The organism is Aureimonas pseudogalii (assembly GCF_014196835.1).
GTDB classification, from domain to species: Bacteria; Pseudomonadota; Alphaproteobacteria; order Rhizobiales; family Rhizobiaceae; genus Aureimonas; species Aureimonas pseudogalii.
In genome coordinates, this window is record NZ_JACIEK010000006.1 from 55384 (window position 1) to 244592 (window position 189209).

A 189209-nucleotide genomic window follows, 5' to 3' on the forward strand; every position below is an offset into this window, starting at 1 on the left:
CGGTCGGAATGTAGGGCATCAGCGTCAGATGGACGTAGACCGCGCCGTTGCGCGGCAGGTCGTTACCGAGCTGGCGAATCGCCTCCATGAACGGCATCGCCTCGATGTCGCCCACCGTGCCGCCGATCTCGCAGAGCACGAAGTCGTACTCCTCGTTGCCGTGGACGACGAATTCCTTGATCGCGTCGGTGACGTGGGGAATCACCTGCACCGTGGCGCCGAGATAGTCGCCGCGCCGCTCTTTGGCGATGATCTCCTGGTAGATCCGCCCGGTGGTGACGTTGTCCTGCTTGTTGGCAGACCGCCCCGTGAATCGCTCGTAGTGCCCGAGATCGAGATCCGTCTCGGCGCCGTCGTCGGTCACGAAGACCTCGCCGTGCTGCGTCGGGCTCATCGTTCCGGGATCGACGTTCAGGTAGGGGTCGAGCTTGCGAAGCCGCACACGGTAGCCACGGGCCTGAAGCAGGGCGCCGAGGGCTGCGGATGCAATGCCCTTGCCCAAGGATGAGACCACGCCGCCGGTGATGAAGATATATCGCGCCATGGGCTTTCTCGATACGCTTTTCGCCACGATTCAACCAGCCGAAATCTCGGCTGCCAAACGAAACGGGGCGCCGGAGCGCCCCGTCCAGAATTCAAAGGTCTCGAACTGTCGCCTACTGCGCGGGCTGCGCAGGGGCCGTCGTCGTGGTTCCCGGCGAGACTTCAGGCGCATCAGGCGCCGACGACAAAGCAGGCGCTTCGGTCGGTGCGGTGGAGCCTGCCGGCGGCGCCTCGACGGCTGGAACGGTCGGCTGCTGCGGCGCGTTCGGCGCTTCCGGTGCCGGGTTCGCAGGAATTTCCTGCACGGGCGTCGTCACGGCACCACCGGTCGGCACGCCTTCCGCCGAAGGCTGAACCGTTGTCAGAGCGGAGGGCACGGTGGTCGTCGTCGCGGCATTTGGCGTCGTGGGCGTGGCGCCCGAGGGTACGTCCACCGGAGCGTTGGCGTCGGGCAGACCGCCCAGTTGGTCGAGAAGCGAGCCGCTCGCCGGCGCCACGCTGCTCGTGCCGGTCCCACCCTGCTCGGTCGGCACCCGGTCGAGAATGTCGAGCGGGCTGCCGCCGTAGCGGGCGAGAATGCCCAGCGCCATCGAGGTGATGAAGAACAGCGTCGCGAGGATCGCCGTGGTGCGCGTCAGCACGTTGGCCGCGCCCCGCGCCGTCATCAGGCCGCCGCCGCCGCCACCGCCCATGCCGAGCGCCCCGCCCTCGGAGCGTTGCAGCAGAACCACCACGACGAGCGCGAGCACGATGATGAGATGGATGACGATCAGGACAGTTTGCATAGGTTCGCACGCGCGCAATCGTTCAGGAGTTGCGCGCCTTCTATAGGAGGACCCGGGTTATTCCAACCCGTCGTGGCCACCCTCTTAAACGCCGCGCGCGGCTTTGCAAATCGCCAGGAAGTCCGCGGCCTTGAGGCTGGCGCCGCCGACCAGCGCCCCGTCGACATCCGCGACCCCCATCAGCTCGGCCGCATTCGACGGCTTGACCGACCCGCCGTAGAGAATGCGCATGCCGTCCGCGATGCGCGAACCGAAGCGCAGTTCCACCTGCTTGCGCAGGAAGGCGTGGACCTCGGCGACGTCCTCCGGCGTCGCCGTGTCGCCGGTGCCGATGGCCCAGACCGGCTCGTAGGCGATCACCGTGTTGGTCGCGTCGGCATCGTCGGAAAGCGATCCGGTCAACTGTTCGCCCAGGACGGCGAGCGTCGAACCCTCGTCGCGCTGCGCCTTCGTCTCGCCGATGCAGATCACCGGCACGAGGCCCGCGCGCCGCGCCGCGTCGGCCTTCGCGCGCACCTCCTCGTCGCTCTCGCGGTGGTCGGCCCGTCGCTCGGAATGGCCGGCGATGACGTAGGTCGCGCCCACATCCGCGAGCATCTCCGCCGCGACGTCGCCGGTGTGGGCGCCCTTCTCGTTGGCATGGCAGTCTTGTCCGCCCACGCCGACCGAAGCCGGCAGGATCTCTCGCGCCGCCGAGAGGAGCGTCGCGGGCGGGCAAAGCAGAAGTTCGAGATCGCCCGCCTCGCCTGCCTCGACCGCGGCGGCAACCGCGCGCAGTTCGTCGAGCGCGGCGCGCGAGCCGTTCATCTTCCAGTTCCCGGCGATCAGCATTCGACGATCCACGTGTCTCTCCCAAGGTGCTCGCCTGTCGCGATCGAACGTCGCGACGGCCTCTCAGGAGGTAACGGCCGCGGCGCGCGGAATCAAACCTGAAGGAGACGACGCGCCGCCGGCTTCCCTTCGCAAGGCAAAATCCCTATTCCCCGCATCATGATGACGTTGGGTGTCCAGGAGACCGAGGCCACATGCTGAACCAATTGCGACGCGGCGCCTCCGGTTGGGTCGCCAAGGTGTTTCTCGCGGGTTTGGCGGTCAGCTTCGTCGGCTGGGGCATCGCCGACGTCCTGCGCTCGCCCGGCTCGGGAAGCCAGGTGCTGACCGCCGGCGACACCACCGTCTCGGTGCGCCAGTATCAGGAGGCCTATTCGGAAGGCCTCAACCGCCTGGGCCAGCGCCTGCAGCGCCGGCCGAGCGCCGAAGAGGCCGCGACCTACGGCGTCGATCAGCAGGTCCTGTCGCAGCTCTCGGCCTTCGCGCTCCTCGACGAGCAGGCCCGCAAGGACGGGATTCGCGTCTCCGACGACGGCCTCATCGGGCTGATCCAGCGCGATCCCGCGTTCCACGACGGCTCCGGCCGATTCTCGCGGGCGACGCTGCAGGCGACGCTGCGCAATGCCGGCATGACGGAGGTCATGTATCTCGAGCGCATCCGGCGCGCCGCGATCCACGACCAGCTGGTCGCCTCGCTCGCCGATGGCGCCAGCGTTCCCGCCGTCTTCACCGAGGCCCTCGGCGCCTATAGCGGCGAGCGTCGTACCATGAACTACGTGACGCTGCAGCCGCGCCCCGTCGACGATATCGCCGATCCCAGCGTCGACGAACTCGACGATTTCTTCACCGAGCATCACGGCGACTACCGCGCCCCGGAATACCGCGGCTTCTCCTACGCGCTCCTTTCGCCCGCCGCCCTCGCCGATCCTGCCACGGTGAGCGACGAGCAGGTCGCCGCCTTCTACGAGGCCAACAAGGCGCGCTATACGACGCCCGAACGCCGGCAGGTCGAGCAGGTCGTCTTCCCCGACCGTGCGGCGGCCGACCGCGCGGCGTCTGCGATCGCCGGCGGCACCAGCCTGGCCGATGCCGCGAGTGCAGCCTCGCTGACAGTCGCCGATCTCGGCCGCGTGCCGCGCTCAGCCATCCCGAACGCGACGCTCGCCGACGCGGCCTTCTCAGCGTCCGTGGGCACGCCGACGCCGGTAATCGACGGGCCGTTCGGTCCCGTGATCCTGCTGGTTCGCGCGATCGAGTCGGAGGTCGTCCGTCCGCTCGACGCGGTTCGCGACGAGGTGCGCCAGACGCTAGCGCTCGAAGCCGCCAACGCCAAGGTGACCGAGGCCTACACCGCGATCACGGATGCGTTGAACAGTGGCGCGCCGCTCTCCGAGGCGCTGCAGCAGGCCGGCGTTGCCACCATCACCGTGCCCCCGGTCGATCGCACAGGCACGCAGGCCGACGGCACACGCGTGGCCGATCTGCCGAGCGAAGCCACCCTTCTTCCGGCCGTGTTCACCGCCGAGCCGGGCGCCGACCCGACGCCCGTCAATTTCGACGGCAACAGCTACGTCTTCTTCGACCTCGGCGAGATCACCGAAGCGCGCGACCGCAAGATGGACGAGGTGACCGACCGCGTCACCGCCGACTGGAAGCGGGACGAGGCAGGGCGACTGGTCGAGGAGCGCGCCCGCGCCTTAGGCGACCGCGTCCGAGGCGGCGAGTCCTTCGCCGCCATGGCCGAGGTGGAGGGCTTGACCCTGCAAACCGCCAACTCGGTGACCCGCGAGAGCGGCCCGGCCGTGCTGGGACAGGCCGGAACGCGAGCCGCCTTTTCCGGGCCGCAGGGCACCGTCGCCCATTCGCCGGCGCTGGCGTCCGGCGAGGCGCTCGTGCTGCAGGTCACCGAGGTCGCCGCCCCCGTCGATCCCGCGTCGAACGTCGCCGCGAACGTGCGCGCCAGCCTCGACGAGACCGTGCGCGACGATCTCTACCAGTCCTATATCGCACGGCTGCAGAAGGTCACGAGCGTCAACTACAACCCCGGCGCCATCGACCAAGCCAAGGTCGGCGTGCGATGAGCGCAGGCCTCAAGCCGATCCTCGCGAAGGTGGCGGATCGCGGCGTACTGACTCGCGAGGAGGCGCGCGCCGCTTTTGCCGTGCTGATGTCCGGCGAGGCGACCCCCTCGCAAATCGGCGGTTTCCTCATGGCGCTGCGGGTGCGCGGCGAGACGGTGGACGAGATCGCCGGCGCCGTGGACGTGATGCGCGCCAACATGACGCGCGTCGTCGCACCCGCAGGGGCGATCGACATCGTAGGCACCGGCGGCGACCATTCCGGCACCTACAACGTCTCGACCTGCGCGGCGCTCGTCGTGGCTGGCTGCGGGGTGACGGTGGCCAAGCACGGCAATCGCGCTCTTTCCTCGCAGTCCGGCGCGGCCGACGTTCTCCAGGCGCTGGGAGTCAATGTGGACCTCTCGCCGAGCGAAATCTCGGCCGTGATCGCCGAGGCCGGGATCGGCTTCATGTTCGCGCCCTCACACCATGCTGCGATGCGCTTCGTGGGCCCAAGCCGTGTCGAGCTGGGCACCCGCACGATCTTCAACATGCTGGGGCCGCTCGCCAATCCGGCTGGCGTGCGTCGCCTGCTCGTCGGCGTCTACGCGCCGGAGTGGACCCGACCGGTGGCCGAGGCGCTTCGCTCGCTCGGCGCCGAGAAGGCTTGGGTCGTCCACGGCGACGGGCTTGACGAGATGACGGTCTGCGGGCCCACCGATGTCGCGGCGCTCGACGGCGATGCCATCGAGACCTTCACCCTCGAGCCTGAAGACCTTGGTCTCGCGCGCCGTCCGCTCGCCGAGATCCGCGGGGGAGACGCATTCCGCAACGCGGAGGCCCTCAAGGCGGTGCTGCGGAACGAGGACAGCGCCTATCGCGACATCGTGCTCCTCAATGCCGCCGGCGCGCTGATCGTCGCCGACCGGGCCGCTTCGCTCGAAGACGGTCTGCAGCTTGCCCGCGCCTCGTTGGCGGAAGGGCGTGCGGCTCGAGCGCTCGAAACGCTCGTTACCGCAACCCATCGCCCAAACGGAGACGCCCGATGAGCGATATCCTGACGCGAATCGAAGCTTACAAGCGCGAGGAGATCGCGGCCGCGAAAGCCGCCCGCTCGCTTGCCGATCTCGAATCGATCGCATCCGGCAACGATTCGCCGCGCGGCTTCGCCGCCGCGATCCGCCGCCGACACGAGGTCGGCGAGTTCGCCCTGATCGCCGAGGTGAAGAAGGCCAGTCCGTCGAAAGGCCTGATCCGCGCCGACTTCGAGCCGGTGTCGCTGGCGCAGGCCTACGAGCGGGCCGGCGCGGCGTCCCTCAGCATCCTGACCGACGGACCGTCCTTCGCGGGCGATCCGTCCTTCCTCACCAAGGCACGAGCGGGAACCGCGCTGCCCGCGCTGCGCAAGGATTTCTTGTTCGACACCTACCAAGTGGCGGAAGCCCGCGCCTGGGGCGCCGACGCGATCCTCATCATTCTCGCGGCGGTGGACGATGCCTGCGCGCGCGACCTCGAAACCGCGGCATTCGACCTCGGCATGGACGTTCTCCTCGAAGTGCACGACGAGGCGGAATTCGATCGCGCGCTGACGCTACGCTCGCCGCTCCTCGGCATCAACAACCGGAACCTGCGCACCTTCGAGACCGACCTCGCGGTCAGCGAGCGGCTAGCGCGTCTCGTTCCCGCCGACCGGATCCTCGTCGGCGAAAGCGGGATCTCGACGCACGAAGACTGCCAGCGGCTCGCAAAATGCGGCATCCGCACCTTCCTCGTCGGCGAAAGCCTGATGCGCCAGGACGACGTCGAGGCCGCTACCCGTGCGCTGCTGCGGGGCGCGGCATGACCGGCGCGCTGTCGCATGTCGATGCCGCCGGCGCCGCCTCGATGGTGGATGTCGGCGACAAGGCCGAGACCGTGCGCATTGCCCGAGCCGAAGGGCTGGTGATGATGGCGGCCGAGACGCTCGACCTTATCCGCGTCAGCGCGATGAAGAAGGGCGACGTCGTCGCGATCGCGCGGATCGCCGGCATCATGGGCGCCAAGAAGACCCATGAGCTCATTCCGCTCTGCCATCCGCTGATGCTCGAAAAGGTCGGCGTCGAGATCGAGTTCGAGCCGGCGCTGCCTGGCCTGCGCGTCACGGCGACGGCACGGGTGTCCGGCAAGACCGGCATCGAGATGGAAGCGCTGACGGCCGTCAGCGTCGCCTGCCTCACCATCTACGACATGGCCAAGGCGGTGGATCGCGGCATGACGATCTCCGGCATCCGGCTTCTCGAAAAGTCGGGCGGACGGTCCGGAGACTGGAGCGCGTCGTGAGCCTCGTTCCCGTCGAGGAGGCGCAGGCTCGACTGCTGGAGGGCGCCCGTCCCGTCGCCAAGCGCGAAGAGATCGGCCTCGCCGATCTCGCCGATCGGATCGCCGCGGTCGATCTCGTGGCACGGCGCACCCAGCCAGATTTCGATGCCTCCGCGATGGACGGCTATGCCGTGCGTGCCGCCGATCTCGGCGCTACGCCTTGCGATCTCGTCGTCGTCGGCGAGTCCGCGGCTGGGGGGGCGTATGGCCGAACCGTCGCTGCCGGCGAGGCGGTGCGCATCTTCACCGGCGCTCCGGTTCCGCAGGGGGCGGACGCCGTGGTCATTCAGGAAAACACCGAGCGTCCTTCGCCGGAAGCGGTGCGGATTCTCCAACCGGTCGACCCGGGCGGGCACATCCGCCGGGCCGGCAATGACTTCCGAACGGGGGCAATGCTGGTTCCGGCGGGCTCGCGTTTTCGCCCGGCTTCCATCGCCCTTGCCGCCAGCGGCGGCTATCCGACCGTCGAGGTGCTCCGCCGGCCCCGTGTCGCCATCGCGGCCACCGGCGACGAACTCGTCCTTCCCGGCCAACCCGTCGGTCCGTCGCAGATCGTCGCCTCCAACGGCTACGGCATCGCGGCGCTGGCGCGCGCGGCCGGTGCGGAAATCCTCGACTACGGGATCGTGCGCGACGACGAAGCGGCCATCGGCGCCTGCCTCGATCGAGCAGCCGGCGAGGCCGACGTTCTTGTCACCATCGGCGGGGCGTCGGTGGGCGACCACGATCTCATCGGCCCAGTTCTGAAGGCGAAGGGTGCGACGCTCGACTTCTGGAAGATCGCGATGCGGCCGGGCAAGCCGATGATGGCGGGTCGGCTTGGGTTCTTGCGCATTCTCGGGCTGCCGGGCAATCCGGCCTCGAGCCTCGTTTCGAGCGAGCTGTTCGTCGTGCCGCTGGTGGAGCGACTGGCGGGCCGGCCCGACCGCGATCGGTGGGTGCGCGGCCGTCTAGGGGTGGATCTGCCGGCCAACGACCATCGCGCCGAGTTCATGCGCGCCACGCTCGATCAGTCCGAGAGCGACGGCGCCATGATCACGCCGCTCGGTCGCCAGGACTCGTCGCTGTTGTCGATCTTCGCCGAGGCGACCGCCCTGCTCTACCGGCCCGCCGGCGCCCCGGCGGCGCGTCAGGGAGACGAATGTCGTTTCATCCCGTTGGGGTGAGGCGAATCCTTGCAGAACACAAACGGAACAGATACGTTTGTTCAGGTTTTGTTTTGTTGGAGTGGCGGGATGTTGACGCGCAAGCAGCACGAGTTGCTGATTTTCATTCAAGAGCGCCTCCAGACGGTCGGCGTCCCACCTTCGTTCGACGAGATGAAGGATGCGCTCGACCTCAAGTCGAAGTCGGGCATTCATCGCCTCATCACGGCCCTTGAGGAGCGCGGCTTCATTCGCCGCCTGCCGAACCGGGCGCGGGCGCTGGAAGTGCTGAAGCTGCCCGAGTCGGTCGCGAAGGCGCCGAAGGGGACGCCGGGCTTCGTGCCGAGCTTCGTCGAAGGAACCGGCGGCGCGGCATCGGCCGCGCGCGGCACGAGCGGCGACTCGGCCAAGCGCTCCACCGATCGTCCGTCGGAGGCCGTCTCCATCCCGATGATGGGCCGAATCGCCGCGGGCGTTCCCATCGCCGCCATCCAGCAGATCACGCATTCGATCCCCGTGCCGCCCGACATGATCGGACTCGGCGAGCATTATGCGCTCGAAGTGAAGGGCGATTCGATGATCGAGGCCGGCATTCTCGACGGTGATACCGTCGTGATCCAACGGGCGGATACGGCGACGGCCGGCGAGATAGTCGTGGCGCTCGTGGACGACGAGGAGGCGACGCTGAAGCGCTTTCGTCGACGCGGCGAATCGATCGCACTGGAAGCGGCCAATCCCGCCTACGAGACGCGGATTCTTCCGTCGCACCGGGTGAAGGTGCAGGGCCGCCTCATTGGCCTGCTTCGTCGCTACCATTAGTGTTTGGGTCCCCCGATGTGGCGGTAGGCATTGGCGGGGCAGCGGCGGCATCGTCGTTCGGCGTCTGCGTTGAAGTCGGAGAACCGTCGGGCGCGCTCGGCGTACCCGGTGCTTCCCCGGATGCCGGCTTTCTCCAGAACTCGGGCCAGGGCATCGTTCGGTGCACATTCCAGGCGGGCCGGTCGTTCGGAACCGCGGCGACGATCCGGGGGTGGGTTTGACGCGGCGTTCTTGCGTACACGGCGACGGAACCCGTGCGGCGCAGGCTTCGCAGGGTCAGGAGTCTGGCGCCCGAGCGGCAACTGTTCGTTCGCATCGCGCGGGCGACGATCACGAGATCGGCGGTGTCGCAGAGATCGCCGAGTTTTTCGTACGCGTTCGTCCAGGCGACACGCCAGCCGCTGGGACTGACGATGCGGCAGACGTCGTCGAGGCAGGCGAAGCCGGTCGCTGCGAGCGATGAGGGGCTGGCGCTCGAACCGGGAGCCGAGGCCGGTTCACCGCTTGTCGTGATCGTCGGCGAAACCGTGGAAGTCCATCCGTACGCACGCGCCCATTGATCCCAGACGAAGGCGGCGGGTTTGGGCTTCAAGGCGGCCGCCTTTCCGTCCGGCAGCACGACCGCGGCTTCGGTGCCGCTTTCGAAGACGAGGATCTCCGGCGGCGGTCCCGGCGACAGGAAAGCCAACCCAAGCGCGGCGATGGGAACGGCGGCCCAGCGTAGGAGGCTGGCCGAGAACGACAACACGAGGATCGCGATCGTCAGCAGGACTAGGGCGACACCGCTCATGCGACCGACCGCCTGATCCGGCAACAGCGTCGCGAAGTCGCGCGCGAAGCGGAAGACGAGATCGAGGCCCCAGCCCATCGGCTGCAGGAACAACGCTTCCAGACCCAGCGGCATGGCCAAGGCCGATGCAAGAGCCAGCGGCATCACCCAGAAGCTGAGGATCGGTGTCGCAAGCACGTTGGCGATCAGGCCGAAAGGTGCCACGCGCTTGAAATGATAGATGCCGTAGGGCGCGGTCGCGGCACCCGCGATCAGCGACGACAGCGTCACGCCCGCGAGAACGACGAGGATGGTCCGCCAGCGTGCGCGCGAAGCCGGACCGATCGTGCGTTCGCGTCGATGGCGCCAGGAGGAGTAGGCGCCGTAGGCTCCGACCAGCGCCACGGTGGCGGCGAACGACATCTGGAACGTGGCGGTGAGCACCACGTGCGGCGCCAGCAGCATCACGATGAGCGCGGCGACGCCGACATTGCGCAGCGTCAGCGCCGGACGGTCGCAGAGAATGGCCCCCAGCATGATGGCGATCATAACGAACGACCGTTCGGTCGCGGGATTGTCGCCGGCGAGGACGAAATAGAAGAACGAGACGGCGAGCGCAGCGACCGCCGCGAACTTGCGCACGGGAAAGCGCAGCGCGACCGCGGGAAACCCGGCCAGCGCGGCGCGCACCACGAACATCGTGAAGCCGGCGACGAGCGCCATGTGGAAACCGCTGATCGACAGGATGTGCGCGAGGCTCGTGGCGCGAAGGGCGTCTTCGATGTCGTCGGGGATGCCGGCGCGCTCTCCCGTGATGAGCGCCGACGCCACGGCGCCGGTTGCGCCCGGCAGCACGGAGCGGATCTTCTCGTCCATGGACATGCGCAGCCGTGCCACCCCGTCGGCGAAGGTCGGGGGACGCACTTCCGATCGTGCCTCGGGTGCACCGAGCGAGAAGCCGTAGGCGCCGAGGCCGTCGAAATAGGGGGCGAAAGCGAAGTCGTAGGCGCCGGGATACGCCGGCCCTGCGGGCGGACGGAGGCGGACGAGGCCGACGTAGCGCCCGCCGATGGGAAGCGGCGCATGCCGGCTGGAAACGAGGATGCGCACGCGCTCCGGGGGGCGCGACAGCACCGGCCGATCGGTGGACGCCACGTCGATCGTGTATCGGAACCGACCGCGTTCGTCCGCCTCCCGGCGCGTCACGGTTCCGTCGATCCGCACGGTCGCGTCGCCCGAGAGGATGGTCGTATCCGTTCGCGCGAGCTCCAGCGCCGCAGCGCCGAAACCCACCGCCGCCCAGGCACCGATCAGCAGCAGCAATCGGGCACCCGCACGACCCGGTATGAGAAGGCGACACCCGAACAGAACGGCAGCGAGACCCGCGGGCGTCCAGACCGAAGGTGTCCATCGATCGGCGTGGAAGAGCAGAATGCCAGCCAGCACGGCGATCGGCAGCCAGGCGAATTGCGAGCGGGCAGCCCGTTCGCGCTCGATCTGCCGGTACCAAAAGATTGGGAGCGAACGGCGCCAGCCAGGAATGTCCTGTCGGGTCGAACCCCGTAGAGTACGGCGTGTCCAAGGCGTTCGGCCAATGGAGGGTTGTGTCGCGCTCACGAGTTCCGGGCCGCCTTGTGTCGTCTCCTTCCTATGCTACACCACCCCACACCGAACGCAGGATCCCGCGGCGCCTTTCCCCTGCCGATCTTCGAAAAGATCGCCGGAAGCGTATGCCTGGGATGGATCTCCACCCGTCTTTCGAGGAACCCGATGAGCCAACGCGTCGTCACCCGATTCGCCCCCTCGCCCACCGGTTTCCTCCATATCGGCGGCGCCCGCACCGCGCTCTTCAACTGGCTCTACGCCCGCCACACGGGTGGCCGGATGCTGCTGCGGATCGAGGACACCGACCGGGAGCGGTCCACCGAGGCCGCGGTTTCGGCGATCATCGAGGGGCTCGACTGGCTCGGCTTGAAGGCCGACGAGCCCCCGGTCTCGCAGTTCGAGCGGGCGGCGCGCCATCGTGAAGTCGCCGAGGAGCTGGTCGCGGCGGGGAAGGCCTATCATTGTTACGCCTCGCAGGCCGAGCTCGAGGAGATGCGCGAGACCGCACGCGCCGAGAAGCGCCCGCCACGTTACGACGGGCGCTGGCGCGATCGAAATCCCGCCGAGGCCCCCGCCGGTGTGAAGCCGGTGGTTCGCCTGAAGGCCCCGCTCGACGGCACGACGCTGGTCGCCGACAAGGTTCAGGGCGACGTCCGCTTTCCCAACAAGGATCTCGACGATTTCGTGCTGCTGCGCTCCGACGGAACGCCGACCTACATGCACGCCGTCGTCGTCGACGACCACGACATGGGCGTCACGCACATCATCCGCGGCGACGACCATCTGACCAATGCCGGACGCCAGACCCTGATCTATCAGGCCATGGGTTGGGACGTGCCGATCATGGCGCACATTCCGCTCATTCACGGGGCGGACGGCGCCAAGCTCTCGAAGCGTCATGGCGCGCTGGGCGTGGAGGCCTATCGCGAGATGGGCTACCTGCCGGATGCCTTACTGAACTACCTCGCCCGCCTCGGCTGGAGCCACGGCGACGACGAGGTCATGTCGATCGCCGACATGGTGGCCTGGTTCGACATCGTCGACGTCAACAAGGGCGCGGCGCGGTTTGACTTCGCCAAGCTGGACGCCGTCAACGGGCAGTGGCTGCGCGCCGCCGATGACACGCTGCTGGTGGATACGCTGATGCGCGACCGCGACGTGCTGCCGAACGGTGCGATCCTGAAGGCGCGGGACGAGACGACGACACGGCGTCTTCTCGCCGCGGCGATGCCGGGCTTGAAGGAGCGGGCCAAGACTCTGGTCGAGCTGACGGAGAGCGCCGCCTATCTCTTCGCCGACCGCCCTCTCCCACTCGAACCGAAGGCTGTCGAAATCCTCGACGCCGGCGGCCGCGCGATCATCGCGGGTGTGCTGCCGGCGCTGGAGGCGGTCAGCGAATGGACCGTCGCAGCGATCGAGGCGGCGGTGCGCGACTATGCCGAGGCGAATGCTCTCAAACTCGGCAAGGCGGCGCAGCCGCTGCGCGCCGCGATGACCGGCAAGACGACGTCGCCAGGCGTGTTCGACGTGCTCGCGGTCGTCGGCCGGGACGAGACGCTGGCGCGGCTCCGCGACCAGCTCCCTTGACCTTCACCACGAGAGCGAGATTTGCACTGCAACATCGACGGTGTCCAAATCTTGTTCCGTCTCCGCCTTTCCGATAGGCATTCGATCGAAGCTGGCCTCGGGTGCCAAGATACCCTCGGTCTTTCAGCTTTCGTAGAAGGGGTAACGCATGAATCAGTCGGCGAAACTGGCCCTCGGCGATAAGAGCGCGGAGCTCGAGCTCCGACATGGCACCATCGGGCCGGATGTCGTCGACATCGCGTCCCTCTACAAGAACACCGGCCTCTTCACCTACGATCCGGGGTTCACCTCGACCGCGTCCTGCGAGTCGAAGATCACCTATATCGACGGCGACGAGGGTGTCTTGCTGCATCGCGGCTACCCGATCGACCAGTTGGCCGAGCGCGGCGACTTCCTCGAGACCTGCTACCTGCTGCTCTACGGCGAACTGCCGACCGCGCACGAGCTGACCGACTTCGTCTACCATGTGACCCGGCACACGATGGTGCACGAGCAGATGTCGCGCTTCTACACCGGCTTCCGGCGGGACGCGCATCCAATGGCCGTCATGGTCGGCTCGGTCGGCGCTCTCTCCGCGTTCTACCACGACTCGACCGACATCTCCGATCCGCACCAGCGCATGGTTGCCTCGATCCGCATGATCGCAAAGACGCCGACGCTCGCGGCGATGGCGTACAAGTATCACATCGGCCAGCCCTTCGTTTATCCGCGCAACGACCTCTCCTACGCGGAAAACTTCCTCCACATGTGCTTCGCGGTTCCCTGCGAGCCTTATGTGATCAACCCCGTGCTCGCCAAGGCGATGGACCGGATCTTCATCCTCCACGCCGATCACGAGCAGAACGCCTCGACCTCGACGGTTCGCCTCGCCGGCTCGTCGGGCGCCAATCCCTTCGCCTGCATCGCCGCAGGCATCGCCTGCCTGTGGGGGCCTGCGCATGGTGGCGCCAATGAGGCGGCGCTGAACATGCTGACGGAGATCGGCACGAAGGACCGCATCCCCGAATTCATCGCCCGCGCCAAGGACAAGAACGATCCGTTCCGCCTCATGGGCTTCGGTCACCGGGTCTACAAGAACTACGACCCGCGCGCCAAGATCATGCAGCAGACCTGCCATGAGGTGCTCGACGAACTCGGCCTTAAGGACGATCCGCTGCTCGAAGTCGCGATGGAGCTCGAGCACATCGCGCTGAACGATCCCTACTTCATCGAGAAGAAGCTTTATCCGAACGTCGACTTCTACTCGGGCATCACGCTGAAGGCGCTCGGCTTCCCCACGACGATGTTCACGGTACTCTTCGCCGTGGCTCGCACGGTCGGCTGGATCGCGCAGTGGAAGGAGATGATCGAGGACCCGCATCAGCGCATCGGGCGTCCGCGCCAACTTTACACGGGCGCGCCCCAGCGTGACTATGTCGGGGTCGCCGAGCGCGGCTGAGAGATTCCCTAAAAAAGGAAGATGAAACGGGCGCTTCAGCGCCCGTTTCACGTTTGGGCCATTTTTTTTCCAGCTCGATGAAGTGTGATCTCTTGCAGCAGGAGGTCCGCAGCCGCTTCGCCCGGTGAGACGTCGACCGTCATCGCCTCGCGGATGGCCGCGAAACCCGCCATTTGCGCCGCCCGCTCCGGCGTCGGCGTCATCAGCCGGGTCAGGCGCCGCGCCAGCGCCTCCGGACGGATGAACTCGTGGAAATGCTCGGGCACGAGCGGATGCCCAGCGATGAAATTGGGAAGCGCCGCCGTCCAAGCCGTGATGAGGTGGCGCAGCCGATAGGTCAGCGGATCCACGCGGTAGCAGAGCGCCATCGGCACGCCCGCCAGCGCCAGCTCCAGCGCCACGGTGCCCGAGGCCGCGAGCGCGGCGTCGGCACGCGCGAACGCCTGCCACTTGGCATCTTCGCCCTCGACGATTTCCGGCTGGAACGGCCAACTCGCGAGCTTCTCCTCGATGAGCGGCCGAACGCGTGCGATGGCGGGCAGCAAGCCGACGACGGCCGGATTGACGCGCTTGATTTCGGCGAAGGTCTTGCCGAAATCCTCCATCAACCGCAAGATCTCGCCACGCCGGGAGCCGGGCAGAAGGAGGAGTGTCGGCGGGTTTGCGGGCGGACGCATCCCGGCCGCGCGGTCTCGCTCGAGAAGGGCGGACAAGCCGGGATGGCGCATGATGGGATGACCGATATAGTCGGCGGGCGGCCCCCCATGCGCGGCCAACACGTCCGGCTCGAACGGAAACAGGCTGAGACTCCGATCGACGGCGGCGGCGAGCGCGCGGGCGCGATGCGGACGGTAGGCCCAGATCGCGGGCGGCACGACGTTGACGATGACGATCGATGGATCGACCTGCCGGATGCGGCGGGCGACGCGGTTGGTGAAGGTGAAGCTGTCGATCGTGACGACGGCGTCGGGCCGCTCCGCCAGGATGAAGTCCGCGGTCTGGCGCAGGCGACGCAGCAGCTTGGGCAACCGCGCCACGATCGCGCCGACGCCGATGATGGAGAGTTCCTCGATGTCGAACAGGCTCTCGAGCCCCTCGCCCTGCATCTCGCGACCGCCGAGACCGACGATCTCGACGGGCTCCGAGCAGCGCGCGCGTAGGCCGCGGACGAGATCCGCGCCGATCCTGTCCGCAGATTCCTCGCCGAGAACGAAGGCGATCTTCATCGTGCGTCTCCCATCGTTGGATCGGAAACGCCGACGAGAAAGAGGCCGGCTGCGTCCAACGCCTCGATCACGCCCTCGGACTCGATGATCAGAGACCGCTCTGCCGTGAGAGCAATGCCCGAAAGCCCCGCGGCCTCGGCTTGACGCACCGTTTCGACGCCGATGCTTGGAAGGTCGAACCGCTCGTCCTGCTGCGGCTTGAAGGCCTTGAAGAGAACGGTCGGTTCGCCCCGCCCGATGCGGCCGCGTCCGCGCAGGTCCGCCACCCGTTGCAGCATCTCGCCGGTGCCCTCGATACCCTCGACCGCGATGACGCGGTCGCAGGATGCGACGGCGGCCTGACCGATATCGAGCCGTCCGAGCTGCTGTGCCGCTTGCGCCGCACGCTGGACGGCGGCGGCCGCCGGCCCCGTCGGCTCGCGACGAGTCAGCACGCCGTCCGGCGTCAACAGGTTGGGAACGAGCGATTGAACCGAAAGGACGCGGAAGCCGCGCACCTCGAAGGACCCGGAGACCGCTCGCAGAAGGCTGTCGTCGCCGCCGCGAACCATGCGCAGGATCTCCGGCAGCATGCCCAACGTCCGCAGGCTGGGAACGAAGGAGCGATAATCCGGGCGAACCGAGATCGTGCCGCAGAACACCACCGTCGCGATCCCATGCGTGCGCAGCAGCGTGAACACGTCGCCCGTCTGCGCCCAGGATAGCGACCGGTGGTCCCATGCCGACCAGTCATAGAGTCGACCGTCCGCGATGGGGACGATGAACGGAGCCCAACCGCTCTGCCGCGCCTCGGCTGCCACGATCCGCGGCAGAGCGCCGCCTCCTGCGACGATGCCGAGTCGCTCGCCTGGCTCGGCGGGCGCGAGGGCCATCGGCTGGGTCAAACCGGGCGGACGCTCCGGGGGAAGCAGATCGCCCGGTCGCCGCCGGCGCGAATGAACCCGAGAAGATCCTGCACGAGAGGGTCCTCGGGATACTCGCTCTCGACCTCTTCGATGTTCTCGCGGAACGTCAGATCGTCGGAGAACAGCATGCGGTAGGCTTTGCGCACGTTGCGGATCGCATCGCGGTTGAACCCCGCCCGTTTCATACCGATGACGTTCAATCCCGAGAGATAGGCCCGATTGCCGAGCACCATGCCGAAGGGAATGATGTCGCCTTCGACGGCCGCCAGCCCGCCCACATAGGCATGGTGCCCGACGCGGGTGAACTGATGGATGCCCGAGCCGCCGGCGATCGTCGCGAAATCGCCGATCACGCAATGCCCGGCCAGCATGACGTTGTTGATCAGCGTGACGTTGCTGCCGACGACGCAGTCATGTGCCACATGCGCACCCGTGAAGAACGAGCAATTGTCGCCGATCGAGGTCTCCGAATGACCCTGGATCGTACCGGGGTTCATGGTAACGTGCTCACGAATCAGGCAATTCTTGCCGATCGTGAGGCGCGTGTCCTCCCCCTGATATTTAAGGTGCTGCGGGTCATGACCGATCGACGCGAAGGGGAAGATGCTAGCACGCTCGCCGATCGTCGTGTGACCCGCCAGAACGACATGCGATCGCAGTCGCGAGTTGGCGCCGAGCGTCACGCGTGCGCCGACATGGCAGAACGGGCCGATCTCGCAGCCCTCGCCGATCGTCGCGCCATCTTCGACGATCGAGGACGGGTGAATGACGGACGTCGCCATCCTCAGCCGGCGTCCGGCGCGACGAGCATGGCGCTGATCGTCGCTTCCGCCACCTTGTTTCCGGCGACGATCGCCGAGCAGTCGAACCGCCAGATGTTGCCGCGCTTCTTCGCCTGGACGACGTGATATTCGAGGCAGTCGCCGGGCACGACGGGCTTGCGGAACTTGGCGCCGTCGATGGTCATGAAATAGACGATCGACTTCGACGTGCCGCCCGTCGCAAGCTGGCAGATGGCGCCTGCGGTCTGGGCCATGCCTTCGATGATGAGAACGCCCGGCATCACCGGATAATCCGGAAAATGCCCTTGGAAATGAGGCTCGTTGGCCGTCACGTTCTTCAGGCCGATCGCCCGCCGGTCGCCGTCGATCTCGACGATCCGATCGACGAGCAGGAATGGATACCGATGCGGCAGCAACTGCATGATCTTGAGGATATCGACGCTTTCCAGCATCGTCGGTTCAACCGTCGTCACGCTTCGATCCCTGTGCCGTCTTCGTCAGTCCTTTGAGGACCGCCATTTCGCGGATCCACTCGCGCACCGGCCGGGCGGGCGTTCCGCCCCAACGGGCCCCCGGAGGAACGTCGGTGGCCACGACGCTGACCGCCGCGATCTGGGCGCCGTCGCCGATGGTGATGTGTCCGTTGACGCCGGATTGACCGCCGATCGACACACCTTGGCCGATCGTGGCGCTACCGGCAATGCCGACTTGCCCGACGATGATGCAGTTGCGCCCGATCACGACGTTGTGGGCGATCTGTACGAGGTTGTCGACCTTCGTGTTCTCGCCCACCACCGTATCGCGCACCGCGCCGCGGTCGATCGTCGAATTGGCGCCGACCTCGACGTGATCCTGCAGGATGACGCGTCCGATCTGGACGGCCTTGAGGATGCCGCCCGGCCCGGCCGTGTAGCCGAACCCGTCCTGGCCGATGCGAACGCCGGGATGAAGGATGACGTCGTTTCCGATCAGGGCGTGCTGGACGCTGACGTGCTGACCGATTCGACAATCGCGCCCGATCCGGCATCCCGCCTCGATCGTGGCTCCACTGAAGACGATGGTCCCACGTCCGATTTCGACGTCCGGCCCGATGCGCGCAAACGCTTCGACTGTCACCCCAGGCTCCAGACGCGCCGCCTCGTCGATCGAGGCCAGCGGCGAGATCTCACCCGTTGGGAACGTGCTGGCGGGACTGAGGGCCTCCGGATGCAGTTCACGACCTGCCAGCGCGAAGACCGATGTGGGCCGTTCAGCCAGAAGCACGGGAATATGCATGGGAACATCCGCCGCATGCCGACGCGACGCCACGATGGCCGACGCTCTGCAGGCCCTGAGGTCGGGCGCATAGCGAGGATTGTCGTAGAAAGCGAGATCGCCGGAGCCGGCCTCGTCGAGTGCTGCAACGCTGCTGACCACAACGGCGGCGCTTTCGGCGTTCGCCAACGTCGCACCACACAGATGCGCAAGCGCGGCCAGGGTGATCCCCTCGCCGCGCATGAAGAATGTTCGGGACGACATGAACGGCCGTGCCTCGGTTTTCGACGGGGTCGCGCTTAGAAGCGCGACGAGAAGCCGAAGGAGAACTCCTGCGTGCGGTCGTAGTCCTCCTTCTTCAAGGGTACTGCGTAGTTCACGCGGAGCGGACCGAACGGCGACGCCCAGATGATGCCGACACCGGCCGAAGCGCGAAGGGCAAAGTCGTCACCCTCGATGCCGATCTGGTTCTCGCTGTTCTCCACACCCCAGAGTGAGCCCGCGTCGGCGAAGGCTGCGCCCCGGAAGCCGAAGTCTCGCGAGACCAACGGCAACGGGAAGGTCGCCTCGGCGGATGCGTTCGCGTAGTTCGTGCCGCCGATCGCCACGCCGTTCTGACGCGGACCGAGGCCCTGATACTTGAAACCGCGAACGATATCCTGGCCCTTGAAGAAGTTGTCGAAGACGCGAAGGTCGTCGCCAAGCGCCGTGACGTTGCCGCCACCACCGCTCACCTGGCCGATCACGTCGTACTCTTCCGAAAGAAGGCTGAAGAACGAGGCGCGCGCCGTGGTGCGGATGAACTGGGCGTCGCCGCCAAGCCCCGCCACTTCCTGGCCGGCCTGCGCGAAAAAGCCGTTCCGCGGATCCTGCTGATTGTCCAGCGTGTTGTAGGTCAGCGCGTAGGACACCGAGGAGGTCGAGTACGGGCTGTCGCAGATCGCCTCGTTGATGATCGGCGAGAGCGTGTAGAGCGGTGCGATCGGCGAATTGGCGCAGGTCGCGTAGACCAGCGCACCGTTCGAGTAGAGCGGCAGGCCGTTCAGATCGTACTGCACTCGGCCCTGGTCGTCGCCGAACGTCTCTTCCTTGTAGTTGTAGGCAATCTGCGCCGTCACGTCTTCCGTGATCGGAGCAGCAAGCCGCAGCGACCCACCCGTGCGCACGATGTCGTACGCCGTGGAGGAGGAATTCTCGGTTCGGTAGAGATCGAAGCCCGCCGCGAGACGGCGTCCGAGGAAGTAGGGCTCGGTAAACGAGAGGTTGTAGGACCGCGTGTCCTCGCCGAAGCCCGCGGAGACCTTCACGAACTGACCGCGACCGAGGAAGTTGCGTTCGGTGATGCCGACTTCCGCCACCGGACCGGCGCTCTCGCCGCCCGTGGTGTAGCCGCCGCCGACCGAGAACTCGCCCGTCGCCTGCTCGTCCACCTGCACGATGACGACGACACGGTCGGGCTGCGTGCCCGGCGCGGTCGAGACGTTCACCGTCTTGAAGAACTTCAGCGACTCCAGCCGCTTCTTGGCGCGCTGCACCAGCACCTGATTGAAGGCGTCGCCTTCCGACACGTCGAACTCGCGACGAACGACGTAGTCGCGAGTCTTGGTGTTGCCGCGAACCTCGATGCGCTCGACATAGGCGCGAGGGCCCTGGTCGATGACGTAATCGACGGAGATCGTGTTGTTGGCGAAGTCGCGGTCGCCGCGCGGCGTCACCTGCGCGAACGCATAGCCCTGGTTGGCGACGGCATTCGTCAGGTTGACGAGCGTGTCCTCGACCTTCTCGGCGCTATACGTCTCGCCGGTCTTCGTCTCGAGCTCCTTCTGGAGCGCCGTGGCGTCGATGCCCGGCACCGTCGAATCGATGTTGATGTTGCCGTATGTGTAGCGCTCGCCTTCGTCCACCGTCACGGTGACGAAATACTCGTTCTGCGTCGGCTCGAGTTCGGCCACCGACGAGACGATGCGGAAGTCGGCATAGCCGCGGTTGAAATAGAACCGGCGCAGCGCCTCTTCGTCCGCGCGCAGGCGGTCCTCGTCGTAGATGTCGTTGCGCTGCAGGAAGCTGAAGATCCCGGACTCGCGCAGGGAGATGACCTCCTTCAGCCGCGAATCGCCAAAGGCGTTGTTCCCGACGAAGTTGATGCTCGAAATCTTGGTCCGGTCGCCTTCCTGGATGTCGAAGACGACGTTGACGCGATTGCCCTCGGCCGGAACGGTGCGAACCGACACGTTGGCGTCGGAACGCCCGATGCGCGTGTAGGCGGCCTTGATGCCGTCGACGTCCGCCTGGGCGGTGGAGGCGTTGTAGGGGTCGCGGGACTTGGTCTGAACGGCGCTAGCCAGCTGCTCGTTCTTGATCTTGTTGTTGCCCTGGAAGACGACCTCGCCGACGATCTGGTTTTCCTGGACGTTGACGACCAACGTGCCACCCGCCTGGTTGGCCCGGACGTCGGAGAAGAGACCGGTCGCGAAGAGACGCGTCACGGCTTGGTCGACGTCGGCATCCGAGTAGTTCTGGCCGGACCGGAACTGGATCAGGTTTCGAACGGTCTCGGCATCGACACGCTGGTTGCCGCGAACCTCGACCCGGTTCAGCACCGCCGCTTCAGCCTGGGACAGGCTCACCAGCTCAAGACTGACGGCCGAAGCTGCAAGCACCGTGGACGAGAGAGCGGCTGCGGAGAGCGCGCTCAGAAGCTTCGAACCAGCCTTCATAGGGCCTTTACCTTTTCTCATTCCGCCGACGGCACGAGTCCGAATTCGGCTTGCCGTGCGGTTGTATCGGCTTTGCAGACGCGTTCAACCAAACTGGAGGGATTCCCTTTAGGAATCGGAAAACCGTTGCCCGGACGCCACGCGCCCACGAAACTTGGTTAACGCCTTACGAAACCTTCCCCACCCCCTGACGGCCGATCAAGTGAGACTCGAAAGGTCGTTCCAGAAAGCGAATACCATAAGGAGCATCACGAGGGCGAGGCCAATCCGGAATCCCACCTCCTGTACGCGATCGCTGAGCGGTTTTCCCCGCACGGCTTCGAATCCGTAGAACAGGAGGTGTCCCCCATCGAGCATCGGCACCGGCAGGAGGTTGAGCAGGCCGATCGAGATCGACAGGAGCGCCGCGAGGTTGAGGAGCGGTGCGAAACCGAGCGTCGCGACCTGGCTCGAGACCTGCGCGATGCGAATCGGTCCACCGATCTGGTCGCTGGCCTGCGTGCCCCCGAAGATGCCGCCGATGAAGGCGACGGTGCGCTCGGTCACGAACCATGTCTGCGACACGCCATATTGCAGCGCCTCGACGGCACCGAGTTCCTGTGTGCGGAAGGCCGCTGTTTCGGCGTTGGCGACGATGCCGATGACCGGCGTCTTGAAACTGTTGCCGAAGCCGTCGGTCTGCGTCTCCTCGCGGGGCGTCACGGTCAGTTGTCGGGGGGCCCCCGCACGCTCGACTTCCAGCTGGATCGGCGTTCCCGCCCGGCTCGACACATAGCGTTGCAGGTCGCTGAAATAGGCGATTCGCTCGCCGTCTGCCGTCAGGATGCGGTCGCCCGGCAGGATGCCGGCCGCGGCCGCCGGAGATCCCTCGCGCACGTCCGACACCACGGGGTCGCCGACGACGATGCCGCTCGCATAGGCGGTCGCCGCGAAGATGACGATCGACAGGATGAAGTTGGCGAAGGGTCCGGCAGCCACGGTCGCGGCGCGCCGCCCGACCGAGGCGTTCTGAAAGGCGCCGCGCTTCTCTTCTGCTGTGGCGCTGTCAAGCGCCGTGCGGCTCGGCACGCTCGCGGCGTTCTCGTCGCCGAAGAACTTCACATAGCCGCCGAGCGGGATGGCGCAGAGCTTCCAGCGCGTTCCCCGCCGATCGTTGAACCCGACCAGCTCGGGACCGAAGCCGATCGAGAAGGCGAGGATGCGGATGCCCGACCAGCGGCCGACGAGATAGTGGCCGAGCTCGTGGAAGAAGACGATCACGGTCAGCACGAACAGGAACGGGATGACCTTGATCAGGGCCGTGTCCCAAAGGCTGCCCCACCAGGCGCTCAAATCCATCGACATGGTACCTGCGGTTGCCGGCGAGGCGCGGGGAGCCGCACGAGAGCCGATACTAGAGATTGAAGATGGCGCGGGCGGGATCGTCGAGGCCGGCGCCGATGATCCCGAACAGCAAGGCTACGCCCGTCGATACGACCAATCCATCGATGCGGTCCATCAATCCGCCGTGTCCGGGAATCAGCCGTCCCGAATCCTTGACACCGAAGCGGCGCTTGATCCACGATTCGAAGAGATCGCCGGCCTGTCCGACGATCGACAGAATCGCGGCCAGCAGCAGCAGCGGCAGGCTGGCATGTCCGGTGAGCCAGATGGCGAAGGCGGCCGCGCAGGCGACGCCCGCGACAAGACCGCCCACCGCCCCGGAGATCGTCTTCTTCGGCGAGACGATGGGCATCAGCTTGGGCCCGCCGAAGGTTCGGCCCGAGAAATAGGCGAAGATATCGGTGGCCCAGACGACACAGATGACGAGGCCGAGGACGGCGAGCCCTGCCGTGCCGCTATCACGCAGGATGCCGGGCGCCATCCCCGCCATCGCCGCATAGACCAGCCCGCCCATCACCCAATCGGCCTTGCGCTCGCCGCGATCGACCACGGCGATGAACACGGTCGCGGCGCCGATGATCGTCAGCGCCCAGCCGTGAAAGCCGAAGAAGAAGGCGGCCAGCGCCACGAAGAGCGCCCGCCGTGCGAAGAGGTAGATGTCGCCCGCTCGCTTGGCGCGGGTCATCCGCGCCCATTCGTCGAAGACGATGATCGACGTCGCGCAGCAGAGAAGTCGGAAGCCGACGCCGCCGACGATCGTCAGCGCCAGGACGGCGATGCCGAGCACCACCGCGGAGATCAGCCGGGACTTGAGGTCGGTCCAAGTCGGTGCCGCAAGGAGCCGCCCAATGCCAAGGCCCATGCGTCAGGACGCGATTTCTTGTGTCACGCCGCCAAAGCGACGGTCTCGAACGGCATAGTCGCGCACGGCATCTTCAAAGGCCTTGCGATCGAAATCCGGCCACAGGCAGGGTAGGAAAGCGAATTCGGAATAAGCGGCCTGCCACAAGAGGAAATTGGAAAGGCGAAGCTCGCCGCTGGTGCGGATGATGAGGTCGGGATCGGGGATTCCCGCCGTGTCGAGATGCTCGTCGACGAAGTCCGGCGTCACCGCCTCGGGCGACACCTCGCCCGCCACCAGCTTGTCGGCGATGCGTCGCATCGCCCGCGCCATCTCGTCGCGGGCGCCATAGTTGAAGGCGATGACGAGAACGTTTCGGTCGTTGTCCCGCGTCAGATGCTCGGCCTCTTCGAGAAGCGAGCGAATGTCGGCGGGCAGCCCCTCCCGTGCGCCGATCACCCGAACCTGAACGCCCTCCTTGTGGAGGTCGGCGAGATCGCGCCGGATGAAGAACTTCAGGAGACGCAGGAGTTCGCCGACCTCTTCGGCGGGACGGCGCCAGTTCTCGGAGGAGAACGCGAAGAGGGTGAGGTAGCGGATCTTGAGGTGACGCGCCGTGCGCACGGCTTCGCGAACGGCCTCCACACCCCGACGATGCCCCATCGTGCGAGGCAGCCCTCGAGCCTTGGCCCAACGGCCGTTGCCATCCATGATGATGGCGACGTGTTGGGGATGCCGCACCTGTTCCACCATCTTCTCCGCTCTCAGACCCGTCTCGTTCGCCCCGGCAGAATGCTAAACCTGCATGATTTCCGCTTCCTTGACGGAAAGCGCGCGGTCGATCTCGGTGATCGTCTCGTCGGTCATCTTCTGGACCCGCTCGGCTGTGGACCGGCTGTCGTCCTGGCTGATGTCGCCGTCCTTTTCCGCCTTCTTCAGCATGTCCATGCCATCACGGCGAACGTGGCGCGCGGCAATGCGCGCGTTCTCGCCATAGGTGTGAGCGACTTTGACCAGATCCTTGCGGCGCTGCTCGTTGAGCTCGGGCAGAGGGATGCGCAGCGTCGTGCCGTCGGTGATCGGATTAAGGCCGAGGCTGCTCTCGCGGATCGCGCGCTCGACCGCTCCGACCATCGACTTGTCCCAGACCGAGACCGCGACCATGCGGGGCTCGGGCACCGTCACGTTGGCGACCTGCGTCAACGGCATCTGCGATCCGTAGGCCGAGACGGTGATGGGATCGAGCAGGTTGGCCGAGGCCCGTCCCGTGCGCAGACCGGCCAAGTCGCCCTTCAGCGACGTCACGGCGCCGTCCATCCGGCGCTTCAGCTCGTTCAAGTCAGGGGCGGCCATGGTTCTTCCTTCTGCGAATTGTCTTTGAGTCTAGCAGCGGGGTGTCGCGATGTTCTAGTCCGAGACGATCGTCGATCGACCGCCGCCCGACAGAATGCGCGAGAATTCGCCCTTCTCGTGAATCGAGAACACCACGATCGGGATATGGTTCTCGCGTGCGAGCGCGACGGCGGTGACGTCCATCACGGCCAGTCCCTTGTTGAGGACCTCGTCATGGGTCAGGCGGTCGAAGCGCGTCGCGTCCGGCACGAGCTTGGGATCGGCGCTGTAGATGCCGTCGACCTGCGTGCCCTTGAAGAGTGCGGTCGCCCCCATCTCAGCCGCACGAAGCGCGGCAGCGGAATCGGTGGTGAAGAACGGGTTGCCGGTGCCGCCGGCAAAGATCACGACGCGGCCCGCCTCGGCATGCTTCAGGGCGACGAGCTGCGAGAAGCTCTCGCAGATCTCCGGCATCGGAATGGCCGACAAGACCACCGCGTCGATTCCGATCTTGGTCAGCGACGTACGCAGCGCCAGCGCGTTGATGACGGTCGCAAGCATGCCCATGTGATCGCCGGTCACGCGATCGCCGCCCTTCGAGGCCACCGCGACGCCGCGGAAGATATTGCCGCCGCCGACCACCACCGAGATCTCGACGCCGAGGGCCTTCGCCTCGTGAATGTCACCGGCGATCCTGTCGGCGACCGCGACGTCGATGCCGAACCCTTGCCCGCCCATCAGCGCTTCGCCGGAAACCTTCAGCAGCACTCGTTTGAAGCGGATGGTCATGCACGAATTCCCGAGTTTTGATGCCGGCTTGCGATACAGGAAGGGCGCCCGCTTCTCAAGCGGACGCCCCCGGTCTAACCTGCAGATGACGACGAAAACGTCGCTTGGCTTACTTCTTGCCGGCCGCGGCCGCGACTTCCGCCGCGAAATCGCTCTGCTCGCGCTCGATGCCTTCGCCGAGAGCGAAGCGCACGAAGCCTGTGATCTTGGCGGGCGCACCGAAATCCTTCGCCGCCGCCTCGAGCGCCTTCTCGACCGTCAGGTCGGGATTGATGACGAAGTTCTGCTTGAGGAGGACGACCTCCTCGTAGAACTTGCGCATCCGGCCCTCGACCATCTTCTCGATGATGCTCTCCGGCTTGCCCGACTGGCGCGCCTGCTCGGAGAAGACCGCCTTTTCGCGGTCCACCGTCGTCTGGTCGATCTCGCCGTCGGTCAGCGCCAGCGGGTTGGTCGCCGCCACATGCATCGCGACCTGCCGACCAAAGGCCGTCAGCGCGGCCTTGTCGCCGGTCGATTCCATCGCCACGAGCACGCCGAGCTTGCCGAGGCCATCGGCGACCTGGTTGTGGATGTAGGTCGCCACAACGCCTTCGGAGACCTGAAGCATGGCCGAACGGCGCAGGCTCATGTTCTCGCCGATCGTCGCGACCGCGTCCTTGATCGTATCGGCGACGTTCTTCTCGCCGCCGGGGTAGCCTGCTGCGGCGGTGGCCTCGGCCGAGCCGTCGGTCGTCAGCGCGACCTGTGCGACGTTGCGAACGATCTCCTGGAAGGCATCGTTGCGCGCCACGAAGTCGGTCTCGGAATTGACCTCGGCGACCACGCCCTTCTTGTCGCCGGCGGCCACCACCACGAGGCCCTCGGCCGCGGTGCGACCCGACTTCTTGTCGGCCTTGGCGATGCCCTTGGCGCGGAGCCAGTCGATGGCGGCTTCCATGTCGCCATTGGTCTCCGCGAGGGCGGTCTTGCAGTCCATCATGCCCGCGCCGGTCTTTTCGCGCAGGTCTTTCACCATCGAAGCGGAAATCGTCGTCATCGAACTGGCCTTTGTCTAAAAAATTGGGCGCACCGGATCCGATAGGGAAAGGGTGCGCCATTCATGTGACGGCGGATCGACGCCGTCACGGGTCTCAGGAATGCGGAAGGACGGTTCAGGCCGCTGCGGGCGACGCCTGCTCGACTTCGGGCGAAGCCTGCTCCTCGGCGACGGGCTCGGCCGCCTCTTCCAGCTCGGGCTCGATCGGAGCCTCTTCCATCGCGCCGATGTCGACGCCCATCGAACCCTGCTGACGAGCGATGCCATCGACGGCCGCACGGGCAATCAGATCGCAATAGAGCGAGATGGCGCGAGCCGCGTCGTCATTGCCCGGGATCGGGTAGTTGATCGACGAGGGATCGCAGTTCGAATCGACCACTGCGACGACCGGGATGCCGAGGCGCTTGGCCTCCTCGATCGCGATGGCTTCCTTGTTCGTGTCGATGATGAAGATCATGTCCGGCACGCCGCCCATGTCCTTGATGCCGCCGAGCGCGCGGTCGAGCTTGTCGCGCTCGCGCTGCAGGGTGAGGCGCTCCTTCTTGGTGAAGCCCTGGGCTTCGCCGGAGAGGAGCTCGTCGAGCTTGCGCAGGCGCTGGATCGAGTTCGAGATCGTCTTCCAGTTGGTCAGCATGCCGCCGAGCCAGCGGGAGTTGACGTAGTACTGGGCCGAGCGGTTCGCCGCATCGGCGATGATCTCGGAAGCCTGGCGCTTGGTGCCGACGAACAGCACGCGGCCGCCGCGGGCCACCGAGTCGGACACCGCCTGCAGGGCGCTGTGAAGCAGCGGTACGGTCTGCGCGAGATCGATGATGTGAATGTTGTTGCGCGCGCCGAAGATGAAGGGCGCCATCTTCGGGTTCCAGCGGTGGGTCTGGTGGCCGAAATGGACACCGGCCTCGAGCAGCTGGCGCATGGAATAGTCTGGCAGAGCCATCGGAATCGTCCTTATACCGGTTGAGCCTCCACGGAACGAAGCAGCTCACGAGAGCTGCCACCGGTGGGTTTGGGAAAGCGAAGAACGCTTGGCCAGACCCGGCTTCCGTGTGTGGAATGAGGGCGCGCATACAACAGTTCGCCGGGATCGGCAAGTCTTGCGCCCCCTTCCCCACGTGGTCGCCGGCGTCGTCGCGATCAAGCTGCCCGCCGAATCGTCCGCGCTCAGGGCGTGCAGGTCGCCTCGCCGAGATACTGCAGACGGCCGATCTTTCCGCTCAACGCGTAGGCCCCGAAGTTCATGAAGAGGTCGTCCGTCACGCCGTTCTCGAACAGGCGATAGCGCGTTTCGAAGATCGGCAGACCGTCGCGGTCGCTGTCCTCGTTGAAGTAGGATTCGGTGACCCGCCACGACCGCAGCCCCGCCACCTTCTCGGCGATCACCGGGTTGGATGGAGCATCGACCTTGGCAGGGGCGATCAGCGAAGTCGTCACCAGATTCTTGTCGGGCTCGTTGTCGCCGTCGAAGATCTTGGCCTCGACGACACGCTCCCCGGCGATCGCCTTCTGGATGAGATCGGCGGTGTGCTGCAGCGGAAAGCGCGACAGCGCGATGGTCGCCTCCCGCGTGACCGGCTCCGTGAAGGCGACCGACGTCCCTCCAGCGTTGCTCGAGGCCTGCCCCCTCACCGTCTCCTGCTCGGAGCCGTCGACCAGCGTCTTGGTTTCGAAGTCGAATCGGCTTCCATCCAGCGTCTCGCGCGAGATCGTCTGCTGGTCGGTGACGGTGATCTCGTCGTTCTGGTGGAACCGCGCGACGAACCGGTAGTCGAGCGCCATCGCCGCGCAGGTGTCGCGCTTCAGCTGCAACGCGATGCGGGCATCCACCGATTCGATGTCGTCGCTGGGCTCCGCGAGCGACAGTTCGTAGACGGCTTCGTGCGGCACGAGATCGACGGCCGATGCCTTTCCGCCCGCTGCCAGAAGAAGAAGGAGAGACGCCGGGACGGCGAGGCTGGCCTGCATGGAATCGGCAACTTTCTGGGAGAACGCGACGGCGCTTGGGGATCGAACGTTACCGCAAAAGCTGATAGCCGTCTGCGATCACACCGTCCGATTTCACTGGGGTCCCCTCGCATGACCGATACGATCGAAAGCCGCTTGGCAGCCGCCGGAATCCAGCTGCCGGCCGCGGCGGCTCCGGCTGCAAACTATGTGCCCTACATCCGGTTCGGGTCGATGCTGCAGACCTCCGGTCAGCTGCCGCTGGAGGGCGGGCGCCTCGCCGTGTCCGGCAAGCTCGGTGCGGGCGTGTCGCTCGAAGACGGCCTGCACGCCGCCAAGCTCTGCGGCGTGAACATCCTGGCGCAGGCCAAGGCGGCGCTCGGCGATCTCGAGACGATCGGGCGCCTGCTGAAGCTCACCGTCTTCGTGGCGAGCGACCCGTCCTTCACCGACCAGCACAAGGTCGCCAACGGCGCCTCCGACTTCCTCGTCGAAATCCTCGGCGAACGCGGCCGCCATGCCCGCTCCGCCGTCGGCGTGCCGTCGCTGCCTTTGGACGCCGCCGTCGAGATCGAAGCCCTCTTCGAGGTGGCGTGACGCCGATGGGGACCATCGACGCGCGCTGGCTGGAGGACCGGCCGATCGCCCATCGCGGGCTGCACGATGCCGGCCGGTCGATCATGGAAAACTCGGTCTCGGCCTTCCAGGCCGCGATCGATGGCGGCTATGCGATCGAGTGCGACATCCATCTGTCGCGTGACCGGGTGCCCGTCGTCTTTCACGACGAAACGTTGCTTCGCATGACGGGCGTCGAGGGCCGCGTGCGCGACACGGATGCGCAGGCGCTCGCAGAGCTGACGCTGGGCGGGACGCCGGACGCGATCCCGACGTTGCGCTCGCTGCTCGATCTCGTCGCGGCCCGAGTGCCGCTGGTGATCGAATTGAAGGGGCTCTCGGCCGATCTCGACGGGGAGTTCATCGAGATCGTCGCCGAGACGATCCGCGGCTACCCAGGCGCACTGGCGCTCATGTCGTTCGACGAATGGCTGGTGGAGCAAGCGGCGAGCGTTTCGCTCAGTGTGCCCTTCGGCCTCACCGCCGAAGGCACGCGCGCCGACGTTCTGAAGCGGCATCGTGTCGTCTTCGCGGGACACTGCTCGTTCGTGTCCTACAATGTTCACCATCTACCGAATGCGTTCGTCGACTGGATTCGCGACGAGCGGCATCTGCCGGTGATCAGCTGGACGGTCCGCACACCCGCGGATGTCGAGCGAAGCCACCGGTATGCAGACCAGATGACGTTCGAGGGGTTCGTGCCGTCCTGATCGGCACCGCCCTCGAAAAAGGGTGAGACGCGATGACCGACGAGTTCAACGAGGCTGCCGATGGCGAGGGGGCCGTCCTCTCGCTGCGGGTCGCCGAAGGCCTGTCGTCCATCGATGCCGACCGTTGGGACGAACTGGCGACGACGCGGCCCGGCGTTAGCGCCAATCCGTTCGTGCGACACGCTTTTCTCAGCAGCCTGGAAGATGCCGGCTGCGTCGGCGAGCGGAGCGGGTGGCTGCCGCAGCACCTCGTGCTGGAAGACGGGCGTGGCGAAATCCTCGCCGTTGCTCCGGCCTATCTGAAGAGCCATTCGCAGGGCGAGTACGTGTTCGACCAGGGGTGGGCCAACGCCTTCGAGCGCGCGGGTGGGCGCTACTACCCCAAGCTTCAGCTTTCCGCCCCCTTCTCGCCGGTCACCGGACCGCGCTTTCTCGTCGGGAGCCGCGACTCGGCCGATTCGATGCGTCTAGCAATGGCGGAAGCCGTGAAGGCCTATGTCGCGCAGACGCGGATCTCGTCGGCGCACGCGACCTTCCTCGAAGCACCGGACCTTGAGGTGCTTGAGGGCGACGACTTTCTTCACCGCACCGACCAGCAGTTCCATTTCGTCAATCGCGGCTACGCGACCTATGACGACTTTCTGGAAACGCTGGCCTCGCGCAAGCGCAAGGGCCTGCGGAAGGAGCGGCGCGAGGCCTTGGCCGACGGTATCACGATCGAGCGTCTGTCCGGCCGGTCGCTGAACGAGGCGGCCTGGGACGCTTTCTTCCACTTCTACATGGACACGGGCAGTCGCAAGTGGGGTCGCCCCTACCTCAACCGGCGGTTCTTCTCGCTCCTCGGCGAGCGGATGGCCGACGAGATCGTGCTCGTCATGGCGCGGCGGGAGGGGCGCTACATTGCGGGCGCGCTCAACCTCGTCGGCGCCGACCGCATCTTCGGTCGCTACTGGGGCTGCACCGAAGAACACGCCTTCCTGCATTTCGAGGTCTGCTACCATCAGGCCATCGACTATGCGATCGAGCACAAGCTGGCCGTGGTGGAGGCGGGCGCGCAGGGCGAACACAAGCTGGCGCGCGGCTACGAACCCGTGACGACCCATTCGGCCCATTACATCGCCCACGCCGGGCTGCGCGACGCCGTGCGCTCCTATCTCGAGCACGAGCGGCAGGAGGTCGAGGCGACGAACGAGGTTCTCGCCGAGCACACGCCCTTCCGGCGCGGCGAGCGACAGGACCGGGCGGACGAGAACTAGACGAACCCTCCCCGTCGCCTATGATCCGCCTCACCCTCCCAGCAGGAATCGTGCGATGACGGCCTACGACGACAGCAACGTGTTTGCGAAGATCCTGCGCGGCGAAATTCCAAGCGTTCGGATCTACGAGACCGACGAGGTCGTGGCGATCATGGATGCGATGCCGCAGTCTCGCGGGCACTGTCTCGTCATTCCCAAGGCGGCCTCGCGCAATCTCCTCGATGCCTCGCCCGAGGTTCTCGCCGTTCTCCTGCCGGAGGCCGCCAGGCTCGCGCGCGCCATCAAGGCGGCGTTCGCGGCCGACGGGGTGACGGTGATGCAGTTCAACGAGGCGTCGGCGGGTCAGACGGTCTTCCATCTGCATGTCCATGTCCTGCCCCGCTATGCCGGCGTGGACCTCCAGGCGCACGGATCGGGCATGGCCGATCCCGCCCTGCTTCGCGAGCAGGCGGAGGTGATTCGAGCGCATCTCGCCTGAGGCTGCGTCGCGGCATCCGCGTCAGATCAAACCCAACATCCAGGGCACGCCGAGGAGGATGATTTCCGCCACGACGATGGCGAGGATCGTATGCCGTCCGAGCGTGAGATAGGCGAGGAAGCCGCCCGCGACCGCCCCGATCCGCACTGCGGTCGGGATGTCCGCGAGGATGCCCGTCGGAAACAGGATGAGCCGTCCGATCACCGCCGCCACGAGCGAGGTGGCGATCGTGCGGGCGAGTGCGATGGCCGGCGAGTTTTCGTCGAACCGGCCCGCCGAAAGGACGCCGAGCCAACGCCAGACGTCGGTCGGCAGCCAGCCGGCGAGCAGGATGAAGAGATAGGGCCACCAGTCCGCGGCGATCGAATCGTAGGACAGGCCGTTCATCGCGCGATCTGCCGCCGATCGACGAGCCGTCCGATGCCGTAGGCCACCACGCCGCCTACCAAGCCCGCGACGAGAATGTCGAACTCGGGCGCCAGCCAGTTGGCGACGGGCACCGCCAGCATGCCGGTAAGCAGTGCCAACTGCCCCGAGAGTTCTCGTGCCGAGCCGTAAAGCGAAGTCAGGAAGTAGACGGGCGTCAGGAAGGCCAGCGCGCCGGTCGCCAACGCCGGCAATTGACCCATCAGATTGAAGGCCAGCGCCACCGCGAGCGTGTTGACCACCGTCAGCGTGATGCCGAACCCCGCAAAGAAATGCGGGCGCCGATCGCGCGGCACAGTCGGCAGGCGCTCCAGCGACACGACCCAGGCGGTGACGGCGATGAAGTGCGAAAGCACCAGGAGCGTTCGACGGCGCGTGCCGACGCCGCGAAGTTCCGGCAGAAGGGCGATCACCATCGGCATCAGACGGAGCGACGAAAGCCCGACTGCCAGCGCCGTCGCCGCGAGCGACAAGCCGGCGGTGATCGAGCCGAGAAGAATGATGTTGGCCGGAAGCGCCCAGATGGTGAAAACCATGAAGGAGGCTTCGAGCCAGCCGATGCCCGCTTCCCGCGCAAGGCCTGCGAAGCCGAGATGGGCGGTGACGAGAATGAGAGCCGGAGCGCTCCAGACGGCGCGCATTCCCTTGAACACCCAGACCGAGGGATGCGAGTCGGTCCGGGCCGATGACACATCCATGTCCGGTCCGTCGTGTTCCAGTTCAGATGGGACGGCCCATGAAAAAGGCCGCCCTCGTGGCGGCCTTTCCTAACCCATCAGTTCGGCTTACGGGGAACTTTCGGCACCGTTCCCGGTCGGCGACCCGACTTTGGCTCCACATCCGCATCGGACGCGGAGATCTCGGACGGCTCCTCGTCTTCGCCGTCCTCGTCCATATCCTCGACGTCGTCGAAATCGTCGTCGTCCTCGACGATTTCCTCGCCGCTCGGATCCACTTTCGCCCGTCGCCCCTTGGCATCGCTCGACTTGCGCGCCTTGATCGGCGTTTCGTCGGCGATCGCCTCGAGATTGAGCTTCTTCCCGCCGGCCTCGTCATCGACCACCGTCACCTTCACGGTGCCGCCGTGCTTCAGCTTGCCGAACAGAACCTCGTCCGCCAGAGGCTTCTTGACATATTCCTGGATCACCCGGCCGAGGGGCCGGGCGCCCATGTACTCGTCGTAGCCCTTCTCGGCGAGCCATGCGATGGCGTCCTGACGCAGTTCGAAGGTCACGCCGCGCTCGGACAATTGAGCCTCCAGCTGCATCACGAACTTCTGCACCACCTCGTGGATCACCGGCGTCGGCAACGCGCCGAACGGTATGATCGCGTCGAGGCGATTGCGGAACTCCGGCGTGAACAGCCGGTTGATCGCCTCCACGTCGTCGCCCGTGCGGCGCGTCGAGCCGAAGCCGATCGCCGCCCTCTGCGCCTCCGAGGCACCCGCATTCGTCGTCATGATCAGGATGACGTTACGGAAATCGATCTTCTTGCCGTTGTGGTCCGTCAGCTGGCCGTGATCCATGACCTGCAACAGGATGTTGAACAGGTCGGGATGCGCCTTCTCGATCTCGTCGAGCAGCAGCACGCAATGCGGATGCTGATCGACGCCGTCGGTCAGAAGGCCGCCCTGGTCGAAGCCGACATAGCCGGGAGGCGCGCCGATGAGCCGCGAAACGGTGTGGCGCTCCATGTATTCCGACATATCGAAGCGCAGCAGTTCGATGCCGAGCGCAGACGCGAGCTGCTTGGCGACCTCCGTCTTGCCGACGCCGGTGGGCCCCGAGAACAGGTAGGAGCCAATCGGCTTCTCCGGTTCGCGGAGGCCGGCACGTGCCAGCTTGATGGCGGTGGTCAGACTCTCGATCGCGGCGTCCTGTCCGTAAACCACGCGCTTCAGCTGCGTGCTCAGATGCGCAAGCACTTCCTCGTCGTCCTTCGAGACGGATTTCGGCGGAATGCGAGCCATCGTCGCGACGGTCGCCTCGATCTCCTTCACGCCGATCGAGCGCTTGCGCTTGGCTTCCGGCAGCAGCATCTGCGACGCGCCGGTCTCGTCGATCACGTCGATCGCCTTGTCCGGCAGCTTGCGGTCGTTGATGTAGCGCGCCGAAAGCTCGACGGCCGACTTGATGGCATCGTTCGAGTACTTCACGTGGTGGAAGTCCTCGAAATAGGGCTTGAGGCCCTTGAGGATCGAGATCGCATCCTCGATCGTCGGCTCGGCGACGTCGATCTTCTGGAAGCGCCGCACGAGCGCGCGGTCCTTCTCGAAGAACTGGCGATACTCCTTGTAGGTCGTGGAGCCGATGCAGCGGATCGCGCCGGAGGACAGCGCGGGCTTCAAGAGGTTCGACGCGTCCATAGCGCCGCCCGACGTCGCGCCGGCGCCGATCACCGTATGGATCTCGTCGATGAAGAGAACAGCGCCGGGATACTCCTCCAGTTCCTTCATGACCTGCTTCAGCCGCTCCTCGAAATCGCCGCGATAGCGGGTGCCGGCCAGCAGCGTGCCCATGTCGAGCGAGAAGATGGTGGCGTCGGCCAGCACCTCGGGCACGTCGCCCTCGACGATCCGCTTGGCCAGACCTTCGGCGATCGCCGTCTTGCCGACGCCGGGATCGCCGACATAGAGCGGATTGTTCTTGGATCGGCGGCAGAGCACCTGGATCGTCCGGTTGATCTCCGTCGCGCGGCCGATCAACGGGTCGATCCGGCCGGTCTTGGCCTTCTCGTTCAGGTTGACGCAATAGGCCGTCAACGCGTCCTGCTGCGTCTTGCGGCGTCCCTCCTCTTCATTGCCCATGACCGACTGCTCATCCTCCGCTCCACGAACGGTGCGCCCTTCGGACGCCCCCGGCCGCTTGGAAATTCCATGGGAAATGAAGTTCACGGCGTCGTATCGCGTCATCTCCTGCTCTTGCAGGAAGAAGGCGGCATGGCTCTCGCGCTCGGCGAAGATCGCGACGAGCACGTTGGCGCCCGTCACCTCGTCCCGCCCGGAAGACTGGACGTGAATGACGGCGCGCTGGATCACACGGTGGAAACCGGCGGTGGGCTTGGAGTCCTCGTCATGCCCCGTGGCGAGGTTGGCGAGCTCGGTGTCGATATATTCCATCAGCGAAGAGCGCAGCACATCGAGATCGACGCTGCAGCCCTTCATGACCGCAGCCGCGTCCTTGTCGTCGAGCAGGGCGAGAAGCAGATGTTCGAGGGTCGCGAATTCCTGATGCCGCTCGTTCGCCAGCGTCAGGGCCTGATGGAGCGACTTTTCCAGACTTTGCGAAAATGTCGGCAAGGTTCACCTCAATTCTTTTCCATCACGCATTGCAGCGGATGTTGATGCTGACGGGCGAAATCCATGACCTGCGTGACCTTCGTCTCCGCGACCTCGTATGTGAACACGCCGCACTCGCCGACCCCATGCTTGTGCACGTGCAGCATGATCCGCGTCGCTGCCTCGCGATCCTTCTGGAAGAACCGCTCGAGAACGTGGATGACGAACTCCATCGGAGTGTAATCGTCATTGAGAAGCAGCACCCTGTAAAGGCTCGGCTTTCGGGTCTTGGGTTTCGTTCGGGTGATGACCGACGTCCCGCGGTCCGCGTCTCCGCCGTCGGTCTTGCCCGCTTGCATCCGCGGGTCGTGTCTCGTCACCGGTCGGTCGGGAGCGTCGTCGTTCAATGCCGTCACCTTTGTCATCAGCAACTATGTATGTACCGCGCGAGCCATTTTAAGACGCCTCGCCCTTGCGGCAAATTTTCCTGGCGGCGCGACGAGCGGACAGGATTCGCCGGGTGCGCGCAAGCCGCCGGGAAACCACCAACGAAAAAAGCCCGGCGCGAAGGCCGGGCTCGTTCATGCGATCGAGATGTCGGGTGTCAGCCGGCCTGGCGAGCCGCGTCTTCGCCGTACTTCACGGCGGCGGCAGCCGTGTTCTCGAAGGGCTTGTAGGTCTCGCGCGCGATGGCGGAATACATCTCGCCCATCTTCTGCGCCTGCGACATCCACGTCTCGTAGGCGGACTTGGCGTAGTCGTTCTGCAGCTCAACGGCCTTGTCCAGCGTGCGGACCTGGGCGAGCTTCTCCATCATCTGCGCCGTCTGCTCGTAGGAGCGCTTGGTGAACTCACCGGTCTCGGCAGCGATCTGCTGGAAGCCCTTCGACATCGCGGAGAACGACTTCAGCGCGTTGTCCATGGATTCCTTGCCGGCCTTGTTGGCGTCTTCGTACATGTTCATGCCATTTCCCCTTCGCTGTGACGGTGCGAGCGTCGATGATCCGTCAGCTCGATATATTGCACTGCACAATCGCCTGCAAGGGGATTTTGAAGGCGGGGGTTCGCGAGAAGGTTGCGCGAGATGCTCCCTACCCGCTCCGCTAAAATTTATTGCATTTCGCCACACCCAGATCACAAGGTTCCGGCAACCATAAACGGATTGGTAAGACCGCTCGACGTATCTTTCCCACAAGAAGAGATCGCGAAGCCATTGATTGGTAACGCTCCCCACAACCCGATTGTGGGGGCGCAGCATCTCGAAACACGAAACGAGAGAGCTGCCCGTGTCCTTGGCGTTCCGCAAACTTTCCATCGTCGCAAGAGGCGTCTCGCTTGCGAAGAGCATCACGCGGACGGCTGCCGTCGCAGCCCTGGGAAGCGCCCTTCTCGTTCATCTTCCCGTGGCCCACGCACAGGCGGCCGATGAACGCTACGCTGCGATCGTCGTGGACGCCAACAACGGCAAGGTCCTCTTTTCCAAGAACGCCGACGAGAACCGGTATCCGGCCTCGCTGACGAAGATGATGACCCTCTACATGATGTTCGACGCGCTCGAGAGCGGCCGGGCACAGCTGTCGACCCCGATGAAGGTTTCCGCCTACGCCGCGGCCCGCCCGCCCTCGAAGCTCGGCATGAAGGTGGGATCGAGCCTTTCGGTCGAGGAAGCCATCATGAGCCTCGTCACGCGCTCGGCCAACGATGCCGCCGTCGTGATCGGCGAGTATCTCGGTGGTACCGAAACCCAGTTTGCCGAGATGATGACCGCCAAAGCCCGTCGCCTCGGCATGTCCCGTACGATCTTCCGCAACGCCAACGGCCTGCCCAACCCGGCGCAGCATACCACGGCGCGCGACATGGCGACGCTCGGCATCGCGCTTCGCGAGCATTTCCCTCAGTACTACAAGTACTTCAATACGCGCTCGTTCAATTTCCGCGGTCAGGTCATCGGCAATCACAACCGGCTTCTCGGCCGTGTCCAGGGCGTCGACGGCATCAAGACCGGCTACATCAACGCATCCGGCTTCAACCTTGTGACCTCGGTGGTTCGCGGCGACAAGAAGCTCGTGGCGGTGGTGCTGGGCGGTCGAACCTCCCGGGCGCGTGACGACCACATGGCCGAGCTCGTCGGCAAGTATCTGCCGGACGCGAGCTCGCGCGGCGGTGAACCGTTGGTGGCGGCCTACGCCCCGAGCACGCGCGGCCCCGCGGTCTCGACCCATGTCGCGGCGGCCACCGCCCTTCCCGTGGCGGTGCCGGTGCCGACCCGTCGCTCCTCGTCGATCAACGAGCGCGTCGCCGACGCCTACGGCTCCAACGCAGCCGGCGCGATGAACGCCATCACTTCGCCGTCGGCGCGTCCGGTCATCGGACGCGAGGCCCTGCGCGCCGCGCTCGGCCGGCAGGAAGGCGGCGCGATGACCGTGGCCACCGCGCTGGCGCCGACGCCGCGCGCCTCCATCCCGAGCGTCGTGGAATCGCAGATTGCGGCGCCCGCGCCCAATCGTGGCATGAGCGCGGATGCCTCCCGCTCGGCCTGGGTGGTCCAGATCGCCGCGACCCCGGTGCAGGAGACCGCGCTCCAGATGCTGGCCGAAGCCCGCCAGCGGGGTGGCTCGGTGCTGGCCAGCGCCTATGCCTTCACGCAGGCCGTGGATAGTGGCTCGCAGACCCTCTACCGCGCCCGCTTCGCCGGGTTCGAGACGAAGGCTGCCGCCAATGCCGCCTGCGAGGTTCTGAAGAGCCGTTCCTACGCCTGCTACGCCATCGCGAACAACTGACGGCGCCGGCTCTGGCGAAGTCCGGAGCCGTCTCCCCCAGCCGGGTCGCCATCGGCGCGCTTGCCGTGCCCGGCGAAGCCTTGCCCGACGCCATTCCCTTCAGCCGTACCGAGTTTCGAGGTTTCTCCATGTCGATCGAACAGGAAATCCGCACGCCCTACCTCGCGGACAACCGGACCTCCGGCTCCGCGGCCGCCGCGCTGCATCCGATGCAGCAGGCGGCGAGCCGGCTCGGCGACGTCCGCGACGGTCGCTCGCGTCTTCGGCCCAAGGACCTCGTCGGCTTGCTCCTGTGCCACGGCGCCCGCGCCTGGCGCTCGTCGCAGCCTGTCGCGCGCGTTCGGCTGAAGGTGGATACGCAGGCCGGCACGCAGGCGGTGCGAATCGCATGCGGCGGACCGGGTTCGCGCTAGAGTCGGCAGCCGGAGGCGATCGGCTCCCGGCGCTCAGAGCAGACCGAGTTCCGCCAGTTCTCGGCGGAGCGCCGGCGGCAGCGAGACCGTCCCATCGTCCTCTCCGGCGTCGGACGGAGCGGCTTCCGGCAGCAGATAACGCCAACCTTGGAAGGCGCGCCGCGGTTGCCATTGCGTCCGGATGAACTCCGGCCGCAGCACGATGCGGCATCGCTCGATGCCATCCGCAGCGGTGAACGCCTCGAAACGCTGCAAGGGCTGGCGAACCTGCACCTGCCCCTTGATCACCCAGTAAAGCGATCCGCCGTCCACGATCTCGTCGGCGCGCTTGGGCATGACGCGGGTCACATGCACCTGCTCGGGCATTTGAGAGAGGCGGCGTGCTTCCTCGAACCGATGGGCGACATGCGCTTCGAGATCCTCGACGGTTTCGACGCCGACGCAGAGCTTGATCATGTGAAGAGGCATGACGCTGTTTCCGACGACGCGTCGGAGCCGTCAAGTCGAACCTGACGCGGCGGCGGACGAAGTGCTAGGACGGGCTGCTCACCCGCGTTTCCGATCTCCCGCCCTGCCCGGTCCATGCGCATCGATCACGTCTTCGACCTGCCGAACCTTCTCGCCTTCGTCACCTTCGTCGGTGGTTGGGTGCTGTATTCGCTCGTCGTCGACATGAGCGGCATCGCCCATCGTGGCCTCAGCTACCGGATGAACGTGCAGCGCGAGGCCTGGATGCGCACGATGCTGCGCCGGGACCTGCGGATGATCGACACCGCGATCATGGCGGGGCTGCAGCAGGGCACCGGGTTCTTCGCCTCGTCCTGCATCTTCGCCATCGGCGGCTGCTTCGCCCTCATCGGATCGGCCGAGCAGATCGCGACGATCGTCACCGACCTGCCGCTCGAGGCGACGTTCGACCGTGCCCTCGTGGAGACGAAGCTCCTCGGCCTCGTCACCATCTTCGCCTACGCCTTCTTCAAGTTCGGCTGGGCCTATCGCCTGTTCAACTATTGCACGATCCTGATCGGCGCCGTTCCGATGCGCCACGACGCCGACGCCGATCCCAGGGCGGCGGACGAGGCCGTTCGCCGCGCGCTGACGATGAACCGGATCGCCGCCCGGCACTTCAACGCCGGCCTGCGCGGCATCTTCTTCGGCCTCGCCTATCTCGGCTGGTTCGTCGGTCCCGGCGTTCTCATCGGCACCACCGCCCTCGTCATCTGCATCCTGGCCCATCGCCAGTTTCTGTCGGATGCCGTTCGAAGCGTCGGCATCGATCCTCCTTCGAAAGAGAGCCCATGAAGGCCAAGACCATCCGCGACGCCATTCTGGCGATGACCGCCGAGCGCGGCGACGACAAGACGATCTGCCCCTCGGAGGTGGCGCGCGCGCTGGCGGGGCCGGACGAGACCGAATGGAGCCGACTGATGGGGCCGATCCGGGTGGAGGCCGTGCGTCTCGCCGACGAAGGTCTCGTGGTCGTCAAGCGCAAGGGCCGCGTGGTCGATCCCCACGACTTCAAGGGGATCTACCGCCTCGCGCCGCGTGCGCCCGAGGCGTGAGCGTCAAGGCGCAGGAAACAGCGCCTCGATCTTGCCGGTGAGCCGATAGGCGACGAGGCCGAGATACTCGCGAATGGCGAAATGCACCTTCTCGACATTGCGCACCGTGGCGGTCGACGGCTCCCAGATCGAGGCGCCGCCCGGCGTCTGGTAGTCCGTGGGATAGGGCAGCACGTCGAAGCCCGCCGCGCGGAAGCAGCCGACCGAGCGCGGCATGTGCGCCGCCGAGGTTACGAGTAGCCACGTCTCGCCGGGCTTCGGCTGCACGAGATCGCGCGTGAAGGCCGCGTTCTCCGCCGTGTTGCGCGAGCGGTCCTCCAGTTCCAGTCGGGCGGGGTCGAGACCCAGCTCGCCGAAGATCTGGCGTGCCACGTCGGATTCGCGGATGTCTTCGGCGAACACGCCGGCCGCGCCGCCGGTGAACACCACGCGCGCGCCCGGATAGCGGCGCGAGAGCGCGAGTGTCGTCGTGACGCGATCGGCGGCATCGTTGAGTTCGGGCACGCCGCGCGTGCGCGTCACCTTCGTGTCGAACGAGCCGCCGAGCACCACGATCCCCGCGACATCGGCAGGCAGTTCGGGCCGTGGAAACCTGTTCTCGAGCACGCTGAGCATCACGAGCCCGAGCGGCGACAGCGCGAGCACCGCCAGCAGCACCACGGAGGTCGCCAGCAGCCCGGTTCCCAGGCGTGGCATCCGCAGGAGCGGGCAGAGGAAGCCGAGAACCGCGATCAGCAGAACGATCACGAGCGGCTGCACGAGATACCAGCCGATCTTGGAGAGCGCGAAGAACATGGGAAGCCTGCCAGCACATGGGGAATCAGTCGGGGAACCCTAGCCGCCGACACGATCGGTCGAAAGCGCGACCTGTGCGCGAGCGCGCCGCTCGCTATCTCGCGGGAAACCGTTGGGAGAACTGCCGATGACCAAAACGCCGATCGCCGACCGACATGCCTGCCTTCGCCAAAGGCAGACGCGCTGATGGCGACGCTCATCACCGTGCTGCGATCCGGCGGGCGCTACGACGCAAGCTGGGTGGAACGGCTGGTTCGCGCCTTCCGTGTCCACGCGTCCGGCTTCGATCGTTTCGTCTGCCTCACCGATCACCCGTTTCAAAGCGACGGCATCGAGTGCATCGCGTTGCACGAAAACTGGCCGGTCTGGTGGTCGAAAATGGAGGCGTTCCGTCCGGGCCTCTTTACCGGCACGGCCCTGCTCTGCGATCTCGACACGGTGCTGTGCGGCGACGCCTCGGCCCTGGCCCGCCCCGGTCTCGCAGCGATGGAGGACCATTTCCACAAGGGGCGGCTGTCCAGTGCGCTCCTTCGCTGGGAGGGCGACGAGCTCGCCGATGTCTACCGGCGCTTCGCCGCCGAACCCAAACGCTGGATGGCGCCGGGGTCCTGTGGCCGAGTGCCCAACGCCGTGCATGGCGATCAGGTCGTGATCGACCATTTCCTGCGCGAGGCCGGACGGCTGCCAGCTTTTTTCCAGGCGAGCGATCCCGGCCTGCTCGACTTCTACGATCCGGCCCGCAAGACGTTCGGCCCGGTGCTCGTCTTCATCGGCGACGCCAAGCCGGATGTCGCCAACGCCAGCGTTCAGGCCCTGTGGCGCGGCGACTGAGCGCGCGCTCCGTCATTCGTAGGAGAAGATCTGCCGGAAGATGCCCGGCGCGATCGCCGAGATTGGGTTCACCACCAAAGTCGGTGAGGCGAACGGCCCGCTGAGATGGTAGGTGATGCCGATCAGCCCGCCTTCGTTGCCGTTGCCGAGAATCTGCCCGAGGATCGGGATGGCCCCGAACACCCGGTTGATGCCGTAGGCGGGCATGAAGGACCCGGCAATATCGATGCGGCTCTTGGGATCGTAGAGCGTGCCCGAGAAGCTCGACCCGAACACCGGCCCGCGCACGATGCCGTCGGCGACGCGCAGCGTCGCGCCGCCATAGGTGAGGTTGGCCGACGCCTGATCGAAGAAGGCGCGTTCGGTTCGCAGCTCCTGCCCGAGCGCCTGGCTAAGGCTGGCCGATCCCGGCTTCGGCGACGAGCCGACGATGCGCGACAGCCGCGGCTCGTCGACCAGCGTGAAGTTCTGCATCTGCAGCCGGCCGCGATAGCCGTCGTCGGCCGAGCCGATGAGTTCGAGGCGCGCCTGGCCGCCTTCCATATGTCCGTAGACGCCGGAGAAGTTCAGGAAGGCGCCCGCATCGGCCGCCGCGATCGTGATCGCCCGCTGATCGCCGCGCGGCGACAGGTCGCCGGAGACGGCGCCGCCGCCCGTCCGGCCGCCGAGGTTCAGTGCGGCCATGCGGCCCTGCGAACTCGCGAAGTTCAGCGTGAAGTCGGCGATCGACTTGCCGCCGAACCCGTTGAGGCGCGCAATGTCGGCGGTGATGTCGAAGGTTCCGCCGCCGACGCGCCCGTTCTTGTCCTGGCCGACGGTCGCCTTCAGCTCGGACAGGATCGGTCGCGCATCGAACTGGGCCCCGTCGATCGTAATGCCGAAGCCCTTGCCGTGCCGCTCCACGCTCACATCGACGTCGTCGCCGGGGTTGAGCGCGACGTCGCGAAGCACGGCCGTGCGCAGTCCGCTTTTGTCAAGCTTCGCAGAGCCCCGGGCCGAAAATCCGTCGCCGGAAAGAACGATATCGTCGAGTTCGGTTCCCTCGTCGCTGGTGCGGATGGCGAAGGACAGCGACGCCGCGACGCCCGCTCCCTTGGTCCACGCCATCGCAGGAACCTTGAGGGCGGTGCGCGTGAGCTGCAGCTCGGCCTTGAGGCCGTCGCCCGCATCCGTGATGCGCGCCGCGATCGGTCCGTCCACGACGTCGGCGAGAGCCGGCACCAGTTCGGCGGCCTTTCGTGCGGGCACGTCGAGCGTCACCTCGATCTTGCGTTCGCCCACCGGCTGGCCGCCGAACGGCACGGCCAGACTCATGTCGGCGGCGATGCCGTCCATCGTCCCCTTCAGCGATCCGCTGACCTTGCCGGGCACGATGGCGATCTCCCCGTCGAGATCCGCGAAGCGGCGCCCTTGGATCGGCTGACCTGGGTCCACCTTCGCGAGCTTCGCCGTCACCGACCAGCCGAGCATCTGGTCAGCCGGCAGGATCTTTTCGCCGAGGCGCAACGATGCGGTGGCGTGGCCGTCGATCGAGCCGGTCGCCAGCGCGGGGTCAAGGGCGAGATTGCGCAGGGCGCGGATCGGCTCTGCATCGGCGACGGCCAGCACCCCGGCGGCCGACCCGGCGGTGGCGACATCGAGATCGAGTAGCAGATCGCGGATGTTGCCGTCGCGCGGCTTCGCCATCGTCACCACCGCCGGACCGATCTTCACCTCGGGTTGGCCAGCAAGCGTCGCCTCGTCGAGGAAGACCTTCGTCACCGTGCCGCGCGACTCCAGCCGTCCGTTGGTCTGGTGCAGGCGCGGCACCGTTCCCACCGTGTCGATGTCGAGGCCGGCAAGGCCGATGTCCATGCGAAGCTCGTCCTCGCTGGCGTATTCGGTGGGTTTGAACGCAGTGCCCAACCGATCGCGGCTCACCGACAGAGCGATCGTTCCCGTCGGCACCGAGCCGACATCGCCGAGATGCGCGAGCACCCAGGTCCGCGACTTGCCCGAAATGAAGAACGGCCAGAAGGCCTTCACGTCGGCGGCGGCGAGATCGCTCGCCTGCACGTCGAGCGACGTCACATCCTGCGGGAGCTGCGCACGGTAGGCAGCCCGACCGACGAGACTGCCGTTGGCGGTCTTCAACGCCAACGCCGTGAGTTCGGCGAAGCGGGCGGCCGGGTCGATACGCCCGTCGAGCCAGAGCGAGGCGGTCCGCGCGGTGTCGTCCTCGGTCGGCAAGCCGACTTGCGAGCGGATCTCGTCGGAGCCGAGGCGAAACCGCAGGCGGTCGGGATCGGCGACGCCGTTCTCGGCTTCCGGCGCGAGACTGCCTTCGAGATCGAAGGCCACACCGTCGAACCGCACGGGGCTCGGGAGCAGCCGCAACTGGTCGTCGCCCTCACGGTATTCGATCCGCAGGTCCGCCGCCTCGACGCGCGTGTGGTTCAGGCCGAGCTGCACGTGGCCCGCATCGGAATGGAGCGACGCGTGGAGAATCGGGCTGCCGGCTTCGCCATCGCGCTGCATGCCGGCCTCGAAGACGAGAGCGGCGTCGCTTCCGAACGGGCGTTCGTCCAGCGTGGCGGTCCGCGGCGTCGGCGGCAGTACGCTGGCGAGATCGATACGTCCGGAGCGCAGCGAGAAGCCGACGAGCTGCGACGTCTCACCGTCGAATTCGGCGGCGCCCGAAAGCGAGACCGGCACCGGCCCGAGCCGCAGGCTCGACGACAATTGCAACGAGCCGTCGAGCGTGCGGTGCAGGTCGGCGTAGCGAAGAACGAGCTCGGGGCTGGAGCCGAAACGCGTCGGTAGCCCCTCGATGGTGATGTCCGAGAACGACACCGTGTCGAAGTGATACGCCTGCAGCGCCTGGAGTTGTCGCTCGATCGTGCGGATGGCGCTGTCGGCGGTTCGGGCGATGACCGATCCCGAGCGCGCCGGCACGGCAGCCGGCTGCGTGCCATGCTCCGTCGATCCGGCCGCGACGTCGCGGCGACGAACCGATCCGTCTTCGCTGAAGGCCGCGAGATCGATGCGAGCGCCGCGCATTTCCAGCCGTCCGAACTCCAATCGGCCATTGACCAAGGGCATCAGTCGCACGGCCACGGAGACCTGATCGACATTGGTGCGCTGGTCCGGCCGATCCCGTCGCTGCAACACCACATCGGTCCAGTTCAACGCCAGCATCCCGTCGGCGCGCATCTCGAAATGCTGATCGCCGAGAGAGGCCTCGTAGGATGGGCCGAGCAGCCGGCCGAGCGCGGCGGTGGTCTGCGAGCGCACGAACGTCTCGCCGGTTTCCGTTCCGAACAGAAAGGCCACCCCGCCCGCCGCCACGAGCAGCAGGAAGAGGAACAGGCTGACGAGGGTGCCGCAAAGGCGGAACAACCGCTTCAAGACTCCATCCCACCAGCGAAGTGGGGGCACTCAGATGCCGCGGGACGGGCCGATCTCCGCTGGGTTTCGACGGCGGACGGACGTTCGCATGTTAGGCTGGGGGACAAATCGCGATGCATGGCTGGAAGAGACTGCCCCGATGCGGATGCTGCATTATATCGAGCGTTGCGGACGTGCCCTGGCCGGCCGCCGCCGCCCCACTCCTGGACATGCATTAGGCCGAAAGGAAGGCTTCATGAGCGCACCCGACGTTGGACAGCACTGTCCGGGATTCGACTTGCCCGAAGCCGATGGCGGCCATGTGACGAGCGACTCTCTCGCGGGCCATCCGTTTGTGCTCTATTTTTATCCTAAGGACGATACGTCCGGTTGCACGGTCGAGGCCATCGAGTTCTCCGCCCTGATCGAGAAGTTCGCGGCGATCGGCGTTCCCGTGTTCGGCGTCTCTCCCGATCCGGTGAAGAAGCACTGCAAGTTTCGTGACAAGCACGATCTGAAGGTTCGTCTCCTCTCAGACGAGGACAAGACCCTGCTCCAGGCGTTCGGCGTCTGGGCCGAAAAGAGCATGTACGGCCGCACCTACATGGGCGTCGAGCGGACCACCGCGCTGGTCGGGGCCGATGGGCGCATCGCGAAGATCTGGCCGAAGGTGAAGGTCGCGGGCCATGCGCAAGAGGTGCTGGACGCCGCACAGGCTCTGAGCGCCGAGGCGGCGTGACGGCTCCCGCGCAGACGACATTGCGGGGATCGGCCGTCGCAGCGCTGCTGGCGGCCGATCTCGACGAGAAGTGCCGGCTGACAACCGCTGCCGGCGAAGCGTGGTTCGCCCGCACGCTGGGGCTCTCGGCGCCGGGCGATCCGCGTCTGCCGCAGCGACCCGGCCGCCCGGTCAAGCCCGACCTCGTCTCGCCGCGTCTCGTGCCGAAGCGCTCGGTCCACACACTCGAAGGCCGGATCGCGATGATTCACGCGCTGGCCCATATCGAACTCAACGCCATCGATCTGGCGCTCGACATCGTCGCCCGCTTCTGCGGTCAGCCGGTTCCTCGGTCGTTCTTCGACGGCTGGATGACGGTCGCAATGGAGGAGGCCAAGCATTTCGGCCTGCTGTCGAAGCGGCTGCGCGATCTCGGATCGCACTACGGCGCCATGCCCGCGCATGACGGCCTCTGGCAGGCCGTCGAGGTCACCGCGCACGACCTTGCCGCCCGGCTGGCGATCGTGCCGCTCATCCTCGAAGCGCGCGGCCTCGACGTAACGCCGTCGCTTCTCGCCAAGCTCGGCGAGGCCGGCGACTCCGAGACGGCCGCGATTCTCGAGATCATCTACAACGATGAGAAGAAGCACGTGGCGATCGGCGCCAAGTGGTTCCGATTCCTGTGCGCACGCCAGCGCGTCGATCCCGCCCAGCGGTTTCAGGAACTCGTGCGGGCGTGCTTCCGCGGCGACGTCAAACCGCCGTTCAACGACCGAGCCCGCGCGGAGGCCGGGCTGACACCGACCTTCTACCGCTCGTTATCGCCGCTTTCATCCTGATCGTTTATCCTCCGTCACTTGCACGTTCCACGCTTCGTTAACCCTAACCGGCTTTAATCCCGGAGAGAGCGGCTTGGCCCTCGACGTTTCTGGTCTGGATTGTCGGATGAGTGTGAGTGCCCAGCGACACGTGTTCGGAACACGATCCGAACCCCATACGATCGTCATCGCGCGGGGCGACAAGGTCCGCCACTGGACCGTGCGGCCCTGGGTGCTCGCTTCCGGCGCATCGGCCGTCGCGCTGCTTCTCGTGGCCGGACTCGGCGCCGGGGCCTTTCTCTTCGCCGGCGACTCGGTGGTGCGCGCGCTTGAATGGCGTGAGCAGCAGACGATGGTGGCCTACGAGAGCCGCATCGCGGATCTGCGCAACCAGTTGGATCGCCTGACGACGCGCCAGCACGGGGTGCGCGAGACCGTGAGCGCCGAGGTCGAGAAGATCGTCGATCGCCAAGTCCAGCTCGCCGACCGGTTCGACGAACTCGCGCCGCTGCTTCTCAAGGCGCAGGAGTCGGGCCTTTCCACGCGGGCCCCGACGCAAGGCAAAGGTTCGAAGCCATCGGACGAGCCGACCTGGAAGACGGGCTCGCTCGACCGCTCGCTCGACGAAGTCCGAGCCCTGCCCTCCAGCCGCGTCGAACTGGCCGACATGGCCGAGGATGTCATCCCCCTCATTCGCCGCTCCACCGATGCGGTGGAGGCCGAGCAGGTGGCGCAGGTCGCGGAGCTCGCGACCCGTGCGAACACCAGGGCCGAACGCATCTCGGCGCTTCTCGGCTCGGTCGGGATCGATGCCGGCGGCTCGGCGCTGTCCGGGGTCGGCGGCCCCTACGTTCCCGCGGGACCGAGCGAAGGCTTCTCGCAAAGCCTCGCCCAGCTCGTCACCGCGCTCGACGTGCTGGAGCGGCTGGACGCCCATGTCCGCTCCGCACCCCTCGCCGATCCCATGCCGACGGGAACGCGCAGCTCCCCCTTCGGCGTTCGCGCCGATCCGTTCTTCGGCCGGGAAGCGCTGCATTCGGGTATGGACTTCGCGGTCTCGTCGGGAACGCCGGTCCATCCCACCGCTCCCGGAAAGGTGACGTCGGCCGGAGACGCCGGTGGCTATGGTCTAATGGTCGAAGTCGATCATGGAAATGGAATGCGGACCCGCTACGGCCACCTGTCGCGGATCGACGTCTCCGTTGGAGACAAACTCACGGTCGGCTCCGTTCTCGGCGCCGTCGGCTCGACCGGCCGCAGCACCGGGCCGCACCTTCATTACGAGGTGCGGGTGGACAACCAGCCCATCGATCCCGAGCCCTTCATTCGCACCGGACGGCGTTTGGCCGCGCTCTGACGAAAAAGGCCGGATGCGATCTCTCGCATCCGGCCCTCTGGTCTCATCGCCGGAGCGATCCGTCAGTCGATGTCGCTGACCGCGGCGTCGCCGCCGAAGACGCGCTGCGCCAGCGCGGCCTCGATGAACTCGTCGATGTCGCCGTCGAGCACCTGTTGCGGCGACGTGCTTTCGGTGCCCGTGCGCAGATCCTTCACCATCTGGTAGGGCTGCAGCACGTAGGAGCGGATCTGGTGGCCCCAGCCGATGTCGGTCTTCGACGCGGCAGCGGCGTTGGCCTTCTCCTCCTGCTTGCGCAGCTCTTCTTCGTAGAGGCGCGCCCGCAGCATGTTCCAGGCGGTGGCCCGGTTCTTGTGCTGCGACCGCTCGCCCTGGCACTGAACGACGATGCCGGTCGCCAGATGGGTGATGCGCACCGCCGAGTCGGTGGTGTTGACATGCTGACCGCCCGCACCGGAGGCACGATAGGTATCGATGCGCACGTCGCCTTCGTTGACGTCGATCTCGATGGAATCATCCACCACCGGATAGACCCAGACCGACGCGAACGAGGTGTGCCGCCGCGCTTGGCTGTCATAGGGCGAGATGCGCACGAGCCGGTGAACGCCGGACTCCACCTTCATCTTGCCATAGGCGTTGTGGCCCTTGAGCAGGATGGTGGCGGACTTGATGCCGGCCTCTTCGCCGGAATGCTGCTCGAGCATCTCGACCTTCATCTTCGCGCGCTCGCCCCAGCGCATGTACATACGCAGCAGCATCGACGCCCAGTCCTGGCTCTCGGTGCCGCCGGCGCCGGAGTGGACTTCGAGATAGGTGTCGTTCGAATCGACCTCGCCCGAGAGCAGCGTGTCGATCTGGCGCTCTGCCACTTCCTTCTGAAGACCGCGAATGCCGGCCTCGGCCTCGGCGACGATCCCGGGATCGCCCTCTTCCTCGCCCATCGCGATGAGCTCAATGTTGTCGGCCAAGCTCCGCTCGATGGTGCGGATGCCGTTGATCGACGTGTCGAGCCGCTGGCGCTCCTTCATCAGGCGCTGGGCTTCCTGGGGGTCGTTCCAGATGGTGGAGTCTTCGGCGGCCGCGTTCAGCCGATCGAGTTCGCGCAGGGACTGATCCCAGTCAAAGATGCCTCCTCAGCAGGCTTACGGCCTGCTTGATTTCGTCGACGATCGATTCGATTTCGGCACGCATGCCGCGACCTCGCTTTGCTCTGCAATGGTGGGAATGGACGGACCATAGGGACCGCGCCCTGTGCTGTAAAGCGAACGGACCATACCGAAGAGGTCCGTCCGCCCGCGATCCTGAATGCGACCGCTAGAAGAGCCCGCCGGCGCCCGACGCGATGGCTTGGGCTGCCGCCGGCGAGATCGCCTGCGCGGTGGGCGTGCCGCCGGAATTGTCGTCGCCGATGATCTGGTAGACGTCCGCCGGGCCGGTGCCGGGCTTGAAGGCCTCGACGATGGCGTCGGCGCCTTCCGAACTCGTCGCCATGCCGGTCTTCCGGTTGACGGCGATCTGCGTCATGCCCTCGGGAATACGGAAGTCGACCGCCGGCCTGCCGGCCAGCGCCTGCTTCATGAAATCGACGAAGACCGGCGCCGCGAAGCCGCCACCGCTGGCACCGTGGCCCATGGGGGTTGGATTGTCGTAGCCGAGAAAGATGCCGGTCACCAGATCGGGCGTGTAACCCACGAACCAGCTGTCCTTCTCGTCGTTCGTAGTACCGGTCTTGCCGGCTACGGGCACGCCGAGTTCCTTGACCACGGTGGCCGTGCCGCGCTGCACGACGCCTTCCATCATCGAGGTGATCTGGTAGGCGGTCATCGGGTCGAGCACCTGCTGACGATCGTCGACCAGCTCCGGCTCCGCCTGATCGGCCCAGCCGTTGCCGTTGCAGCTCTCGCACTTGCGGTTGTCATGCTTGTAGACGGTGCGGCCGTAGCGATCCTGGATCCGGTCGATGAGCGAGGGCTCGATCGAGCGCCCGCCATTGGCCATCACCGAATAGGCCGAGACCATGCGCAACACCGTGGTCTCGCCCGACCCCAGAGCCATCGGCAGGTAGGGCAGCATCTTGTCGTAGATGCCGAAGCGCTCGGCATATTGCGCAACGAGATCCATGCCCATGTCGCGGGCGAGACGGACCGTCATCAGGTTGCGGCTCTTCTCGATGCCGAGGCGGAGCGTCGAGGGCCCGGCGGACTCGCCGCCGTAGTTCTTCGGCTCCCAATAGCCGCCATTGCCGTCGGGGATCGAGATCGGCGCGTCCATGATCACCGAGGCGGGAGTGTAGCCGTTGTCGAGCGCGGCGGCATAGACGAAGGGTTTGAACGAGGAGCCCGGCTGGCGATAGGCCTGCGTGGCGCGGTTGAACTCCGACTGCGCGTAGGAGAAGCCGCCGACGAGCGCGAGGACGCGCCCGGTGTGCGGATCCATCGCCACCATTGCGCCCTGCACCTTCGGGGGTTGGCGCAGGCGATAGCCGTCGCCGTCGTCCTTCTTCTCGACATAGACGACGTCGCCGCGCGACAAAACCTGGTCGGCCGCGCGCACCGAGCCGCTGCGGCCCTCGCGGTTCACCCGGAGCGCCCAGCGCATGTCGGCGAGCGCGATGGTGCCCATGTCGCGATCCGGCCCGAGACGACCCGACACCTCGCGCGACGGCTGGAGACCGATCGAGACCGAATCGTCGGAGGCGGCGAGCACCACGGCGAGGCGCCATTCCGGCACGTCGCCGAGCGCCTTCTCCTCGCCGAGCGGCGCGCCCCAGTCGCCGGCGATCTCGACCGTATCGACCGGCCCGCGATAGCCGCGGGCCTGATCGTACTGCACGAGCGCGCGCTGGAGGGATTTGCGCGCCTCGACCTGCAGCTTGGGATCGAGCGTCGTGCGGATCGATAGGCCGCCCTCGTAGAGTGCCGAGGTGCCGTAGCGGTTGATGATCTCGCGCCGCACCTCTTCGGTGAAATAGTCGGCGGAGCTGACATAAGCACCGCTCGGGCGGATGTTGATGCCAAGGGGCTTGGCCTTGGCGACGTCGGCGTCGTCCTGCGAGATCGCGCCGTTCTCGGCCATCCGGTCGATGACCCAGTTGCGACGTCCGATCGCCTCGTCCGGACTGCGGAACGGGTTGTAGTTCTCGGGCGCCTTGGGCAGCGCTGCGAGATAGGCGACTTCCTGGATCTCGAGTTCGCTCACCGACTTGTTGAAATAGGAGAGCGAGGCAGCCGCGACGCCGTAAGAGCCCATGCCGAGATAGATCTCGTTGAGATACAGCTCGAGAATGCGGTCCTTTGAATAGGCTTGCTCGATGCGCAGTGAGAGGACGGCTTCCTTCACCTTGCGCTCCATTGAGCGCTCATTGGTCAGGAGGAAGTTCTTCGCCACCTGCTGCGTGATGGTCGAGCCACCCTGCATCGGGCCGCCGCGCACGAATACCAGAGCCGCGCGCGCGATGCCTTCGAGATCGACACCGTGATGCTCGTAGAAGTTCTTGTCCTCGGCCGAGAGGAAGGCGGACTTCAGCAGCGTCGGAATCGCCTGGATCGGCAGGTAGAGACGGCGTTGCTTGGCGTATTCGGCCATCAGTCCGCCGTCGGAGGCGTGGATGCGCGTCATCACCGGCGGCTCGTAGTTGGCGAGCACCTGATAGTCCGGCAGATCCTGGCTCATGCTGTCGACGTACCAGGCGAGCCCGCCCGCCACGAGAAGCGCGAACACCGTTCCGATCCCGAAAAAATATCCGAGCAGTCTGATCATCGTGTCCCCGTCATCCGCAGATCGGCGTCGCTTTTTCGACCCGCCGACGCGCTGGTGGCGCGACCGTCGCCGATCGAACCGTATCTCATCTGCGTTGGTCCATAAATGAGGCGAGCCCGTGTTGCGAGCGGCACTGAAGCCTGGGGTGTCGCCCTCTTGCAACGCTCGACTTACGAACCGGCGTCGCGCGCCTCGTCTACCGGCTTTGAGTCGCGACGGGGGCTCCGTGCTGGCGCGCAAATTCGACGATCGAGCGGCCAAGGACGTGTGCCACCTTCTTCTGCCACTCGCCCGACTTCAGCAGCTTTTCCTCTTCCGGGTTGGACAGGTAGCCGATCTCGAGCAGGATCGACGGCACGTCAGGCGCCCGCAGCACCCGGAAGCCGGCGGACCGCTTGGGGTTGTTGATCAGCCGGATCCCGCCGTCGCGCAGTTCGGTGACGAGGCCGACCGCGAAGTGCTCGGAGAAGCTTTCGGTCTCTCGCCGTACGAGATCGACGAGGATGTCGTGGATCTCGGGGGCGTCCTGATCCCATTCCCGTCCGGCGAACCGGTCGGCCGAGTTCTCGCTCTCGGCCAGTTCGCGGGCGAGACCATCGGAGGCGCGATCCGACAGCGTGTAGACGGTCGCTCCACGCAGATCCTTGAAGCGGATCGAATCGGCATGCAAAGACACGAAGAGATTGGCGCCAGCGCGGCGCGCGATCGCCGAGCGCTCGTTCAGCGGAATGAACGTGTCGTCGTCGCGCGTGAGCACGACCTTTACGCCGGACACCCCGGCCAGTTCGTCGCGCAAGGCCAGACCGAAGGCAAGGTTGACGGCTTTCTCTTCCGTTCCGCCCTCGCCCGTCGCGCCCCGGTCGATGCCGCCATGGCCAGGATCGATCACGACCACGAAGGGCGCGTCGCGCCGCGGTGCTCCGCCTGGCGGGTCGGCGGACGGGTTCGCGGCGGACGCGGCCTTGGGCATGGCGAACTGTAAATCGGTGCCCGGCGTCAGCGCCAGCCGCACCGTGGCACCCGTCTCGGTTCGCTCCACCGAGAGGGCCGGCTGCATCGCGCCCTTGAGCTCCATCATCAGACGGTATCGGTCCGGCCCCACGAGACCATGCCGGATGCTTTTCAAGGGCCCGGCTCTGCCTGCAGCGGGCAGCTTGGCGGCAGACACGGTGTCGGCGAGGTCGAGGGCGACGCGGTAGGGCTTGCGGAGAAGCACGAGCCGTGGGTCCGCCGGTCCCACCGTCGTCAAGGCGAGCGTCAGCCCGCCATCGGTTTCCTCGATGCGGATGTCCGTGACCACGGTCGCCGCGCTCGCCGCAGCCGCCGGCAGGGAGACGAGGCACGAGAGGAGGACGAGAAGAATCGACGTCAGGCGTGAAAGCATGCGTAAGCGGTTCTGGGTTCGGCCATCGAGGTTCGATCTGGGCGGTCGACCAAATGGAAGGTCAAAGCCTTATCAGACTGTGAACCTGCCTTGAATCGAGGCTGTCCACTTGTTTAGCGACGTGGCGCATCATAAAAGCGGAAGTGAGGCCTCCGCTTGATCGCTGGCGTGGCGACTCGGGTTCGTTGGCCGATGCGACATGCGATCGGGCTTCTCGGACGCGATGCCGCCCTTGCGCAAACGACGAACGCGGCGACCTCCGACAAATTCTGATTCGACCGAGCCATCGTCTCGGCGGAACCACCGCATGCCGGACAGGGCCCGTGGGCCGGTCGTCATGTACATTCATCGGCCGTCGCAGACGGCCATCCATTGTTGCAGGTCGCCCGCGCGTGTCATTGGCAGTGTCTCTCTCCATCGAACCTCGGATCGCTTTCCAAAAGCCGTCCGCGACGTTTCGACGGGGCGACGCCGGCCGTGGCGGGACGACCCCAGCGGACCCGCATGTTCCGATCACCGAACCGGCGCCAGACGCCGGATCGCCTCGGACGTCGAGCGTCCGGGAGTTGAGATCTCATGGCCAACAAGATGCTGATCGATGCGTCGCATCCGGAAGAAACCCGGGTCGTCGTCGTCAAGGGTAACCGGATTGAGGAGTTCGACTTTGAGTCCGAGCACAAGAAGCAGATCAAGGGCAACATCTACCTCGCCAAGGTGACGCGGGTCGAACCCTCCCTCCAGGCGGCCTTCGTGGAATATGGTGGCAACCGCCACGGCTTCCTCGCCTTCAGCGAGATCCATCCCGACTACTACCAGATCCCCGTCGCCGACCGGCAGGCGCTGATCGCCGAAGAGCTGGCCCGCTCGCAGGAAGAAGAAGAGCAGGACGAGCGCAAGGCGGCCGCCAAGGCCGCCCGGCCACCGCGCACGCGCCGCTCGACCGGCCCCGATGCGCAGGCCGCCGACGTGTCGGACGGCGACGCCGTCTCCGAGGACGTCGAGCCCGCCGATCTCGAAGACGATCACGACGGCGACGTGGAATCCGACGGCGAGGTTTCGGATGCCGGATCGGCGCAGCCGGGCCGCTACGAGGACGGGCACACCGACGAGACTTCGGCCGACGCGGAGAGCGACGACGAGGGCACGGACGGGGAAGCCGAAGCCTCGACCGAGCGCGGCGGGCGCGGACGTCGGCGCTCGCGCCGGCGCGAGCGCGTCAGCATGGCGAGCGAAGGCGGCGACGAGGAGGCCGAGCAGGTCGACGAAGTCGGCAGCGAAGACGCGATGGAAGAGGTTCCCGTCCGCAGCCGCCTGCCGCGCAAGCAGTACAAGATCCAGGAGGTCATCAAGCGCCGCCAGATCCTGCTCGTGCAGGTCGTCAAGGAAGAGCGCGGCAACAAGGGGGCGGCGCTCACCACCTATCTCTCGCTGGCCGGGCGCTATTCGGTGCTGATGCCCAACACCGCGCGCGGCGGCGGCATCTCCCGCAAGATCACCAACACCGCCGATCGCAAGCGGCTGAAGGAAGTGGCGCGCGATCTCGAAGTGCCCAAGGGCATGGGGATCATCCTGCGCACCGCCGGCGCCAACCGGACCAAGGCCGAGGTCAAGCGCGACTACGAGTATCTGATGCGCATGTGGGAGACCGTGCGCTCCCTCACGCTGCAGTCCTCGGCGCCCGCCCTCGTCTATGAGGAAGGCAGCCTGATCAAGCGCTCGATCCGCGATCTCTACAACAAGGACATCGATCAGGTCATCGTCGCCGGCGAGAACGGCTACCGCGAAGCCAGAGACTTCATGCGGATGCTGATGCCCGGCCAGTCGAAGGTGGTGCAGCCCTATCGCGAGGCGGTTCCGATCTTCGCGCGCCAGGGCATCGAGGCCCAGCTCGACAAGATGCTGCAGCCGAGCGTGACGCTGAAGTCCGGTGGCTACATCATCATCAACCAGACCGAGGCGCTCGTCGCCATCGACGTCAATTCCGGTCGCTCGACCCGCGAGCACTCGGTCGAGGACACCGCCTACCAGACCAATCTGGAAGCCGCCGAAGAGGTCGCGCGCCAGCTGCGCCTGCGCGATCTCGCCGGTCTGATCGTCATCGACTTCATCGACATGGAAGAGAAGCGGAACAACCGCAACGTCGAGAAGCGGCTGAAGGACTGCCTGAAGGACGATCGCGCGCGCATCCAGATCGGCCGGATCTCGCATTTCGGTCTGCTCGAGATGAGCCGCCAGCGCATCCGCGCCAGCGTGCTCGAATCGACCATGCAGCCCTGCCCGATCTGCTCGGGCAACGGCTACATCCGCTCCGAATCCTCGCTAGCGCTGCACGTGCTGCGTACGATCGAGGAGCACCTGCAGAAGCACGGAACCCACGACCTCGTCGTGAAGGTGCCGACCGCGACCGCGCTCTACGTGTTGAACGAGAAGCGTTCCTCGATCGACGAACTGGAGCGTAGTCATGGGCTTCGGATCCTGATCGAGGCCGTGGAGGGTCACGGCCACCAGCACATCTCGATCGAGCATGGCGCGGAGGCCAGCGGACGGCCGGAGCCGATCGTTCCGGTCGAGTACGAGCCCGAGCCGGACGACGAGATCGAGATCGACGAAAGCGAGGCCGACGACGAGATCGCCGAGGTCACCGAGAGCGTCGAGACCGTTGCGGAGGCAGCGCCCTCGAACGAGGACGAGCAGCGTGACGGTGGTCGTCGTCGTCGCCGCCGCCGCCGGGGCGGACGACGTGACGAGACGGGCGACGTTGCAGCGTCCGGCGAGGACGCCGCGGCCGACGAGGATGAGACTGCGGAAGATGTGTCGTCGGGTGACGACGCCGGAACGAACGCCGAAGCAGCGCCGGCAGACGCCGACGACGGACAGGACGAGGCCAGCCGCGAGCGCCGTCGCCGTCGTCGCGGTCGCCGGGGCGGTCGCCGCACCCGCGAGGATGGCGCGCATGACGAGGCGGTGATGGACGTCGCGGGCGGCGCAGGGGCCGGCGAGGCGATTTCCTACGGTCTTTCGGACGAGTTCGCTTCGAGCGCGGTCGAGGACGATCTGGCGCCCGTCGAGATTGGCGACGTCGCCGATCGCTCGTCGGACCCGGAGATGGTGGACGCCGTGGATGCGCTGGAGGGCGTCGATCTCGACGGCGGCCGTCTCGAGGATCTCGAAGCCGACCGCAATGCGGACGCACCCGACGAGAACGAGGTGATGTCGGCGAGCGCCGAGGCGGGCGCCTTGATCGACGGCAACCCGCCGCTCGACGTGGTGTTCCCCGACGAGGAGGACGCCACCAGCGTTCCCAACGAGATCGTCGAGAGCGAAATTGCTGCGGCGAGCGACCAGCCGGACTCGGCGACCCGCGTCCCCCGCGTTTCCGCCAATGGCGAGCAGGCCGGCGCGGACGGCGATGAGCAGAAGCCGAAGCGCACCGGCTGGTGGGCCCGCCGCAGCTTCTTCTAAGCTGCATCGAGCGAGATAGACGAACGATAAGGGCGGCCCTTCGGGGCCGCCCTTTTTCGTCGGGACCGTTCAATCCTGGCGGAAGAAGCTGCGCAGCCTCGCGACCGCTTCGTCGATCGCGGCCGGGGCACCGGCGTAGGACAGCCGCATGAATCCTTCGCCGTCGGTGGAATCGAAGTCGAGCCCCGGCGTCATCGCGACGTGGCACTCCATCAGAACGCGGCGCGCGAGATCACTGGCGGCCCCGTGTCCTTCGGGGATGCGGCCATAGGCATAGAAGGCCCCGTCGATGGGAGCGAGTTCCGAGAAGCCCAACTCCGGCAACGCCGCCAACAGGGTCGTGCGGTTGCGGAAGTAGTCCGCCTTCACGCGTTCCAACTCGTCGGTCGCCTCGAACACGGCCTCCGCGGCCACCTGACTGAGCTCGGGCGCCGAGATGTAGAGGCTCTGGCCGATGCGCTCGGCGGCCCGCACGAGCGGCACCGGCAGCACCAGCCAGCCGATCCGCCAGCCGGTCATGCAGTAATATTTCGAGAACGAATTCACGACGATCGGCCGCGACGAGAATTCGAGGGCCGAGGCCGCCGGCTGGCCGTAGACGAGCCCGTGGTAGATCTCGTCGGAAATGAAGGCGATGCCCTCGCGATCGGTGAACTCGACGAGCCGCCGCAACTCCTCGCGCGGTGTCACCGTGCCCGTCGGGTTGGCCGGGCTGGCGACGAGGACGCCAGCGAGCGGCGCCTCGCGATGAGCCGCGGCCAGATGGTCGGCCGTGAGGAGATAGCCGTCGGCGCTGCCCACGGGGATCTCGACGGGAACGATGCCGAGCGCCTTTAAAATGTTGCGATAGGCGGGATAGCCGGGCGACGCGATTGCGACGCGATCTCCGACGTCGAACGCCGCGAGAAAGGCCAGATTGAAGCCTGCCGACGAGCCGGTGGTGACCATGATGCGGTCGACGCCGACCGTCACGCCGTAGGTCTCGCGGTAGTGCCGCGCGATGCGGGCCCGAAGCCCGGCGCGCCCGAGCGCGTCGGTGTATCCCACCTGCCCGGCATCGAGAAACACGCGCGCCGCAGCTGCCGCCTTCGCGGGCACCGGCGCCGACGGCTGTCCCACGGCCAGCGAGATCACGGGCTCTCCCGCGGCGATCATCCGGTTGGCTTCCGCCAGAACATCCATGGCGCGGAACGGGTCGATTTCCGAGCGGCGGGATGCTTTGATCGGACGGGTGTCGTACATGATGGCCTCATATTTGCCGAATTGCGCGGCGGAGTGGACGGGCCGACGAACGCGGCACCGTCGCGCTCGTTCATAGGGTCGCGGCGACACGCATGGAAAGGGATGGAATGAGCGATTCCCGCAGGCATTGGCGGGGCCGCGCCCTCGCGCTGGCCCTTTCATGCGCGATCGCGGCGCCTGCATTCACGTCCCCTGCCGCGGCCCAAAGCGCCGGCAACCGCCTTCCGGTGGTGCGGGATGCGGAGATCGAGGCGCTGGTCAAGGACTACGCGACGCCGATCCTGAAGGCGGCAGGCCTGTCGCCCGACCGGGTCGAGATCGTGCTCGTCAACGACCTCGCCTTCAACGCCTTCGTGGCGGGGCGGCGCATCTTCATCAACACCGGAACGATCCTTGGCTCCAAGACGCCGAACGAGACGATCGGCGTCGTCGCGCACGAGATCGGGCATCTCGCCGGCGGCCATCAGGAGCGACTTCGCGACCAGATCGCGCGGGCGCAGACCATCGCGGTGGTCGCCAGCCTTCTTGGCGTCGGCGTCGCGGCGGCGGGCGCCGCCTCGGGATCGGGCGCGGTGGCCGGGCTCGGCGGTGGCCTTCTGTCGAGCGGCAGTGGCATCGCTCAGCGTGGCCTCTTCGCCTACCAGCGCACCGAGGAGACGACCGCCGATCGCTCTGCCCTCACCTACCTGCAGAAGACCGGCCAGTCGCCCAAGGGCCTGCTGCAGAGCTTCGAGGGGCTGATGCGGCGCAACATGCTGGCGGGGGTTTCGGCGAACCAGTATCTCTCGTCCCATCCCGCGCCGCAGGACCGCATCGGTTTCTTGCAGACCGCGGCACACGAGAGCCCGTTCTTCGACGTGATGGACCCGCCGGAGCGGCAGCTGCGGCATGATCTCGCCCGCGCCAAGATCGCCGCCTTCAACGGCGGTGCGCAGCAGGTGCGGCGCACCTTCGGACGCGATCTGCACAGTCTGCCCGCGCTCTACGGCGACGCGATCGCGACCCATCTTGCCGGCTCGCCGCAGGCGTCTCTTGCCAAGGTCGATCAGCTGGTGAAGTCCAACCCAAACAATCCCTGGTTCCAGGAGTTTCGCGGCGAGGTGCTGCTGGCGGCGGGCCGTTCGGAGGATGCCGCCGCCGCTTTCGGCAAGGCCGCGAAGCTGGATCCGACACGCTCGGGCTTGATTCAGGCCTCGGTCGGACAGGCCATCGTGGCCGGCGGCAAGCCGGAGCGCATGCGCGACGCGATCGGCCAGATCGAGCGTGGCCTCGAAGCCGATCCCGGCAATTCCAACGCCTACGTCTATCTTGCACGCGCCTACGGGGCGATCGGCGAAATCGGCTCGGCGGAACTCGCGACCGCCGAAGGCTACTGGGAGGCCGGCAACTTCCGACAAGCCAAGATCTTCGCCGCACGCGCGCAGCAGAAATTCCGTCCCGGCGTCCCACAGTGGCGGCGCGCGCAGGACATCCTCACCACGAAGGTCGCCCGCAAATGAGCCCGCGCAGTAAGCTCCTCACGACGGTCTCGCTCGGTGCCGTCCTCTGTCTCGCCGTGACGGCCCCGCCGGCACTCGCGTTCGACGAGACGCAGACGCGCGACATTGAGGGAATCGTGCGCAACTATCTCGTGGCGCATCCCGAAGTGCTGCTCGAGGCGATGAACGCCCTTGAGGCGAAGCGCGTCACGGAAGAGCGCACCACGCAGAAGCAGACGATCGAGGCGGCGAAGGCCGAGCTCACCAACTCGCCCGAAGGCACGGTCGTCGGCAACGTCGCCGGGGACGTCACCATCACCGAATTCTTCGACTACAATTGCGGCTACTGCAAACGCGCCGCCAGCGACATGGAAGCGCTTCTCGGCAGTGATCCCAAACTCCGAGTGGTGCTCAAGGAGATCCCGGTGCTCGGGCCGGCCTCGGAAGCGGCCAGCCGTGTCAGCCTCGCCTTCCGTTCGATCGCGCCCGAGCGCTACGCCGCCTTTCAAAAGGCGCTCCTTGCCTCGCGCAGCCAGGTCGATCAGGCACGTGCCCTCGCCGTCGCCGGCGATTTCGGCGTCGAGGCGAGCGTGCTGACGCCGCTGCTCGACGGACCCGCCGTACGTGCCGCGCTCGACGAGTCGGGCCGACTGGCCGGCGCGCTCGGGATCAACGGAACGCCGAGCTACGTGATATCAGACGAGGTCGTGGCGGGAGCGGTCGGCGCCGATACGCTGGCCGCCAAGATCGGCAATGTCCGCGCTTGCGGAAGCGCCACCTGCTGAGGGCGTCGCCGCCTGTCAAATCCCCGCTTTCCCCCGCGCTCCCGCCGGTTTATACGCCACTCTTCGAATGAACGCGCCGCAGGCTCGGGTCCGATGGGCCGCACGAACCCGGTGGACCGCATCGTCGATCCGGCCGATGGGAGCATCGACGGATCCGAGACCTCAAAGGAACGACATGTCGAACAAGGATTCCGCCGTAGACCGCTCGCTTGTCCGCGAACTCGCCGACATTCTGAACGACACGGACCTGACCGAGATCGAGATCGAACAGGGCGACCTGCGCATCCGCGTCTCGCGCCAGAAGGAATATGTCGCGGCCGGTGGATACGCGGCCAGCGTTCCCGCACCGATGATGATGCCCCCGCAGGCGATGCAGGCGCCCACGACGCCGATGTCGCCGGCTCCGACGAGCGGCCCCGAAATCGGCTCCGTTCCCTCGCCCATGGTCGGCACGGTGTATCTGGCTTCGGCGCCGGGCGCCAAGTCGTTCATCGAGGTCGGCCAGAGCGTCGCCGAAGGCGAGACGCTGCTCATCATCGAGGCCATGAAGACCATGAACCAGATCCCGGCGCCGCGTGCGGGCGTCGTGAAGCGGATCTGCGTCGACAACGGCCAGCCCGTGGAATACGGCGAAGCGCTCGTCGTGATCGGCTGAGCCGTCAGGCTCGCCCGTCCAGCCGGAACGCTCGACCCTTGGTCGATGAAAGGATGCCATGTTCAACAAGGTTCTGATCGCCAATCGCGGCGAGATCGCCCTGCGCGTGCTGCGCGCCTGCAAGGAGCTCGGCATCGCGACCGTCGCCGTCCACTCCACGGCCGACAACGCCGCCATGCACGTTCGCTTGGCGGACGAGAGCGTCTGCATCGGGCCGCCGCCGGCGCGCGACAGCTACCTGAACATTCCGCAGATCCTCGCAGCCTGCGAGATCTCCGGCGCCGACGCGGTGCATCCGGGCTACGGCTTCCTGTCCGAAAACGCGCGCTTCGCGGACATTCTCGACGCGCACAACATCACCTTCATCGGTCCGACCGCCGATCACATTCGTATCATGGGTGACAAGATCGAGGCCAAGCGCACCGCCAAGCGCCTCGGCATCCCCGTGGTGCCGGGCTCCCCGGGCGCCGTGACCGACGACGACGAGGCGATGGCCATCGCCCGCGAGATCGGCTTTCCCGTGCTGGTCAAGGCATCGGCGGGCGGCGGCGGGCGCGGCATGAAGGTGGCGCATACTCCTGCCGATCTCTCGATGGCCCTCGCCAATGCCCGGCAGGAGGCCGCAGCTGCCTTTGGCGACGATGCCGTCTATCTCGAGAAGTATCTTGGCAAGCCCCGGCATATCGAGGTCCAGGTCTTCGGCGACGGCATGGGCAACGCCGTGCATCTCGGCGAGCGCGACTGCTCGCTGCAGCGGCGCCACCAGAAGGTTTGGGAAGAGGCACGCTCGCCGGCGCTGAACGACGAGCAGCGCAACCGCATCGGCGAGATCTGCGCCAACGCCATGTCGGAACTGAAGTACCGGGGCGCGGGAACGATCGAGTTCCTCTACGAGAACGGCGAATTCTATTTCATCGAAATGAATACGCGCCTGCAGGTGGAGCATCCAGTGACGGAGGCCATCACGGGCCTCGACCTCGTGCACGAGCAGATCCGCGTGGCGGCGGGCCAGGGCCTATCGGTGCGCCAGTCCGACATCCACTTCTCCGGCCATTCCATCGAGTGCCGGATCAACGCCGAGGACCCCCGCACCTTCGTGCCCTCGCCCGGCCAGATCAGCTACTATCACGCACCAGGCGGCCTCGGCGTCCGCGTCGATTCCGGCGTCTACCAGGGCTACTCGATCCCGCCCTTCTACGATTCGCTGATCGGCAAGCTGATCGTGCACGGGCGCACTCGCAACGAGTGCCTGATGCGGCTGCGGCGCGCGCTGGACGAGATCATCGTCGATGGCGTGAAGACGACGCTTCCGCTGTTCCAGGATCTCATCGACAATCCCGACATCCAGGCCGGCGACTACGACATCCATTGGCTTGAGCATTATCTCGCCGAGCAGGCGAAAGCCGCCTGACGGCCATTTCGGCATGGTGCGTCGTCATCCGCTGAAACTGTCGCCTGAGCTTCTGCTGCGGGGGTATGCGGCTGGCATCTTTCCGATGGCGGAAGATGCCGACGATCCGTCCATCCATTGGGTGGACCCCGACCAGCGCGGGATCTTGCCACTCGATGGCGTCCACGTGCCGCGTAGCCTCGCCAAGGTGATGCGGCGCGGCACGTTCGACGTGCGCACGGACACGGCTTTCGCCGAGGTTGTCGATGCATGCGCCGAGCCGACGCCGGATCGTCCGCTGACCTGGATCAATGGGGAGATCCGCGATCTTTATCTCGGGCTTTTTTCGATAGGCCACGCCCATTCCGTCGAGTGCTGGGCGGACGGCAATTTGGTCGGCGGTCTCTATGGCGTGCGTCTCGGGGGAGCGTTCTTCGGCGAGAGCATGTTCTCGCGGCGCACGGACGCCTCGAAGGTGGCCTTGGTCCACCTCTGCGCCCGCCTGAGGACCGGTGGCTTCACCCTGCTCGACACGCAGTTCCTGACCAGCCATCTCCAACGCTTCGGCGCGATCGAGATCGAGCGGGCGGACTATCGCGAGCGCCTCGCAGACGCGCTCACACGCGAGGCGACGTTCGACCCGCTGGATTATCCGGCCGGTGGCGCGACGGCCGAGTCGGTTTTGCAGTCCTTGAGCCAGACGTCGTAGACGGGATGCTCGACGGCGTTGAGGCCGGGCGAGTCCGCGAACATCCAGCCGTCGAAGATGCGCCGGATCTCGCGTGTCAGTGTGATCTCGTCCACCTCGACGAAGCTGTCGGTCTTCGGCGCTTCGTCCTGCGAGCGCGTGTAGCAGGCGCGCGGCGTTACCTGCAGCGAGCCGAACTGCACGGTTTCGTCGACATAGACGTCGAAGGACGTGATCCGCCCGGTGATCTTGTCGAGTCCTGAGAAGACCGCGACGCGGTTGGCGATCCGCTCGGCCGACGCGGGTGCCGGAAGCGCAGTCGCGGCGACCAGAGCAAGAATGGCCGCCGTCAGGCGATATCGAAAGCGCATGGAGGTGGCTGTCAGGGCTGCCACGCGTCGTAGTCGCCGGTCACACGCGGGCGCTCCGCCGTGTTGAGCAGCGAGCCCTTGGGGCGGTAGGCCTTGCCGGTGCCGGTCATGTTGAGTTCGTGCGGCTTTTCCCAGACGTGCGGACGATAGTCTTCCTTCGACGGCGGCACGTCCACGCGGTGATGCATCCAGCCGTGCCAGCCCGGCGCGATGGCTGAGGCCTCGGCGGGGCCGTTGTAGATCACCCAGCGGCGCTTGCCGTCGGCCGTCTGGTAGAAGAGGTTGCCGCGCTCGTCCTCGCCCACCGGCTTGCCGAAACGCCACGTGTGAAGCCGCGTGCCGATCGTCTGGCCATTCCACCAGGTGAAGATCTGCAGCAGCCAGTCCTTGGTCTTGCTCATCGGCTCTTTCCTCGCGTCGGCAAGGGTTATGATCTCAGCGTCCTGCGATGTCCATCGCGCGCGCCCGTGTCTTATTCGAGGCCCAGCTTGGCCTTGACGATGTCGTTGACGGCCTGCGGGTTGGCCTTGCCGCCCATCGCACGCATCGCTTGGCCGACGAACCAGCCAGCGAGCGTCGGCTTCGCCTGCGCTTGCGCCACCTTGTCCGGGTTGGCGGCGACGATCTCGTCCACCGCCTTTTCGATCGCGCCGGTGTCCGTCACCTGCCGTAGGCCCCGGCTCTCGACGAGCGCCGCGGGATCGCCGCCCTCGTTCCAGACGATCTCGAAGAGATCCTTGGCGATCTTGCCCGAGATCGTGCCGTCGCGGATGAGGTCGAGGATGGCGCCGAGCTGGCCGGTGGCGATCGGCGTTTCCTCGATGCCCTTGCCGCTCTTGTTCAGCGCACCGAGCAGGTCGTTGATCACCCAGTTCGCCGCCTGCTTGGCGTCGCGCCCTTCCGCCACGCCCTCGAAATAATCGGCGATCGCCTTGTCGGACACAAGGATCGAGGCGTCGTAGGGCGAGAGACCAGCAACGTCGATCAGCCGCTGGCGCTTGTCGTCGGGCAGTTCAGGAAGATCGGCTCGCAGGCTCTCCACGAAGGCGTCGTCAAACTCAAGCGGCAGCAGATCGGGATCGGGGAAGTAGCGATAGTCGTGCGCGTCTTCCTTCGAGCGCATAGCGCGCGTCTCGCCTTTCACGGGATCGAACAGGCGCGTCTCCTGGTCGATCGAGCCGCCGTCCTCCAGAATCGCGATCTGGCGCCGCGCTTCCGATTCGATCGCCTGGCCCACGAAGCGGATCGAGTTGACGTTCTTGATCTCGCAGCGTGTTCCAAACGCGCCGCCGGGACGGCGCACGGAGACGTTGACGTCGGCCCGCATCGAGCCTTCGTCCATGTTGCCGTCGCAGGTTCCGAGATAGCGCAGGATCGTGCGCAGCTTGGTGAGGTAGGCCTTGGCCTCGTCGGCCGAGCGGATGTCGGGCTTGGAAACGATCTCCATAAGCGCCACGCCCGAGCGGTTGAGATCGACGTAGCTCATCGTGGCGTGCTGGTCGTGCAGCGACTTGCCGGCGTCCTGCTCGAGATGCAGCCGCTCGACGCCGACATCGATCTCCTCGAACTGGCCCTTCTGGTCCGGCCCGACCGAGACGATCACCTGCCCCTCGCCGACGATCGGATGAGCGAACTGCGAGATCTGGTAGCCCTGCGGCAGGTCGGGATAGAAATAGTTCTTGCGGTCGAAGACCGAGCGCTTGTTGATCTGCGCCTTGAGCCCAAGCCCGGTGCGCACGGCTTGGCGTACGCAGTGCTCGTTGATGACGGGCAGCATGCCGGGCATCGCGGCGTCTACCAGCGAGACGTTGTCGTTCGGCGCGGAGCCGAACTGCGTGGAGGCGCCGGAGAAGAGCTTGGCCTCCGACAGCACCTGCGCGTGCACCTCCATGCCGACGACGATCTCCCAGTCACCGGTAAGGCCGGCGATGAACTTCTTCGGGTCGGGCGTGCGGGTATCGACGAGGGACATGGCGAACTCTGAGTGGGACGGACGGACGAGCGGGACGTTAGGCGTTGCGCGGGGCTACCACCAGCGCGGCGCTTCGAACCGGCCTGCCGAGGTCTCGATGACCGAGGCCGCGGCGAACAGCGTCTCCTCGTCGAAGGGCCGGCCGATGAGCTGCAGGCCGAGCGGCGTGCCCTCCGCCGAGAGCCCGGCGGGAACGGCGATGCCGGGCAGGCCTGCCATGTTGACCGTGATCGTGAAGACGTCCTGCAGATACATCGCAACCGGGTCTTTCGCCAGGTTCTCGTCGCCGATGGCGAAGGCAGCCGACGGCGTCGCGGGCGTCAGCAAGGCGTCGATTCCATCATGGAACACGGTCTCGAAGTCGCGCTTGATTAGAGTGCGAACCTTCTGCGCCTTCAGGTAATAGGCGTCGTAATAGCCGGCCGACAGCACGTAGGTGCCGATCATGATGCGACGTTTGACCTCGCGGCCGAAGCCGCTGGCGCGGGTGTTCTCGTACATCTCGGCGATATCGCGACCGGGCACGCGCAGGCCGTAGCGAACGCCGTCGTAACGCGCGAGATTGGACGAGGCTTCCGCTGGCGCGACGATGTAGTAGGCCGGCAGCGCGTATTTCGTATGCGGGAGTGAAACGTCGACAATCTCGGCGCCGGCCTCGCGGAGCATCGCGATGCCCTTGGTCCAGAGATCCTCGATTTCGGAGGGCATGCCCTCGACGCGGTATTCGCGGGGAATGCCGATGCGCAGACCCTTCACCGAGCGGCCGACGGCCGCCTCGTAGTCCGGCACTTCGCGATCCACCGACGTCGTGTCCTTGGCATCGACCGACGCCATGGACCGCAGGAGGATCGCGGCGTCGCGCACGTCGCGCGCGATCGGGCCGGCCTGATCGAGCGAGGAGGCGTAGGCGGCGATGCCCCAGCGCGAGCAGCGGCCGTAGGTCGGCTTGATGCCGACCGTGCCGGTGAAGGCCGCCGGCTGGCGGATCGAGCCGCCCGTGTCGGTGGCGGTGGCGCCGGCGCAGAGATGCGCGGCCACGGCCGCCGCCGAGCCACCGGACGAGCCGCCCGGCACCAGGGCGACGTCCGAACCCGTGCGACGCCACGGATTGACGGTCGGGCCGTAGTGGCTCGACTCGTTCGACGAGCCCATGGCGAACTCGTCCATGTTCAGCTTGCCAAGCATCACCGCGCCATCGGCCCAGAGATTGGCGGTGACCGTCGATTCGTAGCGCGGCTCGAAGCCGTCGAGCACGTGCGAGGCTGCCTGCATGTGGACGCCTTCGGTGGCGAAGAGATCCTTCACGCCGAGCGGAATGCCTTCGAGTGCACCGGCCTCGCCGCGCGTCAGTCGCTCGTCCGACGCCGCTGCCATGGCGCGCGCCTTGTCCGCCGTGGTGGCGACGTAGGCGTTCAACGCGCCGTTCGCGCCTTCGATAGCCGACAGGTAGGCGCCCGTCAGTTCGCCGGCGGAGAACGTGCGGGCCTTCAGCGCGTCGCGAGCTTCGGCGATCGTCAGGGCGGTGAGGTCGGTCATGGTCGCGATTCGTCCGGAGTGCGGGAGATGGCGGCGGCCGAGCCGTCGCTCCCGAGGAGCTTGGTGTAGAACGCGGCATAGCCGCTGTCGGGATAGTCCGCGAAGGGGCCGCAGACCTCGAACCCGGCGCGTTCGTAGACCTTGCGGGCGGCATGGAAGCCGAGGCCGGTTTCGAGAGAGAGCCGGCCGAAGCCTTCGGCCCGCGCCTTCGCCTCGACGGCCGCCAACAGTTCATCGGCGATGCCGCGCCCCCGCGCGTCGGCGCGCAGATACATGCGCTTCACTTCCGCCAGACCTGCCGAGTGGCGCCGGAGAGCGGCGCAACCTACAGCCCGGCCGTCCAGACGCGCGACGAAGGTGGTGGTCTCCGGGCCGGCCATCTGGTCGGCGGTCATCTGGAAGCGGAACTCGAGCGGCGTGTCGGGCTCCTGCGCGTCGATGGCGTCGTTGAGCTCGGCGATCAGCGCGCGCACGTCGTCCTGCAACGGCGTCTCCTCGCAGATCGCGACGGGCGGTGCCATGCTACTCGACGACCTTCGGCACCAGGAAGAAATGCTCGTCGGTTTCCGGCGCGTTGGCGACGATGTCGTCAGCCTTGTGCCCATCGGTCACCACGTCGCGGCGCTTCTTCATCTCCATCGGGATGACCGACGTCATCGGCTCGACGCCGGAGACGTCGACCTCGGACAGCTGCTCGACGAAGCCGAGGATCGAGTTGAGCTCGCCCTGCATCGTCGCGACGTCCTCGTCGGTGACGGCGATTCGTGCGAGGCGCGCGACGCGTCGCACGGTGGCGGTATCGACGGACATGCGGATCCTTCGGAGCTGCGGTGGGGCTGATGGATCCCGCTATATCGGCGCCTCCGCCCCGACGCAACGTCGAGGCGGAGGCGAATGGAGGGCGCTCTAGATCTCGAAGGCTTCGCCGGGGGTGGGCGTCTTCACGCGCGAGGCCTCGTCCTCCATGGCTTCCTTGAACTTGTCGGGGTTGGGATCGAGGATCGGCATCGTGCCCCAATGCAGCGGAATGATCGTCTCGAAGTTGAAGTAGCGCCGGCAGGCCAGCGCAGCGACGGCCGCGCCCATGGTCAGCCGGTCGCCCACGGGAACCAGCCCGATCTTCGGGTGGTGCAGTTCCTCGATGATCGCCATGTCGGCAAAGATGTCGGTGTCGCCCATGTGGTAGACGCTGGGCCCTTGCGCGAAGTGCAGGACGAGGCCGTTGGGCATGCCGAGATAGGTGATCTCGCCATTCTCCGAAATGTCGGACGACGAGTGGAAGGCCTGCGTCAACGTCACCGAGAAGTCGTCGAACTTGATCGTGCCGCCGGTGTTCGCCGGCTCGATGTTCTCGACGCCCTTGCCCGACAGCCAGTTCACGAGCTCGTAGGTGCCGGCGACCTTTGCGTCGGTACGCTTGGCGATCTCGACGGTGTCGCCGACATGATCGGAATGCCCGTGGCTGAGAAGAATGTGGGTGGCGCCGTCCGTCGCCGCCTTCACGTCGCCCTTGAAGTGCGGATTGCCCGTAAGAAACGGGTCGATCAGGATGACCGACGAGCCTGTGTCGATCCGAAAGGCCGAGTGGCCGAAATACGTCATCTTCATGCTAGGAGGTCCTCGTCTGGGAGCGCGGCCTCTTTGGCCCCGTCGCCTTGCCGGCGACAGATAGGGCCGACGCCGAGCGATCAAGGAGCGTTCATGCCTGTCGTCGACATCACGGAACTCGCCGCTCACCTGCCGCCGGGAAGCCTCGTCGCGGGTCTCGACCTCGGCACGAAGACCATCGGCCTCGCAGTCTCCGATCTCGGCCTGCGCTTCGCCACGCCGCGCCCGGTGATCCGACGCGTCAAGTTCGGCGTGGATGCGCAGGTTCTGAAGGGTTTTCTCGATAGGGAGCGCTGCGGCGCGATCGTGCTGGGGCTGCCGCTGAACATGGACGGCAGCGAAGGACCGCGAGTCCAGTCGACCCGGGCCTTCGTGCGCAACTACCTGCCGCTCGACGACCGGCCCCTGTCCTTCTGGGACGAGCGCCTTTCGACGGTTGCCGCCGAGCGCGGCATGCTGGAGATGGACGTGTCACGCCGCAAGCGGGCGGAGCGAATCGACTCCGCCGCCGCGGCGTTCATCCTTCAGGGCGCGCTGGACAGGCTGTCGAGCGTGCGGTCCCGCCTCGCCGCCACGCGAGAGACTTGAGTTCGGCTGCGCAGCCATCCGGCAATGACCTTGCGACGCCGAAACGCGTAGAGCGCGAGGACGATGGCACTGTCGAGAACGAGGGCTCGGGCGACCAGCGGCGGGAGGCTTTCCGGCGCGACGCCCAAAGTCTTCCCGTAGATCGCGAAGACGAGGTCGTACATTTCGCGTGAGAAGAAGAAGGTGCCGAGGTTCCAATCGTGCGAGGCGAGAACGAACCACGCGACGAGAAACGAGATCGGCGCGAACCAGAGGCCGAGCAGCCAGCGCATCAGACTTCGCCCGCCGAAGTGTCCGGCGTCTTCATGTACCGGTCTTGACGCTCCCGAGGGATCGAGGCCTCGATCTCCAGCAACGCCTTGCGGAAGGCGAGATCATCCTCCTCGTCATCGGGCGCATGGACGACCGTATCGAACCCGAGCGCGAGAAGGCTGAGCGCCACCGACCAGAGGGCGAGGTCGATTCGATCGAAGACGTTGGCGAAGGGTTCTCCGAAGAGGAGACCCGCAACCACCATGCTCGTCGCGATGCCGATGCCGCCGAAGGCCAGAACCTCGCCCATCCGAACGCGCCGCTCGTCGGCCGTGTTGAGCATGGCGAGGGCGCACGCCAGCAGCGCGGCCGTCCCGAGCATGACGACGGCGATGAAGACGCCGCGCATGCCCTGCCCGGCGGGCGCTTCGAGCGCATGCCCCAGCAGCGTCGACTTCCCTGCAAGGCCAGCCAGTTCCGACAGGCCGGTGACGCCGAGGAAGCCCAGCCACAAACTCAACGCGAAATTCGTCGGCAATCTTGCCATGGTCGCACCCTCGCCAGCGTTAACAAATCGTAAACGCCAAACTCCGCGTTTCGGCTGCCGCTCGCAACGGAAAGACTTTCTTAGGGTTAACGAGCGCTGCGTAGCGCTCTGCCGCCGCTTGTGAGGAGGACCGGTTTCTCCTATAGGCGGACCTCGATGTCAGCGCCCTCTCCCACTCCGTCCGCCGCCCGTCGACACCTTCTCGGCATTGCCGGTCTGTCGCTTCCCGACATCCATGGTCTGATGGATCTTGCCGAGAGCGAGGTCGCCGTGAGCCTCGGGCGCGACAAGAAGAAGGCGGCCCTCAAGGGGCGCACGCAGATCAACCTGTTCTTCGAGGCCTCCACGCGCACGCAGGCCTCGTTCGAGCTGGCCGGCAAGCGTCTCGGCGCCGACGTCATGAACATGTCGGTGGCGAACTCTTCGGTGAAGAAGGGCGAGACGCTCATCGACACCGCGATGACGCTGAACGCGATGCGGCCCGACATTCTCGTGGTGCGCCACCACGCCGCCGGCGCCGTCGCGCTGCTGGCGCAGAAGGTTGGCTGCTCGGTCGTCAATGCTGGCGACGGCGCGCACGAGCACCCGACGCAGGCGCTGCTCGACGCCCTCACCATCCGGCGACACAAAGGCCGTGTCGCGCGCCTCGTGGTCGCGATCTGCGGCGACGTCCTTCACAGCCGGGTGGCGCGTTCCAACATCCTGCTGCTGAACGCCCTCGGCGCCGACGTGCGCGTCGTCGCCCCGTCCACCCTGCTGCCCGCCGGCATCGAGGAGATGGGTGTGCGCGTCTTCCGCCGCATGGAAGACGGGCTCGCGGGCGCCGACGTCGTGATGATGCTGCGGCTGCAGCGCGAGCGCATGGAGGGCTCGTTCGTGCCCTCGGTGCGCGAGTATTTCCGCTTCTTCGGCCTCGACGCGCAGAAGCTTAGCCACGCCAAGCCCGACGCGCTGGTGATGCATCCGGGCCCGATGAACCGCGGCGTCGAGATCGCGTCGGAGATCGCGGACGGGCCGCAGAGCGTCATCGAGGAACAGGTCGAGATGGGGGTCGCCGTGCGGATGGCCGTGATGGAATGGCTGATCGGCGACCATTCGGAGGCCTCACGATGAGCGCCCAGCGTCCCGTCATTGTCGAGAACGTCCGGATCCTCGACCCCTCGCGCGGCCTCGATGCGGCAGGAACGCTCATCGCGATCGACGGCGTGATCGCGGCATCCGGACCCGACGCCCTGAACCACGGCCGGCCCGACGATGCGGAGATCGTCGACGGCCGCGGCCTGCTGCTCATTCCCGGCCTCGTCGATGCGCGCGTCTTCATCGGCGAGCCCGGCGGCGAGCACCGCGAGACGATCCGCTCGGTCGGCCGGGCCGCGGCCGCGGGCGGGGTGACGTCGATCCTCACCATGCCCGACACCGATCCGGTGATCGACGACGTGGCGCTGGCGCAGTTCGTGATGCGCACGGCGCGCGAGACCGCGGCGATCAACGTCTTTCCCTCGGCGGCGCTGACGAAGGGGCTGGCGGGGCGCGAGATGACCGAGATCGGCATCCTCGCCGAGGCCGGCGTGCCCGCCTTCACGGACGGTCGGCGGACGCTCGCGAACAGCGGCCTGATCCGCCGCATCATGACCTATATCCGCGACTTCGACGCGCTGTTCATGCACGAGACGCAGGACGCCGATCTCACCGGCGCTGGCGTGATGAATGAAGGCCTTCTCGCCTCGTGGCTGGGTCTGCCCGGCATCCCTTGCGAGGCCGAGGTCATTCCGCTCGAGCGCGACCTGCGCCTCGCCGCGCTGACGCGCTGCCGATACCATGCGGCCAAGCTCTCCACCGCGCTGTCGCTGGCCGCGATGCGCCGGGCGAAAGTCGAAGGCGTGCATGCCACGGCGGGCGTGTCGATCAACCACCTCTCGCTCAACGAGAACGACATCGGCGAGTACCGGACCTTCTTCCGTCTGTCGCCGCCGCTGCGCTCGGAGGACGATCGGCAGGCGATGATCGACGGTCTGGCCGACGGTACGATCGACATCATCGTCTCATCGCACGACCCGCAGGATGCCGACGGCAAACGCCGGCCCTTCGCCGACGCGGAGGCCGGCGCCATCGGGCTGGAAACGCTGCTGCCCGCCGCCTTGCGGCTGCATCACTCCGACCGCGTGCCTCTGGCGCGGATCGTCGAGGCGATGACGACGGCACCCGCCAAACTTCTCAAGCTCGATCGCGGCACGCTGCAGGTCGGGCGCCCCGCCGATTTCGCGCTGGTGGATCTCGACGCGCCGTTCCTGTTCGACAAGTCGCGCATCCGCTCGCGTTCCAAGAACACGGCCTTCGAGAACGCTCGTTTCCAGGGCGAGGTCGTGCGGACCGTGGTCGCCGGGCGGACCGTTTTCGGTGGCGACCCAACGGAAGGCGAGAGGCGATGAGCGAGTTTCAGGGCTTCTTCGCCGAACCCCTTCCGCTGCTGGTCGCCTTGATCGGCGGCTATCTTTGCGGCACGATCGCCTTCGGCCTGATCCTGACGAAGGCGTTCGGCCTCGGAGACCTGCGGTCCATCGGCTCGGGCAATATCGGCGCCACAAACGTGCTGCGCACCGGCAACAAGAAGGTGGCCGCGCTGACGCTGCTCGGCGATCTCCTGAAGGCGACGGTCCCCATCCTCATTGCGTGGCGCTGGGGCGCATCCGCGGCGGCCGTAGCGGGGTTCGGGGCGTTTCTCGGACACCTCTTTCCGGTCTGGCTCGGCTTTCGCGGCGGCAAGGGCGTCGCGACCTATATCGGCGTCCTCCTCGGCTTCGCGCCGGTCGGCGTCCTCGTCTTCGCCGCGGTCTGGCTCGGCATGGCGAAGCTGTTCCGCTATTCCTCGCTCGCGGCGCTCACGGCCACGCTGGTGGTGCCCATCGCCTATCTCGCGCTCGGTGACTCGCTCGCCGCGGCGTTGACGGCCCTTCTCACAGTCTTCGTCTTCATCAAGCACGCGCCCAACATCGCGCGCCTGCGCGCCGGCACGGAAGGCAAGATCGGAGCGAAGGGCTGACGATGCCGCCGAGGCGTGGCGCACCGCTGGGAGATGACGAACGTGTCGCACGCCTTCGCCTGATCCGCACCGAGAACGTCGGTCCCGTGACCTTCGCCGGCCTGCTGCGCCGCTTCGGCAGCGCAAGTGCGGCGCTCGATGCGCTTCCGGATCTCGCCGTGCGCGGCGGAACGCGGCATACACCGCGGATCCCCTCGCAGGACACTATCGACGCGGAACTTGCGCTCGCAGCCCGCTTCGGCGCCCGGTTCGTCTGCTGGGGTGAGCCCGACTACCCTCCGCTGCTGCGCGAAGCCGACGCGGCGCCGCCCGTTCTCGCCGTCATGGGGGCTCTCGCCCCGTTGCAGCAACCGGCGGTGGCGATCGTCGGCGCCCGCAATGCGTCTGCCGCCGGAGCGCGGCTGACGGCGATGTTCGCCCGCGAACTCGGCGAAGCCGGTCATGTGATCGTCTCCGGCCTGGCGCGGGGCATCGACACCGCCGCCCATGAGGCCAGCCTGCCCACCGGCACGATCGGTGTCTTCGCCGGCGGGCTGGACAAGCCCTATCCGCGGGAGAACAAGGCGTTGATGCGCCGCATCGTGGATGGCGGCGGCTGCCTCGTCACCGAGATGCCGTTCGGCTGGGAGCCGCGCGCCGCCGACTTTCCCCGCCGCAACCGGGTGGTCGTCGGTCTGGCGGCGGGCGTCCTCGTGGTCGAGGCGGCGCTGCGTTCGGGTTCGCTCATCAGCGCGCGCCTCGCCGGCGAACTCGGCCGCCTCGTCTTCGCGGTGCCGGGCTCGCCGCTCGACCCGCGCGCCGCCGGCACGAACAGGCTGCTGAAGGACGGCGCGACGTTGACGACCGAGACCGCCGACATTCTGGAAGCGCTGTCGCCGCTCGATCCGCGCGCGCGCCGCTCGCATCCTGCGCCGGTGGAGGACGAAATCGCCGACGAGCCGGACCACGAGCCTGCGGATCGCGACCGGCGTCGCATTCTCGACGCCCTCGGCGCGACGCCCACGAGCCTCGAGGACATTCTGGCGCAGAGCGGCGCGGACCCGGCCGAGCTGCAGACCGTACTCCTCGAACTCGACCTCGCCGGACGGCTCGAGCGCCATGCCGGTGGCCGTGTCGCACTGCTTTCCTAGACCCTTCGGCAGTGGCTCCTGCGAAGGCACCACGGGACGGCCGGGGTTGACCGCCGCGCTCCGGCTGTCCATGTGAACGAAGACAATTCCCGGCACGGCGCCGTTCGGCCGCCCCTGCCCGCTCCCCAGGACCAACGCCTCATGGATCTCGTCATCGTCGAATCGCCGGCCAAAGCGAAGACGATCAACAAGTATCTCGGCAGCAACTACAAGGTGCTGGCGTCGTTCGGTCACGTGCGGGATCTGCCGGCGAAGGATGGTTCGGTTCGCCCGGACGAGGACTTCTCGATGGACTGGGAGGTCGACAAGCCCTCCCAGAAGCGCCTGAGCGACATCGCCACCGCCCTGAAGTCGTCCGATCGCCTGATTCTCGCGACCGATCCGGATCGCGAGGGCGAGGCGATCTCCTGGCATGTGCTGGAGGTTCTGAAGCAGAAGAAGGTGCTGAAAGACAAGCCTGTCAGCCGCGTCGTCTTCAACGCCATTACCAAGAAGGCCGTGCTCGACGCGATGGAGAACCCACGCGAGATCGACGTGCCGCTGGTGGACGCCTATCTGGCGCGCCGCGCGCTCGACTATCTCGTCGGCTTCACGCTGTCGCCTGTGCTGTGGCGCAAGCTGCCCGGCGCCCGCTCGGCCGGTCGCGTGCAGTCTGTGGCCCTGCGCCTCGTCTGCGATCGCGAGGCGGAGATCGAGCGCTTCAAGACCGATGAATACTGGCAGATCGCCGCCAAGCTCTCGACGCCGCGCGACGAAGAGTTCGTGGCGCGGCTGACCTCGTTCGAGGGCGAGAAGCTCGGGCGCCTGTCGATCGGCAACGAGACGCGCGCCTTCGAGATCCGTGACATGCTGAACGGCGCCTCGTTCCAGGCGGCGAGCGTCGAGGCCAAGCCGACGCGCCGCAATCCCGGCCCGCCCTTCACCACCTCCACCCTGCAGCAGGCGGCCTCCGCCAAGCTCGGCTTCAACGCCTCGCGCACCATGCAGGTGGCGCAGCGCCTCTATGAGGGCATGGACATCGGCGGCGAGACCGTCGGTCTCATCACCTACATGCGAACCGACGGCGTGCAGATGGCGCCGGAGGCGATCGACGAGGCGCGCGCCGCCATCGGCAAGACCTTCGGCGCGCGCTTCGTGCCCGAGAAGGCGCGCCTCTACACGACGAAGGCGAAGAACGCGCAGGAGGCCCACGAGGCCATTCGCCCGACGAGCTTCGACCGGCACCCGAAGGACATGGAGGCCTTCCTCGACCGCGACCAGGCACGGCTCTACGACCTCGTGTGGAAGCGGGCGATCGCCAGCCAGATGGCGTCGGCCGAGATCGAGCGCACGACGGCCGAGATCACCGCCGAGAACGGTGGACGCCGTGCGACGCTGCGGGCCACCGGCTCGGTGGTGCGCTTCGAGGGGTTCCTCGGCGCCTATCAGGAACATCGCGACGATTCGAAGACGCCGGACGCAGCAGCCGCCGCCGAGGAGGAGGACGATGCGGCTCGCCTGCCTGAGATCGTGGCGCGCGAATCGCTGAAGAAGCGCGCCGTCGAGCCGACGCAGCACTTCACCGAGCCGCCGCCGCGCTTCTCGGAAGCCTCGCTGATCAAGCGCATGGAAGAACTCGGCATCGGCCGTCCTTCCACCTACGCCGCGACGCTCAAGACGCTCGAAGACCGGCAGTATATAGTTCAGGACAAGCGCAAGCTCTTCCCGGATTCGAAGGGCCGGCTGGTCACGGCCTTCCTGCACAATTTCTTCGAGAAGTACGTCGAATACGATTTCACGGCCGATCTCGAAGGCAAGCTCGACGGCATATCGGCGGGCGAACTCGCCTGGAAGGACGTGCTGCGCGAGTTCTGGACGGATTTCTCGGCGCAGGTCGACGGCACCAAGGAACTGCGCGTCACCGACGTGCTCGACGCCCTGAACGAGGAACTGGCGCCGCTCGTCTTCCCGGATCGCGGCGACGGCTCGAACCCGCGAGCCTGTCCGCGCTGCGGCGAAGGCAAGCTCAGCCTCAAGCTCGGCAAATTCGGCGCCTTCGTCGGCTGCTCGAACTATCCCGAATGCGGCTTCACCCGTCAGCTCGGCACCAACCTTCAGGCCGAAGGCGTCGAGGGCGACGGCTCGAACGAACCGAAGACGCTCGGCGTCGATCCCGATTCCAGCGAGCCGGTGACGCTGCGCTCCGGTCGATTCGGACCTTACGTCCAGCGCGGTGACGGCAAGGAAGCCAAGCGCTCGTCGATCCCGAAGGGCTGGCAGGTCTCCGACATCGACTTCGATAAGGCGATGCAACTCCTCTCGCTGCCGCGCGAGGTCGGTTTGCATCCCGAAACCGGCAAGCCGATCCTCGCCGGGCTCGGGCGCTATGGTCCGTTCCTGCAGCACGACGGCGCCTATGCCAACCTCGAGACGATCGAGGACGTGCTGACGGTTGGCCTCAACCGGGCCGTGACCGTGATTGCCGAGAAAAAGGAACGCGGTGGCCGCGGTCGCTCGACTCCGGCAGCACTCGCGACCCTCGGCGAGCACCCAGCCTTCGGCGGTGAGATCACGGTGCGCGAGGGCCGGTTCGGGCCTTACGTGAACGTTGGCAAGATCAATGCGACCTTGCCGAAGAGCAAGGACCCGGCGTCGGTGACGCTGGAAGAGGCGATCCAGCTTCTGAACGAGCGTGCCGAGAAGACCGGGACGACGCCGAAGAAGGCTTCGGCCAAGAAGCCCGCCGCCAAGAAGACGGCGACGAAGGCGAAGGCCAAGGGCGATGCGGCGGAAGGCGAGGCCACGCCGGCGAAGAAGCCGGCGGCTCGACGTGCACCGGCCAAGGCTGCAGCCGCACCGGCGCCCGCTCCGAAGGCGCCGCCAAAAACCGAACTGATCAAGGCCCCGAAGGCCAAGGCCAAGGCAGACTAGGACGACACGATGGCACGACGGGCGAAACCGACCTCGGACACTCGCTCGCTCAGCCGGGAAGCGGTTCTGCGCTTCGTGGCGGAGAACCCCGACCTAGCCACCAAGCGCGATCTCGCCGACGCCTTCGGCGTGAAAGGCGAGGCTCGCGTCCTCCTCAAGGACATCATCGCCGACCTGCAGGCCGAGGGCGTGCTGCAGGGCAGCCGCAAGCGCTTCTCGCAGCCTGGCGTACGTCCCGCCGTCTCGCTCGTCGACATCCGGGCTCGCGACGACGACGGCGGCCTGCTCGGCGATCCCGTGGATTGGAACGAGAGTGAACTCGGTGCCCGTCCGCGCTTCCGCATCGCTTCCACCGGCCCGTTCTCCGCGGCCGGCATCGGCGACCGCGTGCTGGCCGAACTCGACTACGAGGCCGCCGGCGGGCCCAAGGCCAAGGTCGTCCGCCTGTTGGAACGCAAGGGCGCGCGGACTCTCGGCGTCTTCCGGGCGACGCCGGGCGGCGGCGGTCGGGTGGAGCCGGTGGAGCGGCGCCAGCTCGAATACATCGTGCAGCCTGGCGACACGCGCAGCGCCAAGGACGGCGATCTCGTGGAGGTCGAGCCGCGTGCAAAGAGCCGGTCCGGCCTGCCGCAGGGCAGCGTTGCCGAGGTGGTGGGCTCGCTGCGTTCGGAACGCGCCATCTCGACGATCGCGCTCCACGCACATTCGATCCCGCACGTCTTCCCGAAGGCGGTGCTGGACGAAGCCGAGATCGCCGGTCCCGCGACGATGGAAGACCGCGAAGACTGGCGCGACCTGCCGCTCGTGACCATCGACCCCCGCGACGCCAAGGACCATGACGACGCAGTCCACGCCCGCCCGGACGACGATCCGTCGAACCCCGGCGGCCATGTCGTGACCGTCGCGATCGCGGACGTCTCCTGGTACGTGCGGCCCGGCACCCGGCTCGACGCGGAGGCCAAGCTGCGCGGCAACTCGGTCTACTTCCCCGATCGGGTGGTGCCGATGCTGCCCGAGCGGATCTCCAACGATCTCTGCTCTCTTCGCGAGAAGGTGGACCGTCCGGCCTTGGCAGTGCGAATGGTGTTCGACGCACGAGGCGAGAAGCGACGCCACGAGTTCCACCGCATCATGATGCGCTCGCACGCCAAGCTCGCCTATCAGGACGCGCAGGCGGCGATCGACGGCACGCCGAACGAGGTGGATCCCGGCATCGTCGAGACCGTGCTGCGTCCGCTCTGGGTCGCCTACGCCGCGCTGAAGCGCGGGCGGGCCGAGCGCCAACCGCTGGAACTCGACCTGCCCGAGCGCAAGATCGTGTTGACGCCGGACGGGCAGGTCGATCGCGTGACGATCCCCGAGCGGCTCGACGCGCACAAGCTCATCGAAGAATGCATGATCCAGGCGAACGTCGCCGCGGCCGAGGCGCTGGAACAGAAGCGCCAAGCGCTGATCTACCGCGCGCACGATGCGCCCTCGATGTCGCGCCTGGAATCGCTGCGCGACTTCCTGCGCACGCTCGACCTGCCGCTCGCCAAGAGCGGTGCGCTTCGTCCGGCGCATTTCAACGGCATCCTCGCGGCGGTGAAGGACACCGACCACGAAAGCCTCGTCAACGAGGTGGTGCTGCGCTCGCAGAGCCAGGCGAGCTATTCGCCGGAAAACATCGGGCATTTCGGGTTGAACCTGATGCGCTACGCGCATTTCACTTCGCCCATTCGCCGCTACGCCGATCTCGTCGTGCACCGCGCGCTCGTCACGGCGCTCGGGCTTGGCGCCGGCGGCCTCAGCCGCGAGGAAGAGGACCAACTCGAGCAGACGGCCGACGAGATCAGCCGGGCGGAACGGCGCGCCATGGCCGCCGAACGCGACACGGTGGACCGGCTGATCGCGCATCATCTGGCCGAACGCGTCGGCGATGCCTTCGATGGCCGGATCGCGGGCGTCACGCAGGCTGGACTCTTTGTCCAGTTGCCGGCCTTCGGCGCGGATGGTTTCATCCCCATCTCGACACTCGGCGCAGACTATTACCACTACGACGAGATCGCGCATTCACTGGTCGGCGAACGCAGCAAGCGCGGTTTTCGCCTTGGAGACAGCGTCGAGGTGAAGCTGGTGGAAGCCATTCCGCTGGCAGGCTCGATGCGGTTCGAGATGCTGACCGAGCCGCGCGAACTCCCGGCGTCGAACGCCTCGTTCCACAAGGCGGGCCGTCGCAGCGTGAAGGCGTCGCGCCCCGGCCGAAGCGGTGGGCCCGGCGGAAAGAACAGGAAGAGACGATGACCGACACCCCCGCCACCGCCGCCCGGATCGAGACCCATCGGTCTGTCGAGCCTGGAGCCGGCGAGCGGAGGAACCTCTGGCGATCCATCGGCCGCGGCCTGCTCATGCGGTGTCCGCATTGCGGAGAGGGCAAGCTCTTTGCGGGGTTCCTGACGAGTGTCGAAGCTTGCTCGGTCTGCGGCGAAGAGTTTCATCATCACCGCGCCGACGACCTGCCGCCCTACCTCACCGTGTTCATCGTCGGCCATCTCGTGGTCGCGCTCTTCATGGGCGTCGAGGAGGTGACGGTACTGCCGCTTTGGGCTCATCTGGCCATCTGGATCCCGGTGACGCTCGTTCTCTCGCTCGTGCTGCTGCGCCCGCTCAAGGGCGCGACGATCGGCCTGCAATGGGCCATCCGGATGCATGGCTTCGGCGAAGCGCCGGCCGGGGCCGATCACTGACGTTGGTTCGCCTCGATCGCTCGACGCCGACCCCCGAACCGGCGGGACGAGCGGCTCAAGCCGTGCGCCCCCGCGATGCCGCTTCGCTCGTGGTTTACGATGACCGCTGCAATCCACCGCGTTTCCTCATGGGACTTCGAAGCGCTCGCCATGTCTTCATGCCCGGTCATCTCGTGTTTCCCGGAGGCAAGCTCGAAACGTCGGACGCGCATCTTGCCGCGGATCTTTGCAGACGGGCGTCGTTCGCTCGTCGAACGGCTACCACTTCGTCCCCGGCCCCGCTCCGTGACATCGCGCTTGTGCTCGCCGCCATTCGCGAGACCTTTGAAGAAACCGGCGTGATGATCTGCGAGCCCGCTCGCTTCCGGTCGCGGGCGCCCTTCTGGCGAGATTTCGCGCAACGCGGCGTTCGCCCTGCAAACCGGCAGCTGGTGCCGATGGCACGCGCCGTCGCGCCCGAAGGGTTCGTGCGCCGATACGACACGCGGTTCTTTCTGGTGTCACGGGGCTATGCCATGCAAGCCATTGCGACACCCCCGACGGACGAGTTCGACATGGTGGAGTGGATGACCGCCGACGAGGCCGCCTGCTTCCCGCTGATCGAGGTAACGCGCGCCGTCCTTGCGCAGGCCGCCGCGTGGATCGAGACGGGGCGGTTCGATCGCTTCCGCCATCCCCTCACCCGCCTCCGCCCCCATGTCGGATCGACGTTCGGCGAGCAGGCCCCCCGATGGACATGAGCGACACGATGGACGGCATCGGGCCGGACGACCGCGATCTCCAGCCGATCGATCGCTTGGGCATCGCAGCCGCCATCGCATCGATCACCGCCGTCGGCGTCGCGCTCGGCCTCGGGCTGCCACTGCTCAGCGTCATTCTCGAGCAGCGCGGCACGTCGCCGACGATGATCGGCGTCAACACTGCCGTCGCCGGCCTGGCTTCGCTTCTGGCCGCCCCGCTCGTCACGCCCATCGCGCGCCGAATCGGCGTCCACACGACGATGCTCGTCTCCATCGTCGCGGCCGGCCTCGCCGCGATCGGCTTCTACGTCTTCGTCCCCCTGTGGACCTGGTTTCCGCTCCGCCTCGTCTTCCATTTCGCGATCACTGCGATGTTCGTGCTGTCGGAATTCTGGATCAACGCCGCCTGCCCGCCCGGTAGGCGCGGGCTGATTCTCGGGATCTACGCCACCGTCCTGGCCATGGGGTTCGCCCTCGGGCCCTTCCTGTTTTCGGTGGTTGGCAGCGCCGGCTTCCTCCCGTTCGGCATCGGAGCGGGCGTGATCTTCGCCGCCGCCATTCCACTGTTCCTCGCCTGGAACCGGGAACCGAAGATCGAATCGAGCAGCAGCGGCTCGTTCCGTCGCTTCATCTTCGCCGTTCCGGCGGCGACCGGCGCCGTCCTCGTCTTCGGCGCCGTCGAATCAGGCGGGTTTGCCCTCTTCCCGCTCTACGGCCATGCGCATGGTTTCTCCGAGGCGGGCGCGGCGCGGCTCCTCACCGTCATCGGCCTCGGCAGCGTGCTGATGCAGATCCCCATCGGGCTTCTCAGCGATCGCGTGCCCGATCGCCGATGGATGCTGCTGGCTTTCGCACTCGTGGGGCTCACTGGCGCGCTGGCGCTGCCCTGGCTGATGGAGAGCTGGTGGCTCGTGGCGGCGACGCTGTTCGTCTGGGGCGGCGGCGTGGCCGGCCTCTACACGGTGGGGCTGGCGCATCTCGGCTCACGCCTGTCCGGCACCGAACTTGCCGCGGCCAACGCGGCATTCATCTTCTGCTACTCGCTGGGCATGCTCGTCGGTCCCCAGATGATCGGCGGTGCGATGGATACGCTGGGGCGCGATGGCTTCGCCTACGCGCTGGCCCTTCTCTTTGCCGCCTACCTCGTTCCCATCGGCATCCGAACCGCTCGAAGCGCCCGCCGCTCTTGACTTGAGCGCGGCGATGCGTAGTGTCCGCGCCAAGAGACGGGCCATGTTCTGTGCGCCCGCCTGGTGTCGTGCCGGTTGCGGTTCGAGACCGTATCGACCCAATCGATCTCCTGCTTGCCCAGCGCGAAGTCTGTCCGGCTCACCGCGAAGCGCAGGACGTGATTTCGCCAGACGGATGGAAGACTATGGCCAAGGCTACAACGATCAAGATCAAGCTGCTCAGCACCGCTGATACCGGCTTCTTCTACGTCACTACGAAGAACAGCCGTACGATGACCGATAAGATGGTCAAGACGAAGTACGATCCGGTGGCTCGCAAGCATGTCGAGTTCCGCGAGGCGAAGATCAAGTAAGGTCTGCCGTCTTCGCGACGACGAAGAATCCGCCGCCTCCGGGCGGCGTTTTTGCGTCTCGCGTCTCCGTGGATCTCGGCCGCACGACGATACGTCGGCACCACGTTCACAAACGAAAACGAGCCGCGGCTCAGCGGGAGCGCGGCTTCGAAGATCGACTTGGGGAAATGGCGCACAGGTTAGCGAAGTGGCCGGCCGGCAGGCCAATCGCGGCGCGAGGACACCGCATATGACCGGCTGCCGACCGACCGCCCCACGGGACCCAGGAGATGCGGCGGACCTGAGCATTCCATGGGGAAACTGAAACCAGGTGCTTGCCTGTGTCTCGAACCCTTCGAATCGACGTTCGCCGAGAATCGGTTTCAGCGCAACGTCGAAGCCTCAAATTGCCTGTGATCTTTTCATGAATGGTTAAGGGCGGGCGCCCGTTCAGGCCGCCCGTAGAACCACCCGGTTCCGACCGAGGCGTTTCGCCTCGTAGAGCGCCTGATCGGCGCGCTTGGTCAGCGTGGCATCGGTATCGTCGGCGATCAGCGTGCTGAAGCCGACGCTGATGGTGACCGAGATCATTTCGCCGCCGATAGGGAACGGTTGGTCGGCGACGACGCGCCGAAGGCGCTCGGCAATCGCAGCCGCTGCTTCGCTGTCGGCGTCCGGCATCACCACGACGAACTCCTCGCCGCCGATCCGGCAGGCGAGGTCGCAAGCGCGAAGGCTGTCGCGCGTACGCGCTGCGACGTCGCGCAGCACGCCGTCGCCGACGGCATGGCCCCAGCCGTCGTTGATCTGCTTGAAGTGGTCGATGTCGGCGATCAGCAGCGAGAGATCCTTGGCGTCCGTGCGCGCGCGCGCGATCGAAGCGGTCAGGTGGCTCTCGAAGAAGCGGCGGTTGGACAGGCCGGTGAGCGCATCGACCGTTGCCAGTTCGATCGTCTGTTGCAGGCTGCGACGCAGGCTTTCGTCATACCGCCTGCGCTTGACCTGCGTGCGCGCTCGCGCCAGCAATTCGTTCCGATCGACGGGTCGCAGGATATAGTCGTTGGCGCCGAGCTCGAGCGCCTTCGCGATGCGTGTCTCGTCGCGCCCGTCGGAGGCCAGCACGAGAATCGGCAGCGGTCTCGTCGCCTCGTTCGAACGCACGAGCGAACAGAGTCGTAGCGGATCGAACGACTCGGCCTGGAGATCGATCGCCAGAAGATCGGTCGGCTCGATGGCCGCGGCTTCGAGATCCGCCACCGGTCCGACATGAACCCGAACCGTATGTTCGCTCCGCAGGATTCGCGAGAGCCGCTCGCCCTCCGCCGGCGAGTCCACGACGACGAGGACGGAACCTCCGGTCCCGCTCTCGGCGACTGCATCCGCCTCGTTGCCGGCCAGCACCCGCATCGTGGTCTCGGCGCGCGTGCGCATCTCGTCCGACAGGATCTTGAGCCGCGTCAGGCTGCGAATCCGCGAAAATAGCGGCAGGTCGCGGACGGGTTTGGTCAGGAAGTCGTCAGCTCCCGCCTCGAGGCCCGTGATGCGGTTGCGCATGTCGTCCAGCGCCGTGATGAGAACCACCGGGATATGCCGACACGCCGGATCCGCCTTGAGGCGGCGGCAGACCTCATACCCGTCCATCTCCGGCATCATCACGTCGAGCAGCACGAGATCGACGGTTTCGCGCCGGCAGATCTCGATCGCCTCGGCGCCGGAGGTCGCGAGAATGACCTCGAAATATTCGTCGCGCAGCCGAGCCTGCATCAGGCGCAGGTTGATCGGCTGATCGTCGACGACGAGGATCTTGGCAGTCATGGCAACTCACTTGTCCCCGAGAAACGACTTGATGGTCTCGATGAAGCGAACCACCGATATCGGTTTGGAGATATAGGCCTCGCACCCGCCTTGCCGAATCCTCTCTTCGTCGCCCTTCATGGCAAAGGCCGTGACGGCGATCACCGGAATCGATCGGAGTTCCGGATCGGCTTTCAACTGCCGCGTGACGTCGAGTCCCGAAATTTCGGGCAATTGGATATCCATGAGGATCAGATCGGGGCGGGTTTCTCGCGCGAGATCCGTCGCCGTCAATCCGCTGCGCGTTTGAACCGTGCGGTATCCGTGAGCCTCGATGAGGTCGCGAAACAGCTTCATGTTCAGTTCGTTGTCTTCGACGATCATGACGGTCTTGGTCATACTCGCTACCCCACTGACAGACCCCATGTCGGCTGGACCCCAGCTTCCATTTCCAAGACCTAGCGCAATTTGATTTAAGAAATGGGGAATCAATCCGGATATGGTTAGGAGAGCGGCATGACGGTCAGCGACGGCACGGCTGGAACCGACGAGGCGGCCAGCGGGGTGGCCATTGACGCGCTCAGCTACATCGCGAGCGAGCCCCTTCTCTTCAACCGCTTCCTGCGGTTGACCGGTCTGGAACTCGAGAACATTCGGCAAGCCGCGGGCGAACCCCTGTTTCTTGCCGGCGTTCTCGACTTCGTCCTGAACGACGAGAAGACGCTCGACGATTTTGCGGCTTACGCGAACATTCCGCCGCAGCGTGTCGCCGCTGCCCGACGAACGCTGGCTCCCGAACAATCGGACTTCCCGTTTTGATCGCCGCTTCCGTCACCGTCGGACCGGATGTCACCAGCCTTCCCCAGCAGCACGACGCCCTCGTCGTTCTCGATATCGACGAAGTGGTGCTGCATTTCATCGCGCCCTTCTGTGATCTCCTGGCCGAGCATGGCGCGCAGTTGCATTTCGACAGCTTCAAGCTGACCGGCAACGTCCGCTCCCTCTCGACCGGCGCAGCGCTCACCGGCCATTCGCTCGATGGCATCACCGCGCAGCTCTACGCCGAACAGGCGCGGCGCCAGTCGCCCGTCGATGGCGTCGTGCAGGCGGTCGAGCGTCTGTCCGAGATCGCCGACGTCGTGTTCCTGACGGCGATGACGCCGTCTTTCTACGAGCAGCGGCGAGCCTTGCTGAACAAGGTAGGACTCCGCGCTCCGATGATTGCGACCGATCGTCCCAAAGGCGCGTTTCTCGCCGAGATGCGCAAGCGCTGGCGTGGCCCCATCGCCTTCGTCGACGATCTGCCGCCCAATCTCGTCGGCGTTCGCCGCAGCGCGCCGGACGTCCATCTCGTTCACCTAATGGCCGATCCGCGCTTCCGCCAGCATCTTCCCCCGCTGCCGTCGGGCGCCCGATCGGCAGTCGACTGGCCCGAGGCGGAAGCGATCCTCCAAGCCATCGTTCTTGGCGACGAACGGTAGAGCAGCCCCGCCCGGCCCTCGACGGCCCCGAGAGACGCCATCTCGCTGTCACACGAGCTCGACGTCGAGCACCCCGGGCGACGCCTTGATCGCGCTGGCCATCTGCGGTGAGACACGGAACTTGCCCGGCAGGGCGATCTCGACTTCCCGCTCGCCGTCGTCGCGCATCAGAATGAGCGAGACGTCGCTGTCGCCTCCCGCCTTCAACTGCGAGCGGAAGATCTCGAACGGCTTGGCGTCGCGCAGGAAGACGCGCAGGCCCCGCTGCATCTTCTCGGCCTCCGCCTCCAGCGACTGCACCTGCGAGGCGCGCAGCGAGATGCCCTCCGGGCGGTCTTCGGCGGCGACCGTGACGATCACCGAGGCGCCGGGCTCCAGCATGTCGCGGAAGGCGATCAGCGTCTCCGTGAAGAGCACCACCTCGTACTGGCCCGTCGCGTCCGAAAGTTGCACGATGCCGATCTTGCCGCCGGTTCGCGTCTTGCGCTCCTGGCGCGAGGTCACCGTGCCGGCCAGACGGGCGGCGGACTGGCCGCGGCGGACGCCGGCCACCACTTCGGCATAGCTGTTGACCTTCAGCCGCTTCATCGCCGCCTTGTACTCGTCGAGCGGGTGAGCGGAGAGATAGAAGCCGATCGCCTGGAACTCCCGCAGCAATTTCGCAGCCCCGGTCCAGCCCGGCGTCTCGTTGAGCTTGAGCGGCTCCGGGCCCGAACCCGCACCGCCGAACATGTCATGCTGCCCGGAGGTGCGACCCTCCTGCGCCAGAGCCGCATAGGCCGAGAGGCGCTCGAGATTGCCGCAGAGCCGTGCGCGGTCGTGGCCGAATCCGTCGAGCGCGCCGGCCGAAATCAAATGCTCCAAGGTGCGCTTGTTGACGATCCGTGGATCGATCCGAGCACAGAAATCCTCGAGACTGACGAACGCGCCGCCGTCGTTGCGCCGCTCCACGATGTGATCGACCGCCTGCTCGCCAACGCCCTTGATGGCCGCAAGCGCATAAAGAATCTTGCCGTCCTCCACCTCGAAGGCGCGATGCGACACCTGCACCGAGGGCGGCACCACCTCGATGCCGAGGCGCTTGGCGTCGAGACGGAAATCGTTGAGCTTGTCGGTGTTGCCCGTGTCAAGGGTCATCGACGCGGCGAGGAACTCGACGGGATAGTTCGCCTTGAGATAGGCCGTCTGATAGGCGACGAGCGCATAGGCGGCCGCATGGCTCTTGTTGAAGCCATAGTCGGCGAACTTCGCCAGAAGATCGAAGATCGTGTTGGCTTGCGCCTTTCCGATCTCGTTCTTGACGCAGCCATCGACGAAACGGACGCGCTGCACGTCCATTTCGGCGCGGATCTTCTTGCCCATGGCGCGGCGCAGCAGGTCGGCCTCGCCGAGGGTGTAGCCCGACAGGACCTGGGCGATCTGCATCACCTGCTCCTGATAAACGATGACGCCCTGCGTCTCCCGAAGGATCGGCTCGATCTTCGGATGGATGATCTCGACCTCTTCCTCCTTGTGCTTGCGGGCGTTGTAGACGGGGATGTTCTCCATCGGCCCCGGCCGGTAGAGCGCGACGAGCGCGATGATGTCCTCGAAACAGTCGGGACGCATGCCGATCAGCGCCTTGCGCATGCCGACCGATTCCACCTGGAACACGCCCACCGTCTCGCCGCGCGTCATCATCTCGTAGGACGGCTTGTCGTCGAGCGGCAGCGCGCCGAGATCGATCGCGATGCCACGCCGCGCGATGAGATCGACGGCGGTCTTCAGCGTCGTCAGCGTCTTCAGGCCGAGGAAGTCGAACTTCACGAGGCCGGCCTGCTCGACCCACTTCATGTTGAACTGCGTCACCGGCATGTCGGAGCGCGGATCGCGATACATCGGCACCAGCTTCGACAGCGGCCGGTCGCCGATCACGATGCCGGCCGCGTGGGTCGAGGCGTGCCGGTAGAGCCCTTCGAGCTTGAGCGCGATCGTCAGCAGGCGATCGACCACTTCTTCCTTCTGTCGCTCTTCCTGCAGACGCGGCTCGTCCTCCAGCGCCTGCGCCAACGTCACCGGGTTCGCCGGGTTCTGTGGCACCAGCTTGCAGAGCTTGTCGACGTGGCCATAGCTCATTTCGAGCACGCGACCGACGTCTCGCAGCACGGCGCGCGCCTGCATCGAGCCGAAGGTGATGATCTGCGCCACCTGCTCGCGCCCGTATTTCTGCTGGACGTAACGGATGACCTCCTCTCGCCGTTCCTGGCAGAAGTCGATGTCGAAATCGGGCATCGACACGCGGTCGGGATTGAGGAAGCGTTCGAACAGAAGCGCGAAGCGCAGCGGATCGAGATCGGTGATCGTCAGCGAATAGGCGACGAGCGAACCGGCCCCGGAACCACGGCCCGGCCCCACCGGTATGCCGTGGGCCTTCGCCCATTTGATGAAGTCGGCGACGATCAGGAAGTAGCCGGGAAACTTCATCCGCTCGATGACGCCGAGTTCGAAGGCCAAACGCTCACGATAGATCTCGGCAGTCTGTCCCGGCGCCGGACCGTGGAAGGCGAGCCGTGCTTCCAGCCCCTCCTCCGCCTGCCGCCGAAGCTCGCCGGCTTCCACCAGCTCGGCCTCCGCCGCATCGGCGTCGGCGCCCGCGAAGCGCGGCAGGATAGGCTTGCGCGTACGAACCCGCGTCGAGCAGCGACGCGCGATCTCGATCGTGTTCTCCAGCGCCTCCGGCAGGTCGGCGAAGAGCGCGGCCATCTCGTCCTGCGGCTTCAGGCAATGCCCCTTCGTCATACGACGCCGGTCCTCCTGGCTCACCAGACGGTTGGACGCGACGGCGATCAACGCGTCATGCGCATCGAAATCGGCCTCGCAGAAGAAGAAGGGTTCGTTCGTCGCGACGATCGGCAGCCCAAGATCGTAGGCCAGCGCCAGCGTCTCGGCCTCGGTGCGCCGTCCCCGTCCCTCGTGCCGCTGCAGCTCGACATAGAGCCGGTCGCCGTAGAGCGCGGCGAGACGTTCCAACCGGCTGCGCGCCAAGCCGCCCTGCCCGACGGCGATCGCGGTGCCGATGGGTCCGAGCGGACCGCCGGTGAGCACGATGATGCCGTCGGTCCGCTCGTCCAGCCACGCGGCGAGCAGGTGCGGCCGTGCGTTGCCGTCATGCGCGAGATAGGCGAGTGACACGAGTTCGACGAGATTCTCGTAGCCGCGATCGGTGGCCGCGATGAACACGAGGGGCGCCGCCGATCCGAAACCGGAGCGGTCGCGCGGGTTGACCTCGGCGTCGCCGAAATCGACCTCCAGCTGGCAGCCGATGATCGGCTGGATGCCGGACTTCGCAGCCTTTTCCGAGAACTCCAAGGCGCCGAAGAGATTGTTGGTGTCGGCGATCCCGATGGCCGGTGCGCCGTCGCCCTTCGCGAACTTGACGATCTGATCGACCCTCAGCGCGCCTTCGAGCAGCGAGAAGGCGCTGTGCACGCGCAGGTGAACGAAGCGCAGGGGCGATGGTGCGGTCGATGCGTCAGCCACGGCAGATCCTCAACAGTTCCGGCGGCCGCTGCGCCACTACCCTTCTGCAATAGGCGCGCCGGTGGACCTTCGCCAGCTTGCTACACCATACCGCACGGACTCTCCCCGCTCTTTTGCGTGTGCGACCACAGTCACATTCGGGAGGGCCAAAACGTGATGCTCAGACGATATGAAGCAGCAGGGCAAAGCCGGCGACGAAGACCGACACTGCCGTGAGAGAGGCAACTTCCTTGAGAATCAGCATGTCGTTCTCCGTTCGTTCCTTGCGTTCTCTTTTTGTTCCAGAACGAGGCCGGTGTCAATCAGGAGAAACGAAAGAAGAACGGATGGTCAAAAAGACGGTGGCGTATCTTAGGTTGGTCGGGAAGCTCGCGCGCGATCTTCAGGCGACGATGTGATCGACGATCTTGCCGTCCCGGAGCGTCACCGCTCTGTCCATGCGCCGCGCCAGATCATGGTTGTGGGTGGCGATCAGCGCGGCCACGCCGGACTGGCGCACGAGCGCGGTCATTGCGTCGAACACGTAGCTCGACGTCGTCGGATCGAGGTTTCCGGTCGGCTCGTCGGCGAGGAGAACGTATGGGTTGTTGGCCACCGCGCGGGCGATGGCGACCCGCTGCTGCTCGCCGCCCGACAGCTCGGACGGGCGGTGGCGTACGCGCGGGCCGAGCCGCATGTAGTCGAGCAGCTCGCGTGCCCGCTCTGCCGCCACCTTGTGCGTCAGACCGCGAATCATCTGCGGCAGCATGACGTTTTCGAGCGCCGAGAACTCCGGCAGGAGATGGTGGAACTGGTAGACGAAGCCGATCGTGTTGCGCCGCATATCGGTGCGGCCGGAATCGTCCAGCGCGCCGCAAGAAGCCCCGTTGATCACGACGTCGCCGGCATCGGGCTTTTCGAGAAGGCCGGCGATGTGAAGCAGTGTCGACTTGCCGGCACCCGAAGGCGCGACGAGTGCCACCATCTCGCCGGCGTCGATGCGCATGTCGGCGCGGTCGAGAATCGTCAGGCGTGATTCGCCCTGCACGTAATGGCGCTCGACCTGGTCGAGGCGAAGAGCAATGGTCTCGGTCATTCGTATCGAAGCGCCTCGACGGGATCCAGCTTGGACGCCTGCCAGGACGGCAGGATCGTGGCGAGGAACGACAGGCCGACCGCCATGAGAACGACGGTCGCCACTTCGCTCGTATCGATTTCGGCCGGAAGGCGGGACAGGAAGTAGATTTCTGGCGGGAATATCGGAACACCAGAGAGCCACGAGAAGAACTGCCGGAGGTTCTCGATGTTGAGGCAGAAGACGGTGCCGAGAACGAAGCCCGCAAAGGTTCCCGCCAGCCCGATCGACGCACCCGTGATGAGGAAGACGCGCATGATCGAGGCCCGCGTTGCCCCCATGGTGCGCATGATCGCGATGTCGCGGCCCTTGTCCTTCACCAGCATGAAGAGGCCGGAGATGATGTTCAGCGCCGCCACGAGCACGATCAGCGTCAGGATGATGAACATGACGTTGCGCTCGACTTCCAGCGCCGAGAAGAAGCTTTCGTTCTGCCGCTGCCAAGTGAGCGTGTAGTTCGGGCGCTCCGCCGCCGTTTCGATCGTGGGCTGAAGGGTCTGGACGCTGTCGGGATCGTCGACGAAGATCTCGATGGACTGTACCTGTCCTTCCGACGCGAAGAAAAGCTGCGCCTCTGCAAGCGGCATGTAGACGTAGGCCGCATCGTACTCGGACAGGCCGATCTCGAAGATCGCCGTGATCGGGTAGGCCTTGACCCGCGGGGTCACGCCGAGCGGCGTCACGTCGCCCTGCGGCGAGACGAGCGTGATGTTATCACCGAGCCCGAGGCCGAGCTGTTCGGCCAGCCGGCTGCCGATCGCAACGCCCTGGCTCGTGTCGAAATTGGCGATGGTGCCCTGCCGGACGTTATCGGCCACCGGCTTCAGCTTTTCGAGATCGCCGCCCCGAACGCCCTTGACCAGCGCGCCGGTGGACGCCGAGTTGGCACCGGTGGCGAGCACCTGCCCCTGGACGAGCGGCATCGTGTAGGAGACGCCCGCGACCGTCGCGATCTTGGCGGCGACGGAATCGAAGTCGGTGAGCGGTCGGTCGATCGGCTGCAGGATCACGTGACCGTTGACGCCGAGAATACGCGTCAACAACTCGGCGCGGAAGCCGTTCATGACAGACATGACGATGATGAGCGCGGCGACGCCGAGCATGATGCCGACGAAGGAGAAGCCGGCGATGACCGACACGCCGGCGTCACGCCGACGCGAGCGAAGATAGCGCCCGGCGATCATCCACTCGAAGCGGGAGAACGGACGGGTCGCCTGCGGTCTCGCCGCTCGGGCGTCCGGTGCGGATGGCAACGCTGGGGTCACGCGGCGAGCCGGCGAACAACGTCGGTAGCGGGCAGGGTCTCGCGCTCGCCGCCGGCGCGGTGCTTGATCTCCACCTCGCCCACCTTGGCGCCACGCGGGCCGACGATCACCTGCACCGGCAGGCCGATGAGATCCATCGTGGCGAACTTCGCCCCCGCTCGGTTGTCCTCGTCGTCATAGAGCACGTCGTGGTCGGCGGCCTGCAGTTCGGCGTAAAGCGTCTCGCACACCGCGTCGCAATCGGCGTCGCCGGGCTTCATGTTGACGATGCCGATGTCGAACGGCGCGACGCCCTTCGGCCACACGATGCCGGCCTCGTCATGCGACGCTTCGATGATCGCGGCGATGAGGCGGCTCGGTCCGATGCCGTAGGAGCCCATGAAGACCGGCGTCTCCTTGCCGTCCGGCCCGGTGACGACGGCCTTCATCGGTTCGGAATACTTGGTGCCGAAATGGAAGATGTGGCCGACCTCGATGCCGCGCGCGGCGACGCGATCGCCCTCCGCGACGTCGGCCCAGGCGGCCTCGTCGTGCATCTCCTCCGTCGCCGCATAGGGTGTCGTCCAGCGATCGACGATGCCCGCCAGCGAGGCGGCATCGGCGAAGTCGATGCCTTCGCCGGGAACCGCCAGGTCGAGATAGTCGCGGTGGCAGAAGACCTCGCTCTCGCCGGTCGAGGCGAGAATGATGAACTCGTGGCTGAGCTTGCCGCCGATCGGCCCGGTGTCGGCACGCATCGGGATCGCCTTCAGGCCCATCCGCGCGAAGGTCCGCAGATACGCCACGAACATGCGGTCGTACGCGACCTTCGACGACTCGTAGTCGAGGTCGAAGGAGTAGGCGTCCTTCATCAGGAACTCGCGCGAGCGCATCACGCCGAAGCGCGGGCGCACCTCGTCGCGGAACTTCCATTGGATGTGGTAGAGATTGAGCGGCAGATCCTTGTAGGAGCGCACGTAGGACCGGAAGATGTCGGTGATCATCTCCTCGTTCGTCGGGCCGAACAGGAGGTCGCGCTCGTGGCGGTCCTCGATGCGCAGCATCTCCTTGCCGTAGTCGTCGTAGCGCCCGCTCTCTCGCCAGAGATCGGCCGACTGGATGGTCGGCATCAGCATCTCGATGGCGCCCGAGCGGTCCTGCTCCTCGCGCACGATCTGGGCCACTTTATCGAGCACCCGTTTGCCGAGTGGCAGCCACGAGTAGATGCCGGAGGTCTGCTGGCGGATCATGCCGGCCCGTAGCATCAGCCGATGCGAAACGATCTCGGCCTCCTTCGGCGTCTCCTTGAGGATGGGCATGAAGTAGCGAGACAGACGCATGGAGACCTACGAAATGGGAACGCGAAAGGGTCGGCTCGGAAACGATAAGGGGCTTCTTAACCGTTCGGGACCGGCAAGGAAAGGAACCGTCGGTCGGCCGTACGAGGACGGAGCCGACGCTCCGCCGAGACCACCACTGTCGGCTGTAGAAATATGAGGCGTCGATGCCATAAAAACGTCACCGAAGCCGCGAATCGGGTCGACAACCCCGGCGTTTCCGTCTTAGGGTCCGGTCGTCAAACAGCGTCGGAACGACGTAGAATGCGGTCGATCTTGTCTGGGAGGACGCGGTCTTCGGCGCGCAACAAGCGCAGCCCCGGACAAGTCCGGTGGAAGATCCGGATCGACCATCTCGAATGCGGGGCGCGAGCCCCGCATTTTTTTTGCTCAGTTCGCGTCACTGGCCGGATGATCACCTCGTTCGGGCGTCGATCAGGTTCCCGGTACGATATGCGGAAAGCTGCCCGGTCCGACGCCGACGATCTCCGTCACGACGTAGAACAGCGCGAAAACGGCGGACGCCGCGAGCGTGTTCATCGCGACGATGCGCCAGAAGCGGAAGCGGGCCGGCGCGCTGTGGGCGGTGCCCAGCACCACCTCGCCCTCGTCGATCTGCGAGCGCATACCGATGGGTAGCACCGCGAATAAGACGGTCCACCAGATGACGAAGTAGATCGCGATCCCCGTGACGATTCCCATGAGGCGTCCCATCGTTGGGTGGCGGCGAAAGCGCCGCCACCATCTTTACTTTGGATAACGAACCGGGCGGCAAGACGGCCGTCGGTTCGTCGTCGGGCTCAGGCCCGCGTCACGAACACCGTCACAGCCGGCTTCTTACCCCAGGCATCGTTCGCCTCGCCCCGAACCGCGCGACGCACGGCCTCGCGCACGAGCTCCAGATCCTTCCGGCGACCGCGTGGGATGCTTTCCACGGCACCGGCAGCGGCGTCGATCAGGACCTCCGACATCTCCTCGCCGGTTTCGTCCTTACCGGGAAGACCCATGCAGACGACCTCGGGATCGACGTCGAGCTCAAGCTTGGCGCTGAGCTCGATCAGCACCGAGACCTGTCCGGCGAAGGACAGGCGTCGGCGCTCGTTGATACCCATCTGCTCGGCATTGCCGATGAGGTAGCCGTCCTTGTAAAGGCGCCCGACCGGAACCTCGTCGATGACCGTGGCCGCACCCGGCGCCAGCCGCACCATCTGGCCGTTGCGCAGCGACACGACCTCCGGCACGCCTTGCTCGCGCGCGAACTGCGCGTGCGCGCTGAGATGTGCGGGTTCGCCGTGGGCGGGCACCGCGATCTTCGGGCGGACCCATTCGTACATCTGCTTCAGTTCGTTGCGCCGGGGATGGCCCGACACGTGAACCAGCTTGTCGTGATCCTCGATGATCGTCACGCCGCGCTCGATCAACCCGTTCTTGATGTCGTTGATCGCCTTCTCGTTGCCTGGGATCGAACGCGACGAGAAGATCACCGTGTCGTCCTTCGACAGGGCGACGGTCGGATGCTCGTCGCGGGCCAGACGCGCGAGCGCCGCACGCGGCTCGCCCTGGCTGCCGGTCAGCACGATCACGGCCTTGTCGCGCGGGATGTAGCCGAAATCCTGCTCGCCGACGAAGGGCGGCAGTCCTTCGAGATAGCCGAGTTCGTCCGCCACGTCGGCGACGCGCTTCATCGAGCGCCCCATCAGCAGCACCTGCCGACCCGCCTCGTCCGCCGCCTTCGCGATCGAACGGATGCGACCGACATTGGACGAGAACGTCGTGATGGCAACGCGCCCCTTGGCGGACGCGATGATCTCCTGCAGCGACTGGGTAACCTGCCGCTCGCTCGGCGAAACGCCCTCGCGCATGGCGTTGGTCGAGTCGCAGATCAGTGCCACGACGCCCTCGTCGCCGATCGCGCGCAGCCGTGCCTCGTCGGTGGGATCGCCCAGCGCCGGCGTCGCGTCGATCTTCCAGTCGCCGGTGTGGACTACCGTGCCGAGCGGCGTGCGGATCGCCAGCGCGACTGGCTCGGGGATCGAGTGCGTGACGTTGACGGCCTCGATTTCGAACGGGCCGACCTTGAACGTCTCTCCCGCCTTGAAGAGCGTGACCGGCACCTTTGCCGCGCCCGGCTCGCCTTCACGCTTGGCCTGAAGCAGCGCCGCCGTGAAGGCCGTCGCATAGACCGGCGCCTTCAGGCGCGGCCAGAGATCGAGCACGGCACCGTAGTGGTCCTCGTGCGCATGCGTGATGATGATGCCCTTCAACGCGCTCAGCCGCGCCTCGATGAAGGAGATGTCGGGGAAGACGAGATCGATGCCCGGGAAGTCCGGGCCGGCGAACGACACGCCGCAATCGACGATGATCCACTCCCGGTTTTCGGACGGCCCGTAGCCGTAAAGGGCGAGATTCATACCGATCTCGCCGAGGCCACCCAGTGGCACGAATACCAAATCGTTCAATGCAGATGCTTTCCTTGGATCGGCCGTCCCTCAGGACACCGAAATCTCCGACTCATGACGAAGCGGTGAGTCGATCCCGCGAATTCAGAGCGGCGCGGCGGACGGCGACGACGACGTGCCCGCTGCCAGAAGAAACAGGTCGCCGGCGGAGAAGACCTGCCGCCGACCGCCGGGAAGAGCGAGGACGAGCCGCCCCACCGGATCGAGTTCCTCGAACACACCGTCCGCGACCTCGCCGCCCGGTAGATTGATGCGACACGGCTGGCCCAGCCCCACCGCGTGCGCGAGCCACTGCTTTCGAACGGCATCGAAACCTCGGCCGCGATCCCAGAGGTCCAAAGCCTTCTCGACACCGTCCGCCAGCGGCGCAAACGCATCGCTCGCCGTGCCTCGATAGCCCTCCCGGCGAAGGCCCGTGACGGCATAAGGCGCGTCGTCCGGCCAATGCTCGATGTTGATGCCGCATCCCAGCACCACCAGCTGACTTTCGCCCGCAGGCTTCTCGCTCTCGATCAGAATCCCGACCGTCTTGGCGCCGCCGACGAGGATATCGTTCGGCCATTTGATGCGAACGCGATCTCCATCAATGCCTGGCAGCTGCGCGATCCCGTTGCGCAGACCGACTGCGGCCACCAGCGGAATGTTGGCGAGATCCGCGATCGGCGCGGGATCTCGAACCAACAAAGACGCATAGAGATTGCCGCGCTCCGACGACCACGCCCGGCCCCGCCGACCGCGACCGGCGGACTGGCGTTCCGCGGTCACCCATAAAGGACCGGGGTCGCCTGCCCGCCCGGCTTCGAGAGCCAAGGTGTTCGTCGAGCCTACTTCGTCGAATGCCAGATGCCTGCGCGGGCCCGCTCGCTTCAATGCCGACCGCCTTAGAAGAACGTTCGAGCGGCCGCCGCCGCCGCCGCGAAAAGCGGACCGGCGAGCAGGATATAGACCGGGAAAACGAGCAAGGTCGCCACGCCGACCACGAACCGGATCGACAGGGTCGCAGGCTCGAACCCGACGCTCGGCTCGTCGAACCACATCACCTTGACGACGCGGAGATAGTAGAAGAGGCCAATCGTCGAGGCCACGACGCCGATCACCGCAAGCGGAACGAGACCCGCGCCGACAGCCGCCGAGAAGACGTAGTACTTGCCCCAAAAGCCGAGCAATGGCGGCAAGCCGGCGAGCGACAGCATGAGCGTCGTCAGCGCGACCGCCAGGATCTTGTTGGTGCGCGACAGACCCGCCAACTCATAGACGTCCTCGATCATGCCGTCACGACGGCGCATCGACAAGATTACGCCGAAGGTGCCGAGCGTCATGGCGACGTAGGTCGCCATGTAGATGAGAACGCCCTGAACGCCGGCCTCGGTTCCGGCAGCGAGGCCCACGAGCACGTAGCCCATGTGTCCGATCGACGAATAGGCCATCAGACGCTTGATGTTGCGCTGGCCGATGGCTGCGAAGGCACCGAAGAGCATGGAGGCGATCGAGAGGAAGACGATGACCTGCTGCCAGTCATGCGTCAGCGGTCCGAAGCCCTGCACGGTGAAGCGCGTCAGCAACGCCACCGCCGCCACCTTCGGCGCGCCCGCCAGAAGCGCCGTCACCGGCGTCGGCGCGCCCTCGTAGACGTCGGGTGTCCACATATGGAACGGCACGGCCGAGATCTTGAAGGCGAGGCCCACGAGCACGAAGACGAGACCGATGAGCAGGCCGATCGAACGACCCTCGCCGCTCGCCACCGCGGCGGCGATGGCCTGGAACTCGATCTGCCCGGTGAAGCCGTAGACCAGCGACGCGCCGTAGAGCAGCATGCCCGAGGACAGCGCGCCGAGAACGAAGTACTTGAGACCCGCCTCGGTGGACTTCACCTGATCGCGCGCGATCGCGGCGATGACGTAGATGGCGAGCGACTGCAGTTCGAGGCCCATGTAGAGCGCGATGAGATCGCCCGCCGACACCATCACCATCATGCCGATGGTGCAGAGGACCACGAGAACAGGGAACTCGAAGCTGTCCAGACGCTCGCGCGCCATGAAGCTGCCCGACATGAGGAGCGCCGCCGCCGCCGAGACGAGCACGAGCGTCTTCATGAAGCGCGCGAACGGATCGAGAATGACCGACCCGCCGAAGGCGACGCCGCCCGGCGCCACGAAGACGAGCCAGAACGCCGCGAAGAGCATGAGCCCAACCGCGAGCGCACTGACCGTTCCACCGCTGCCCGGACCCCGGAAGGTGCCGAACATCAGCAGCAGCATCGCGCCCACCGCCATGATGAGCTCCGGCCCGACGATCGGCAGACTCTGTGCTACGAACTGAGAAAACATCGGATCGGCCCGCCTCTTCGATTACTGTGCCGACGCGACGCTAGACGCCGCCTCGATGGCAGCGGTGTAGCTGCCGAGAAGCTGGTCGACCGACGCGGTGGTGACGTTGAAGACCGGCATGGGGTAGACGCCGAAGAAGACCGTCAGTACCGCCAGCGGATAGAGCAACACCTTCTCGCGCGGCGTCAGATCGAGGATGGTCTTCAGGCTCTCCTTGTCGAGCGCCCCGAGAATGACCCGGCGGTAGAGCCAGAGCGCGTAGGCGGCCGACAGGATGACGCCGGTCGCCGCGAAGATCGCGACCCAGGAATTGGCCTTATAGACGCCCGCTAGCGTCATGAACTCGCCGATGAAGCCGCTGGTGCCGGGAAGTCCGACATTGCCCATCGTGAAGAGCAGCATGATGGCGGCATAGGCCGGCATGCGGTTCACCAGACCGCCATAGGCGGCGATGTCGCGGGTGTGCATCCGGTCGTAGACCACGCCGACGCAGAGAAAGAGCGCACCCGAGATCAGGCCGTGGCTCAGCATCTGGAAGATCGCGCCCTGAACGCCCTCCGGGTTCGCGGCGAAGATGCCCATCGTCACGAAGCCCATGTGGGCGACCGACGAGTAGGCGATGAGCTTCTTGATGTCCTCCTGCATCAGCGCGACCAGCGATGTGTAGATGATCGCGACGACGGAGAGCGTGAAAACGAACGGTGCAAAGTCGGCCGACGCCAACGGGAACATCGGCAGCGAGAAGCGCAGGAACCCGTAGCCGCCAAGCTTTAGAAGGATGCCCGCCAGGATCACCGATCCCGCCGTCGGAGCCTCGACGTGGGCGTCCGGCAGCCAGGTGTGGACCGGCCACATCGGCATCTTCACCGCGAAGGAGGCGAAGAAGGCGAGCCACAGCCAGGTCTGCATCGACGCCGGGAACTGGTAGGCGAGCAGCGCCGGGATCGAGGTCGTTCCGGCCGTCCAGAACATCGCCATGATGGCGACGAGCATGAACACCGAGCCGAGGAAGGTGAACAGGAAGAACTTGTAGGACGCATAGACGCGCCGCTTGCCGCCCCAGACGCCGATGATGAGGAACATCGGGATCAGCGAGCCTTCGAAGAAAAGGTAGAAAAGCACGATGTCGAGCGCACAGAAGACGCCGATCACCAGCGTCTCGAGCACGAGGAAGGCCATCATGTATTCCTTCACCCGCACGGTGACGGAGTCCCGGCTGGCAAGGATGCAGATCGGCATCAGGAAGGTCGTGAGGATCACGAACAGCATCGAAATGCCATCGACACCCATCCGGTAGGAGATCCCGCCGGTGAGCCACTCGAACTCCTCGACCATCTGGAAGCCGGCGACACCCCTATCGAATCCGCCCCAGATAAAAAGCGACAGCAGGAAGTTGAAGACGGTCACGAGCAGCGCGACGTTGCGAATGTTGCGCCGAGCCAGTTCACCATCGTCCCGCGTGAAAAGGATGATGACGACACCGACGAGGGGCAGGAACGTGACGAGCGATAGGATCGGCCAACCGGACATCAGAGCATTCCCCAGAACATCATGAAGGTGACGAGCGCTGCGACGCCGATCAGCATGACGAACGCGTAGTGGTAGAGGTAGCCTGTCTGCAGTTGAACCACCCGGTTGGTCACGTCGAGCACGCGGGCCGAGATGCCGTCAGGCCCAAGCCGGTCGATGACCGCGCCGTCGCCTTTCTTCCACAGGAAGCGGCCGAGCCACTTGGCTGAACGGACGAACAGGAAGTCGTAGAGCTCGTCGAAATACCACTTGTTGAGGAGGAACTGGTAGAGGCCCGGGTTGCGCGCAACCATTTGCGCAGGCCTCTCGGGCGAGCGGATGTAGAAGATGTAGGCGAGCGCGAAACCGATGATCATCATGATCGTCGGCGAGTAGACGACCAGGGTCGGCACCTCGTGGGCCTCGTGCAAGATGTGGTTCTCCGGGCCGGCGAAGAGCGCGCCGCTCCAGAAGGCGTCGTAGGAGCCGCCGAGGAAGAACGGGTAGAAGACGAGGCCGGCCAGAAGCGCGCCGACGCCCAGTACGTAGAGCGGCACCAGCATAACCGGCGGCGACTCGTGGACATGGTGCATCACCTCGTGCGAGGCACGCGGCTTGCCGTGGAAGGTCAGGAAGACGAGGCGCCACGAGTAGAAGCTCGTCAGCAGGGCCGCGATCACGGTCATGATGTAGCCGTACATCGCGAAGGCGTTCTCCCCGGCGAAGGCGCTCTCGATGATCGCGTCCTTCGAGTAGTAGCCCGCCGTAAACGGAAAGCCGGTCAGCGCCAGCGTGCCGATCATCATCATCGCGTAGGTCTTCGGGATATGCTTGCGAAGGCCTCCCATGTTGCGCATGTCCTGCTCGCCATCCACCGCGTGGATCACCGAGCCGGCGCCAAGGAACAGCAGCGCCTTGAAGAAAGCGTGCGTGAAGAGGTGGAAGACGGCTGCACCGTAGGCGCCGACGCCAAGCGCCACAAACATGTAGCCGAGCTGCGAACAGGTCGAATACGCGATGACGCGCTTGATATCGTTCTGCACCAAGCCGATCGTCGCGGCGAAGAAGGCCGTCGTCGCACCGATGAAGGTGACGAAGGTGAGCGCCGAATGGCTGAGTTCGAAGACCGGCGACATGCGCGCCAGCATGAACACGCCCGCGGTCACCATCGTGGCCGCATGGATCAGCGCCGACACGGGCGTCGGCCCCTCCATGGCATCCGGCAGCCAGGTGTGCAGGCCGATCTGGGCCGACTTGCCCATCGCGCCCATGAAGAGCAGCAGGCAGATCGCCGTCATCGCGCCCGCGGCCGAGAGCGAATAGCCAGCGAACTGCAGCACCGGCGCGGCATGAGTTGCCGCCTCGCCCGCCGCTTCCACATGCTCGCCGCCCATCGTGGCCAGCATCTGCCCGGCACCGGCGAAGATCGTGTCGAGATTGACCGAGCCGAAGACGACATACAGGCCGAAAATGCCGAGAAGGAAGCCAAAGTCGCCGACGCGGTTGACCACGAAGGCCTTCATCGCCGCAGCGTTGGCGGAGGGCTTCTTGTACCAGAAACCGATCAGCAGATAGGACGCCAGACCAACGCCTTCCCAGCCGAAGAACATCTGCACGAGATTGTTGGCGGTGACCAGCGTCAGCATGGCGAAGGTGAAGAGCGACAGGTAGGCGAAGAAGCGCGGGCGCGAATCGTCGTGGTTCATGTAGCCGATCGAGTAGACATGCACGAGCGCCGACACGGTGTTGACCACGACCAGCATGACCAGCGTCAACCGATCAATCCGGATCGACCAGGACACGTCGAGATCGCCCGCCTGCATCCAGTGCAGAACGGTGATGCGCAGCGGCTCGCCGTCACCGAAGCCGAACGACAGGAACCCGATCCACGACAGCACCGCAGCGAGAATGAGCAGTCCGGACGTGACATATTCCGACGCTTTCGCGCCGATGGCACTTCCGAACAGCGCCGCGACGAGGAAGCCGATCAGAGGCAGAAGGACGATCAGAGTGTACATCGTCGCACTCAGCCTTTCATCGTATTGACGTCATCGACGGCGATGGAGCCGCGATTGCGGAAGAACACAACGAGGATCGCGAGACCAATGGCAGCCTCTGCAGCAGCCACGGTCAGGATGAACAGCGCGAAGACCTGGCCGGCGAGATCGTTGAGGAAGGCCGAGAAGGCCACGAGATTGAGATTGACCGCGAGAAGGATCAGCTCGATCGACATGAGGATCGTGATGATGTTCTTGCGGTTCATGAAGATGCCGAAGACGCCGGTCACGAAGAGGATCGCGGCGACTGTGAGAAAGTGTCCGAGGCCGACTGCCATGTGATGTTCCTTCGCTGCGCCTCAGACGCCCTTGCCGGTCTCGACCTTGACGACCTCGATCGCCGTCTTCGGATTGCGGGCCACCTGCGTCGGGATCGACTGGCGCTTCAAGCCCGGCTTGTGACGCAGCGTCAGCACGATCGCGCCGACCATCGCAACGAAGAGGATCAGGCCCGCCATCTGGAAGAAGAAGACGTATCGCGTGTAGAGCACCGCGCCGAGCGCCTGAATGTTCGACATCGTTTCGAGCGGCGGGGTCGGCAGCACGGTCGAAGCGGAGAGCTGCGGATTGTAGTAGCTGCCGGTCACGGCGATGATAAGTTGCGCGAGAAGCACGGCCGCGATGATCGCGCCGATCGGCGCATATTCCAAAGCGCCCTGCTTGATCCGTCCAAAGTCGAGATCGAGCATCATCACCACGAAGAGGAACAGGATCGCCACCGCGCCGACATAGACGACGATCAGGATCAGGGCGAGGAACTCGGCACCTGTCAGCAGGAAGAGCCCGGCGGCGCTGACGAAGGCGAGAATCAGGAAGAGCACGGAATGGACCGGATTCCGCGACAGGACGACCATGATCGCGGCGCCGACCGTCACCAGCGCGAAAACGTAGAAGAAGAAGGCTTGCAGCCCCAACATGTCGGGCTCCCCTGAACGAACGCTATCGGGCGGCGACGGACGATGTCCGCGCCATTCCGGTCTAAAGTCGAATGCGCCCCCATCGAGGGCGTCACGGGCGGATTAGCGGTAAGGCGCATCCAGCGCAATGTTGCGAGCGACTTCACGCTCCCAACGATCGCCGTTGGCCAGCAGCTTTTCCTTGTCGTAGTAGAGCTCCTCGCGCGTCTCGGTCGAGAACTCGAAATTCGGGCCTTCCACGATCGCATCGACCGGGCAGGCTTCCTGGCAGAAGCCGCAATAGATGCACTTCACCATGTCGATGTCGTAGCGCACCGTGCGCCGCGTTCCGTCGTTGCGGCGCGGCCCGGCTTCGATGGTGATGGCCTGTGCGGGGCAGATCGCCTCGCAGAGCTTGCAGGCGATGCACCGCTCCTCGCCGTTCGGATAGCGGCGCAACGCATGCTCGCCGCGGAACCGCGGGCTCACCGGGCCCTTCTCGAACGGATAGTTGATCGTCGATTTCGGAGCGAAGAAGTAGCGCATCGAGAGCCCGAAGGCTTTGACGAACTCCAACAGGAACAATGAACGGATGGATTGGGTCAGCGCGGTCATGAGCGTTCAGCCTGCGAGGTTCGAGGCGACGAGGGGGCCAAGAAACCAGCCCGCCACGGGAAGAAGAATGAGTTGCAGCACGCGAATCAGCGCCACGATCGATCCGGCGCCTCGCGTCCCGTCCCGGCGTGCCGTGTCACCCGCACGGCCGAGCACGACGTAGTCGGCGAGACCTAGGACGAGACCGGCACCGGCTCCGATGAGAGACGCGAACAGCGGTGTCACGCGTTGCCCCAACCTGTCAGCTGCAGCACGAAGGCGACGATCACCACCATGGCGAGGGAGATCGGCAGGAAGACCTTCCAGCCGAGGCGCATCAGCTGGTCGTAGCGGTAGCGCGGCACGAAGGCCTTCACCATCGCGAACATGAAGAAGCAGAGCGCGACCTTCAGCAGGAACCAGATGACGCCGGGTACCCAGGTGAACGGGACGAACGCGAACGGGGGCAACCAGCCGCCGAGGAAGAGGATCGTCATCAGCGAGCACATGAGGGTGATCGCCGCGTACTCCCCGAGCATGAACATCATATACGGTGTCGAGCCGTACTCGACCATGAAGCCGGCCACGAGCTCGGACTCGGCTTCGGGAAGATCGAAGGGAGGCCGGTTCGTCTCGGCCAGCGCCGAGATGAAGAAGATCACGAACATCGGGAAGAGCGAAAGCCAATGCCAGTCGAGGAAGCTCGACGGCAGACCGACCATCGTTCCCGGACCGTCGATCTGCGCCATCACGATGTCTGTGAGGTTCAGAGATCCGACGCAGAGCAGGACGGTGACGATGACGAAGCCGATCGAGACCTCGTAGGACACCATCTGCGCGGCCGAGCGAAGCGCACCGAGAAAGGCATATTTCGAGTTCGAGGCCCAACCGCCCATGATCACGCCGTACACTTCGAGCGACGAGATCGCGAATATGTAGAGAATGCCGATGTTGATGTTGGCGATCACCCAGCCGTCGGCCACGGGAACCACCGCGAATGTGGCCAGTGCCAAGGTGACGGCCACGAGCGGTGCCAGCAGGAAGACGACCTTATCGGCCGAAGCCGGAATGACCGGCTCCTTCAGCACGAACTTCAGAAGATCGGCGAAGGACTGGAAGAGGCCGAACGGGCCGACCACGTTGGGGCCGCGCCGCATCTGCACCGCCGCCCAGATCTTGCGATCGGCCAGCAGGATGTAGGCGATCAGCACGAGCAGAACCACCAGGAACAGGAGGCTTTGCGCGATGATGACGATCGCCGGCCAGATGTAGAACCAGAAGATATCCATGGGTTCCAGACGCCCTTACTCGGCCGCTTCAAGATGCTCGGGCCGGGCGAGCTTTGAGCACTCGGCCATGACCTTCGACGCACGGGCGATCGGATTGGTCAGATAGAAGTCGCCAAGGCGCGATCGGAAGCTCTCGCCTGTCAAACTGCCTGCCCGATCCGCCAGATGGGTGATCGCCGCCGAATCGGCAGGCGTCAACCCGCGAGAAGCCAACACGGGAATCGTCGCCACCAGATCCCGGCGCAGCGCCGCCAGATTGTCGAACGGCAAGGCTTTGCCGAGCGTCGCCGACAGGGCACGGAAGATCGCCCAGTCCTCGCGCGCATCGCCCGGCGGGAAGGCCGCGCGCGACCCCGTCTGAACACGTCCCTCGGTGTTGACCCAGGTTCCCGACTTCTCTGTGTAGGCTGCAGCTGGAAGAACGACGTCGGCGCGGTGTGCGCCACGGTCGCCATGCGTGCCGATATAGACGACGAACGGTCCGCCGTCGATTTCGATCTCGTCCGCCCCGAGATTGAAGAGGACGTCGACAGCGCCCGACGCCATCTCGGCCGCCGTCTTGCCGTCTTCGCCCGGCACGAAGCCGATGTCGAGGCCGCCGACGCGCGACGCCGCGCTATGCAGCACGTTGAACCCGTTCCAGTCGTCGGTGACCGCGCCGATCTCGCGGGCCAGCGCGGCGACCGAGGCCAGCACGTCGGCGCCGTTCGCACCCGAGAGCGGTCCCTGCCCCACGATGATCATCGGCCGTCTGGCGGCCTTCAGCGCATCGAAGAACTCTCCGTTCGCGCCTTCGATGTCGGCGAGCGTCTGCGGACCTGCGCCGAGATACGTCACGGCGTAACGCAGATCGACGGTCTCGCCGATCATGCCGACCGGAAAGTCGCCGCGCCGCCAGCGCTTGCGAATGCGGGCGTTCAGAACCGGCGCTTCGAAGCGCGGGTTGGCGCCGATGATGAGGAGCGCGTCGGCCTCGTCGATGCCGGCGATCGAGGTGTTGAACAGGTAGGATGCGCGACCGTCGGCCGGATCGAACTTCGCCCCGTCCTGTCGGCAATCGAGGTTGGCGGAGCCGAACTGTCCCATCAGGCGCTTCAGCGCCCACATGTCCTCGACCGAAGCCAGATCGCCCGCGATCGCGCCGACACCGGTTCCGGGCACGCCGGCCACACGCGCCTTAATGGCGTCGAAGGCTTCCCCCCAGCTCGCGGCCTGCAGGCGGCCGTCCTTGCGCACGAAGGGCCGATCGAGCCGCTGCGTGCGCAGACCGTCCCAGACGAAGCGGGTCTTGTCGGAGATCCACTCCTCGTTGATCAGGTCATTCGTGCGCGGCAGGATGCGCATCACGTCGCGGCCGCGCGTGTCGACGCGGATCGACGATCCGACGGCGTCCATCACATCGATGGTCTCGGTCTTCGTCAGCTCCCAAGGCCGTGCCTGAAACGCGTAGGGCCGGGAGGTCAGCGCGCCGACCGGGCAGAGATCGATGACGTTGCCCTGCAGTTCGGAGGTCATCGCCTGCTCGAGATAGGTCGTGATCTCGGCGTCCTCGCCGCGGCCCACGAGACCCAATTCGGAAATGCCGGCGACCTCGGTCGTGAAGCGAACGCAGCGCGTGCAGTGGATGCAGCGCGTCATGATCGTCTTGACCAGCGGGCCGATGTACTTGTCCTCGACGGCGCGCTTGTTCTCCGTGTAGCGCGAGGAATCGACGCCGAAGGCCATCGCCTGATCCTGCAGGTCGCACTCGCCGCCCTGGTCGCAGATCGGGCAATCCAGAGGATGGTTGATCAGCAGGAATTCCATCACGCCCTCGCGGGCCTTCTTCACCATCGGCGTGTTGGTGAAGATCTCCGGCGCCTCGCCGTTCGGTCCTGGCCGCAGATCCTTGACGTTCATGGCGCAGGATGCCGCCGGCTTGGGCGGTCCGCCCTTCACTTCGACGAGACACATGCGGCAGTTGCCGGCGATCGACAAACGCTCATGGAAGCAAAAGCGAGGGATCTCGGCGCCCGCCTCCTCCGCTGCCTGCAGCAGCGTGTAGTGGTCGGGAACCTCGATCTCGTTGCCGTCGACTTTGATCTTTGCCATGTCAGTTGCTGCCTCGTGCAGGCTTCGCCGCCCCGTGAGCTGCGAAAAGTTCGGCGACGTCGATGCCGTTGATGGTCAGCCCTCCGATCGCAGCATCGTTAAAGCTGGCATTCGTCAGGTCGACGTTGGTGAAGCGAGATTCGGTGAGATCGGCGTTCGTCACGACGAGGTCGGTGAGTTTCACATCGCCGAATTCGCATCCCGACAGATCAACGTTCTGAAAGCGAGTCTGAGACAGATCACAGTCGGAAAACAGCGAACTTGATACGTTCGCCTTCTCGACGGTGATGATCTCCTCGCGACCGACGATCTCGACCATCAGTCTACTCCGCCGCCTGCAGGACGGGCCGCCGGTCGAGGTCCGCATTGCGCGAGAACTCGTCGATGCGGCGCTCGATCTCCGCGCGGAAATGTCGGACGAGGCCCTGGATCGGCCAAGCCGCAGCGTCGCCGAGCGCGCAGATCGTGTGGCCCTCGACCTGCTTGGTTACATCGAGCAACATGTCGATCTCACGCTTCTGCGCGTTTCCGACCACCATGCGCTCCATCACGCGCCACATCCAACCGGTGCCCTCTCGACAGGGCGTGCACTGGCCGCAACTCTCGTGCTTGTAGAAATAAGCGAGCCGCGCAATGGCCCGTACGATGTCGGTGGACTTGTCCATGACAATGACGGCGGCGGTGCCGAACGAGGACTTCACCTCGCGCATGCCGTCGAAATCCATCAGCGCGTCCACCATCTGCTCGCCGGGAACGAGCGGGCAGGACGAGCCGCCGGGGATGACCGCCAGAAGATTGTCGTAGCCGCCGCGAACCCCGCCGCAATGCCGGTCGATGAGCTCGCGGAAGGGAATGCCCATGGCCTCTTCGACCGTGCACGGGTTGTTCACGTGCCCGGAGATCGAGAACAGCTTGGTGCCGGTGTTGTTGGCCCGGCCGATGGCGCCGAACCAGGCGCCGCCGCGACGCAGGATCGTCGGTGCGACCGCAATCGACTCGACGTTGTTCACCGTCGTCGGGCAGCCGTAGAGGCCCATGTTGGCCGGGAACGGCGGCTTCAGGCGCGGCTGACCCTTCTTGCCCTCGAGGCTTTCGAGCAGCGCGGTCTCTTCGCCGCAGATATAGGCGCCGGCGCCGTGATGGACGTAGATGTCCATGTCCCAGCCGCACTTGTTGTCGCGACCCAGAAGGCCGGCTTCATAGCATTCGTCGATGGCGAGCTGCAGCGCCTCGCGCTCGCGGATGTATTCGCCGCGGACGTAGATATAGGCGACATGCGCACCCATCGCGAAGGAGGCGATGACGCAGCCCTCGACCAGGGTGAACGGGTCGTTGCGCATGATTTCCCGGTCCTTGCAGGTACCAGGCTCCGACTCGTCGGCGTTGACCACGAGATAATGCGGGCGCTCGCCGACTTCCTTCGGCATGAACGACCACTTGAGGCCGGTCGGGAAGCCGGCCCCGCCGCGCCCGCGCAGACCCGACGCCTTCATCTCGTTGATGATCCAGTCGCGCCCCTTCTCGATCAGCCCCTTGGTGCCGTCGAAATGGCCGCGCCTCATCGCGCCCTTCAGGCTCTTGTCCCGAAGGCCGTAGATGTTGGTGAAGATGCGATCCTGATCCTGCAGCATGTTCGCTCTCCGCCTCAATCCAACTTGCCGGCGTCGTCGCCGACCGGACGCTTCGGCGGCGCGCCGCCCTCGGTCGTGTCCGAGGTCCCGACGCGCTCGCTATCGAGCGTGTCCTTCGCACCGCTTTCGCGGTTCGACAGATCCTGACCTGCCGGCGCCGTCCGCTTCTCGTCGCCGACGAACTTGCGCTCGTCGACAACTGCGCTCTCCGCCGCTTCGCCCTTGTCGGCCAAAGGTCCGTCCGATCGAGGCTTGCCGTCGAGCGAACCCGACGCCGCGCCGAACTCGGCCTCGTCGCGTTCGACTTGTCCGGTCGGCCCCTGCTTCGTTCCGCCCGTTTCGCCGGAACCCTGTCGCTCGGCTCCCTCGGCCGGATTTCCCTTCGTCTCGGCAGTCTGCGCGACGCGGGACTCCGACGCGCTGGCCTTGCCGGGCACCTCGATGCGAGGATCGGTCTCGGCTGCGTTGGTGTCGACACGGCCAGCCTGCGAGGGTGTCGCGGCACCATCCACCGGAGCCGAAGACGACGGCCGGGTTCCGCCGGCATCGCCGACGTCGTCATCATCGCCGAACGTGTTGAGCGTCGTCAGCCCGCTGGCCGGCACCGAGAGATGACGGTCGATCTGCGGACCCTTGCGTACCGATGCGCCCTCGCCCTTGTCGAACGCCTCGATGATCTCGGCCAGACGCTCGCCGGTCAGATCCTCGTAGGTGTCCTTGAAAATCATCACCATCGGCGCATTCACGCAGGCGCCCAGGCACTCGACCTCTTCCCAGGATAGCGTGCCGCTCTCGTTGAGATGGAAAGGCTCGGGATGAATGTGCTGGCGACAAACGTCCTTCAGCGCATCCGAGCCGCGAAGCATGCACGGCGTCGTGCCACAAACCTGAACGTGAGCGCGCCTACCCACCGGCTTGAGCTGGAACTGCGTATAGAAGGTGGCGACCTCCAGCACGCGGATCATCGGCATGCGCAGCTTGTCGGCGACGTGCTCAATGGCAGCCTTCGTCACCCAGCCATCCTGCTCCTGCGCCCGCATCAGAAGGGGGATGACGGCCGACTGCTGGCGACCTTCTGGATATTTGCGGATCACGGCTTCAGCCCATCCGGCATTCTCTTCCGAGAACGCGAAAGCCTTCGGCTGGACGGACTCTTCCGCAAGACGTCTGACGGACATCGGACCTCGATTTCAGAACGGTTCCAGCATTTCCATGCTGCGGCGCGTTCTAACATAGACTGCACAAAACGCCAGCGACCGGCGATGCGCCGTACACTGTCGGACAATGGCCCTATCGAGCCCGCCCGTCTCGCAACCGAGACGTGCGTATCGAATTAGCGATCGACCTCGCCGAACACGATGTCGCACGATCCAAGAATAGCCGAAACGTCCGCGAGCATGTGGTTGCGGCAGAGGAAATCCATCGCCTGAAGATGGGCGAAGCCAGGCGCCTTGATCTTGCAGCGATACGGCTTGTTCGTACCGTCGGCCACGAGATACACGCCGAACTCGCCCTTCGGCGCCTCGACCGCCGCATAGATCTCGCCCTCGGGAACGTGGAAGCCCTCCGTGTAGAGCTTGAAGTGGTGGATCAGCGCCTCCATCGAACGCTTCATCTGCCCGCGCTTGGGCGGCACGACCTTGCCCTCGGTCGAGGAGATCGGCCCTGCCCTGTCCTTGCCGGCCAACCGCTCGAGGCACTGCTTCATGATGTAGGTGGACTGGCGCATCTCTTCCATGCGGATGAGGTAGCGGTCGTAGCAGTCGCCGTTCTTGCCGATGGGAATGTCGAATTCCATCTGGTCGTAGCACTCGTAGGGCTGCGACTTGCGCAGGTCCCACGCCGCGCCAGACCCCCGCACCATCACGCCGGAGAAGCCGAGAGCCCATGCGTCGTCGAGATCCACCACGCCGATGTCGACGTTGCGTTGCTTGAAGATGCGATTCTCGGTCAGCAACTCGTCGATGTCGGCCAATGCCTTCAGGAACGGGTCGCACCACGCTCCGATGTCGTCGACCAATTGCGGCGTCAGATCCTGATGGACGCCGCCAGGACGGAAATAGGCTGCATGCAGTCGCGCGCCGCTGGCGCGCTCGTAGAAGACCATCAGCTTCTCACGCTCCTCGAAGCCCCAAAGCGGCGGGGTCAAGGCACCGACGTCCATCGCCTGCGTGGTGACGTTGAGAAGGTGCGAGAGGATGCGGCCGATCTCGCAATAGAGGACGCGGATCAACTGCCCGCGAATCGGCACGTCGACGTCTGCCAGCCGCTCGATGGCGAGGCAGAACGCGTGTTCCTGGTTCATCGGCGCGACGTAGTCGAGGCGATCGAAATACGGGATCGCCTGCAGATAGGTCTTCTGCTCGATCAGCTTCTCGGTGCCGCGATGCAGCAGGCCGATATGCGGATCGACCCGTTCGACATTCTCGCCGTCGAGTTCCAGCACGAGACGGAGCACCCCGTGCGCCGCCGGATGCTGCGGGCCGAAATTGATGTTGAAGTTGCGGACGTCGATCTCGGCCACGGGTCAGGCCCCTTGTTCGTTTGCGAACTGCGCCATGACCTCGGCACCCGTCCGCTTTCGTGTCTCGTTCGCGAAGGCGTAGTGATCCGGCTTATCGTCCACGAAGATCTCCTCCACAAAGACGAAGCCGGACAAGTCATCGAAGGCCTGCAGGGCGACCGCAGTTGCCGAACCGTCCTGAAGGCGCCAAATCAGGCTCGACCCGCAGTTCCGGCGGAACAGCCGCTCGCCATAGTCCGACGACTGGTAGATGCCGAGCGTCGCAGCGGACTGGAACGTCACGCCGTCGCCGCACGGCACCGCCATGAAGACGCCGCCGCTCCAGCGGCGACACATCGAACAATGGCAGGCGTCCATTTCCTGGCGCAGCGGCGACGCTTCGAAGCGGACGCTTCCGCAGAGACAACCGCCGGTTCGCACGGACCCGGACACCGCCGACCTCAGTTCGCCTTCGCCTTCTCGTCGCCGGGCAGCACGTAGTCCGTACCCTCCCACGGCGACAGGAAGTCGAAATTGCGGAACTCCTGCCGAAGCTCGACCGGCTCGTAGACCACCTGCTTCAACTGCTCGTCGTAATGAACCTCGACGAACCCCGTGAGGGGAAAGTCCTTGCGCAGTGGATGGCCTTCGAACCCGTAGTCGGTGAGAATCCGGCGCAGGTCGGGATGCCCGGTGAAGAGAATGCCGTAGAGATCGTAGGCCTCGCGCTCGAACCAGTCAGCGCCCGCGAAGACGCCGGTGAGAGACGGTACGGGCGCGTCTTCGCCCGTACGAACCTTGATCCGGACTCGATGGTTCAAGCGGGGGGACAGGAGATGGTAGACCACCTCGAACCGATCCACCCGCTGCGGGTAGTCCACGCCGCAGATGTCGACGAAAGACTTGAACTGGCACTGCGGATCGTCGCGCAGGAACGTCGCGATCTCGACGATGTCGGCCGCCGCGACCACCAGGGTCAGCTCGCCGAAGGTCGTCGTGCTCGACAGAAGCTTGGCGCCCAGCGATTCGGCGAGGAATTCAGACAGCTCGTTCATCCCGCCCTCAGCGCTCGATCGTTCCGAGACGACGGATCTTCTTCTGCAGAAGCAGCACGCCGTACAGCAGAGCCTCCGCGGTCGGCGGACATCCGGGAACGTAGATATCAACCGGCACCACACGGTCGCAGCCCCGTACCACCGAATAGGAATAGTGGTAGTAGCCGCCGCCGTTGGCGCAGGAGCCCATCGAGATAACGTAGCGCGGCTCCGGCATCTGGTCGTAGACCTTGCGCAGCGCCGGGGCCATCTTGTTGGTCAACGTTCCCGCCACGATCATCACGTCGGACTGACGCGGCGAGGCGCGCGGCGCGAAGCCGAAGCGCTCGCCGTCATAGCGCGGCATGGACATCTGCATCATCTCGACCGCGCAGCAGGCGAGACCGAACGTCATCCACATCAGCGAGCCTGTGCGCGCCCACTGGATGAGATCCTCAGTCGAGGTGACGATGAAGCCCTTGTCGGCCAGTTCGTCGTTGACGTCGGTCACGAACGGGTCGGCAGCGGGCGCGACCTGGAGATCGGATCGGGAGGCGAAGGGTGTCGACACGGGGCTCAATCCCATTCCAGGGCACCTTTCTTCCATTCGTATACGAAGCCGATCGTCAGCACGCCGAGGAACACCATCATTGACCAGAGGCCGGCCCATCCGAGCTCGCCGAACGATGCAGCCCAAGGGAACAGGAACGCCACTTCGAGATCGAAGATGATGAACAGAATCGACACGAGGTAGAATCGGACGTCGAACTTCATGCGAGAATCGTCGAACGCGTCGAAGCCGCATTCGTAGGCGGATAGCTTCTCGTCGTCCGGTGCCTTGAAGGCGAGCAGGAACGGCGAGACGAGCAGTGCCAGCCCGATGAAAAGCGCGACACCGACGAAGATGACGATGGGCAGGTAGGATCCCAGAAGCTCGTTCAAAGCCAGCGTCTCCGCATCGCCCGCCCCACAGACCATCGGCTGCGCAAGGACATGGACGTGTCAGTTCGGGTTGCAGTCGAAACGTCGGACCGGAAAGGCTTCGGCACCGACCGACGGCCACGCGATCCTTCGCTGTTGCGGCGAGGATTAGACTCTTCCTAAGAACGACGCAAGGCGACAGACTGACCCGCGCCCGCCCTATTGTCGCGTATCGTCCAGCCCGATCGTTGGCTCCGCAGCGCGCCGCATCGATGCAGAAATCGCGCGATTTGGCTCTATCAGCTCGCCAAATAAGGAAGTGCACCAAGAATGGCGCGAGTGACGGGGCTCGAACCCGCGACCTCCGGCGTGACAGGCCGGCACTCTAACCAGCTGAGCTACACCCGCGCACTTTTCCTTCGCCTGAGCGAAGTCTCGCCTCGATCCCTAAAAGGGATTTTTGTCACAATCATCTTCTCAACGGTCAATTTGACCAATCGAAAAAATGGCGCGAGTGACGGGGCTCGAACCCGCGACCTCCGGCGTGACAGGCCGGCACTCTAACCAACTGAGCTACACCCGCGCTTGGTGCCGTCGGCGTTTCCGTCGGCGGCATGGTTGGTCGTTTACGGGCTGCCCCTACCCCTGTCAACCGCCATTTGTCACAGGCCGGAAAACGTCTGGAGAGCGGGGTTTCGACGGTCTCTCTCACGACTGCGCGCGTGATCGAAGGGCGAATCGGGACGTCGCACTCGTCCGCCTTCTTCTCAGCGAACACCGGCTTGCGTTCCGCCCTCGCCTCGCCTATTGGCTTGCCCGTCGGGCGATTAGCTCAGTTGGTAGAGCGCCTCGTTTACACCGAGGATGTCGGCAGTTCGAGCCTGTCATCGCCCACCATTCCCCGCATGGATTCAGCTCTATCATCTGCTTCATGGCTCACGTGTCCTGAACATTGGCCGCTTTGGTCGCTATCCTGAGATTGGCGTTACGGAAGGCCGAGAGCTCTTCCGTCCGCTTGCCAGGATTGCGTGAGCTATCGTTGCGCCGAACGATGGACGAACGCCGTTGGCCCTCCATTTCCTTCCGCAGAGTTAGGAGAACGTCATGGCGCGTCTGCTCGTTTTGGGAATGGTTCTCGTCGGTCTCACTGGCTGCGTGTCGGAGGGGCCGATCTACGGTTATGGCGGCTATTCCCCCTACCCGGCCCCCATCGGTCGCATCGATGGTTACCGCGGGCCGCGGGTCTACGACGGCCCAGTCTATGCTCGCGATTCGCTATACCGGGCCGGACCCCGCTATGTCCGGCCGCCGATCTACCGCGACGGGCCACGCTACGATCGTCGCGCTGCCTACCGCGAGCGTCGCCTGGAGCGTCGGTTTCACGACGGGCCGCGTTTCGATCGCGGACGGTATGACGACCGCCGCCCCTACCGCTACGGACCTTCCTATCGAGGTCCAGATCGCTACGAGCAATACTAGGCCTTCGTCCGCGACGCTTCGGCGTCAGCTTTCCGAATATCCGTGAATGCCGAGGTTCTTCGATGCCGATCGCGATCGAAATCCCGTCCGAAGTCGAACGTGCGTTGGACGACTACGCGGCTGCCAACGCGATGTCGTCGCGCCAACATGCGATCGCGTCGATCCTGTCAGCCTACCTCGAGCAGTCGGGCCATCTCGGCCGGACACCCGAACACGGGACGCGGCCGGAAGACCTGACCACAGCGAACGACGACTGATCGCCTCGTCCTCGAAATCGTTTCGGCAGCCTGTGGTCAGAGCGTTCGCGGATGCGCCAGCCGCGTGACCGAACAGTCCATGCAGGCCAGCGTTCGCGACGACTGTGCGAGCAGCCACGCGGTGATGGTGAAGGATAGCGCCGTCGCGAACACGGCGCCCATCAGGCCGAAGGACGGGATGAGGGCGAGGAAGCCGGCGGCGCGAAGGGCGATCGAAAGAGCCATGATCGCGAGGTAGCGCCCCTCGTGGCCCGTCAGCATCAGGACGGAGGCGGATGGACCAGCGGCCGCGGCGGCTGCGGTGCCGACCGAGAGCACGATCAGCGCTTGATAGTAATCGGCATAGTCCGGGTTGAAGGCGGCGAGCAGCCAGCGCCCGCCGACGACAAGGCCGAGCAGACCCACCGCGATCATCAGAGCCGTCATCGCCGCGACGGAATTGAGGAGGCTTGCGAGAGCCGCCCGGTCCTTGCGGAAGTGCAGGTCGGGAATGTGCCGCGTGGAAAACATATTAAGAGCGTCGGAGGCCGTTGCGAAGGCGTTCGCAAGACGTGTCGTCACGAAGTACGCGCCCGCCACCGAGGGGCTCAGCAACCACCCGATGAGCAGCACGTCGAGATACTGGTTGGCCGCCTCCAGCATCGAGGACAGCCAGAGCTTCCAGGAGCGCGGCGCCCATGAGCGCAAATCCAGTTGCGGCGCGGCGGATCCGAAACCGGGTCGCGCCGAAAGGACTCGCTGCATCGACGCCATGTGGACGACGAGTGCGATGGCGAGGCCTGCCGCGAAGAAGGTGAAGGTCCAGAGGAGATCGGCCCGACCGCCGCTCCACCAGCAGAAGGCGAGAAACGCTACGGGCGGCAGCGATGCCGCGATGTTCGCGTAGCCGTCGCCCCGCCCGACTCCGACGGCCGAGCGCACGAGATGCGAGGTGTAGAGGACGAGCGTCAGCAGCACGGCATAGGCGGCGACGGGCCACACCGCCGACCCGACGTCGCCGACCACCGCCACGAAGCCCAAGCCGACGAGCAGGGCACCCATGCCGCAGACCGCGGTGCTGAAGAACAGCGCGCCTTTCAGAAGGCCCGCGTCGCGCGTCGCGCCGTACTCGCTCCAGGATCGCATCACCAGCATCTGCTGGCCGAAGGTGGCGGCGACGCAGCAGAGGCCCGCGGCGCTGAACAGCAGCGAATAGGTGCCGAAGTCGTGGGCGCCGAGCAGCCGAGCCGCGAGGAAAATCAGAGCGAAGTTGAAGGCGATGATGCCCGCCTTCAACAGCACGACGCCGACGATGCCGCGAATGGCGGGGCGACGAGCCCAGTCGGCGGCACGGTCGGCGAGAAGCGTGAGGGTCATGGTCGCTCGTTCAAGTGGGAGACGGGCCGGACGCGCCGGCCCATCGTTCAGCGGACCTGCGGAACGAAGCGCCGGAGAAGGTTCTTGACGGGCTTGGCACGGTGATAGACCTGCGACACCGTATGACCCGCAAGGCTGCGCGCCAGCGTGAGATTGTAGATCGGCGTTTCCTCGACTCGGAACTGCGACTTGTAGCCCGTGTTGCCGAGGCCCATGTCGAACAAGCGATGGCCTTCGTCGAAGCGCTGTCGGATCATCTGATACAGGATCTGAAGACCCGGCGAGAACTTGTTGAGTTCGCTCGTGTCCGACGCGGTGACGACGGCATGGAAGACGCCGTCGCCCGCGGGCCCGAAGAGCATCGCCACGGGCTTTCCGGCGATGCGGCTGACGTAGGTGACCGCCTCGCCGCTGGCGGCGCCCTCGATCGCGAAGCCGAGATAGAAGTCGTAGTAGGCATCGCGAAGGAAGAGATCGTCGTCGAACTTTCCGGTGCGAACGGTGCGGGCGAACGCGAACGCTTCGCGGATCTCGACCTCGCTCGTGGCGGCGCGGTGCTCGTAGGGCCCGATGTCGCGCTCGATCTGGCGCGCCAGTCGGTTCAACTCCTTGGAGAACTTCTTCTTCAGCGTACGGCGGCGCCATTCCTCGAAATCGTCGCCGATCTCGCTGTGGAACGCCGCGTTCTCATTGAGCGTCTGCTGCCCTTCGGGAAACAGCCGCCGAATGTCGAGCCCATCGGCGCGGATCTTGCGAAAGATCAGCAGACTGCCGGGAACGAGAAGCGCACGCAGCCGCGCCCGCACGTCCGGGTCCGCCGCCAGCCGTTCGAAGGCGTCCGTGGAGGCGACCACGCTGTTGTAGTCGCAGACGCCGAAATCGGCGGGCTGGACGATGGTGATGCCCATCTTGCGCTGAAGCATGAAGGGCAGCACGGCGAGAAGCTCGCCGGTTTGCCGCTCTCGGACGACGATCGTGAGGGCTTGAGCGCCCACGGCCGGCGCGAGCTGGCGATGCAGGCGATCCATCCAGAGGGGGGACTGGAACGCCGTCGCCGCGGAGCCCGCGAACAGCTGGCCATAGGCCGGAGACAAAAAGTCGAAGTTCGGCTCGACCTCGATCGTCGCGTCCGAAACGGCGGGGACGCGATCCAGCCGAAAGGCGTTCGCCAGCGTCGCGGGCCGAGTCGCCGCCTCGGGCGTCGCGGCGTAGAGGCTCATCGGTAGAACTCGACACCGTGCGGCGACGTCGGATCGACCCGGAATCCCCTCGTCTTCACCACTTCGCCCTGGGTCTCGCGACCGAGCTTCTTCCAGGCAAAGGCCGAGGCCGCTTTGGGGTAGACGCCGAGGCCGGTGGTGCGGGTGGAGGGATTGCCGACCTTCAGCGTGCGGCGCATCACGCCGTTTCCGTAATGCACGGCGTAGGCGTTCCAGATCTCCTTCGTCCAGTGCTCCATGGTCACGGAGATGTTGAGGCAGTCGTGGTTCTCGACGCGGTGCGGCGCGTAGAGCGGCCAGGTCAACATCTCGCCCGGCGTCAGATCGATCACCGATGCGTATTCGTCGAACCAGGGCTTGTAGAGCACGTCCTCGTCGGTCTCGCGCAGCAGGATCTTCTCGATGCTCGACGGCGGAATGAAGACGTCCGTGGCCGGGTAGAGGAAGACCCGCTTGGCGCCCGAGATCTGCCAGAGCGACTGGCCCTGGATGTCGGCGTGGTAGTAGACCTGCGCGTTGGGCGAGGACACGAGCACGCCGATGTTGCGCTTCGAAGTCTTGAGGCCGGGAACGCGCGCCTCGAACTCGGCGAAGACGCGGTCGAGCAGTGTGCGGTATTCCGGATCGAAGTCCATGACGCGGCGGATGTTGAGCCACATCCGGCCCTTCTCGATGGCCTCGATGACCTCAAGGCCGCTGCAGTCGCCGATCTCGCCGTGGATCTTTTCCGAGCGCGTCTTGTCGAGGCCCATCGAGAGGATGCCGTAGTGATCGCGCGGGCAGCGCTCGATCAGCCGCCCGAGCGCCTCGCGCGTGAACAGTCCGGTCTCGGCCAGCCGGTGCTGCAGCTTGATCGTGTGGTGGCCGAACAGCTGCGCGTGGCGGGGCTGCCAATCCGCGAGCAGATCCTTCGTGGGGGCCATGGAATTCATCGTGATCCTCCGATCGTTCGTACCGGTGGCTGACGGAGGCGGGCAAGGCCCGGCCTCGACAGGCGAGGAAAGTTAATAAGCGCTGAATGGACAGTATCAGAGTTCGGCGACGGGCGCCGTGATCTGCCGAGACTTCATGGAAGTGCAGTTAACGTCTCGAAAGCTCGGCAAATGCGAAGATCAGGACGCTGCAGGCCGGGAGAAGCGCCCGCGAAGAGCCGGCGGCAGAAGGACGATCAACGTGGCGAGGACGAGGCTGGCGAAGGCGAAGACGCCGCCGACCAGGACCATGCTCGGTCGGGTCGATTTCAACGGCGGCACCGCGGGCGAGACGATGCGCACGTCGTTCGAAGTCATCAGCCGCTGCTCGTCCACGGACTTGTACTGGGCGAGATACTGCTCGTAGATCTGCCGGTCGGAGGCGGCCTGCCGTTCGAGATCGGACAACTGCACCTGTGCCTGATCGGTCTTGCCCGCCTGCCCGACGAGTTGCGCCAGACGGCGTTCGAGGCCGCTCTGCTGCTGCTCGGCGACGTCGAACTGCTTGCGCAGCGACAGGCCCACGAGGCTGCGTTCGGTGTCGATCTGTCGGTCGAGCGCGCGCAGCTTCGAGCGCAGGTCGACGATCCGCGGGTGGCGGGCGCCATAGGTCTGCGTGAGCTCGGCCAGGGTGCGCGAGAGATCCGCCTGCTCGCGGCGCAGAAGCGTCAGCTCGCTCGTCGCGGCATCGCCGCCGGCGGTCGGCGACGCAAGGTTTTCGGCCCGCGCCCGGGCGGCGTCGGTGGCGGCCCGGGCGACTGTGAGTTGGGCTCCGAGTTCGCCGATCTCGCGCTGCGCCAGCGTGCTGTTGGCGCCGACATCCACCATGCCCGAGCGCACCTTGAAGGCGGCTACGGCCTCTTCCGACCGCCGAAGGTTCGTGCGCAGGCCGTCGAGCCGCCCGGACAGCGAGGCCGCGGCGCGCGATGCGGCGGTGTTCTGCGAAGCGTTCTCGCTCGTCACGAAAGCCTCGGCGACCGCGTTGGCGTAGAAGGCCGCCCGCTCGGGATCCGACGACTTGTAGGAGATGTCGACGAGATAGGTCGCGCCCCGTCGCTCCACGGTCAACCGGTCACGGAAGGCCTGCAGTTGGCTGCGCGGGTCGAGCGTTCGTTCGTTCACCAGTTCGGGATCGGCCGTCACGTCCAGGCCGGACACGACGTTCGAGAGGAACCCGCTCGACTGCACGACCTGCACCACGCTCTCCAGCGTCTGGGCGTTGCCGCCGATGCCCGGCAGAACCTCCTGCGTCGGCGCCACGCGCTGCTCGCGCGGATCGACGAGGACGATCGCCGTCGAGCGGTAGGGAAACGGCACGAGGCGGAAGGCCACGACCGAACCCGCCAGCAGCAGCAGCGTCAGCGCGATCAGCGCGGGCGAGTAGCGAAGCAGATGGCGGGCCATGGTGGATGGCGCGAGCAGGCCGTCGCCGGTTGCCCTCTCGTCGGCGCGCGGCCGCGACGGCACGTCGAGCCGCGCGACCACCGGTCGCGAAGCCGCGCTACGCCCCGCGAGGCGGCCGATGTCCGGATTTTCCCAGTCTGGTCGCATGGTTCGACCCTCGTTCGATGGCGGTTGTGGGAGCGCCGCGCCCGAATGGGTTTCGGTCGCCCCGGGGTAGTCAATTCATGCGGCCGATTGAACCGTCCGGCCGTTGGCGCGACCCCGCAGACCGCGGCTCGGCGAGGCCGCCGCTCAGCGCATCGAGAACCCCGGCATCGAGCCGGCCGGTGGATTTGTCGGCGAGGCCGAAGCCGTCCTCGAAGTCCCAGTGCGTCCATCCCATGCACCGGCTGGCCGCGGCCTTCGCCACGGTGGACAGCCAGGCGAGCCGTGCCGCGCGCGGCGCACCGCCCGAATAGACACCAAATTCGTTGACGATCACCGGTGCCCCGGTGCGGTGCGACCACGCGGCCATGGCATCGAAGGCTCGATCGACCGAAGCTTCGGTCCAGCCATCGAGAAGCGAGTTCGAGAGCACGATCCGTGCCGCCGACTCGCCGCGCGCGTCGAGATCACGCAGGATTCGCGCCATGGCAGGATCACCCTCGGGGCTGGGATAGGGCAGCCCTGCGAGAACCCCGAGCGTCTTGGCGTCCACCCAGTCCGCGCTTTGATGGGTGAAGGCGAAGGGGTCGTAATAGTGGATGGCATAGACGACGTTGGCGTCGTCCAGCGGCATCATGGCGTCCAGCGCCTCGTGCCGTTGCGGGCCGAACGGCGCGGCGACGATCGTGTGGTGCGGCAGCAGCGTGCGAACGTGCCGGGCCAGGCGGGGAAGCTGATCTCGCCAGACCTCGAAGCTCGTCGGCGGCTCGTTCAGCAGCTCGGCGAAGGTCTGGCTCGCCGCAAACCGACCGACGATCGGTGCGAGATCGGTCCAAAGCGCCATGACGGCACGGAGCGCCGCCTCGGGATCGCGATCGTAGAGATCGGCAAGGCGGGCGCCGGGATGCAGGTCGACCGAGACGGAGAAGCCCAGCTTTTGCAACTCGGCGATTTCCTCCGAAAGCGCCGCCAGATAGCGCTCGGCGCCCTCGTGTTCCCCCCCGAAGCGCTCGTCGTCGATGGGCAGGCGGATGTGCGACATGCCCCATTCGCGCAGCGTCGTCAGCGTCCGGCTCCGTGGGATGGTCGCGGTGCCGTCCTCATCCCAGTTCGGCAGGTTCACGCCGGCCCGTAGCGCCGCGATTGCCGCGGGATTGGCGAAGGGTCGGGTCGCAGCGCAGCGATCGCGATCCGTCGCGTCTCCCGCAGCGATGGCGGGGCTCACGGCGACGAGGCCGGCGAGCGCGAGGGGAAACGCGAAGGCGCGCATCGAGGCGGTCAACGCGAGTTCACGAAGAGCTGCCACAGCGCGGTTCCGTTGGTGCGGATGTAGCGAGGGCCGAGACGGAGCGGCTCTTGCCAGGCGCGGAACGCCCATTCGAAGCCCGTCGCCTGCATCCAGTAGGGCGCACGGGGCCGGTCGCCGGAGAGAAAGTCGAACAGGCCGCCGCAGGTCTTCACAACCGAGATGTTGGTCAGACGATCGAGATTGCGCAGGATGAAGCGCTGCTCGAGCGGAACGCCCATACCCACCCACAGGATGTCGGCGCGGCTGGCGTTGATCTCGTCCACCAAGTCGGCTTCCTCGTCGGGTCGGAAGTAGCCGTTTCGCCGACCGGCGAAGACCAGCCCCGGGTGAAGACGCTCCATCGCCTCGACGGCCCGCTCGTTGACGCGCTCGGTCGCGCCCAGGAAGTAGAAACTCAGCCCTTCGGGAACGCAGAGTCTGGCGACGTCGTGGATCAGGTCTGTCGTGGCGATCCGCTCGGGCAGCGGCGTGTCGGTGAAGTAGCGGGAATAGAACACCATCGGCATCCCGTCCGCCAGGATGTGGTCGGCCTGCTGGAAGTCGCGGTAGATCTCGGAATCACGGCTCCAGAGGGCAATCACTTCGCCGTTGGACGACGTCGAGTAGAAGGGCCGCTGCATGCTCTCGCGGTGCGCCAGAACGTGCGACACGAACCCCCGTGCCACCGCCTCGCGTCCGGCGATGGTCACCGGAAGACCGCCGAGATTGACGGTCGGCCAGTTGGCCAGCGCATGGGGATCGAGAGCCGCCCTGCGCCGCAGAGGCTTGGCGGATGCCACATCCAGATTCTGTTCGATGAAACCCAACAGTTCGCTCCCGCGACTTGCTTACGACACTCCGCAGCGAACTATGGGGTAAAGCAATGGGCAGCGATCACAACCTGGAAGTTAAGAACTGGTTAATACCTAGAAGGCCTGACCCGCCTCAATGATGCTTGATTAAAATGATACGGATTCGCTTCAATCCGGCCGATAGAAACGATCGGCGAGCGTTGCCATCGACCGAACCTTGGGGCGAAGGATACAACCGTCGATGACTTCGAGACGCGCGGCCTTGTTCAGCGTGTGGAGCTTTCGCCCCGGCCAATGTGTTCCGGGGCGAAGGATCGTCTCCACCGTCTGCGAGAAACCCTCGACGTCCAGCCGATCGACGCACGCCAGCCCGAGCGCCGCACCGTAGCCGTCGGTGCAGTCCTGCACCGGACGCATGAGCTGCCCGCCGATCCGCACGAATTGCCCCGCCGGCCGCGCCGTCGCAGGATCGATCAGCAGCGGATTGCCGGCATGGGCTTGCCAGGGGCCGAACGGATCGGGCGCGTGCCAGATCGACAACGTGTCGGAATAGCCGCCCGTGTTCGGCCGAGTCACGGCGAACATCCACCAGCGGTCGCCATGCTCCACCAGCGTCGCATCGGCCGCCTCGACCCCGGAGAGAAGCTGCGCGTGCCGCTCCCAGCGATGCGGAAATTCTACCGCACGGTACACCGCCACGTCGCGGCAGGCCGACGATTCCGGGATCATGAAGATCTCGCCGTTCCGCTCGAAGAGGAAGGGATAGGACAGGTGCCACGCCTCCTCCAGCACCGGCGTCACCGGACCCGGCACCCCGTCCACGATCTCGGCGAAGGAGATGATTCCCTTGCCGGTGCGGTGGTCGAGGTCCTCGAAGAACAGGAAGTGCCGCCCCTGCCAGACGATCGCGAAAGGGTCGGCATAGAAGCGGTGGCCGGGGTCGGGCAGCGCTGTCCAGCGCGTGCCCCCGAGATCCCGACGGCTCCAGACGTCCTCGTCCGTCAGCCGCCAGCCGATGCGCCAATGCGGGGCGTGGCAGCACAGGCGATAGAGCGCGCGGGCCGAACGCGATGCCAGTCCCCGCGCCAGCGACTTCGCGGCGCGCGCGGGTCCGATGGCGTCCGCTGCACGCAGCGAGGCTGCGGCGCGCGAAGGCGGTGCCGGACGCCGGATCGCTTGCTCCAGAAGCAGCGCCGTGCGTGAGCCGATCGAATCGAGACCGGCGAGAAGGCAGTCGGCGGTTTCGAGAGACGCCGTGCCGGACGACAGGGCGACGCCGCCCGCGACGTCCTCGATCACGATGGGCGGCGACACCCCCGCCAGCAACGCGTCGAAGATCGCGAGATCGCCGAGGCCGCCGGCGAACCGAGGCCGCAGCACGAGGCGTGCGGGCGAGACCGTGCGCTCGCGGCCGAGCAGCAGCGCCACGTCGGCGATTTCAGCATCGCCGTTTGTAAGACCTTCGGCAGGAAGGCGGCGGTGGCGCCGCGTCTGCCGGCGATAGACGATGTCCTCCAGCGCCAGGAGCGTCGCAACCACCGAGGGCAACGGCTCGCCGCCGCCCGACCGACGAACGCGGACGTCATGCGTCATGGCGAGTTCGTCGGCGAGACGCCGCATCCAAGGGTAGAAGCCGTCGGCATCGACGACGAGATCGACGATCATCGAGAACGCCCCTCCGGCAGAACGGCCTCGACGATCATCGCCTCGTAGGCGTCGATCATCGCATCGAGCGAATAGCTTTCGGCGAGGCGCCGACCTCGCGCGCGAAGCGCTTCGGCCCCCTCGGGACGCGCGAGAAGCGCTTCGACCGCGGCGGCGAAGTCGGACGTGCGCGCGGTGTGGACGAAGGCCGCCGCCGGCGCGCCGTCCACCGCCAGAACCTCGCGCAGCACGGGAATGTCGTTGGCGACCACGGGCACGCCGGCCTGTGCGGCTTCCACCGCCGCGAGGCCGAAGGTCTCGGCGGCGGTCGTGAAGACGAAGAGGTCGAGCGTTCGCAGAAACGCTCCGATTCGCGAGGCCGGGAGTTCGCCCACCGTGTGGAACCGGTCGGCGACGCCGAGTTCGCGCGCCAGCGCAGCCAGCCTCGGCGCGTCCGGACCCTGCCCCGCCACCGCCAGATGCACCTCCGGCAGCGCGGGAAGAATGCGGATCGCATGGTCTATCTGCTTCAGCGGATGAAGGCGCGAGACGCAGCCGATGATCGACGCCTCCACTGGCAGTCCGAAGGCGAGGCGCGCGCCGGCCTGAGCGAGCACCGTCGTCTTGGCCTCGAAGCCGTGCGGCACGTGCGTGATGAGGCGGCGGTAGCGCTCGGGGTATGCAGCGTAGTCGCGCGCTAGATCGTGCGAGTTGACGGTGATGCGGTCGTAGATCCGAGCAAGGCCGAGCGCGCGGTCGAGTTGGCGGACGACGCCGTTGACGGTCGCGCGCGCAGAAACGTGGTTGGCGATGACGTGCGGCACCCCGGCGAGCCGGGCGGCGGGCGCCGCGAGCACGTTTCCGTAGTGCTGGAAGGTTAGCACGACGTCCGGCCGCACGCGGCGGATGGCGGCGCGAAGCCGTAGGAGGAAGCGAGCGAAGCGCCAAGCCCCCGCAGGGCGCTCACGCGACACGAACACGACGTTGGGCAGCGCGTCCGATCCATCGGTAACCCTGTAGAAAAACAGGTGGTGGACGTCGTAGCCGCGCGCGCGCAGCCCTTCGCCGACGAGGCGCGAGATTTCCTGCGCGCCGGCGTTTTCGGCCTGGGTCTGGACGAAGAGCAGTCGTGGCCGCGCCGGCGTCTGGGAGAGCTGGTTCATGGTCAAAGGCCGTTCGTGCGAAAGGTCGCGCCGTGAATGAGGCCGCAAAGGAGGAGCGGCAAGCCGATCGCAAGCGGCGAGAACAACGCCTCTTCCTGGAAGAGGCCGTTGAAGACGATCGCCAGCAGCGCGAAACCGACCGCGAGATGCAGCGGATCGCGCGTGCGCGCGGCGATGAGGGTCGTGCGCCATGCGAGCCAGACATAGACGCCAAGGAGGAACGCGGTGGAGAAACCCATCTGGTAGAGCAGCACGCCGACGGCGCTCTCCATCGCGAACGGCGTGCGTCCGGCGGCCTGATACTCCGGCCAGTTCAGCGTCGCGAAGTCGATGTTGAGATTTCCACCCGCGCCGAGGCCATGGCCGATCGGAAACTCGAGAAAGTTGAAGACGCCGCCCATCAGGCCGAGCACGTGGAAGTCGCCGATCTGGCGACCGACGACGATGCCGACGGCGGAGTAGACGACGAGCAGAGCGACGAGGCATCCGAATGCGAGGCGGGTGCCGAACAGCCGGGACAGAACCCAGCCGAGACCGGTCGATGCAACCACGATGATGGCGCCCTTGACGCTGGTCAGCACGAGAAGCGGCACAAGCGCCGCGGCCAGGACGTAGCGCGCCGTGAACAGGGCATAGACGCTGAGGAAGGCCAGCGCGTAGCCGAAGCTGATCGCGTGCATGTTGGGGCCGAAGAGGCGGGACAGCTGGATGTCCAACCCCGCCAGCAGCGGCGTGTTGAAGAGCGTGATCCGGAACGTGTCGACCAGCCCGAGCATGACGACGCCCGTTTCTGCCGCCTGCTTGTCCCAGTAGGAGGTGACCGTCGCGTCGGCCATCGACAGCGCCCAATAGGCTTCGCCTTGGGTGAAGCGCAGCCATTCCGCCCGAAACAGCAGTTCGACATAGCCGCACCCGGCCACCAGCGCCGCGAGGATGGCGATGACGGTCTGCAGCCGCAGCGTCTCGCGGCGCATGGCGATCAGCGCGATCTGGTAGAGCAGAAGCCCCGTCGCGACGTTGCGCAGGTAGATCACCGCCGAGGACGGGCTGGAGACCATGCCGATCAACAGGTAGAGCCCGATCGCACCGAGCGCCGCGCTGGTCACGAGGAGGTGGCGATCCGTCGCCGCGCTGAGGCCCCGAAACCGGATCCAGTGTTCCCCATAGGCCAGCGGCCAGATCGTGGCGAGCATGAGGAAGCTGTAGGCCCGCGCGAGATCGAAATCGCCGACGGTGATCTCGGGCGAAGCCAACGACACGACGAGGTTCTGAAACAGCGCCGCAGCCAGCAGCATCGTGACGGCGAGCGCCCGGTTGCCGAGATAGGCCGCGGCCGAGATCACCACCGTCCCGCCGATGGCGATGGCAGGATGCACTGTATGCGCGAACACCGCGAAGGCGACGATTGCGAGCGCCGCGCCCGCGATCGCGACGCTTCGCAACAGCGCCCGCGCTCCCTCCCCGACATCGAGATGCGAGGTCCGCACCGGATTCATCCCCTCGACCATCAGCGGGCGCCGTAGACAAGCGCCGCGCAACGCGGCGCGACGCGGTAGAGGATCGTCCGCACACCGACCGCGACGCCGATCGCCGCGAGCGGAGCGAGCAGCCAGAAGAGCGGATAGGATCCGACCGTGCCGAACCGTTCGAACACCAGCCAGAAGGCCAGCAGGATCGGCGCGTGTGAGACGAAGACGGCGAAGCTCACGGACGAGGCCGCCGCCAGACGGCGTGCCGCGGGGTGATCGACCACCGCTGCGGTGAGCGGCCAGACCAAGAGCGGCGCCAGTGCCGTGAACCCGCGGATGTCGGCGAGATATTGCGTGCCGATCAACGTGGCGCCAAGGACGAGAAGCCCGAAGCAGACCGGCCAGAACCGGTCGAGGGCGGTGAGGTCCCAGCGCCGCGTCGCCGCGAGGCCGCCGAGATAGAAGGTGATCGCCATCGTGTCGCGCGTGACCAGCAGCCCGTCGAGATCGGGGTAGAAGACGAGCGTCACGGCGGCGAGGCCGAACCAGGGCGCACGCCGAAGCGCCATGCCGAAGAGCGGCGCCAGGAAGCTGAGGACGATAAGATCGCGGAGGAAGTAGAGCGGGTAGTTCACCGGCTGCGCGGTGAGGCCGAGCGTCATGTCGATCCAGTTCGCGAGGTCGAACGGATAGGCGGGCGCGACGAAGGCGTGGCCGGTCAGGTGTCTCGCCTCGACGACATAGAGCGCGACGACCAGCGGCAGATTCCAGACCACCAGCGGCAGGAGGATGGTCCGTGACTTGCGCGAGACTAGGTCGCCCCAACGCCGATCGAGGCCGGAGCGAAACAGGAGATAACCCGAGATCGCGGTGAGCACCGGCACCGTGACGCGAAAGAGGCCGTCGCACAGGATCGAGCGGATGAGCGCGAACGCACCGCTCCGCGGATCGGCAAATTCGCCGGGCACCGGCACATGAATGAAGACGATGACGCAGATCAGACAGATCCGTAGCAGCGCGATCCGCCGAGCTACGGACGGGTCGGAGGCCGCGGGGCGGGGCGCCGTAACTTGCCGAAGCCGGAGTTCGGACCCGCCCGACTGCCGAGCGCCGTGGGCGTGGCGAAAACGGAACGCTCGAAGCAATATGTCGCCTCTCGGACTGCAGCGGTGGCGAAGAAGTTTCGTCTGATAGACGATATCGCAGCCCGCGTGCAGGATAGACGAACAAACGGTTAACGCGGCCGACCCATGGCCGGCAAAGTTCTCCGGTCACCCACGATCACGAGGCGCCGTCTGCGGCTGCCGGATCAGACGGTCAGATGCTTGTGCACCTCGGGATCGTCGAGATCGGCGCCGACGCCTTCGAAGACGATCTGGCCTCGATCCATGATGTAGACCTTGTCCGCCAGCTCCCGGCAGAAATCGAGATACTGCTCGACCAGCAGCACCGCGATGCCCGCCTCCTCCTTGAGGAAGCGGATGGCGCGGCCGATATCCTTGATGATCGAGGGCTGGATGCCTTCCGTGGGCTCGTCCAGCACCAGGAGGTTAGGCCGCATCACGAGCGCGCGGCCAATGGCGAGCTGCTGCTGCTGGCCGCCGGAGAGATCGCCGCCGCGCCGCCCGAGCATGGATTTCAGCACCGGGAACAGCTCGTAGACATGATCGGGAACGGTGCGATCCGCGCGCTTCAGCGGCGCGAAGCCGGTCTGCAGATTCTCCTTCACGGTGAGCAGCGGGAAGACCTCCCGCCCCTGCGGCACGAAGCCGATGCCGCGCCGCGCCCGGCGATAGGGCGCCTCGCCCTTCAGGTCGGTGCCGCCGAGCGCGATCTCGCCGCGTCGGATGCCCTGCTGGCCGACGATCGCCCGCATCAGGCTCGTCTTGCCGACGCCGTTGCGCCCGAGGACGCAGGTGATCTCGCCCTTTTTCGCCGAGAGCGAGACGCCGCGCAGGGCTTGCGCCGCGCCGTAGTAGAGATCGACGTTGGATACGGTCAGCATGCTCAGCGCCCCAGATAGACTTCGACGACGCGCGGATCGGCCGAGACCTGATCGAGCGGACCTTCGGCGAGGACGTGGCCCTCGTGCAGACACGTCACCTTCACGCCGAGCGCGCGCACGAAATGCATGTCGTGCTCGACCACCACCACCGAGCGCGTCTCGGCGATCTCGCGCAGCAGTAGCGCGGTCTCCTCGGTCTCGGCGTCGGTCATGCCGGCCACGGGCTCGTCCACGAGCAGGAGTTCGGGGTCCTGCGCCAGCAGCATGCCGATCTCCAGCCACTGCTTCTGGCCGTGGCTGAGATCGGCGGCGAGCGTGTGGCGCTTGGGCCCGAGTCGCGTCGTCGCCAGGATCTCGTCGATCTTCGCGCGCTCCTGCGCGCCCTTGCGATGCAGCAGCGCGGTGAAGATCGATCGGCTGCCGGTCATGGCGAGGCGCAGGTTGTCTTCGATCGTGTGGCTCTCGAAGACGGTGGGCTTCTGGAACTTGCGGCCGATGCCCATCGAGGCGATGTCGGCCTCGTCGTGCTGGGTGAGGTCCGTGGTGCCGTTGAAATAGACGTCGCCGGAATCGGGCCGCGTCTTGCCGGTGATGATGTCCATCATCGTGGTCTTGCCGGCGCCGTTCGGGCCGATGATCGCCCGCATCTCGCCCCGCGCCACCACCAGCGACAGGTCGTTGATCGCCTTGAACCCGTCGAACGTCTTGTTGACGCCGTCGAGGTAGAGAAGCGTCTCGCCGCGCGGCGGGCGCAGCTTCGCCTCGGCCTCGGCGCGCTCGGCTCTTTGCGTGGCGAAGGGATGCGGTGAGACGCGCGTAGGCGCGAAGGCTGTCGGTTCGAAGCTCGTCGAGTTCATCGGGCTCACTCCGCAGGGTTGGCGACGGGGGTTACGACACCGGTCTCGTCGGCGCCCTTCTCGGCGCGGGCGGCGCGGCGGCGGTCCCCAAGCGCCGACCAGCCGTGGTCGATCGTGCCGACGATGCCGCGCGGCAGGAACAGGGTCACCACCACGAAGAGACCGCCGAGGATGAAGAGCCAGGCTTCGGGCGCCGCGGCGGTGAAGTAGCTCTTGCCGCCGTTGACGAGCAGCGCGCCGATCACCGGCCCGAGGATCGTTCCACGCCCGCCGACCGCCGTCCAGACGACGACCTCGATCGAGTTGAGCGGCGCGAACTCGCCGGGATTGATGATGCCGACCTGCGGCACGTAGAGCGCCCCGGCGACACCTGCCATCACGGCCGAGAGCGTGAAGGCGAAGAGCTTCACGTGCTCGGCCCGCCAGCCGAGAAAGCGCGTGCGGCTCTCGGCGTCGCGCACCGCGACCATCAGCAGCCCGAGCTTCGATCGCGTGATCGCGCCGACCATCAGCACGAAGCCCGCGAGGATGACGGCGGTGGCGGCGAAGAGCCCGGCGCGCGTGGTGCCCGCCTGGATCGGAAAGCCGAGGATCTCCTTGAAGTCGGTCAGGCCGTTGTTGCCGCCGAAGCCCATGTCGTTGCGGAAGAAGGCGAGCAGCAGCGCGTAGGTCATCGCCTGCGTGATGATCGACAGGTAGACGCCGGTGACGCGAGAGCGGAAGGCGAAGTAGCCGAAGAGGAAGGCGAGCAGACCCGGCACCAGGACGACCATCAGCGCCGCGAACCAGAACTGGTCGAAGCCGAGCCAGAACCAGGGCAGTTCCTTGTAGTTGAGGAACACCATGAAATCGGGCAGCACGGCGTTGCCGTAGGTGCCGCGCGAGCCGATCTGGCGCATCAGGTACATGCCCATCGCATAGCCGCCGAGCGCGAAGAACGCACCGTGGCCGAGCGAGAGGATGCCGACGTAACCCCAGACGAGATCAAGCGCCAAGGCGAGGATCGCATAGGCCAGATACTTGCCGAGCAGCGGCATCATGTAGTCGGGAATGCGCAGCGCGTGGCCGGCGGGCAGCCAGAGGTTGGAGAGCGGCACGAGCACGGCGGCGGCCAAGAGCGCGATTGCCAGCCAGACGACGCGGGGGCCGAGGAAGCGGGCGGTGATCATGCGTCGACGAACCTTCCCTTGAGGGCGAAGAGCCCGCGCGGCTTCTTTTGGATGAAGAGGATGATGAGGACGAGCACCACGATCTTGCCGAGCACGGCGCCGGCATAGGGCTCCAGCAGCTTGTTGACGATGCCGAGCGACATGGCGCCCACCAGCGTGCCCCAAAGGTTCCCGACCCCGCCGAACACGACCACCATGAAGCTGTCGATGATGTAGCCCTGCCCGAGGTCGGGCGAGACGTTGTCGATCTGCGAGAGCGCGACGCCCGCCATGCCGGCGATGCCCGAGCCGAGCGCGAAGGTCATCGCGTCCACCATCGGCGTGCGGATGCCCATCGCCGCGGCCATCTTCCGGTTCTGCGTCACCGCGCGCATCTTCAGGCCCGCCGAGGTGCGGTTCAGTGCGAAGAGCAGCGCCGCGAAGACGGCCAGCGCGAAGACGATGATCCAGAGCCGGTTCCAGGTCACCGACATCAGCCCGACGTCGAAGGAACCGGACATCCACGAGGGGTTGCCAACCTCGCGGTTGGTCGGCCCGAAGATCGTGCGGATCGTCTGCTGCAGGATCAGCGAGACGCCGAAGGTCGCGAGCAACGTCTCCAGCGGCCGGCCGTAGAGGAAGCGGATGAGCCCGCGCTCCATGACGAAGCCGACGAAGCCGGCGACGAGGAAGGCGAGCGGCAGCGCTAGAACGAGCGAGTAGTCCAGCCATTGCGGGGCGTGGTCGCGCATCGTCTGCTGTACCACGAAGGTCGTGTAGGCGCCGAGCATCACCATCTCGCCATGCGCCATGTTGATGACGCCCATGACGCCGAAGGTGATGGCGAGGCCGATGGCGGCGAGCAGCAGCACTGAGCCGAGCGAGAGGCCGTACCAGACGTTCTGGATGGCGGCCCAGAGCGAGATCGTCTGCGCGATGCCCGCGACGCCGGCCTTGGCGGCGGCGGAGACGGCAGGATCGGCATTTGTTTCCAGGCTCGCCAGCACATTCTGCGCCGAACGGTCGCCGCGTCCGACGAGGGTCTGGATCGCCGCGAGCTTGTCGTCGCTCCCGGCGTCCGACCGGATCATGGCGACGGCACGGGCCTCGGCGAGCTTGGTGCGGATGGACGCCACCTCCTCTTTTGCGAGCGCGGCGTCGAGCATCGGCAATTGCGCCGGTTCGGCGTTTTCGAAAAGCGAGGCGGCGGCACCGAGTCGGCGCGCGGGATCGGGCGAGCCGAGGGTCAGCGCGCCCATGGCGTCGGCGACGAGCGTGCGAATGGAGTTCTTGACGCGGACCTTTTCGAGCGCCGCCTTCGGCTGCTCGCCGAGATCGGCGCCGGTCAGCGGGTCGCTCACCGCGACTGCGGTGCCCTCCGCCGTGCCGATGACGACGCGGTTGTCGGTCTTGCCATAGTAAAGGTTACCGTCCGCAAGCGCGTTCAGCGCACGGGCGACCTCGGGATCGCCGGTGGCGGCGAGCGCCTTGATGGTGGCCTCGGTGTCGTCGAAGCTCTTCTTGCCGCCGAACTGCTGGATGAGCGCGGCGGGGTCTGCGGCCTGCGCCCAGCTTCGCCCCGTCGTGGCGAGAAACGCACCCGCGACGAGCGCGATCACCAGCAACAAAGTTTCGAGGAAACCACCGAGGGTTTGGCGCAGAGAGATCGTCATCGGTCCCGTTCCCCGTCGCGAAGGCCCGAGGCCGGCGCGATTGCGAGATGATCGAAGGAAGCGGGCGGCCCGACCCGTGGGGTCGGGCCGCCCTGATGCGGAGGTCTGCCTCAAGTGACGCAGGCCGAAAGCGCTGGGCTCAGTTGGCCGCGGCCTGCGTGCCTGCACCGCCGCATTTGCCGGTCGCGGTGTTGAAGTTTCCGCAGGACATCGGAGCCCGCCAGTCAGCGATCAGGGGCTTGGACTCCGGCAGGAAGTCGGACCACTCGTCGCCGAGCACGAGGCCAGGCGTCTCGTAGACGACCTCGAACTGGCCGTCGTCCTGGATCTCGCCGATCAGCACCGGCTTGGTGATGTGGTGGTTGGCGCCCATGGAGGCGTAGCCGCCGGTGAGGTTCGGCACGGACACGCCGACCATCGCGTCGATCACCGCATCGGGATCGATCGTGCCGGCCTTCTCGACCGCCTTCACCCACATGTTGAAGCCGATGTAATGGGCTTCCATCGGGTCGTTGGTCACGCGCTTGTCGTTCTTGGTGAACTCCTTCCACTTGGCGATGAACGCCTCGTTCTCGGGTGTCTCCACCGACTGGAAGTAGTTCCAGGCGGCCAAGTGGCCGACCAGCGGCTTGGTGTCGATGCCCGCGAGCTCCTCTTCGCCGACCGAGAAGGCCATGACCGGCGTCTGCTCGGCGGTGATGCCCTGGTTCGCAAGCTCCTTGTAGAACGGCACGTTGGCGTCACCGTTCACCGTCGAGACGACGGCCGTCTTCTTGCCGGAGGCGCCGAACTCCTTGATCGCGGAGACCTCGGTCTGCCAGTCGGAGAAGCCGAACGGGGTGTAGTTGGTCTTGATGTCCTCGGGCTTCACGCCCTTGGCCTGCAGGTAGGCCTCGAGGATCTTGTTCGTGGTGCGCGGATAGACGTAGTCGGTGCCTTCCAGCACCCAGCGCTCGACGCCCTCGCCCATCAGGTAGTCGACGGCCGGAATGGCCTGCTGGTTCGGCGCGGCGCCCGTGTAGAAGACGTTGCGCTCGGACTCCTCGCCCTCGTACTGCACCGGGTAGAAGAGGATGGAGTCGAGTTCCTTGAACACCGGCAGGACCGACTTGCGCGACACGCTCGTCCAGCAGCCGAACACCGCCGAGACCTTGTCCTGCGCGATCAGGCCGCGCGCCTTCTCGGCGAAGAGCGGCCAGTCGGACGCGGGATCCACCACCACCGCTTCCAGCTTCTTGCCGAGCAGGCCGCCCTTGGCGTTCTGCTCGTCAATGAGCATCAGCATGGCGTCCTTCAGGGTCGTCTCCGAGATCGCCATCGTGCCCGACAACGAATGGAGGATGCCGACCTTGATCGTGTCGTCGGCAGCGAAGGCCGAGGCACCGGAAGCGATCATGGCTCCCGCATAGGCGCTCAAGAGCCAGCCGGCTTTCGTGGAAAGTCGCATGGGTGGTTCCCCTCGATCGAGATGTGTTGCGGCGCACTCGCCGCTGCCGGGGACCATCGGCCGGAATGTGAACGAGTGGTATACGTCAAATGACGTAGGCCAGGGCCGTGTCGGATCGGCTATGGGAACCGGCGAGTCGCGCTTTTTCCCTGGCAGGATGCGAAGGACCGACATGGCAGGACGGCAGCGCATTCTTCCCGTCCGGCGCGAGTACAATCGCTGGGTCGCCAACCAGACGCTCGAAGACTACGCGCTGCGCTTCACCGCCAAGTCCGCCCGCCGCTGGACGGCGCCGCGGGTCTCGCAAACGGCGATCGGCGCGATCTCCTTCCTGGCGCTCGAAGCCGTGGGCGGCGCGATCACCCTCTCCTTCGGCTTCACCAACGCCGCCGCCGCCATCCTCGTCGTCGGCCTCGTGCTGCTCCTCACCGGCATTCCGATCAGCCACTACGCGGCGAAATACGGCGTCGACATCGACCTCCTCACCCGCGGCGCCGGCTTTGGCTACATCGGCTCCACCATCACCTCGCTGATCTACGCCACCTTCACCTTCATCCTCTTCGCGGTGGAGGCCTCCATCATGACGGCGGCGCTCGAGCTGGCCTTCGGCATCCCCGTCTGGCTCGGCTACATCATCTCGGCCGTGGCCGTGGTGCCGCTGGTGACGCATGGCGTCGCCTGGATCAGCCGGTTCCAGCTCGTCACGCAGCCGATGTGGATCATCCTCAACATCCTGCCGGTGGGGTTCATCCTCTGGCAGGACTGGGGCTCCCTTCACGCCTGGGTGAACTTTCCCGGCCTCCACGACCCCGCCGGCACCAACAGCCTCGACATCCTCAAGTTCGGCGCCGCCGCCTCGGTGATTCTGGCGCTGATGCCGCAGATCGGCGAGCAGGTGGACATCCTGCGGTTCCTGCCGGCGCAGAAGGGCCGGCCCTCGCGCTCCTGGTGGTTCGCGCTGTTCTCGGCTGGTCCCGGCTGGATCGTGCTCGGCGCGCCGAAGCTCTTCTTCGGCTCGTTCCTGGCGGTGCTGGCGCTGCGCTCGGGCGTCGCACCCGAGCACGCCTCGGAACCCGCCTATATGTACGACATCGCCTTCGGCTTCGTGCTGCCCTCGCCCGTCGCCGCAGCGGTGCTGACGGCGGCCTTCGTCGTCGTCTCGCAGCTGAAGATCAACGTTATGAACGCCTATGCGGGGTCGCTGGCGTGGTCGAACTTCTTCTCGCGCCTCACCCACAGCCATCCCGGCCGCGTGGTCTGGCTGCTGTTCAACGTCGCGATCGCCCTCCTTCTCATGGAGCTCGGCATCTACGGCGCGCTGGAGGTCACGTTCGGGCTTTTCGCCAATGTCGCGGTCGCATGGCTCGGCGCCATCGTCGCCGATCTCGCGATCAACAAGCCGCTCGGCCTCTCGCCGAAAGGCATCGAGTTCAAGCGCGCCCATCTCTACGACCTCAACCCCGTGGGCCTCGGCTCGATGGGGCTGGCGACCCTCGTCTCGCTGATCGCCTTCGGCGGCTGGCTCGGCGAGACGGCCGAGGCGCTGTCGGCCTTCTTGGCGCTCGGCGTCGCCCTGATCACCGCGCCCCTCATCGCCTACGCCACGGATGGGCGCTACTATCTCGCCCGCAAGCCGCGCGCCGCCTGGAAGCACCGGGTGGAGATAGACTGCTCGATCTGCGAACACGCGTTCGAGCCCGAAGACATGGCCTATTGCCCGGCCTACGCCGCGCCGATCTGCTCGCTCTGCTGCTCGCTCGACGCACGCTGCCACGACCTCTGCAAGCCGCATGCGCGCTTCTCGGCGCAGATCGCGACAGCCGCCCATGCGACGCTGCCGACCGCCGTGGCCCAGCGGATCAACTCGCGCCTCGGCCATTATCTCGGCGGGCTGGCGCTGCTCGCCGCCATCATCTCGATCGTCCTCTCGATCATCTACTATCAGGCGATCCTCGCCAGCCCCGACGACACGGAGGTGATCGCCAAGGCGCTCTGGGCGGCCTTCTTCATCCTCCTCATCGTCGCCGGAATCTCCACATGGTTCTTCGTGCTGGCGCAGGAGAGCCGGCGCGTGGCGCAGGAAGAATCGGCCCGCCAGACGACGCTGCTCCTGAAGGAGATCGAGGCGCACCGGCGCACGGACGCGGCGCTGCAGTCGGCCAAGGAGATGGCGGAAGCCGCCAGTCTCGCCAAGAGCCGCTACGTCGTCGGCATGAGCCACGAATTGCGCACGCCGCTCAACGCCGTGCTCGGCTACGCGCAGCTTCTGGAGCAGGACGCGGCGATCCCAGCCGCCAAGGTCGGCGGCATCCGCGTCATCCGGCGCTCCGCCGAACACCTGTCGGGCCTGATCGACGGCCTGCTCGACATCTCCAAGATCGAGACCGGCCGCCTGCAGCTTCAGCGCAGCGAGGTACAGCTGCCCGACTTCCTCGCCCAGCTCGTCGAGATGTTCGCGCTGCAGGCCTCGGCCAAGGGCCTCGACTTCCGCTTCAACCGGCCCGCGATCCTGCCCGAGACCGTGCGCACCGACGAGAAGCGCCTGCGGCAGATCCTCATCAACATCCTGTCGAACGCCGTCAAATACACCGAACACGGCAGCGTCACCTTCGACGTCGCCTATCGCAGCCAGGTCGCGACGCTCACCGTCACCGACACGGGTCCCGGCATCGCGGCCGACGAGCTCGCCCGCGTCTTCGAACCCTTCGAGCGCGGCAGCGCGGCGCGCGGCAAGGCACCGGGCCTCGGCCTCGGGCTGACCATCACGCGGCTGCTCGCCAACCTCATGGGCGGCGACGTGCGCGTCGACAGCCAGCCCGGCGCCGGCAGCCGGTTCGAGGTCCGCGTCATGCTGTCGGCGGTCGCACCGTCGAGCGGCCGCGCGACCCTCGCCGCAGCCACCCCGACCGAGCCGGTCCGCGGCTATCGCGGGGCGCGGCGCACCGTGCTCGTGGTGGACGACGACGAGACCCATCGCGACCTCATGGTGGAGGTTCTGCGCCCGCTCGGCTTCATCGTGCTGACCGCCGCCGACGGGCCGACCGCCCTGTCGCTCATCGCCGAGATCCGGCCCGACCTGTTCCTCCTCGACATCCAGATGCCGGGCATGGACGGCTGGACGCTGGCGCGCCAGCTTCGCGCCGGCGGCCAGAGCGGCGCCATCGTCATGCTGTCGGCGACGCTCAGCGACACCCCGCTCGTCCCTGCCGAACAGGAGCTGGTGGTCCAGGGCATGGTCCCCAAACCCTTCGACCTGCGCCAGCTTACCGCTCGCATCCGCGACACGCTGGATCTCGAATGGACGAACGCCGCGGAGGAAGAGGCCAAAGCGCGCCCCGCTCCGTCCGCTCCGTTCGTGGTGCCCGGCCCCGAGCACGTCGCCGAACTTCTCCAACTCGGCCGGATCGGCTATGTCAGAGGCATCGAGCAGAAGCTGACCGCCCTGGAGACCGACCCCATCCATCGTCCGTTCTCCGAATCCCTTCGGGTCCACGTCCGCAGCTTCGATCTCGCGCGCTTCGTCGCGGCGCTGGAGACGATCGACCTTGGGTGACGGGCGAGACGCCGAGCCCGGACGGCACCCGGACGGCGCGGTCCCGCCGGGCGGCGTTCGCGACATCATTCTCGTCGTCGACGATTCGCCGGATACGCTGCGCATGTTGACGGATGCCATCGAACAGACCGGCGCGACCGTGCTCGTGGCGCTCGACGGAGAGCAGGCGCTGGCCATCGCCGGACACGTCACACCCGACGTCGTGCTGATGGACGCGGTGATGCCGGGCATGGGCGGGTTCGAGACGACGCGGCGGCTCAAGGCGGATGCCGCGCTGCGCCATGTGCCCGTGATCTTCATGACCGGCCTGACGGAGACCGAGCACATCGTCGAGGGGCTGGAGGCCGGCGGCGTCGACTACGTCACCAAGCCGATCGTGCCCGACGAACTGCTCGCGCGCATGCGCGTGCATCTGACCAACGCGCGCACCGCACAGAGTGCCCGCACCGCCTTGGATACCGCGGGACGCTTTCTTCTGGCGGTGGATCGGGCGGGAACCGTCCTCTGGTCGACCCCGCAGGCGACGCGCCTGCTTCAGTCGGCACTTCCCTCGGTCGACGGCGTCCTCATGGTGCCGGCGGACTTGCGCAAGCGCCTTCTCGATGGCGTGACCGGCAGCCCCCCGGCCGCTGCTCGGCTGCTCGCCGCCGACGGCACCGAACTTCAGCTGTCGCTGCTCGGCAAGGTGGGCGACGACGAGTATCTCGTGCGGCTCGTGGCGGACGAGACCGGCGGCGACGAGGCTTTCCTGCGCGGGCTCTTTCCGCTGACGGCGCGCGAGGCCGACGTGCTGCTCTGGCTCGCCCGCGGCAAGTCCAACCGCGACATCGCGGCGATTCTCGATCTCAGCCCGCGCACGGTGAACAAGCACCTCGAAGTCGTGTTCGCGAAGCTCGGCGTCGAGAACCGGGCGTCGGCGACGTTTCTCGTGATGAATGCGCTGCGCGACCGCTGATCCCGCGTTGCGAATGACGAGTGAGGAATGCGCCTCAGTTCGGAGCGATCGCGTCCGTCCGGCCTCGGCCCCGCTGCGCTCGCCCGAGAACGATGACGGCTCGTTTTCCGACGTTTTCGCACTGCAAGGGGTGTCTTTTTGCCGCTGTGTTCCCTATAGGCTGCGGCAACAGGTGGTTTCGAGGCAGTCGCTCGTTTTCGTCCGGCATCTAGCGCCGGGCGGCGCGAGCTATCCTGCGTGTCCGACCGAGCCGATCGTGGTTCATTTCGGATCCCCACCATTCCGAAATGAATCGCGGGACCGAAGTTTGGTCGCGCACGGACGCCTGTCGAAGGAGCGTCCTTCAATCGAGGACGACCCCGGTGCCTTTCCGCCCGACCCATCCCGCTATTTCCGCTGCGCTCACCGAGCGTGAATATCACGAGCCGACGCCCGTTCAGGACGCGGTGATCGAGCCCAACGCCGAAGGCCGCGACCTTCTCGTTTCCGCGCAGACCGGCTCCGGCAAGACCGTCGCCTACGGCCTGGCGCTCGTCTCGACGCTGCTTGGCGACAGTGACGCGCTGCCCGAGGCCGGCGACCCGCTCGCGCTTATCGTGGCGCCCACTCGCGAACTCGCGCTTCAGGTCCAGCGCGAACTCGAATGGCTCTACGCCAAGATCAACGCGCGGGTCGTCACCTGCGTCGGCGGCATGGATCCGCGTGCCGAGCAGAAGGCGTTGGCGCGCGGCGCTCATATCGTCGTCGGCACGCCCGGCCGCCTGCGCGATCATCTCGAGCGCGGACGTCTGCGCATCGCGAACCTCAAGGCCGTGGTTCTCGACGAAGCCGACGAGATGCTCAATCTCGGCTTCCGCGAGGATCTCGAGTTCATTCTCGAGGCGACCCCCGCCAGCCGTCGCACGCTGATGTTCTCGGCCACGCTGCCGAAGTCGATCACGGCGATGACCAAGCGCCACCAGAAGGATGCGCTGCGGATCGAGGTGACGGCGGGCACCAGCAGCCACGTCGACATCGAGTATCGTGCCATCCGCGTCGCACCGACCGAGGTCGAGCATGCGGTCGTCAACCTGCTGCGACAGTCCGAGTCGCCCTCGGCGCTCGTCTTCTGCAACACGCGCGAGCAGGTGCGCCACCTCCACACCGGCCTGCTCGATCGCGGCTTCGCCGCCGTCGCGCTGTCGGGCGAGCTCGGCCAGTCCGAGCGCAACCAAGCGCTCCAGTCGCTGCGTGACGGCCGTTCGCGGGTCTGCGTGGCCACCGACGTCGCCGCCCGGGGCATCGATCTGCCGAGCCTCGGCCTCGTCATCCACGCCGAACTGCCGAACGACGCCGAGACGCTGCAGCATCGATCCGGCCGCACCGGACGCGCGGGCCGCAAGGGCGTCTCCGTGCTGCTCGTGCCGCTGTCGCGCCGCCGCAAGGCCGACCGACTTCTCACGGAAGCGCGCATTCGCCCGATCTGGGGCGCCGCGCCCTCGGCCGAAGAGATCCGGGAGCTCGACCGCCAGCGCCTGCTCGACGATCCCATCCTGACGGACGAGCCGAGCGAGGAGGATCTGGAACTCGGCCGCGAGCTGCTGCGCAAGCGTCCGGCCGAAGAGATCGCCGCCGCCTTCGCCCGCGTCTATCGCCAGCGCCTGCCCGAGCCGGAAGACGTCTACGATCCCGGCGAGCCGCGTTCGGTGAAGGGCGGCCGCGACTCGGCCGACGGCAAGCCCGACCGCCGCGAGCGCCCGGAAGGCGAAGCCCCGCGCAGCCGCTCCAACGGCCCGACGGTCTGGTTCCACCTCGACATCGGCCGCAACAACAATGCCGACCCCAAATGGCTCCTGCCGCTGCTCTGCCGTCGCGGCAAGATCACACGCGACGACATCGGCGCCATCCGCATCTTCGACAAGGAAACGAAGTTCGAGATCGCGGAAGCCGCCGCCAAGCGCTTCGCCGCGAGCGCCGAGGGCACGGACGACGACATCACCATCACCTTCGCCGATGGGGCTCCGCCGGCCGGGCGTCCCCAGGACCGGCCGGGCCGCTCGCGCCCGCCGCAGCACCCGCGGCCCGCAGCGCGCAAGACCGACGACGCCGGTCCGCGCGGCTCGTTCAAGGCGCAGGGCAAGCCCCGCCGCCCCCGTCCCGCCAAGGGCTGATCGGTTGATTGGGGTGGCGACCGAGACCCAGGTTTGTGGTCTTGGTCGCCACGCCGTCGGCCCTTCTGGTCGTCCCGCAGAACCACTCCGCCAAGCGCAGCCCCGCCATTTGGTCGGTTGGCAGACGGGGTATGCGACGTGGCACCGGCTGGCCCATCGAAAGAACCGACGCACGATTGATTGCACGTCTTGGATGCAAGTTTTGATCGCGTTAGTCACTCCAGCGCGTAGGCCAGGCATCAGGGCTCCCACTTGCGTGGTTTAGGCCCACCAGAGACTCAACGCGGACACGCTGCAGCAGGCTTCATCACCTCGCACGCGATGGAAACAATCAGCCGTAACGGCACGCAGTTCGATGACGCTGCCGCAAAAATCACGCGCTCGAAGATCAGGTGGTGAACGCCGGCTCATCGAGATCGGGCCACTCGAACGGCGAAGCTTTCGAGACGTCCGCGACATTACGATTCATCTGCGAATGTCGACGTGATCGTCCGAAACATCGGCTCGGAGCTGCCGCACCATCGTTCGTCACGACTTGCGTCGCCTGCGGGCGTTGCGAAAAACGTCAACCGCAGACGCTGCGATCGATGAAGACCGAACTCGTGCTGCCCTCGACGCGATAGCGGTATTCGACGCTGCCGATCTCGCGCGTCCGCAGCGAGCGGCCCCAGACCTTGCACTTCTCGTCCCGCCCGGAATCTCGGATCATCCGCATGTCCAGCCGGGCGTCGCCGAGGAAGGTCAGCGTCACGCGGCGACCATCGAAGCCGACGTCCTCGAGCACGGTTCCGTCGGACTGGTCGGCCGGAAGCGTGGCTCGCAATTCCGCGATCGTTTCCCCGACGCGCCCCTGCACCGGGGCGAAGGCGAGAGCGTCGATCTGCTCCGACGCGAAGTAGAGCGATGCGAATGTCGCGCCGGCAAAGCCGACGACCTGAAGCCTACGATCTCGGAACGCCTGCACGACCATACTCCGTCGGCTCAAACTCACATGCGAACCGATTTATCACCTATTTGTTGCACTGCGGCGACGGGCTCGCCCGATCGCGCCCGGTTTGTCCACAGGCGCATGAACCCTGTGGATTACCGCTGCCGTTGACGATGGCGCATGCGCAACCCTTCGGCGCGGGCCGGCAAGAGGCGCTCGGCGCAGTGAAGGCACGAGACGCCTTCCTCGTAGGTCGCGAGCTTCGTCTCCTCCGGTGTCAGCGGCTCTCCACAACCGAAGCATCGGTGCCATTCGGCTTCCGCCACCGCCGGCCCGACCGCCGTGCGGGCATCGAAGACGTAGCATTCGCCGTTCCATCGGCTCTCCGCTTCCGGCACGTCCTCGAGATATTGGAGAATGCCGCCCTTCAGGTGGAAGACTTCCCGAAAGCCCTTGGCCAGCATGAAACTGGACGCCTTCTCGCAGCGGATGCCTCCGGTGCAGAACATCGCGACCTTCGAATGGCGCGCCGGATCGAGTTCGGTTTCCACGAAGGCCTTGAACTCGGTGAAGCTGTCGATCCCGGGATCGACGGCATTGGCGAAGGTGCCGACCCGCGTCTCGTAGCGATTGCGCGTATCGAGAACGAGCACCTTGGGGTCGTCGATGACGGCGTTCCAGTCTTCGGGGCGGACATAGGTGCCGACGCGCACGCTCGGGTCCGCCTCGGGCGCCCGCATGGTGATGATCTCGGGGCGAATGCGAACCTTCAGGCGCACGAAGGGCCGCACGCTCGCCTGCGAGAATTTCACCTCGCCTTGGCGGATGCCGAGCCGGCGATCGAGTTCAGTGACCACCTCGTCGATCGCCTCCCTCGCTCCCGCGATCGTGCCGTTGACGCCCTCGCCCGCCAGCAGCAGCGTGCCGTAGACGCCGCGAGCTTCGAGATAGGCCAGCAGGTGCGCCCGCTCGGCGGGCAGATCCGCGATGGGGACGAAACGGTAGAGGGCGGCGATGGTCCAGGTCATGCCCGCCTATATCGCGGGTCGCGGCGCTCTTCAAACCGGGCGATGCTCCGGCTTGACTTCACCGCGCGCGGGAGCGACGCCCACGCCATGACGCTTTCCCTCGACATGGACTTTCATCCGGAGCACGGCCGGCCCACGGAGGTCGCGCCGGGCGTGCGCCGGATCACGGCGCCGAATGCCGGGCCGATGACGTTTCAGGGCACGAACACCTATCTCGTGGGCAGCGACGCTTTCGTGGTGGTCGACCCCGGCCCGGCCGATGAGCGCCATCTCGCGGCCCTGCTGCAAGCGATCGGCGATCGCCCCGTCGAGGCGATCCTCGTGACCCATACCCATGTCGATCACAGCGCCCTCGCCCGGCGCCTCGCCGACGAGACGGGCGCGCCGCTCGTGGCAGAAGGGCTGCATCGTCTGTCGCGCGCCCTGCTCGACGGCGAGGTCAACCCGCTCGACGCCGCAGGCGACTGGGCGTTTCGCCCGGACCTCATCCTCGCGGACGGCGCAACACTGACGACGCAGGCGGGGCGCTTCACCGGCGTCGCCACGCCCGGCCACGCCGCCAACCATATGGCCTTCGCGCTGGAGGACACCGGGCTTGTCTTCTCGGGCGACCACGTCATGGCATGGTCCACCAGCGTCGTGGCGCCGCCGGATGGGCGCATGTCGGACTTCATGCGCTCGCTCGATCGCCTTCTGGAGCGCGACGATCGTCAATACCTGCCGGGGCATGGCGGCCCGGTGGAGCGCCCGCAGGCCTTCGTGCGGGCCTTGAAAACGCATCGGCGCATGCGGGAAGCGGCGATCCTGGAGCGGGTACGCGGCGGCGACCGCACGATCGCGCAGATCGTTCGACAGATCTACCGCGGCACCGACCCGAAGCTGCACGGCGCGGCGGCCCTCTCGGTGCTCGCCCATCTGGAGGATCTCGTGGAGAAAGGCGTCGTCGTCGCCGAGACCGCCGTTTCGCTCACGGCCGAGTATCGTCCGGCTTGATCGCTCTCAGCCCTCCGGCGTCACGCCTTCCAGCACGTCCATGCTCGATTCGAGACGAGCGAGAAACGCCTGCACGATGCGCCGGTTCTGCCCGAGATCACGCTCCAGCACGCGCGATTGCGAGCGCATGTCGACATAGGTCGTGTTGCCGTCTTCCACGATGCGGATCGTGACGTCGCTCGGCAGCGCCAGGATCGGCATGTAGGCCGTCCCGCTCACGGTGAACTCGTCGGCGTCCAGCCCCGCGAAGCGATCGACGGGCTGCATGGGATCGACCGTGGAGCGCGGCGTCGGAATGGGCGCCGAGACCGTGCCGGTCACGCCGAGATCGCCGGGCGCCGGTCGCGGCGCCGCCGAGGTCTCGACATCCTCGATTTCCATACCGGACGCCGCCATGGCGGTGCGCACCGCGCCGTAGACGACGGTCGCGGTGGCCTGAAAGTCGCGGCCGACGAGAACGTCGGTGCCGTCTGCCGGCGAAGAGCCCGCCGAGGCCGGTGAAACCGTGCCGCTCGCCAGCCCGATCGTCTCGGCGAAATTGCCTTCGGGGTAGCGCGCGAACAAGGCGCCGAGACCGACGAAAGGCAGCGCCGCAAGACAGCCGACGACAAGCGCGGCCACGGCCCGCCCGCCGCCCATCGCGCCGCGATGCCAGACGATCGCGATCGCCACGATCGCCGTCAGTAGCCCGACGAGCGCGAACGCTCCCGCCAGCGCGAGCGAAAAGGACAGCGTGTCGAGGTCGAGCAGATGGAAACGGTAGAACAGCACCGAGGTCGGAACGAGGACGAGCGCGAACAGTCCGGCCGACCAGGCGGCGTCGGCGCTTGTCGCCCGTTGTCTGAGGTAGTGTCCGGCCAAGGGTCACCCGTTCCGTTCAATGCCTGCTCAGCCTATCAGACGCGGGTATCGCCAGACAGGGCCTCGACGCCCGGCAACCGGTAGGCTTCGAACTGCCGTCGCAGCGCCATCTTCTGAATCTTGCCGGTGGCGGTATGGGGGATCTCGTCCACGAAGGCGACGTCGTCGGGCATCCACCACCGCGCCACCTTGCCGGCCATGAAGTCGAGCATCGCCTCGCGCGTCAGCGCCGATTCGGGCCGTCGAACCACCACGAGAAGCGGGCGCTCGTCCCATTTGGGATGGGCGATGCCGATCACCGCGGCCTCCAGCACGTCGGGATGGCTGACCGCGAGATTTTCGAGGTCGATCGACGAGATCCATTCGCCGCCGGACTTGATGACGTCCTTGGCGCGGTCGGTGATCTGCATCGTGCCGTTCTCGTCGATATGGGCGACGTCGCCGGTGTCGAACCAGCCATCCGTATCGAAGGCCTCCCCACCCGTTCCGCGGTGGTAGGCGCTGGATACGGCGGGACCGCGCACCTTGAGGCGGCCGAAGGTCTTGCCGTCGCGCGGCAGTTCGCGGTTCTCGTCGTCGGTCACCTTCATCTCGACGCCAAACGGCACCTGCCCCTGCTTCTGCTTGCGATCGAACAGAGCCTCGCCGGTCTGCCCCGCCGTCTCCGGCCGCGCGACGTTGAGCGTGCCGAGCGGGCTCGTCTCGGTCATGCCCCAGGCATGCACGACCTCGACGCCGTAGAGTGTCTCGAAGGTCTCGGTGACGATGCGCGGACAGGCTGCGCCGCCGATCACCACGCGCTGGAGGTCGGGCAACAGCGCGCCGCTCGCCTGAAGATGCTGAAGCAGCATGAGCCAGACCGTCGGAACGGCGGCCGAGAAGGTGACGCGCTCGCCGACGAGAAGCTCGCAGATCGACGCGCCGTCCATCTTGGGGCCCGGCAGCACCATCGTCGCACCCACCATCGGGCAGGAAAACGCGATGCCCCAGCCATTGGCGTGGAAGAGCGGCACCACCGGCATCACGCGCGAGGGGCTCGAAAGATTCATCGCGTCGGGTTGGATCGCGATGAAGGAGTGCAGGATGTTGGAGCGGTGCGAGTAGACGACGCCCTTCGGGTTGCCCGTCGTGCCCGAGGTGTAGCACATGCCGGCGGCGTCGCGCTCGTCCACCTCGACCCAGCGGAAGTCCGCGTCGGCCTCATCGAGCCAGTCTTCGTAGGCGACGAGATCGAGCGTGCTGTCCGGCAGATGCGCGGCGTCGGTCAGCACGACGATCTTGCGCAGACTCGGCACGCGCGGCGCGATCGCCTCGAGAATCGGAATGAAGGTCAGGTCGGCGAAGATCATGCGATCCTCGGCGTCGTTCATGATCCAGGCGATCTGATCGGGAAAGAGGCGCGGATTCAGCGTGTGGTAGACGGCGCCGACACCGAGGATGCCGTACCAGCATTCGAGATGGCGCCATGTGTTCCAGGCCATCGTGGCGACGCGCTCGCCCCGCCCGATGCCCTCCATGTCGAGCCGCCGCGCCAGCCGCAGCGCCCGTTCGCGAACCGCGGCGTAGGTGGTGCGGTGGATCGGCCCCTCGACCGACCGCGACACGACCTCTCGGCGTCCGTGATGGAGCGCCGCGTGATCCAGCACCTTGGTGCATAGAAGCGGCCAGTCCTGCATCAGTCCGAGCATGCCCGGATCCTCCCTCGTCTCGATGCGCCTTCGATCCGACGCTTGGGAAACGAGGATTTCGGTTCGGCCGCGCTTTGTCCAGTTCGCAGGGGTCGCCGACGAGAACAGCCGATCACGTTCGCAAGGGGATCAGATGCGACCGCGCGTCTTCGGCGCGGCAGCCGCTCGCAACGCCCGCTCGAATCGGATGGCGGCCTGCGCGGCGGCGAGCCGGGCGATGGGCACGCGGTAGGGCGAGCACGACACGTAGTCGAGGCCCGTCTGCTCGAAGAAGGCGATCGAGGCGGGATCGCCGCCATGCTCGCCGCAGACGCCGAGCGAGATGTCGGGCCGGGTGCGCCGCGCCTTCTCGACGCCGAGGGCGATCAGCTCGCCCACGCCGTCGATGTCGAGCGACTGGAACGGATCGCGCTCGATGATGCCCTGCCGCTCGTAGGTCGAGAGGAAGTTGGCCGCGTCGTCGCGCGAGATGCCGTAGACGGTCTGCGTCAGGTCGTTGGTGCCGAAGGAGAAGAAGTCGGCGACCTCGGCGATGGTGTCGGCGCGCACGATCGCGCGTGGCAGCTCGATCATCGTGCCGACGAGATAGGTGAAGCTCTGGCCGCGTTCGGCGGCGACGAGTTCGGCAACCTCGTCGACCCGCGCCTTCACGAAGTCGAGCTCCTTGCGCAGGCCCACCAGCGGCACCATGATCTCGGGCACTACCGCCTTGCCCTTCTTCTCGCCGGCCTCGATGGCGGCCTCGAAGATGGCGCGCGCCTGCATCTCGACGATCTCGGGATGCGAGATGGCGAGGCGGCAGCCGCGATGCCCGAGCATCGGGTTGAACTCCTGCAGCGCCTCGATCCGCTCCGTCACGACGGCCACGCTGATGCCGAGCATGACCGCGGTCTCGGCGATCTCCTGCTCGCCCTTCGGCAGGAACTCGTGGAGCGGCGGGTCGAGCAGGCGGATCGTGACCGGCAGGCCGGCCATGATCTCGAAGAGCTCGACGAAATCCGAGCGCTGGATCGGCAGAAGGCGGTCGAGCGCGGCCCGTCGCCCCGCCTCGTCGCGCGCCAGGATCATCTCGCGCATCATCGAGATGCGCTCGCCCTCGAAGAACATATGCTCGGTGCGGCAAAGGCCGATGCCCTCGGCGCCGAAGGCCCGCGCGGCGCGCGCCTCGGCCGGGGTCTCGGCATTGGTGCGCACGCGCATGCGCCGGGCGCGGTCGGCATATTCCATCAGCGTCGCGAAATCGCCGGTCAGCGAGGGACGGCGCAGCTTCGGAGAACCGCTGATCACGTCGCCGGTGGAGCCGTCGATCGTCAGCCAGTCGCCGGCATGCAGCACGCGGCCGAGCGCCACCAGCGTGCCCGCCTCGGCGTTGACCCGCAGCAGACCCGCGCCGGTGACGCAGGGCTTGCCGATGCCGCGCGCGACCACGGCGGCATGGCTCGTGGTGCCGCCGCGCACCGTCAGCACGCCCTCGGTCACATGCATGCCGTGGACGTCTTCCGGCAGGGTCTCGTTGCGCACGAGGATCGACTTTCGACCCTCGGCGGCCAGTGCGATCGCCTGTTCCGAGGTGAAGACGATCTGCCCGCTGGCGGCACCCGGCGACGCCGGCATGCCGCGACCGATGACGAGGATTTCCTCGCCGCGCTCGATCGTGGGATGCAGAAGCTGGTCGAGCGAGGATGGCTCGATGCGCAGCAGCGCATCTTCCTCGGTGATCAGGTTCTCGCGCACCATCTCGACGGCGACGCGGATACCTTCCGCAACGTTGCGCTTGGCGATCCGCGACTGCAGCAGGAACAGCTCGCCGTCGCCCACCATGAAGTCGATCTCGCAGACGTCGCCCATATGGGCTTCGACACGGCGCACATGGTTCGCGAGGGCTTCCAGATCGGCCGGAAACGCAAGGCCATCGCGCGCGACCGTCGCGAGATCCAACGGTTCGGCGCGCTGGCCGATCACCTCGCCGGTGCCGCGCCCGCCAAGCGAGAACTCTCCCGTCAGAACCGCCTGACCCGACTTCAGATCGCGCGAGATGGCGCGTCCGGTGCCGGAATTCTCGCCGCGCTCGTTGAAGATCATCGCATGCACGGTGACCGCCAGCCCGGCATTCTCCGCGACGCCGTGCACCATGCGGAAGGCCCGCGCGACCGGCGTCCGCCAGCTGGCGAACGAGGCTTCCACCACGTGGTAGAGTTGCTCGAGCGGCGTCTGCGGCATGGCTGCGCCGAGCTCGTCTTCGACGAAAGAGAGGTAGGCCGAGATCAGCGCGCGCCAGTCCACCAGCGACCGCGGCTCGATCCCCTCCCATCCCGCGCGGGTGCGCTCGGCGTCGGCGACGTCGTCGAACTCGCCGGGGTCGAGGCTGTGGACGAGGCTGCAATAGCTCTCGATGAAGCGTCGATAGGAGCGGAAGGCGAAGCCGAGATCGCCGAGTTCACGGGCCAGCCGCTCCACCGTGCGGTTGTTCAACCCGACGTCGAGGACGGTGTCGGCGAGCCCCGGCATGACCGAACGGGCGCTCGTGCGCACGGCCAACAGCAGCGGACGCTCCGCCCCGTCGAAGATGCGTCCGGTCACGCCTTCAAGCCATTCGATCGACGCGAGAAGCTCGTTGCGAAGCGGAGCTGGAAGCGCTCCGCTCGTCGCCGCTTCGCGCCAGGCGCTCGTCGAGATCGTGAAGCCAGGGGGCACCGGGAGATCGAGCGAGGCCAGAAGTGCGAGGTTCGACCCTTTCAGGCCCAGCGCTTCGCTCGCGTCGGCCGTCCGGTCCGCGGCTCCGCGCCTGAACGTGAAGAGTCTCTTCGCCATGGGGTGTCTGGTTCGCCGCTCGGTGCCGCCGGAAGCCGGATCGATCCGCCCGGCCTACCCTTCTACGCCAAACGTCGGCCGACGCCAATTGTTGCACCGCAACATACCGAATCCCGTACCGCCACCCTTCCGCGGCACGAAATCCGGAGCGGCAGCCGGGACGCGTCAGAGATGCTTTTCGATTACCGCCGCCATCTGGTCGGCCGACAGGGCCCCGGCGTACTTGTCGCCGTTGACGAAGAAGGTCGGCGTCGCGCTGACGCCATAATCCGACTGGCCGGCCGCCTGGACGGCGACGACCTTGCCCTGCAGTTCGGTGTTCTGCAGGCAGGCCTTGAACTGGTCCTGGCTCATGCCGGCCAGCTGCGCGATCTTCAGAAGCGCCACGGAAGCGTTCTCGGCTGCGGCCCATTCGCCCTGTTGGTCGAACAGGACGTCGACCATCGCGGTGCGGCGCTCGTCGCCGGCGCAGCGCGCGAGCATGAAGGCGGCCACGGCGCGCGGATCGAACGGGAACTCGCGGATGATCAGCTTGGCCTTGCCGGTGTCGAGATAGTCCTTCTTGATCGCGGGATAGGACTCCGTATGGAAGTCGCGGCAATGGGTGCAGGTCATCGACGCGTATTCGACGATCGTCACGGGCGCGTCGGCGTTGCCGATCACCACGTCCGGCAGCGCCTGCGGCGACATCAGCTTGGAGACGTCGACGCTCCCGTCCGAGGTCGGCGCGGTGGCGGCGGCCGGGTTCGTGGCGCGCTCGGTCGCGGCAGGTGCGGCCGGCGTCGTCTGTGCACTGGCGACTGATGCGAAGCCGAGGGCCGCGAAGGCCACGCCGGAAATCAGAAGGGCACGCGCCGCCGAACGCAAGCGAGGAGCGCGATCGGCTGAGGTCTGGCGGTCGGACATGGCGGCGGCGGCCTTTCGTGCATGGGGTTCGACGGCGAATCCCTTCCGATCGCGACCTAGCGCATCGATTGTGGCAAAACCACCGGAAACGCTGCCGCCTCCGCCGCAACTCGCGGTGATCGGTCAGTCTTCGGGTGGAGCGGTGCGGGCGGCGTTGCGGCCGAGGATCCCCTCGCCGAAGCGTTCGAGCGCCGCCTTCAGCCGCGGGTTCTCGATGCGCGAGGTGGCCTCGGCGATGGTGGTCCGATCGGTGGCGGTGAGCGGGCGGATCGCAACCTTCCGGTTGGGCCGCTCGATCCGTACGGGCCGCTGCACGATCTTCAGCCGCGACACCGCCGGATAGCCGAAGAAGGCATTGACGCGCGCGATCAGCTCGCGCGATTCGTGTTGCAGCCGCAGCACGAAGGCGCCCTCGCAGGCCACCGTCAGCGTCGCCGGCTGAAACTCGCCGTCGCGGCTCGTGCCGCCGTCGGCCTTGGCCCATTGCAGCTTCTCGGGTCGGCACCCCTCGTGCAGCCTCTGCCCGGCGATCTCCGGCCAGGCGGCCAGCAGGCCCGAGGTCATGCCGGCCTTCTTGGCGACGATCGGATCGACGAGATCGGACACGAGATCGCCGAGCGGTCGCGCGCCCCTGCGCGAGAACGAGAAGGAGGCCGGGCTCGGTGTCTTCACCCGCTTCATCGGCTTTGGCTCGGCGCATGGCGAGCCGCTAGCGTCTCCCGTCGCAGTTTCGTCAGCAATACGGACATCGTGCCGAACACGGCGATCAGCGTCCACTCGTTGAGCAGCACGCCGTGGAAGCTGCCGAACAGGACGAGGAACGCCACGAGAACGCAGGCCGTCTCGCGCTCCAGTTGGTTTGCGCGAGAGCGGAACACGGCGACGAGGAAGGCCGCGAAGACCGAAACGAGAAGCGCGAAGCCGATCAGCCCGCTCGACAGCGCCTCGTCGAAGAAGAAATTGTGCAGGTGCTCGTAATAGGTGACCATGTAGGCGTTGCCGCCCGCTTTCTCGGCCACCCGGTCCATCCGCACGGTGCCGCCGACGCCCAGCCACGGATGCTCGGCGAGGACGCTCGCGGCCGAACGCCACATCACGAGGCGCACGTCGGCCGAGCCCGTGACGTTTCCCGTCGCCTCGAAATTCTTGAGTTCGACGACACCGGCCTCGAACCGGTTTGCGACGATGCTGCCAACGGGATAGGCGCCGACCACGACGACCGCGGCGATGGCGCCGAGGAGCGTCCACGTCTGCTGCCGCGTCCGGCGGCGTAGGGCGAACAGGGTGTAGAGGTCGAGCACGGCGGTCATCAGCATGAGCACGAGCGCGGCGCGGGTTCCGCTGAGCACGATCGGAACCGTCGCGAGATAGGTCCAGAGCGGGCCGTTGGGCAGGAACCGCAGCGGGCGCTGCGCCGGAAGGCGGGCCGCGAGGCCGACGATCCCGGCGACGAAGGCGAAGATCGCCTCGTTGACGCCGAGGCCGACGCGCCCGCCGATCATCGCGAACTGGATGGGCGTCGCCACGAGCAGCACGAGCAGGCCGATCCGTGCGCCGGTCGCCAGCGCGTCGAGCGGCCGGCGCACGAGGCAGAGGCCGAGCGGCAGGAAGACGAGCGCGAGCTCCAGCCCGGCATAGGAGAGCACCCGGTTGCCGGCGATCGGCTCGCCGCGCGCGAGGCTGAGGCCGATCTGCCAGAGCGCCCAGGCCGAGAGCGTGACGGCGAAGGCCGGCGTCCACTGGCGGATCGTGCGATGGCGGATCGCGGCGAGATAGATCCCGCAGACCGCGAAGAGGATAAAGACCACCTTGCCGATCGACAGCATGGCTGCAAGCGCCGCGAAGCCGGCCGCCAGCAGCACGGCATCGAAGCGGCGCCGCGACAGAAGGATGCGTCGGATCGTCATGTGTCGTTTCCCTTCGCGGCCCCGGCGAACCATGCACGGCGCACGAGATCGAGCGTGCGGAACCCCAAGGTCGGCAGTCGCCGCCAGGGCTTCAGCTTCATCGCGCCGTATCGCCGCCCGGCCTGCGTCAGGCTCGACTTGGAATGGGCCCCGAACCGCACGAGATCCGGCCAGATGTCGCGCGTGCGCAGGCCCGTCGCCCAGCCGCGTTCGAGCGCCACGTCGTAGGGCAGCCGCATCGGCGTCAGCGCGTTGGCGAGGCGCGCAGCGGCTTCGCGCCGGACGACGTAGGCGGCGGCGCTGCCGGTCGGCCCGAACAGCGCGGCGTAGAGCGCCCGCCCGTGTGGCAGGGTGCGCAGGCGTCGCTTGGTCGGCTGGCGATGATGGGCGAAGCGCACGACGTCCCAGTCGTCCCGTTGCCCCAGCGCCTCCAGCACGGCGAGAAGTTCGGGCTGCGGCGCGATGTCGTCCTCGAAGATCACCCCCGCATCCGCCGCGCTCGCCGCGATGGCGCGAAGCGCCGCGAGGTGGCTGACATAGCAGCCATATTCGCCGTCCATCGGCTGCTTGCCATGGTCGCGCAGGAAGCCGGCGAGATCGAGATCGTGCCGCGCCTCCGGCGGCACGGTCTTTCCATCGACCGCGGGGCTCCGTATCAGATCGATGCCGAGCGCGGCCGCGTCGGCCCTGATGGTGGACAGGCGTTCGGGGGACCGGTCGAGATTGATGACGAAGAAATCGATCTTCACGAGGCAAGCCCAGGCTGCGGACGGGACGCTCGCCCGAGGCGCCCCGGATGAACGCCCTCCCCGGCCAAGTCAAGCGAGCCCGGCCGGCGCGGCCCTCTCTACGGCGCTTCTCGACTGGTACGACCGCCACGCCCGCGATCTGCCCTGGCGTACCTCTCCGGCCGACCGCAAGCGTGGCATCCGGCCCGATCCCTATCGCGTCTGGCTGTCGGAGGTGATGCTTCAGCAGACCACCGTGGCGGCGGTGAAGAGTTACTTCCAGACCTTCACCAAGCGCTGGCCGACGGTGGCGGACCTCGCGGGCGCGCCGGACGAAGCGGTGATGGGCGCCTGGGCCGGCCTCGGCTACTACGCCCGCGCCCGCAATCTCCTCGCCTGCGCCCGCGTCGTAACGCTCCAGCACAACGGCCGGTTTCCCGAGACGGCGGAGGAGCTGCGGGCGCTGCCCGGCATCGGCGACTACACCTCGGCTGCCATCGCGGCGATCGCCTTCGACGAGCCGGCAGCGGTGGTGGACGGCAACATCGAGCGGGTGACGACGCGCCTCCATGCGATCGAGACGCCGCTTCCGGCCGCCCGCAAGGCGATCCGCGCCTTCGTCGACGCCATGACGCCAAGCCTTCGTCCGGGCGACTTCGCGCAGGCGATGATGGATCTCGGCGCCACGATCTGCACGCCGCGTCGTCCGGCCTGCGTGCTCTGTCCAGTATCCGCGGGTTGCCGGGCGCGGATGGAGGGTCGGCCGGAGGAGTTTCCCCGCAAGCTCGCCAAGAAGGCCAAGCCGGCGCGCATCGGCGCCGCCTTCGTCGCCCGCCGGGCGTCGGACGGGGCGGTCTGGCTGCGCCGGCGACCGAGCACGGGCATACTCGGCGGCATGAGCGAGCCGCCCTCCACCGACTGGTCGTCGCGAATGGACGGCGGGACCGGCCGCGACGCCGCACCCTTTGCCGCGGGGTGGCGACTCGCCGGCAGCGTCGCGCACGGCTTCACGCATTTCGATCTCGTCCTCGAAGTTTGGACTGCCGAGATCGACGCCGACCCCGCGACCGAGGGCTGGTGGGCGACGCCGGCCTCTCTCGTGGACGAAGCTCTGCCGACACTGATGCGCAAGGCCGTCGCGGTCGCCGAAAGCACGGCGCCGGCAACGAAGGAAAGATCGCGATGACCATCCGCCACGTCGTGTTCGATATCGGGCGCGTTCTCGTGCACTGGGATCCCGAGATCCCCTATCGCCGGCTCATTCCCGACGAGCGGGAGCGCGCGGCGTTTCTCGCCGAGATCTGCACGGCGGACTGGAACCTCGAACAGGACCGGGGCCGATCCTGGGCCGATGCGGAGGCCGCGCTCCTCGCCCTCCATCCGGGCCAGGAAGCACTCATCCGCGCGTTTCGCCTGCATTGGCACGAGATGGTGCCGCATGCGCTGGACGAGACGGTCGCGATCTACCGGCGCCTGATCGAACAGGGAGCCGACGTCACGCTGTTGACGAACTTCGCGGCCGACACCTACGTGGAGGCTGCCGAGCGTTTTCCGTTTCTGGCGCAGGCGCGCGGCGTCACGGTGTCGGGACGCATCGGGCAAATCAAGCCGGATCGCGCGATCTTCGAGCACCACGCCGAAAGCTTCGCACTCGATCCCGCCGCCACCTTCTTCGTCGACGACAACGCGGCGAACGTCGCCGGCGCCCGCGCGGCCGGTTGGGACGCCGTGCTCTTCACGGACGCCCCGACGCTGCGCGCAGACCTTAGCCAGCGCGGCTTCGCCGTCTGATCAGACCGCTGCGGCCGCCATCTGGTCGCGGACGATCTGGCGCAACTCGTCGATGACCCGCAGGCGCCCGTCCTCCTTCACGTGCCAGAAGGTCCAGCCGTTGCAGGCATCGAGCCCCTGCACCTTCGCTCCGATGCGATGGATCGATGCGGCCTCGCCATTGGCCGCGATCGTGCCGTCGGCGCGCACGCGCGCCTGCCAGCGGCCGCGCGCGTCCGTCAGTTCGGTGCCCGGCGCCACGAGACCGGTCTCGACGAGCGTCGCGAAGGGCACGCGCGGCTCGGCGCGCTTGCCGCTGGTCATCGCCAGCACGGCGTCGTCCAGCGGTTCCACCGACAGGATGCGGTCGGCCGCCGCCTCGATGTAGTCGTCCTCCCGCTCGATGCCGACGAAGTTGCGCCCGAGGCGCTTGGCGACGGCCCCCGTGGTGCCCGTGCCGAAGAACGGGTCGAGGATCGTGTCGCCGGGGCGGGTCGAGGAGAGGATGACGCGGGCGAGCAGCGCCTCGGGCTTCTGCGTCGGATGAACCTTGTGCCCGTCCTCGCCCTTCAGGCGCTCGCCGCCCGAGCAGATCGGGAACAGCCAGTCCGAACGCATCTGCGTGTCGTCGTTGGCCGCCTTCATCGCATCGTAGTTGAACGTATAGGCTTTGGCGTTCTGGTCGCGCGAGGCCCAGATCATCGTCTCGTGCGCGTTCTGGAAGCGACGGCCGCGAAAGTTCGGCATCGGGTTCGATTTGCGCCAGACGACGTCGTTCAGCAGCCAGAACCCGAGATCCTGCATGATCGCGCCGACGCGGAAGATGTTGTGGTAGGAGCCGATCACCCAGATCGTGCCGTTCGGCTTCAGGATGCGCCGCGCCGCCAGCAGCCAGGCGCGGGTGAACGCGTCGTAGGCCGCGAAGCTCTCGAACTGGTCCCAGGCGTTGTCGACCGCATCGACCTTCGACTGGTCAGGACGGTGCAGGTCGCCGCCGAGCTGCAGATTGTAGGGCGGATCGGCAAAGATCGCATCGATCGAGTTGGCCGGCAACGCCGCCATGCGCGAGACGCAGTCCCCCTTGATGATCGTGTTCAGCCACTCGGGCGAGGCGGAAACGCTCGACGCTCGACGAAGATTCGACATGGACACCACCCGTTACTCGACACTCGGCTTGTGGGTGTCATGGTTACCGAACGGGCTTAACGGGAGGTGAAGGCGCGCCCTCAAATCGCGGTGGGACGCTGCCTTGCGGCCCGCGCGGGTGTTCTTCCCGGCCCCGCCATGTTAACCGAACCGCCATTCACCCTCCGGTTCGATGCCCTCAGGAGCGCATGCGATGGCTCTCTCCCTCATCATGTTCGATTGCGATGGCGTGCTCATCGATTCCGAGATCATCGCGGCGCGGGTCGAGGCCGAGCGCCTCGGCGAACTCGGCTACGAGATCACCGCCGAGGAGATCGCCGAGCGCTTCGCCGGGCTGACGCTGCTGCGCATGATGGAGCTCTTGGCCGAAGAGTCCGGCATGAACTTCCCGGACGATTTCGCCGCCAAGACGGACGCCGAGATCGAGAAGCGGCTGGCGAGCGACATCACCGCCATCGCCGGAGCGGCGGAGATGCTGGACAGGCTCGACCTGCCGCGTTGCATCTGCTCGAATTCGATGTCGATGCGGCTCGAGATGTGCCTGCGCAAGGTCGGGCTCTGGGACAAGTTCCGCCCCTACGTGTTCTCGGCGCTGGAAGTCGGCACCAAGCGCGGCAAGCCGGCGCCGGACGTCTATCTCTTCGGGGCCGAGCAGTTCGGCGTCTCGCCGCGCGAGGCCGTGGTGATCGAGGATTCGGTGCACGGCGTGGCCGCGGCGAGCGCGGCCGGCTGCCGCGTGGTCGGTTTCGTCGGCGGCAAGCACACCTACCCAGGTCACGGTGACGCGCTGACCGAGGCGGGCGCCGAGACGATCATCCGCCGGCTGTCGGACTTTCAGGCCGTGGTGGAAGCCTTCGCCGAATGGGAAGCCGCCTGACGCGGCTTCTACCCGTGACGGCCACCGGCGCGTCTCAGCTTCGCGGCTGAGCCGCCGGTTTGGCGCCGGCTGGCGCCCCCTCGTCGAACCCCGCGAACACGACGAGCGTCTTGCCGGCCGGCACGGGAATGCGGATGGCGCGATCGACATAGCTGAAGCTCTGCGGACCACCGGCGGGATCGGTGGAGACGGACACCTGCCCCAGCTTGCTGTAGGCGACTTTTCCGGCATCCACGATGGCGATGCGGATCGGCAGCTGGGTCGTGCCCGGCTTGGCAGAAAGGCCCGGCACGAGGCGCCCAGCGACGCCGATCTCCATATAGAGTTGCCCGTCTTTGACCCGGCAGGAGCGCGTCGTCGAAGCGATCGACGCGATGTACTGAAGATTGTCGCCGGCACCCCGGCGCAGGATGGCGGTGCCCTCGCGAAGGCTCACCTGCGGGCAGTAATCGGGCACCACCCCGGCGCTTTCGGCCGTCTGGACCGGGCGCACCACCGGCGGGGCCGCCGGTGTTCCCGTGCCCGACGTGCTGCAGGCGGCAGTGAGCAGACCGGCCGCGACGACGCCGGCGAGCGTCGAACTCTTGGAAACCAGAGACATATGCATCCCGCGGTTCTTCCCTTATCGTGGTGGGCCGTTCTATATCAGGCTGCCTGTCGCGTTGCGACCGCCACCGTCCGGAAAACGAGGGCTTTCCCCGACCGACGATGAGAAGCGGCCCGGACAGGGCCGATGGGAGTAGTCGTGAGATATGTGAGTTCGCGGGGCGAAGCTCCGATCCTGGGTTTCGCGGACGTTCTTCTGGCAGGTCTTGCCAGCGATGGCGGCCTCTATGTTCCCGAAACCTGGCCGACCATCACGCCGGAGGCCATCGCGTCCTTTGCCGGGCGCTCCTATGCCGACGTGGCGATCGAGGTGTTGACGCCGTTCGTCGGCGAGGACATCCCGGCCGCCGACCTCGAGCGCATGGTGCGTGAGGCCTACGCGACGTTCCGCCACCCCGCCGTGGCGCCGCTGGTGCAGATCGGCGACCGGCACTTCGTGCTCGAACTGTTCCACGGACCGACGCTCGCCTTCAAGGACGTGGCGATGCAGCTGCTCGCGCGGCTGATGGACCACGTGCTCGCCGAGCGCGGCCAGCGCGCCACGATCGTCGGCGCCACCTCGGGCGACACCGGCGGCGCGGCGATCTCGGCCTTCGCCGGCAGCGACCGAACCGATATGTTCATCCTCTTTCCCAAGGGCCGCGTCTCGCCGGTGCAGCAGCGCCAGATGACGACGTCGGAGGCCGCTAGCGTCCATGCCGTGGCGATCGAGGGCACGTTCGACGACTGCCAGGCCATGGTGAAGGCCATGTTCAACGACCGGGCCTTCCGGTCGGAAGCGGCGCTGTCGGGCGTCAATTCGATCAACTGGGCGCGGATCATGGCCCAGATCGTCTATTACTTCACGGCCGCCGCCAGCGTCGGCGCGCCGGCGCGCAAAGTGTCCTTCACCGTGCCGACCGGAAATTTCGGCGACATTTTTGCCGGATACGCTGCCAAGCGCATGGGGCTGCCCGTCGATCGTCTGATCGTCGCGACCAACGAGAACGACATTCTCGAGCGCACGCTGCGCACCGGGCGCTACGAGATGGAGGGCGTCCACGCCACCATGTCGCCCTCGATGGACATCGAGATCTCGTCCAATTTCGAGCGGCTCCTCTTCGACGCCGGCGGCCGCGACGTGGATGCCCTGCGCTCGATGATGCAGCAGCTGCAGCAGTCGCGCGCCTTCACGATTCCCGAGGCGACGCTCGACGCCATCCGCGCCGAGTTCGACGCCGGGCGCACGAGCGAGACGCAGACCGCCGAGACGATCCGCGCCTATCTCGGCACCACCGCCTACCTCCTCGACCCCCACACCGCCGTCGGCGTCGCAGTGGCGGACGCGCATATCGGTGACGTCGCGATGATCACGCTGGGAACGGCGCACCCCGCCAAGTTCCCGGCCTCGGTGAAGGCGGCCTGCGGCATCGAGCCTCCGTTGCCGCCGAGCCATGGCGACCTGATGACGAAGGGCGAGCGGTTCGACGTCCTGCCCAACGATCTTGCGGCGCTGCAGGCCTACATTCGCGAACGCAGTCGGGCCGTCCGGCTGGGAGCCGCCGCATGAGCGTCGAGATCACCCGTCTGTCGAACGGCCTGACGATCGCCACGGAGACGATGCCGACGCTGGAAAGCGCCGCGCTCGGCGTCTGGGTGAAGGCCGGAGCGCGCGACGAGTCGCCGAGCGAGCACGGCATCGCGCATCTCCTCGAACACATGGCCTTCAAGGGCACCACGCAGCGCAGCGCGCGTCGCATCGCCGAAGAGATCGAGGACGTCGGCGGCGAGCTCAACGCCTCCACCAGCGTCGAAACCACCGCCTACTACGCCCGCGTGATGAAGGACGACGTTCCGCTCGCGATCGACATCCTGTCCGACATCCTGCTCGATTCGCGGTTCGAGGCGGAGGAACTCGAGCGCGAGCAGCAGGTCGTGCTGCAGGAGCTCGGCGCCGCCGAAGACACGCCGGACGACATCGTCTTCGACCATTTCCAGGAATCGGCCTTCGCGGGCCAAGTGATCGGGCGTCCGATCCTCGGCACGCGCGAGAGCGTGCGCTCCTTCACGCCGGCGGATCTGCGCACCTATCTCGATCGGCATTATTCGCCAGGCGAGATGATCGTGTCCGCGGCCGGTGCCGTGTCGCATCAGGACATCGTCGACCGCGTCACGGCGGCGTTCGGCGACATCGCCAAGCGCCCTGCGAGCGCTTCGCCGCGCGAGACCGCACGCTACAGCGGCGGCGAGTTTCGCGAGCAGCGCGACCTTGCCGACGCGCAGATGGTGCTCGGATTCGAGGGCCGACCCTACTACAAACGCGACTTCTACTCGGCGCAGATCCTGTCGATCATCCTCGGCGGCGGCATGTCGTCCCGCCTGTTTCAGGAGGTCCGCGAGACGCGCGGCCTCTGCTACGCGATCTCTGCCTTCCACTGGAGCTTCTCCGATTCCGGGATCTTCGGCGTACACGCCGCAACAGGAGAAGAGGAACTCGCCGAACTCGCGCCCGTGATCGTCCAGGAGCTGGTGAAGGCGGCCGAAGGCATCACCGAGAAGGAAGTCGTTCGCGCGCGCGCACAGATGCGCTCCAGCCTCCTGATGAGCCAGGAAAGCCCGGCCTCGCGGGCCGGACAGATGGCCCGCCAGCTGATGTTCAACGGCGCGATCATCTCGAACGGCGAACTGCTGGACCGGCTCGGCGCCATCACCGCCCCGCGGCTGGCGGATCTGGCGGGCGCCATGTTCCTCGACGCGGTGCCGACGCTGGCCGCGATCGGGCCGGTGACGCATCTGCCCGCGCTGTCCGACCTGATGGGCGCGACGCGCTCCGGCCGGGCCGCCCACCCGCTTCCGGCGGCAGCGAACGGCTGATCGCCGGACGGGGTGCGATGAGGTTGTTCGACTGGACCCAGGCCGCGGCACGCCCCGTCCTCGCCGGTCGCGACGTCACGCTCCGCATGCCCCGCCTCTCGGACTACGAGGCGTGGCGTTCGCTGCGCGAAGAAAGCCGGTCCTTCCTCATGCCGTGGGAGCCGCTCTGGAGCGAAGGCGAACTCACGCGCGCCGCCTTCCGCCTGCGGCTGCGACGCTACCATCTCGATGCGCGCGAGCGCACCGGCTACACGTTCTTCGTCTTCGATGCCACCGGGCGACGCCTGCAGGGCGGGCTCACGCTCGGGCGCATCCAGCGCGGCGTGGCCCTCTCGGCGACGCTTGGCTACTGGATGGGCGCCCGCTATGCCGGCCAAGGCGTGATGTCGCGTGCGGTCGAGACCGTGTGCCTCTTCGCCTTCGAAGTCGAGCAGCTTCACCGGATCGAGGCCGCGTGTCTGCCCAGCAACGCCCGCTCGATCCGGCTCCTCGAAAAATCCGGTTTCCGGCGCGAGGGCTATCTGCGAGACTACCTCAGAATCGCCGGTGTCTGGGAGGATCATCACCTGTATTCGCTGTTGGTCGACGACTGGTCTGCCCGGAACCCGCCGGTCGATTCGGCATGACCTCGATCACCGCCACCCGCGAGAACAAGGTTCCGTCTCCCTTCATGCCGCATACCCGACGCCTCCTGATCCTCCTGCTCTGCCTTTTGAGTTCGTTCGCCGGAGTCGGTCCGAGCCTCGCGCTCTCGCCGGTCAGCATCGGGCGCGAGGACGTCGCGATCGATCTGCTGCCCGCCGTCGATCTTCACCCCAATCGCGGTGCCAATTTTCAGGTTTCCACCGTCCCCGGAAACGACGGCATCGTGCGGCGCATCGAGGTGGAATCGAGTTCCGCCAATCCGTCCGGAAACTGGGCGGTCTTCGCGCTCGCCAACAACACCGATGGTCAGATCGACCGCCTCGTCGTCGCGCCGCATTTTCGACTGTCGCGATCCGGGTTGATCTGGCCCGATCTCGGCGCCCAGCGCATCGCCGCGATCACGCCCTCGGAAGGCTTCGCGCTCGACCGTCAGGACAGCCCGGAGGCCGACGTCTTCCTCGTGACGCTCGACCCCGGCACCATCATCACCTTCGTCGCCGAACTGTCGTCGGATCGCCTGCCGGAGATCCGGCTGTGGGAGCCCAACGCCTATAAGGACACGATCAACGCTTTCACCCTGTATCGCGGCATCGTGCTGGGCATCGCGGGTCTGCTGGCGGTGTTCCTGACGATTCTCTTCGTGGTGAAGGGGTCGCCGATGTTCCCCGCCACGGCGGCGCTGGCCTGGGCCGTGCTCGCCTACATCTGCATCGACTTCGACTTCTGGCAGAAGCTCGTACCGATCGTGCCCGGCGAGGAGCGGATCTGGAGGGCCGGCACCGAAGTCGCCCTCGCCTTCTCGCTCGTCGTCTTTCTCTACGCCTATCTGAACCTCAACCGCTGGCACGGCATCCTCTCGGCTTTCACCGCGCTGTGGCTGACCGGGCTCGGCGGCCTCGGCGTCCTCGCCGCCTTCGATCCGCCGATGGCGTCCGGCATCGCCCGCATGTCGTTGGCGGCGACCGCGGGGATCGGGTTCCTTCTCATCCTCTCGCTCTCCGTCGTGCGCTACGATCGCGCGATCATGCTGATCCCGACCTGGATCCTCATCCTGTTCTGGCTCGCCGCAGGCTGGTTGACGGTGACCGGGCGCATCGACAACGACATCATCCAGCCGGCGCTCGGCGGCGGCCTCGTGCTCATCGTACTCCTCATCGGCTTCACCGTGATGCAGCACGCCTTTGCCGGCGGCACGTTCGGCAGCGGCCTCCTGTCGGACATGGAGCGGCGCTCGCTGGCGCTGGCCGGTACTGGCGACGCGATCTGGGACTGGGACGTCGCGCGCGACCGTATCTTCGCGGGATCGGACGCCGACAGCCTTCTCGGCATGCCGGTGGGCGCGATGAACGGACCGGCGCGCGACTGGCTGCCGATCCTCCATCCCGACGACCGTGACCGCTTCAAGGTGACGCTCGACACCATCCTCGAACACCGGCGCGGCCGCATCTCGCAAGACTTCCGCGTGCGCAGCGACGACGGTCACTACCACTGGATGAGCCTGCGCGCGCGCCCCGTGCTCGGCTCCAACGGCGAAGTCGTGCGCTGCGTCGGCACCTTGAAGGATGTGACGGAGCGCAAGAAGGCCGAGGAGCGCCTTCTCCACGACGCCCTGCACGACCAGCTAACCGGCCTACCGAACCGCGAACTCTTCATCGACCGTCTCGATTCCATCGCCGCGCTGGCGGCGACGCGCCCCGACGTCCGCCCCACCCTCTTCGTCATCGACATCGACCGCTTCAAGCAGGTGAACGACGATTTCGGCATCGCCACCGGCGACACGATCCTCCTCACCGTCGGGCGACGCCTGAAGCGCGTGTTGAAGCCGCAGGATTCGCTGGCGCGCCTCTCCGGCGACCAGTTCGGCCTGATTCTCATGTCGGAGAGCGAGGTCGGTGCCGTCGGCGCCTTCGCCGAGACGCTGCGCGACGTCGTGCGCGCGCCCATCGCCTTCGGCGAGCGAGACATCATCCTGACCGCCTCGGTCGGCCTGACTGCCTGGACCGAGGGGGCCGGTGCCGACGAGGTGCTGCGCGAGGCGGAGCTTGCGACCTATCAGGCCAAGCGCCTCGGCGGCGACCGGATCGAACCGTTCCGCCCCTCGTTCAAGACGCATGCGTCGGGCCGCGTCGAATTGGAATCGGACCTTCGCCGCGCCTTCGGTCGCAACGAGCTGACGCTGGCCTTCCAGCCCATCGTCAAGCTCGCCACCGGCGAGATCGTCGGGTTCGAGGCACTGATGCGTTGGCAGCACGCCAAGCGCGGCCCGGTCTCGCCCGCCGAGTTCATTCCCATCGCCGAGAACACCGGACTGATCGTCCAGCTCGGCCAGTTCGCGCTGGACGAGGCGGTGCGCCGCCTCTCCGACTGGCAGAAGCTGCCCGGCCAGTCCAAGCTCTTCTGCTCGGTCAACATCTCCAGTCGCCAGCTGATCCGCCAGGATCTCGTCAACGACGTGCGCCAGATCCTCAAGCGATACGGTATCGCCCCGGAGACGCTGAAGCTCGAACTGACCGAATCTCTGGTGATGGACAATCCAGAGCGCTCGGCCAAGCTGCTCGACAATCTCAAGCAGATGGGCGTCGGCCTGTCGCTCGACGACTTCGGCACCGGGTACTCGTCGCTCTCGTACCTGATGCGTTTCCCGTTCGACACGCTGAAGATCGACCAGTCCTTCCTGCGCGGCGACGCGCAGCCGCAGCGGCCCATCATCGTTCAGTCGATCGTGACGATGGCGCACCAACTGGGGCTCGCCGTCGTGGCCGAAGGCGTGGACAACGAACTCGACGCCGGTCGGCTGCGCCAGCTCAACTGCGAATACGCGCAGAGCTACATGTTTTCGCCGCCGCTGACGGCCGAGGAGGCGCGTCGTCGACTGCAGGACCGCACGACCAAGAAGGCGAGCTGATGGATCGGGTGGCGGTCGTCAGGCGTGCCCGGCTTCGCTCGTCAGGAAGGCCGGATCGACGCCGAGGATGCCGAGCGCCCGGCTGTACTTGCCGTCGAGTTCGGCGTCGAACAGGATCGAGAGATCGGCGGGACAGGTGAGCCAGCCATTCGCGGCGATTTCGGCCTCCAGTTGGCCTGCGCCCCATCCGGCATAGCCGAGCGCCATGATCGCGGTGGACGGCCCGATGCCCTTCGAGATCGCCTTCAGGATGTCGAGAGTCGGCGTCAGCGCGATGCCTTCGTCCACCGAGACCGTTGATTCGGAATCGTAGTCGTCTGAATGGAGGACGAAGCCGCGCCCGCGCTCGACCGGTCCGCCCATGCAGACGGAGACCTCGCGGCCCCGACCGGGCAACCGGATCTCGTCCTCGTTGTCGACGATGTCGAGTTGCGTCAGCAAGGCTGCAAAGCTCAGTGGTTGCCCCTTGTTGATGACGAACCCCATCGCTCCGTTCGACGAATGGGCGCACACGTAGACGACGCTGCGAACGAAGCGCTCGTCGTCCATGCCGGGCATGGCGATCAGAAAGTGTCCCTCGAGAGACGAGGTTTCGTCGGATCGACTGCGCATCTTTTCCAGGTCCATGGGAGGAAGATAGAGATGTCCGGTCGCTTTTGCACCTGCGACGTGACGTGTGCCTCCATCCGATCCGATCGAGGCCGCGCCATCGCCGCCGAACCGCGTGGAGGCGGCGCGTCGATGTCCGACACCTTGCCAAGCAGCCTTGCGCGACGCCGCTCGCGGCTGTTGGCCAGGAGCGTGATCGCGCTTCTGGCCCTTTCGCACGGCGCCCGCGCCGCAGACCAGATCCGACACGAGGCGGCCACGGTGACGCTCCGCCTGCTGCCCGCCGACGAGACCGGCGAGGTGCGGGGGGCGCTCGTCATCGATCTCGAGCCGGGCTGGAAGACCTACTGGATCGCCCCCGGCCCGGTCGGGTTGGCGCCCGATCTGCGGTTCGATCGGTCAGCCGGCCTTGGCCCCGTCGCGGTCGATTACCCGGTTCCGATCCGGTTCCACGAAGGGTCCGACGTCAGCGTCGGGTATGATGCCCCCACGGCCTTCGCCCTGCGCAGTTCATTAGCCACCGGCGCCTCTCCGGTGTTGAGGGCGGATCTCCTCCTCGGCGTCTGTCGCGAGATCTGCGTGCCCCTGCAGGCCAGCCTCGAAGCGCGCCCCGACCCCGGCCTATCGTCCCAAGCCGCCGTCGCCTCCGCCTTCGCAGCCCTGCCGGACGAAGCGCCCACGTCCTCGACGATCGCGGCCCGCCTGTCGCCGGACGGGCGAGAGATCGCGGTGACCACCGACCTCCCACGAACTGACGGAGCGCTCGCTGCGCTCTTCGTCGGCGGTCCGGCCGGGTGGACGTTCGGCCTTCCCGTCGCGCACGACGACCCGGCCCATCCCGGCATGCTGGCCTTCACCATTCCGGTGGAGCGGCGCTCCGTCGGCCCGTCGGGCAGCCTCCACGTCGATTTGCTGTTGACCTCCGGCGAGACCGCCCGATTATCCCGCTCGCTCGCCGTCTCGCTGCCATGAGACTCGCGAGCCCTTGCCCGACTCTTTCCCCGAGGACGATGCCATGCCCCTGTCGATCGGCGACCGCCTGCCCGAAGCCACCTTCCGCACGCCGGGCGAGGACGGCCCGAAGCCGATCACCTCGGCGGAGATCTTCGGCGGCCGCAAAGTCGTGCTCTTCGCCGTTCCCGGCGCCTTCACGCCCACCTGCACGATGAACCATCTGCCGGGCTTCCTCGATCTGAACGGGGAGATTCGCGCCAAGGGCGTCGACGACATTGCGGTTGTGTCGGTCAACGACGTTCACGTGATGAAGGCTTGGCGCAACGCGACCGGCGCCACCGACCAGATCCTCTTTCTGGCAGACGGCAACGCGGACTTCACCCGCGCCGTGGGCCTCGACATGGACATGGCTGTCGGCGGCATGGGCACACGGTCCAAGCGCTATTCGATGATCGTCGAGGACGGCGTCGTGAAGGCCCTCAATGTCGAGGATTCGCCCGGCCAAGCCGAGACCTCGTCGGCCGCGACGATCCTCTCGCAACTCTGAGAGCGCTGCAGATCAAGCCGGCGAGGTCGCACGCCGGGTCTTGAACGGCGCCATGCCCTGACGCGCCAATTCGTCGGCCCGCTCGTTCTCGGCGTGGCCGGCGTGGCCTTTCACCCAGTGGAAGGTCACGGAATGCCGGTTTCGCTCGGCGTCCAGCCGCTGCCACAGCTCGGCATTCTTCACCGGTTTGCGGTCGGCGGTCTTCCAGCCGTTGCGCTTCCAGCCGTGAATCCACTTGGTGATGCCGTCACGCATGTATTGCGAGTCGGAATGGAGATGGACGTCGCAGGCCCGCTTCAACGTCGTCAGCGATTCGATCGCCGCGAGAAGTTCCATCCGGTTGTTCGTGGTGTGCGCCTCGCCGCCGGACAGCTCGCGCTCGGTGTCGCCGGTGCGCAGGATCGCCCCCCAGCCACCGGGGCCCGGATTGCCCGAACAGGCGCCATCGGTGAACACGTCGACACGCGTCAGCGAAGCCGATTCGTCTGTCATGCGGATGCACTTTCGAGGGAAACGCCATAGTCGGCAACGCTTTGCACCTGTCGGTGAAAGCGCGACTTGCGCAGATATTCGCGCGGATCCTTCTTCGTCACGAAGGACGTGTCGGGAATGTGAATCCAGTCGTAGAGGCGCGTCAGCAGGAACCGCATGGCGGCGCCCCGCGCGAGGATCGGCAGAGCGTCGAGTTCGGCCGGCGAAAGCGGGTGCACGGCCCGATAGCCCTCGATCATCGCGCGCCCCTTCGTCACGTTGAAGGCGCCGTCCTGCTCGAAGCACCAGGCGCAGAGACAGATCGCCAGATCGTAGGCAAGGATGTCGTTGCAGGCGAAGTAGAAATCGATGAGTCCCGAAAGCCGTCCCTGCAGGAAGAAGACGTTGTCGGGGAAGAGATCGGCATGCAGCACACCGGTCGGCAGGTCGCTCGGCCAAGCGGCCTCCAGCGCGCCGAGTTCCGAAAGGATCTCGTCCGAAAGCCCCGGCTCGACGTCGTCGGCACGCGGTCCGCAGCCTTCGAATAGTGGTCGCCAGCTCTCGACCGACAGCGCGTTCGGACGGCGAAGCGCAAAACCTTGCGTCGCCTTGTGCATGCCGGCCAGCGCCCCCCCGACCTCGCGGCACTGCTCGGCGTTGGGGCGCCGCGTCCACATGCCCTCGAGAAAGGTGAAGAGCGCACCCGGACGACCCGCGAGTTCGCCGAGCACGCTTCCCTCGCGCGGCGGCACCGGGAGCGGACACGAGAGCCCCTCGGCCGCCAGATGCTCCATCAGCCCGATGAAGAACGGCAGGTCGTCGCGGTTCACCCTCTTCTCGTAGAGAGTGAGGATGAACGTCCCGGCCTCTGTTCTGACGAGGAAATTGGAGTTCTCGACGCCTTCTGCGATCCCCTTGTAGCTGAGCAGCGCGCCCAGATCGTAGCGCGCGAGAAAGGCGGAAAGCTCGGCCTCGCCGACATCTGTATAGACGGCCATCTCAGATCACCCGCGTTGCGGCGAGCGGCCGGTCGCCGTTGACGAAGGCCATGTCGGCCGCCGTCAGCGGCACGTCGCGCAGCGACCGCATGACCGGGAAGTTCTCGTTCTCGATCGCGGTCTGAACGAGTTCGATCCGCACCTCGAAGCGCGCCCGAAGCGCCGCCAGGATCTCGTCGGTCAGCACTTCCGGTGCGGAGGCGCCCGCGGACATGCCGAGCACGGACCCCGGCGCAATCTCGCCCACCCGCACGTCGGCAACGCCCTGGACCAACAGACCCCTTCGCGACCCGGCCCGTTCGGCCACCTCGACCAGACGGCGCGAGTTCGAGGAATTCGGCGCGCCGACGATGAGGAAGAGATCGGTGCCGACCGCCGAAGCCTTCACCGCATCCTGCCGGTTCGTGGTGGCGTAGCAGATCGATTCCGACGACGGCGCTTCCATCAAAGGGAACTTACGCTGCAGGGCGTCGATGATCCCCTTGGTGTCGTCGACCGAGAGCGTCGTCTGCGTCACGAAGCCGAGCGCGGCGGGATCGGCGGGATCGTAGGCCGCGACGTCCTCCTCCGTTTCGATCAGCACCACGCTGCCCTCGGGAAGCTGTCCCATGGTGCCCACGACTTCCGGATGTCCCCGGTGGCCGATGAGCAGCACCCGACGGCCCAAGCGAACGTGACGCACCGCCTGCTTGTGGACCTTCGACACCAGAGGACAGGTCGCGTCGAGATAGAGCATCTCCCGTCGTTCCGCCTCGGCCGGCACCGACTTCGGCACCCCATGGGCGGAGAAGACAACCGGTTGGCCGTCGTCGGGGATGTTGTCGAGATCGCGCACGAAGACGGCACCCATGTCGCGCAGCCCGTCCACGACGTATTTGTTGTGGACGATCTCGTGACGCACGTAGACCGGGGCGCCGTAGCGCTTCAGCGCCAGCACCACGATCTGGATCGCGCGATCGACGCCCGCGCAGAAGCCGCGGGGCTCGCAAAGCCGGATCGTCAGCGGGGGCTTGCCGTTCTCGTCGGACAAATCGGATTCTCCGGTCTCGGGCGTCTCATGCGGGGAATGAAGGGATCGAGCCCCGCCCTGTCAAGCCGGTCCGGACCGTCGCCACGACGCGACGCGCCGCACGAGGAACAGCAGGAGCATCACCGCCAGCACCCCCGCCAGCCCGAACCAGGTGATGGCGTATTGCAAATGGTTGTTGGGAATGTCGATGACGGTGGTGCCCCCGACCGGGTAGCCGCCCTCGGCTTTTCCTGGTCCGGCATCCAGCGTGAACGGCAGAACCTGCGTGCCCGCGGGCAGCGCGAGACCCGCCGCCATGTCGGGCACGCTGCGCCAGAAGAAGGTGTTCTTCGTAAGATCGTTGTCGGGCATGAACCAGCTGGCCTTACCCTGCGCCGGCGCACGCGAGAGGCCGGTGATGGTCACGAGGCCTGCAGGATTTCCATCGGGACGCGTCACGGGATCCTTGCGATCGTAGGGCACGAAGCCGCGATTGACGAAGAGCACCGCCGATCCGTCGTCGAGGACGAGCGGCGCGTAGACGTTCCAGCCCGCTTGCCCGTCGAAGGTCGACAGGAAGTAGCGCTCGCCGCGATAGTCGAACGTGCCGGTTGCCGTCGCCGGCACGTAGTCGATGTCCTCGCCGGCGGAGAACCGTACTGCAATGTCGGCGACGGGAACGGGCGTGGCATGAATGCGCGCGTCGATGCGTTCGACGAGAGCATTCTTCCAGTTCAGTCGCTCGACCTGCCAAGCTCCAAGCCCGGACAGGATCGCGATCCCGGTCAGGCAGACCAGCACGACGAAGAGGGAACGCGCGAGCGAAGGGTTGGCGTCGCCCGCCGTCGGCATGTTTCCGTCTTCAGTCGGTGCGGTCATGCGACGCCAAGCGGCCCTCGGCCGCCTTGCTGCGGAACTGCAGTCCGACCATCAGCCCCTTCGCCACTCGCATCAGCGGCAGAGCGAGAATGAAGGTCAGCGGAAGCCAGAGAAGCAGGTGGACCCAGATCGGGGGGCTGTAGACGACCTCGGTGTAAAGCGCCAAGCCCACCACGACGAAGCCAACGATGGTCATCACGAAGAAGGCCGGGCCATCGGCGGAGTCGAGCGGCCTGAAGTCGAGATCACATCGGTCGCAGGACGCTTCGAGCCGAAGGAACCCCGCGAACAGTCGTCCGCGTCCGCAGCGGGGACAACGCCCCAGCGCGCCGGACCTCGCGGGATCGATGCCTGGATGGCTCGGATTGTCGTCGGTCATGCGCGGACCGTCCCCTTCCAAAAAGGAAAGGCGGCCGAAGCCGCCCCGTCCCGATATCGCGAATGCAGGACTGGATCAGCCGGCGTGAATCGGCGCGCCCCATCCGCCCCAGACGTAGATGGCGAAGAAAAGAAAGAGCCAGACCACGTCGACGAAGTGCCAGTACCACGCGGCCGCCTCGAAGCCGAAATGCTTGTGCGGCGTGAAGTGTCCACGGATCGCCCGCAGCAGGCAGACCGCGAGGAAGATGATGCCGACCATGACATGGAAGCCGTGGAAGCCCGTCGCCATGAAGAAGGTCGAGCCGTAGATCGAGCCGCCGAACGCGAAGGGCGCATGGGCGTATTCGAAATACTGGACGTAGGAGAAGATCACGCCGAGGAAGACAGTCAGCGCAAGGCCGGTGATCAGCGACTTGCGGTCGTCCTCGAGCATCGCGTGATGCGCCCAGGTGGCCGTGGTGCCCGAGAGAAGCAGCGTGATCGTGTTGAACAACGGCAGGTGCAGCGGATCGAGCACCTCGATGCCCTTCGGTGGCCAGACGCCGCCAAGTGCCTGTGTCCGCGCCGCCTGGATCGCCTCGCCGGGAAAGAGACTTGCGTCGAAGAAGGCCCAGAACCATGCGACGAAGAACATCACCTCGGAGGCGATGAACATAATCATGCCGTAGCGCAGGTGCATCGACACGACAGGCGTGTGCGCCCCTTCGCGGCCTTCCTTGATCGTATCAGACCACCACGCGAACATGGTGTAGAGGACGAGCGCCAGACCGACGAAGAAGATCGAGGGCGTGGCGATGTTCGCGCCGAGGAACATGAAGGGCGAACCGGCGTGGTGTCGCATCCACGCCACCGCGCCGAACAGCATGATGAAGGCGCCGAGCGAGGCGAGGAACGGCCACGGGCTGGGGTCGATGATGTGGTAGTCGTGATGCTTCGTATGCGTCGTGTCAGCCATGGTTCGTTCCACTCATCCCAGCCCCTGCTTCCTTACCAGCAATTGCGGATGGATACCAAAGATCCCGTTTCAAGGACGGCGCGATCCCCCGACCGCGCCGGTTGGAAAAGCGTCAGAGCTTGTCGCTCGAACCCGTCGGCTTGCCCGCGTCGGCGACGGGGGCCGCCGCGGGCGTTGCCGGAAAGAACGTGTAGGAGAGCGTGATGGTCGCCGCGTCCTTCACGTCGGGGTCGTCGATCAGCGCGGGATCGACGAAGAAGACGACGGGCATGTCCACCTCTTCGCCCGGCTGCAGCGTCTGGTTCGAGAAGCAGAAGCACGCGATCTTGTTGAAATACGCGCCGGACAGAAGCGGCGTGACGTTGAACGTCGCCTGCGCCGTCACGGGCTGGTTGGAGCGGTTCTTGACACGGTAGGACGTCTGCCGGGTCTCGCCGAGCTTCACCGTCACCTCCCGCTCCGTCGGTTGGAAATCCCAGGGAACCGAAGGCGACGCGTTGGCGTCGAAACGCACGTTGATCGTGCGGTCCAGAACGGTGGCGGAGGCCTGCTCGGCGCGCTGCGTCGTGCCACCGTAACCGGTCATCTGGCAGAACAGCCGGTAAAGCGGAACCGAGGCGTAGGCGGCGCCGACCATGCCGCAGGTGAACGCCACGCAACTGAAGGCTATGATCTGTGCTCGGCGGCGCGAAGACGCGACACCGCGCAGATCCTGCTTGCGCTGCTCTTCCATCGTCAGACCGCCCCCATCTTGATGAGCGTCACGACGTAGAAGACCACGACCATCGCCACCAGCGTGACGCCGATGGCGATCGACCTGCGACGCTGCGCGCGGCTTTCCGCAGCGCTGAGGCGAATGCGCTCGTTGCGGGGATCAACCGACATGAAGCATCCATCCCCGCGAGACCACGGTCTCGACCAGAAGAATGGTGAAGAGGGCGAAAAGGTAGAGGATGGAGAAGCCGAACAGACGCTTCGCCGGCAGCATGACAACATCCCCGTCCTGCATCCGCAGCACTTGAAACGCCCGGAACACGAACACCGCGCCGAGCGCGACCGAGGCCGAACCATAGACGAGACCGGCAAAGCCCATCGCAAACGGCAGGACGCCCACCGGTGCGAGGATCAGCGAGTAGACGAAGATGTGAATCCGGGTCGATCGCTCGCCCGCCACGTTCGGCAACATCGGGATGCCCGCCGCGCCGTAATCCTTCATCTTGAACAACGCCAGCGCCCAGAAGTGCGGCGGTGTCCACAGAAAGATGATGAGGAAAAGCACGAAGCTCTCCCAGGAGAGACCGCCCGTGACGGCCGCCCAGGCCACCATCGGCGGAAACGCCCCGGCGGCCCCACCGATGACGATGTTCTGCACGGTGCGGCGTTTGAGGCCCATCGTGTAGACGACGGCGTAGAAAACGATGGTGAAGGCCAGGAACGAGGCCGCGAACCAGTTGGCGGCGAGACCCAGCAGCATCACGGCGAAGATCGAGAGCGACAGGCCGAAGGCCAGCGCCGCACCCGGCGTGATTCGACCGGTCGGCACCGGACGCTTGGCGGTGCGCGCCATGATCCGGTCGATGTCGGCGTCGTACCACATGTTCAACGCGCCAGAGGCACCCGCGCCGAGCGCGATCGCGGCGAGCGACACAAAGGCCAGCACGGGATTGACGGGGCCGGGCGCGATGAGGAAGCCCGTCACCGCGGTGAGCAGGACGAGCGACATCACGCGCGGCTTGAGAAGGGCGATGAAGTCGCCAGGTTCCGCGAGGCTGATCAGCGGACGGTCGCTGGCGCTCGGCAGGTGGTCGATGGCGGTCATGGGCGTCCTCTTTGGCGTTGCTCGCGACAACGGGGAATCAAGCTGCGAGCGGTGCCGGGTGGAGGAGAGTTCGGAACGAAGCGATCCCGGCCTAGTCCGGGATCGCGGACGATTCGCTCAGCGGATACGCGGCAGCTCTTCCCACTGGTGGAACGGCGGCGGCGACGACAGCTGCCACTCGAGGGTCGTGGCCCCCGCCCCCCAGGGGTTGGCACCAGCGAGACGCTTCTTGGAGAAGGCCTCGTAGACGCCGTAGAGGAAGACGAACACTGCGACGGCCGAGATGTAGGAGCCGATCGACGAGACGTAGTTCCAGCCCGCGAACGCATCCGGATAATCGGCGTAACGGCGTGGCATGCCGGCGGCGCCGAGGAAATGCTGCGGGAAGAAGATCAGGTTCACGCCGACGAAAGTCATCCAGAAATGAACCTTGCCGATCGTCTCGTTGTACATGTAGCCGCTCATCTTGGGGAACCAGTAGTACCAGCCCGCAAAGATGGCGAAGACGGCGCCGAGCGACAGAACGTAGTGGAAGTGCGCGACCACGTAGTAGGTGTCATGCAGCACGCGGTCCATACCGGCGTTGGCGAGCTTGACGCCCGTGACGCCGCCGACGGTGAAGAGGAAGATGAAGCCGATGGCCCAGAGCATCGGCGTCGCGAAGCGGATTGAACCACCCCACATCGTCGCGATCCAGGAGAAGATCTTGATGCCCGTGGGCACCGCGATGACCATCGTCGCAAAGACGAAATAGCGCTGCGTGTTGAGCGAAATGCCGGTCGTATACATGTGGTGCGCCCACACCACGAAACCGACGACGCCGATGGCGACCATGGCGTAGGCCATGCCGAGATAGCCGAAGACGGGCTTCTTCGAGAAGGTGGAGATGACGTGGCTGACGATGCCGAAGGCCGGCAGGATCAGGATGTAGACTTCCGGGTGACCGAAGAACCAGAACAGGTGCTGGTAGAGGATCGGGTCGCCGCCGCCCTCGGGCGCGAAGAAGGTCGTGCCGAAATTGCGATCGGTCAGAAGCATGGTGATCGCGCCGGCGAGAACGGGCAACGACAGAAGCAGGAGGAACGCGGTCACGAGCACCGACCAGGCGAAGAGCGGCATCTTGTGCAGCGTCATGCCGGGAGCGCGCATGTTGAGGATGGTGGTGATGAAGTTGATCGCGCCGAGGATCGACGAGGCGCCCGCGATGTGCAGCCCGAAGATCGCAAGATCGACGGCCGGGCCGGGATGGCCGACGGTCGAGAGTGGCGGATACATGGTCCAGCCCGTGCCGGCGCCGTTCGTGCCGGGCGCGCCCTCGACGAACATCGACAGAATCAGCAGCAGGAAGGCGGGCACGATGAGCCAGAACGAGATGTTGTTCAGGCGCGGAAAGGCCATGTCCGGCGCCCCGATCATGATCGGGATCATCCAGTTGGCGAAGCCACCGATGAGCGCGGGCATGACCATGAAGAAGATCATGATCAGGCCGTGGCCGGTGGTGAAGACGTTGTAGAGCTGCGGGTTGCCGAAGATCTGGAGACCGGGCTCCTGAAGCTCCATGCGCATCGCCACCGACAACGCGCCGCCGATGATGCCGGCGCAGATCGCGAAGATCAGGTAGAGAGTCCCGATGTCCTTATGGTTCGTCGAGTAGACCCAGCGCGTCCAACCGGTCGGCCGGTGGTCGTGGGCATCGTGTTCGGCGGCGTGAGCCATGTGTCTCTCCCCCTGCGCTTTCAGCGCGCGGCCACGACCGATTTCGCGGCGGCGATCTCGGCGGTGAGCTGGGCGTTGGCATTTTCGACGTTGGTGGCGGCCGCCGCGAGCCAGGTCTGGAACTGCTCCTTGCTCACGACGCGCATGCCGATCGGCATATTGTAGTGGCTGGACCCACAGAGCTCGGAGCACTGTCCGTAGAACATGCCCTCGCGGTTGGCCTCGAACCAGTATTCGTTGAGACGGCCGGGAATGGCATCGACCTTCACGCCCATCGACGGCATCGCGAAGGAATGGATGACGTCGCCGCCGGTGGAGAGGAGGCGGACCACCGTATCGACCGGGATCACCATCTCGTTGTCCACCGCGAGAAGCCGCGGATAGGTCTCGCGGTCGTCCTTGCCGGCTGTACCGCGGGCGTCTTCGGCCAGCGGATAAGACAGGTACGACACCGGCTGCGCGGCGGGCGAGGCAGGGTTCTCGGCCGTGCCGGCGACCGCCGAAGAAGCCGCGGCCTCGGTCTGCGCGGGCTGGTACTCGTAGCCCCAGTACCACTGGTACCCCGTCGCCTTGACGGTCAGTTCAGGCTCGCGCGGCGGATTGTACTGCGCCGTCAGAAGCTGGAACGAAGGAATTGCGAGGCAGAGCAGGATGAGAACCGGCGCTAGCGTCCAGACCACCTCGATGGCCGTGTTGTGGCTGGTGCGCGAGGGCGTCGCGTTGCGGCTCTCGCGATAGCGGAAGGCGACCCAGCCGAGCAGGCCTGCCACGAAGATCACGATCGGGACGATGAACCAGAGCGTGTAGTTGCTGAACCAGTGGATCTGCGCCTCGATCGGCGACAGCGCTTCCTGAAGGTTGATCTGCCAGGGATGCGGCTGACCGGGATGGAGCACGGCATCCTGCGCGGCTGCTGCGAGGGTCGAACCGGCAAGCACGCCCGCTGCGATGGCTGTTCTCTTCACGAATGCTCTCCCTCGTGGAAGGATATGATTCCATCCTGCCGGACGAGTAGCGCCAATTCCAGATCGACGCGAGCGTCGCGCAATCTCGAATGCCGCTAATGTGCAGGTACCGAGGTCGCTTCAACCACGAAACCGCCGCCTTCGCAACACGAGCGGGCCACGGCGCCTTGCGACATAATGCGATCGTTGCATCCCGGTATCGGCGCCGGCACGACCGTCCGTCAGCAAGCCTCGGTGGGCTTGTCGACGCGCAGATAGGGAATGCATTAACGTTTCGTTTGCCATAAGGCGCTCTCGACCCTCGGCGCTTTCTCGGGAAGATTTCATGAAAACCCTCCTCGCCTCGGCGGCGGTCGCGCTCGTCTCGCTGCTGCCGCTCGCAGCCCTCGCCCAGACGGGAACGGTGAAGTCCCAGCACGGCGCCTGGGCCGTCGTGTGCGACCAGCCGGCGGGCGCCGCCGGCGAGCAATGCGCTCTGCTGCAGAACGTCGTCGCCGAAGATCGGCCCGAGGTCGGGCTGTCGGTGCTGGCGTTGAAGACGGCGGACGGCAAGGCGCAGATCCTGCGCGTTCTCGCGCCGCTCGGCATTCTCCTGCCCAACGGGCTCGGCCTCTATGTCGACGGCAAGGACATCGGCCGCGCCCAGTTCGTGCGCTGCTTCGAGGACGGATGCTATGCCGAGGTGATTCTCGAGGATACGCTGCGCCAGACCCTTTCCACCGGCACCTCCGCCACCTTCATCGTCTTCCAGACGCCGGAAGAGGGAATCGGCATTCCCGTCGATCTCAAGGGGTTCAGTGAAGGCTTCGCCGCCCTCCCCTGATCCGGCACGTTGCAAGCTTTCCGGCCATGCCGCGATGACAGCGTCGCCGTCCGCGCCTATCTGGAGCGCTGATTGAAGCGTTTGGAGCGGATGATGGCCCTTTCCCTGATCGACCGGTTCGACCTGTCGCGTGCCGAGATCGAGACGATCGTCTCCGATACGCTGCAGGGAGCCGACGACGGCGAACTCTTTGTCGAATACCGCGAGCAGGAATCGCTCGTCTTCGACAACGGCCGGCTGAAGGCCGGCGATTTCAGCACGGACCAGGGCTTCGGGCTGCGCTGCGTCGCCGGCGAGGCGATCGGTTTTGCCCATGCCGGCGATCTCTCCGGCGGCGCGCTTCGCCGCGCCTCGCAGGCCGTGCGCGCCGTACGCTCCGGCCATTCCGGTGAACTGGCGCAGGCGCCGCGTGGCACCAATATTCGCCTCTACGGCGACGAGAACCCGATTCCCGAGCCGGGTTTCGAAGCGAAGGTCAAGCTCCTCCAGCAGATCGACGGCTATCTTCGCTCGAAAGACGAGGCGGTGCGTCAGGTCAGCGTTTCGCTGGCCACGCAATGGCAGGTCGTCGAGATCCTGCGCGCCGACGGAAGGCTGGTGCAGGACGTCCGCCCGCTCGTGCGCCTCAACGTCTCGGTGGTCGCGGGCCGCGGCGACCGGCAGGAGACGGGCTCTTCGGGCGCAGGTGGGCGCACCGGCTTCTCGGGCTTCACCATGACCGAGAGCTGGCAGTCGCTCGCCGACGAGGCGCTGCGTCAGGCTCGCGTCAATCTCGAGGCGGTCGCGGCGCCGGCCGGCACGTTCGACATCGTGCTCGGCGCGGGCTGGCCGGGCGTGATGCTGCACGAGGCGGTGGGGCATGGGCTGGAGGGCGACTTCAACCGCAAGAAGACGTCCGCCTTCGCCGGCCTCCTCGGCCAGCAGGTGGCCGCGCGCGGGGTGACCGTGGTGGACGACGGCACGATCTCGGAGCGGCGCGGGTCGCTGACGATCGACGACGAGGGTTCGCCCACCAACCGCACGGTGCTGATCGACGACGGCAAGCTCGTCAACTACATGCAGGATCGGCAGAACGCCCGCCTCATGGGCATGGAGGCCACCGGCAACGGCCGGCGCCAATCCTACGCCCACGCGCCGATGCCGCGCATGACCAACACGATGATGCTGGCCGGCGACAAGACGCCAGAGGAGATTCTCTCGTCGGTGAAGGACGGGATCTACACCGTCTCGTTCAACGGAGGCCAGGTGGACATCACCTCCGGCAAGTTCGTCTTCAACTGCACGGAGGCCTATCGCATCCGCAACGGCGTCGTCGGCGAGCCGCTGAAGGGCGTGATGCTGATCGGCAACGGCCCGGACGCCATGCACCGCGTCTCGATGGTCGGCAACGATCTGGCGCTCGACGCCGGGATCGGCAATTGCGGCAAAGCCGGCCAGTGGGTGCCGGTCGGCGTCGGCCAGCCGCATCTGCGCATGGACCAGATCACGGTCGGCGGCACCGAAGCCTGAGCAGTAGGCCGACCGGCGCTGCGGGTCACGGATAGAGGCGTGAGGCGGTCCAGTCGTCGGCGCCCGTCCGGGTCAGCCGATAGCGGTCGTGAAGTCGGAAGGCGCCGTCGTGCCAGAACTCGATCTCGCGCGGCACGACGCGAAAGCCCGACCAAACCGGCGGTCGCGGGATCGGGCCCTCGCCATATTGTGACCCGAGGTCCTCGACCCGGCGCTCCAATGTCTCCCGGTTCTCAAGCGGGCGGGATTGGAGCGAGGCCCATGCCCCGATCCGGCTCTCCCGCGCGCGGCTCGCGTAATAGGCGTCGGCCTCCTCGTCGCTCACGATCTCGACATCGCCGCGAATGCGAATCTGGCGATGCAGCGACTTCCAGTGGAAGTTCAGCGCTGCCTTTCGGGTGGCACGGATCTCCTCCCCTTTTCGGCTCTCGAAATTCGTGTAGAAGACGAAGCCGCGTCGGTCGAAGCCCTTCAGAAGGACCATCCGGACGTCAGGAAGGCCATCCGAATCGACCGTCGCCAGCGACATGGCGTTCGGATCGTTCGGCTCCGACGCCTCGGCATCGCGCAGCCAGATCCCGAAAGCGGCAAACGGATCTGCCGGAAGCGCAATTTCACCGAACGTTAAGGTCGTTTTGTCCATCATCGAGCCGAACTCCGATTCTCGCCTTGCGCCTTTTACGGGCGATCGGCGGCGACGGCAAAGACTGAAGGGTACGATGATTCGGACGTTGCAGGTCTTGTCTGTTTTCGCTCTCGCATGCCCCTTGCTGACGGGCTGCACCGTCATGAACGGATCTGCGCTGGAAGAGGCGGCAGTGGACCGCTCGATCACCACGGCTTCGATCGCGGCGCCGGCGCCGGCGGACTCCCGAGAAACCGTGTCCGACAGCGCGACGGTGCGCAACGCCGTGTCGGCGGCCAAGATCGAGACGATCGAAGCCGAGCCGTTGGCATGGTCGAACGCCGAAACCGGCGCTACCGGAACGATCACCGCGATTCGCGAGACCCGGGCCGGCGACGAGATCTGCCGCTCCTTCCGCACCTCGCGCCAGCGCTTCGATGGCGTCGCGCTCTACGACGGCGAGGCCTGCACGCGCGGCCAGGGCGAATGGACCCTCACACACTTCTCGCAGGGTCGCTAAGTCGGCCTCTTCGCCCGGCGCCTTCCTCTTCCCGGTGTGGAAGGGACTTCAATTCGATGCGGCATCTCGCCATATAGGTCGTGGCTGGCGCAATCGCGCCGGCCGTCCGCCGTCTGGCCAACGTCGGAACCGCCGTCTCGTCCACCGTTCCAGGATCCTGCGCCCTATGCGTGACCCCTATACCGTTCTCGGCGTCGGCAAGACTGCCAGCGAGGCGGAGATCAAGTCCGCGTTCCGCAAGCTCGCGAAGAAGTATCACCCCGACGCGAACGCGGACGACGCCAATGCGGGCGCGCGCTTCAACGAGGCGAACCAAGCCTACGAGATCCTCGGCGAGAAGGACAAGCGCGAGAAGTTCGACCGCGGCGAGATCGACGCCGAAGGCAAGCCGAAGTTTTCCGGCTTCGGCGGCGGCGACAGCCCGTTCGGCACCGGGCGTGGCACCGGCGGCGGCTTCGACTTTCGCGGTACCGGCGGCGCGCAGGACTTTCCGGGCACCGAAGGCCTCTTCTCGGACTTCTTCGACCAGGCGTTCGGCGGCTCGAAGCGGAGCGGCGCGCGGGGCGCAGGCGGCTTCACCGCCGCGCGCAACACGCCGAGCAAGGGCGAGGACATCCGCGCCACGTTGAAGGTGCGGCTGGAGGACATCGTTTCCGACGAGAAGGTCGAGGCGGTGTTTCCGAACGGCAAACATCTGGCGATCCGCCTTCCCGACGGCGTCGAGGACGGCCAGACGATCCGCCTGCGGGGCCAGGGTCAGCCTGCCGTGTTCAATGGCGGACCGGCCGGCGACGCGCTCGTCACCATCTCCTTCGCCGAACATCCGCGCTTTGCAGTGCAGGACCGCGATCTTCTGGTGGATCAAGCCGTCGACCTCGCCGATGCCGTGCTCGGCGGGCGCATCACCATCGAGACGCTCGAAGGCAAGGTGACGACGAAGGTGCAGCCCTGGACGAATTCCGGGCGCACGCTGCGCTTGAAGGGCAAGGGACTGACGCGGAAGGACGGCACGCGGGGTGACATCCTCGCGACCTTGATGCTGACGCTGCCGCCCGAGCCCGATGCCGAACTCACCGCCCTGCTCCAGCGCCGACGCGACGCGCAGAACTGAGGAAACCATCGCCCGCGACCGTTTCGGCGAGCGCGAGAGGCATGCTGCTGCTTGCTGGCGTGTGAACGCTATGCCATACCGCCGCCGCATCGCGACGTTGCAGACTGCAGTTGAAGGAGACCCGGCATGGTGGAATCGGTCGGCCTGATGAAGGGCAAGCGCGGTCTCATCATGGGCGTCGCGAACAATCGTTCGATCGCCTACGGGATTGCGAAGTCGCTGGCGGACCAAGGCGCGGAGATCGCGCTGACCTACCAGGGAGATGCGCTGCGCAAGCGGGTCGAGCCCTTGGCGGCAGAGCTCGGTGCCTTTGTCTGCGGCCATTGCGACGTCGGCGACGCTGCCACGATCGATGCCTGCTTCGCGGCGATCGAGGAGAAGTGGGGCAAGCTCGACTTCCTGGTCCACGCCATCGGCTTTTCCGACAAGGACGAGTTGACCGGCCGCTACGTCGATACGTCGGAGGGCAATTTCACCAAGACCATGCTGATCTCGGTCTATTCCTTCACGGCGGTCGCCCAGCGCGCCGAGAAGCTGATGACCGATGGCGGGTCGATGCTGACGCTGACCTATTACGGCGCCGAGAAGGTCATGCCGAACTACAACGTCATGGGGGTCGCCAAGGCGGCGCTCGAGGCGAGCGTGAAATATCTGGCGGTGGACCTCGGGCCGAAGAACATTCGCGTCAACGCGATCTCGGCCGGCCCGATCAAGACGCTCGCGGCGTCCGGCATCGGCGACTTCCGCTACATTCTGAAGTGGAACGAGTACAACGCGCCGCTCCGCCGCACGGTGACGATCGAGGAGGTGGGGGATGTCGGCCTCTACCTGCTCTCCGATCTGTCGCGCTCGGTGACCGGCGAGATCCACCACGCCGATTCCGGCTATCACGTCGTCGGCATGAAGGCCGTCGATGCGCCGGACATCTCGGTCGTGAAGGACTGATGACGCCGCGCGACGCAGCGTCCCTGCCCCTCCTCTATCTCTGCCGCCACGGCCAGACCGACTGGAACGCGGACGGGCGCCTTCAGGGCCAGAGCGACATTCCGTTGAACTCGACCGGCCGTGCGCAGGCCAGTCGCAACGGCACCTATCTGCGCAACGTCTTGGGCGAGGCTGCGGCGACGTTCGACTTCGTGTCGAGCCCGATGGGCCGCGCCTCGGAAACGATGAGAATCATTCGCCGCACGCTTCGTTTGCCGGAGGACGACTTTCGGCGCGACGAACGACTGCGCGAGATCCACTTCGGCGACTGGCAAGGCTTCACGCTGGCAGAGGTCAAGGCGCGCGATCCCGCGGGCCTTGCGACACGCAAGCGCGACAAGTGGAACTTCGTGCCGCCCGGCGAGGGAGCGGAGAACTATTCGGGGCTCTCAGCGCGCGTGGCGCCTGTCTTCGAGGCGCTGGATCGTCCGACGATCATGACGGCGCATGGCGGGATCACGCGTGCGTTCCTTTGCCTCTACGGCGGCGTTTCCGAAGTGCGGGCTGCACAGGAGGATATCCACCAGGACCGCATCCTGCGGGTCGAGCGCGGCATCCTCGCCTGGGTGTGAGACGCCCGTCAGTCCGCGCGTTCGTACAGCACGTGGACTTCCATTCCCGGGTTGAGACGATCGGTGTCGAAATCGTCCGGCAGGAGGTAGGTCTTCCCGTCCGTCAGCCGCAGGGAGGCGCCGTCGCGGTCGATCCCCTCGATCGATCCGGCAGCCTCTTCCGCCATCGCCGGGATCGTCATCGATACCGTGAGCACCGAGCACGCGAAGAAAGCGACGACACGTCTCGTCATGGGATGCTCCGAGTTCGCCAAGCGGCCAAGCGGATCGTCCCGCCGCCCTTGCATGAGTTTGGGTTCGGGAATGTGGTTTTTTCCAGGACCTCGCGAAGTTTGACGGACGCGCCTTTGCCCGCCCACGTGGGATTTGACCTTTGCGGTAAGCAAATCGTAAACCGGCGCGGACCCGTCACCGGACCGCAGCCTCACCGGATCGCAGCCATGTCGCATAACAGTTTCGGCCATCTCTTTCGCGTCACCACGTGGGGCGAGAGCCATGGGCCGGCGATCGGCTGCGTAGTGGACGGCACGCCGCCGGGCACGGTTCTCTCCGAGCCGATGATCCAGCGCTTCCTGGACGAACGCCGCCCGGGCCAGTCGCGTTACACGACGCAGCGCCAAGAACCCGACGCCGTGCGCATCCTCTCCGGCACCATGCCCGGCGAGCGGGATGGCGAGCTGGTGGCGACGGGCACGCCAATCGCGCTGGAGATCCAGAACGTCGATCAGCGCTCCAAGGACTATGGCGACATCGCGCGGCGCTATCGTCCCGGCCATGCCGACATCACCTACGACATGAAATACGGCGTGCGCGACCATCGCGGCGGCGGTCGCTCCTCGGCGCGCGAAACGGCGACACGCGTGGCGGCCGGCGCCATCGCCCGGCAGATCGTGCCCGGCCTCGTGGTGCGCGGCGCCCTCGTGCAGATCGGCGACGTCGCGATCGAGCGTTCGCGGTTCGACTGGGCGGAGACCCGCAACAACCCGTTCTTCTGCCCCGATGCCGAGACGGCCGAGCGCTGGGCCGAGCTGCTCGACAGCGTGCGCAAGCGCGGCTCCTCGATCGGCGCGGTGGTCGAGGTCGTCGCCGAAGGCGTTCCCGTAGGTCTCGGTGCGCCGCTCTACGGCAAGCTCGACGCCGACATCGCGGCCGGCTTGATGTCGATCAACGCCGTGAAAGGCGTCGAGATCGGCGACGGCTTCCTCTCGGCGACGCTGTCGGGCGAGGAAAATGCCGACGAGATCCGGATGGGCGACGACGGGACGCCCCTCTTCCTGACCAACCACGCCGGCGGCATTCTCGGTGGCATTGCCACCGGGCAGCCGGTCGTCTCGCGCTTCGCCGTGAAGCCGACCTCCTCAATCCTGACGCCGCGCCGCTCCGTCGATGCCGACGGACAGGAGGTCGACGTGATGACGAAGGGCCGGCACGACCCTTGCGTCGGCATCCGTGCCGTGCCGATCGGCGAGGCCATGGTGGCCTGCGCCATCGCCGACCACTATCTCCGGCACCGCGGCCAGACCGGCCGAAGCTGAACCCGTCGAACGAGCGTATCTCCTCCTCTTCTCCTTTCGCGGACGCTCGATCCTCCATGATGACGCGCCTCTACCATCATCCGATCTTCGCCGAGCATCTCACAGGCCCCGGCCACCCGGAGCGACCAGAACGCATGGCGGCCGTCGCGGCGGCGCTGGAGGACGAAGCGTTCCAGAATCTCGACCGCGTGTTGGCCAGCGAGGGATCGCTCGACGCCGTCTACCGCTGCCACCCGCACGACCACGTGCGCAAGATCGCGCGCTCGACGCCGACCGAGGGCATGGCGCGGATCGACGGCGACACGATCGTCAGCCCGCAGAGCTTCGCGGCGGCGCTGCATGCGGTGGGTGCCGCCTGCGCGGCCGTGGACGATGTGGTGAGCGGCGCGGCGCGCAACGTCTTCGTGGCCGCCCGCCCGCCCGGCCACCATGCCGAGCGGGCGACGGCCATGGGTTTCTGCCTGTTCAACCAGGCGGCCATCGCGGCTCGCCACGCACAGGCCGTCCATGGGCTGGAGCGCGTCGCCATCGTCGACTGGGACGTGCATCATGGCAACGGCACGCAGGACATCGTCTGGAGCGACCCGTCGATCCTCTACGTCTCGACGCACCAGATGCCGCTCTACCCCGGCACCGGCGCCCGCTCCGAGACCGGGGTCGGCAACGTCTTCAACGTGCCGCTGCGCGAGGACGACGGCACCGACGAGTTCCGCGCCGCCTTCCGCGAGGCCGTGATGCCGCCGCTCGAAGCGTTCCGGCCCGATCTCGTCATCATTTCGGCGGGCTTCGATGCCCATCATCGCGACCCGCTCGGCGGCCTCAATCTCACCGAAGCCGATTTCGACTGGGCCACCGGCCAGCTTCTCGATGTCGCGTCGCGCCACGCGGGCGACCGTCTCGTCAGCCTGCTGGAAGGCGGCTACGATCTCCAGGGGCTCGGCCGATCCGTCGCCTCGCACGTCAAGCGGCTGATGATCGGCTGAGGCCGATCCCGATCCGCAGGGAGCCAGCATGTCCGACACCACCACGACCCTTCCGGTCGACGATTCCGACATCCGCAGGATGAGCTTCGAGGAAGCGCTCGAATCGCTGGAGCGCATCGTCTCCGATCTCGAGCGCGGCGACGTGCAGCTGGAGCACTCGATTCGGATCTACGAACGGGGCGAGAAGCTGAAGAGCCATTGCGACCGGCTGCTCAGCGCCGCCGAGGACAAGGTCGAGAAGATCAAGCTGTCGCGCGCCGGCAAGGCGACGGGAACCGAGCCGTTGGATCCCGCTTAAGTTGTCGTGAGACAGGGCGTCGCGCTGGCGCGCCAACGTGGACAAGCCCGGTTGAAACCGTTCTAAGACCCTTGCGCGAAGCCGGTCCGCCGCTTCCTGCGAAACAGCATGTTCTCTCAGGAGTTGCCGACGTGTCGTCGCCCCTTTCCACGCCGCTGCTCGACCAGATCGCCTCGCCCGAAGACCTGCGCCGCCTGCCGGAGGCGGACCTGCGCCAGGTGGCGGACGAGTTGCGGCGCGATCTCGTGGACGCGGTGTCGCGAACGGGCGGGCATCTCGGCGCCGGCCTGGGCGTCGTCGAGCTGACGGTGGCGATCCATGCGGTGTTCGACACGCCGCGCGACCGGCTGATCTGGGACGTCGGCCACCAGGCCTATCCTCACAAGATCTTGACGGGTCGGCGCGAGGCCATGCGGACGGTGCGCCAGGAGAAGGGGCTTTCCGGCTTCGCCAAGCGCACGGAGAGCGAATACGACCCGTTCGGAGCGGGCCATTCCTCCACTTCGATCTCGGCCGGCCTCGGCATGGCGGTGGCGAGCGAGCTTTCCGGCCGCAGGAACCATGTGATCGCCGTGATCGGCGACGGCGCGATGTCGGCGGGCATGGCCTACGAGGCGATGAACAATGCCGGGGCGCTCGACGCCCGGCTGATCGTCATCCTCAACGACAACGACATGTCGATCGCGCCGCCCACCGGCGCGATGTCGGCCTATCTCGCCCGCCTCGTTTCCGGCAAGACCTATCGGGGCCTGCGCGATCGCGCCAAGGCGGTGACGAAGCGGCTGCCCGAATTCGTGCGCGAGGGCGCGCGCAAGACCGAGGAGTTCACCCGCGGCTTCCTCACCGGCGGCACGATGTTCGAGGAGCTCGGCTTCTTCTATGTCGGCCCGATCGACGGCCACGACCTCGACCATCTGCTGCCCGTGCTCAAGAACGTCCGCGACACCGGCACCGGCCCCGTCCTCGTTCATGTCGTGACCAAGAAGGGCAAGGGCTACGCGCCGGCGGAAGCCAGCGCCGACAAGTATCACGGCGTCTCCAAATTCGACGTGACGACGGGCGCGCAGTCCAAGCCCTCGTCGAACGCGCCGAGCTACACGCGGGTCTTCGCGGAGACGCTGGTGCAGGAGGCGCGCGAGGACGAGAAGATCGTCGCGATCAACGCCGCGATGCCCGACGGCACCGGCCTCGACCTCTTCGGGCAGGCCTTCCCGAAGCGCACCTTCGACGTCGGCATCGCCGAGCAACACGCGGTGACGTTCGCGGCCGGGCTCGCGACCGAAGGCTACAAGCCGTTCGTCGCGATCTACTCCACCTTCCTGCAACGCGCCTACGACCAGATCGCCCACGACGTCGCGATCCAGCACCTGCCCGTGCGCTTCGCGATCGACCGCGCCGGGTTCGTCGGCGCCGACGGCCCGACGCATGCGGGCTCGTTCGACACCGGCTTCCTCTGCCCCTTGCCCGGCATGGTGGTGATGGCGGCGGCCGACGAGGCCGAGTTGCGCCACATGGTGCGCACCGCCGTCGCCTACGACGAGGGGCCGATCTCCTTCCGCTATCCGCGAGGCAACGGCACGGGCGTCGACATGCCGGAGCGCGGCACCGCGCTGGAGATCGGGCGTGGCCGCATCCTGCGCGAGGGCACGAAAGTGGCGATTCTCTCCTTCGGCTCGCGTCTCGCCGATGCGATGGCCGCCGCCGAGGACTTGGAAGGCTTCGGCCTCTCCACGACGGTCGCCGACGCGCGCTTTGCGAAGCCATTGGACGCCGACCTGCTGCGCCGGCTTGCGGGGAACCATGAAGTGCTCGTGCTGCTCGAAGAAGGCGCTTCGGGCGGTTTCGGCGCGCAGGCGCTGGAATATCTCGCGCGCCACGGCCTCCTCGACCGCGGCTTGAAGGTGCGTCCGATGACGATGCCGGACCGATTCGTCGATCATGCGGCTCCGGAGGTGATGATCCGCCAGTCCGGCCTCGACCGGGCCGGGATCGTCGAGGTCGTCTTCGGGGCGCTCGGCGAGAGTGCGCGGCGCGTACTGCAGGCCTGATCCGCCACCCGCCGGCATTCGAGAATCGTTCCAAGCCTTGCCATTTGGCGGCTTGGGCCGCATGACCTCAGCCATGGCATCCACCGAAGAACAGCATCTGTCGCGCGTGCGGCTCGATATCCTCGTGAGCGACCGGGGCCTTGCGGCAAGCCGGGCCAGGGCCCGCGACGCGATCCTGCGCGGGCACGTGCGGGTCGACGGGCTCGTGGTCACCAAGCCGAGCCTCAACGTGCCGCCCGAGTCGGAGATCGTTCTCGACGATCCCGCCGCCGACTACGTCTCGCGCGCCGGTCTCAAGCTGGAAGCGGCGCTGGAGGCCTTCGCGATCGACGTGACCGGGCGCACCGCGCTCGACGTCGGCGCCTCCACCGGCGGCTTCACCGAGGTGCTGCTGCGGCGGGGCGCGGCGCATGTCGTGGCGATCGACGTCGGACACGGCCAGCTTCATCCGCGCATCCGCGCCGACGCGCGCGTCACCGTGATCGAAGGCCTGAACGCCCGCGATCTCGACGAGGACGACCTCGCGGGCCATCGCTTCGACCTTCTGGTCTGCGACGTGTCCTTCATCTCGATGAAACTGGCGCTGCCGCCGGCGCTGGAACTCGCCGAGCCCGGCGCGGACGGCGTCTTCCTCATCAAGCCGCAGTTCGAGGCCGGCAAGGACGCCATCGCCAAGAACGGCCTGCTGCGGGATCCCGAGTCGGCCCCGGCGATCGCCGAGGATCTGGCAAGCTGGCTGGGATCGCAGCCGGACTGGACGGCGCGGACGCCTATCCCCTCGCCGATCGAGGGCGGCGACGGCAACAAGGAATTCCTCATGGCGGGCGCCAAGCGATGATCGAGCGCCTCGCCATCGACGCGCTCGGCACGCAAGCCGACGGCATCGGACGTGGGCCAGGGGGCCTTGCCTTCGTGCCCTTTTCGCTGCCCGGCGAAACCCTCGACATCGAGCGGGACGGTAGCCGCGCCGCCATCGAGCGCATCGTCACGGCGTCTCCCGAGCGCCGCGAACCGCCCTGCCCGCATTTCGGCCAGTGCGGCGGCTGCGAGTTACAGCATGCGAGCGAGGATCTCTACCGCGCCTTCAAGCGCGACGTCGTGTCCGAAGCCTTCCGTCGCGAGGGCGTTTCGGCGGAGATCGGCGACCTCGTGCCCTGCCCGCCGGCCTCGCGTCGGCGCGCGGTGTTCTCGGCGGTGCGGGCCGACACGCGCGTGCTCTTCGGCTTCCACGAGCCGGCCAGCCACCGCATCTCGCAGATCGAGACCTGCCTCGTGGTGACGCCGGTCATCGCCAAGCGCCTGCCGCTGTTCCGCAAGCTCGCGACGCTCTTGATCGACCGCAAGCGCGAGCTTCGCATGACGGTGACGGAGACGCTCAGCGGCTTCGACGTCGCGGTGGACGACGCCGCCAAGCTGACCCCAGCGCTGCGCCAGCAAGCGGTGAAGCTGGCGCTCGACCCCTCGATCGCGCGCCTCTCCGTTTCCGGCGAGACGATCGTGGAGGCACGCTCGCCTCAGGTCACGATCGACGGCCTCCCCGTGGCGCTGCCGCCCGGCGCCTTCCTGCAGGCGGTGCCGGCGGCGGAAGAGGAAATGGCGCGCGTCGCGCTCGGCCATCTCGCAGGGCTCAAGTCGGTGGCAGATCTCTTCTGCGGCGTCGGCGCCTTCGCGCTGCGCATGGCGCGCACGCAGGCCGTCCATGCCGTGGAGTTCGACGCTCCGGCGCTGGCCGCCCTCGACGGGGCGCGGCGTGGCGTGTCGGGTCTCAAGCCCGTGACGCTGGAGCGGCGCGATCTCATCCGCCGTCCGGTGACGGCGAAGGAGCTCGAGAAGTTCGGTGGCGTGCTCTTCGATCCGCCGCGCGCCGGCGCCGAGGCGCAATGCGTCGAACTCGCCAAGTCGAAGGTGCAGCGCATCGCCGCCGTCTCCTGCAACCCGCCGACGCTGGCGCGCGATGCCACGATCCTGATCGCCGGCGGCTATCGCCTCCTGTCGGTCACGCCGATCGACCAGTTCCTCTGGTCGCACCATGTCGAGGCCGTCGCCCTTTTCGAGCGTTGAGGCCAGCCCGTTCCGCCAAGCGGGCGTTCGCGTAGAGCCGCGGAAGAAGACCACGCGAACCGCAGGAAGGCGACGATGCTCGAAACCATCACCGGCTTCCTCCAGAGCTACGGCTACGTCGTCATCTTCGTGTCGATCTTTCTCGAATCGACCGGCCTGCCCTTTCCCGGCGAGAGCATCCTCATCGCCGCCGGCATCATGGCGGGGCATGGCGAACTGAACGTCTGGGGCGTGGTCGGCGCGTCCTTCGTCGGCGGCACGATGGGCGACAATCTCGGATACTATCTCGGCCATCGGTTCGGGCGCCGTTTCGCCGATCGCTACGGCCCGAAATTCGGGCTGACGCCGGAGAAGCTGGACTATGTGGAGCAGCGGTTTCGCAAGGTGGGCCCCCCGATCGTGCTCGTGGCGCGCTTCATCCTCGTGCTGCGGCAGGTCTGCGGCTTCGCCGCCGGCACGCTGCGCTTTCCCTGGTGGGAGTTCCTGCTGTTCAATGCGCTTGGCGCCGCCCTCTGGTCGGCCGCCTACGGCTTCGGCTCCTACATCCTCGGCGATCAGATCGACCGGTATCTGCACGGCAGCCCGTGGGCCTACGCGGCCATCGCCGCAGTCTTCCTCACGCTGACGGCGACGACGCTCCTCGGTTTCCGCAACCGCCTGCGCCGGCAGCGCGAAACGGCGGCGAAGAATGCTTCAGCCGCGCTGGAAGAAGGCCGCGAAGGCTGACCGCGCTTCCGTGGATCGAAGCCGATCGGTGAAGTGGTCGATCTCCCCCCGAATGCGGGTCTCGATCTCGCTCCGCTCGCCGCGCATGAGGGCCCGCGTCAGCCGCAACGCCTCGGGCGGCTTGGCCGCGAGGCGCTGCGCCGCCGAGCGCGCCTCGGCCTCGGCCTCCGCCGTCACCGCATAGACGAGACGCGCCGCAAGCGCCGCCCCAGAGTCGAAGGTCTCGCCCATCGCGAGCAGCGCGAAGGCGTTCTGCGTGCCCATCTGGCGTGGCGCAAGCAGGCTGGAGGCCGCCTCAGGAACGAGACCGAGATCGACGAACGGCGTGCGGAAGGTCGAGCGCGGCGTCGCGTAGACGAGATCGCAATGCAGCAGCAGCGTCGTGCCGATGCCGACGGCGAGCCCATCCACCGCCGCGACGAGCGGCTTCTCGCAAGCGACGAGCGCCAGCAGAAAATCCTGCACCTCGTCCATCGGGCCGCCTTTGCCGAAGGCAACAAAGTCCATCAGATCGTTCCCGGCCGAGAAGGCACCGGGCACGCCGGCGATCAACACGGCGCGGATGTCGGCATCGTCGCCGGCGCGGCGGAGCGCATCCGCCATCGCCGCATACATGGCGCGGTCGATGGCGTTGCGCTTCTCCGGCCGGACGAGCCGCAGCGTCATCACCCCATCGGCGAAAGCGGTTTCGACGTGCTTGCTCATGGTCGCCCTCAGTTCAGCGCCGCGCGCGCGGCATCGAGGCTCGACGCGCCGGCCATGACTTGGCGCTTCAGCGCAGCGACCTCGGGTAGCAGATGGTCGGCCATGAAGCGCGCGAGAGCGGCCCGCTCGTCGGCGTCCGGCGCCGCCAGCGCCGCCTTGGCGAGATAGGCGTTGCCGCTGCACAGCGAGAAGAGCCGCAGATAGGCCGTGGCCCCCGCCAGCGCCTCGCTCAACCGCCCGGCGCGGAGGTGCTCGAGAAGATACGCCGTGGTGTCGCGAAGGTCGCCGAGCGCCTCGCCCAGCCGATCCGCGGTCTCGCCGAAGGCCGGCCGGTTGGAGCCACGAACGGCCTCGGCGATGGCTTCCAACTCGTCGATATAGGCGGCGACGGTGCGCCCGTCCGAAAGCGGCAGCTTGCGCGACACGAGGTCGATCGCCTGGATGCCGTTGGTGCCCTCGTAGATCGGCGCGATCCGCGCGTCGCGCAGCAGCCGGGCCGCGCCGGTCTCCTCGACATAGCCCATGCCGCCATGCACCTGGATGCACAGCGACGCCACCTCGACGCCGACGTCGGTCGGAAACGCCTTGGCGAGCGGCGTCAGCAGGTTGGCGCGCTCGCTCCAGTGTCGCAGCGCCTCCTCCCGACCTCGGGCAGCCTTCGCCTGATCGAGCGCATGGCCGCAGGAATAGGCGATGGCGCGTGCCGACGAGACGAGCGCCTTCATCGTCAGCAGCATGCGCGCGACGTCGGGATGCTCGATAATCGGCACCATTTCGCCCGAAGCGGGCTCGCGGCGGTCCTTGGCGAGAAGCGTCGAGCGGCCCTGACGCCGCTCGCGGGCATAGTCGAGCGCCTTCTGGAACGCCGCCTCGGCGACGCCCAGCCCCTGAATGCCGACATAAAGCCGGGCCGAGTTCATCATCGTGAACATGCAGGCGAGGCCCCGGTTCTCCTCGCCGACGAGCCAGCCGACCGCCCCCACCTCGCCGGTTTCGCCCGTGCCATCGCCATAGATCATCGTGCAAGTGGGCGAGGCGTGGATGCCCATCTTGTGCTCGATGGCATGGCATTTCACGTCGTTTCGCAACCCAAGCGATCCGTCGCCCTCGACGAGGAACTTCGGCACGAGGAAGAGCGAGATGCCCTTCACGCCCGCCGGCGCATCCGGCAGACGCGCCAACACGAGATGCACGATGTTGTCGGTGAGATCGTGCTCGCCATAGGTGATGTAGATCTTCTGGCCGAAGATCCGGTAGGTGCCGTCGTCGCGCCGTTCCGCGCGGGTGCGCAGGGCCGAGAGGTCGGAGCCCGCCTGAGGTTCGGTGAGGTTCATCGTGCCCATCCACTCGCCCGACACGAGCTTGTCGAGATAGACGGATTTCAGGTGGACGCTGCCATGCGCTTCGATCGCGTCCACTGCGCCGATCGTCAGCGTCGGACCAATGCCGAAGGCCATCGAGGCGCCGTTCCACATCTCGCAGACGGCGGCGGAGACGGCGGTGGGAAGCCCCTGCCCGCCATGGTCCGCCGGCCCGGTCAGCCCGTTCCAGCCGCCTGCCGTCCACCGGGCGTACAGGTCCTTCCACCCCAAAGGCATCGTCACGGCGCCATCGCGGAAGACGGCACCCTCGCGGTCGCCGATCGCCGCGAGGGGTGCGATCTCGTCGCTTGCGAATCGTCCGGCCTCGTCGAGGATGGCATCGAGCAGATCGGGTGTCAGGTCGCCGGTCAGACCCTCCACCATCGCCGCTTCGAGCCCCGCCACGTGCCGGAGGGCAAAGCCGATTTCGGTCACCGGTGCCTTGTACATGGAGGTCCTCGCGAGGTCTGACGCCGATGCCGATCGGGCACGAACGCATCGCCGAAACCTACCGATCATTGACGTTAACGTCAAAACAAAAGGCTGGACGCTTCCGCCCGAAAGACCATCTCTCAGGCTTGCTGACGATGAACGATCGACGTGCAGGCAGGAGACGAGAATGCGCCTAGTGAGGTTCGGGCTTCGCGGTCAGGAGCGCCCCGGCATCCTCGATGGGGACGACCGGATTCGCGACGTCTCCGCGACCGTGCGCAATTGGCGGGGCGATAGTCTCGATCCGAGCTTTCTCGCGTCACTGCGCGAGATGGACCTTGCCTCCCTGCCGGAGGCCGACCCGGCGTCGCGGCTCTGTGCGCCCATCGCGGGGGTGCGCAAGATCATCGGCGTCGGCCCGAACTTCCACGACAGCGCACGTCTGGCCGGCTTCAAGATCAACCCGGAACCGACGATCTTCATGAAGGCGCCCTCCGCGATCAGCGGCCCCACCGACCCGATCGAGATCCCACGCCTGTCCACGCGCACCGACTGGGGGGTCGAGCTGGCGGTGGTGATGGGCCGAACGGCGAAATATGTCAGCGTCGAAACGGCGATGGACCACGTCGCGGGATTCACGCTCGCCAACTGGAGTGGACCCCATTTCGCCGGACAGGCGGCTGTTGGGTTTAGGCACTGAGCCTTATGAACTCACGAGGCGAGCGGAACTTCAGGCCTGAGTGCGGGTGAACCTCGCAATAATCCTCGATCCAGTCGGGGAGCAAGGCGAGGATGGTGTCGGCGTCGGGCAGGACGGTGATGCTGGCGTA

Annotated in this window: 175 protein-coding genes, 3 tRNA genes and 1 pseudogene (1 of these 179 running past the window's edge); 69 read left to right on the plus strand and 110 right to left on the minus strand. The window is 66.5% G+C overall.

Annotation, left to right across the window (positions count from 1 at the left end; translation table 11 throughout):
• The 3 genes from pyrG to tpiA all read right to left on the minus strand — a co-directional run.
• Positions 1–544, minus strand: the start of a protein-coding gene (gene pyrG, locus GGR04_RS12415) for a CTP synthase (RefSeq protein ID WP_183200213.1). Its footprint begins 1085 nt before the window's first position; only the first 544 of its 1629 coding nucleotides appear in the window; its start codon is at positions 542–544; its stop codon lies beyond the left edge, outside the window.
• A gap of 112 nt (positions 545–656) precedes the next feature.
• A complete protein-coding gene (secG, locus tag GGR04_RS12420) occupies positions 657–1328 on the minus strand; it encodes a preprotein translocase subunit SecG (RefSeq protein ID WP_183200214.1) in 672 nt (223 codons plus the stop codon).
• Positions 1329–1412: 84 nt separating this feature from the next.
• A complete protein-coding gene (gene tpiA / locus GGR04_RS12425) occupies positions 1413–2159 on the minus strand; it encodes a triose-phosphate isomerase (protein WP_183200370.1) in 747 nt (248 codons plus the stop codon).
• 194 nt (positions 2160–2353) lie between these two features.
• Between tpiA and GGR04_RS12430 the strand changes: the two genes are divergently transcribed.
• From GGR04_RS12430 to lexA, 6 genes are all read left to right on the plus strand, one after another.
• Positions 2354–4240, plus strand: coding sequence for a peptidylprolyl isomerase (locus GGR04_RS12430; protein WP_183200215.1), 1887 nt, complete (start codon positions 2354–2356; stop codon positions 4238–4240).
• Positions 4237–5268, plus strand: a complete 1032-nt coding sequence (trpD, locus tag GGR04_RS12435) for an anthranilate phosphoribosyltransferase (RefSeq protein WP_183200216.1) — start codon at positions 4237–4239, stop codon at positions 5266–5268. The genes GGR04_RS12430 and trpD overlap by 4 nt, the downstream gene beginning before the upstream one ends.
• On the plus strand, positions 5265–6062 hold the full coding sequence (gene trpC / locus GGR04_RS12440) for an indole-3-glycerol phosphate synthase TrpC (RefSeq protein WP_183200217.1): 798 nt from the start codon (positions 5265–5267) through the stop codon (positions 6060–6062). The genes trpD and trpC overlap by 4 nt, the downstream gene beginning before the upstream one ends.
• Positions 6059–6538: a cyclic pyranopterin monophosphate synthase MoaC gene (gene moaC, locus GGR04_RS12445; RefSeq protein WP_183200218.1), complete on the plus strand. Its 480-nt coding sequence runs from the start codon at positions 6059–6061 to the stop codon at positions 6536–6538. The genes trpC and moaC overlap by 4 nt, the downstream gene beginning before the upstream one ends.
• Entirely contained in the window at positions 6535–7743 is a 1209-nt protein-coding gene (locus GGR04_RS12450) for a molybdopterin molybdotransferase MoeA (protein WP_183200219.1), read from the plus strand. The genes moaC and GGR04_RS12450 overlap by 4 nt, the downstream gene beginning before the upstream one ends.
• 69 nt (positions 7744–7812) lie before the next feature.
• Complete coding sequence (lexA, locus tag GGR04_RS12455) at positions 7813–8541, plus strand: transcriptional repressor LexA (RefSeq protein ID WP_183200220.1); 729 nt, start codon at positions 7813–7815, stop codon at positions 8539–8541.
• On the opposite strand, the gene GGR04_RS12460 is transcribed toward lexA, so the two are convergent.
• Complete coding sequence (locus GGR04_RS12460) at positions 8513–10927, minus strand: ComEC/Rec2 family competence protein (RefSeq protein ID WP_312857447.1); 2415 nt, start codon at positions 10925–10927, stop codon at positions 8513–8515. The two genes, lexA and GGR04_RS12460, sit on opposite strands and share 29 nt — an antisense overlap.
• 153 nt (positions 10928–11080) lie before the next feature.
• On the opposite strand from GGR04_RS12460, the gene gltX reads away from it, so the two are divergent.
• Together gltX and gltA are read left to right on the plus strand one after the other, a co-directional pair.
• Positions 11081–12502: a glutamate--tRNA ligase gene (gene gltX / locus GGR04_RS12465; protein ID WP_183200222.1), complete on the plus strand. Its 1422-nt coding sequence runs from the start codon at positions 11081–11083 to the stop codon at positions 12500–12502.
• Positions 12503–12650: 148 nt separating this feature from the next.
• The gene (gene gltA / locus GGR04_RS12470) at positions 12651–13940 is read left to right on the plus strand and encodes a citrate synthase (protein ID WP_183200223.1); all 1290 of its coding nucleotides are present in this window, start codon (positions 12651–12653) and stop codon (positions 13938–13940) included.
• 47 nt (positions 13941–13987) lie between these two features.
• Here gltA and GGR04_RS12475 read toward each other — a convergent pair whose 3' ends face one another.
• From GGR04_RS12475 to GGR04_RS12540, 14 genes are all read right to left on the minus strand, one after another.
• On the minus strand, positions 13988–15166 hold the full coding sequence (locus tag GGR04_RS12475; RefSeq protein ID WP_183200224.1) for a lipid-A-disaccharide synthase: 1179 nt from the start codon (positions 15164–15166) through the stop codon (positions 13988–13990).
• Positions 15163–16038, minus strand: coding sequence for an LpxI family protein (locus GGR04_RS12480; protein WP_183200371.1), 876 nt, complete (start codon positions 16036–16038; stop codon positions 15163–15165). The genes GGR04_RS12475 and GGR04_RS12480 overlap by 4 nt, the downstream gene beginning before the upstream one ends.
• A gap of 8 nt (positions 16039–16046) precedes the next feature.
• Positions 16047–16853 (minus strand): acyl-ACP--UDP-N-acetylglucosamine O-acyltransferase, encoded by an 807-nt coding sequence (gene lpxA / locus GGR04_RS12485; RefSeq protein WP_183200225.1) that lies wholly within the window; start codon positions 16851–16853, stop codon positions 16047–16049.
• Positions 16854–16855: 2 nt separating this feature from the next.
• Positions 16856–17305 carry a 3-hydroxyacyl-ACP dehydratase FabZ gene (gene fabZ, locus GGR04_RS12490; RefSeq protein ID WP_183200372.1) on the minus strand — a complete coding sequence of 150 codons (450 nt, stop codon included), beginning with the start codon at positions 17303–17305 and terminating at the stop codon, positions 16856–16858.
• Between the two features lie 7 nt (positions 17306–17312).
• The gene (lpxD, locus tag GGR04_RS12495; RefSeq protein WP_183200226.1) at positions 17313–18371 is read right to left on the minus strand and encodes a UDP-3-O-(3-hydroxymyristoyl)glucosamine N-acyltransferase; all 1059 of its coding nucleotides are present in this window, start codon (positions 18369–18371) and stop codon (positions 17313–17315) included.
• 35 nt (positions 18372–18406) lie between these two features.
• Positions 18407–20824 carry an outer membrane protein assembly factor BamA gene (gene bamA / locus GGR04_RS12500; protein WP_183200227.1) on the minus strand — a complete coding sequence of 806 codons (2418 nt, stop codon included), beginning with the start codon at positions 20822–20824 and terminating at the stop codon, positions 18407–18409.
• Between the two features lie 198 nt (positions 20825–21022).
• Complete coding sequence (gene rseP / locus GGR04_RS12505; RefSeq protein WP_183200228.1) at positions 21023–22162, minus strand: RIP metalloprotease RseP; 1140 nt, start codon at positions 22160–22162, stop codon at positions 21023–21025.
• Positions 22163–22217: 55 nt separating this feature from the next.
• Positions 22218–23069 (minus strand): phosphatidate cytidylyltransferase, encoded by an 852-nt coding sequence (locus tag GGR04_RS12510; protein WP_183200229.1) that lies wholly within the window; start codon positions 23067–23069, stop codon positions 22218–22220.
• Positions 23070–23072: 3 nt separating this feature from the next.
• A complete protein-coding gene (locus tag GGR04_RS12515; protein WP_183200230.1) occupies positions 23073–23801 on the minus strand; it encodes an isoprenyl transferase in 729 nt (242 codons plus the stop codon).
• Positions 23802–23843: 42 nt separating this feature from the next.
• Positions 23844–24401 (minus strand): ribosome recycling factor, encoded by a 558-nt coding sequence (gene frr, locus GGR04_RS12520; protein WP_183200231.1) that lies wholly within the window; start codon positions 24399–24401, stop codon positions 23844–23846.
• 54 nt (positions 24402–24455) lie between these two features.
• Positions 24456–25169, minus strand: a complete 714-nt coding sequence (pyrH, locus tag GGR04_RS12525) for a UMP kinase (RefSeq protein ID WP_183200232.1) — start codon at positions 25167–25169, stop codon at positions 24456–24458.
• Positions 25170–25278: 109 nt separating this feature from the next.
• On the minus strand, positions 25279–26208 hold the full coding sequence (gene tsf, locus GGR04_RS12530) for a translation elongation factor Ts (protein WP_183200233.1): 930 nt from the start codon (positions 26206–26208) through the stop codon (positions 25279–25281).
• A 115-nt stretch (positions 26209–26323) separates the two neighbouring features.
• Positions 26324–27145, minus strand: coding sequence for a 30S ribosomal protein S2 (rpsB, locus tag GGR04_RS12535; protein WP_183200234.1), 822 nt, complete (start codon positions 27143–27145; stop codon positions 26324–26326).
• 224 nt (positions 27146–27369) lie between these two features.
• The gene (locus GGR04_RS12540; RefSeq protein ID WP_183200235.1) at positions 27370–28170 is read right to left on the minus strand and encodes an EipB family protein; all 801 of its coding nucleotides are present in this window, start codon (positions 28168–28170) and stop codon (positions 27370–27372) included.
• A 111-nt stretch (positions 28171–28281) separates the two neighbouring features.
• On the opposite strand from GGR04_RS12540, the gene GGR04_RS12545 reads away from it, so the two are divergent.
• The 4 genes from GGR04_RS12545 to GGR04_RS12560 are packed head-to-tail and all read left to right on the plus strand — an operon-like array spanning position 28282 to position 31208.
• Complete coding sequence (locus GGR04_RS12545; RefSeq protein WP_183200236.1) at positions 28282–28746, plus strand: RidA family protein; 465 nt, start codon at positions 28282–28284, stop codon at positions 28744–28746.
• Between the two features lie 5 nt (positions 28747–28751).
• Entirely contained in the window at positions 28752–29474 is a 723-nt protein-coding gene (locus tag GGR04_RS12550; RefSeq protein WP_183200373.1) for a glycerophosphodiester phosphodiesterase family protein, read from the plus strand.
• A 32-nt stretch (positions 29475–29506) separates the two neighbouring features.
• A complete protein-coding gene (locus GGR04_RS12555) occupies positions 29507–30730 on the plus strand; it encodes a GNAT family N-acetyltransferase (protein WP_183200237.1) in 1224 nt (407 codons plus the stop codon).
• A gap of 55 nt (positions 30731–30785) precedes the next feature.
• A complete protein-coding gene (locus GGR04_RS12560) occupies positions 30786–31208 on the plus strand; it encodes an HIT family protein (protein ID WP_183200238.1) in 423 nt (140 codons plus the stop codon).
• Positions 31209–31229: 21 nt separating this feature from the next.
• Here the strand turns inward: GGR04_RS12560 and GGR04_RS12565 are convergent, their stop codons facing one another.
• From GGR04_RS12565 to GGR04_RS12585, 5 genes are all read right to left on the minus strand, one after another.
• Complete coding sequence (locus tag GGR04_RS12565) at positions 31230–31595, minus strand: AzlD domain-containing protein (RefSeq protein WP_183200239.1); 366 nt, start codon at positions 31593–31595, stop codon at positions 31230–31232.
• On the minus strand, positions 31592–32332 hold the full coding sequence (locus GGR04_RS12570) for an AzlC family ABC transporter permease (RefSeq protein ID WP_183200240.1): 741 nt from the start codon (positions 32330–32332) through the stop codon (positions 31592–31594). Before GGR04_RS12570 ends, GGR04_RS12565 begins: the two co-directional genes overlap by 4 nt.
• A gap of 77 nt (positions 32333–32409) precedes the next feature.
• Positions 32410–34932, minus strand: a complete 2523-nt coding sequence (gene clpA, locus GGR04_RS12575; protein WP_183200241.1) for an ATP-dependent Clp protease ATP-binding subunit ClpA — start codon at positions 34930–34932, stop codon at positions 32410–32412.
• A gap of 8 nt (positions 34933–34940) precedes the next feature.
• A complete protein-coding gene (gene clpS / locus GGR04_RS12580; protein WP_183200374.1) occupies positions 34941–35270 on the minus strand; it encodes an ATP-dependent Clp protease adapter ClpS in 330 nt (109 codons plus the stop codon).
• 245 nt (positions 35271–35515) lie between these two features.
• Complete coding sequence (locus GGR04_RS12585; protein WP_183200242.1) at positions 35516–35875, minus strand: phasin family protein; 360 nt, start codon at positions 35873–35875, stop codon at positions 35516–35518.
• A 322-nt stretch (positions 35876–36197) separates the two neighbouring features.
• Between GGR04_RS12585 and GGR04_RS12590 the strand changes: the two genes are divergently transcribed.
• Positions 36198–37691: a serine hydrolase gene (locus GGR04_RS12590; protein ID WP_312857448.1), complete on the plus strand. Its 1494-nt coding sequence runs from the start codon at positions 36198–36200 to the stop codon at positions 37689–37691.
• A gap of 80 nt (positions 37692–37771) precedes the next feature.
• Positions 37772–38104 carry a hypothetical protein gene (locus GGR04_RS12595; protein ID WP_246393140.1) on the plus strand — a complete coding sequence of 111 codons (333 nt, stop codon included), beginning with the start codon at positions 37772–37774 and terminating at the stop codon, positions 38102–38104.
• Between the two features lie 33 nt (positions 38105–38137).
• Here GGR04_RS12595 and GGR04_RS12600 read toward each other — a convergent pair whose 3' ends face one another.
• Positions 38138–38572, minus strand: a complete 435-nt coding sequence (locus GGR04_RS12600) for a DUF1489 family protein (RefSeq protein ID WP_183200243.1) — start codon at positions 38570–38572, stop codon at positions 38138–38140.
• A 114-nt stretch (positions 38573–38686) separates the two neighbouring features.
• Here GGR04_RS12600 and GGR04_RS12605 point away from each other — a divergent pair, with 114 nt between their 5' ends.
• Both GGR04_RS12605 and GGR04_RS12610 read left to right on the plus strand, forming a co-directional pair.
• Positions 38687–39406: a DUF599 domain-containing protein gene (locus GGR04_RS12605; RefSeq protein WP_183200244.1), complete on the plus strand. Its 720-nt coding sequence runs from the start codon at positions 38687–38689 to the stop codon at positions 39404–39406.
• Positions 39403–39666, plus strand: coding sequence for a DUF3253 domain-containing protein (locus GGR04_RS12610; protein WP_183200245.1), 264 nt, complete (start codon positions 39403–39405; stop codon positions 39664–39666). The genes GGR04_RS12605 and GGR04_RS12610 overlap by 4 nt, the downstream gene beginning before the upstream one ends.
• Before the next feature lie 3 nt (positions 39667–39669).
• On the opposite strand, the gene GGR04_RS12615 is transcribed toward GGR04_RS12610, so the two are convergent.
• Positions 39670–40461 carry a YdcF family protein gene (locus tag GGR04_RS12615; RefSeq protein ID WP_183200246.1) on the minus strand — a complete coding sequence of 264 codons (792 nt, stop codon included), beginning with the start codon at positions 40459–40461 and terminating at the stop codon, positions 39670–39672.
• 186 nt (positions 40462–40647) lie between these two features.
• On the opposite strand from GGR04_RS12615, the gene GGR04_RS12620 reads away from it, so the two are divergent.
• Positions 40648–41292, plus strand: coding sequence for a hypothetical protein (locus GGR04_RS12620; protein ID WP_183200247.1), 645 nt, complete (start codon positions 40648–40650; stop codon positions 41290–41292).
• Between the two features lie 12 nt (positions 41293–41304).
• Here the strand turns inward: GGR04_RS12620 and GGR04_RS12625 are convergent, their stop codons facing one another.
• Complete coding sequence (locus tag GGR04_RS12625; protein ID WP_183200248.1) at positions 41305–44679, minus strand: hypothetical protein; 3375 nt, start codon at positions 44677–44679, stop codon at positions 41305–41307.
• Positions 44680–44914: 235 nt separating this feature from the next.
• Here GGR04_RS12625 and GGR04_RS12630 point away from each other — a divergent pair, with 235 nt between their 5' ends.
• From GGR04_RS12630 to GGR04_RS12640, 3 genes are all read left to right on the plus strand, one after another.
• Positions 44915–45397 (plus strand): peroxiredoxin, encoded by a 483-nt coding sequence (locus tag GGR04_RS12630; RefSeq protein WP_183200249.1) that lies wholly within the window; start codon positions 44915–44917, stop codon positions 45395–45397.
• On the plus strand, positions 45394–46215 hold the full coding sequence (locus GGR04_RS12635) for a ferritin-like domain-containing protein (protein WP_183200250.1): 822 nt from the start codon (positions 45394–45396) through the stop codon (positions 46213–46215). Before GGR04_RS12630 ends, GGR04_RS12635 begins: the two co-directional genes overlap by 4 nt.
• A gap of 106 nt (positions 46216–46321) precedes the next feature.
• The gene (locus GGR04_RS12640) at positions 46322–47551 is read left to right on the plus strand and encodes a M23 family metallopeptidase (protein WP_183200251.1); all 1230 of its coding nucleotides are present in this window, start codon (positions 46322–46324) and stop codon (positions 47549–47551) included.
• Positions 47552–47613: 62 nt separating this feature from the next.
• Here GGR04_RS12640 and prfB read toward each other — a convergent pair.
• The 3 genes from prfB to GGR04_RS12655 all read right to left on the minus strand — a co-directional run bounded on the left by prfB (position 47614) and on the right by GGR04_RS12655 (position 52694).
• A protein-coding gene (gene prfB, locus GGR04_RS12645; RefSeq protein WP_183200252.1) for a peptide chain release factor 2 occupies positions 47614–48742 on the minus strand; the annotation gives its coding sequence in 2 pieces (ribosomal slippage) (positions 47614–48672 and positions 48674–48742; 1128 coding nt in all).
• Positions 48743–48865: 123 nt separating this feature from the next.
• A complete protein-coding gene (locus GGR04_RS12650; protein ID WP_183200253.1) occupies positions 48866–51310 on the minus strand; it encodes a penicillin-binding protein 1A in 2445 nt (814 codons plus the stop codon).
• Positions 51311–51506: 196 nt separating this feature from the next.
• Entirely contained in the window at positions 51507–52694 is a 1188-nt protein-coding gene (locus GGR04_RS12655) for an N-acetylmuramoyl-L-alanine amidase (RefSeq protein ID WP_183200254.1), read from the minus strand.
• A 576-nt stretch (positions 52695–53270) separates the two neighbouring features.
• Between GGR04_RS12655 and GGR04_RS12660 the strand changes: the two genes are divergently transcribed.
• Positions 53271–56156 (plus strand): Rne/Rng family ribonuclease, encoded by a 2886-nt coding sequence (locus GGR04_RS12660; protein WP_183200255.1) that lies wholly within the window; start codon positions 53271–53273, stop codon positions 56154–56156.
• 69 nt (positions 56157–56225) lie between these two features.
• Here GGR04_RS12660 and GGR04_RS12665 read toward each other — a convergent pair whose 3' ends face one another.
• Entirely contained in the window at positions 56226–57398 is a 1173-nt protein-coding gene (locus GGR04_RS12665; RefSeq protein WP_183200256.1) for a pyridoxal phosphate-dependent aminotransferase, read from the minus strand.
• Between the two features lie 107 nt (positions 57399–57505).
• Between GGR04_RS12665 and GGR04_RS12670 the strand changes: the two genes are divergently transcribed.
• The 5 genes from GGR04_RS12670 to aat all read left to right on the plus strand — a co-directional run bounded on the left by GGR04_RS12670 (position 57506) and on the right by aat (position 62415).
• Positions 57506–58897 (plus strand): M48 family metalloprotease, encoded by a 1392-nt coding sequence (locus tag GGR04_RS12670; RefSeq protein WP_183200257.1) that lies wholly within the window; start codon positions 57506–57508, stop codon positions 58895–58897.
• Positions 58894–59661, plus strand: a complete 768-nt coding sequence (locus tag GGR04_RS12675; RefSeq protein ID WP_183200258.1) for a DsbA family protein — start codon at positions 58894–58896, stop codon at positions 59659–59661. The genes GGR04_RS12670 and GGR04_RS12675 overlap by 4 nt, the downstream gene beginning before the upstream one ends.
• Positions 59662–59836: 175 nt before the next feature.
• Positions 59837–60316 carry an acetyl-CoA carboxylase biotin carboxyl carrier protein gene (accB, locus tag GGR04_RS12680; RefSeq protein ID WP_183200259.1) on the plus strand — a complete coding sequence of 160 codons (480 nt, stop codon included), beginning with the start codon at positions 59837–59839 and terminating at the stop codon, positions 60314–60316.
• 58 nt (positions 60317–60374) lie between these two features.
• Entirely contained in the window at positions 60375–61727 is a 1353-nt protein-coding gene (accC, locus tag GGR04_RS12685) for an acetyl-CoA carboxylase biotin carboxylase subunit (protein WP_183200260.1), read from the plus strand.
• A 13-nt stretch (positions 61728–61740) separates the two neighbouring features.
• Entirely contained in the window at positions 61741–62415 is a 675-nt protein-coding gene (gene aat / locus GGR04_RS12690) for a leucyl/phenylalanyl-tRNA--protein transferase (protein WP_183200377.1), read from the plus strand.
• On the opposite strand, the gene GGR04_RS12695 is transcribed toward aat, so the two are convergent.
• From GGR04_RS12695 to GGR04_RS12725, 7 genes are all read right to left on the minus strand, one after another.
• Positions 62355–62765 (minus strand): DUF2155 domain-containing protein, encoded by a 411-nt coding sequence (locus GGR04_RS12695; protein ID WP_183200378.1) that lies wholly within the window; start codon positions 62763–62765, stop codon positions 62355–62357. The two genes, aat and GGR04_RS12695, sit on opposite strands and share 61 nt — an antisense overlap.
• An 11-nt stretch (positions 62766–62776) precedes the next feature.
• Positions 62777–63166: an NADH:ubiquinone oxidoreductase subunit NDUFA12 gene (locus GGR04_RS12700; RefSeq protein ID WP_183200261.1), complete on the minus strand. Its 390-nt coding sequence runs from the start codon at positions 63164–63166 to the stop codon at positions 62777–62779.
• Positions 63167–63237: 71 nt separating this feature from the next.
• A complete protein-coding gene (gene gatB, locus GGR04_RS12705) occupies positions 63238–64737 on the minus strand; it encodes an Asp-tRNA(Asn)/Glu-tRNA(Gln) amidotransferase subunit GatB (protein WP_183200262.1) in 1500 nt (499 codons plus the stop codon).
• Between the two features lie 54 nt (positions 64738–64791).
• Positions 64792–66273, minus strand: a complete 1482-nt coding sequence (gatA, locus tag GGR04_RS12710; protein WP_183200263.1) for an Asp-tRNA(Asn)/Glu-tRNA(Gln) amidotransferase subunit GatA — start codon at positions 66271–66273, stop codon at positions 64792–64794.
• A complete protein-coding gene (locus tag GGR04_RS12715; protein ID WP_183200264.1) occupies positions 66270–66794 on the minus strand; it encodes a GNAT family N-acetyltransferase in 525 nt (174 codons plus the stop codon). The genes gatA and GGR04_RS12715 overlap by 4 nt, the downstream gene beginning before the upstream one ends.
• Before the next feature lies 1 nt (position 66795).
• Complete coding sequence (gene gatC, locus GGR04_RS12720) at positions 66796–67083, minus strand: Asp-tRNA(Asn)/Glu-tRNA(Gln) amidotransferase subunit GatC (protein ID WP_183200265.1); 288 nt, start codon at positions 67081–67083, stop codon at positions 66796–66798.
• Between the two features lie 96 nt (positions 67084–67179).
• On the minus strand, positions 67180–67881 hold the full coding sequence (locus GGR04_RS12725) for a metal-dependent hydrolase (protein WP_183200266.1): 702 nt from the start codon (positions 67879–67881) through the stop codon (positions 67180–67182).
• A gap of 93 nt (positions 67882–67974) precedes the next feature.
• On the opposite strand from GGR04_RS12725, the gene ruvX reads away from it, so the two are divergent.
• Entirely contained in the window at positions 67975–68469 is a 495-nt protein-coding gene (ruvX, locus tag GGR04_RS12730; protein ID WP_183200267.1) for a Holliday junction resolvase RuvX, read from the plus strand.
• Here the strand turns inward: ruvX and GGR04_RS12735 are convergent.
• Entirely contained in the window at positions 68406–68741 is a 336-nt protein-coding gene (locus GGR04_RS12735) for a DUF6105 family protein (RefSeq protein ID WP_183200268.1), read from the minus strand. The genes ruvX and GGR04_RS12735 overlap by 64 nt on opposite strands.
• Positions 68741–69241: a hypothetical protein gene (locus tag GGR04_RS12740; protein WP_210291776.1), complete on the minus strand. Its 501-nt coding sequence runs from the start codon at positions 69239–69241 to the stop codon at positions 68741–68743. The genes GGR04_RS12735 and GGR04_RS12740 overlap by 1 nt, the downstream gene beginning before the upstream one ends.
• 183 nt (positions 69242–69424) lie before the next feature.
• Between GGR04_RS12740 and GGR04_RS12745 the strand changes: the two genes are divergently transcribed.
• The 10 genes from GGR04_RS12745 to rpmG all read left to right on the plus strand — a co-directional run bounded on the left by GGR04_RS12745 (position 69425) and on the right by rpmG (position 81357).
• The gene (locus tag GGR04_RS12745; protein WP_183200270.1) at positions 69425–70381 is read left to right on the plus strand and encodes an aspartate carbamoyltransferase catalytic subunit; all 957 of its coding nucleotides are present in this window, start codon (positions 69425–69427) and stop codon (positions 70379–70381) included.
• Positions 70378–71697: a dihydroorotase gene (locus GGR04_RS12750; RefSeq protein ID WP_183200271.1), complete on the plus strand. Its 1320-nt coding sequence runs from the start codon at positions 70378–70380 to the stop codon at positions 71695–71697. The genes GGR04_RS12745 and GGR04_RS12750 overlap by 4 nt, the downstream gene beginning before the upstream one ends.
• On the plus strand, positions 71694–72308 hold the full coding sequence (gene plsY / locus GGR04_RS12755) for a glycerol-3-phosphate 1-O-acyltransferase PlsY (protein WP_183200272.1): 615 nt from the start codon (positions 71694–71696) through the stop codon (positions 72306–72308). Before GGR04_RS12750 ends, plsY begins: the two co-directional genes overlap by 4 nt.
• Positions 72309–72310: 2 nt before the next feature.
• Positions 72311–73438, plus strand: coding sequence for a DNA-processing protein DprA (dprA, locus tag GGR04_RS12760; RefSeq protein WP_183200273.1), 1128 nt, complete (start codon positions 72311–72313; stop codon positions 73436–73438).
• Between the two features lie 141 nt (positions 73439–73579).
• Entirely contained in the window at positions 73580–76348 is a 2769-nt protein-coding gene (gene topA / locus GGR04_RS12765; RefSeq protein WP_183200274.1) for a type I DNA topoisomerase, read from the plus strand.
• 9 nt (positions 76349–76357) lie between these two features.
• Entirely contained in the window at positions 76358–78631 is a 2274-nt protein-coding gene (gene rnr, locus GGR04_RS12770) for a ribonuclease R (protein ID WP_183200275.1), read from the plus strand.
• Complete coding sequence (locus GGR04_RS12775; RefSeq protein WP_183200276.1) at positions 78628–79074, plus strand: DUF983 domain-containing protein; 447 nt, start codon at positions 78628–78630, stop codon at positions 79072–79074. Before rnr ends, GGR04_RS12775 begins: the two co-directional genes overlap by 4 nt.
• A gap of 437 nt (positions 79075–79511) precedes the next feature.
• Positions 79512–79814, plus strand: coding sequence for a hypothetical protein (locus tag GGR04_RS24745; protein ID WP_512698879.1), 303 nt, complete (start codon positions 79512–79514; stop codon positions 79812–79814).
• Entirely contained in the window at positions 79811–81004 is a 1194-nt protein-coding gene (locus GGR04_RS12785; protein ID WP_376769857.1) for an MFS transporter, read from the plus strand. The genes GGR04_RS24745 and GGR04_RS12785 overlap by 4 nt, the downstream gene beginning before the upstream one ends.
• A gap of 185 nt (positions 81005–81189) precedes the next feature.
• Positions 81190–81357: a 50S ribosomal protein L33 gene (rpmG, locus tag GGR04_RS12790; RefSeq protein WP_149298814.1), complete on the plus strand. Its 168-nt coding sequence runs from the start codon at positions 81190–81192 to the stop codon at positions 81355–81357.
• Between the two features lie 429 nt (positions 81358–81786).
• Here rpmG and GGR04_RS12795 read toward each other — a convergent pair whose 3' ends face one another.
• Together GGR04_RS12795 and GGR04_RS12800 are read right to left on the minus strand one after the other, a co-directional pair.
• Complete coding sequence (locus tag GGR04_RS12795; RefSeq protein ID WP_183200278.1) at positions 81787–83151, minus strand: PleD family two-component system response regulator; 1365 nt, start codon at positions 83149–83151, stop codon at positions 81787–81789.
• Between the two features lie 6 nt (positions 83152–83157).
• Positions 83158–83529 (minus strand): response regulator, encoded by a 372-nt coding sequence (locus tag GGR04_RS12800; RefSeq protein WP_183200279.1) that lies wholly within the window; start codon positions 83527–83529, stop codon positions 83158–83160.
• A 117-nt stretch (positions 83530–83646) separates the two neighbouring features.
• On the opposite strand from GGR04_RS12800, the gene GGR04_RS12805 reads away from it, so the two are divergent.
• Both GGR04_RS12805 and GGR04_RS12810 read left to right on the plus strand, forming a co-directional pair.
• Positions 83647–83949 (plus strand): DUF3572 domain-containing protein, encoded by a 303-nt coding sequence (locus GGR04_RS12805; protein ID WP_183200280.1) that lies wholly within the window; start codon positions 83647–83649, stop codon positions 83947–83949.
• On the plus strand, positions 83946–84611 hold the full coding sequence (locus GGR04_RS12810) for a hypothetical protein (protein ID WP_210291778.1): 666 nt from the start codon (positions 83946–83948) through the stop codon (positions 84609–84611). Before GGR04_RS12805 ends, GGR04_RS12810 begins: the two co-directional genes overlap by 4 nt.
• A 48-nt stretch (positions 84612–84659) precedes the next feature.
• On the opposite strand, the gene dnaE is transcribed toward GGR04_RS12810, so the two are convergent.
• From dnaE to GGR04_RS12940, 26 genes are all read right to left on the minus strand, one after another.
• The gene (gene dnaE / locus GGR04_RS12815; RefSeq protein WP_183200281.1) at positions 84660–88130 is read right to left on the minus strand and encodes a DNA polymerase III subunit alpha; all 3471 of its coding nucleotides are present in this window, start codon (positions 88128–88130) and stop codon (positions 84660–84662) included.
• A gap of 382 nt (positions 88131–88512) precedes the next feature.
• Complete coding sequence (locus tag GGR04_RS12820) at positions 88513–89205, minus strand: ABC transporter ATP-binding protein (protein WP_183200282.1); 693 nt, start codon at positions 89203–89205, stop codon at positions 88513–88515.
• Positions 89202–90509: a lipoprotein-releasing ABC transporter permease subunit gene (locus GGR04_RS12825; protein WP_376769858.1), complete on the minus strand. Its 1308-nt coding sequence runs from the start codon at positions 90507–90509 to the stop codon at positions 89202–89204. Before GGR04_RS12825 ends, GGR04_RS12820 begins: the two co-directional genes overlap by 4 nt.
• Positions 90506–91828: a proline--tRNA ligase gene (gene proS, locus GGR04_RS12830; RefSeq protein WP_183200283.1), complete on the minus strand. Its 1323-nt coding sequence runs from the start codon at positions 91826–91828 to the stop codon at positions 90506–90508. Before proS ends, GGR04_RS12825 begins: the two co-directional genes overlap by 4 nt.
• 432 nt (positions 91829–92260) lie before the next feature.
• A complete protein-coding gene (locus tag GGR04_RS12835) occupies positions 92261–92527 on the minus strand; it encodes a DUF1467 family protein (RefSeq protein WP_183200284.1) in 267 nt (88 codons plus the stop codon).
• 98 nt (positions 92528–92625) lie between these two features.
• On the minus strand, positions 92626–94236 hold the full coding sequence (locus tag GGR04_RS12840; protein ID WP_183200285.1) for a ribonuclease J: 1611 nt from the start codon (positions 94234–94236) through the stop codon (positions 92626–92628).
• A 132-nt stretch (positions 94237–94368) separates the two neighbouring features.
• Complete coding sequence (locus GGR04_RS12845; RefSeq protein WP_183200286.1) at positions 94369–95154, minus strand: biotin--[acetyl-CoA-carboxylase] ligase; 786 nt, start codon at positions 95152–95154, stop codon at positions 94369–94371.
• A gap of 11 nt (positions 95155–95165) precedes the next feature.
• Positions 95166–96611: an NADH-quinone oxidoreductase subunit NuoN gene (gene nuoN / locus GGR04_RS12850; protein WP_183200287.1), complete on the minus strand. Its 1446-nt coding sequence runs from the start codon at positions 96609–96611 to the stop codon at positions 95166–95168.
• Positions 96612–96632: 21 nt separating this feature from the next.
• Complete coding sequence (locus GGR04_RS12855) at positions 96633–98141, minus strand: NADH-quinone oxidoreductase subunit M (RefSeq protein ID WP_183200288.1); 1509 nt, start codon at positions 98139–98141, stop codon at positions 96633–96635.
• On the minus strand, positions 98141–100138 hold the full coding sequence (gene nuoL / locus GGR04_RS12860) for an NADH-quinone oxidoreductase subunit L (RefSeq protein ID WP_183200289.1): 1998 nt from the start codon (positions 100136–100138) through the stop codon (positions 98141–98143). Before nuoL ends, GGR04_RS12855 begins: the two co-directional genes overlap by 1 nt.
• Positions 100139–100146: 8 nt before the next feature.
• Positions 100147–100455 carry an NADH-quinone oxidoreductase subunit NuoK gene (gene nuoK, locus GGR04_RS12865; RefSeq protein ID WP_062202989.1) on the minus strand — a complete coding sequence of 103 codons (309 nt, stop codon included), beginning with the start codon at positions 100453–100455 and terminating at the stop codon, positions 100147–100149.
• 21 nt (positions 100456–100476) lie between these two features.
• A complete protein-coding gene (locus GGR04_RS12870; RefSeq protein ID WP_183200290.1) occupies positions 100477–101094 on the minus strand; it encodes an NADH-quinone oxidoreductase subunit J in 618 nt (205 codons plus the stop codon).
• 102 nt (positions 101095–101196) lie between these two features.
• Positions 101197–101688 (minus strand): NADH-quinone oxidoreductase subunit NuoI, encoded by a 492-nt coding sequence (gene nuoI / locus GGR04_RS12875; protein ID WP_183200291.1) that lies wholly within the window; start codon positions 101686–101688, stop codon positions 101197–101199.
• A gap of 6 nt (positions 101689–101694) precedes the next feature.
• A complete protein-coding gene (locus GGR04_RS12880) occupies positions 101695–101913 on the minus strand; it encodes a hypothetical protein (RefSeq protein WP_183200292.1) in 219 nt (72 codons plus the stop codon).
• The gene (gene nuoH / locus GGR04_RS12885) at positions 101910–102956 is read right to left on the minus strand and encodes an NADH-quinone oxidoreductase subunit NuoH (protein ID WP_183200293.1); all 1047 of its coding nucleotides are present in this window, start codon (positions 102954–102956) and stop codon (positions 101910–101912) included. Before nuoH ends, GGR04_RS12880 begins: the two co-directional genes overlap by 4 nt.
• Positions 102957–102971: 15 nt before the next feature.
• A complete protein-coding gene (nuoG, locus tag GGR04_RS12890) occupies positions 102972–105047 on the minus strand; it encodes an NADH-quinone oxidoreductase subunit NuoG (RefSeq protein WP_183200294.1) in 2076 nt (691 codons plus the stop codon).
• Between the two features lies 1 nt (position 105048).
• A complete protein-coding gene (locus GGR04_RS12895) occupies positions 105049–105366 on the minus strand; it encodes a pentapeptide repeat-containing protein (protein WP_183200295.1) in 318 nt (105 codons plus the stop codon).
• Between the two features lie 4 nt (positions 105367–105370).
• On the minus strand, positions 105371–106678 hold the full coding sequence (nuoF, locus tag GGR04_RS12900) for an NADH-quinone oxidoreductase subunit NuoF (RefSeq protein ID WP_183200296.1): 1308 nt from the start codon (positions 106676–106678) through the stop codon (positions 105371–105373).
• A gap of 14 nt (positions 106679–106692) precedes the next feature.
• The gene (gene nuoE, locus GGR04_RS12905; RefSeq protein WP_183200297.1) at positions 106693–107856 is read right to left on the minus strand and encodes an NADH-quinone oxidoreductase subunit NuoE; all 1164 of its coding nucleotides are present in this window, start codon (positions 107854–107856) and stop codon (positions 106693–106695) included.
• 155 nt (positions 107857–108011) lie between these two features.
• Entirely contained in the window at positions 108012–109202 is a 1191-nt protein-coding gene (locus GGR04_RS12910; protein ID WP_183200298.1) for an NADH-quinone oxidoreductase subunit D, read from the minus strand.
• Between the two features lie 3 nt (positions 109203–109205).
• On the minus strand, positions 109206–109634 hold the full coding sequence (locus GGR04_RS12915; protein ID WP_446680274.1) for a GFA family protein: 429 nt from the start codon (positions 109632–109634) through the stop codon (positions 109206–109208).
• A gap of 8 nt (positions 109635–109642) precedes the next feature.
• The gene (locus GGR04_RS12920) at positions 109643–110236 is read right to left on the minus strand and encodes an NADH-quinone oxidoreductase subunit C (protein WP_183200299.1); all 594 of its coding nucleotides are present in this window, start codon (positions 110234–110236) and stop codon (positions 109643–109645) included.
• 7 nt (positions 110237–110243) lie between these two features.
• A complete protein-coding gene (locus GGR04_RS12925; RefSeq protein WP_210291779.1) occupies positions 110244–110801 on the minus strand; it encodes a NuoB/complex I 20 kDa subunit family protein in 558 nt (185 codons plus the stop codon).
• A complete protein-coding gene (locus GGR04_RS12930) occupies positions 110792–111157 on the minus strand; it encodes an NADH-quinone oxidoreductase subunit A (RefSeq protein WP_183200301.1) in 366 nt (121 codons plus the stop codon). The genes GGR04_RS12925 and GGR04_RS12930 overlap by 10 nt, the downstream gene beginning before the upstream one ends.
• A 310-nt stretch (positions 111158–111467) precedes the next feature.
• Positions 111468–111544, minus strand: a tRNA-Asp gene (locus tag GGR04_RS12935).
• Between the two features lie 98 nt (positions 111545–111642).
• Positions 111643–111719: transfer RNA gene (locus GGR04_RS12940), tRNA-Asp, on the minus strand.
• Positions 111720–111957: 238 nt separating this feature from the next.
• Between GGR04_RS12940 and GGR04_RS12945 the strand changes: the two genes are divergently transcribed.
• From GGR04_RS12945 to GGR04_RS12955, 3 genes are all read left to right on the plus strand, one after another.
• Positions 111958–112033: transfer RNA gene (locus GGR04_RS12945), tRNA-Val, on the plus strand.
• A 207-nt stretch (positions 112034–112240) separates the two neighbouring features.
• Positions 112241–112615 carry a hypothetical protein gene (locus GGR04_RS12950; protein ID WP_183200302.1) on the plus strand — a complete coding sequence of 125 codons (375 nt, stop codon included), beginning with the start codon at positions 112241–112243 and terminating at the stop codon, positions 112613–112615.
• 62 nt (positions 112616–112677) lie between these two features.
• On the plus strand, positions 112678–112872 hold the full coding sequence (locus GGR04_RS12955; RefSeq protein ID WP_183200303.1) for a hypothetical protein: 195 nt from the start codon (positions 112678–112680) through the stop codon (positions 112870–112872).
• A gap of 36 nt (positions 112873–112908) precedes the next feature.
• Here GGR04_RS12955 and GGR04_RS12960 read toward each other — a convergent pair whose 3' ends face one another.
• From GGR04_RS12960 to urtA, 15 genes are all read right to left on the minus strand, one after another.
• The gene (locus GGR04_RS12960; RefSeq protein ID WP_183200304.1) at positions 112909–114228 is read right to left on the minus strand and encodes a lipopolysaccharide biosynthesis protein; all 1320 of its coding nucleotides are present in this window, start codon (positions 114226–114228) and stop codon (positions 112909–112911) included.
• A gap of 47 nt (positions 114229–114275) precedes the next feature.
• Positions 114276–115448, minus strand: coding sequence for a GNAT family N-acetyltransferase (locus tag GGR04_RS12965; protein WP_183200305.1), 1173 nt, complete (start codon positions 115446–115448; stop codon positions 114276–114278).
• Positions 115445–116371 carry a cupin-like domain-containing protein gene (locus GGR04_RS12970; RefSeq protein WP_210291780.1) on the minus strand — a complete coding sequence of 309 codons (927 nt, stop codon included), beginning with the start codon at positions 116369–116371 and terminating at the stop codon, positions 115445–115447. The genes GGR04_RS12965 and GGR04_RS12970 overlap by 4 nt, the downstream gene beginning before the upstream one ends.
• A 189-nt stretch (positions 116372–116560) precedes the next feature.
• Complete coding sequence (locus tag GGR04_RS12975) at positions 116561–117970, minus strand: GumC family protein (RefSeq protein WP_183200307.1); 1410 nt, start codon at positions 117968–117970, stop codon at positions 116561–116563.
• A 70-nt stretch (positions 117971–118040) separates the two neighbouring features.
• The gene (locus tag GGR04_RS12980) at positions 118041–119273 is read right to left on the minus strand and encodes a glycoside hydrolase family 5 protein (RefSeq protein ID WP_183200308.1); all 1233 of its coding nucleotides are present in this window, start codon (positions 119271–119273) and stop codon (positions 118041–118043) included.
• Positions 119246–120082 carry a WecB/TagA/CpsF family glycosyltransferase gene (locus GGR04_RS12985; protein WP_281383094.1) on the minus strand — a complete coding sequence of 279 codons (837 nt, stop codon included), beginning with the start codon at positions 120080–120082 and terminating at the stop codon, positions 119246–119248. Before GGR04_RS12985 ends, GGR04_RS12980 begins: the two co-directional genes overlap by 28 nt.
• Positions 120083–120235: 153 nt before the next feature.
• Positions 120236–121732, minus strand: a complete 1497-nt coding sequence (locus GGR04_RS12990; protein WP_183200309.1) for a glucosamine inositolphosphorylceramide transferase family protein — start codon at positions 121730–121732, stop codon at positions 120236–120238.
• Entirely contained in the window at positions 121729–122874 is a 1146-nt protein-coding gene (locus GGR04_RS12995) for a glycosyltransferase family 4 protein (RefSeq protein WP_183200310.1), read from the minus strand. Before GGR04_RS12995 ends, GGR04_RS12990 begins: the two co-directional genes overlap by 4 nt.
• A gap of 2 nt (positions 122875–122876) precedes the next feature.
• Positions 122877–124361, minus strand: a complete 1485-nt coding sequence (locus GGR04_RS13000) for a hypothetical protein (RefSeq protein ID WP_183200311.1) — start codon at positions 124359–124361, stop codon at positions 122877–122879.
• Between the two features lie 20 nt (positions 124362–124381).
• Positions 124382–125488: an acyltransferase family protein gene (locus GGR04_RS13005; protein WP_183200312.1), complete on the minus strand. Its 1107-nt coding sequence runs from the start codon at positions 125486–125488 to the stop codon at positions 124382–124384.
• 164 nt (positions 125489–125652) lie between these two features.
• Positions 125653–126348, minus strand: a complete 696-nt coding sequence (urtE, locus tag GGR04_RS13010) for an urea ABC transporter ATP-binding subunit UrtE (protein WP_183200313.1) — start codon at positions 126346–126348, stop codon at positions 125653–125655.
• Positions 126349–126350: 2 nt separating this feature from the next.
• The gene (urtD, locus tag GGR04_RS13015) at positions 126351–127103 is read right to left on the minus strand and encodes an urea ABC transporter ATP-binding protein UrtD (RefSeq protein ID WP_376769860.1); all 753 of its coding nucleotides are present in this window, start codon (positions 127101–127103) and stop codon (positions 126351–126353) included.
• Between the two features lie 107 nt (positions 127104–127210).
• A complete protein-coding gene (gene urtC, locus GGR04_RS13020; protein WP_183200315.1) occupies positions 127211–128374 on the minus strand; it encodes an urea ABC transporter permease subunit UrtC in 1164 nt (387 codons plus the stop codon).
• Positions 128371–130026, minus strand: a complete 1656-nt coding sequence (urtB, locus tag GGR04_RS13025) for an urea ABC transporter permease subunit UrtB (protein WP_183200316.1) — start codon at positions 130024–130026, stop codon at positions 128371–128373. The genes urtC and urtB overlap by 4 nt, the downstream gene beginning before the upstream one ends.
• 139 nt (positions 130027–130165) lie before the next feature.
• Positions 130166–131422 carry an urea ABC transporter substrate-binding protein gene (gene urtA, locus GGR04_RS13030; protein ID WP_183200384.1) on the minus strand — a complete coding sequence of 419 codons (1257 nt, stop codon included), beginning with the start codon at positions 131420–131422 and terminating at the stop codon, positions 130166–130168.
• Between the two features lie 223 nt (positions 131423–131645).
• Between urtA and GGR04_RS13035 the strand changes: the two genes are divergently transcribed.
• The 3 genes from GGR04_RS13035 to GGR04_RS13045 all read left to right on the plus strand — a co-directional run bounded on the left by GGR04_RS13035 (position 131646) and on the right by GGR04_RS13045 (position 138131).
• A complete protein-coding gene (locus GGR04_RS13035) occupies positions 131646–135026 on the plus strand; it encodes an ATP-binding protein (RefSeq protein WP_183200317.1) in 3381 nt (1126 codons plus the stop codon).
• A 64-nt stretch (positions 135027–135090) separates the two neighbouring features.
• Positions 135091–135981, plus strand: coding sequence for a response regulator (locus tag GGR04_RS13040; RefSeq protein WP_312857451.1), 891 nt, complete (start codon positions 135091–135093; stop codon positions 135979–135981).
• A gap of 362 nt (positions 135982–136343) precedes the next feature.
• Positions 136344–138131, plus strand: a complete 1788-nt coding sequence (locus tag GGR04_RS13045) for a DEAD/DEAH box helicase (protein WP_312857449.1) — start codon at positions 136344–136346, stop codon at positions 138129–138131.
• 565 nt (positions 138132–138696) lie between these two features.
• Here the strand turns inward: GGR04_RS13045 and GGR04_RS13050 are convergent.
• A complete protein-coding gene (locus GGR04_RS13050; RefSeq protein ID WP_183200319.1) occupies positions 138697–139095 on the minus strand; it encodes a hypothetical protein in 399 nt (132 codons plus the stop codon).
• A gap of 119 nt (positions 139096–139214) precedes the next feature.
• Positions 139215–140087 (minus strand): oxygen-dependent tRNA uridine(34) hydroxylase TrhO, encoded by an 873-nt coding sequence (trhO, locus tag GGR04_RS13055; RefSeq protein ID WP_183200320.1) that lies wholly within the window; start codon positions 140085–140087, stop codon positions 139215–139217.
• An 87-nt stretch (positions 140088–140174) separates the two neighbouring features.
• Between trhO and GGR04_RS13060 the strand changes: the two genes are divergently transcribed.
• Positions 140175–141080: an MBL fold metallo-hydrolase gene (locus GGR04_RS13060; protein ID WP_183200321.1), complete on the plus strand. Its 906-nt coding sequence runs from the start codon at positions 140175–140177 to the stop codon at positions 141078–141080.
• A 6-nt stretch (positions 141081–141086) separates the two neighbouring features.
• On the opposite strand, the gene GGR04_RS13065 is transcribed toward GGR04_RS13060, so the two are convergent.
• The 7 genes from GGR04_RS13065 to GGR04_RS13095 all read right to left on the minus strand — a co-directional run bounded on the left by GGR04_RS13065 (position 141087) and on the right by GGR04_RS13095 (position 150002).
• The gene (locus tag GGR04_RS13065) at positions 141087–141941 is read right to left on the minus strand and encodes a DUF1499 domain-containing protein (RefSeq protein WP_183200322.1); all 855 of its coding nucleotides are present in this window, start codon (positions 141939–141941) and stop codon (positions 141087–141089) included.
• Positions 141942–141976: 35 nt separating this feature from the next.
• Positions 141977–143629: a long-chain-fatty-acid--CoA ligase gene (locus GGR04_RS13070; protein ID WP_183200323.1), complete on the minus strand. Its 1653-nt coding sequence runs from the start codon at positions 143627–143629 to the stop codon at positions 141977–141979.
• A gap of 129 nt (positions 143630–143758) precedes the next feature.
• Positions 143759–146440, minus strand: a complete 2682-nt coding sequence (ppdK, locus tag GGR04_RS13075; protein ID WP_183200324.1) for a pyruvate, phosphate dikinase — start codon at positions 146438–146440, stop codon at positions 143759–143761.
• 165 nt (positions 146441–146605) lie between these two features.
• Complete coding sequence (locus GGR04_RS13080) at positions 146606–147346, minus strand: DsbA family protein (protein ID WP_183200325.1); 741 nt, start codon at positions 147344–147346, stop codon at positions 146606–146608.
• A gap of 123 nt (positions 147347–147469) precedes the next feature.
• The gene (locus GGR04_RS13085; RefSeq protein ID WP_183200326.1) at positions 147470–148027 is read right to left on the minus strand and encodes a DUF721 domain-containing protein; all 558 of its coding nucleotides are present in this window, start codon (positions 148025–148027) and stop codon (positions 147470–147472) included.
• A complete protein-coding gene (locus tag GGR04_RS13090; RefSeq protein WP_183200327.1) occupies positions 148024–149253 on the minus strand; it encodes an O-antigen ligase family protein in 1230 nt (409 codons plus the stop codon). The genes GGR04_RS13085 and GGR04_RS13090 overlap by 4 nt, the downstream gene beginning before the upstream one ends.
• A complete protein-coding gene (locus GGR04_RS13095; RefSeq protein ID WP_183200328.1) occupies positions 149250–150002 on the minus strand; it encodes a glycosyltransferase family 25 protein in 753 nt (250 codons plus the stop codon). The genes GGR04_RS13090 and GGR04_RS13095 overlap by 4 nt, the downstream gene beginning before the upstream one ends.
• Here GGR04_RS13095 and mutY point away from each other — a divergent pair.
• Positions 149980–151167, plus strand: a complete 1188-nt coding sequence (gene mutY / locus GGR04_RS13100) for an A/G-specific adenine glycosylase (protein WP_183200329.1) — start codon at positions 149980–149982, stop codon at positions 151165–151167. The genes GGR04_RS13095 and mutY overlap by 23 nt on opposite strands.
• Complete coding sequence (locus GGR04_RS13105) at positions 151164–151772, plus strand: HAD-IA family hydrolase (protein WP_183200330.1); 609 nt, start codon at positions 151164–151166, stop codon at positions 151770–151772. The genes mutY and GGR04_RS13105 overlap by 4 nt, the downstream gene beginning before the upstream one ends.
• On the opposite strand, the gene GGR04_RS13110 is transcribed toward GGR04_RS13105, so the two are convergent.
• A complete protein-coding gene (locus GGR04_RS13110; RefSeq protein WP_183200331.1) occupies positions 151773–152897 on the minus strand; it encodes a site-specific DNA-methyltransferase in 1125 nt (374 codons plus the stop codon).
• A gap of 193 nt (positions 152898–153090) precedes the next feature.
• On the opposite strand from GGR04_RS13110, the gene GGR04_RS13115 reads away from it, so the two are divergent.
• Positions 153091–153774, plus strand: a complete 684-nt coding sequence (locus tag GGR04_RS13115) for an HAD family hydrolase (protein ID WP_183200332.1) — start codon at positions 153091–153093, stop codon at positions 153772–153774.
• A gap of 34 nt (positions 153775–153808) precedes the next feature.
• Here GGR04_RS13115 and GGR04_RS13120 read toward each other — a convergent pair whose 3' ends face one another.
• Positions 153809–154381, minus strand: a complete 573-nt coding sequence (locus tag GGR04_RS13120) for a hypothetical protein (RefSeq protein WP_183200333.1) — start codon at positions 154379–154381, stop codon at positions 153809–153811.
• A gap of 126 nt (positions 154382–154507) precedes the next feature.
• Here GGR04_RS13120 and thrC point away from each other — a divergent pair, with 126 nt between their 5' ends.
• The 4 genes from thrC to GGR04_RS13140 are packed head-to-tail and all read left to right on the plus strand — an operon-like array spanning position 154508 to position 160783.
• On the plus strand, positions 154508–155929 hold the full coding sequence (thrC, locus tag GGR04_RS13125; RefSeq protein ID WP_183200334.1) for a threonine synthase: 1422 nt from the start codon (positions 154508–154510) through the stop codon (positions 155927–155929).
• Positions 155926–157233: a M16 family metallopeptidase gene (locus GGR04_RS13130; protein WP_183200335.1), complete on the plus strand. Its 1308-nt coding sequence runs from the start codon at positions 155926–155928 to the stop codon at positions 157231–157233. The genes thrC and GGR04_RS13130 overlap by 4 nt, the downstream gene beginning before the upstream one ends.
• Positions 157234–157250: 17 nt before the next feature.
• Positions 157251–157859 carry a GNAT family N-acetyltransferase gene (locus tag GGR04_RS13135; protein WP_183200336.1) on the plus strand — a complete coding sequence of 203 codons (609 nt, stop codon included), beginning with the start codon at positions 157251–157253 and terminating at the stop codon, positions 157857–157859.
• Positions 157860–157903: 44 nt separating this feature from the next.
• Complete coding sequence (locus tag GGR04_RS13140; protein ID WP_183200386.1) at positions 157904–160783, plus strand: EAL domain-containing protein; 2880 nt, start codon at positions 157904–157906, stop codon at positions 160781–160783.
• Positions 160784–160801: 18 nt separating this feature from the next.
• On the opposite strand, the gene GGR04_RS13145 is transcribed toward GGR04_RS13140, so the two are convergent.
• A complete protein-coding gene (locus tag GGR04_RS13145; RefSeq protein ID WP_246393142.1) occupies positions 160802–161395 on the minus strand; it encodes a YqgE/AlgH family protein in 594 nt (197 codons plus the stop codon).
• A gap of 129 nt (positions 161396–161524) precedes the next feature.
• Between GGR04_RS13145 and GGR04_RS13150 the strand changes: the two genes are divergently transcribed.
• Together GGR04_RS13150 and GGR04_RS13155 are read left to right on the plus strand one after the other, a co-directional pair.
• Positions 161525–162364 (plus strand): protein-disulfide reductase DsbD domain-containing protein, encoded by an 840-nt coding sequence (locus GGR04_RS13150; RefSeq protein ID WP_183200338.1) that lies wholly within the window; start codon positions 161525–161527, stop codon positions 162362–162364.
• A 43-nt stretch (positions 162365–162407) separates the two neighbouring features.
• On the plus strand, positions 162408–162893 hold the full coding sequence (locus GGR04_RS13155) for a peroxiredoxin (RefSeq protein WP_183200339.1): 486 nt from the start codon (positions 162408–162410) through the stop codon (positions 162891–162893).
• Positions 162894–162905: 12 nt separating this feature from the next.
• On the opposite strand, the gene rnhA is transcribed toward GGR04_RS13155, so the two are convergent.
• The 11 genes from rnhA to coxB form a co-directional block, all read right to left on the minus strand.
• Positions 162906–163364, minus strand: coding sequence for a ribonuclease HI (gene rnhA, locus GGR04_RS13160; RefSeq protein WP_183200387.1), 459 nt, complete (start codon positions 163362–163364; stop codon positions 162906–162908).
• Between the two features lie 17 nt (positions 163365–163381).
• Positions 163382–164362, minus strand: a complete 981-nt coding sequence (locus GGR04_RS13165; protein ID WP_183200340.1) for a homoserine kinase — start codon at positions 164360–164362, stop codon at positions 163382–163384.
• A gap of 1 nt (position 164363) precedes the next feature.
• A complete protein-coding gene (ispH, locus tag GGR04_RS13170; protein WP_183200341.1) occupies positions 164364–165392 on the minus strand; it encodes a 4-hydroxy-3-methylbut-2-enyl diphosphate reductase in 1029 nt (342 codons plus the stop codon).
• 60 nt (positions 165393–165452) lie between these two features.
• The gene (locus GGR04_RS13175) at positions 165453–166223 is read right to left on the minus strand and encodes an SURF1 family protein (protein ID WP_183200342.1); all 771 of its coding nucleotides are present in this window, start codon (positions 166221–166223) and stop codon (positions 165453–165455) included.
• Between the two features lie 10 nt (positions 166224–166233).
• Positions 166234–166629, minus strand: a complete 396-nt coding sequence (locus GGR04_RS13180; RefSeq protein ID WP_183200343.1) for a DUF983 domain-containing protein — start codon at positions 166627–166629, stop codon at positions 166234–166236.
• A 75-nt stretch (positions 166630–166704) separates the two neighbouring features.
• Positions 166705–167586: a cytochrome c oxidase subunit 3 gene (locus GGR04_RS13185; RefSeq protein WP_183200344.1), complete on the minus strand. Its 882-nt coding sequence runs from the start codon at positions 167584–167586 to the stop codon at positions 166705–166707.
• A gap of 112 nt (positions 167587–167698) precedes the next feature.
• Complete coding sequence (locus GGR04_RS13190) at positions 167699–168319, minus strand: cytochrome c oxidase assembly protein (RefSeq protein WP_183200345.1); 621 nt, start codon at positions 168317–168319, stop codon at positions 167699–167701.
• Positions 168320–168321: 2 nt separating this feature from the next.
• Complete coding sequence (locus GGR04_RS13195) at positions 168322–168471, minus strand: cytochrome c oxidase system small membrane protein (protein WP_183200346.1); 150 nt, start codon at positions 168469–168471, stop codon at positions 168322–168324.
• Entirely contained in the window at positions 168461–169405 is a 945-nt protein-coding gene (locus tag GGR04_RS13200) for a heme o synthase (RefSeq protein WP_183200347.1), read from the minus strand. The genes GGR04_RS13195 and GGR04_RS13200 overlap by 11 nt, the downstream gene beginning before the upstream one ends.
• A 117-nt stretch (positions 169406–169522) precedes the next feature.
• A complete protein-coding gene (gene ctaD, locus GGR04_RS13205) occupies positions 169523–171121 on the minus strand; it encodes a cytochrome c oxidase subunit I (RefSeq protein WP_183200348.1) in 1599 nt (532 codons plus the stop codon).
• 20 nt (positions 171122–171141) lie between these two features.
• Entirely contained in the window at positions 171142–172086 is a 945-nt protein-coding gene (coxB, locus tag GGR04_RS13210; RefSeq protein ID WP_183200349.1) for a cytochrome c oxidase subunit II, read from the minus strand.
• 325 nt (positions 172087–172411) lie between these two features.
• On the opposite strand from coxB, the gene GGR04_RS13215 reads away from it, so the two are divergent.
• Together GGR04_RS13215 and tldD are read left to right on the plus strand one after the other, a co-directional pair.
• On the plus strand, positions 172412–172909 hold the full coding sequence (locus tag GGR04_RS13215) for an invasion associated locus B family protein (RefSeq protein WP_183200350.1): 498 nt from the start codon (positions 172412–172414) through the stop codon (positions 172907–172909).
• Positions 172910–173002: 93 nt separating this feature from the next.
• Positions 173003–174418 (plus strand): metalloprotease TldD, encoded by a 1416-nt coding sequence (gene tldD / locus GGR04_RS13220; protein ID WP_183200351.1) that lies wholly within the window; start codon positions 173003–173005, stop codon positions 174416–174418.
• Between the two features lie 25 nt (positions 174419–174443).
• Here the strand turns inward: tldD and pdxH are convergent, their stop codons facing one another.
• Complete coding sequence (gene pdxH, locus GGR04_RS13225) at positions 174444–175061, minus strand: pyridoxamine 5'-phosphate oxidase (RefSeq protein WP_183200388.1); 618 nt, start codon at positions 175059–175061, stop codon at positions 174444–174446.
• A 238-nt stretch (positions 175062–175299) separates the two neighbouring features.
• Here pdxH and GGR04_RS13230 point away from each other — a divergent pair, with 238 nt between their 5' ends.
• The 4 genes from GGR04_RS13230 (at position 175300) to GGR04_RS13245 (ending at position 178230) form a co-directional block, all read left to right on the plus strand.
• Complete coding sequence (locus tag GGR04_RS13230) at positions 175300–175563, plus strand: RT0821/Lpp0805 family surface protein (RefSeq protein ID WP_512698880.1); 264 nt, start codon at positions 175300–175302, stop codon at positions 175561–175563.
• Between the two features lie 166 nt (positions 175564–175729).
• Complete coding sequence (locus tag GGR04_RS13235) at positions 175730–176674, plus strand: DnaJ C-terminal domain-containing protein (RefSeq protein ID WP_183200353.1); 945 nt, start codon at positions 175730–175732, stop codon at positions 176672–176674.
• A gap of 126 nt (positions 176675–176800) precedes the next feature.
• Positions 176801–177619, plus strand: coding sequence for an enoyl-ACP reductase FabI (gene fabI, locus GGR04_RS13240; protein ID WP_183200354.1), 819 nt, complete (start codon positions 176801–176803; stop codon positions 177617–177619).
• On the plus strand, positions 177619–178230 hold the full coding sequence (locus GGR04_RS13245) for a histidine phosphatase family protein (protein ID WP_183200355.1): 612 nt from the start codon (positions 177619–177621) through the stop codon (positions 178228–178230). The genes fabI and GGR04_RS13245 overlap by 1 nt, the downstream gene beginning before the upstream one ends.
• Positions 178231–178238: 8 nt before the next feature.
• Here the strand turns inward: GGR04_RS13245 and GGR04_RS13250 are convergent, their stop codons facing one another.
• Positions 178239–178463 carry a DUF1344 domain-containing protein gene (locus tag GGR04_RS13250; RefSeq protein ID WP_183200356.1) on the minus strand — a complete coding sequence of 75 codons (225 nt, stop codon included), beginning with the start codon at positions 178461–178463 and terminating at the stop codon, positions 178239–178241.
• 207 nt (positions 178464–178670) lie between these two features.
• Between GGR04_RS13250 and aroC the strand changes: the two genes are divergently transcribed.
• The 7 genes from aroC (at position 178671) to GGR04_RS13285 (ending at position 185881) form a co-directional block, all read left to right on the plus strand.
• Positions 178671–179765 carry a chorismate synthase gene (gene aroC / locus GGR04_RS13255; protein WP_183200357.1) on the plus strand — a complete coding sequence of 365 codons (1095 nt, stop codon included), beginning with the start codon at positions 178671–178673 and terminating at the stop codon, positions 179763–179765.
• A 56-nt stretch (positions 179766–179821) separates the two neighbouring features.
• Positions 179822–180748, plus strand: a complete 927-nt coding sequence (locus tag GGR04_RS13260) for a histone deacetylase family protein (RefSeq protein ID WP_183200358.1) — start codon at positions 179822–179824, stop codon at positions 180746–180748.
• 28 nt (positions 180749–180776) lie between these two features.
• Positions 180777–181046, plus strand: a complete 270-nt coding sequence (locus GGR04_RS13265) for an exodeoxyribonuclease VII small subunit (protein ID WP_183200359.1) — start codon at positions 180777–180779, stop codon at positions 181044–181046.
• A gap of 131 nt (positions 181047–181177) precedes the next feature.
• Positions 181178–183094: a 1-deoxy-D-xylulose-5-phosphate synthase gene (gene dxs / locus GGR04_RS13270; RefSeq protein WP_183200360.1), complete on the plus strand. Its 1917-nt coding sequence runs from the start codon at positions 181178–181180 to the stop codon at positions 183092–183094.
• A gap of 73 nt (positions 183095–183167) precedes the next feature.
• Positions 183168–183932, plus strand: a complete 765-nt coding sequence (locus GGR04_RS13275; protein ID WP_183200361.1) for a TlyA family RNA methyltransferase — start codon at positions 183168–183170, stop codon at positions 183930–183932.
• Positions 183929–185155, plus strand: a complete 1227-nt coding sequence (locus GGR04_RS13280; protein ID WP_183200362.1) for a class I SAM-dependent RNA methyltransferase — start codon at positions 183929–183931, stop codon at positions 185153–185155. The genes GGR04_RS13275 and GGR04_RS13280 overlap by 4 nt, the downstream gene beginning before the upstream one ends.
• A 75-nt stretch (positions 185156–185230) precedes the next feature.
• Positions 185231–185881, plus strand: a complete 651-nt coding sequence (locus GGR04_RS13285) for a DedA family protein (protein WP_183200363.1) — start codon at positions 185231–185233, stop codon at positions 185879–185881.
• Here the strand turns inward: GGR04_RS13285 and GGR04_RS13290 are convergent.
• Both GGR04_RS13290 and GGR04_RS13295 read right to left on the minus strand, forming a co-directional pair.
• Positions 185849–186586, minus strand: coding sequence for a crotonase/enoyl-CoA hydratase family protein (locus tag GGR04_RS13290; RefSeq protein WP_183200364.1), 738 nt, complete (start codon positions 186584–186586; stop codon positions 185849–185851). The two genes, GGR04_RS13285 and GGR04_RS13290, sit on opposite strands and share 33 nt — an antisense overlap.
• Positions 186587–186594: 8 nt before the next feature.
• Positions 186595–188397: an acyl-CoA dehydrogenase family protein gene (locus tag GGR04_RS13295; RefSeq protein WP_183200365.1), complete on the minus strand. Its 1803-nt coding sequence runs from the start codon at positions 188395–188397 to the stop codon at positions 186595–186597.
• A gap of 169 nt (positions 188398–188566) precedes the next feature.
• Here GGR04_RS13295 and GGR04_RS13300 point away from each other — a divergent pair, with 169 nt between their 5' ends.
• The gene (locus tag GGR04_RS13300) at positions 188567–189079 is read left to right on the plus strand and encodes a fumarylacetoacetate hydrolase family protein (protein WP_183200366.1); all 513 of its coding nucleotides are present in this window, start codon (positions 188567–188569) and stop codon (positions 189077–189079) included.
• On the opposite strand, the pseudogene GGR04_RS23970 reads toward GGR04_RS13300, so the two are convergent.
• Positions 189069–189209, minus strand: a pseudogene (locus GGR04_RS23970) (IS3 family transposase); the annotation flags it as partial. The gene GGR04_RS13300 and the pseudogene GGR04_RS23970 overlap by 11 nt on opposite strands.

Excerpts from the sequence above, each read along its gene's own strand:
- GGR04_RS12750 (WP_183200271.1), top strand. The coding sequence starts at position 70,378 with ATGAGCGCCCAGCGTCCCGTCATTGTCGAGAACGTCCGGATCCTCGAC.
- tldD (WP_183200351.1), top strand. The coding sequence starts at position 173,003 with ATGGCCCTTTCCCTGATCGACCGGTTCGACCTGTCGCGTGCCGAGATC.
- GGR04_RS12475 (WP_183200224.1), bottom strand. The coding sequence starts at position 15,166 with ATGAAGATCGCCTTCGTTCTCGGCGAGGAATCTGCGGACAGGATCGGC.
- moaC (WP_183200218.1), top strand. The coding sequence starts at position 6,059 with ATGACCGGCGCGCTGTCGCATGTCGATGCCGCCGGCGCCGCCTCGATG.
- GGR04_RS12655 (WP_183200254.1), bottom strand. The coding sequence starts at position 52,694 with ATGCTTTCACGCCTGACGTCGATTCTTCTCGTCCTCCTCTCGTGCCTC.
- clpS (WP_183200374.1), bottom strand. The coding sequence starts at position 35,270 with ATGCAAGCGGGCAAGACCGACGGCGGAGACGCGGACCGCGGGACGTCG.
- GGR04_RS12560 (WP_183200238.1), top strand. The coding sequence starts at position 30,786 with ATGACGGCCTACGACGACAGCAACGTGTTTGCGAAGATCCTGCGCGGC.
- GGR04_RS12925 (WP_210291779.1), bottom strand. The coding sequence starts at position 110,801 with ATGGGATTGAGCCCCGTGTCGACACCCTTCGCCTCCCGATCCGATCTC.
- GGR04_RS12965 (WP_183200305.1), bottom strand. The coding sequence starts at position 115,448 with ATGAGCCTCTACGCCGCGACGCCCGAGGCGGCGACTCGGCCCGCGACG.
- GGR04_RS13070 (WP_183200323.1), bottom strand. The coding sequence starts at position 143,629 with ATGCTCGGACTGATGCAGGACTGGCCGCTTCTATGCACCAAGGTGCTG.
- rpsB (WP_183200234.1), bottom strand. The coding sequence starts at position 27,145 with ATGGCTCTGCCAGACTATTCCATGCGCCAGCTGCTCGAGGCCGGTGTC.
- GGR04_RS13290 (WP_183200364.1), bottom strand. The coding sequence starts at position 186,586 with ATGAGCAAGCACGTCGAAACCGCTTTCGCCGATGGGGTGATGACGCTG.
- GGR04_RS13265 (WP_183200359.1), top strand. The coding sequence starts at position 180,777 with ATGTCCGACACCACCACGACCCTTCCGGTCGACGATTCCGACATCCGC.
- GGR04_RS13155 (WP_183200339.1), top strand. The coding sequence starts at position 162,408 with ATGCCCCTGTCGATCGGCGACCGCCTGCCCGAAGCCACCTTCCGCACG.
- GGR04_RS12960 (WP_183200304.1), bottom strand. The coding sequence starts at position 114,228 with ATGACCCTCACGCTTCTCGCCGACCGTGCCGCCGACTGGGCTCGTCGC.
- GGR04_RS12650 (WP_183200253.1), bottom strand. The coding sequence starts at position 51,310 with ATGATCAGACTGCTCGGATATTTTTTCGGGATCGGAACGGTGTTCGCG.
- plsY (WP_183200272.1), top strand. The coding sequence starts at position 71,694 with ATGAGCGAGTTTCAGGGCTTCTTCGCCGAACCCCTTCCGCTGCTGGTC.
- GGR04_RS13235 (WP_183200353.1), top strand. The coding sequence starts at position 175,730 with ATGCGTGACCCCTATACCGTTCTCGGCGTCGGCAAGACTGCCAGCGAG.
- proS (WP_183200283.1), bottom strand. The coding sequence starts at position 91,828 with ATGCGTCTGTCTCGCTACTTCATGCCCATCCTCAAGGAGACGCCGAAG.
- GGR04_RS12855 (WP_183200288.1), bottom strand. The coding sequence starts at position 98,141 with ATGTCCGGTTGGCCGATCCTATCGCTCGTCACGTTCCTGCCCCTCGTC.
- GGR04_RS13250 (WP_183200356.1), bottom strand. The coding sequence starts at position 178,463 with ATGACGAGACGTGTCGTCGCTTTCTTCGCGTGCTCGGTGCTCACGGTA.
- GGR04_RS12610 (WP_183200245.1), top strand. The coding sequence starts at position 39,403 with ATGAAGGCCAAGACCATCCGCGACGCCATTCTGGCGATGACCGCCGAG.
- lexA (WP_183200220.1), top strand. The coding sequence starts at position 7,813 with ATGTTGACGCGCAAGCAGCACGAGTTGCTGATTTTCATTCAAGAGCGC.
- GGR04_RS12715 (WP_183200264.1), bottom strand. The coding sequence starts at position 66,794 with ATGGCACCGCCCGTCGCGATCTGCGAGGAGACGCCGTTGCAGGACGAC.
- gatA (WP_183200263.1), bottom strand. The coding sequence starts at position 66,273 with ATGACCGACCTCACCGCCCTGACGATCGCCGAAGCTCGCGACGCGCTG.
- GGR04_RS12805 (WP_183200280.1), top strand. The coding sequence starts at position 83,647 with ATGACGGTCAGCGACGGCACGGCTGGAACCGACGAGGCGGCCAGCGGG.
- nuoL (WP_183200289.1), bottom strand. The coding sequence starts at position 100,138 with ATGTACACTCTGATCGTCCTTCTGCCTCTGATCGGCTTCCTCGTCGCG.
- GGR04_RS13285 (WP_183200363.1), top strand. The coding sequence starts at position 185,231 with ATGCTCGAAACCATCACCGGCTTCCTCCAGAGCTACGGCTACGTCGTC.
- GGR04_RS12995 (WP_183200310.1), bottom strand. The coding sequence starts at position 122,874 with ATGAACCAGCTCTCCCAGACGCCGGCGCGGCCACGACTGCTCTTCGTC.
- GGR04_RS12540 (WP_183200235.1), bottom strand. The coding sequence starts at position 28,170 with ATGCAGGCCAGCCTCGCCGTCCCGGCGTCTCTCCTTCTTCTTCTGGCA.
- aroC (WP_183200357.1), top strand. The coding sequence starts at position 178,671 with ATGTCGCATAACAGTTTCGGCCATCTCTTTCGCGTCACCACGTGGGGC.
- GGR04_RS12895 (WP_183200295.1), bottom strand. The coding sequence starts at position 105,366 with ATGGTCGAGATCGTCGGTCGCGAGGAGATCATCACCGTCGAGAAGGCG.
- GGR04_RS12600 (WP_183200243.1), bottom strand. The coding sequence starts at position 38,572 with ATGCCTCTTCACATGATCAAGCTCTGCGTCGGCGTCGAAACCGTCGAG.
- frr (WP_183200231.1), bottom strand. The coding sequence starts at position 24,401 with ATGGCCGCCCCTGACTTGAACGAGCTGAAGCGCCGGATGGACGGCGCC.
- gltA (WP_183200223.1), top strand. The coding sequence starts at position 12,651 with ATGAATCAGTCGGCGAAACTGGCCCTCGGCGATAAGAGCGCGGAGCTC.
- secG (WP_183200214.1), bottom strand. The coding sequence starts at position 1,328 with ATGCAAACTGTCCTGATCGTCATCCATCTCATCATCGTGCTCGCGCTC.
- GGR04_RS12550 (WP_183200373.1), top strand. The coding sequence starts at position 28,752 with ATGGGGACCATCGACGCGCGCTGGCTGGAGGACCGGCCGATCGCCCAT.
- pyrH (WP_183200232.1), bottom strand. The coding sequence starts at position 25,169 with ATGACCATCCGCTTCAAACGAGTGCTGCTGAAGGTTTCCGGCGAAGCG.
- trpD (WP_183200216.1), top strand. The coding sequence starts at position 4,237 with ATGAGCGCAGGCCTCAAGCCGATCCTCGCGAAGGTGGCGGATCGCGGC.
- thrC (WP_183200334.1), top strand. The coding sequence starts at position 154,508 with ATGGGAGTAGTCGTGAGATATGTGAGTTCGCGGGGCGAAGCTCCGATC.
- pdxH (WP_183200388.1), bottom strand. The coding sequence starts at position 175,061 with ATGGACAAAACGACCTTAACGTTCGGTGAAATTGCGCTTCCGGCAGAT.
- GGR04_RS12950 (WP_183200302.1), top strand. The coding sequence starts at position 112,241 with ATGGCGCGTCTGCTCGTTTTGGGAATGGTTCTCGTCGGTCTCACTGGC.
- GGR04_RS13185 (WP_183200344.1), bottom strand. The coding sequence starts at position 167,586 with ATGGCTGACACGACGCATACGAAGCATCACGACTACCACATCATCGAC.
- accC (WP_183200260.1), top strand. The coding sequence starts at position 60,375 with ATGTTCAACAAGGTTCTGATCGCCAATCGCGGCGAGATCGCCCTGCGC.
- GGR04_RS12745 (WP_183200270.1), top strand. The coding sequence starts at position 69,425 with ATGTCAGCGCCCTCTCCCACTCCGTCCGCCGCCCGTCGACACCTTCTC.
- GGR04_RS12605 (WP_183200244.1), top strand. The coding sequence starts at position 38,687 with ATGCGCATCGATCACGTCTTCGACCTGCCGAACCTTCTCGCCTTCGTC.
- GGR04_RS12975 (WP_183200307.1), bottom strand. The coding sequence starts at position 117,970 with ATGCGACCAGACTGGGAAAATCCGGACATCGGCCGCCTCGCGGGGCGT.
- tpiA (WP_183200370.1), bottom strand. The coding sequence starts at position 2,159 with ATGCTGATCGCCGGGAACTGGAAGATGAACGGCTCGCGCGCCGCGCTC.
- GGR04_RS12565 (WP_183200239.1), bottom strand. The coding sequence starts at position 31,595 with ATGAACGGCCTGTCCTACGATTCGATCGCCGCGGACTGGTGGCCCTAT.
- GGR04_RS12955 (WP_183200303.1), top strand. The coding sequence starts at position 112,678 with ATGCCGATCGCGATCGAAATCCCGTCCGAAGTCGAACGTGCGTTGGAC.
- GGR04_RS13295 (WP_183200365.1), bottom strand. The coding sequence starts at position 188,397 with ATGTACAAGGCACCGGTGACCGAAATCGGCTTTGCCCTCCGGCACGTG.
- GGR04_RS12665 (WP_183200256.1), bottom strand. The coding sequence starts at position 57,398 with ATGTACGACACCCGTCCGATCAAAGCATCCCGCCGCTCGGAAATCGAC.
- GGR04_RS12990 (WP_183200309.1), bottom strand. The coding sequence starts at position 121,732 with ATGATCGTCGATCTCGTCGTCGATGCCGACGGCTTCTACCCTTGGATG.
- GGR04_RS12735 (WP_183200268.1), bottom strand. The coding sequence starts at position 68,741 with ATGCGCTGGCTGCTCGGCCTCTGGTTCGCGCCGATCTCGTTTCTCGTC.
- GGR04_RS13135 (WP_183200336.1), top strand. The coding sequence starts at position 157,251 with ATGAGGTTGTTCGACTGGACCCAGGCCGCGGCACGCCCCGTCCTCGCC.
- GGR04_RS13180 (WP_183200343.1), bottom strand. The coding sequence starts at position 166,629 with ATGACCGACGACAATCCGAGCCATCCAGGCATCGATCCCGCGAGGTCC.
- GGR04_RS12570 (WP_183200240.1), bottom strand. The coding sequence starts at position 32,332 with ATGGATGTGTCATCGGCCCGGACCGACTCGCATCCCTCGGTCTGGGTG.
- GGR04_RS12725 (WP_183200266.1), bottom strand. The coding sequence starts at position 67,881 with ATGAAGATGACGTATTTCGGCCACTCGGCCTTTCGGATCGACACAGGC.
- GGR04_RS12585 (WP_183200242.1), bottom strand. The coding sequence starts at position 35,875 with ATGAACATGTACGAAGACGCCAACAAGGCCGGCAAGGAATCCATGGAC.
- GGR04_RS13110 (WP_183200331.1), bottom strand. The coding sequence starts at position 152,897 with ATGTCGAATCTTCGTCGAGCGTCGAGCGTTTCCGCCTCGCCCGAGTGG.
- GGR04_RS13090 (WP_183200327.1), bottom strand. The coding sequence starts at position 149,253 with ATGACGATCCGACGCATCCTTCTGTCGCGGCGCCGCTTCGATGCCGTG.
- GGR04_RS13150 (WP_183200338.1), top strand. The coding sequence starts at position 161,525 with ATGTCCGACACCTTGCCAAGCAGCCTTGCGCGACGCCGCTCGCGGCTG.
- GGR04_RS13165 (WP_183200340.1), bottom strand. The coding sequence starts at position 164,362 with ATGGCCGTCTATACAGATGTCGGCGAGGCCGAGCTTTCCGCCTTTCTC.
- GGR04_RS13060 (WP_183200321.1), top strand. The coding sequence starts at position 140,175 with ATGACGCTTTCCCTCGACATGGACTTTCATCCGGAGCACGGCCGGCCC.
- gatB (WP_183200262.1), bottom strand. The coding sequence starts at position 64,737 with ATGTCCCTCGTCGATACCCGCACGCCCGACCCGAAGAAGTTCATCGCC.
- urtB (WP_183200316.1), bottom strand. The coding sequence starts at position 130,026 with ATGACGATCTCTCTGCGCCAAACCCTCGGTGGTTTCCTCGAAACTTTG.
- accB (WP_183200259.1), top strand. The coding sequence starts at position 59,837 with ATGTCGAACAAGGATTCCGCCGTAGACCGCTCGCTTGTCCGCGAACTC.
- GGR04_RS24745 (WP_512698879.1), top strand. The coding sequence starts at position 79,512 with ATGGCACGCGCCGTCGCGCCCGAAGGGTTCGTGCGCCGATACGACACG.
- rpmG (WP_149298814.1), top strand. The coding sequence starts at position 81,190 with ATGGCCAAGGCTACAACGATCAAGATCAAGCTGCTCAGCACCGCTGAT.
- ppdK (WP_183200324.1), bottom strand. The coding sequence starts at position 146,440 with ATGGCGAAGAGACTCTTCACGTTCAGGCGCGGAGCCGCGGACCGGACG.
- GGR04_RS12480 (WP_183200371.1), bottom strand. The coding sequence starts at position 16,038 with ATGGCCCTCGCGCCCGCCGAGCCAGGCGAGCGACTCGGCATCGTCGCA.
- aat (WP_183200377.1), top strand. The coding sequence starts at position 61,741 with ATGGTGCGTCGTCATCCGCTGAAACTGTCGCCTGAGCTTCTGCTGCGG.
- GGR04_RS13215 (WP_183200350.1), top strand. The coding sequence starts at position 172,412 with ATGAAAACCCTCCTCGCCTCGGCGGCGGTCGCGCTCGTCTCGCTGCTG.
- GGR04_RS12700 (WP_183200261.1), bottom strand. The coding sequence starts at position 63,166 with ATGAGCAAGACCAAGGACTGGCTGCTGCAGATCTTCACCTGGTGGAAT.
- trhO (WP_183200320.1), bottom strand. The coding sequence starts at position 140,087 with ATGACCTGGACCATCGCCGCCCTCTACCGTTTCGTCCCCATCGCGGAT.
- GGR04_RS12430 (WP_183200215.1), top strand. The coding sequence starts at position 2,354 with ATGCTGAACCAATTGCGACGCGGCGCCTCCGGTTGGGTCGCCAAGGTG.
- GGR04_RS12675 (WP_183200258.1), top strand. The coding sequence starts at position 58,894 with ATGAGCCCGCGCAGTAAGCTCCTCACGACGGTCTCGCTCGGTGCCGTC.
- GGR04_RS12785 (WP_376769857.1), top strand. The coding sequence starts at position 79,811 with ATGAGCGACACGATGGACGGCATCGGGCCGGACGACCGCGATCTCCAG.
- GGR04_RS12970 (WP_210291780.1), bottom strand. The coding sequence starts at position 116,371 with ATGGCCCCCACGAAGGATCTGCTCGCGGATTGGCAGCCCCGCCACGCG.
- fabI (WP_183200354.1), top strand. The coding sequence starts at position 176,801 with ATGGTGGAATCGGTCGGCCTGATGAAGGGCAAGCGCGGTCTCATCATG.
- GGR04_RS12620 (WP_183200247.1), top strand. The coding sequence starts at position 40,648 with ATGGCGACGCTCATCACCGTGCTGCGATCCGGCGGGCGCTACGACGCA.
- mutY (WP_183200329.1), top strand. The coding sequence starts at position 149,980 with ATGACGAAGAAATCGATCTTCACGAGGCAAGCCCAGGCTGCGGACGGG.
- GGR04_RS13260 (WP_183200358.1), top strand. The coding sequence starts at position 179,822 with ATGATGACGCGCCTCTACCATCATCCGATCTTCGCCGAGCATCTCACA.
- GGR04_RS12840 (WP_183200285.1), bottom strand. The coding sequence starts at position 94,236 with ATGAATCTCGCCCTTTACGGCTACGGGCCGTCCGAAAACCGGGAGTGG.
- tsf (WP_183200233.1), bottom strand. The coding sequence starts at position 26,208 with ATGACGACGATTTCCGCTTCGATGGTGAAAGACCTGCGCGAAAAGACC.
- ruvX (WP_183200267.1), top strand. The coding sequence starts at position 67,975 with ATGCCTGTCGTCGACATCACGGAACTCGCCGCTCACCTGCCGCCGGGA.
- GGR04_RS13280 (WP_183200362.1), top strand. The coding sequence starts at position 183,929 with ATGATCGAGCGCCTCGCCATCGACGCGCTCGGCACGCAAGCCGACGGC.
- ctaD (WP_183200348.1), bottom strand. The coding sequence starts at position 171,121 with ATGGCTCACGCCGCCGAACACGATGCCCACGACCACCGGCCGACCGGT.
- lpxD (WP_183200226.1), bottom strand. The coding sequence starts at position 18,371 with ATGTCGTCCCGAACATTCTTCATGCGCGGCGAGGGGATCACCCTGGCC.
- GGR04_RS12640 (WP_183200251.1), top strand. The coding sequence starts at position 46,322 with ATGAGTGTGAGTGCCCAGCGACACGTGTTCGGAACACGATCCGAACCC.
- rnr (WP_183200275.1), top strand. The coding sequence starts at position 76,358 with ATGGCACGACGGGCGAAACCGACCTCGGACACTCGCTCGCTCAGCCGG.
- GGR04_RS12820 (WP_183200282.1), bottom strand. The coding sequence starts at position 89,205 with ATGACCGAGACCATTGCTCTTCGCCTCGACCAGGTCGAGCGCCATTAC.
- GGR04_RS13300 (WP_183200366.1), top strand. The coding sequence starts at position 188,567 with ATGCGCCTAGTGAGGTTCGGGCTTCGCGGTCAGGAGCGCCCCGGCATC.
- nuoH (WP_183200293.1), bottom strand. The coding sequence starts at position 102,956 with ATGGATATCTTCTGGTTCTACATCTGGCCGGCGATCGTCATCATCGCG.
- GGR04_RS12800 (WP_183200279.1), bottom strand. The coding sequence starts at position 83,529 with ATGACCAAGACCGTCATGATCGTCGAAGACAACGAACTGAACATGAAG.
- urtA (WP_183200384.1), bottom strand. The coding sequence starts at position 131,422 with ATGATCGCTTCCGGTGCCTCGGCCTTCGCTGCCGACGACACGATCAAG.
- trpC (WP_183200217.1), top strand. The coding sequence starts at position 5,265 with ATGAGCGATATCCTGACGCGAATCGAAGCTTACAAGCGCGAGGAGATC.
- bamA (WP_183200227.1), bottom strand. The coding sequence starts at position 20,824 with ATGAAGGCTGGTTCGAAGCTTCTGAGCGCGCTCTCCGCAGCCGCTCTC.
- GGR04_RS12555 (WP_183200237.1), top strand. The coding sequence starts at position 29,507 with ATGACCGACGAGTTCAACGAGGCTGCCGATGGCGAGGGGGCCGTCCTC.
- GGR04_RS12670 (WP_183200257.1), top strand. The coding sequence starts at position 57,506 with ATGAGCGATTCCCGCAGGCATTGGCGGGGCCGCGCCCTCGCGCTGGCC.
- GGR04_RS13145 (WP_246393142.1), bottom strand. The coding sequence starts at position 161,395 with ATGCGCAGTCGATCCGACGAAACCTCGTCTCTCGAGGGACACTTTCTG.
- GGR04_RS13175 (WP_183200342.1), bottom strand. The coding sequence starts at position 166,223 with ATGCCGACGGCGGGCGACGCCAACCCTTCGCTCGCGCGTTCCCTCTTC.
- nuoF (WP_183200296.1), bottom strand. The coding sequence starts at position 106,678 with ATGCTGCAGGATCAGGATCGCATCTTCACCAACATCTACGGCCTTCGG.
- GGR04_RS13120 (WP_183200333.1), bottom strand. The coding sequence starts at position 154,381 with ATGCATATGTCTCTGGTTTCCAAGAGTTCGACGCTCGCCGGCGTCGTC.
- gatC (WP_183200265.1), bottom strand. The coding sequence starts at position 67,083 with ATGTCCGTCGATACCGCCACCGTGCGACGCGTCGCGCGCCTCGCACGA.
- GGR04_RS13115 (WP_183200332.1), top strand. The coding sequence starts at position 153,091 with ATGGCTCTCTCCCTCATCATGTTCGATTGCGATGGCGTGCTCATCGAT.
- GGR04_RS13105 (WP_183200330.1), top strand. The coding sequence starts at position 151,164 with ATGACCATCCGCCACGTCGTGTTCGATATCGGGCGCGTTCTCGTGCAC.
- nuoI (WP_183200291.1), bottom strand. The coding sequence starts at position 101,688 with ATGACCGCGCTGACCCAATCCATCCGTTCATTGTTCCTGTTGGAGTTC.
- nuoK (WP_062202989.1), bottom strand. The coding sequence starts at position 100,455 with ATGGCAGTCGGCCTCGGACACTTTCTCACAGTCGCCGCGATCCTCTTC.
- GGR04_RS13190 (WP_183200345.1), bottom strand. The coding sequence starts at position 168,319 with ATGGAAGAGCAGCGCAAGCAGGATCTGCGCGGTGTCGCGTCTTCGCGC.
- GGR04_RS13085 (WP_183200326.1), bottom strand. The coding sequence starts at position 148,027 with ATGAAGCGGGTGAAGACACCGAGCCCGGCCTCCTTCTCGTTCTCGCGC.
- lpxA (WP_183200225.1), bottom strand. The coding sequence starts at position 16,853 with ATGGCGACGTCCGTCATTCACCCGTCCTCGATCGTCGAAGATGGCGCG.
- dprA (WP_183200273.1), top strand. The coding sequence starts at position 72,311 with ATGCCGCCGAGGCGTGGCGCACCGCTGGGAGATGACGAACGTGTCGCA.
- GGR04_RS13245 (WP_183200355.1), top strand. The coding sequence starts at position 177,619 with ATGACGCCGCGCGACGCAGCGTCCCTGCCCCTCCTCTATCTCTGCCGC.
- topA (WP_183200274.1), top strand. The coding sequence starts at position 73,580 with ATGGATCTCGTCATCGTCGAATCGCCGGCCAAAGCGAAGACGATCAAC.
- GGR04_RS13195 (WP_183200346.1), bottom strand. The coding sequence starts at position 168,471 with ATGTCGGTTGATCCCCGCAACGAGCGCATTCGCCTCAGCGCTGCGGAA.
- urtC (WP_183200315.1), bottom strand. The coding sequence starts at position 128,374 with ATGATCACCGCCCGCTTCCTCGGCCCCCGCGTCGTCTGGCTGGCAATC.
- GGR04_RS13130 (WP_183200335.1), top strand. The coding sequence starts at position 155,926 with ATGAGCGTCGAGATCACCCGTCTGTCGAACGGCCTGACGATCGCCACG.
- GGR04_RS13035 (WP_183200317.1), top strand. The coding sequence starts at position 131,646 with ATGGCAGGACGGCAGCGCATTCTTCCCGTCCGGCGCGAGTACAATCGC.
- GGR04_RS12545 (WP_183200236.1), top strand. The coding sequence starts at position 28,282 with ATGACCGATACGATCGAAAGCCGCTTGGCAGCCGCCGGAATCCAGCTG.
- urtE (WP_183200313.1), bottom strand. The coding sequence starts at position 126,348 with ATGCTGACCGTATCCAACGTCGATCTCTACTACGGCGCGGCGCAAGCC.
- GGR04_RS12615 (WP_183200246.1), bottom strand. The coding sequence starts at position 40,461 with ATGTTCTTCGCGCTCTCCAAGATCGGCTGGTATCTCGTGCAGCCGCTC.
- GGR04_RS13200 (WP_183200347.1), bottom strand. The coding sequence starts at position 169,405 with ATGACCGCCATCGACCACCTGCCGAGCGCCAGCGACCGTCCGCTGATC.
- nuoN (WP_183200287.1), bottom strand. The coding sequence starts at position 96,611 with ATGTTTTCTCAGTTCGTAGCACAGAGTCTGCCGATCGTCGGGCCGGAG.
- GGR04_RS12510 (WP_183200229.1), bottom strand. The coding sequence starts at position 23,069 with ATGGGCCTTGGCATTGGGCGGCTCCTTGCGGCACCGACTTGGACCGAC.
- GGR04_RS12630 (WP_183200249.1), top strand. The coding sequence starts at position 44,915 with ATGAGCGCACCCGACGTTGGACAGCACTGTCCGGGATTCGACTTGCCC.
- GGR04_RS12835 (WP_183200284.1), bottom strand. The coding sequence starts at position 92,527 with ATGGGAATCGTCACGGGGATCGCGATCTACTTCGTCATCTGGTGGACC.
- GGR04_RS13275 (WP_183200361.1), top strand. The coding sequence starts at position 183,168 with ATGGCATCCACCGAAGAACAGCATCTGTCGCGCGTGCGGCTCGATATC.
- fabZ (WP_183200372.1), bottom strand. The coding sequence starts at position 17,305 with ATGCTGGAAAGCGTCGATATCCTCAAGATCATGCAGTTGCTGCCGCAT.
- GGR04_RS13080 (WP_183200325.1), bottom strand. The coding sequence starts at position 147,346 with ATGTCCGACCGCCAGACCTCAGCCGATCGCGCTCCTCGCTTGCGTTCG.
- rseP (WP_183200228.1), bottom strand. The coding sequence starts at position 22,162 with ATGGATTTGAGCGCCTGGTGGGGCAGCCTTTGGGACACGGCCCTGATC.
- gltX (WP_183200222.1), top strand. The coding sequence starts at position 11,081 with ATGAGCCAACGCGTCGTCACCCGATTCGCCCCCTCGCCCACCGGTTTC.
- GGR04_RS12870 (WP_183200290.1), bottom strand. The coding sequence starts at position 101,094 with ATGTTGGGGCTGCAAGCCTTCTTCTTCTACGTTTTCGCGCTGGTGACG.
- GGR04_RS12775 (WP_183200276.1), top strand. The coding sequence starts at position 78,628 with ATGACCGACACCCCCGCCACCGCCGCCCGGATCGAGACCCATCGGTCT.
- GGR04_RS12795 (WP_183200278.1), bottom strand. The coding sequence starts at position 83,151 with ATGACTGCCAAGATCCTCGTCGTCGACGATCAGCCGATCAACCTGCGC.
- nuoG (WP_183200294.1), bottom strand. The coding sequence starts at position 105,047 with ATGGCAAAGATCAAAGTCGACGGCAACGAGATCGAGGTTCCCGACCAC.
- GGR04_RS12660 (WP_183200255.1), top strand. The coding sequence starts at position 53,271 with ATGGCCAACAAGATGCTGATCGATGCGTCGCATCCGGAAGAAACCCGG.
- GGR04_RS12695 (WP_183200378.1), bottom strand. The coding sequence starts at position 62,765 with ATGCGCTTTCGATATCGCCTGACGGCGGCCATTCTTGCTCTGGTCGCC.
- GGR04_RS12920 (WP_183200299.1), bottom strand. The coding sequence starts at position 110,236 with ATGAACGAGCTGTCTGAATTCCTCGCCGAATCGCTGGGCGCCAAGCTT.
- GGR04_RS12515 (WP_183200230.1), bottom strand. The coding sequence starts at position 23,801 with ATGGTGGAACAGGTGCGGCATCCCCAACACGTCGCCATCATCATGGAT.
- nuoE (WP_183200297.1), bottom strand. The coding sequence starts at position 107,856 with ATGTCCGTCAGACGTCTTGCGGAAGAGTCCGTCCAGCCGAAGGCTTTC.
- GGR04_RS13140 (WP_183200386.1), top strand. The coding sequence starts at position 157,904 with ATGCCGCATACCCGACGCCTCCTGATCCTCCTGCTCTGCCTTTTGAGT.